At 70.9% G+C, this 230686-nt stretch carries 197 protein-coding genes and 1 tRNA gene (2 of these 198 cut by a window edge); 121 read left to right on the top strand and 77 right to left on the bottom strand.

Annotated elements, in window-relative coordinates; genetic code table 11:
* The 11 genes from ASE68_RS14045 to ASE68_RS13995 all read left to right on the top strand — a co-directional run.
* Positions 1–715, top strand: the 3' portion of a protein-coding gene (locus tag ASE68_RS14045; RefSeq protein ID WP_055859861.1) for a mannose-1-phosphate guanylyltransferase. Its footprint begins 410 nt before the window's first position; the window shows 715 of its 1125 coding nt (coding positions 411–1125); the start codon falls outside the window, past its left edge; its stop codon occupies positions 713–715.
* Positions 716–771: 56 nt separating this feature from the next.
* On the top strand, positions 772–1827 hold the full coding sequence (locus ASE68_RS14040) for a BMP family protein (protein ID WP_055859858.1): 1056 nt from the start codon (positions 772–774) through the stop codon (positions 1825–1827).
* A 210-nt stretch (positions 1828–2037) separates the two neighbouring features.
* Positions 2038–3132 carry a BMP family protein gene (locus ASE68_RS14035; protein WP_055859855.1) on the top strand — a complete coding sequence of 365 codons (1095 nt, stop codon included), beginning with the start codon at positions 2038–2040 and terminating at the stop codon, positions 3130–3132.
* A gap of 175 nt (positions 3133–3307) precedes the next feature.
* Positions 3308–4825, top strand: coding sequence for an ABC transporter ATP-binding protein (locus ASE68_RS14030; RefSeq protein WP_055859852.1), 1518 nt, complete (start codon positions 3308–3310; stop codon positions 4823–4825).
* Entirely contained in the window at positions 4822–6177 is a 1356-nt protein-coding gene (locus ASE68_RS14025) for an ABC transporter permease (protein WP_082462265.1), read from the top strand. The genes ASE68_RS14030 and ASE68_RS14025 overlap by 4 nt, the downstream gene beginning before the upstream one ends.
* On the top strand, positions 6174–7484 hold the full coding sequence (locus ASE68_RS14020; protein ID WP_055859849.1) for an ABC transporter permease: 1311 nt from the start codon (positions 6174–6176) through the stop codon (positions 7482–7484). The genes ASE68_RS14025 and ASE68_RS14020 overlap by 4 nt, the downstream gene beginning before the upstream one ends.
* 67 nt (positions 7485–7551) lie before the next feature.
* Positions 7552–7971, top strand: a complete 420-nt coding sequence (locus ASE68_RS14015; protein WP_055859846.1) for a cytidine deaminase — start codon at positions 7552–7554, stop codon at positions 7969–7971.
* The gene (locus tag ASE68_RS14010) at positions 7968–9269 is read left to right on the top strand and encodes a thymidine phosphorylase (protein WP_055859843.1); all 1302 of its coding nucleotides are present in this window, start codon (positions 7968–7970) and stop codon (positions 9267–9269) included. Before ASE68_RS14015 ends, ASE68_RS14010 begins: the two co-directional genes overlap by 4 nt.
* A gap of 84 nt (positions 9270–9353) precedes the next feature.
* Positions 9354–10466, top strand: coding sequence for an adenosine deaminase (locus ASE68_RS14005; RefSeq protein ID WP_055861408.1), 1113 nt, complete (start codon positions 9354–9356; stop codon positions 10464–10466).
* Between the two features lie 98 nt (positions 10467–10564).
* Positions 10565–11059, top strand: a complete 495-nt coding sequence (locus ASE68_RS14000) for a PTS sugar transporter subunit IIA (protein WP_055859840.1) — start codon at positions 10565–10567, stop codon at positions 11057–11059.
* Positions 11056–11340, top strand: a complete 285-nt coding sequence (locus ASE68_RS13995; protein WP_055859837.1) for a PTS sugar transporter subunit IIB — start codon at positions 11056–11058, stop codon at positions 11338–11340. Before ASE68_RS14000 ends, ASE68_RS13995 begins: the two co-directional genes overlap by 4 nt.
* Positions 11341–11415: 75 nt before the next feature.
* Here the strand turns inward: ASE68_RS13995 and ASE68_RS13990 are convergent, their stop codons facing one another.
* Both ASE68_RS13990 and ASE68_RS13985 read right to left on the bottom strand, forming a co-directional pair.
* A complete protein-coding gene (locus ASE68_RS13990; protein ID WP_082462264.1) occupies positions 11416–13149 on the bottom strand; it encodes a phospho-sugar mutase in 1734 nt (577 codons plus the stop codon).
* A gap of 9 nt (positions 13150–13158) precedes the next feature.
* Entirely contained in the window at positions 13159–13986 is an 828-nt protein-coding gene (locus ASE68_RS13985) for a purine-nucleoside phosphorylase (protein ID WP_055859834.1), read from the bottom strand.
* 85 nt (positions 13987–14071) lie between these two features.
* Between ASE68_RS13985 and ASE68_RS13980 the strand changes: the two genes are divergently transcribed.
* Complete coding sequence (locus ASE68_RS13980; RefSeq protein WP_055859831.1) at positions 14072–15502, top strand: NAD(P)H-quinone dehydrogenase; 1431 nt, start codon at positions 14072–14074, stop codon at positions 15500–15502.
* A gap of 42 nt (positions 15503–15544) precedes the next feature.
* Complete coding sequence (locus ASE68_RS13975) at positions 15545–17047, top strand: APC family permease (RefSeq protein ID WP_055859828.1); 1503 nt, start codon at positions 15545–15547, stop codon at positions 17045–17047.
* 110 nt (positions 17048–17157) lie between these two features.
* On the opposite strand, the gene ASE68_RS13970 is transcribed toward ASE68_RS13975, so the two are convergent.
* Positions 17158–18936 carry a biotin carboxylase N-terminal domain-containing protein gene (locus ASE68_RS13970; RefSeq protein ID WP_055859825.1) on the bottom strand — a complete coding sequence of 593 codons (1779 nt, stop codon included), beginning with the start codon at positions 18934–18936 and terminating at the stop codon, positions 17158–17160.
* Between the two features lie 96 nt (positions 18937–19032).
* The gene (locus ASE68_RS13965; RefSeq protein WP_055861403.1) at positions 19033–19674 is read right to left on the bottom strand and encodes a nucleoside triphosphate pyrophosphatase; all 642 of its coding nucleotides are present in this window, start codon (positions 19672–19674) and stop codon (positions 19033–19035) included.
* A gap of 45 nt (positions 19675–19719) precedes the next feature.
* Between ASE68_RS13965 and ASE68_RS13960 the strand changes: the two genes are divergently transcribed.
* The 4 genes from ASE68_RS13960 to ASE68_RS13945 are packed head-to-tail and all read left to right on the top strand — an operon-like array spanning position 19720 to position 24120.
* A complete protein-coding gene (locus ASE68_RS13960; RefSeq protein ID WP_157421660.1) occupies positions 19720–21141 on the top strand; it encodes a class I SAM-dependent RNA methyltransferase in 1422 nt (473 codons plus the stop codon).
* Positions 21142–21186: 45 nt separating this feature from the next.
* A complete protein-coding gene (locus tag ASE68_RS13955) occupies positions 21187–21879 on the top strand; it encodes a response regulator transcription factor (protein WP_235480861.1) in 693 nt (230 codons plus the stop codon).
* 40 nt (positions 21880–21919) lie between these two features.
* Positions 21920–23101: a sensor histidine kinase gene (locus ASE68_RS13950; protein WP_157421659.1), complete on the top strand. Its 1182-nt coding sequence runs from the start codon at positions 21920–21922 to the stop codon at positions 23099–23101.
* Complete coding sequence (locus ASE68_RS13945; RefSeq protein WP_055859816.1) at positions 23098–24120, top strand: hypothetical protein; 1023 nt, start codon at positions 23098–23100, stop codon at positions 24118–24120. The genes ASE68_RS13950 and ASE68_RS13945 overlap by 4 nt, the downstream gene beginning before the upstream one ends.
* Before the next feature lie 306 nt (positions 24121–24426).
* Here the strand turns inward: ASE68_RS13945 and ASE68_RS13940 are convergent, their stop codons facing one another.
* Together ASE68_RS13940 and ASE68_RS13935 are read right to left on the bottom strand one after the other, a co-directional pair.
* Entirely contained in the window at positions 24427–24675 is a 249-nt protein-coding gene (locus ASE68_RS13940) for an acyl-CoA carboxylase epsilon subunit (RefSeq protein ID WP_055859814.1), read from the bottom strand.
* A 10-nt stretch (positions 24676–24685) separates the two neighbouring features.
* Positions 24686–26284, bottom strand: coding sequence for an acyl-CoA carboxylase subunit beta (locus tag ASE68_RS13935; RefSeq protein WP_354245765.1), 1599 nt, complete (start codon positions 26282–26284; stop codon positions 24686–24688).
* A gap of 108 nt (positions 26285–26392) precedes the next feature.
* On the opposite strand from ASE68_RS13935, the gene ASE68_RS13930 reads away from it, so the two are divergent.
* The 3 genes from ASE68_RS13930 to ASE68_RS13920 all read left to right on the top strand — a co-directional run bounded on the left by ASE68_RS13930 (position 26393) and on the right by ASE68_RS13920 (position 28941).
* Positions 26393–27244, top strand: a complete 852-nt coding sequence (locus ASE68_RS13930) for a biotin--[acetyl-CoA-carboxylase] ligase (RefSeq protein ID WP_055859806.1) — start codon at positions 26393–26395, stop codon at positions 27242–27244.
* 7 nt (positions 27245–27251) lie between these two features.
* The gene (locus ASE68_RS13925; protein WP_055859803.1) at positions 27252–27935 is read left to right on the top strand and encodes a PH domain-containing protein; all 684 of its coding nucleotides are present in this window, start codon (positions 27252–27254) and stop codon (positions 27933–27935) included.
* A gap of 190 nt (positions 27936–28125) precedes the next feature.
* Positions 28126–28941, top strand: coding sequence for a DarT ssDNA thymidine ADP-ribosyltransferase family protein (locus ASE68_RS13920; RefSeq protein ID WP_055859800.1), 816 nt, complete (start codon positions 28126–28128; stop codon positions 28939–28941).
* Positions 28942–28995: 54 nt separating this feature from the next.
* Here ASE68_RS13920 and ASE68_RS13915 read toward each other — a convergent pair whose 3' ends face one another.
* Positions 28996–29604, bottom strand: a complete 609-nt coding sequence (locus tag ASE68_RS13915) for a GtrA family protein (protein WP_235480860.1) — start codon at positions 29602–29604, stop codon at positions 28996–28998.
* A 123-nt stretch (positions 29605–29727) separates the two neighbouring features.
* Between ASE68_RS13915 and ASE68_RS13910 the strand changes: the two genes are divergently transcribed.
* The 3 genes from ASE68_RS13910 to ASE68_RS13900 all read left to right on the top strand — a co-directional run bounded on the left by ASE68_RS13910 (position 29728) and on the right by ASE68_RS13900 (position 32813).
* Entirely contained in the window at positions 29728–30858 is a 1131-nt protein-coding gene (locus ASE68_RS13910; protein WP_082462263.1) for a 5-(carboxyamino)imidazole ribonucleotide synthase, read from the top strand.
* 117 nt (positions 30859–30975) lie between these two features.
* Complete coding sequence (gene purE, locus ASE68_RS13905) at positions 30976–31443, top strand: 5-(carboxyamino)imidazole ribonucleotide mutase (protein WP_200921756.1); 468 nt, start codon at positions 30976–30978, stop codon at positions 31441–31443.
* Positions 31440–32813: an LCP family protein gene (locus ASE68_RS13900; protein WP_055859792.1), complete on the top strand. Its 1374-nt coding sequence runs from the start codon at positions 31440–31442 to the stop codon at positions 32811–32813. The genes purE and ASE68_RS13900 overlap by 4 nt, the downstream gene beginning before the upstream one ends.
* A 45-nt stretch (positions 32814–32858) precedes the next feature.
* Here ASE68_RS13900 and ASE68_RS13895 read toward each other — a convergent pair whose 3' ends face one another.
* Positions 32859–34001 carry a glycosyltransferase gene (locus ASE68_RS13895; RefSeq protein WP_055859790.1) on the bottom strand — a complete coding sequence of 381 codons (1143 nt, stop codon included), beginning with the start codon at positions 33999–34001 and terminating at the stop codon, positions 32859–32861.
* Positions 34002–34149: 148 nt separating this feature from the next.
* Here ASE68_RS13895 and ASE68_RS13890 point away from each other — a divergent pair, with 148 nt between their 5' ends.
* Together ASE68_RS13890 and ASE68_RS13885 are read left to right on the top strand one after the other, a co-directional pair.
* Positions 34150–35097, top strand: a complete 948-nt coding sequence (locus ASE68_RS13890; RefSeq protein WP_055859787.1) for a glycosyltransferase — start codon at positions 34150–34152, stop codon at positions 35095–35097.
* Positions 35097–35936, top strand: a complete 840-nt coding sequence (locus ASE68_RS13885) for a glycosyltransferase (RefSeq protein ID WP_055859784.1) — start codon at positions 35097–35099, stop codon at positions 35934–35936. Before ASE68_RS13890 ends, ASE68_RS13885 begins: the two co-directional genes overlap by 1 nt.
* Positions 35937–35997: 61 nt before the next feature.
* On the opposite strand, the gene rfbD is transcribed toward ASE68_RS13885, so the two are convergent.
* Entirely contained in the window at positions 35998–36846 is an 849-nt protein-coding gene (gene rfbD / locus ASE68_RS13880; RefSeq protein WP_082462262.1) for a dTDP-4-dehydrorhamnose reductase, read from the bottom strand.
* Between the two features lie 2 nt (positions 36847–36848).
* Positions 36849–37844 carry a dTDP-glucose 4,6-dehydratase gene (rfbB, locus tag ASE68_RS13875; RefSeq protein ID WP_055859781.1) on the bottom strand — a complete coding sequence of 332 codons (996 nt, stop codon included), beginning with the start codon at positions 37842–37844 and terminating at the stop codon, positions 36849–36851.
* 136 nt (positions 37845–37980) lie between these two features.
* Between rfbB and ASE68_RS13870 the strand changes: the two genes are divergently transcribed.
* From ASE68_RS13870 to ASE68_RS13850, 5 genes are all read left to right on the top strand, one after another.
* The gene (locus tag ASE68_RS13870) at positions 37981–38832 is read left to right on the top strand and encodes a class I SAM-dependent methyltransferase (RefSeq protein ID WP_055859779.1); all 852 of its coding nucleotides are present in this window, start codon (positions 37981–37983) and stop codon (positions 38830–38832) included.
* Between the two features lie 32 nt (positions 38833–38864).
* The gene (locus tag ASE68_RS13865; RefSeq protein WP_055859776.1) at positions 38865–39473 is read left to right on the top strand and encodes a dTDP-4-dehydrorhamnose 3,5-epimerase family protein; all 609 of its coding nucleotides are present in this window, start codon (positions 38865–38867) and stop codon (positions 39471–39473) included.
* Complete coding sequence (rfbA, locus tag ASE68_RS13860; RefSeq protein ID WP_055859773.1) at positions 39473–40339, top strand: glucose-1-phosphate thymidylyltransferase RfbA; 867 nt, start codon at positions 39473–39475, stop codon at positions 40337–40339. The genes ASE68_RS13865 and rfbA overlap by 1 nt, the downstream gene beginning before the upstream one ends.
* A 139-nt stretch (positions 40340–40478) precedes the next feature.
* Positions 40479–41636, top strand: a complete 1158-nt coding sequence (gene glf, locus ASE68_RS13855) for a UDP-galactopyranose mutase (protein ID WP_235480859.1) — start codon at positions 40479–40481, stop codon at positions 41634–41636.
* Between the two features lie 51 nt (positions 41637–41687).
* Positions 41688–43670: a glycosyltransferase gene (locus ASE68_RS13850; protein ID WP_055859767.1), complete on the top strand. Its 1983-nt coding sequence runs from the start codon at positions 41688–41690 to the stop codon at positions 43668–43670.
* 129 nt (positions 43671–43799) lie between these two features.
* Here the strand turns inward: ASE68_RS13850 and ASE68_RS13845 are convergent, their stop codons facing one another.
* Positions 43800–44696, bottom strand: coding sequence for a glycosyltransferase (locus tag ASE68_RS13845; protein ID WP_055859764.1), 897 nt, complete (start codon positions 44694–44696; stop codon positions 43800–43802).
* A gap of 167 nt (positions 44697–44863) precedes the next feature.
* On the opposite strand from ASE68_RS13845, the gene ASE68_RS13840 reads away from it, so the two are divergent.
* Genes ASE68_RS13840 through ASE68_RS13825 form a run of 4 tightly spaced genes read left to right on the top strand, consistent with a single transcriptional unit; the run spans position 44864 to position 49051 of the window.
* Positions 44864–46858, top strand: a complete 1995-nt coding sequence (locus ASE68_RS13840; RefSeq protein ID WP_055859761.1) for a DUF6541 family protein — start codon at positions 44864–44866, stop codon at positions 46856–46858.
* A 50-nt stretch (positions 46859–46908) separates the two neighbouring features.
* Positions 46909–47640, top strand: a complete 732-nt coding sequence (locus tag ASE68_RS13835) for a glycosyltransferase family 2 protein (RefSeq protein WP_055861394.1) — start codon at positions 46909–46911, stop codon at positions 47638–47640.
* On the top strand, positions 47637–48071 hold the full coding sequence (locus tag ASE68_RS13830; RefSeq protein WP_055859758.1) for a DUF2304 domain-containing protein: 435 nt from the start codon (positions 47637–47639) through the stop codon (positions 48069–48071). Before ASE68_RS13835 ends, ASE68_RS13830 begins: the two co-directional genes overlap by 4 nt.
* On the top strand, positions 48068–49051 hold the full coding sequence (locus ASE68_RS13825; RefSeq protein WP_055859755.1) for a glycosyltransferase: 984 nt from the start codon (positions 48068–48070) through the stop codon (positions 49049–49051). Before ASE68_RS13830 ends, ASE68_RS13825 begins: the two co-directional genes overlap by 4 nt.
* A gap of 38 nt (positions 49052–49089) precedes the next feature.
* On the opposite strand, the gene ASE68_RS13820 is transcribed toward ASE68_RS13825, so the two are convergent.
* Positions 49090–50358 (bottom strand): lipopolysaccharide biosynthesis protein, encoded by a 1269-nt coding sequence (locus ASE68_RS13820; protein WP_157421657.1) that lies wholly within the window; start codon positions 50356–50358, stop codon positions 49090–49092.
* 13 nt (positions 50359–50371) lie between these two features.
* Here ASE68_RS13820 and ASE68_RS13815 point away from each other — a divergent pair, with 13 nt between their 5' ends.
* Positions 50372–51172: a glycosyltransferase gene (locus ASE68_RS13815; RefSeq protein ID WP_082462260.1), complete on the top strand. Its 801-nt coding sequence runs from the start codon at positions 50372–50374 to the stop codon at positions 51170–51172.
* 49 nt (positions 51173–51221) lie between these two features.
* Here ASE68_RS13815 and ASE68_RS13810 read toward each other — a convergent pair whose 3' ends face one another.
* Together ASE68_RS13810 and ASE68_RS13805 are read right to left on the bottom strand one after the other, a co-directional pair.
* The gene (locus ASE68_RS13810; protein WP_055859750.1) at positions 51222–52310 is read right to left on the bottom strand and encodes an acyltransferase; all 1089 of its coding nucleotides are present in this window, start codon (positions 52308–52310) and stop codon (positions 51222–51224) included.
* Entirely contained in the window at positions 52307–53446 is a 1140-nt protein-coding gene (locus ASE68_RS13805; RefSeq protein WP_055859747.1) for an NAD-dependent epimerase/dehydratase family protein, read from the bottom strand. Before ASE68_RS13805 ends, ASE68_RS13810 begins: the two co-directional genes overlap by 4 nt.
* Before the next feature lie 214 nt (positions 53447–53660).
* On the opposite strand from ASE68_RS13805, the gene ASE68_RS13800 reads away from it, so the two are divergent.
* The 5 genes from ASE68_RS13800 to ASE68_RS13780 all read left to right on the top strand — a co-directional run bounded on the left by ASE68_RS13800 (position 53661) and on the right by ASE68_RS13780 (position 60088).
* Positions 53661–56444, top strand: a complete 2784-nt coding sequence (locus ASE68_RS13800) for a hypothetical protein (RefSeq protein ID WP_055859744.1) — start codon at positions 53661–53663, stop codon at positions 56442–56444.
* 128 nt (positions 56445–56572) lie between these two features.
* The gene (locus tag ASE68_RS13795) at positions 56573–57442 is read left to right on the top strand and encodes an ABC transporter permease (RefSeq protein ID WP_055859741.1); all 870 of its coding nucleotides are present in this window, start codon (positions 56573–56575) and stop codon (positions 57440–57442) included.
* The gene (locus ASE68_RS13790) at positions 57439–58188 is read left to right on the top strand and encodes an ABC transporter ATP-binding protein (RefSeq protein ID WP_055859738.1); all 750 of its coding nucleotides are present in this window, start codon (positions 57439–57441) and stop codon (positions 58186–58188) included. The genes ASE68_RS13795 and ASE68_RS13790 overlap by 4 nt, the downstream gene beginning before the upstream one ends.
* A complete protein-coding gene (locus ASE68_RS13785) occupies positions 58185–59738 on the top strand; it encodes a class I SAM-dependent methyltransferase (RefSeq protein ID WP_055859735.1) in 1554 nt (517 codons plus the stop codon). The genes ASE68_RS13790 and ASE68_RS13785 overlap by 4 nt, the downstream gene beginning before the upstream one ends.
* Positions 59735–60088 (top strand): hypothetical protein, encoded by a 354-nt coding sequence (locus ASE68_RS13780; protein ID WP_157421656.1) that lies wholly within the window; start codon positions 59735–59737, stop codon positions 60086–60088. Before ASE68_RS13785 ends, ASE68_RS13780 begins: the two co-directional genes overlap by 4 nt.
* A gap of 42 nt (positions 60089–60130) precedes the next feature.
* On the opposite strand, the gene ASE68_RS13775 is transcribed toward ASE68_RS13780, so the two are convergent.
* From ASE68_RS13775 to ASE68_RS13750, 6 genes are all read right to left on the bottom strand, one after another.
* Positions 60131–61672 carry a glycosyltransferase gene (locus ASE68_RS13775; RefSeq protein ID WP_055859729.1) on the bottom strand — a complete coding sequence of 514 codons (1542 nt, stop codon included), beginning with the start codon at positions 61670–61672 and terminating at the stop codon, positions 60131–60133.
* Positions 61665–63683, bottom strand: coding sequence for a glycosyltransferase (locus ASE68_RS13770; protein ID WP_157421654.1), 2019 nt, complete (start codon positions 63681–63683; stop codon positions 61665–61667). The genes ASE68_RS13775 and ASE68_RS13770 overlap by 8 nt, the downstream gene beginning before the upstream one ends.
* A gap of 8 nt (positions 63684–63691) precedes the next feature.
* Complete coding sequence (locus ASE68_RS13765) at positions 63692–64387, bottom strand: 2-C-methyl-D-erythritol 4-phosphate cytidylyltransferase (protein ID WP_055859723.1); 696 nt, start codon at positions 64385–64387, stop codon at positions 63692–63694.
* A complete protein-coding gene (locus ASE68_RS13760) occupies positions 64387–65172 on the bottom strand; it encodes an NAD-dependent epimerase/dehydratase family protein (protein ID WP_055859720.1) in 786 nt (261 codons plus the stop codon). Before ASE68_RS13760 ends, ASE68_RS13765 begins: the two co-directional genes overlap by 1 nt.
* A gap of 83 nt (positions 65173–65255) precedes the next feature.
* Entirely contained in the window at positions 65256–66530 is a 1275-nt protein-coding gene (locus ASE68_RS13755) for an O-antigen ligase (protein WP_055861390.1), read from the bottom strand.
* Positions 66527–67990 (bottom strand): O-antigen ligase, encoded by a 1464-nt coding sequence (locus ASE68_RS13750; protein WP_082462259.1) that lies wholly within the window; start codon positions 67988–67990, stop codon positions 66527–66529. The genes ASE68_RS13755 and ASE68_RS13750 overlap by 4 nt, the downstream gene beginning before the upstream one ends.
* Positions 67991–68078: 88 nt before the next feature.
* Here ASE68_RS13750 and ASE68_RS13745 point away from each other — a divergent pair, with 88 nt between their 5' ends.
* Positions 68079–69872 carry a bifunctional 2-polyprenyl-6-hydroxyphenol methylase/3-demethylubiquinol 3-O-methyltransferase UbiG gene (locus ASE68_RS13745; protein WP_162238280.1) on the top strand — a complete coding sequence of 598 codons (1794 nt, stop codon included), beginning with the start codon at positions 68079–68081 and terminating at the stop codon, positions 69870–69872.
* Positions 69873–69890: 18 nt separating this feature from the next.
* Here ASE68_RS13745 and ASE68_RS13740 read toward each other — a convergent pair whose 3' ends face one another.
* On the bottom strand, positions 69891–71273 hold the full coding sequence (locus ASE68_RS13740; RefSeq protein WP_055859714.1) for a bifunctional cytidylyltransferase/SDR family oxidoreductase: 1383 nt from the start codon (positions 71271–71273) through the stop codon (positions 69891–69893).
* 110 nt (positions 71274–71383) lie between these two features.
* Between ASE68_RS13740 and ASE68_RS13735 the strand changes: the two genes are divergently transcribed.
* Positions 71384–72973, top strand: a complete 1590-nt coding sequence (locus ASE68_RS13735; protein WP_055859711.1) for a glycosyltransferase family 2 protein — start codon at positions 71384–71386, stop codon at positions 72971–72973.
* Here ASE68_RS13735 and ASE68_RS13730 read toward each other — a convergent pair.
* Genes ASE68_RS13730 through ASE68_RS13720 form a run of 3 tightly spaced genes read right to left on the bottom strand, consistent with a single transcriptional unit; the run spans position 72963 to position 80025 of the window.
* Complete coding sequence (locus ASE68_RS13730; protein ID WP_162238279.1) at positions 72963–75614, bottom strand: CDP-glycerol glycerophosphotransferase family protein; 2652 nt, start codon at positions 75612–75614, stop codon at positions 72963–72965. The two genes, ASE68_RS13735 and ASE68_RS13730, sit on opposite strands and share 11 nt — an antisense overlap.
* Positions 75615–75648: 34 nt before the next feature.
* A complete protein-coding gene (locus ASE68_RS13725; RefSeq protein ID WP_055859703.1) occupies positions 75649–78315 on the bottom strand; it encodes a CDP-glycerol glycerophosphotransferase family protein in 2667 nt (888 codons plus the stop codon).
* 27 nt (positions 78316–78342) lie between these two features.
* Positions 78343–80025 (bottom strand): CDP-glycerol glycerophosphotransferase family protein, encoded by a 1683-nt coding sequence (locus ASE68_RS13720; RefSeq protein ID WP_055859700.1) that lies wholly within the window; start codon positions 80023–80025, stop codon positions 78343–78345.
* A 238-nt stretch (positions 80026–80263) separates the two neighbouring features.
* Here ASE68_RS13720 and ASE68_RS13715 point away from each other — a divergent pair, with 238 nt between their 5' ends.
* Entirely contained in the window at positions 80264–82360 is a 2097-nt protein-coding gene (locus ASE68_RS13715) for an acyltransferase family protein (protein WP_055859697.1), read from the top strand.
* An 81-nt stretch (positions 82361–82441) separates the two neighbouring features.
* Here the strand turns inward: ASE68_RS13715 and ASE68_RS13710 are convergent, their stop codons facing one another.
* From ASE68_RS13710 to ASE68_RS13685, 6 genes are all read right to left on the bottom strand, one after another.
* Complete coding sequence (locus tag ASE68_RS13710; protein WP_055859694.1) at positions 82442–83527, bottom strand: acyltransferase; 1086 nt, start codon at positions 83525–83527, stop codon at positions 82442–82444.
* Between the two features lie 272 nt (positions 83528–83799).
* On the bottom strand, positions 83800–85917 hold the full coding sequence (locus ASE68_RS13705; protein ID WP_055859691.1) for an acyltransferase family protein: 2118 nt from the start codon (positions 85915–85917) through the stop codon (positions 83800–83802).
* A 183-nt stretch (positions 85918–86100) separates the two neighbouring features.
* Positions 86101–86967 carry a class I SAM-dependent methyltransferase gene (locus ASE68_RS13700; protein WP_055859689.1) on the bottom strand — a complete coding sequence of 289 codons (867 nt, stop codon included), beginning with the start codon at positions 86965–86967 and terminating at the stop codon, positions 86101–86103.
* A gap of 162 nt (positions 86968–87129) precedes the next feature.
* The gene (locus ASE68_RS13695) at positions 87130–88128 is read right to left on the bottom strand and encodes an FkbM family methyltransferase (protein WP_162238278.1); all 999 of its coding nucleotides are present in this window, start codon (positions 88126–88128) and stop codon (positions 87130–87132) included.
* A 195-nt stretch (positions 88129–88323) separates the two neighbouring features.
* Entirely contained in the window at positions 88324–92628 is a 4305-nt protein-coding gene (locus ASE68_RS13690) for a glycosyltransferase (RefSeq protein WP_157421651.1), read from the bottom strand.
* A 303-nt stretch (positions 92629–92931) separates the two neighbouring features.
* Entirely contained in the window at positions 92932–94110 is a 1179-nt protein-coding gene (locus ASE68_RS13685) for an acyl-CoA dehydrogenase family protein (RefSeq protein WP_055859680.1), read from the bottom strand.
* 104 nt (positions 94111–94214) lie between these two features.
* Here ASE68_RS13685 and manA point away from each other — a divergent pair, with 104 nt between their 5' ends.
* From manA to ASE68_RS13670, 3 genes are all read left to right on the top strand, one after another.
* Complete coding sequence (gene manA, locus ASE68_RS13680) at positions 94215–95495, top strand: mannose-6-phosphate isomerase, class I (protein ID WP_055859677.1); 1281 nt, start codon at positions 94215–94217, stop codon at positions 95493–95495.
* A 230-nt stretch (positions 95496–95725) separates the two neighbouring features.
* Positions 95726–96979: a glycosyltransferase family 2 protein gene (locus ASE68_RS13675; protein ID WP_162238277.1), complete on the top strand. Its 1254-nt coding sequence runs from the start codon at positions 95726–95728 to the stop codon at positions 96977–96979.
* Positions 96980–97021: 42 nt separating this feature from the next.
* Complete coding sequence (locus tag ASE68_RS13670) at positions 97022–98173, top strand: glycosyltransferase (RefSeq protein ID WP_162238276.1); 1152 nt, start codon at positions 97022–97024, stop codon at positions 98171–98173.
* Here the strand turns inward: ASE68_RS13670 and ASE68_RS13665 are convergent.
* Positions 98075–100915, bottom strand: a complete 2841-nt coding sequence (locus tag ASE68_RS13665; protein WP_055859668.1) for a glycosyltransferase — start codon at positions 100913–100915, stop codon at positions 98075–98077. The two genes, ASE68_RS13670 and ASE68_RS13665, sit on opposite strands and share 99 nt — an antisense overlap.
* 53 nt (positions 100916–100968) lie before the next feature.
* On the opposite strand from ASE68_RS13665, the gene ASE68_RS13660 reads away from it, so the two are divergent.
* Positions 100969–102363, top strand: coding sequence for a glycosyltransferase family 2 protein (locus ASE68_RS13660; RefSeq protein WP_162238275.1), 1395 nt, complete (start codon positions 100969–100971; stop codon positions 102361–102363).
* Here ASE68_RS13660 and ASE68_RS13655 read toward each other — a convergent pair.
* Positions 102328–103314 (bottom strand): GlxA family transcriptional regulator, encoded by a 987-nt coding sequence (locus ASE68_RS13655; protein WP_055859662.1) that lies wholly within the window; start codon positions 103312–103314, stop codon positions 102328–102330. The two genes, ASE68_RS13660 and ASE68_RS13655, sit on opposite strands and share 36 nt — an antisense overlap.
* Positions 103315–103438: 124 nt before the next feature.
* Between ASE68_RS13655 and ASE68_RS20290 the strand changes: the two genes are divergently transcribed.
* The 5 genes from ASE68_RS20290 (at position 103439) to ASE68_RS13635 (ending at position 109867) form a co-directional block, all read left to right on the top strand.
* Complete coding sequence (locus ASE68_RS20290) at positions 103439–103579, top strand: hypothetical protein (RefSeq protein WP_157421649.1); 141 nt, start codon at positions 103439–103441, stop codon at positions 103577–103579.
* 35 nt (positions 103580–103614) lie between these two features.
* Positions 103615–104583 (top strand): UDP-glucose 4-epimerase GalE, encoded by a 969-nt coding sequence (galE, locus tag ASE68_RS13650; protein WP_055859660.1) that lies wholly within the window; start codon positions 103615–103617, stop codon positions 104581–104583.
* A 193-nt stretch (positions 104584–104776) separates the two neighbouring features.
* The gene (locus ASE68_RS13645; protein WP_082462249.1) at positions 104777–105097 is read left to right on the top strand and encodes a WhiB family transcriptional regulator; all 321 of its coding nucleotides are present in this window, start codon (positions 104777–104779) and stop codon (positions 105095–105097) included.
* Between the two features lie 155 nt (positions 105098–105252).
* Complete coding sequence (locus tag ASE68_RS13640; RefSeq protein ID WP_055859653.1) at positions 105253–108414, top strand: glycosyltransferase; 3162 nt, start codon at positions 105253–105255, stop codon at positions 108412–108414.
* Positions 108404–109867 (top strand): DUF5719 family protein, encoded by a 1464-nt coding sequence (locus tag ASE68_RS13635; RefSeq protein WP_055859650.1) that lies wholly within the window; start codon positions 108404–108406, stop codon positions 109865–109867. The genes ASE68_RS13640 and ASE68_RS13635 overlap by 11 nt, the downstream gene beginning before the upstream one ends.
* Positions 109868–109937: 70 nt before the next feature.
* Here ASE68_RS13635 and ASE68_RS13630 read toward each other — a convergent pair whose 3' ends face one another.
* Complete coding sequence (locus ASE68_RS13630; protein WP_055859648.1) at positions 109938–110378, bottom strand: hypothetical protein; 441 nt, start codon at positions 110376–110378, stop codon at positions 109938–109940.
* Positions 110379–110422: 44 nt separating this feature from the next.
* Between ASE68_RS13630 and ASE68_RS13625 the strand changes: the two genes are divergently transcribed.
* Genes ASE68_RS13625 through ahcY form a run of 4 tightly spaced genes read left to right on the top strand, consistent with a single transcriptional unit; the run spans position 110423 to position 114285 of the window.
* On the top strand, positions 110423–110641 hold the full coding sequence (locus tag ASE68_RS13625; protein ID WP_055859645.1) for a DUF3499 family protein: 219 nt from the start codon (positions 110423–110425) through the stop codon (positions 110639–110641).
* Positions 110638–112074 (top strand): phosphomannomutase/phosphoglucomutase, encoded by a 1437-nt coding sequence (locus ASE68_RS13620; RefSeq protein ID WP_055859641.1) that lies wholly within the window; start codon positions 110638–110640, stop codon positions 112072–112074. Before ASE68_RS13625 ends, ASE68_RS13620 begins: the two co-directional genes overlap by 4 nt.
* An 11-nt stretch (positions 112075–112085) precedes the next feature.
* Positions 112086–112760 (top strand): hypothetical protein, encoded by a 675-nt coding sequence (locus ASE68_RS20285; RefSeq protein ID WP_157421648.1) that lies wholly within the window; start codon positions 112086–112088, stop codon positions 112758–112760.
* A 46-nt stretch (positions 112761–112806) separates the two neighbouring features.
* Complete coding sequence (ahcY, locus tag ASE68_RS13605; RefSeq protein ID WP_055859632.1) at positions 112807–114285, top strand: adenosylhomocysteinase; 1479 nt, start codon at positions 112807–112809, stop codon at positions 114283–114285.
* A gap of 55 nt (positions 114286–114340) precedes the next feature.
* Here ahcY and ASE68_RS13600 read toward each other — a convergent pair whose 3' ends face one another.
* Positions 114341–115189 carry an RDD family protein gene (locus ASE68_RS13600; protein WP_055859629.1) on the bottom strand — a complete coding sequence of 283 codons (849 nt, stop codon included), beginning with the start codon at positions 115187–115189 and terminating at the stop codon, positions 114341–114343.
* 17 nt (positions 115190–115206) lie between these two features.
* Between ASE68_RS13600 and ASE68_RS13595 the strand changes: the two genes are divergently transcribed.
* Entirely contained in the window at positions 115207–116202 is a 996-nt protein-coding gene (locus ASE68_RS13595) for a stage II sporulation protein M (protein ID WP_055859626.1), read from the top strand.
* Between the two features lie 76 nt (positions 116203–116278).
* On the opposite strand, the gene ASE68_RS13590 is transcribed toward ASE68_RS13595, so the two are convergent.
* The 6 genes from ASE68_RS13590 to ASE68_RS20560 all read right to left on the bottom strand — a co-directional run bounded on the left by ASE68_RS13590 (position 116279) and on the right by ASE68_RS20560 (position 123053).
* Positions 116279–117040, bottom strand: coding sequence for an aquaporin (locus ASE68_RS13590; RefSeq protein WP_055859623.1), 762 nt, complete (start codon positions 117038–117040; stop codon positions 116279–116281).
* A gap of 234 nt (positions 117041–117274) precedes the next feature.
* The gene (locus ASE68_RS13585; protein ID WP_055859620.1) at positions 117275–118612 is read right to left on the bottom strand and encodes a DUF58 domain-containing protein; all 1338 of its coding nucleotides are present in this window, start codon (positions 118610–118612) and stop codon (positions 117275–117277) included.
* Position 118613: 1 nt separating this feature from the next.
* Positions 118614–119600 carry a MoxR family ATPase gene (locus tag ASE68_RS13580; RefSeq protein WP_055859617.1) on the bottom strand — a complete coding sequence of 329 codons (987 nt, stop codon included), beginning with the start codon at positions 119598–119600 and terminating at the stop codon, positions 118614–118616.
* The gene (locus ASE68_RS13575) at positions 119597–121012 is read right to left on the bottom strand and encodes a DUF4350 domain-containing protein (RefSeq protein WP_055859614.1); all 1416 of its coding nucleotides are present in this window, start codon (positions 121010–121012) and stop codon (positions 119597–119599) included. Before ASE68_RS13575 ends, ASE68_RS13580 begins: the two co-directional genes overlap by 4 nt.
* Complete coding sequence (locus tag ASE68_RS13570) at positions 121009–121713, bottom strand: DUF4129 domain-containing protein (protein ID WP_055859610.1); 705 nt, start codon at positions 121711–121713, stop codon at positions 121009–121011. The genes ASE68_RS13575 and ASE68_RS13570 overlap by 4 nt, the downstream gene beginning before the upstream one ends.
* On the bottom strand, positions 121710–123053 hold the full coding sequence (locus ASE68_RS20560) for a glycerophosphoryl diester phosphodiesterase membrane domain-containing protein (RefSeq protein ID WP_055859607.1): 1344 nt from the start codon (positions 123051–123053) through the stop codon (positions 121710–121712). Before ASE68_RS20560 ends, ASE68_RS13570 begins: the two co-directional genes overlap by 4 nt.
* Positions 123054–123239: 186 nt before the next feature.
* Between ASE68_RS20560 and mtrA the strand changes: the two genes are divergently transcribed.
* The 6 genes from mtrA (at position 123240) to secA (ending at position 131953) form a co-directional block, all read left to right on the top strand.
* A complete protein-coding gene (mtrA, locus tag ASE68_RS13560; protein WP_055859604.1) occupies positions 123240–123920 on the top strand; it encodes an MtrAB system response regulator MtrA in 681 nt (226 codons plus the stop codon).
* A gap of 5 nt (positions 123921–123925) precedes the next feature.
* Positions 123926–125608, top strand: coding sequence for an MtrAB system histidine kinase MtrB (gene mtrB, locus ASE68_RS13555; RefSeq protein ID WP_082462247.1), 1683 nt, complete (start codon positions 123926–123928; stop codon positions 125606–125608).
* Positions 125601–127292 (top strand): GerMN domain-containing protein, encoded by a 1692-nt coding sequence (locus tag ASE68_RS13550; protein ID WP_157421647.1) that lies wholly within the window; start codon positions 125601–125603, stop codon positions 127290–127292. Before mtrB ends, ASE68_RS13550 begins: the two co-directional genes overlap by 8 nt.
* A gap of 97 nt (positions 127293–127389) precedes the next feature.
* Entirely contained in the window at positions 127390–128103 is a 714-nt protein-coding gene (locus ASE68_RS13545; RefSeq protein ID WP_055859595.1) for a ComF family protein, read from the top strand.
* Positions 128104–128204: 101 nt separating this feature from the next.
* On the top strand, positions 128205–128906 hold the full coding sequence (gene hpf / locus ASE68_RS13540; RefSeq protein WP_055859592.1) for a ribosome hibernation-promoting factor, HPF/YfiA family: 702 nt from the start codon (positions 128205–128207) through the stop codon (positions 128904–128906).
* Positions 128907–129157: 251 nt separating this feature from the next.
* On the top strand, positions 129158–131953 hold the full coding sequence (secA, locus tag ASE68_RS13535) for a preprotein translocase subunit SecA (RefSeq protein ID WP_055859589.1): 2796 nt from the start codon (positions 129158–129160) through the stop codon (positions 131951–131953).
* 175 nt (positions 131954–132128) lie between these two features.
* On the opposite strand, the gene ASE68_RS13530 is transcribed toward secA, so the two are convergent.
* Positions 132129–132566, bottom strand: a complete 438-nt coding sequence (locus tag ASE68_RS13530) for an Rv3235 family protein (RefSeq protein WP_235480858.1) — start codon at positions 132564–132566, stop codon at positions 132129–132131.
* A gap of 172 nt (positions 132567–132738) precedes the next feature.
* On the opposite strand from ASE68_RS13530, the gene ASE68_RS13525 reads away from it, so the two are divergent.
* The gene (locus ASE68_RS13525; protein ID WP_055859586.1) at positions 132739–133347 is read left to right on the top strand and encodes a hypothetical protein; all 609 of its coding nucleotides are present in this window, start codon (positions 132739–132741) and stop codon (positions 133345–133347) included.
* 94 nt (positions 133348–133441) lie between these two features.
* On the opposite strand, the gene ASE68_RS20435 is transcribed toward ASE68_RS13525, so the two are convergent.
* The gene (locus ASE68_RS20435; protein WP_055859584.1) at positions 133442–133735 is read right to left on the bottom strand and encodes a helix-turn-helix domain-containing protein; all 294 of its coding nucleotides are present in this window, start codon (positions 133733–133735) and stop codon (positions 133442–133444) included.
* Positions 133736–133856: 121 nt separating this feature from the next.
* Here ASE68_RS20435 and ASE68_RS13515 point away from each other — a divergent pair, with 121 nt between their 5' ends.
* The 3 genes from ASE68_RS13515 to ASE68_RS13505 are packed head-to-tail and all read left to right on the top strand — an operon-like array spanning position 133857 to position 137286.
* Positions 133857–134480, top strand: a complete 624-nt coding sequence (locus ASE68_RS13515) for an SAF domain-containing protein (protein ID WP_082462244.1) — start codon at positions 133857–133859, stop codon at positions 134478–134480.
* The gene (locus tag ASE68_RS13510) at positions 134477–135733 is read left to right on the top strand and encodes a P-loop NTPase (RefSeq protein ID WP_055859579.1); all 1257 of its coding nucleotides are present in this window, start codon (positions 134477–134479) and stop codon (positions 135731–135733) included. The genes ASE68_RS13515 and ASE68_RS13510 overlap by 4 nt, the downstream gene beginning before the upstream one ends.
* Positions 135734–135792: 59 nt before the next feature.
* Positions 135793–137286: a sensor histidine kinase gene (locus ASE68_RS13505; RefSeq protein WP_055859576.1), complete on the top strand. Its 1494-nt coding sequence runs from the start codon at positions 135793–135795 to the stop codon at positions 137284–137286.
* A 254-nt stretch (positions 137287–137540) separates the two neighbouring features.
* Here the strand turns inward: ASE68_RS13505 and ASE68_RS13500 are convergent, their stop codons facing one another.
* Complete coding sequence (locus ASE68_RS13500) at positions 137541–137789, bottom strand: WhiB family transcriptional regulator (RefSeq protein WP_055859573.1); 249 nt, start codon at positions 137787–137789, stop codon at positions 137541–137543.
* A gap of 203 nt (positions 137790–137992) precedes the next feature.
* On the opposite strand from ASE68_RS13500, the gene ASE68_RS13495 reads away from it, so the two are divergent.
* The gene (locus ASE68_RS13495) at positions 137993–138460 is read left to right on the top strand and encodes a hypothetical protein (protein WP_200921716.1); all 468 of its coding nucleotides are present in this window, start codon (positions 137993–137995) and stop codon (positions 138458–138460) included.
* 66 nt (positions 138461–138526) lie between these two features.
* Here the strand turns inward: ASE68_RS13495 and bcp are convergent, their stop codons facing one another.
* Genes bcp through aroA form a run of 3 tightly spaced genes read right to left on the bottom strand, consistent with a single transcriptional unit; the run spans position 138527 to position 141467 of the window.
* Entirely contained in the window at positions 138527–139003 is a 477-nt protein-coding gene (bcp, locus tag ASE68_RS13490) for a thioredoxin-dependent thiol peroxidase (RefSeq protein ID WP_055859570.1), read from the bottom strand.
* A 59-nt stretch (positions 139004–139062) separates the two neighbouring features.
* Complete coding sequence (gene rsgA / locus ASE68_RS13485; protein ID WP_055859567.1) at positions 139063–140100, bottom strand: ribosome small subunit-dependent GTPase A; 1038 nt, start codon at positions 140098–140100, stop codon at positions 139063–139065.
* A complete protein-coding gene (gene aroA / locus ASE68_RS13480) occupies positions 140097–141467 on the bottom strand; it encodes a 3-phosphoshikimate 1-carboxyvinyltransferase (protein WP_055859565.1) in 1371 nt (456 codons plus the stop codon). Before aroA ends, rsgA begins: the two co-directional genes overlap by 4 nt.
* A gap of 166 nt (positions 141468–141633) precedes the next feature.
* Here aroA and ASE68_RS13475 point away from each other — a divergent pair, with 166 nt between their 5' ends.
* The 3 genes from ASE68_RS13475 to ASE68_RS13465 all read left to right on the top strand — a co-directional run bounded on the left by ASE68_RS13475 (position 141634) and on the right by ASE68_RS13465 (position 144940).
* Positions 141634–142278: a sigma-70 family RNA polymerase sigma factor gene (locus ASE68_RS13475; protein ID WP_055859562.1), complete on the top strand. Its 645-nt coding sequence runs from the start codon at positions 141634–141636 to the stop codon at positions 142276–142278.
* A complete protein-coding gene (locus ASE68_RS13470; protein WP_055859559.1) occupies positions 142275–142532 on the top strand; it encodes a zf-HC2 domain-containing protein in 258 nt (85 codons plus the stop codon). Before ASE68_RS13475 ends, ASE68_RS13470 begins: the two co-directional genes overlap by 4 nt.
* A 137-nt stretch (positions 142533–142669) precedes the next feature.
* Positions 142670–144940 carry an MMPL family transporter gene (locus ASE68_RS13465; RefSeq protein ID WP_082462243.1) on the top strand — a complete coding sequence of 757 codons (2271 nt, stop codon included), beginning with the start codon at positions 142670–142672 and terminating at the stop codon, positions 144938–144940.
* A 162-nt stretch (positions 144941–145102) separates the two neighbouring features.
* On the opposite strand, the gene ASE68_RS13460 is transcribed toward ASE68_RS13465, so the two are convergent.
* On the bottom strand, positions 145103–148873 hold the full coding sequence (locus ASE68_RS13460; protein ID WP_082462242.1) for a multifunctional oxoglutarate decarboxylase/oxoglutarate dehydrogenase thiamine pyrophosphate-binding subunit/dihydrolipoyllysine-residue succinyltransferase subunit: 3771 nt from the start codon (positions 148871–148873) through the stop codon (positions 145103–145105).
* Between the two features lie 146 nt (positions 148874–149019).
* Here ASE68_RS13460 and ASE68_RS13455 point away from each other — a divergent pair, with 146 nt between their 5' ends.
* The 4 genes from ASE68_RS13455 to ASE68_RS13440 all read left to right on the top strand — a co-directional run bounded on the left by ASE68_RS13455 (position 149020) and on the right by ASE68_RS13440 (position 153555).
* Entirely contained in the window at positions 149020–150459 is a 1440-nt protein-coding gene (locus ASE68_RS13455) for a GuaB1 family IMP dehydrogenase-related protein (protein WP_055859554.1), read from the top strand.
* Between the two features lie 113 nt (positions 150460–150572).
* Positions 150573–151898 carry a hemolysin family protein gene (locus ASE68_RS13450; RefSeq protein ID WP_055859551.1) on the top strand — a complete coding sequence of 442 codons (1326 nt, stop codon included), beginning with the start codon at positions 150573–150575 and terminating at the stop codon, positions 151896–151898.
* Positions 151895–152932 carry a hemolysin family protein gene (locus ASE68_RS13445; RefSeq protein WP_055859548.1) on the top strand — a complete coding sequence of 346 codons (1038 nt, stop codon included), beginning with the start codon at positions 151895–151897 and terminating at the stop codon, positions 152930–152932. The genes ASE68_RS13450 and ASE68_RS13445 overlap by 4 nt, the downstream gene beginning before the upstream one ends.
* 179 nt (positions 152933–153111) lie before the next feature.
* On the top strand, positions 153112–153555 hold the full coding sequence (locus ASE68_RS13440; RefSeq protein WP_157421645.1) for a VOC family protein: 444 nt from the start codon (positions 153112–153114) through the stop codon (positions 153553–153555).
* 68 nt (positions 153556–153623) lie between these two features.
* On the opposite strand, the gene ASE68_RS13435 is transcribed toward ASE68_RS13440, so the two are convergent.
* Together ASE68_RS13435 and ASE68_RS13430 are read right to left on the bottom strand one after the other, a co-directional pair.
* On the bottom strand, positions 153624–154772 hold the full coding sequence (locus ASE68_RS13435; RefSeq protein WP_235480857.1) for an NADH:flavin oxidoreductase/NADH oxidase: 1149 nt from the start codon (positions 154770–154772) through the stop codon (positions 153624–153626).
* The gene (locus ASE68_RS13430; protein ID WP_055859545.1) at positions 154769–155413 is read right to left on the bottom strand and encodes an HAD family phosphatase; all 645 of its coding nucleotides are present in this window, start codon (positions 155411–155413) and stop codon (positions 154769–154771) included. Before ASE68_RS13430 ends, ASE68_RS13435 begins: the two co-directional genes overlap by 4 nt.
* Positions 155414–155437: 24 nt before the next feature.
* Here ASE68_RS13430 and ASE68_RS13425 point away from each other — a divergent pair, with 24 nt between their 5' ends.
* Positions 155438–156286, top strand: coding sequence for an ADP/ATP-dependent (S)-NAD(P)H-hydrate dehydratase (locus ASE68_RS13425; protein ID WP_055859542.1), 849 nt, complete (start codon positions 155438–155440; stop codon positions 156284–156286).
* Between the two features lie 74 nt (positions 156287–156360).
* Here the strand turns inward: ASE68_RS13425 and ASE68_RS13420 are convergent, their stop codons facing one another.
* The 3 genes from ASE68_RS13420 to ASE68_RS13410 form a co-directional block, all read right to left on the bottom strand.
* Entirely contained in the window at positions 156361–157137 is a 777-nt protein-coding gene (locus ASE68_RS13420) for an amino acid ABC transporter ATP-binding protein (RefSeq protein ID WP_055859539.1), read from the bottom strand.
* A gap of 17 nt (positions 157138–157154) precedes the next feature.
* Positions 157155–158024, bottom strand: coding sequence for an amino acid ABC transporter permease (locus tag ASE68_RS13415; RefSeq protein ID WP_055861379.1), 870 nt, complete (start codon positions 158022–158024; stop codon positions 157155–157157).
* A 122-nt stretch (positions 158025–158146) separates the two neighbouring features.
* A complete protein-coding gene (locus tag ASE68_RS13410) occupies positions 158147–158986 on the bottom strand; it encodes an ABC transporter substrate-binding protein (RefSeq protein WP_055859537.1) in 840 nt (279 codons plus the stop codon).
* 97 nt (positions 158987–159083) lie between these two features.
* Here ASE68_RS13410 and ASE68_RS13405 point away from each other — a divergent pair, with 97 nt between their 5' ends.
* From ASE68_RS13405 to ASE68_RS13395, 3 genes are all read left to right on the top strand, one after another.
* Positions 159084–160343, top strand: a complete 1260-nt coding sequence (locus ASE68_RS13405) for a glycosyltransferase 87 family protein (RefSeq protein ID WP_082462240.1) — start codon at positions 159084–159086, stop codon at positions 160341–160343.
* A 24-nt stretch (positions 160344–160367) separates the two neighbouring features.
* Positions 160368–160682, top strand: coding sequence for a thiamine-binding protein (locus ASE68_RS13400; RefSeq protein WP_055859534.1), 315 nt, complete (start codon positions 160368–160370; stop codon positions 160680–160682).
* Between the two features lie 101 nt (positions 160683–160783).
* Positions 160784–162058 (top strand): MFS transporter, encoded by a 1275-nt coding sequence (locus ASE68_RS13395; protein ID WP_055859531.1) that lies wholly within the window; start codon positions 160784–160786, stop codon positions 162056–162058.
* A gap of 52 nt (positions 162059–162110) precedes the next feature.
* On the opposite strand, the gene ASE68_RS13390 is transcribed toward ASE68_RS13395, so the two are convergent.
* The 6 genes from ASE68_RS13390 to ASE68_RS13365 form a co-directional block, all read right to left on the bottom strand.
* Entirely contained in the window at positions 162111–162761 is a 651-nt protein-coding gene (locus ASE68_RS13390; RefSeq protein WP_055859529.1) for a response regulator transcription factor, read from the bottom strand.
* Positions 162754–164052: a hypothetical protein gene (locus ASE68_RS13385; protein WP_055859526.1), complete on the bottom strand. Its 1299-nt coding sequence runs from the start codon at positions 164050–164052 to the stop codon at positions 162754–162756. The genes ASE68_RS13390 and ASE68_RS13385 overlap by 8 nt, the downstream gene beginning before the upstream one ends.
* On the bottom strand, positions 164049–165209 hold the full coding sequence (locus ASE68_RS13380; protein WP_055859523.1) for a sensor histidine kinase: 1161 nt from the start codon (positions 165207–165209) through the stop codon (positions 164049–164051). Before ASE68_RS13380 ends, ASE68_RS13385 begins: the two co-directional genes overlap by 4 nt.
* Positions 165210–165332: 123 nt before the next feature.
* On the bottom strand, positions 165333–166538 hold the full coding sequence (locus tag ASE68_RS13375; RefSeq protein ID WP_055859521.1) for a homoserine O-acetyltransferase: 1206 nt from the start codon (positions 166536–166538) through the stop codon (positions 165333–165335).
* Positions 166539–166726: 188 nt separating this feature from the next.
* Positions 166727–168052: a bifunctional o-acetylhomoserine/o-acetylserine sulfhydrylase gene (locus ASE68_RS13370; RefSeq protein WP_055859516.1), complete on the bottom strand. Its 1326-nt coding sequence runs from the start codon at positions 168050–168052 to the stop codon at positions 166727–166729.
* Between the two features lie 122 nt (positions 168053–168174).
* Positions 168175–169275: an acyltransferase family protein gene (locus tag ASE68_RS13365; RefSeq protein WP_082462239.1), complete on the bottom strand. Its 1101-nt coding sequence runs from the start codon at positions 169273–169275 to the stop codon at positions 168175–168177.
* A gap of 157 nt (positions 169276–169432) precedes the next feature.
* Between ASE68_RS13365 and ASE68_RS13360 the strand changes: the two genes are divergently transcribed.
* The 6 genes from ASE68_RS13360 (at position 169433) to ASE68_RS13335 (ending at position 173734) form a co-directional block, all read left to right on the top strand.
* The gene (locus ASE68_RS13360) at positions 169433–170215 is read left to right on the top strand and encodes an SDR family NAD(P)-dependent oxidoreductase (RefSeq protein WP_200921715.1); all 783 of its coding nucleotides are present in this window, start codon (positions 169433–169435) and stop codon (positions 170213–170215) included.
* The gene (locus ASE68_RS13355; protein ID WP_055859507.1) at positions 170215–170997 is read left to right on the top strand and encodes a potassium channel family protein; all 783 of its coding nucleotides are present in this window, start codon (positions 170215–170217) and stop codon (positions 170995–170997) included. The genes ASE68_RS13360 and ASE68_RS13355 overlap by 1 nt, the downstream gene beginning before the upstream one ends.
* A gap of 70 nt (positions 170998–171067) precedes the next feature.
* Positions 171068–171622 carry a phosphoribosyltransferase gene (locus ASE68_RS13350; RefSeq protein ID WP_055859506.1) on the top strand — a complete coding sequence of 185 codons (555 nt, stop codon included), beginning with the start codon at positions 171068–171070 and terminating at the stop codon, positions 171620–171622.
* Complete coding sequence (locus ASE68_RS13345; RefSeq protein WP_055861367.1) at positions 171619–172335, top strand: Type 1 glutamine amidotransferase-like domain-containing protein; 717 nt, start codon at positions 171619–171621, stop codon at positions 172333–172335. The genes ASE68_RS13350 and ASE68_RS13345 overlap by 4 nt, the downstream gene beginning before the upstream one ends.
* 1 nt (position 172336) lies before the next feature.
* Positions 172337–173026, top strand: a complete 690-nt coding sequence (locus ASE68_RS13340; RefSeq protein ID WP_055859502.1) for a uracil-DNA glycosylase — start codon at positions 172337–172339, stop codon at positions 173024–173026.
* 129 nt (positions 173027–173155) lie between these two features.
* A complete protein-coding gene (locus tag ASE68_RS13335) occupies positions 173156–173734 on the top strand; it encodes a GNAT family N-acetyltransferase (RefSeq protein ID WP_055861363.1) in 579 nt (192 codons plus the stop codon).
* A 10-nt stretch (positions 173735–173744) separates the two neighbouring features.
* On the opposite strand, the gene ASE68_RS13330 is transcribed toward ASE68_RS13335, so the two are convergent.
* Complete coding sequence (locus ASE68_RS13330) at positions 173745–174392, bottom strand: hypothetical protein (protein ID WP_055859499.1); 648 nt, start codon at positions 174390–174392, stop codon at positions 173745–173747.
* A 74-nt stretch (positions 174393–174466) separates the two neighbouring features.
* Here ASE68_RS13330 and ASE68_RS13325 point away from each other — a divergent pair, with 74 nt between their 5' ends.
* The 6 genes from ASE68_RS13325 (at position 174467) to ASE68_RS13300 (ending at position 181174) form a co-directional block, all read left to right on the top strand.
* Entirely contained in the window at positions 174467–175888 is a 1422-nt protein-coding gene (locus tag ASE68_RS13325) for an amidase (protein WP_055859496.1), read from the top strand.
* A 48-nt stretch (positions 175889–175936) separates the two neighbouring features.
* Entirely contained in the window at positions 175937–176959 is a 1023-nt protein-coding gene (locus ASE68_RS13320; RefSeq protein ID WP_055859492.1) for a siderophore-interacting protein, read from the top strand.
* Positions 176956–178044, top strand: a complete 1089-nt coding sequence (locus ASE68_RS13315; RefSeq protein ID WP_055859489.1) for an iron ABC transporter permease — start codon at positions 176956–176958, stop codon at positions 178042–178044. The genes ASE68_RS13320 and ASE68_RS13315 overlap by 4 nt, the downstream gene beginning before the upstream one ends.
* The gene (locus ASE68_RS13310; protein ID WP_055859487.1) at positions 178044–179129 is read left to right on the top strand and encodes an iron chelate uptake ABC transporter family permease subunit; all 1086 of its coding nucleotides are present in this window, start codon (positions 178044–178046) and stop codon (positions 179127–179129) included. The genes ASE68_RS13315 and ASE68_RS13310 overlap by 1 nt, the downstream gene beginning before the upstream one ends.
* Positions 179126–180040, top strand: coding sequence for an ABC transporter ATP-binding protein (locus tag ASE68_RS13305; RefSeq protein WP_082462238.1), 915 nt, complete (start codon positions 179126–179128; stop codon positions 180038–180040). The genes ASE68_RS13310 and ASE68_RS13305 overlap by 4 nt, the downstream gene beginning before the upstream one ends.
* A gap of 102 nt (positions 180041–180142) precedes the next feature.
* Positions 180143–181174 (top strand): iron-siderophore ABC transporter substrate-binding protein, encoded by a 1032-nt coding sequence (locus ASE68_RS13300; RefSeq protein WP_055859484.1) that lies wholly within the window; start codon positions 180143–180145, stop codon positions 181172–181174.
* Positions 181175–181238: 64 nt separating this feature from the next.
* On the opposite strand, the gene ASE68_RS13295 is transcribed toward ASE68_RS13300, so the two are convergent.
* The 10 genes from ASE68_RS13295 to ASE68_RS13250 form a co-directional block, all read right to left on the bottom strand.
* Complete coding sequence (locus tag ASE68_RS13295; RefSeq protein ID WP_200921714.1) at positions 181239–181625, bottom strand: Fe-S oxidoreductase; 387 nt, start codon at positions 181623–181625, stop codon at positions 181239–181241.
* Entirely contained in the window at positions 181622–183088 is a 1467-nt protein-coding gene (locus tag ASE68_RS13290) for an NAD(P)/FAD-dependent oxidoreductase (protein WP_055859477.1), read from the bottom strand. Before ASE68_RS13290 ends, ASE68_RS13295 begins: the two co-directional genes overlap by 4 nt.
* A gap of 97 nt (positions 183089–183185) precedes the next feature.
* Positions 183186–184061, bottom strand: coding sequence for an arginase family protein (locus ASE68_RS13285; RefSeq protein WP_055859474.1), 876 nt, complete (start codon positions 184059–184061; stop codon positions 183186–183188).
* Between the two features lie 95 nt (positions 184062–184156).
* The gene (locus ASE68_RS13280; RefSeq protein WP_055861357.1) at positions 184157–184891 is read right to left on the bottom strand and encodes a PspA/IM30 family protein; all 735 of its coding nucleotides are present in this window, start codon (positions 184889–184891) and stop codon (positions 184157–184159) included.
* A 136-nt stretch (positions 184892–185027) separates the two neighbouring features.
* The gene (locus ASE68_RS13275; protein ID WP_055859471.1) at positions 185028–187064 is read right to left on the bottom strand and encodes a TPM domain-containing protein; all 2037 of its coding nucleotides are present in this window, start codon (positions 187062–187064) and stop codon (positions 185028–185030) included.
* 135 nt (positions 187065–187199) lie between these two features.
* On the bottom strand, positions 187200–188072 hold the full coding sequence (locus tag ASE68_RS13270; RefSeq protein WP_055859467.1) for a hypothetical protein: 873 nt from the start codon (positions 188070–188072) through the stop codon (positions 187200–187202).
* Positions 188062–188607: a sigma-70 family RNA polymerase sigma factor gene (locus ASE68_RS13265; protein WP_055859465.1), complete on the bottom strand. Its 546-nt coding sequence runs from the start codon at positions 188605–188607 to the stop codon at positions 188062–188064. Before ASE68_RS13265 ends, ASE68_RS13270 begins: the two co-directional genes overlap by 11 nt.
* Positions 188608–188704: 97 nt before the next feature.
* A tRNA-Arg gene (locus ASE68_RS13260) sits at positions 188705–188777 on the bottom strand.
* An 88-nt stretch (positions 188778–188865) separates the two neighbouring features.
* On the bottom strand, positions 188866–190059 hold the full coding sequence (locus tag ASE68_RS13255; protein WP_055859462.1) for an ROK family transcriptional regulator: 1194 nt from the start codon (positions 190057–190059) through the stop codon (positions 188866–188868).
* A gap of 40 nt (positions 190060–190099) precedes the next feature.
* Entirely contained in the window at positions 190100–190744 is a 645-nt protein-coding gene (locus ASE68_RS13250) for a hypothetical protein (RefSeq protein ID WP_082462237.1), read from the bottom strand.
* Positions 190745–190781: 37 nt separating this feature from the next.
* Here ASE68_RS13250 and ASE68_RS13245 point away from each other — a divergent pair, with 37 nt between their 5' ends.
* From ASE68_RS13245 to prfA, 8 genes are all read left to right on the top strand, one after another.
* Positions 190782–192455, top strand: a complete 1674-nt coding sequence (locus tag ASE68_RS13245; RefSeq protein ID WP_055859456.1) for an arginine--tRNA ligase — start codon at positions 190782–190784, stop codon at positions 192453–192455.
* Positions 192456–192500: 45 nt separating this feature from the next.
* On the top strand, positions 192501–193616 hold the full coding sequence (locus ASE68_RS13240) for a DUF2993 domain-containing protein (RefSeq protein ID WP_055859454.1): 1116 nt from the start codon (positions 192501–192503) through the stop codon (positions 193614–193616).
* Between the two features lie 232 nt (positions 193617–193848).
* Positions 193849–195273 (top strand): diaminopimelate decarboxylase, encoded by a 1425-nt coding sequence (gene lysA, locus ASE68_RS13235; RefSeq protein WP_055859450.1) that lies wholly within the window; start codon positions 193849–193851, stop codon positions 195271–195273.
* Positions 195270–196580, top strand: a complete 1311-nt coding sequence (locus ASE68_RS13230) for a homoserine dehydrogenase (protein WP_055859446.1) — start codon at positions 195270–195272, stop codon at positions 196578–196580. The genes lysA and ASE68_RS13230 overlap by 4 nt, the downstream gene beginning before the upstream one ends.
* Positions 196577–197674, top strand: a complete 1098-nt coding sequence (gene thrC, locus ASE68_RS13225) for a threonine synthase (RefSeq protein ID WP_055859443.1) — start codon at positions 196577–196579, stop codon at positions 197672–197674. The genes ASE68_RS13230 and thrC overlap by 4 nt, the downstream gene beginning before the upstream one ends.
* On the top strand, positions 197671–198630 hold the full coding sequence (gene thrB, locus ASE68_RS13220) for a homoserine kinase (RefSeq protein WP_055859440.1): 960 nt from the start codon (positions 197671–197673) through the stop codon (positions 198628–198630). Before thrC ends, thrB begins: the two co-directional genes overlap by 4 nt.
* Positions 198631–198888: 258 nt before the next feature.
* A complete protein-coding gene (rho, locus tag ASE68_RS13215) occupies positions 198889–201099 on the top strand; it encodes a transcription termination factor Rho (protein WP_082462235.1) in 2211 nt (736 codons plus the stop codon).
* 7 nt (positions 201100–201106) lie between these two features.
* Positions 201107–202183 (top strand): peptide chain release factor 1, encoded by a 1077-nt coding sequence (gene prfA, locus ASE68_RS13210; RefSeq protein ID WP_055861351.1) that lies wholly within the window; start codon positions 201107–201109, stop codon positions 202181–202183.
* A gap of 93 nt (positions 202184–202276) precedes the next feature.
* Here the strand turns inward: prfA and epsC are convergent, their stop codons facing one another.
* Entirely contained in the window at positions 202277–202855 is a 579-nt protein-coding gene (gene epsC / locus ASE68_RS13205) for a serine O-acetyltransferase EpsC (RefSeq protein ID WP_055859437.1), read from the bottom strand.
* A gap of 4 nt (positions 202856–202859) precedes the next feature.
* Entirely contained in the window at positions 202860–203795 is a 936-nt protein-coding gene (cysK, locus tag ASE68_RS13200; protein WP_055859433.1) for a cysteine synthase A, read from the bottom strand.
* Between the two features lie 93 nt (positions 203796–203888).
* Between cysK and prmC the strand changes: the two genes are divergently transcribed.
* Positions 203889–204773 (top strand): peptide chain release factor N(5)-glutamine methyltransferase, encoded by an 885-nt coding sequence (prmC, locus tag ASE68_RS13195; RefSeq protein WP_235480856.1) that lies wholly within the window; start codon positions 203889–203891, stop codon positions 204771–204773.
* A 64-nt stretch (positions 204774–204837) separates the two neighbouring features.
* Here prmC and ASE68_RS13190 read toward each other — a convergent pair whose 3' ends face one another.
* Entirely contained in the window at positions 204838–205902 is a 1065-nt protein-coding gene (locus tag ASE68_RS13190; protein WP_055861350.1) for a TetR/AcrR family transcriptional regulator C-terminal domain-containing protein, read from the bottom strand.
* A 112-nt stretch (positions 205903–206014) separates the two neighbouring features.
* On the opposite strand from ASE68_RS13190, the gene ASE68_RS13185 reads away from it, so the two are divergent.
* From ASE68_RS13185 to ASE68_RS13115, 15 genes are all read left to right on the top strand, one after another.
* A complete protein-coding gene (locus ASE68_RS13185; protein WP_055859427.1) occupies positions 206015–206959 on the top strand; it encodes an ATP-binding cassette domain-containing protein in 945 nt (314 codons plus the stop codon).
* Between the two features lie 5 nt (positions 206960–206964).
* Positions 206965–207810: an ABC transporter permease gene (locus ASE68_RS13180; protein WP_082462376.1), complete on the top strand. Its 846-nt coding sequence runs from the start codon at positions 206965–206967 to the stop codon at positions 207808–207810.
* A gap of 125 nt (positions 207811–207935) precedes the next feature.
* Positions 207936–208715: an L-threonylcarbamoyladenylate synthase gene (locus ASE68_RS13175; RefSeq protein WP_082462234.1), complete on the top strand. Its 780-nt coding sequence runs from the start codon at positions 207936–207938 to the stop codon at positions 208713–208715.
* Positions 208712–210079: an MraY family glycosyltransferase gene (locus ASE68_RS13170; protein ID WP_055859425.1), complete on the top strand. Its 1368-nt coding sequence runs from the start codon at positions 208712–208714 to the stop codon at positions 210077–210079. The genes ASE68_RS13175 and ASE68_RS13170 overlap by 4 nt, the downstream gene beginning before the upstream one ends.
* A complete protein-coding gene (locus tag ASE68_RS13165; protein WP_055859422.1) occupies positions 210060–210530 on the top strand; it encodes a hypothetical protein in 471 nt (156 codons plus the stop codon). Before ASE68_RS13170 ends, ASE68_RS13165 begins: the two co-directional genes overlap by 20 nt.
* A 213-nt stretch (positions 210531–210743) precedes the next feature.
* A complete protein-coding gene (atpB, locus tag ASE68_RS13160) occupies positions 210744–211523 on the top strand; it encodes a F0F1 ATP synthase subunit A (RefSeq protein WP_235480855.1) in 780 nt (259 codons plus the stop codon).
* A 45-nt stretch (positions 211524–211568) separates the two neighbouring features.
* Entirely contained in the window at positions 211569–211802 is a 234-nt protein-coding gene (gene atpE, locus ASE68_RS13155; RefSeq protein WP_022888426.1) for an ATP synthase F0 subunit C, read from the top strand.
* A 28-nt stretch (positions 211803–211830) separates the two neighbouring features.
* Positions 211831–212397, top strand: a complete 567-nt coding sequence (locus ASE68_RS13150) for a F0F1 ATP synthase subunit B (RefSeq protein WP_055859419.1) — start codon at positions 211831–211833, stop codon at positions 212395–212397.
* A gap of 3 nt (positions 212398–212400) precedes the next feature.
* On the top strand, positions 212401–213198 hold the full coding sequence (locus tag ASE68_RS13145) for a F0F1 ATP synthase subunit delta (protein WP_055859416.1): 798 nt from the start codon (positions 212401–212403) through the stop codon (positions 213196–213198).
* A gap of 97 nt (positions 213199–213295) precedes the next feature.
* Positions 213296–214936 carry a F0F1 ATP synthase subunit alpha gene (gene atpA / locus ASE68_RS13140; RefSeq protein ID WP_055859413.1) on the top strand — a complete coding sequence of 547 codons (1641 nt, stop codon included), beginning with the start codon at positions 213296–213298 and terminating at the stop codon, positions 214934–214936.
* Between the two features lie 47 nt (positions 214937–214983).
* Entirely contained in the window at positions 214984–215877 is an 894-nt protein-coding gene (locus tag ASE68_RS13135; protein ID WP_055859412.1) for a F0F1 ATP synthase subunit gamma, read from the top strand.
* A 23-nt stretch (positions 215878–215900) separates the two neighbouring features.
* Positions 215901–217361, top strand: a complete 1461-nt coding sequence (atpD, locus tag ASE68_RS13130) for a F0F1 ATP synthase subunit beta (RefSeq protein WP_055859407.1) — start codon at positions 215901–215903, stop codon at positions 217359–217361.
* 2 nt (positions 217362–217363) lie between these two features.
* The gene (locus ASE68_RS13125) at positions 217364–217624 is read left to right on the top strand and encodes a F0F1 ATP synthase subunit epsilon (protein ID WP_055859404.1); all 261 of its coding nucleotides are present in this window, start codon (positions 217364–217366) and stop codon (positions 217622–217624) included.
* A gap of 10 nt (positions 217625–217634) precedes the next feature.
* Positions 217635–218207, top strand: a complete 573-nt coding sequence (locus ASE68_RS13120; protein ID WP_055859401.1) for an ATP-binding protein — start codon at positions 217635–217637, stop codon at positions 218205–218207.
* Positions 218208–218966, top strand: coding sequence for a YaaA family protein (locus ASE68_RS13115; protein ID WP_055859398.1), 759 nt, complete (start codon positions 218208–218210; stop codon positions 218964–218966).
* A gap of 19 nt (positions 218967–218985) precedes the next feature.
* Here ASE68_RS13115 and ASE68_RS13110 read toward each other — a convergent pair whose 3' ends face one another.
* Together ASE68_RS13110 and ASE68_RS13105 are read right to left on the bottom strand one after the other, a co-directional pair.
* Positions 218986–219645, bottom strand: coding sequence for a DNA-3-methyladenine glycosylase I (locus ASE68_RS13110; protein WP_082462375.1), 660 nt, complete (start codon positions 219643–219645; stop codon positions 218986–218988).
* Between the two features lie 5 nt (positions 219646–219650).
* Positions 219651–220142, bottom strand: a complete 492-nt coding sequence (locus tag ASE68_RS13105) for a methylated-DNA--[protein]-cysteine S-methyltransferase (RefSeq protein ID WP_055859395.1) — start codon at positions 220140–220142, stop codon at positions 219651–219653.
* A 199-nt stretch (positions 220143–220341) separates the two neighbouring features.
* On the opposite strand from ASE68_RS13105, the gene ASE68_RS13100 reads away from it, so the two are divergent.
* Positions 220342–221538: a DUF4192 family protein gene (locus ASE68_RS13100; protein WP_055859392.1), complete on the top strand. Its 1197-nt coding sequence runs from the start codon at positions 220342–220344 to the stop codon at positions 221536–221538.
* On the opposite strand, the gene ASE68_RS13095 is transcribed toward ASE68_RS13100, so the two are convergent.
* The 3 genes from ASE68_RS13095 to ASE68_RS13085 are packed head-to-tail and all read right to left on the bottom strand — an operon-like array spanning position 221525 to position 224856.
* Complete coding sequence (locus ASE68_RS13095) at positions 221525–222973, bottom strand: FAD-binding oxidoreductase (RefSeq protein WP_055859390.1); 1449 nt, start codon at positions 222971–222973, stop codon at positions 221525–221527. The genes ASE68_RS13100 and ASE68_RS13095 overlap by 14 nt on opposite strands.
* A complete protein-coding gene (locus tag ASE68_RS13090) occupies positions 222973–224361 on the bottom strand; it encodes an aspartate aminotransferase family protein (RefSeq protein ID WP_055859387.1) in 1389 nt (462 codons plus the stop codon). The genes ASE68_RS13095 and ASE68_RS13090 overlap by 1 nt, the downstream gene beginning before the upstream one ends.
* 12 nt (positions 224362–224373) lie before the next feature.
* A complete protein-coding gene (locus tag ASE68_RS13085) occupies positions 224374–224856 on the bottom strand; it encodes an Lrp/AsnC family transcriptional regulator (RefSeq protein ID WP_055859383.1) in 483 nt (160 codons plus the stop codon).
* A gap of 208 nt (positions 224857–225064) precedes the next feature.
* Here ASE68_RS13085 and ASE68_RS13080 point away from each other — a divergent pair, with 208 nt between their 5' ends.
* The 5 genes from ASE68_RS13080 to ASE68_RS13060 all read left to right on the top strand — a co-directional run.
* Positions 225065–226498 carry an aminobutyraldehyde dehydrogenase gene (locus tag ASE68_RS13080; RefSeq protein WP_055861341.1) on the top strand — a complete coding sequence of 478 codons (1434 nt, stop codon included), beginning with the start codon at positions 225065–225067 and terminating at the stop codon, positions 226496–226498.
* A 24-nt stretch (positions 226499–226522) separates the two neighbouring features.
* Positions 226523–227632 (top strand): FHA domain-containing protein, encoded by a 1110-nt coding sequence (locus tag ASE68_RS13075; protein ID WP_055859380.1) that lies wholly within the window; start codon positions 226523–226525, stop codon positions 227630–227632.
* On the top strand, positions 227629–228471 hold the full coding sequence (locus ASE68_RS13070) for a PP2C family serine/threonine-protein phosphatase (RefSeq protein ID WP_055859377.1): 843 nt from the start codon (positions 227629–227631) through the stop codon (positions 228469–228471). Before ASE68_RS13075 ends, ASE68_RS13070 begins: the two co-directional genes overlap by 4 nt.
* A 109-nt stretch (positions 228472–228580) precedes the next feature.
* Complete coding sequence (locus ASE68_RS13065) at positions 228581–229996, top strand: serine/threonine-protein kinase (RefSeq protein WP_055859374.1); 1416 nt, start codon at positions 228581–228583, stop codon at positions 229994–229996.
* On the top strand, positions 229996–230686 hold the beginning of the coding sequence (locus ASE68_RS13060; RefSeq protein ID WP_055859371.1) for an Ig-like domain-containing protein. Its footprint extends 5168 nt past the window's final position; 691 of the gene's 5859 nt are visible here — the first part of the coding sequence; its start codon is at positions 229996–229998; its stop codon lies beyond the right edge, outside the window. The genes ASE68_RS13065 and ASE68_RS13060 overlap by 1 nt, the downstream gene beginning before the upstream one ends.

The following is a 230686-nucleotide window of genomic DNA, read 5'->3' as shown; positions in this document are numbered from 1 at the left end:
CGCCGTGGCGGCCGCACGCGCCGGCTACATCGCGACGATCGGCATCACGCCGACCGAGCCCGCGGTGGGCTTCGGCTACATCGAGTGCGGCAGCGAGCTGCCGGTCGAGGGCGCCAAGCGGGTCGAGCAGGTGAGGAGCTTCGTCGAGAAGCCCGACCTCGACACAGCGCGCGCGTACGTCGAGGGCGGCTCGCACCTCTGGAATGCCGGCATGTTCATCGCGAAGGCGTCGACGCTCCTCGAAGAGCTCGCGCGGAACAAGCCCGAGCTGCACGCCGGGCTCATCGAGCTCGCCGAGGCATGGGACGATCCCGGCACCCGCGGCCCGGCGGTCGATCGCATCTGGCCGAAGCTCGAGAAGATCGCGATCGACTACTCGGTCGCCGAGCCCGCCGCCGATGCCGGCCGCCTGGTCGTCGTGCGCGGCCACTTCCAGTGGGACGACGTCGGAGACTTCGCCTCGCTCGCCAAGCTCAACTCCAGCGGGCGCTCGGGCGAGCTCGCGATCCTCGGCGAGCACGCACGAGTGCTCGCCGACGCGTCGAGCGGCATCGTCATCAGCCGGTCGAAGCGCGTCATCAGCCTCATCGGCGTGCAGGACATCGTCGTGGTCGACACGCCCGACGCCCTGCTCGTGACCACGAGCGAGCACGCCCAGCGGGTCAAGGCGGTCGTCGACGCGCTCCGGCTCGGCGGCTCGGGCGACGTGCTCTAGGCCGAATCGGGCCTCGCACCGCCGCACAGCAGATCGAGAACGCGAAGGGGAGTCGGATGTCGCGCAAGGGGTTCGGATTCGGGATCGCGCTCGTCGCGGCATCCGTCGTGCTCATGGGGTGCCAGGCCGCCCCCGAGGCCGAGGAGCCGGCCGAGAGTTCGGGCTGCGTCCGCATGGTGACCAACTCGGGCGGTCTCGAGGACCGCTCGTTCAACCAGTCCAGCTGGGAGGGCCTGCAGCAGGCCGAGAGCGAGCTCGGGGTCGAGGCGGAGGCGATCGTCTCGACCGGCGAGACCGACCTCGCGCCGAACGTCGAGCAGGCCGTCGCATCCGGATGCGGGCTCGTCGTCACGGTGGGCTGGGAGCTCGCCGACCCGACGCTCGAGCAGGCCGGCGAGAACCCAGAGGTCGCGTTCGCGATCGTCGACGAGTCGATCGAGGCCGAGAACGTCAAGCCCGTGGTCTTCGACACCGCGCAGGCGTCGTACCTCGCCGGCTACCTCGCGGCGGGCGTGACGAAGACGGGCGTCGTCGCGACCTTCGGCGGCGGCAACCAGCCGCCGGTGACCCTCTTCATGGACGGGTTCGTCGACGGCGTCGCGAAGTACAACGAGGTGCACGGCACGAGCGTGCGCGCGCTCGGGTGGGACAAGGCGAAGCAGGACGGCGCCTTCACGGGCGACTTCGAGGACATCAACAAGGGCAAGACGCTCACCGACGGCTTCATCGACCAGGGGGCCGACGTGATCCTGCCGGTCGCGGGCCAGGTCGGCGAGGGCGCCGCCTCCGCCGCCGTCGAGCGCGGAGGGGTCTCGGTCATCTGGGTCGACAGCGACGGGTACGAGACGCTCTCGGCGTCGTTCCGGCCCGTGATCCTCACGAGCGTGCTGAAGAACACGCAGGACGCGATGGTGCAGATCGTCGGCGACGTGCAGCAGGGCTCGTTCACCAACGAGCCCTACGTCGGCACGCTCGAGAACGGCGGCGTCGAGATCTCGCCGTACCACGACCTCGCGCCGCTCGTCTCCGACGAACTCGACGGCGAGATCGAGGCGCTGCGGCAGTCGATCATCTCGGGCGAGGTCGTCGTGGAGTCGCCGAGCCGGCCCTGAGCTGCGCCTCGCCGACGCTTCTCAACGGGCCCGCGAGCACCACGACCCCCGCGCGGGGGTGTGGGCCCGTGCTCATATGAGCAGAATGTCGCGTCTTCATAACCATTGGATGTCGCGCCCGCAAAGTGATGGGGCGGTGCGCGCAACATTCGGTAACGTGTGCGCACAGCCCCCGCTTTCTCGACCGGGGCGCACTATTTGGAGGACACAGTGAAGGTCACGACCAAGAAGGCCGGATTCGCCGGCCTCGCGATGTTCGGCGCAGCCGTGCTGCTCGCCGGTTGCGCTTCTGCTCCCGAGGATTCGGGCAGCGGCGACGGTGGCGAGGCCATCGACTTCCAGCCCTGCATGGTGTCCGACTCCGGCGGATTCGACGACAAGTCGTTCAACCAGCTCGGCTTCGAGGGCGCCACCAAGGCCGCCGACGAGCTGGGCGTCGAGCTCAAGAGCGTCCAGTCCGAGGCTGAGACCGACTACGCGCCCAACCTGACGAACCTCGTCGACCAGGGCTGCGACCTCATCGTCACCGTCGGCTTCGCCCTCTCGGCCGCCACGGTCGAGTCCGCGACGGCGAACCCCGACGTCGAGTACGTCATCATCGACGACGCGGCCGACAACGACTTCGACGGCACCGTCGACGCTCCGAACATCAAGCCGATCCTGTTCAACACGGCTCAGGCCGCGTTCCTCGCCGGCTACGCGGCTGCCGCGTACAGCGAGACCGGCGTCGTCGGCACCTTCGGCGGCATGAACTTCCCGACCGTCTCGATCTTCATGGACGGCTTCAAGCAGGGCGTCGACTACCACAACAGCGAGAAGAGCACCGCGGTCAAGGTGCTCGGCTGGGACGGCACCGACGGCCTCTTCACCGGTGGCTTCGAGGCCAACGACACCGCGCGCAACACCGCGCAGGGCCTCATCGACCAGAACGTCGACGTGCTGCTGCCCGTCGGTGGCCCGATCTACCAGTCGGCCGCTGCCGCGATCCGCGACTCCGGCAAGGACATCGCCATGATCGGCGTCGACGCCGACTTCACCGAGACCGACCCGTCGGTCGCCGACCTCATGCTCACCTCGATCCTCAAGGGCATCGACGTCGGCACCTACGACGCCGTCCTCGCGGCGGGCAACGGCGAGTTCGACCCGACCCCGTTCGTCGGCACGCTCGAGAACGAGGGCGTCGGCATCGCGCCGTTCCACGACTTCGAGTCGAAGGTCCCGGCCGAGCTGCAGGGTGAGCTCGACGAGCTCCAGGCCGCGATCATCGCGGGCGACGTCGAGGTGAAGTCCTACCTCGCGGAGTAATCCACGACACGCGCACCGGGGAGGTCGGCTTCGGCCGGCCTCCCCGATGTGTGTTCACCCGATGCCGCGGCTGCTCGCCCGACCAACTGGCCAACACGTGAGCATGCGGCATCCGGTGGTTCCGACATCCGAGCGACATCTGCTGCAGATGCGCCATCTTCACTAGGATCAGGACATGAAGCTCGAACTTCGCGGCATCACGAAGCGCTTCGGCAGCTTGGTCGCCAATGACCACATCGACCTCACCGTCGAGGCAGGGGAGATCCACTGCCTGCTCGGTGAGAACGGCGCCGGAAAATCCACCCTCATGAACGTGCTCTACGGCCTCTACCAGGCCGACGAGGGCGAGGTGCTGCTCGACGACGAGGTCAAGCACTTCGCCGGGCCGGGCGACGCCATGGCCGCCGGCATCGGCATGGTGCACCAGCACTTCATGCTGATCCCCGTGTTCACCGTGGCCGAGAACGTCATGCTCGGGCACGAGTCGACGAAGGCGGGCGGCATCCTCGACCTGGCCAGTGCTCGCGCGAAGGTGCGCGAGATCTCCGACCGGTTCGGGTTCGACGTCGATCCCGACGCGCTCGTCGACGACCTGCCCGTCGGCGTGCAGCAGCGGGTCGAGATCATCAAGGCCCTCTCCCGCGACGCCCGCGTGCTCGTGTTCGACGAGCCCACCGCGGTGCTCACGCCGCAGGAGACCGACGAGCTCATGGGCATCATGCGCCAGCTCAAGCAGACCGGCACCTCGATCGTGTTCATCACGCACAAGCTGCGCGAGGTGCGCGAGGTCGCCGACCGCATCACCGTGATCCGCCTCGGCAAGGTGGTCGGCGAGGCGTCGCCCACCGCGTCGAACGCCGAACTCGCCTCGCTCATGGTCGGGCGCGCGGTCGAGCTCACCGTGCACAAGGACGAGCCGAAGCTCGGTGAGGCCGCTCTCGTGGTCGAGGGCCTGACGGTCATCGACCCCATCGGTCAGCTCGTCGTCAACGATGTCAGCTTCACCGTTCGGCGCGGCGAGATCCTCGCCGTCGCGGGCGTGCAGGGCAACGGCCAGACCGAGCTCACCGAGGCCCTCCTCGGCCTCCAGCCGCGCATCACCGGGTCCATCGCGATCGACGGCATCGAACTCAGCGCGGCCAGCCCGCGACGCATCCTCGACGCCGGCGTCGGCTTCGTTCCCGAAGACCGCAACGAAGACGGCCTGGTCGGCGAGTTCACGATCACCGAGAACCTCATGCTCGACCGCAGCAACGGCGCCCCCTTCGTGCGCGCCGGCAACATCCAGCGCGCCGCGCTCGAGCAGTTCGCCCGCGAGAAGGTCGCCGAGTTCGACGTCCGCACCCAGGGCATCGACTCGAAGGTCCGACAGCTCTCGGGCGGCAACCAGCAGAAGGTCGTCCTCGCGCGCGAGCTCAGCCGCGACCTGCGACTGCTCGTCGCAGCGCAGCCCACCCGAGGCGTCGACGTCGGCTCGATCGAGTTCATCCACAAGCGCATCGTCGAGACCAGGGACTCGGGCGTGCCCGTGGTCGTCGTCTCGACCGAGCTCGACGAGGTCGCGGCTCTCGCCGACCGCATCATGGTGATGTACCGCGGCCGCATCGTCGGCATCGTGCCAGGCGACACCCCCCGCGAAGTCCTCGGCCTCATGATGGCCGGAGAGGTCCCCACCGAAGGAGCCGCCGCATGAGCGACCCCCGCGAACCCGCTGCAGGCGGAACCGTTCCCGACCGCGAGCCCGACGTCGCGCTCGAGCAGCCGGGCGCCGTTGCGACCGAGCCCGCCGCGGCATCCGCCTCGTCTTCGACGACGGCCGCACCCGAGGTCGAACCGCCCTCGCGCTGGCACACCATGCTCCACCAGATCGCCACGGGCAACGCGATCATCTCGGTGCTCGCCGTGCTGCTCGCACTCGTCGTCGGCGCGATCATGATCGCCTTCACCGACGAGAAGGTGCAGGAGGCGAGCGTCTACTTCTTCGCCCGCCCGGGCGACACCGTCGTCGCGGTCTGGCATTCGGTCTCCGGCGCGTACACCGCACTGTTCCAGGGCTCGATCTACAACTTCAACCGCGACACGTTCGCGGCCGGCATCCGCCCCCTCACCGAGACCCTCACGTTCGCGACGCCGCTCATCGCCGGTGGCCTCGGCGTGGGGCTGGCGTTCCGGGTCGGCATGTTCAACATCGGTGGACGCGGACAGATGCTGATCGCCGCCTCCGTCGCCGGCTGGATCGGGTTCGGCGTCGACCTGCCCTACGGCCTGCACATGCTCGTCGCGCTCGTCGGCGGCCTCCTCGGCGGCGCACTCTGGGCCGGCATCGCCGGCCTCCTGAAGGCGCGCACGGGCGCGCACGAGGTGATCGTCACGATCATGCTCAACTACATCGCGTTCTACCTCGTCTCGTGGATGCTGCGCACGCCCGGCCTGCTTCAGGCGCCGGGGTCGAGCAACCCGAAGACGCCGGCGATGAAGGAGACCGCGATCTTCCCGTCGCTGCTGGGGCCGCAGTACAACCTGCACTTCGGCTTCATCCTCGTCGTCGGAGCGACCGTGCTCGTCTGGTGGATCCTCAGCCGGTCGAGCCTCGGCTTCAAGTTCCGCGCCGTCGGCGAGAACCCGAACGCGGCGCGCGTCGCCGGCATCAACGTGAAGGCGATGTACGTCTACGCCATGCTCATCGCGGGCGCCCTGCTCGGCCTCGCGGGCGTCAGCCAGGTGCTCGGCACCGTGACGACGGGCTTCACCGCCGGCATCGACGCGGGCATCGGCTTCGACGCGATCACGGTCGCCCTGCTCGGGCGCTCCACGCCATGGGGCATCTTCGTGGCCGGCATCCTGTTCGGCGCGTTCAAGGCCGGCGGGTTCTCGATGCAGGCCGCCGAGGGTGTGCCGGTCGAGATCGTGCTCGTCGTGCAGTCGCTGATCGTGCTCTTCATCGCCGCACCGCCGCTGGTGCGCACCATCTTCCGTCTGCCCGACCCCGCAGCGACGACGCGCAGACCTCGACCGATCGTCACGAAGGAGGTGAAGGCGAAGTGAGCCAGACCGTCCAGCAGACGCCTGCCGCTGACGTCCCCGCCCTCGCGACGACCGTCGTCACGAGCTGGAAGGCCCCCATCGCCTTCGCCGCGTTCACGCTGATCGCGCTCGCGCTCGCGGTGTTCGCGCCGCGCGAGGGCGAGACCGGCTTCCGCCTCACCGAGACCACCGACGTGATCCAGATCACGACCATCAGCACGCCCACGATGGCGACGCTCTGGACCGTGGTGCTGCTGCTCGCCCTCGCAACCGCCTTCTCGGCATACCTCGTCGCGTCCAAGCGACGGGTGCCGCTCTGGCTCGTCGTCGTCTTCGCGGTGCTCTTCCTGATCGGCTTCCTGACCTGGGCGGCCGCGGGTGCGACCATCCCGGTCGTCGGCCTGCTCTTCGGCTCGCTGAGCCTCGCGGTGCCGCTCATCTTCGGCTCGCTCTCCGGCGTCATCGGCGAACGCGTCGGCGTCGTCAACATCGCGATCGAGGGCCAGCTGCTCGCAGGTGCCTTCACGTCGGCGGTCACGGCGTCCGTCGTGGCCTCCTCGACCGGTTCGGTCTGGGCCGGACTGATCGCCGGCGTCGTCGGCGCACTGGTGGCCGGACTCCTGGTGGGCATGGTGCTCGCGGCGTTCTCGATCAAGTACTTCGTCGACCAGGTCATCGTGGGCGTCGTGCTGAACGTCCTCGTCCTCGGCCTGACGAGCTTCTTCTTCTCGCAGGTGCTCACCCCGAACTCGGCCACGCTGAACTCGCCGCCCAGGTTCCCCCGCATGCCGATTCCGCTGCTCAGCGACATCCCGATCATCGGACCGGTCTTCTTCCGCCAGACCGCGATCGTCTACGTCATGTACATCGCCGTGGTGCTCGTCTACATCGGACTGTTCCACACCAAGTGGGGCCTTCGCCTGCGGGCGGTCGGCGAGCATCCGCAGGCGGCCGACACCGTGGGCATCAAGGTCAACCGCACCCGCTTCTGGAACGTCGCGCTGGCCGGAGCGATCGCCGGCCTCGGCGGCACCTTCTTCACCATCGGCTCGGGCATCGCGTTCAACAAGGAGATGACGGCCGGCGCCGGATTCATCGCCCTCGCCGCCGTCATCTTCGGCCAGTGGGATCCGATCAAGGCCACGCTCGCCGCACTGCTGTTCGGCTTCGCGTCGAACCTGCAGAACACCCTCGCCGTGATCGGCTCGCCCGTGCCGAGCGAGTTCATGCTCATGCTCCCGTACGTCGTGACGATCTTCGCCGTCGCCGGGCTCGTGGGCAAGGTGCGCGGCCCCGCCGCGGCCGGCAAGCCGTATATCAAGTCCTGACCCCGTGGGCGCCGACGACAGCGCGCACGGCTACGGAAGAACACCCATCCACGAACGGGGGAGCACCATGACCGCAACGGATGCGATCGACTGGACCGATCTTCGCGAGCGCGCACGCGAGGCCATGGCGAAGGCGTACGTGCCGTACTCCGAGTTCCCGGTGGGCGCCGCGGCCGTCGTCGACGACGGCCGCATCGTGAGCGGCTGCAACGTCGAGAACGCCTCGTACGGCGTCACGCTGTGTGCCGAGTGCTCGCTGGTGTCCGCGCTCATCATGTCGGGCGGAGGGCGCCTCGTCGCCTTCTCGTGCGTCGACGGCCACGGCAACGTGCTCATGCCGTGCGGTCGCTGCCGCCAGCTGCTCTACGAGCACTCCGCAGACGGCATGCTGCTCGAGACCGTCTCGGGCATCAAGACGATCGACCAGGTGCTGCCCGACGCGTTCGGTCCGCGGCAGCTCGCGGAGTTCAAGGGGGCCGGCGCATGAGCGGCATCGAGGCGTTCGACGCGGTCGACCTGATCCGGGCCAAGCGCGACGGCCATGAGCTCGAGACGCCCGAGATCGACTGGCTGGTCGACGCGTACACGCGCGGCTACGTCGCCGACGAGCAGATGTCGGCCATGACCATGGCGATCTTCCTCAACGGCATGAGCCGTCGGGAGATCCGCGACCTCACGATGGCGATGATCGCCTCGGGTGAGCGCATGGACTTCGGCGGGCTCGGCAAGCCGACCTCCGACAAGCACTCCACCGGCGGCGTCGGCGACAAGATCACCCTGCCCCTCATGCCCCTGGTCGCGAGCTTCGGCGTCGCGGTGCCGCAGCTCTCCGGCCGCGGACTCGGTCACACGGGCGGCACGCTCGACAAGCTCGAGTCGATCCCCGGCTGGCGCGCAGACCTCACGAACGAGGAGATGTTCACGCAGCTCCGAGAGGTCGGCGGCGTCATCTGCGCCGCGGGCACTGGCCTGGCCCCAGCCGACAAGAAGCTCTACGCGCTCCGCGACATCACGGGCACCGTCGAGGCCATCCCGCTCATCGCGAGCTCGATCATGTCGAAGAAGATCGCCGAGGGCACCGGAGCGCTCGTGCTCGACGTGAAGTTCGGCTCCGGCGCGTTCCTGCAGGACATCGACCGCTCGCGCGAGCTCGCCCGCACGATGGTCGCCCTCGGCGAAGACGCGGGCGTCGCGACATCCGCCCTCATCACGAACATGAACGTGCCGCTCGGCCTCACGATCGGCAACGCGAACGAGGTGCGCGAATCGGTCGAGGTGCTCGCCGGCGGCGGCCCTGCCGACGTGCGGGCGCTCACCATCGCGCTCGCGCAGGAGATGCTCGAGCTCGCGGGCGTGCGCGACGCCGACGTCGAGGCCGCGCTCGACGACGGCCGGGCCATGGACAGCTGGCGGGCGTTCGTGCTCGCCCAGGGCGGAGACCCCGACGCAGCACTCCCCGTCGCGCGCGAGACGCACACCGTGGTCGCCGAGCGCGACGGCGTGCTCGTCGAGCAGAAGGCGCTGCCGTTCGGCATCGCCGCCTGGCGCCTCGGCGCGGGCCGCGCGCGCAAGGAGGACCCGGTGCACCACGCCGCCGGAATCGACCTGCACGCCAAGCCCGGCGACGTCGTGCGCAAGGGCGAACCGCTCTTCACCCTGCTCGCCGACGAGCCCGCCCGCTTCGCAAGGGCGCTCGACGCGGTCGAGGGCGCCTACCGCGTCGGCGATGCCGGAGAGCCGGTGCTCGACGGCGGTCCGCTGATCGCCGACCGCATCGGGCGGTGATCGGCGGCGGTTCGCCGCAGGCGTAGCTTCGAGATTGCCGAGACTTCCCGGCGGCCTCGCCGCTATCGTGGACTCGTGAACACGATTCCGACGGAGTACCGGCTCGAGGGCGACGGAGCGAACATCCAGGCATTGCCGAAGGTGTCGCTGCACGACCACCTCGACGGCGGCCTGCGCCCGCAGACCATCATCGAGCTCGCCGACGCCGCCGGCGTCGACGTTCCCGTCCACGACGCCGACGAGCTCGGTTCGTGGTTCGCCGAGAAGGCCGACTCGGGCTCGCTCGTCGAGTACCTGAAGACCTTCGACCTCACCACGGCCGTCATGCAGACGCGCGAAGGGCTCACCAGGGTCGCCCGCGAGTTCGTGCAGGACCTCGCCGCCGACGGCGTCGTCTACGGAGAGATCCGCTGGGCGCCCGAACAGCACCTGGCGCGCGGCCTGAGCCTCGATGAGGTTGTGGAGGCCGTGCAGACCGGCCTCGACGAGGGCATCGACGACGCCCGCAACCTCGGGCACGCGATCCGCACGGGTCAGCTCGTCTCGGCCATGCGGCACGCCGACCGAGGGCTCGAGATCGCCGAGCTGGCGGTGCGCCACCGCGAGCGGGGCGTCGTCGGCTTCGACATCGCCGGTGCCGAGGCCGGGTTCCCTGCCGGTCGGCTGCGCACGGCATTCGACTTCCTCGCCGGCCAGTACCTGCCGGTCACGGTGCACGCGGGCGAGGCCGACGGCCTCGAGTCCATCCGCAGCGCCCTGTTCGACGGCCGCGCCCTGCGACTCGGGCACGGCGTTCGCCTCGCCGAAGACCTCACGATCGAGCGTCAGGACGACGAGAACACGTACGTCTCCCTCGGGCCGATCGCCCAGTGGGTGCGCGACCGCGAGATCGCGCTCGAGCTCAGCCCGTCGTCGAACCTGCAGACCGGCGCGATCGAGGCTTGGGGCGACGAGCTCATCGACCACCCGTTCGACCTGCTCTACCAGCTCGGCTTCCGGGTCACGGTCAACACCGACAACCGCCTGATGTCCGCCACGAGCCTGACCCGCGAACTCGCCCTGCTCGGCGACGCGTTCGGCTACGACCTCGACGACTTCGAGACGTTCCAGCTGAACGCCGCGGCCGCCGCCTTCCTGCCGCTCGACGACCGCGACGAGCTCGCCGAGGTCATCCGCGAGGGCTTCGACGAAGCCTGATCGGATGCCGCGGCGCACGCCCGAGCCTCTGTCCCGAGAGCGACCCGACCTGCACTCGAGCCCCTGCGCGAGTCCGTGCTGAAACGGAACCACCACTCATGACCACGACGCCACTGCCTGACACGGCGGTCGTCCTCGGCGCCGACGTCGACGATTGGCGCGCCGCGGTTCGCGAATCCGGTCGTGCGCTGACCCGCGCCAAGGTCACCAGGCCCGAGTACACCGAGCGCATGATCGGCGTGATCGAGGAGTTCGGGGCCTACGTGGTCATCGCGCCGGGGCTCGCGCTGGCCCACGCACGCCCCGGGCCCGACGTGCTGGGCGAGGGCCTCTCGGTCGTCACCCTGGCGACGCCGGTCGAGTTCGGGCATCCGCACAACGACCCCGTGCGCGTCGTGATCGGCCTGGCCGTCTCGAACGTCGATGCGCACGTCGCGTCGGTCGCGCGGCTCGCGAACGTGTTCAACGACCTTGGCGTGATCGATCGGCTCGCCGGTGCCGCCGATGCCGACGAGGTGCGCACGCTCCTCGGCATCGATGCGGTGGGGGCGCCCGCGGACACCGGCGACGCGGAACGGGGTGCGGCCGAATGAGGATCATCGCGGTGTGCGGCGAGGGCATCGGCACCTCGGCGATCCTCAAGGTCAACGCCGAGCGCGCCCTCGATCGGCTCGGGCTCACGGCGTCGGTCGATGCGAGCGATCTCGCCTCGGTGGCCGAGGCCGCGGCCGACGCGCAGGTGGTGCTCACCTCGACCGAGCTCGCCGACCAGGTGCGCACGACGCTCGGCCGCTCGTTCGCAGAGATCATCGAGATCGTGAACTACTTCGACGTCGAGGAGATCGGCGCCAAGCTCGAGCGCTCGCTCGCCTGAGCCCGCGCCCGCTCGCCTGAGCCCGCCCGCAGGCACCGGGCCGACCCGCGTCGCAAGCCGGCCCGATGGCGACGCTCAGGCGGTGAGCTCCCGCATTCCCGCCTCGAGACGGGCGAGGGTCTCGGATGCCGCGGCGCGACGCTCGGCGACCGAGCCGTCGTGCGCTGCCACGTCGAGGTAGACCTTGAGCTTCGGCTCGGTGCCGCTCGGGCGGACCATGACGCGCGAGCCGCCCTCGAGGATGATGCGCAGCACGTCGCTGGGGGCGAGCGACCCGAACCCGTCGGAGAGGTCTTCGATGCGCTCGACCACGATGCCCCCGACGGTCGACGGCGGTTCGGCGCGCAGGCGGGCCATGATGGCGCCGATGCGGCTGAGGTCGGTGACGCGCAGTGAGATCTGGCCGGAGTCGTGGCATCCGAATCGCTCGACGAACTCGTCGAGGTGGTCGGCGACCGTGCGCCCGGTGGCGCGCAGGTCGGCGGCGAGCGACAGGAACGCGATCGCGGCCGAGATGCCGTCCTTGTCGCGCACGGTGCCCGGGTTCACGAGGTAGCCGAGCGCCTCCTCGAACCCGAAGACCAGGTTCGGCGCGCGGGAGATCCACTTGAAGCCGGTCAGCGTGGCCTCGAATCCGAGGTCGTACGCGTCGGCGATGGCCTCGAGGCCGGGGGAGGAGACGATCGAGCACGCGAGCGTGCCGTCTGAGGCGCCGTCGCCGGAATCATCGGCTGCGCGGCGCGCGGCGCGCCAGCCGAGCAGGAGTCCGACCTCGTTGCCGGTGAGGCGGCGGTAGCCCTCGGGGGCGGCGGCGTCGGGGATGGCGATCGCGAGCCGGTCGGCGTCGGGGTCGTTGGCGACGATGAGCTCGGCTCCGACCGCGCGGGCGCGAGCGAAGGCGAGGTCCATCGCGCCGGGCTCCTCGGGGTTCGGGAACGACACGGTCGGGAACGCGGGGTCCGGCGCGATCTGCTCCTCGACGAGGACCGGGGCGTCGAAGCCGGCCTCGGCGAGCACGCGGGCGGTGGTCTCCCAGCCGACACCGTGCATGGCGGTGTACACGACCTTCGGCTGCGCCGGCGGGGCGTATTCGGCCTCGTGGGCGGTGGCCAGCACGTAGGCGTCGACGATCGACTCGTCGGCGGTCTCGAACTCGCCGCGCGGCAGGTCGGTCACGAGCGCCGTGGCGGCGACGCCGGCGATGTGCGCGGCGATCTCGGCGTCGGAGGGCGAGACGATCTGCGAGCCGTGGTCGGTCCCGCCGAGGTAGACCTTGTAGCCGTTGTCGTTGGGCGGGTTGTGCGAGGCGGTGACCATGATGCCGGCCGAGACGTCGAGGTGGCGCACCGCGAACGCGAGCACCGGCGTCGGCAGCAGCCGCGGCAGCAGGATCGCCCGGAGGCCGGCGCCCGCGAGGATCTCGGCGGAGTCGCGTGCGAACACCGCGGAGTTGCGGCGCCCGTCGTAGCCGATGACGACCGACGGCGTCGTGTCGGGCGCACGCTCGAGCAGGAACGCGCCGAGCCCGGCCGCCGCCTGCGACACGAGCACCCGGTTCATGCGGTTCGGGCCGGCCGCGATCTCGCCGCGGAGGCCCGCGGTGCCGAACGCGAGGCGCTGGTCGAACCGGTCGGCGAGGTCGGCGGATGCCGCGGCGTCGCCGCCCTGCACCCGGGCGACGAGGTCGTCGAGCTCGACGCGCGTCTCGGGGTCTGGGTCCTGCGCCACCCACGCCCGGGCGAGGGCGATGCGGCGGTCGTCGTCGACGGAGAGGACGGCGGGTGCTGCTGATTCGTCTGGCTGCGACATCCGGTGCTCCTAGAGCTCTGCGACGATCTTCGCGAGCAGCGAGGAGATGACGGGCTCGGCCGCCTGGCCAGCCTCGATGACCTCCTGGTGGCTCAGCGGGGTCTTCTGGATGCCGGCGGCGAGGTTCGTGATGAGCGACATGCCGAGCACCTCCATGCCGGCCTGGCGGGCGGCGATGGCCTCGAGCGCGGTCGACATGCCCACGATGTGGCCGCCGATGACCTTCGCCATCTGCACCTCGGCGGGCGTCTCGTAGTGCGGCCCGCGGAACTGGCAGTAGACGCCCTCGTCGAGGGTCGGGTCGATCGTGTGCGCGAGGTCGCGCAGGCGCTTGGAGTAGAGGTCGGTGAGGTCGATGAAGGTCGCGCCCTCGAGCGGCGAGTCGGCCGTGAGGTTGATGTGGTCGCTGATGAGCACCGGGGTGCCGGGCTTCCAGTGCTCCTTGATGCCGCCGGCGCCGTTGGTGAGGATCATGGTGGTCGCGCCGGTCGCGGCCGCGGTGCGCACCGAGTGCACGACGCGGCGCACCCCGTGGTCCTCGTAGTAGTGGGTGCGGGCGCCGATGACGAGGGCGCGCTTGCCGCTCGGCAGCAGCACCGAGCGCAGGGTGCCGACGTGGCCCTCGAGCGCGGGCTTGGAGAACCCTGGCACGTCGGTCGCGGCGAGGGTGTGCGTCGTCTCGCCGATGAGCTCGGCGGCACGGCCCCAGCCGCTGCCGAGGGTGAGGGCGATGTCGTGGCGTTCGACTCCGGTGAGCTCCGCGATGCGGGCCGCGGCGTCGGCGGCGACGGCGAAGGGATCTGCGGCGGGGTCGTCGAGCACGTTTGCTTCGGTCATCCCACCACTCTATTCGGGGGGCGGATGCCGCGGCAGGGCGCTGCTCGTTTGTCGGTCGGGATGCGGCGACTGGCAGAATGTGAGCATGGTCTACGAGTTCGAGCGCACGCAACGCATCGCGGTACTCGGAGGTGGACCGGGCGGTTACGAGGCCGCACTCGCCGGTGCCCAGCTCGGAGCCGAGGTCACCCTCATCGAGCGGGCCGGCGTCGGCGGCTCGGCGGTGCTCACCGACGTCGTGCCCTCGAAGTCGCTCATCGCGACCGCCGAGGCCTCGAACGCCGTCAAGGAGGCCGCCGACCTCGGCGTGCAGTTCTACGCGAAGGGCGACGCCGAGAAGGCCGTCAAGCCGAACGTGGCGATCAACCTCGCCGCGGTGAACAAGCGCCTGCTCGGCCTCGCCGCGCAGCAGTCGGACGACATGCGCCGCAACCTGCTCGACGCCGGCGTGCACCTCGTGCACGGCGAGGGTCGCCTCGACGGGCCGAACGCCGTCATCGTGGCGACCGCCAAGGGCGGCACCGACTTCGACCGCATCGAGGCCGACACCATCGTGCTCTCGGTCGGGGCCTCCCCGCGCGTGCTGCCGTCGGCCGTGCCCGACGGCCAGCGCATCCTGACGTGGACGCAGCTCTACAGCCTGCAACAGGTGCCGGAGCACCTCATCGTCGTCGGCTCCGGCGTCACGGGCGCCGAGTTCGCGTCCGCCTACCGCGCGCTCGGCGCGAAGGTGACGCTCATCTCGAGCCGCGACCAGGTGCTGCCGGGCGAAGACGCCGACGCGGCATCCGTCATCGAGAAGGTCTTCAAGCGCAACGGCATGAAGGTGCTCAACAAGTCCCGTGCCGAGTCCGTCGTGCGCGACGGCGACCAGGTCGTCGCGACGCTCTCCGACGGGCGCGAGGTGCGCGGCAGCCACTGCCTGATGGCGGTCGGCTCGGTGCCGAACACGAGCGACATCGGCCTCGCCGAGGCGGGCGTGCAGCTCACCGAGAGCGGCCACATCCGGGTGAACCGCGTGGCGCGCACGTCGATCCCGAACATCTACGCGGCCGGCGACTGCACGACGTTCCCGCCGCTCGCCTCGGTCGCCTCGATGCAGGGGCGCACGGCGATCTTCCACGCGATGGGCGACATCGTGAACCCGCCAGAGGAGCGGAACATCACCTCGAACATCTTCACGCAGCCCGAGATCGCGACGGTCGGCTGGACCCAGCGCGAGATCGAGGACGGCGTCGTGCCCGGCGCGATCTACAAGCTGCCGCTCGCGTCGAATCCCCGCGCGAAGATGATGGGCATCCGCGACGGCTTCGTGAAGCTCTTCGCCTCGGCCGGTTCCGGGTCGATCATCGGCGGTGTCATCGTCGCCCCGAAGGCATCCGAGCTGATCTTCCCGCTCGCGCTCGCGGTCGAGCATCGGCTGACGGTCGACCAGTTCGCCGAGGCGTTCCCGGTGTACCCGTCGCTGACGGGGTCGTTGACGGATGCCGCGCGGGCCATGCACGTCGTACGCTAGGCCCACGAGCGTCGCGGGGGCGGCGCGGTTCGGGGGAACGACATGAACTTGCGGGTGAAGTCCGTCGAGGCGTCGCTGGCCGACGCCGACGACTCGGAGCGCAGCCTCAAGCGATCGCTCGGCACGTGGGACCTCGCGCTCATGGGCATCGCGGTCGCGGTCGGCGCCGGCATCTTCTCGGTCGGTGCGCAGGCGGCCGCGAACTTCGCCGGGCCGAGCGTGATCATCTCGTTCGTGCTCGCGGCCGTCACGTGCGGGCTGGCCATCATGTGCTACGCCGAGTTCGCCTCGACCGTGCCCGTCGCCGGCAGCGCCTACACGTTCACGTACGCGACGATGGGGGAGCTGCTCGCCTGGATAATCGGCTGGGACCTCATCCTCGAGATGTTCACCGCGGCGGCGGTCATCGCGAAGTACTGGGGCGTCTACCTCGGCGAGGCGCTGCTCGCGTTCGGCGTGCCGTTCCCGTCGACGTTCTCGATCGGCAGCGTCGAGGTGAGCTGGCCCGCGTTCCTCGTCGTGGCCGTGTTCACCGCGCTCCTCGTCGCGGGCACCAAGCTCACGGCGCGGGTCGGGGCGGTGTTCACGATCATCAAGGTCGCGATCGTGCTCTTCGTGATCGTCGTGGGGTTCTTCTTCGTCAACGCGGCGAACTACGTGCCGTTCATCCCCGAGGCCGTGCCGACCGAGGGCGGCTCGTCGGATGCCTGGACGCAGTCGCTCGTGTCGTGGGCGACGGGCGCCGCACCGGCCCAGTACGGCATCTTCGGACTGCTCGCCGCGGCATCCCTCGTCTTCTTCGCGTTCATCGGCTTCGACGTGGTCGCCACGAGCGCAGAGGAGGTGCGGGAGCCGCAGAAGCGCCTGCCGCGCGGCATCTTCCTCGGCCTCGCCATCGTGACGGTGCTCTACGTGCTCGTGTCGATCGTCATGACCGGCATGGTTTCGTACACCGAGCTCGCCGAGGAGGAGTCGCCGTCGCTCGCGACCGCGTTCCGGCTCGTCGGTCAGGATTGGGCGTCGGCCGTGATCTCGGTCGGCGCGCTCGCCGGGCTCACGACGGTGATCATGGTGCTACTGCTCGGGCTCTCGCGAATCGTGTTCGCGCTGAGCCGTGACGGCCTGCTGCCGCGGTGGCTGTCGAAGACGACGACGCACTCGAAGACCCCGGCGCGCATCCAGATCATCGGCGGTGCGACGGTCGCGTTCGTCGCGGCGTTCACGGATGTCGGACTGCTCGAGGAGATGATCAACATCGGCACGCTCTCGGCGTTCGTGCTGGTCAGCCTCGGCATCATCGTGCTGCGTCGCACGCGCCCCGACCTGCCGCGCGGGTTCCGGGTGCCGTGGTCGCCGGTGCTGCCGATCCTCTCGGCGGTGCTCTGCTTCTGGCTCATGCTGAACCTCACGACGCTGACCTGGGTGCGGTTCCTGGTGTGGCTCGCGATCGGCATCGTGGTCTACCTGCTCTACGGTCGGCGGCACTCCCGGCTCGCGCGCAGCGTCAGCGAGGTCGAGCTGCCGACGCCGCAGGGCGGCATCTGAGCGCGCATCGGCGCGGCGAATTCAGGAGATCCGGGTTCAGGGGAGCTCAGGCAGCCCCGAAGGCCGGGATCTCCTGAATTTCGAGCGTCGCGGATGCCGCGGGCGGCCGCTCAGGCGGCGGGCGCGTCGGCGATCGAGAGCAGCAGGTGCCCGCTCGAGACCGTCGCGCCGGCCTCGGCGTTGACGAGGCCGACGATGCCGTCCTTGTGGGCGACGATCGGCTGTTCCATCTTCATGGCCTCGAGCACGAGCACGAGGTCGCCCTTGACGACCTTGTCGCCCTCGGCGACGGCCACCTTGACGACCGTGGCCTGCATGGGCGCCTTCACGGCGTCGCCCGTCGCGGTGTCGGCCACGTGCGACGTGCTGCGTCGGCGAGGTGCGGCGCCCGCGGTGGGCGAGGACGACGTGCCGCCGGCGAGCTTGGCGGGCAGGGTGACGCCGATGCGGCGGCCGCCGACCTCGACGACGAGGCTCGTGCGGGCGGTCGCGGCGGTGGGCGCCGCGAGCTCGCCCGACCACGGCTCGAGCTGGTTGTCGTACTCGGTCTCGATCCAGCGGGTGTACACCGAGAACGGCTCGTCGCCGGCTGGCGCGAAGGCCTCGTTGCGCACGATGTCGCGGTGGAACGGCAGCACGGTCGGCAGGCCGATGACCTCGAACTCGTCGAGGGCGCGGCGGGCGCGCTCGATCGCGTCCTTTCGGGTGGAGCCGGTCACGATGAGCTTGGCGAGCAGCGAGTCGAACGCGCCCGAGATCTCGTCGCCGCTCGTGACGCCCGAGTCGATGCGGATGCCGGGGCCGCCGGGGAAGCGCAGCTGGTGCACGGGGCCGGGAGCCGGCAGGAAGCCGCGGCCCGGGTCCTCGCCGTTGATGCGGAACTCGATGGAGTGGCCGACCGCGACGGGGTCGGCGTAGTCGAGCACGCCGCCCTCGGCGAGGCGGAACTGCTCGCGCACGAGGTCGATGCCGGTGACCTCCTCGGAGACGGGGTGCTCGACCTGGAGGCGCGTGTTGACCTCGAGGAAGGAGACGGTGCCGTCTTGACCGATGAGGAACTCGCAGGTGCCGGCTCCGACGTAGCCGACCTCCTTCAGGATGGCCTTCGAGGACTCGTAGAGGGCGGTCGTCTGCTCCTCGGTGAGGAACGGCGCCGGCGCCTCCTCGACGAGCTTCTGGTGGCGGCGCTGCAGCGAACAGTCGCGCGTGGAGATCACGACGACGTTGCCGTGCTCGTCGGCGAGGCACTGGGTCTCGACGTGGCGCGGCTGGTCGAGGTACTTCTCGACGAAGCACTCGCCCCGGCCGAAGGCCGCGACGGCCTCGCGCGTGGCGGACTCGAAGAGCTCGGGCACCTCTTCGCGCGTGCGGGCGACCTTGAGGCCGCGCCCGCCGCCGCCGAACGCGGCCTTGATGGCCACGGGCAGCCCGTGCACGTCGACGAACTCGAGCACCTCGGCCGCGTCGGCCACCGGGTTCAGGGTGCCGGGGGCGAGCGGGGCGCCGACCTTCTCGGCGACGTGGCGTGCGGAGACCTTGTCGCCGAGGCGCTCGATGGCCTCGGGCGACGGGCCGATCCAGGTGAGCCCCGCGGCGATGACGGCGCGGGCGAAGTCGGGGTTCTCGGCGAGGAACCCGTAGCCGGGGTGCACGGCGTCGGCGCCGGAGCGGCGTGCGATCGAGAGGATCTTGTCGATGACGAGGTAGGTCTCGGCGCTCGTGGTGCCCTCGAGGGCGTACGCCTCGTCGGCGAGCTTGGCGTGCCGGGCGTCGCGGTCCTGGTCGGCGTACACCGCGACGGATCCGAGTCCGGCGTCACGGGCGGCGCGGATGATGCGGACGGCGATCTCCCCGCGGTTGGCGATGAGGACCTTCGTGATACGCGGCATGCCCTTCAGCCTATTCACCCGCGACGCGTTGCATTTGGATCGAGTCCACAAGAAAGGTGCCCGACCCTTTCGGGTGTCGACAAAGCCCGGGAGGGATCAGCCGCGATTCCAGAGTGTGGTCCAGTCGGCTCCGAGCTCGCGCACGAGGTCGCGGAGCGTCGAGAGCGAGAGCCCGACGACCGTCGACGGGTCGCCCTCGACCCGGCGGATGAAGGGTCCGCCGAGGCTGTCGACCGTGAACGCGCCGGCCACGAGCAGCGGCTCCCCGGTCGCGATGTAGGCGTCGATCTCGGCCTCGTCGAGTGCGGCGAAGCGCACCGTCGCGACATCCGCCCGCCCGACCGCCCCGTTGACGCGGCCGCCGCGGTGGTCGATGAGCCAGTGGCCCGACCAGAGATCGCCGTGAGCGCCGTTCTGCTCGAGCCAACGCGCCTTCGCGACCTCGGGCAGGTGCGGCTTGCCGTGGATCGTGCCGCCGACGAGGAACGCCGAGTCGCCGCCCAGGATGAGTCCGTCGATCGGCCCGCCGTCGACGAGCGAGCCGACGACCGCCTCGGCCTTCGCCTGTGCGAGCAACTGCACCATCTCGGGCGCGGCGAGCGCGTGCCCGGCCTCGGCCTCGCGGGACGCGACCAGGGCGTCCTCGTCGACGCCCGGCGAGATGGCGATCGGCTCGATGCCGGCCGCGCGGAGGGTCTGCAGGCGGGCGGGCGACGTCGAGGCGAGGTAGAGGCGCATGCCACCATCCTGCCGCTCACAGGCACGCTGTGGAATGCTCGTTGCATGCCCCGACCGCAGCGCCCCGTCCGCAAGAACTCCGCCAGCCGTGGCGCACGTCCCGAGCGGACGCAGCAGGCAGGGCAGTCCGCCGGTCGCGCCGCCGACCGACCAGCAGAGGCCGGCGGTCGTGGCAGCCGCGGACGCCGCCCGTCGACGCCGGTGAAGACCGACGGTCCGGTGCTCGAGCTCGACGTCGAGCGCATCGCGCACGGCGGCGTCGCGGTCGCCCATCACGAGGGTCGGGTCGTGTTCGTGGCCGACGCGATCCCCGGCGAGCGGGTCATGGCCAGGGTGACGGATGCCGCGCACGACCGCTTCTGGCGCGCCGACACCCTCGAGGTGCTCGCCGCGTCGGCCGACCGGCGGGCCCACGTGTGGGCCGAGGCCGGCGTCGACCGGGCGCCTGAGCGCCGCGCGGGCGGTGCGGAGTTCGGCCACATCGCGCCAGAGCGCCAGCGCGCGCTCAAGGCCGAGGTGCTGGCCGACGCGCTGCGCCGCATGGGCGGGGTCGAGCGCGAGGTCGAGGTGCTCCCCGTCGATCCGGAGCTGGCTCCCGGCGTGCGCGCCGACGGCACGGGCTGGCGCACGCGCGTGCGGCTGCAGGTCGCCGACGACGGCACCGTCGGCCCCTTCGCCGCCAGGAGCCACACGGTGGTGCCCGTGGCATCCCTGCCCCTGGCCGTCGACGAACTGGCCGACCTCGCACCGCTCGCGGACCGGTTCGCGGGTGCCCGCACGATCGACCTCGTCGCCCCGAGCGGCGCCGACCCGCAGGTGATCGTCACCGACGAGCGCGAGCGGATGCCGCGGGGCCAGCGCCCGGTGACCACCGAGGTCGTCGGCGACCGCAGCTTCGCCGTCGACCGCGACGGGTTCTGGCAGGTGCATCGCGGCGCGGCGGCGACGCTCTCGAAGGCCGTGCAGGACCTCGTGGACCCCGACCGCTTCGATCCGCGCGCGGCGAACCTCGACCTCTACGGCGGCGTCGGCCTCCTCGCGGCGGCCATCGGCGACCGGTTCGGCGAGACGGTGCGCATCACGAGCGTCGAGTCCGACGAGCGCGCGACGATGCACGCGGGCGACAACCTGGCCGAGTGGGTCGGGGCGCGCGCCGTGACGGCGCGGGTCGACCGCTACCTCGCCTCGCTCGAGTCCGACGCCGGGCAGGGCGAACGCGCCAGGCTGCGCGACGCGACCGTCGTGCTCGACCCGCCGCGCTCGGGCGCGGGCCGCGACGTCGTCGACCGGCTCGCCGCCCTGCGTCCGCGCCAGCTCGTGTACGTCGCGTGCGACCCGGTCGCACTGGCCCGGGACATCGGCCTGCTCCGCGCCCACGGCTACGAGCTCGAGGACCTGCAGGCGTTCGATCTCTTCCCGAACACGCATCACGTCGAGGCGGTTGCCCGGCTGGCCGCTATCGTGTGACTGACCGGTCGGAACGTGCGACTGGCCGGGCAGAAGGGGGATCCGTTGTCGGGTGCAGTTGCAGGAGGGCAGGCGACGGTCGCGATCGTCGACGATCATGAGGCGGTCCGCCTCGGACTGCGTGCGGCGTGCCGAGACGCGGGTTACGACGTGGTCGCCGAGACGGCCGATGTGCCGACCGTGCTGGCGGCCCTGGCCGTCCGTGACGGCGGGCGCTGCGACGTCGTCGTGCTCGACCTCTCGCTCGGCGACGGGTCCAGCGTGACCGAGAACGTGCGGAGCGTTCTCGCGACGGGCAGCGCCGTGCTCGTGCACAGCATCGCCGACCGGGTCGCCGCCGTGCGCGAGGCGCTCGCCGCCGGAGCCGCCGGCGTCATCCCGAAGGCCTCGCCGATGGCTTCGGTCATCGCGGCGATCGCGACCGTCGCCCGTGGCGAGGCGCTCACCAACGTCGAGTGGGCGAGCGCCATCGAGGCCGACCGCGACTTCGCGAAGGCCCAGCTCGGACGGCGCGAGCACGACGTGCTGCACCTCTACGCGTCCGGCCTGCCGTTGAAGCTCGTCGCCGCCCAGCTCGGCATCGCGCACTCGACGGCCCGCGAATACCTCGACCGAATCCGCGCGAAGTACGTCGAGGTCGGACGCCCGGCGCCGACCAAGGTCGACCTGCTGCGTCGCGCGGTCGAGGACGGCATCCTCCCGGGGCTCGACGGTGACGGCGGGGATGCCCGCCGCTGAGGAGCGCGCATCACGAGCGGTGGTGCGGCGCCGGACGGCGGTGACCCGCGAGCAGGTCGAGATCGTCGCGAGCCGCGCACTCGGCATCTTCGGGGCGGTCTTCGGCCTGCAGGCCCTCGCCCTCGCGCTCGACCAGACCTCCGGGCTGCGTCCCGGCGCCGGGGCGGCGATGATCGCCTTCCTCTACGGCGCGATCCTCGCGATCGGCCTCGCTGCGCTCACGCGCACCGCCGTGCGCAGCGCCGCGCTCACGTTCGCGATCCTCTACGCGGCCTCGATCGTCGTCTGGCCGTTCGTGGTCGACGACGTCGTGATCGTCTCGTCGTCGCCGCCCTGGCTGTACTACCTCTGCACGGTGGCGACCACGGCTGCCGTGGTCGCCCTCCCGATGCCGTGGGCGGCCGTGTACACGGTGCTCGTGCCCGCGATGTACGGCGTGGTGCGCCTGCTGCCGACCGGCGGCTCGGCATCGCCCCTCGTCGCCCTGCTCGACGCCATGTACGCCGTGATCCTCGGCGCGGTGGTGCTGATCATCGTGACCATGCTCCGCAACGCGGCCAAGGCCGTCGACGTCGCCCAGGAGGCGGCCCTGCAGCGCTACGAGCATGCCGTCCGGCTGCACGCGACCGAGCTCGAGCGCGCAAAGGTCGACGCGCTCGTGCACGACAGCGTGCTCACGACGCTGCTCTCGGCGGCGGCCGCGGGGTCGCCCGACGAGCAGGCGCTCTCGGCTCGCATGGCCCGCGACGCGATCCGCCGGCTCGACGAGGCCGGGGCGGCCCAGCCGGCCGCCGACGACCGCATGCGGCTGCCGGTGCTCGTGCGGCGGTTGCGCGCCACGCTCGCGTCGTTCGCGGCGCCCTTCACGGTGCGCGTCGTGAACACGGGCGGCGTCGACCTGCCGTCCGATGCGGGCGAGGCCCTGTACGCCGCCGCCGTCCAGGCGATGGTCAACAGCATGCAGCACGCCGATGAGCCGGGCAGGACCGTGCGGCGCGAGCTCAGGGTGCGCGGCATCCGCACGGGCGGCTGCGTGATCGAGGTCTCCGACAACGGCGTCGGGTTCGAGGTCGAGGTCGTGCCGTCGGAGCGCCTCGGAGTCCGCGTCTCGGTGATCGAGCGCATGGCGAACGTGGGCGGCGCCGCCGTCATCGATTCCACTCCGGGCCTCGGCACCACCGTGTCGCTCGCCTGGCCGGCCGGCATGGAGGGGCATCGATGATCGCCATTCCGCGCTGGTTGCTGCTCGCGCTCGCCGCCCTGTTCTCGGCCTATCACGTCGCGCTCGCGATCTCGACGCTCGACGTTCCCGCGTCGCCCTGGCCGACGATCGTCGCGCTCGTGCTCTACATCGCCGCCACGATCGCGAGCCTGTCGGTCGGCTCGAGGGTGCGGATGCCCGACTGGCTCGCCGCCTTCGACCTCGCGGTCTGCATCGTGCTGCCGCTGCTCGTGACCAGCCAGCTCGACCCCGCGAACGCCAACGGCTACGCCACCTGGTACGTGGCCGCCGTCGGCACGCTGATGACCATCGCCGCCGCACGCCGTCAGCTCACCGCGGCCTGGCTCGGCGTCATCGCGCTCGCGGTGCAGACCGTCGTCTGGGCCGGCCCCCTGGCGCTGGGAACGCTGGGCGTGATCGGCAGCATCGCGTGGGTCGCGATCGCGCACATGCTCTCGGCCGCGCTCGGCACGGCCGCCCGTGAGGCGAGGCGCTACGCCCACGCCGAACGCGAGGCGGCCGAGTGGCAGGCCGCGCAGGACGCGCACCTCTTCGTCGGCCAGACACGCCTCGTGCAGACCAACCGCATCGCGGCGCCGATGCTGCGGCGCATCGCCGACCGCGGCGGCGTGCTCACCGAGCCGCAGCGTCGCGAGTGCCGCATGCTCGAGGCGGCCATCCGCGACGAGATCCGAGGGCGGATGCTGCTCACCGACGACGTGCGCGTCGAGGTGCAGCGGGCGAGGGAGCGCGGGGCCGTCGTGACCCTGCTCGACGAGGGCGGCATCGACGATCTCGACGCCGAACAGCGGGAGCGCGTGCTCGCCCGGCTCGCCCAGGCGATCGCCGGTTCGAAGGCCGACCGGATCGTGGTGCGCACCGCGGCCGACACGTCGGCGGCTGCGGTCACGGTGGTGGGCCTCGTCGAACCCGAGCCGGATCCCCGTGCGCCCGCGATCGACCCCGACGACCTCGACGTCGAGGTGTGGCTCGAGATCCCGCGGCGCGTCTCGCAGTAGGCACCGGGCACCGTCTCGCCGTACGCACCGTCTCGCGGTCGGCACCGTCTCGCGATATGCGCCCGGACAGAAAGGTGGGGGGCCGACCGATGGTCGACCCCCCAACAAGCCCGAGTCACGGCGACAACCCGAATATCGCCCTGACTCGCCCCCAACCACTCGCCGGTTACCCGACCGACGAGGGCGGCAGCTCCCTTTGGGAGCCTGCAGAACAATATTCACAAACCCGGCGTGACCTCGACAGTCGGCACTTCGGGGGACAGCACGGGGGACCAGGGTCGTCCGTCGCGACCGGAGGCTCGTCGGTCAGCCGACGCTGCGGTTCCAGCGCGTGCCGCGCGGGTCGACGGATCGCAGGGATCCCGCGCTCCGCGCCCAGGCGCTGCGTCGGGGGTCGGCGGCGTGCGTCGTCTCGGACTCGGCGTCGATGGCGGCCAGCAGCACCGCGGTGACGGCGGCCGCCTCTTCGTCGGTGACGCCGCGCGTGGTGAACCGGATCGCCGAGGCTCGTGCCGCGGCATCCGCTTCGGTGGTGTCTTCGTCTCGCGTGCTCATGATCGGCCCCTTACAGCGGGATGTTGCCGTGCTTCTTGGGCGGAAGGCTCGCGCGCTTCGTGCGGAGCGAGCGGAGCGCCTTGAGCACGGCGACGCGCGTTGCGGCCGGCTCGATGACGCCGTCGAGCTCGCCGCGCTCGGCCGCGAGGAACGGCGAGGCGACGTTGTAGGTGTACTCGTTGGCGAGCTTCGTGCGCACGGCGGCGACGTCTTCGCCGGCCTCTTCGGCGCGCTTGATCTCGCCGCGGTAGAGGATGTTGACGGCGCCCTGGCCGCCCATGACGGCGATCTCGGCGGTCGGCCAGGCGAGGTTGATGTCGGCGCCGAGCTGCTTCGAGCCCATGACGATGTACGCGCCGCCGTAGGCCTTGCGGGTGATCACGGTCACGAGCGGCACGGTCGCCTCGGCGTAGGCGTAGAGCAGCTTCGCGCCGCGGCGGATGACGCCGGTCCACTCCTGGTCGGTGCCGGGCAGGTAGCCGGGCACGTCGACGAGCGTGAGGATCGGGATCGAGAACGCGTCGCAGAAGCGCACGAAGCGGCTGGCCTTCTCGCCGGCCGCGATGTTCAGCGTTCCGGCCATCTGGCTGGGCTGGTTCGCGATGATGCCGACCGAGCGGCCCTCGATGCGCGCGAACCCGATGAGGATGTTCGGCGCGAACAGGGGCTGCACCTCGAGGAAGTCGCCGTGGTCGACGACGCCCTCGATGACCGCGTGCATGTCGTAGGGCTGGTTGGGGGAGTCGGGGATCAGCGTGTTCAGGCGGAGGTCTTCGTCGGTGACCTCGAGTGCCGACTCGGTGTCGTAGACCGGTGCGTCGGTCATGTTGTTGTCGGGAAGGAACGAGATCAGCGTGCGCGCGTAGTCGAGCGCGTCGGACTCGTCGCTCGCGAGGTAGTGCGCGACGCCCGAGACCGAGTTGTGGGTGAGTGCGCCGCCCAGCTCCTCCATGCCGACGTCTTCGCCGGTGACCGTCTTGATCACGTCGGGGCCGGTGACGAACATCTGGCTCGTCTTGTCGACCATGATGACGAAGTCGGTGAGCGCGGGGGAGTAGACCGCGCCGCCGGCCGCGGGCCCGCAGACGATCGAGATCTGGGGGATGACGCCAGAGGCCGCGGTGTTGCGGCGGAAGATCTCGCCGTACTTGCCGAGGGCGACGACGCCCTCCTGGATGCGCGCTCCGCCGGAGTCGAGGATGCCGATGATCGGCACGCCCGTCTTCAGCGCGAGTTCCATGACCTTGATGATCTTCTCGCCGGCGACCTCGCCGAGCGAGCCGCCGAAGATCGTGAAGTCCTGCGAGTACACGGCGACCTGGCGGCCGTGGATCGTGCCCGTGCCGGTGACGACCGCATCGCCGTAGGGGCGCTTGGCCTCCATGCCGAACGCGTGGGTGCGGTGGCGCACGAACTCGTCGAGCTCGACGAACGAGCCCGGGTCGAGCAGTTCGGCGATGCGCTCGCGGGCCGTCATCTTGCCCTTGGCATGCTGCTTCTCGATCGCCGCCTCGCCGCTCGCCGTCACCGCCTCGTGGTAGCGGGCTCGCAGGTCGGCGAGCTTGCCCGCCGTGGTGAAGAGGTCGGGGCCGTCAGTCGCTTCGGTCACGCGATTCACTCTACCGTCGCCCATCCGGCGGCCTTCGTTGACGGATTCCTACAAATCGGGCGTCTCCAATGGTGCCTTCCGCGCTTCGGCCTGCGGGAGACTGTCGGCATGGACCTTCCGAAGTCGCGCGACGTCGCACCCCGTCTCGAGTTCCTGGACACCGCCACGTCGACGAACGACGTGCTCCGCGACGCGGTCGAGGGGGCGGATGCCGCGGGCTGGCCGCACGGCTCCGTGGTCGTCACCGACGACCAGACGCGCGGGCGAGGGCGGCTCGGGCGCACCTGGCTCGCCCCGACCGGCAAGACGCTCGCGATCTCGGTGCTGCTGCGCCCGCAGGATGCCGCGGAGGCGCCGCTGCCGGCCGACGCGTACGGCTGGATCCCCCTGATCGCGGGTGCGGCGATGACCGAGGCGGTCTCCCGCGCCGTCGAGGCGGCGGCCGCGGCATCCGCCGACCTCGCCGACCCCGACGACCGCTCCGGCGGGGTCGAGGTCGTGCTCAAGTGGCCGAACGACGTGCTCGTGTCGGGCTACAAGGTGTGCGGCATCCTCTCGGAGCTGCTGCCGGGATCCGGCGCGGTGATCGTCGGCGCAGGCCTCAACCTGACCCTCGACGAACACGACCTGCCGACCCTGACCTCGACCTCGCTGCTGCTCGCGACCGGCTCGGCGCCCGACGCCGACGCCGTGCTCGCCGACTACCTCGCCGAGTTCTCGCGCCTGTTCGACGCGTTCGTCGCAGCCGGCGGGGATGCCGCCGCGAGCGGCGTCGCCGAGCTCGTGGCCTCGCGCTGCGGGACGCTCGGCTCCGAGGTGCGCGTCGAGCTGCCGGGCGACGAGCAGCTCATCGGCACGGCCGAACGGCTCGACGCCGACGGGCGCCTCGTCGTGCGAGACCGGGAGAACGGCGAGGAGCAGGCTGTCGCCGCCGGAGATGTGACCCACCTGAGGTATTAATGGGCGTATGGCGAGGGGGAGCGATTCGCGCGCGGTGAAGAAGGCGGCACGGTCGAGTGCGCGCGCCGACGCCGAGGCTGCGTCCGCGCAGGCCGCGCGTCCCGGCGCCGATCCCCGCACGGGGCAGGTCGCGTCGACGGGCTTCGTCCCTGGCGGAACCGCGGCCGTCATCCGCCCCGAACGCGTCGTCGCTCGCGTGCGCTCGCATGCGAGGCGCCTGATCCCCTCCGCGCTCCTGCTCATCGTCGTCGCCGGTGCGACGACCTACGGCCTCGGCGTGCTCGAGGACTCGTGGGCGCAGCTCGGCCTGCTCGCCGGGGCCGTGCTCGTCGTGCTCGTCGGCTGCCTGCTGCCCCTCATCGCCTGGCTCACCCGCCGCACGACGATCACGACCCGGCGCGTGATCCTCCGGCACGGCGTCTTCTCGCGCGTGCGCCAGGAACTGCTGAACAGCCGGGCCACGGATGTCGACGTGCGCGCGGGCTGGTTCGCGTCGATGTTCGGCTCGGGCGACGTCCGCATCAACACCGCGCACGACCGCACGTTCGTGCTGCAGGACGTGCCGCGCCCCGAACTCGTGCAGGCCGCCCTGCAGGAGCTCATGGATCCCTCGAGCCCGGCGGCGATCGAGCACCGGAGGGCGATGCTGTCGGGCGCCGACGGCGACACCGTCGCGTGGCACCGCCGCTGAGCGCCGACCGGGCGAGGAACGGACGAGGAGCGGGCGCGAATCGGGCCCGGCAGGGCCGATGCCGAAACGGCTCGCACGCGGCATCCGGTTTCAAGGCTTACTCTAGAAGGTCGGACTCGTGCGCCCCCGAGCGCGAGCCGCCCTATGGAGGTTTCCCGTGGACGAATGCAGGCACGGATTCGAAGCAGGAATGTGCGCCACGTGCTTCCCGCCCCCCGAGCCGGTCGCGAAGACCGTGACGGCCACCGTGCGCACCCCGCGCATGACCACGTCGCTGCGCGGCACTCCGACCCGCACCTCCTCGCGCCCGCCGGCCCGCGTGCCAGGCACGCGCGCCGCGGCGACGTTCACGCCGGTCGACCCGAAGACGGTGCGCATCTACCACGTCACCCACGTCGAGAACCTCGCGTCGATCTTCGGCGCAGGCGCGATCCTCGCCGACACCACCGGCGCGGAGCCCGAGGTCGACGTCTCGGCGCCGGCCGCCCGCGAGTTCCGCCGCTCGGCACCCGTCGAGGGCACCGACAACGTCGTGGCCGACTACGTGCCGTTCCTGCTGTCGACCGACGCCCACGTCTGGGAGGCGCTCCGCACGGGTTCGCCCGATCCCCGCCTGGCCGCCAGCGCCGCCTCGCGCCCGGCATCCGACCACGTGCTGTTCGTGACCTCGATCGAGAAGGCCGTCGGTGCGCGCACCGAGCAGGTCGGCGCGGTCGCCATCACCGGGTCGGATGTCGCGGCCACCGGTTCGGTCGTCGACTCGTCGTGGCCCGACGTGCTGCGGGCGCTGCAGCGCATCCACAGCGACGACGACGGCGCCCAGCTGGCGACCGGCGAGTTCCTCGTGCACGACGCCCTGCCGCTCGAGCGCGTGCTGCTGATCGCCGTCGGCAACGACCGGGTCCGCGACCGGGTGCGCGCCGTGCTCGACACGTTCGACCTGCGCACGCGCGTCGCGGTGCACCCGCCGTACTTCCAGCCCGGCGGCGGCGCGGTCGAGGCCTGAGCGTCAGCGTCGGCTGAACGTCAGCGTCGGCTGAACGTCAGCGTCGGCTGAACATCAGCGCGGGCTGAGCGCCGCGGGGCCGGGGCCGTCCGCGGCATCCGGACCCGCGTGGGTGTCGTCGCCGGTGCCCGGCTCCTCGAAGAGGGTGCGCTGGGCCTCCTCGACGCGGTCGAGGTTCGAGAGCCCGTCGGTGCGGTGGTGCCCGAACACCCAGTACCGGTACAGGATGAACCGGAACGCCGTGCCGAGCGCGAGACCGACGACGTTCGTGGCGATGTTGTCGGCCACGAGGCTCGTGTAGCCGAGCCAGTGGTGGCTGACCCACAGGCATCCGAGCGCGATGGCCATGCCGCCGAGCGAGACGACGGCGTACTCGCCGAACTCGCGCAGGTAGTTGCGGCGGCGGTGCCTGCGGAAGGTCCAGTACCGGTTGCCGAGCCAGTTGAAGATGATCGCGACGCTCGTGGAGATCGTCTTCGCGCCGAGCGCCGACTGCGCCCAGTGTCCCTCGCCGAACACGCCGATGCGCAGCAGGTTGAACAGCGCGACGTCGATGACGAGGCCGATCAGGCCGACGACGCCGAACTTCACCAGGTAGGCGAGCAGTCCGTCCCATGCGCGGGAGAGGACGCTGCGGGTTCGGCTGGGCACGTGGTCGGGCACCGGCACATCCTATGCCGCGGGGATGCCGCCTAGACTGAACGGGTGCCGCGCAGCCGGCTCCGGCGGGGTGTCGGCGACCGGCGATCCCCGTGTGCAGAACCCCCGAACCAGAGGAGCGATCGCGTGCGAGTCGGAGTGATCGGCGGCGGACAGCTCGCCCGGATGATGATCCCCGCGGCCATCGAGCTGGGCGTCGACATCCGCGTGCTCGCCGAGGCGGACGGCATGTCAGCGGCCATCGCGGCCGACCGGGTCGGCGACTACACCGACCTCGAGACCGTGCTCGCGTTCGCGCGCGAGGTCGACGTGATCACCTTCGACCACGAGCACGTGCCCCAAGACGTGCTGCGCGCGCTCGTCGACGCCGGCATCGCCGTGCGGCCGGGCCCCGATCCGCTGCGGTTCGCGCAGGACAAGCTGCTCATGCGCGAGCGGCTCTCGGAGCTCGGCCTGCCCGTGCCCGACTGGGCGCGCATCGAGACGCCGGCCGAGCTCGACGAGTTCATCGCGGCCCACGGTGGGGCGGCGGTCGTGAAGACCCCCCGCGGCGGGTACGACGGCAAGGGCGTGCGAGTCGTGCGCGCGGCGGCCGAGGTCGCCGAATGGTTCTCCGCGGCGGCCGAAGACGGCACCGGCGGCGCCCTCCTCGTCGAGGAGCTGGTCGACTTCCGTCGAGAGCTCGCGCAGCTCGTCGCTCGTCGCCCGTCCGGCGAGATCGCCGCGTGGCCGCTCGTCGAGACCGTGCAGGTCGGCGGCGTGTGCAGCGAGGTCATCGCCCCGGCCCCCCACTCGGCCGGCCGCATGTCCGACGTGGCGGCCGAGATCGCGTTCGCCGTCGCCGAGGGGCTCGGCGTGACCGGCGTCATGGCGGTCGAGCTGTTCGAGACCACCGACGAGCGCATCCTCGTCAACGAGCTCGCGATGCGCCCGCACAACAGCGGCCACTGGTCGATGGACGGCGCGACGACCGGCCAGTTCGAGCAGCACCTGCGCGCCGTGCTCGACCTGCCGCTCGGCGGTACCGGCACGCACGCCGACTGGTCGGTCATGGTCAACGTGCTCGGCGGGCCCGTCGAGGGTTCGCTCGCCGACCGGTACGTCGACGCGCTCGAGCAGCACCCGACCGTCAAGCTGCACAACTACGGCAAGGCGCCGCGCCCCGGTCGCAAGGTCGGCCACGTCACGGCGATCGGCGACGACCTCGACGCGGTCGTCTACGAGGCACGCGCGGCGGCGGCGGCTTTCCAGGACTGAGCGGATGCCGGTGGCCGGCCGGTGTGCGCCCGCGTGCGCGCCCTGCGGCGATCTGCCAGCCGGGCATCCTAAGATCGTCGGGTGACTGCAGCAACCAGCCCGCTCGTGGGCGTCGTGATGGGTTCCGACTCCGACTGGAACGTGATGCGCGAGGCATCCGCCCTGCTCGATGAATTCGGCATCGCCCACGAGGTCGAGGTGCTCTCGGCGCACCGCACCCCCGAGAAGATGATCGCCTACGGCAAGCAGGCGGCGTCGCGGGGCCTCAAGGTCATCATCGCCGGAGCCGGCGGTGCAGCGCACCTGCCCGGCATGCTCGCCTCCGTCACCACCCTGCCCGTGGTCGGCGTGCCCGTGCCGCTCTCGCGCCTCGACGGCCTTGACTCGCTGCTCTCGATCGTGCAGATGCCGGCCGGCGTGCCGGTGGCCACCGTGTCGATCGGCGGCGCCAAGAACGCCGGCCTCATCGCCACGAAGATCCTCGCGACCGCGGACCCCGCGCTCACCGACGCGCTCGCCGCGTACGCGGAGTCGCTCGCCGCGCTCGTCGAGGAGAAGAACGAACGGCTGAAGTCCGCCCTATGACACTCGCCGCAAGCCCGATCCGGTACCCCGACGCCGCCTCGCGCACGGTCATGACCCGCCGTGCGTGGTGGTTGGTCGCCCTGAACCTGCTGATCCCCGGATCCGTGCAGGCGCTCGCCGGCGACCGTCGACTCGGGCGGTTCGGCCTCGGCGCCACCCTCGCGCTCTGGACCCTCGCGGTGATCGCGGTCGTCGTGTGGCTGTTCTGGCCGACGGTGCTCTACACGGTGCTCTCGACGAGCGTCACGCTGTGGATCCTCGCCGCCGCGGCACTCTTCTACGCCGTGCTGTGGGTCGTGCTCACGCTCGACACGCTGCGGCTCGTGCGCCTCGTGAAGACCGCTCCGTCGGCGAGGGCCTGGGTCGCCCTGCTCTCGATCGTCGTCATGACGGTCGTCTCGGGCACCGCCGCCTACGGCGCGTACATCGCGACCACTGCGAGCGGATTCCTCTCGTCGGTCTTCGTCGCCGGCCCGACCGAACCCCCCGTCGACGGGCGCTACAACATCCTCCTGCTCGGCGGCGACTCCGGCCCCGACCGCGAGGGCATGCGGCCCGACAGCATGAGCCTCGTGAGCATCGACGCCGACACCGGGCAGGCCGTGACCATCGGGCTGCCGCGCGACTTCGTCGACGTGCCGTTCAACGAGGACTCGCCCCTGTACGACGTGTACCCCGAGGGCTACGGCTCGATCGACGGCTGCGAGGTCGACGTCTGCCAGCTGAACTCGATCTACACCGAGGTCGAGCTGAAGTCGCCCGACATGTACCCGAACGCCGTGGCCGAGGGCAGCGAGCCCGGCATCGAGGGCATGCGCGACGCCGTCGAGGGCATCACCGGCCTCGAGATCCAGTACTACGTGCTCATCGACATGCAGGGGTTCGAGCAGCTCATCGACGCCCTCGGCGGCATCGACATCCAGGTCGAGACCCGCATCCCGATCGGCGGCGACGAGGACAACAACGGCGTCGACAGCTGGATCGAGCCCGGGCCGCAGCACCTCAACGGGTACCACGCCCTCTGGTACGGCCGCGCGCGCTACGGCGTCGCGGGCGGCGACTACGAGCGCATGCTCCGCCAGCACAACCTCGAGGCGGCGATCCTGCAGCAGTTCACGCCGGCGAACGTGCTCACGCAGTTCCAGTCGATCGCCTCGGCGGGTGCCGACACCGTCAAGACCGACATCCCGCAGTCGATGCTCGGCTACTTCGTGAACCTCGGCCTGAAGACCAAGGAGCTGCCGATCATCTCGGTGCCCCTGACTCCCGAGAACGGCGTCGACTCGGCCGAGGACCCCGACTACGAGTACGTGCGCCAGCTCATCGACCAGGCGTTGATCCCGCCGACCGAGGAGCCCGCGGCGGAGTAGGCACGGCGCCGTGCGGCGGGCGGTGCCTGCGCAAGCCGGCGCGACTCAGAGGTCGGCGTGCAGCTGCCAGATGCGCTCGGCCGAATCGCGCCAGCTGAAGGCGCGCGCCCGGTCGGCGGAGGTGACCGCCAGGCGGTCGGCCAACGACGGGTGCTCGACGACCGAGGTCACGGCCGCCGCCAGGCGGTCGGCGTACCCGCCGGAGCCGATCGTGACCGAGAGGCCGGCCTCTGCCGCGACCTCGAGGTGGGTGGCCGTGTCGGAGTGGATCACGGGCGCGGCCATGCTGAACGCCTCGATGAGGTCGGTCGCGGCGCCGTCTTCGTGACTCGGCGCTATCACGGCGGTCGCGCCGGACAGCACCACGGCGAGGTCGCCCGCGTCGTCGACCTGCAGCGCCTGCACGCGACGGGGATCGACGCCGGACTCCTCGGCGACGTTCGCCAGGTGCACCTCGCCCCACGAGTCGGGGCCGAGCACGACGAGCGGGATCTGCGGCACGCCGGGGCGCCCGAGCGCCTCGAGCAGGTCGACGAGTCCGGTGCGCGGCTCGAGCGTGCCGGCGGCGACCAGGTACTCGGAGGGAAGGCCGAGCGCAGCCCGCCGGAGCGTCGCCTCGGTCTCGCTCGGAGCCGTGAGCCCGACACGGGGTGCCGTGCCGATCACGCGCACCCGCTCGCCGAAGTCGGCGATGCCCGCGAGCCGCTCGGCGAGGGCGTGCGTCGGCACGACGACCGCGTCGGCGTGCTTGCGGGCCCGCTTGAGCATCGCACGGTGCCACGAGACGGAGGCCGAGGTGAGCGCGTCGGGATGCGTCCATGCTGCGAGGTCCTGGACCGTGACGACCACCTGGTCGCCCGAGACGGACCGTTCGTGCCGACGCAGCGGCGCGAACAGGCTCGGGGCGTGGATCATGCCGCCGCCCGGCGACGTGGTCAGGCCGAGCTGCCACGCGGCGGTGAGCTCGCGTCGTGCGAGCGAGGTCTTGTAGAGGCGCGCGATGCCGGGGAAGGTCGACTCGATGAACTCGTACTCGGTCGGGGGCGACGACGAGACGATGCCCTCGACCTCGCACCCGCTCGGCGCGCTCGCGATCAGGGCCGACGTGAGCGCCTGCGTGTACCTGCCGAGGGGGCCGGGCACCGGTGCGACGACCTGGTCGACGATCATCCGGAGCGTGATGGGCATGCATCTCCTTCAGGTCGGTGCGCGGCAACCCGTTCAATCTACCCGCAGCAGCGCTGCGAATCCGACGGGAACCGCTCCCCATGGTCTGCATCCCGCCCCTGGGCAGGGCAAGATGGAATGTCACCCGCACCCCGTCCATGAGAGTCAGATGAACGAGCCCTCGCTGCACCCGCGCGTCGTCGCGGTCGTGGTCGCCTACAACCGCCGCGACCTGCTCGTCGAGGTACTCGACGGTCTCGCCGCGCAGCGCACGCCGGTCGCCAAGGTGGTCGTCGTCGACAACGCCTCGACCGACGACACCGTCGACGTCGCGCAGGCGGCGGGCGACCTCGTCGACCTCACGACACTGGCACGCAACACGGGCGGCGCAGGCGGGTTCGCCGCGGGCATGGCGCTCGCGCTCGAACGCCACGACCCCGAGTGGCTCTGGCTCATGGACGACGACACCGTACCCACCGAGGGTGCGCTCGAGGCGCTGCTGGCCGCGGTCGCCGGCAGCGACGTCGTCGCCGCCGGCTCGCGCGTGATCTGGACCGACGGCACCGAGCACCCCATGAACACCCCGCGCGAGAAGCCGTTCGTCAGCAAGTCCGAGCGCGTCGCCGCGGCCAGGGCCGGCGGCATCGCCGTGCGCAGCACCTCGTTCGTCTCGATGCTCGTCCGGGCCGACGTCGTGCGTGAGGTCGGGCTCCCCATCGCCGACTACTTCATCTGGAACGACGACTTCGAGTACTCCACGCGGGTGCTGCGCGGGCGGCGCGGCCTGCACGTGCCGGCCTCCGTCGTCGTGCACAAGACGAAGGTGCTCGGCTCGACCGATGCCGACCCCGGCCCCCGGTTCTACTACGAGGTGCGCAACAAGCTCTGGATGTTCCGCCGCTCGCAGAGCCTGTCGGCCTTCGAGAAGGCCGTCTACGGTGCCTCGAGCATCCGCCGCTGGCTGAAGACCTTCCTGCGCTCCGACGACCGCGCCGTGCTGCGCGACGGCTGGCGGCGCGGCTACCGCGACGGCACGCGCACCAGGCCTCGCCCGAACCCCATGGCGCTCGCCGGCCTCGGAGCGGCGAGCGAGGCCGTCCGCTCGGTGGAGGGCTGATGGCCGAGTCGTTCGCGCTGCTCATGCCCGTCTACCGGGGCGACGACGCGGCGCACTTCTCCAAGGCGTTCGCCTCCAGCGTCGCGCAGCAGACGCGCAAGCCGGCGCAGGTCGTGCTCGTGCAAGACGGACCCGTCGACGAGGAGCTCGCCACCGCGATCGAGACGGTCGTCGCGGCATCCGCCGTGCCGGTCGTGCACCACCGCATCGAGCAGAACGTCGGCCTGACCCGCGCACTCACCGAGGGCCTCGCCCTCAGCGAGCACGACATCGTCGCGCGCATGGACGCCGACGACATCTCGTTGCCCGAACGCTTCGCCAAGCAGGTCCCGCTCGTCGAGGCGGGCCTCGACCTCGTCGGCACCGGCATGTTCGAGTTCCTCGACGACGACGGCTCGATCGTCGGCAAGCGCGTACCCCGCACCGACGCCGCCGACATCGCCGCCTACTCGCGCTTCCACGACCCGTTCAGCCACCCGACCGTCGTCTACCGGCGCTCGGCCGTCGACCGGGTCGGCGGCTACCAGCCCATGGGCCTCATGGAGGACTACTGGCTGTTCGCGCGCATGATCGCCGACGGCGCCGCCATCGGCAACGTGCCGGAGCCGCTCGTCATGTACCGCGTCGGCGCCGGCGCCTACGCCAGGCGCGGCGGGCGGGCCCAGTGGCGCAGCGAGCTCGCCCTGCAGCGCGCGCTCCGCGACATCCGCTTCACGACGCGCGGCCAGTACCTGCGCAACGTGAGCGTGCGCGGGCTCTACCGGTTCGTGCCCGAGTCCGTGCGAAAGGTCGCCTATCGGCGCTTCATCGCGAATGGCGGCGCGGTCACCGACCACTGACGCCGAGCCCGCGACGGTTCAGGACGCAGCAGGCGCGGCCATGGTGCCGAAGGGGCGGTGTTCAGGATGCCGCGGGCGCGGCGATGCCCGATGCGGTCAGCGCCTCGCGCCAGTCGCGCATCGGCTCGAGGCCGGCCGCACGCCAGGCGTCGTGGCCGAGCACGCTGAACGCCGGACGCGGCGCAGGGCGCACGAACTCCGCACTCGTCGTCGGCTGGATGCGCTCGGGGTCGAGTCCGGCCTCCTCGAGCACCGCGCGGGCGAAGCCGAACCAGCTCGTGCGGCCGGAGTTCGTGCCGTGGTAGATGCCCGCGGGAGCGTCGGCGTCGAGCAGCTCACGGATGCGCGTCGCGAGGTCGAGGGTCCACGTGGGCTGGCCGACCTGGTCGTCGACGACGGTCCACGTCTCGCGCTGCGCGGCGATGCGCAGCATGGTCGAGGCGAAGTTGGGTCCGTGCTCGCCGTAGAGCCACGCCGTGCGCACCACGTAGGCGCCCTCGGGGTGGGCTGCGAGCGCGAGTTCTTCACCGGCCGCCTTCGTGCGGCCGTAGGCGTTGATCGGATCGCGCGGGCGGTCCTCGGCATAGGGTTCCGTCGCGAACCCGTCGAAGACGTAGTCCGTCGAGACGGTGACGAGCTTCGCGCCGTGCTCGCGGGCCGCCGCCGCGAGGATCGCCGGACCGGTCGCGTTGATCGCGTAGGCCTCGGCCTCGTGCGTCTCGGCGTCGTCGACCGCGGTGTACGCGGCGGCGTTCACCACGACGTCGTGGCCGGCGACCGCATCGCGGACCGCCCCGGCATCCGTCACGTCGAGATCTGCACGGCCGAGCGCGGTGACCTCGCGGCCGTCGAACGCACGCTGCAGGTCGCGACCGAGCATGCCGGCCGCACCCGTGACGAGCACGCGCACGGCTACTGCCCCTGGGCCAGGTAGCGGGCCTCGGTGGCGTCCTTCTGCGGGGCCCACCAGTCCTCATGGTCGCGGTACCAGGCGATGGTGTCGGCGAGGCCGGAGGCGAAGTCCGAGAACGACGGGGTCCAGCCGAGCTCGGTGCGCAGCTTCGTCGAGTCGATCGCGTAGCGGAGGTCGTGGCCCGGCCGGTCGGTGACGAGGTCGTAGGCGTCGGCGGGCTGCCCGAGCTCGGTCAGGATCAGCTCCACGACGTCCTTGTTGTTCTTCTCGCCGTCGGCGCCGATCAGGTAGGTCTCGCCGATGCGGCCGTGCTCGAGGATCGTCAGCACCGCCGACGAGTGGTCGTTCGCGTGGATCCAGTCGCGCACGTTCTCGCCGGTGCCGTAGAGCTTCGGCCGCTCGCCGCGGAGCACGTTGGTGATCTGGCGGGGGATGAACTTCTCGACGTGCTGGTAGGGGCCGTAGTTGTTCGAGCAGTTCGAGATCGTCGCCTGCAGTCCGAACGAGCGCACCCATGCCCGGACCAGCAGGTCGCTGCCGGCCTTCGTCGACGAGTAGGGGCTCGACGGGTTGTAGGGCGTCTGCTCGGTGAACCTGGCCGGGTCGTCGAGCTCGAGGTCGCCGTAGACCTCGTCGGTCGAGATGTGGTGGAAGCGCACGCCGTGCCGCCTGGCCGCCTCGATCAGCGTGTAGGTGCCGATGATGTTGGTGTCGAGGAACGGCCGCGGGTCGTCGAGCGAGTTGTCGTTGTGGCTCTCGGCCGCGTAGTGCACGACCGCGTCGTGCGCCGGGACGAGTTCGCCGACGAGCACCGCATCGGCGATGTCGCCCTGCACGAACTCGAAGCGGTCGTCTGGCAGGCCCTCGAGCGACTTGAGGTTGCCGGCATAGGTGAGCTTGTCGAGGACGGTCACCGAGTGATCGGTGTTCGCCAGCACGAAGTGCACGAAGTTCGAGCCGATGAACCCGGCGCCTCCGGTGACGAGGATCTTCATGAATGCCTTCCTTGTGATCGACCGCTGACTGCGAGAGTCTAACGTGAGCCGACCGGATGCCGCCCGGCCGCGCAGCAGCGACAGACCACGGCGCGTCGATCACCGGGTCGGCAGTGCCGTCACCCGAGGAGGACGCATGCGAGAACACCCGTGGATCAGCGCAGCTTCGTACTGGGAGCCGGCTCGGTTCGTCGGATCCGCCTGGTACCAGCACGCGCCGTTCGCCTCCTGGCTCGTCGACGCGGTCGAACCGCGCACGATCGTCGAGCTCGGCACGCACAACGGGTTCTCCTTCTACGTCTTCTGCGAGGCCGTGAAGCGGCTCGGCCTCGACACGACCGTGACGGCGACCGACGGCTGGACGGGTGACGAGCACGCCGGGTTCTACGGTCAGGCCGTCTACGACGCCGTCGCGAAGACCACGGCCGAGCACTACGACGGCATCGGCGAACTGCATCGCGGCTTCTTCGACGAGTTCGCGCCGACCACCGCCGCCGGCAGCGTCGACGTGCTGCACATCGACGGCCGGCATCGCTACGAGGACGTCTGGCACGACTTCGAGTCCTGGCTGCCGACCGTGTCCGACCGCGGCGTGGTGCTCTTCCACGACACGACCGAGCGCAAGCGGGACTTCGGCGTCTGGAAGTTCTGGGACGAGGTGCGCGAACGCTACCCGTCGTTCGGGTTCGAGCACGGCCACGGGCTCGGGGTGCTCGCCGTCGGCACCGAGGTGCCGTCGCGGCTCGACGCGTTCCTCGAGGCCGGCCGGGTCGAGGGGGCGGCGATCCGCGCCTTCTACCACGAGCGCGGACGGCGCATCAGCGACTCGGCGCTCGCCTGGGCGGACGCCGAGCGGTACGCCGCCGCGTCGGCGAAGCTCGGGGCGGCCGAGCAGCGCATCCGCGACCTGGAGTCCAGCACCAGCTGGCGGATCACCGCGCCCGTGCGTCGGGTGAGCTCCGCCCTTCGGCCGCGCAATCCCCGGTGAGCCCCGACGCGCCTGCTTGGTAGACTCCTGCGGTGCAGATCCGTGAACTGAAGATCCCCGACAGCTATGAGATCACCCCCAAGCAGTTCGGCGACGACCGGGGCGTCTTCCTCGAGTGGTTCAGGGCCGATCACCTCGAGCAGGCCATCGGGCGCCGATTCCCGATCGCGCAGTCGAACACCTCCGTCTCGAAGCGGGGCGTCGTGCGCGGCATCCACTTCGCCGACATCGCCCCGAGCCAGGCGAAGTACGTCACGGCCACCCGGGGCGCCGTGCTCGACTTCGTGATCGACATCCGCGTCGGGTCGCCGACCTACGGCCAGTGGGACTCAGTGCTGCTCGACGACGTCGACCGCCGCGCGATCTTCATCTCCGAGGGCCTCGGCCACTGCTTCGTCGCGCTGTCCGACGACGCCACCGTGAGCTACCTCGTGAGTGCGCCGTTCAACGCCGAGCGCGAGCACGGCATCAACCCGCTCGACCCGGCGATCGCCCTCGAGTTCCCCGCCGAGGCCGGCACCCCGCTGCTCTCACCGAAGGACGAGGTCGCCCCCGGGCTCGAAGAGGCCGCCGCCGCGGGCCTCCTGCCGACGTGGGAGCAGGCGAAGGCGTTCTACGCGACCCTCGGAGGGGTCGGCTGATGCGCGGCATCATCCTCGCGGGCGGCTCCGGCACCCGGCTCTGGCCGATCACGAAGGGCATCTCCAAGCAGTTGATGCCCATCTACGACAAGCCGATGATCTACTACCCCCTCTCGACGCTGATGATGGCCGGCATCAACGAGGTGCTCATCATCACCACCCCCGAGTACTCCGACCAGTTCCAGGCGCTGCTCGGCGACGGCTCCAGCCTCGGCATGCGCCTCGAGTACGCGGTGCAGCCCTCGCCCGACGGTCTCGCGCAGGCGTTCATCATCGGCGAGGAGTTCATCGGCGACGAGTCGGTCGCGCTGGTGCTCGGCGACAACATCTTCCATGGCGCCGGCCTCGGCACCGCGCTCCGCGGCAACACCGACATCGACGGCGCGCTGATCTTCGCCTACCACGTGAGCAATCCGCGGGCCTACGGCGTCGTGGAGTTCGACGACGAGTTCCGGGCGGTCTCCATCGAGGAGAAGCCCGAGCACCCCAAGAGCAACTACGCCGTGCCCGGCCTCTACTTCTACGACAACGACGTGGTCGAGATCGCGAAGCACGTCGAGCCGAGCGCGCGCGGGGAGCTCGAGATCAGCACGGTCAACGAGCGCTACCTCGAGGCCGGTCGCCTGCAGGTGCAGGTGCTCGATCGCGGCACCGCCTGGCTCGACACCGGCACCTTCGAGTCGATGATGCAGGCCAGCGACTACGTGCGCGTCATCGAGGAGCGTCAGGGCTTCAAGATCGGCTGCATCGAGGAGATCGCGTGGCGTTCCGGATGGATCGACGACGCGCAGCTCGCCGCACTCGCCGCACCCCTCGTGAAGAGCGGGTACGGCACCTACCTCACCAGGCTCCTCGAGGAGCGCTGAGCGGGAGCGGGCTCCGTGCGGGCGCACAGTCGCGCGGCCCCGCCGCCACCGGGGGCGTGCAGTTCGCGCCGGAGGCATCCGGGTACAATCGGGGGTCGGCTGCGCCCTGCGCGCCCGACGTGAACGAATGGGAGAAACCGTGACGACTGACGTCGATCTCGTAGTGGTCGGGTCAGGCTTCTTCGGCCTGACCATCGCCGAGCGCTGCGCCGCAGAACTGGGCAAGCGCGTGCTGGTCATCGATCGCCGCGACCACATCGGCGGCAACGCGTACAGCGAGGCCGACCCCGAGACGGGCATCGAGGTGCACCGCTACGGAGCCCACCTCTTCCACACGTCGAACCCGACCGTGTGGGAGTACGTCAACCGGTTCACCGCGTTCACCGAGTACGTGCACAAGGTCTACACCACGCATCGCGGCGAGGTGTTCCCGTTGCCGATCAACCTCGGCACGATCAACCAGTTCTTCCGCTCGGCGCACGGCCCGTCGGCCGCACGCGCGCTCGTGGCCTCGCAGGCGGCCGAGGTCGACTCCACCGAGGTCTCGAACCTCGAGGAGAAGGCCGTCTCGCTCATCGGGCGCCCGCTCTACGAGGCGTTCATCCGCGACTACACCGCGAAGCAGTGGCAGACCCCGCCGAGCGAGCTGCCGGCCGAGATCATCTCCCGCCTGCCGGTGCGCTACACCTACGACAACCGCTACTTCAACGACGACCACGAGGGGCTGCCGGTCGACGGCTACACCGCGTGGATCGAGCGCATGGCCGACCACCCGCTCATCGAGGTGCGCCTGTCGACCGACTTCTTCGACGAGTCGCAGCCGATCAACAAGACCGCACTCGTCGGCAAGGTGCCGATCGTCTACACCGGCCCGGTCGACCGCTACTTCGACTACGCCGAGGGCGAGCTCGCCTGGCGCACCCTCGACTTCGAACGCGAGGTGCTGCCGATCGGCGACTACCAGGGCACGTCGGTGATGAACTACGCCGACTCCGAGACGCCGTACACGCGCATCCACGAGTTCCGGCACTTCCACCCCGAGCGCGAGCACCCGGCCGACAAGACGATCATCATGCGCGAGTACTCCCGCTTCGCCGAGCGCGACGACGAGCCGTACTACCCCGTCAACACGCCGAGCGACCGCGAGAAGCTGCTCGCCTACCGCGAGCTGGCGAAGGGCGAGTCCGACGTCTACTTCGGCGGCCGCCTCGGCACCTACCAGTACCTCGACATGCACATGGCGATCGGCTCGGCGCTGTCGATGTACGAGAACAAGCTGAAGCCCGCCTTCGGCTGAGCAGCCGGGCACCAGAGACCCGCACGCCGCCTCCCGACCTCGAAGGAAACCATGACCATCGATCCCCTCGTCCTTCAACGAGTGATCTTTCCGGAACACGGCGACCCGCAGGCGCTCCCGCTCTACCTCGACGCCGAGACGTGGTCGTGGTCGTACTCGGGCGACAACGAGGACAACCTGCTCGCCAAGGCGCGCGGACTCTTCATCGAGGGGCACGACCGGCGTCCGTCGCGCGTCACGAGCCGCAACGGCCTGAGCTGGCTGAGCGGGCGGCGCGGGCTTCGGCTCCCTGCATCCGAGACCGTCTCGTTCGCGGCCTACTTCAACGCGTTCCCCGCGAGCTACTGGAACGCGTGGACCTCGCTCACCGGAACCCGCCTGCGCGTGCAGACCGAGGGCCCGGGCCGGGTCGTCGTGTTCCGCTCGAACGCGCGCGGCGTGATCCAGCGCGTCGACGGCGTGGAGGTGTCCGGCAGCACGACGAGCGAGTTCGTGCTCCCGTTCAACTCGTTCCTCGACGGCGGCTGGCTCTGGTTCGACCTCATCGCCGGCGACGAGCCGCTCTCGCTCGTGCAGGCCGACTGGCTGGCGCTCGAGGGCGAGGGACCCGTGACCGACGGCTCGGCGACGGTCTCGATCACGACGCTGAACCGCGGCGCCTACTGCACGAAGCTCATCGCCGAGATCGGCGGCGACGACGACGCCATGCGCTACATCGACCGCGTGCTCGTGGTCGACCAGGGCAGCGAGAGGATCGTCGAGAACGAGGGCTTCGCCCTCGCGTCGGAGCGGCTGGGCGACCGCCTCACGGTGATCGAGCAGGCCAACGTCGGCGGGTCCGGCGGATTCTCGAGGGGCATGCTCGAGACGAGCGAGGCCGGCGAGTCCGACTACATCATCCTGCTCGACGACGATGTCGAGATCGAGCCCGAGAGCCTCCGCCGGGCCGTGCTGTTCGCGAACCACTGCACGAAGCCCACGATCGTGGGCGGGCACATGTTCGACATGTACGACAAGTCGAAGCTGCACGCGTTCGCCGAGGGCATCCACTGGGGCCCGTTCATGTGGGGCCCCTTCACGCCGGCCCGGCACGACCTCGCCGAGTCGAACCTGCGCCAGACCAACTGGCTGCACCGACGGTTCGACGTCGACTACAACGGCTGGTGGATGTCGCTCATCCCGATCTCCGTCGTCGAGGAGATCGGCCTGTCGCTGCCCGTCTTCATCAAGTGGGACGATGCCGAGTACGCGCTGCGCGCCCGCGCGAACGGGCACCCGACGGTGAGCCTGCCCGGGGCCGCCGTCTGGCACGTCTCGTGGGTCGACAAGGACGACTCGCACGACTGGCAGGCGTTCTTCCACGCCCGCAACCGCCTCGTCGCGGCGCTGCTGCATTCCCCGATGGCCAAGGGCGGCAAGCTCTGGCGGGCGAACCTCGCGATCGACATCAAGAACCTGTTCACGATGGACTACTACACCGTCGCGATGCGGCACGCGGCGATCCGCAACGTGCTCGAGGGGCCGGGTCAGCTGCACGCCGACATGGTCGATCGGCTCCCACGCGTGCGCGCACTCGGCGCGGGATTCCCCGAGTCCAAGCTCCTTCGCGACACCGCCGAGATGCCGAAGTTCGCGGCGCGCGACGTGCCCGAGATCACGACCGGCCGGCCGAACCCGGGCCCCCGCGGCATCCGCTTCGTGACCTGGCTGGCGAAGACGGTCTGGCGGCACTCGACGCGTCGCCCCCGTTCCGACGCCGCCGTGCGGCCCGAGGCGCACCTGCCCTACCAGGACGCCCGGTGGTTCGAGGTCAGCCGATACGACAGCGTGCTCATCAGCAACGCCGAGGGTTCGGGCGCGACCTGGCACATCCGCAATCCCCGTCATTTCCGCAAGATGGCGGTCGACGCGGTGCGGCTGAACCTGCGCACGCGTCGCGACTGGGACGCCCTGTCCAAGCAGTACCGCGAGCAGCTGCCCGCGATCACGTCGGCCGAGACCTGGTCGCGCTCGCTTCGCGGCGACGCGCGCTGAGTTCGGCGACGGTTCGCTGACGAACGCGACTCGGCCGGTCGACCCGTGAGGGGTGACCGGCCGAGTCGGTTCCGGATGCCGCGGGCAGGCGTCTCGGGATCGAGCCGGGCCTCGGCCGATCCGTACCGCTCAGCCGACCTTCGTGCCGCCGAACGTGTGGCGGGCGAGTGAGCGGAACCCCTTCGCGTCCTTGGCGAGCACGGCCTTCGGCAGGTCGGCCGCGGCGTGCAGCCGCGAGGTGAGGTGAAGTCGAGCGGCCCGTGCGGCGTGCTTCCAGCCGAGTGCCGACAGGTCGCGTGCGGCCTCGCCGAAGACGACGCGCTCCTGGGCGAACTTCGATCCGTCGGGCGCGGTCACCGCCGAGACGCTCTCGGCGTGGCGACGGTACTGGAACACCACGTCGTCGTCGACGACGAGCGAGCCGCCGTCCTTCGCGAGCTCGAGGAGCATCGCGAGGTCCTGCACGACGTCGAGGTCGGTGCGGAACTCGTGTCGGCGGAGTCGCTCGACGTTCCAGGCGAGCGAGGGGAAGTAGGTCCAGTTGCCGCGCAGCAGGCTCTTGGCCATCGTCTCGCCCTCGATGACGCGGATGCCGGTGCCCCGAGGTTCGTACCTCGCCTTGACGCGGTCGGCGAGCGGGCGGTGCAGGGCGCCGTCGGAGTCGATGACCTCGACCCCGGGCTGGATCACGGCGGCGCTCGGGAATCGAGAGGTCAGGGCGTTCACCCGCTCGACGTATCGCGGGAGCATGATGTCGTCGCAGCCCATGATCACGGCGAACGGGTTCTGCATGAGCGTCACGCACTTGCGGTAGTTGCGGCTCGGGCGCAGGTTGACCTCGTTGCGGAGGTAGGTGACGCGCGGGTCGTCGATCGCCGAGGCCCATTCGCCCGCGCTGAGGTCGGGGTAGACGTCGTCGACGATGACGAGCCGCCAGTCGGGATCGGTCTGGGCCAGCACGCTCTCGACCGCGAGCTTGAAGTGGTCGATGCGACCGTAGAACGGCATCATGATGTCGAGAGTCACCCGTCAATCGTCCCATGCCCGCCCGGGCGTCCGGTCCGCGCGACCCGGCGCGCGCGGTGCCATCCGAACGCGGGCGGTGGCGTGGCGGTACTGCCCGGGAGGCTGGCGGTATCCTTGGACACCGACGCCGCCGATCTCCGGAAGCGTGTGAAGGGATGCGACCTGAGATGACGTGGTTCGATCTTGCGTGGGCGTCGACCGTCGCTACGGCGATCATGGTGCTCCCCGGATTGCTCCTCGCCCGCGTGGTCGGGCTCCGCGGCGTGTGGATGTGGGGCCTCTCCGCGCCCTTCTCGGTGACCGCCATCGCCCTGGCCGCGCTCGTCGCCCCGTTCATCGGGCTCACCTGGTCGTGGATCCCCGCGGTGCTCTTCACGGTGGTGCTCGCCGCCGTGCTCTGGGGCGCGCGACGGCTGACCGTGTCGCGCCTGGCGCCTGCCGGAGCCGAATCCGGCCCGGTCGCGGCATCCGATGGGCGACCGTCGAAGGTGCGCAACGCGAGCGCGTGGGCCTTCGGCGTCGGCGTGCTGCTCGCGGCAGCGGTGATCGCCGTGCGCTCGGTGCAGATCATCGGCGAGCCCGGCGGCATCTCGCAGACGTTCGACAACATCTACCACCTGAACGCGGTGCGCTTCATCCTCGACACCGGCAGCGGCTCGCCGCTCGATGTCGGCGCGATGACGTCGGCCAACCTCTGGTTCTACCCGGTCGGATGGCACGACGTCGCCACGCTCGTGGTGCAGCTGACCGGGGTCACGATCCCCGTCGCCGTGAACACCACGTGGATCGTGTTCTCCGCGGTCGCCTGGCCGCTCGGCATCGTGCTGCTCTCGCGGGTGCTCGGCGGTTCGAAGCCGGCCGTCGCGATCGCCGCCGGTCTCGCCGCCGCGTCGATCCCGGCCTTCCCGTACTTGCTCGTCGACTACGGCGTGCTCTACCCGTACCACGCCGGCGTCGCGCTGGTGCCGGGCGCGGTGGCCGCAACGGTCGCGCTCTTCCGGCTCGGACGGGAGTCGACCGGGCTCGACCCCGTGTGGTCGGCCGTCGTGCTCGCCGGCGCGCTCCCCGCGCTCGCACTCACCCACCCCGGCGCCTTCATGGCCTGGCTCGCGTTCTCGCTGCCGATCGCGGTGATCGCGCTGATCCGCCTGCTGCGCTCTGGCGCCGCGGCGCGCACGAGGATCATGGCCATCGCCGGGTTCGCGGTGTACCTCGCGGTCGGGTTGGTCGCGATCCGCGTGCTCCGGCCCCCGCTCGAGGCGACCCTGTGGCCCGCCATCGGACTCGCCGGGCAGGCGCTCGGCGAGGTCATCACCGTGTCGATGTACCACACGCCGATCGCCGAGGTCGTTGCGGTGGCGATGATCGCCGGCGTCGTGTTCGCCGCGATCCGTCGCCGCTCGGCCGACTGGGTCGCGATGTCCCTGCTCGTGGTCGCCGGCTCGCTGTACATCATCGTCGCGGGCGTCTCGAGCGCCACGATCCGCAACCTCATCACGGCCTCCTGGTACAACAACACGCCCCGCCTCGCCGCCCTCGTCGTGATCGCGGTCGTGCCGCTCGCGGCGATCGGCGTCGGGAGACTCTGGCAGAAGCTCACCGAGACCCGCGTGTACGGACGCGTCGTCGGCAGTCGCGGGCGCGGTCTGCGCATCGTCGTCGCCGTGCTCGCCGTCGTGCTGCTCGGGCTGTCGATGCAGGGCCGGAGCATCGCCGGCGCGGTCGACGGTGCGGGCCAGTCGTACCGCATCAGCCCGAAGTCGGCACTGATCAGCTCCGACGAGCTGCAGCTGCTCGAAGAACTGCCCGACCTCGTGCCTGCGGATGTCGCGATCGCCGGCAGCCCGTGGACGGGCACCGGGCTCGCGTACGCCATCAGCGACCGGCGCGTACTCATGCCGCACACCCTGATGGACATCTCCGACGACGTCGTGATCATCAACGACGAACTCGACGAGGCGGATGCCGATGCCGCCCTCTGCGCGGCGCTCGAGGCCGAGAACGTCGGCTTCGTGCTCGACTTCGGCGCGCGCGAGGTGCACGGCGGCAAGCACGTCTTCACCGGATTCGACGACCTCGCGAGCTCCGACTCGGTGCGACTCGTGCGCGAGGTCGGCGACGCCCGGCTGTACGAGATCACGGCGTGCGGGGGCCTCGAATGAGCCTCGATGAACGAGACGAGCCGGGTGCCGTTGGTATGCTCGACCCCATCATGAATGACTCGCTCGGGCGTGTACTGGTCATCGTCCCGGCATGGAACGAGCAGGCCAACGTCGGCAACACCGTGCGCGAGATCCTCGGGCGCACGACCGGCCTCGACGTCGTGGTCGTTGACGACGGGTCGACCGATGACACCGCCGGCGTCGCACGCGAGGCCGGCGCCACCGTCATCGCGCTGCCCTTCAACCTCGGCGTCGGCGGCGCCATGCGCGCGGGCTTCACGTACGCGCAGCGTCGCGGCTACGATGCGGCGATCCAGGTCGATGCCGACGGCCAGCACGATCCGGCCGAGATCGGCCGCGTGCTCGAGGGCCTGCACACTGCCGACATCTCGATCGGCGCGCGATTCGCCGACAAGGGCGACTACGCGGTGAAGGGCCCGCGGCGCTGGGCGATGCTGTTCCTCGCCGGCGTGATGTCGAAGGTCGCCGGCACCCGCCTGACCGACGTCACCTCGGGGTTCCGCGCCGCCAACCGACGGGCCATCGCGCAGTACGTGCGCTACTACCCGGCCGAGTACCTCGGCGACACGCTCGACTCGCTCGTCGCCGCGGTGCACTCCGGGTTGTCGGTCACCCAGGTGCCCGTCGCGATGCGCCAGCGCGTGCACGGCAACCCGAGCCAGAACCCCGTCGGGGCGAGCATCTACCTGTTCCGGTCGATCTTCGCGCTGGGCCTCGCCCTGATGCGACCCGGCAAGACCACGGGAGGTCAGACCGCGTGATCGTCTTCTTGGGCATCGCCCTCGCGCTCGTCCTCGTCAGCATCGTCGTGTACATGCTGCTCACCCGCAAGCTCCGCGAGAAGTACGCGTTCTTCTGGATCGTGATCGGCCTCGTCGTGCTCGTGCTCGGCATCTTCCCGCAACTGCTCGAGGGCCTCACGCTCGCGCTCGGCGTGCAGGTGCCCTCGAACCTGCTCTTCTCGCTGGCCATCGTGCTGCTGCTCGGCGTGAGCCTGCACCTGTCGTGGGAGATCTCGCAGGCCGAAGACGAGATCCGGCGCGTCGCCGAGGAGACGGCCCTGCTGAACACCGAGGTCGAGCGCCTCTCGGCGCGTCTCGACCTGCTCGAGCGCGCCGAGCGCGCAGAACGCCCGTCCTCCGACGAGGCGACCGACGGCTCGCGAGAGCGTGACGAGGACCGATCCCGGTGATCGGCTCGCCGAGCGGCGCCGGCATCCACGTGGTGATCTCGGCGTTCCGGCCCGAGCCAGACCTGCTCGCGGGCATCCGCGAGCTCGAGGGCCACGTCGCGTCGGTGATCGTCGTCGACGACGGCAGCGGTGTCTCGGCCGACGACGTGCTCGACACCATCGCGGCGGCCGGCGCGACCGTGCTGCGCCTGTCGGAGAACTCGGGCATCGGCGCGGCCCTGAACGCCGGCATCGAGCACGCCCGCTCGCAGGGCGCCGGCCACGTGCTGACGCTCGACCAGGACTCCCGCCTGCCGGCGGCATCCGTCGCCGAACTGCTCGCGGCCCTCGAGCAGGCGACCGCGCGCGGCCACGCCCCGGCCTTCGCCGTGCCCGAGATGTTCGCCTCGGTGAGCCAGGTCGCCTCGCGTCACGATGACGGCACGCTGTTCACCCGTCACTCGATCCAGTCGGGCATGCTCGTGCCGATGTCGACGTTCGAGACGGTCGGCACCCTGCGCGCCGACCTGTTCATCGACCTCGTCGACACGGAGTTCGAGCTGCGCTGCACGGTGGCCGGGCTCGTCGGCGTCGCCGCTCCCGGCGTGCGCCTGCCGCACTCGCTCGGCGCCGCATACGAGCGCCCCGCGTGGCTGCGGCTCGTCACCTTCGGACTCGGGCCGAAGGACGTGACGCTCAGCACGCCGTTCCGGTACTACTACCGTGTGCGCAACCGCATCGTCGTCAACCGCGAGTTCCGCCGCACCCAACGGGCCTGGATCGCGCGCGACACGCTCGTGGAGGTGCTGCACTTCATCGTCGCGGCGACGCTGGCGCGCCCCAGACGATCGCTGTGGCGGCTCTACCGTGCGGCCGTCGCCGATGCTCGTGCCAAGCGCATGGGGCGTGCCGCCGACGCGGTGCTCGAGGGCGCCTCGAACATCAGGTGGGCGACGCCGCGAGTGCGGCGACTCGACGACGCGCCCGTCGACGAGGGCTGACAGGGGCCGTACGCGGCTCGCCCGGCCTGTCGGCAGGGTCACCAGCTGCTGGGCGACCCCTCGACCTCGGCCGTCTGCACGGTCACGGGATGCGGCGCCGGCGTGCCCATGAGGCGAAGGCCGGGGACGACGAGGATCAGCAGCGACGTCAGCTCGGCAGCGGCCACACCCGCGGCGACGACGGCCTCATGACCGTTGATCGAGCCGATCGTCATGATCGTCACGCCGACGACCGATGCGGTGAGCGTCGTGGCGAGCACGAACCGGTACCGGCCATGCGGGATCAGGATGTTGCGGATGAACGGGGTCGCGCTCGAGATGGCGAAGAACGCCACGCCGAACAGCACGCAGGTGAGGGGGTCGGCGGCCACGTCGGCGCCGAAGATGAAGCCAGAGGCCCACGGGCCGAGCACGGCGAGGCCGACCGCGCCGAACACGCCGAGCCCGAGGTGGGCGAGGATCGCGGCGCGGTGGCGTCGCACCGGGCTCGTCGCGTCGGGTTCGAGCACCCACGCCTGGAACGCGTTGCCGAGCGCGATGACGGCCAGCACGCCGACGCGGTAGAGCCGGTCGGCCGACGCGAACGAGCTCGCCTGCGCCGGCGGGAGGCCCGCCGTCGCGATCGGCACCGGCGTCGTGCCGTAGGCGTTGCCCGCGGCGTCGATCGCCGCAGTCGGCAGGAGCTCGCGGAGCACGCGGAATCCGCGGCCGAGGCCGACACGCGGCCCAGACGCCCCCCGGAGGTTGCGGACGGCGTGCGCGGCCGCAGCGGCGACGGTGACCACCGCCAGCATGATCGGGTAGAAGAGCACCGGGCCGCCGAGGAGCAGCACCGGCATGGCGGCGAGGGCGGCCAGGAGCTTCGGGCCGGCGTCGTAGAGCATGAGGTCGATCGGGCGGGCGGCCCCGATGCAGAACCACGACGGGGAGAGCCCGGCGAGCGTCATCGCGACGGCCATCGCGATCGACTCCACCTTGAACTCGCCGCCGGTGACGAGGGCGGTCGCGACGATGACGAGCGGGATCGCGACGACGGTCGTGATGGCCCGCGACACGAGGCTCTCGCGGAGGATCTGCGCGCGCCCCGCGGCATCCGTCGTGCGTGCGATGCGGACCGGCCCCACGACGCCCCAGCCGAAGAAGACGACGACCATGCCGAGGATGCCGATGGACTGCCCGGCCGAGAAGTCGGCCCAACCGCCGGGGCCGGTGACGCGGGAGATGATCGGCAGGAGCAGGAACGGGGCGAGCGCCGACAGGATCGGCGCTCCCGTGAATCCGGCTAACCTCAAGAGGACAGATCTCATCGACCGACAGTCTATGTCGCGCGATCCGACACGATTCACCGGGAGCAGGTTCGACGTGGAGCATCCGAGACCACGTGCGAGCGTGTGCATGGCGACCTACAACGGTGCCGCCTACGTGCGCGAACAGCTCGACTCGATCCTCGTGCAGCTGGCGCCCGACGACGAGGTGGTGGTCGTCGACGACGCGAGCACCGACGACACGGCCGACCTCGTCGAGGCGATCGGCGACCCGCGCATCCGCCTCATCCGCGCGGCGGCGAACCGAGGATACGTGCGCACCTTCGAGGCCGCACTCGGCGCGGCCGCCGGCGACGTGCTCCTGCTGGCCGACCAGGACGACCTCTGGACCCCCGGACGGCTCGACGCGATGCTCGACGCCCTCGACCGCTCAGGCGCGCTCGTCGTGGCCTCCAACCTCGTGGTGCTCGGCACCGACGAACCGTTGCCGTCGCCGCTCACGGGCCGTCCGTGGCGGCTCACGGCCGAGCAGTCGGGGGAGCACCGCCGCAACGTGCTGCGCATCATGATCGGCGACGCGCCCTACTTCGGCTGCACGATGGGCCTTCGCCGTGAGGCGCTCGCGCTCGTCACGCCGTTCCCCGAGATCCTCACCGAGTCGCACGACCTCTGGATCGCGCTGGCGGCCAACGAGGCCCGGTCGATCGTGCACCTCGAGGCACCGACCCTGCTGCGGCGGGTGCACGAGTCGAACGCGTCGACGCCGCGGCCCCGTGGCATCCGTGCCGCCCTCGGCTCGCGGTGGCTGCTCGTGCGCCTGCGCGCCGAGGCGCGACGGAGGCTGCGCCGCGCCTGACGGGCGCGAGACGCCAGCGCGTCCGTCTTCGGCTCAGTGAGGCGCAGGCTCAGGCCGCGACGCCGACCGCGGCGGGCTTCGTCGGTCGACGGCCGCGCGCGATGCGCATCACCGGCCGTTCGACGAGGAACCAGCTCGCCGCCGCGAAGATCGCGGTGAGCACGACCGTCGCGCCGATGTAGACCGCCATGCCGTACTCGGCCAGCGCCGGCAGCATGAGCAGCTGCTGCATCGGCCACGCGTAGATGTAGAAGCCGTACGACACGTCGTTCTTCGCGATGAACCGCGGCTGCGGGATCACCGTCGAGAGGTAGAGCAGGCCGTAGGCCATGAACGGCGCCGAGAGCTGGCCGCCCCAGCGCGGAATGAGCGCGATCAGCACGACCATGATCACGAGCGACGCGATGCCGACGGTCGCGCTCACGCCGAAGCGGCGGATCACGTAGTAGACGATCGCTCCGCCCATGAAGAACGGGAGCAGGCGCATGAACAGGGCGAAGTCCTCGTTGAGGCCGAGGCGCCGGGCCAGGTCGATGTTCGCGTAGGCGATGACGCTGAGCGCGAAGACGACCGTCACGATGACGGGGGAGCGCCGCACGACGGCGAGCGAGCCGAGCAGCCAGATCGTCAGGTAGCAGAGGAACTCGTAGTAGAGGGTCCAGAGCGAGCCGTTCCAGGCGCCCGGGTACGGCACCGTCGACAGGGTGCCGGCGATGTCGTAGTGCACCATCTTCAGCCCCGAGTTCGCCCAGATGAAGTTCAGCGGGGTCGTCGGCGTGCTGAAGAAGCCGGCGAGGGATCCTCGTTCGACGAGCGCCGCGATCGGCGCGAACACGAGCGCCATCACGATCAGGCAGACGATGAACGCCGGGAAGATGCGCGCGATGCGGTGCACCAGGAAGTCGCCGGCCGTGTTGGTGAACCGGCTCGTCGTGATGAGGAACCCGCTGATCACGAAGAAGCCGGCGACCGCCCACCCGCCCAGGTTCTCGCCCTGGATGCTCGGACCGCCGCCCTCGCCCGCCGTGTACCAGGCGTGCGCGAACAGCACGAGCGCGGCGAGCACCAGGCGGAACAGGTTGAGGCTGTTCGCCTTGGCCGGGAACGGGTTGCCGGTGAGCAGACGGGGAGCGCTCACTTCAGGAGGTTCCTGGCGGCCATCTCGTCGAGCGAACGCTGGTAGTTGTCGCCCTCGACCGGCTCGGTGAGCACCCACTCGACGAACCGGCGCACGCCCTCGCGGAAGTCGACCGTCGCCTCGATGCCGAGCACCTCGGCGAGCAGGGTCGTGTCGGCGTAGTTGTGGCGGATGTCCCCGAGGCGGTAGTTGCCCGAGATCGTGGTCGGGACCTCGGTGCCGAACGCGGCGAAGAGCGCCGCGACGACCTCGGACACGGTGGTCGCGACACCGCTGCCGACGTTGATGACGCGCGCCGCGGCATCCGGAACCGTCGAGGCGAGGTAGGTCGCGTTCACGATGTCGTCGATGAAGACGAAGTCGCGGCTCTCTTCGCCGTCTTCGAAGATGTTGATCGGCTTGCCCTGGCGGATCAGCGTCGAGAAGATCGAGAGGATGCCCGTGTACGGGTTCTTCAGCGACTGCCCTGGGCCGTACACGTTCTGGTAGCGCAGCGCGACCGGCTCGATGCCGATCGTCGGGGCGACCGTCATGATGAGCGACTCCTGCACGTGCTTCGTGATGCCGTACACCGACGATGGGTGGATCGTCGCGGACTCGGTCGTCGCGACGAGCTCGAGCGGGCCGTCGACGCCGGGCTGGTGCACGTCGAAGTCGCCGGCCGCCATCGCGGCGTCGTCGCGGTGCGACGGGTAGACGAGGTCGCCGGAGGGGGTGCGGTAGGCGCCCTCGCCGTAGATCGACCGCGACGAGGCGATGACGATGCGGCGCACGTGGTGCTCGCCGTTGGCCAGCGCGTCGAGGATCTTGGCGGTGCCGCCCACGTTCGCCTCGACGTACCGGTCGATCTCGTACATCGACTGGCCGGTGCCGGTCTCGGCGGCGAGGTGCACGACGATGTCCTGGTCGGCAAGGGCACGCGCCACGTCGTCGGCGTTCGTGACGGTGCCGCGGATCACGGTCGCGATGTCGCGGATCGATGCGAGCAGCGGCGAGGTGGTGTCGGGGTCGTCGCCGTGCACCTGCGGGATGAGGCTGTCGAGCACGGTCACCCGGTAGCCCTCGTCGACGAAGCGGCGCGCGAGGCGGCTTCCGATGAAGCCGGCGCCGCCGGTGATCAGGACGTTGCCTTGCATGATGTCGGTGCTCCGGAATCGGTCTGGGGCGGGGGATCGGGGCCCGGCATCCGCGCCGGCGACACCGAGTTCGCCGTCGGACCGGATGGGCCCCGCACAGTCTATCCGGGGCGCGCTCTGCGGCTCATTCCTCGCCTTGAGCGCGATACGGCCGTAGCATGTCAGATACTGCCGCCAGTTCGGGGGGTGCGGCAGTGACAACGGGGGTTGTGACATGGGATGGCGTCGTCTCGCGAGCATCATCGCTTCGATCGGGTTGCTCGCGGGCCTGCTCACGGCCATGCCGGCGGTGACCGGCACCGGAACGCAGCCGGCGAGTGCCGCCGTCGGGTCGGGATTCGACCCGGGCAACATCATCAGCGACGCCGTCTTCTACAACAGCGGCACGATGACCGTCACCCAGGTGCAGTCGTTCCTGAACGCGCAGGTGTCGACGTGCCGTGCCGGCTACACGTGCCTGAAGAGCTATCGGCAGAGCACCCCAGCACAGCCGGCCCGATCAGAGGGCTGCGCGGCGACCGCCGCCACCACGAACGAGACGGCCGCCTCGATCATCGTGCGCGTCGGCAAGGCCTGCGGCATCAACCCGCGCGTGCTGCTCGTGCTGCTCGAGAAGGAGCAGGGGCTCGTCAGCGACACCTGGCCGACCTCTCGCCAGTACCGATCCGCCACGGGCTACGGATGTCCGGACACGGCCGATTGCGACGCGAACTACTACGGCTTCTTCAATCAGGTCTACCACGCCTCCTGGCAGTTCAAGAAGTACCGCGCGCGGCCAGACCGGGCGTACGCCGCCGGTCGATGGAACACCATCCAGTGGCATCCGAACGCCGCATGCGGCACGTCGAGCGTCTACATCCAGAACCAGGCGACGGCCGGCCTCTACCTCTACACGCCGTACCGGCCGAACGCGGCGGCCCTCGCGAACCTCTACGGCACGGGCGACGGCTGCTCGTCGTACGGCAACCGCAACTTCTGGCGCATGTTCACGGACTGGTTCGGCAGCACGCAGAAGGTCGACGACATGATCGCCAGGGCCGAGGGCGGATCGATGGTCTACCTGATCGCGGGCGGGGCGAAGCACTACATCACGACGCCGGCGGACCTGACCGAGTTCGCGACGGGGCTCGGCGGCATCCGGATCCTGAACAAGTCCTTCCTCGACAGCATCCCGACGGGTCGCAACGCGACCGTGTTCCTCCGCAACACCCAGACGGGTCGGGTCGCCCTGCTCCAGGGCGGGTCCACGCACTGGTTCCCGAGTTGCGAGCTCGTGGCCGTATGGGGTTCGACCTGCGGCGCGTCGGGCTACCTCGACGTCTCCGACGGCCTCTTCGCCAGGTACAAGGTCGGCGGCACGATGTCGAAGTTCGGCACCGGCCCCGACGGCGTCGCGCGCATGCTCGAGCGGCCCGTCGCGAGCAAGCTCATCGGCGCCGCCCCGACCGCGTTCAACGGGGGCAAGGCGCCGTACATGGCCCGGATCTCCAGCACGCTGCTCGCCTCGTACACGACGGGTCGCACCCTCGCGGCGCCGCACTCGTACATCAGGTCGAAGACCACGGGGCAGTACTTCTACGTCGACGGTCGCAACAGCCTCCAGCGCCTTCGCGACTGGACCTACGCGACCGAGTACGGGCTCCCCAAGACCGCGGTGAACGTCGACGAGAGCATCGTCACCGGGTACAAGAAGGCCGCGGATGTCGGGCTCATCGTCTCGTGCGGATCCGTCGTGTACTCGGCGTCGAACGGGTCGTTCGTGCAGTTGAAGGGCGGCGCCGGAGGATTGCCGGCCGCCCCGCTCGCCTCCGAGACGTGCCGCCTGCTGAAGAAGTCGACCGCCGTCGTGAAGGGCCCGCTCTTCCTGCAGGCCAACGGCGCGCCAGAGGTGAACCTCGTGCGCTACGCCAAGCTCCGGCACATCACCTCGCCGGCCCAGCTCACCGCCCAGAACGGCGGATCCTGGCCGACCATCGTGAAGGTGTCGCCGACCACGCTGGCGAAGATCACGAAGGGGGGCGCGGCGATGGACATCGGATCCTTCGTCAGCTTCACCGGCACGACGGGCGTCTACCTGGTGAACGGCTGGCAGCTCGTCCGGTTGCCGAAATGGGAGATCGCCGACCAGTACGGCCTCGCCCGCGGCTCGACGGCGCTGCCCGCCGCCCGCCGCGACGGATACGTCGACTCCGCCAAGCCGCTCGGGACCTTCGCCAAGTGCGGGGCGACCGATGTGTTCGCGGTCACCGAGGGCAAGCGTCAGGGCGTGGGCGCCACCGCGCTCGCCGGCAATGCGTTCACGACGCTGCAGACCACGCTCTGCGCGAAGCTGCCGGTGCGTGGGACCCGCATCGACGGACCGCTCTTCCTCGCGGCCGGTTCCGACTTCCGCGTCGCCGTGGCGGGCGGCTTCGCACCGATCTCGGCCGCGGCCATGCGTGAGGCGAACGCCGGCGTCGCACCCGCCCCGCTGAAGATCACGGCGGTGTCGATGGCGGTGCTGCCCGCGCGCGGTGCCGCTCCGGCCGCCGGAACCCTGATCAAGGCGTCGAACTCCGGAGCCGTCGTCTTCGTCGACGGTGCGGCGAAGCACGCCCTGCCGAACTGGGGCGTCGCCGCGGATCTCGGCATCGCCACCCGCTACTCGGTCGTGCATCCCGCCGAGCCCGCCCTGCTGAAGACGGAGACCCCGAAGCTCGGCGTGTTCGTGCGCAGCGGAGGGCAGACCTACGTGGCTTCCGCCGGCGTGCTGAACCGAGTGGTGCCGGAGCTCGTCGCCGGATTCGAGGTCGCCGAGCTCTCGGATGCCGCGCTGAAGACGCTCAAGACGCCCGGCCTCGACATCCGACGCGACCTCGTCCTGAAGGATGCCGCCACCGGCATCCTGTACCGTCCGACCGCCGGATCGCTCGTGGTCGTGACGGCCGCATCGCTGCCCGCCGGATCGACCGTGCTGCCGCTCGACACCCGCACGATCGCGGGGATGCTCGCCGGCTAGCGCGACGCCCGGATCGACCCGACCCGCACCGACGAGTCGGAGCGCTCGACGGTAAGCTTTCTCGGCTAGTATGCCGGGGGGCTTCGAACGATTCGGGGCCCTTTTGATATTCGAAAGATCACGATCACATGACATCTGTCGATTTGACGGGGTTCCAGACCCCCGGTCGCGGTCGCGGAATCCTCGACGTCTTCAATCACGGGTACCTGCTCCGGCTGCTGATCCGCAAGGGCACGGCCACCCGGTACCGCAACTCGGTGCTCGGCTGGACCTGGTCGTACGTGAAGCCGGCCGCGCAGTTCTTCATCTACTACTTCGTCATGGGTGTGGTGCTGCAGTTCCACCGTGACGTCGAGAACTTCGCCGTGTACCTCTTCGCCGGCGTCGTCGCGATCAACCTGTTCAACGAGGCCTTCGGCAATGCGACGCACTCGATCGTCGACAACCGCGCCCTCGTACGCAAGATCTACCTGCCACGGGAGCTGTTCCCGATCTCGACGATCATCATCGCCGTGATCCACTTCCTGCCGCAGGTCGCGATCCTGCTGCTGGCGTGCATCCTGCTCGGCTGGACGCCGACGTTCCTGTCGATCGGCGCGTTCCTGCTCGGACTGATCATCATCCTGATGGTGAGCCTCGGCCTGGGCCTGCTGTTCGGCGCGCTGAACGTGCGCTACCGCGACGCGCAGAACTTCGTCGAGATCATCCGCATGCTCTCGACGTGGGCGTCGCCGGTGCTCTACACCATCGCGATGGTCGAGAAGGCGCTGCCCGACTGGGCCTTCCGCATCTACATGCTGAATCCGCTCACGACCTCCGTCGAGCTGTTCCACTACGCGTTCTGGGCCCCGACCACGAGCGCGTCCGACCTGAGCGCCACCCTGGCGCCGTCCATCGGCACCGACATCCTGACCTCGCTCGGCATCGGCATCGCGGTCATCGTCATCGGCCAGATCGTCTTCCGCCGGTTCGAACGGAGCTTCGCACAAGACCTATGAGCGAGATCACCACTACCCAGAAGCGGCCGAGCATCATCGTCGAGAACGTCCGCAAGACGTTCCAGATCCGGCATACGCACTCCATGAAGGAGGCGTTCATCTCCCGCCTCAAGCGCAAGCAGGTCGGGTCGACCCCGTACAACGCACTCGACGACGTGAGCTTCACGGTCGCCGAGGGCGAATCGGTCGCCGTGCTCGGATACAACGGCTCGGGCAAGTCGACGCTGCTGAAGCTCGTCTCGGGCGTGCTCGAGCCCGACGCCGGGCGCGTGCTCACCCGAGGGAGGGTCGCCGGGCTCATCGAGGTCGGCGCCGGGTTCCACCCCGAGCTCTCCGGCCGTGAGAACGTCTACCTGAACGCCGCGATCCTCGGCATGAACAAGTCCGAGATCGACGAGCGGTTCGATCGCATCGTCGAGTTCTCCGAGATCGGCGAGTTCATCGACCAGGAGGTCAAGCACTACTCCTCCGGCATGTTCCTGCGCCTGGCATTCTCGGTCGCGATCCACGTCGAGCTCGACGTGCTGCTCGTCGACGAGATCCTCTCGGTCGGCGACGCGCCGTTCCGCAAGAAGTGCACCGAGAAGATCCACGAGCTCGCGCTGGCGGGAAAGACGATGCTCATCGTGAGCCACAACATGGCCATGGTCCAGGAGCTGTGCGAACGCGGCGTCGTCATCAAGCGGGGCCGGAAGATCTTCGACGGCCCGATCAACGAGGCCGTGGAGGCGATGAACGCCAAATGACCTCCCGCACCGCGGTGAACCTCGAACCGAGTTGGTTCGAGGGGGTTCACGCGGTCGACGTGCACTTCGACGGACGTCGGGTGTGGTCGGTCGCCACCGGATCCATCACCGCGGGGAGGTTGCGCTGGCCCGTCGCCCTGCGCCCGTATCTCGAGGGTCGCACCACGATGACCCTGCACGATGCGGCCACCGATCGCGAGCTCGGGGTCGTCGAGCTCCGCTTCGGGCGGTCCCACGATCGCATCGAGCTCCGGGATGCCATGGGCCGTCCGCTCGCGATGAACAAGTGGAATCGGCTCGGCCCGGTCTTCGACGGCGGCGACGTCCACCTGCGCGAGCGTCTGCTGCAGAGTTCGCGGCGCATCGTCGACGTGCTCGAGGCCGCCGACTTCGACGTGTACATCGTCGGCGGCAGCCTGCTCGGGTACATGCGCACGGGCGGACTCATGCCGCACGACGACGACATCGACCTCGCGTTCCTCAGCAGGAACTCCGACCCGTCGGACATCGGCCTCGACAGCTTCCGCATGCAGCGCGTGCTCGAGCGCGAGGGCTTCACGGTCGTGCGGCACAGCCTCGCGCATCTCGAGGTCGACTTCTTCGATGCCGAGGGGCATGTCGAGCACTACGTCGACATCTTCACGGGCTACTTCCGCGACGGACTGTACTGCCAGCCGTTCGCGCTGCGCGGGCCCGGTGTCAGGCGCGAGGACCTCGTGCCCGTGCAGCAGGTCGAGGTCGACGGCGTGACGCTTCCGGCGCCGGCGTGGCCGGAGGCCTGGCTCGAATACGCGTACGGCCCCGACTGGTTCACGCCCGACCCCTCGTTCGTGTTCACGACCTCCCGCTGGACGCGACGCCGGTTCGAGAACAGCTTCGGGGTCTTCAACCGCGGGCGGGTCTTCTGGGAGAAGCGGTACCTGGCGCGCGCCGGCGTCGCGCGGCCGGAGTCGGTCGATCGTGAGGCGATCGCCGCGTGGGCCGCAGCGCTGCCCGCCGACGCGCATGTGCTCGATGTCGGCTGCGGCGCCGGCGAGGCGACCAACGTCATCGCCGAAGCCGGGCGCCCGGTCCTCGGCATCGACTTCAGCCACGAGGCGCTCTCGATCGCCGCGGCCGACGCCGTCGAGGGCGCTCGATTCGCGTACGTCAACGTCAACGACCGGCGCGACCTGCTCGCGCTCGGTGCCAGCCTGCTCGCCAGCGGCGACCTCTGGTACGTGCGGGTCGACGACGTGCTGCACGGTCTGACGCTCGCGAACCGCCATTCGCTGTTCCGCCTGCTCGAGCTGGTGCTGCGCGGCGGCGCCGTCGCCACCGGCACGGTGCCCACGGTGCTGCCGAACGACTACCGCCGCGGCGACCCGACGAGTTGGCACTACCCAGCGGACTGGTTCGAGCGCGAACTCTCGGTGCACCGCCTCGAGGTCGAGTTCGGGGAGACCTCGCGTCGGCACACCGAGCACGGGGTCCGCGACCAGGTCTCGTTCGTGATCCGCCCGGCCCGACGCGAGGCGCTCGCATCGACGACGAGAGAAGATGAGTCATGAGACGAATGCTCGGCCGCATCGCGGCACGCACGATGCCGCGCACCTACCGCAACCTGCAGGTGCTGTCGACGCTCGATCTCGACGACGACACCATGGTCGAACGCATCGTGGCCTACGAGACCGAGGTGCGCGAGCTCCGCGCCGAACTCAACGAGGTGCGCCGCGACAACCGTCGGGTCACCGAGCTCTACGATCTCGTGTTCGAGCGCCTCCGCGACGACATGCCCCTTCGTGCGACGCCGCTCGCGTTCGACGGTCGGCGGCAGGCACAGGGGGCGGATGCCGCGGCCGCCGATGCCGCGCCCGTCGCCGGCGCCTCCGACAGCGGGGTCGGCACGCCCGACGCCTGACCCCGACATCCGCCGCCGGCGCCGTCGGGGCCGGCCCCTTGATCAGCGGACCTCGATGCTGAGGTTGCCGTGGATGTTCGCGTAGACGCGCAGCGCCTGGTCGGGCGGCGTCGGTTGCAGCCGGCCGACGGCGCGGACCGCCCGCTGGTTGATCACGCCGAAGAGCTCGTTCCGCGCGTTGACGTCCCAGAAGCCCTCGGCCATCGGCCGTCCGTGCCGCAGGGTGGCCGGATCGATCGTGGCGACGCTCGTCGCGGTCACGTCGGGATACCCGGGCGTCACGGCGACCGTCACGCTCGTCCGGGTCGGCACGAGCCAGGTCATCTTCGTCTCGCGTGATCTCAGCCCGATTCGGGAGGTCGCCGCTGCGAGGTCGGCATCGACGTCGATCAGGTCGGTGCCCAGCTCTTCGGCGAGGCGCGGAGAGAGGGCGCGACGCACGTGTACGCCGTCGACCTCGAGGTCGAGGAAGCCGCCATGGTGCGCCGTCCACAGGGTCTTCGTCTCGAGGCGGAGCGAGGTGCCGGCCTCCGTCGTGTCGACGACCGCCCGTCGGGCGAACGAGACGCCGAGGATGCCGTCGTCGTAGGCGGCGAGCTCCTCGACCAGGTCGGGCCGGCCGCGTCGGAGCAGGAACGCGCGCGCACGGAGATGGCGGGGCAGCGCGGCCTCGAGCCGTGGATCGAGGAACCCGTCGACGAGCGCAGCCGCTCGATCGAGCACGAGGCGGCGTGCCTCGGGAGGCCGTCTCAGCAGGCCGGGTCCGACGGCCGGCAGCACGCGCTCTCGGAACTGGTGCAGCTGCAGGAGGTCGCGCTGCCGCCGATGCTCGGCACCGGCGAGCCCTGTGTCGATGTGCCGGACGATGCGTTCGAGCCCGGTCCACCACTCGTCGAGGTCGTCGCCGAAGCTCGAGGAGGTCGTGTGCGCCTCGCGGACCCAGTGGTAGAACGGCTCCTGCGAACCGATGCTCACGCCGTTCATGTGGCGTGCGACGTCGACGTTGAAGCTGACGTCCTCCCACAGTCGGCGGCCGCCCTCGGGGAACCGGATGCCGTGCTCGCGCAGGAGCGAGGTGCGGTACAGCTTGTGCGGGTTGGTCGGCACGAGCGCGTGGATGCCGGGGCGGACGGTCGCATCGTCGTACTCGCCGTCGAAGGCGTCGAGCCCCCACTTGGCCTGGTCGGTGCGGGCCTCCTTTCCGGCGTAGACGTCGGCTCCGGTGCGTTCGAGGGTGCGGATCGCGTTCTCGAGGGACTCGGGATAGAGCTCGTCGTCGTGGTCGGCGAAGATCACGTATCGTCCGCGGGCGAGGTCGATGCCGGTGTTCCGCGGTGCACTCGGCCACCCCGTGTGCTCGATGCGGTGGAAGCGCGCGTTGGGCGCGTCGCGCACGAGCCCGGCGATGACGGCGGCCTCGGGGGTCGGCGAGCCGTCGTCGATGACGAGCACCTCGAAGCGTTCGGCGGGCAGGGTCTGCGTGGCGAGCGACGCGAGCAGGCGGCGGAATCCGTCGCCCGAGCGGTAGGTGGGCACGACCACCGTGACGAGCGGTTCCGGTGCCGCGCGCGTCGCGTCAGCCACGTCGGATCTCGACCTTCGCGTCGTCGCGGCCGACGGTGAGGGTCCAGGCCGTCGCCGCCGGGTCGCGGGGCGACGGCTCCCAGCGGTAGCGCCCCGGACCGGGCAGGTGGAGCGCCGCGATGACCCCGGTGCCGTTCGGTCTGAAGTGTGCCGGATGCCGCGTGGGCGGGTGCTCGCGTCGGGCGACGCGTCGCGCCAGCCCGACGACCTCGGAGCGGAGCCCGGCCCGCCGGTAGGAGAGCAGGACCCATCCGCGGCCGTCGGCGTCGCCGTGCACGGCGACGCCGTGGAGCTCGAGTTGCACGATGACGCCGCCGTCGGGTGCCGCGGCGTACGCGACCGACCGGGTGGGGGTCGCGGCGTCGAAGATCGAGGCGACGGCGCCGCCGAGGTCGATGCTGAGGTTGCCGTCGCGGTTCGTGTAGGCGATCGCGGGGCGCCCGTCGATGAGGGCGGGCAGCGCCCTGATCGCGCTGTCGCTGCGCACGCGCGGCTGCTGCACCCGGCCGACCCGGTTCACCCGGAGGAAGGCGTCCCAGACCTCGTCGTCGAGCGCGTGCTCGAGGTCGGCGCCTGCGCGCCGCGCGTCGACCGCGCCCTCGATCGAGAGTTCGTATCGTGCTTCGGACCCGTCGGCGTGGCCGAGCGATCCCCGTCGCGTGATCTCGCCGCCGGTCAGCCACGGCAGGCGGGAGGTGCGGCCGCGCACGGTGAATGCGGCCGTGGTCGCATCGAGCTCGGCGGCGACGTCGTACTCGGGGCCGAGGTCGACCTCAGCGGGGAGGTCGCTCGGCGCCGAGGGGTCGTCGCCGGCCCTGGTCGCGGCCAGACCCTCGAGCAGTTCTGCGGATGCCGCGAGCAGGCGCCCGTCGACCACGCGGAACGTACCGCCTCCCGGGAGGCGATCGGTCGTGGCGATCGTCGCCGCGAGCAGCAGCCGCCCCTCGTGCCATCGCGCGGACTCCAGCACGGGTGCGCCGAACCGATCGGTGCCGGCGGTCGACGCTGCGAGTTCGAGCAGCGCGGTGTCGCCGGAGCGGAGGGCGGCGGCCACCGCACACGCGCCCCGGTCGAGCGCACGGTCGTCTGCGGCATCCGTGAACCGCTGCTGCAGGAGCCTGGCGCGGTGCTCGATGAGTCGACGCTCGGCCGCCGGGCGTCGGAGGAACGCGGGCGAGAACGACCCGAGGATGCGCGAGGTGTACTGGTGGCGGCGCAGCTGGCGGCCCTGGAGCGAGTCGTGGCCGAGCCGTGCGTCGATGTCCTCGAGCACCCGACCGAGATGGTCCCACCACGCGGGGTCGGAGCGGACGAAGGTCGTCGAACCGCTGCCCGCGGTCTGCACCCAGTGGTAGAACGGCACGGAGCTCAGCGTCGAGATCGTGCGGGCGTGCTCGGCGACCTCGACGTTGAAGCGGATGTCCTCCCACAGCACCCGCCGCCCCTCGGGGAACCGGATGCCGTGCTGCCTGAGGAAGCCGGTGCGGTAGAGCTTGTGCGGATTCATCGGCACGAGGGGGTGCGCGTCGGCCCGGCCGACATCCTGCGGCCGGTCGCCGCGGTAGGTGTCGAGGGCCCACCCGGCGTCCTGCGTGCGGGCCTCCTTGCCGTTGAGCACGTCGGCGCCGCTCGCGCCGGCGAACGCGGCGGCAGCACGGAGCGCGTCGGGGTAGAGCTCGTCGTCGTGGTCCATGAACAGCACGTACTCGCCGGTAGCGAGGTCGGCGCCCACGTTGCGCGGGCGGGAGGCCCACCCGGAGTTCTCGATGCGCTCGACGCGCACGTTCGGGCGCGTCGAGGCGATGGCCTGCAGTCGGTCGGCCGTGTCGTCGGGAGAGCCGTCGTCGACGAAGATCACCTCGAACTCGTCGGCCGGCAGCGTCTGCGCGTCGAGCGAGGCGACGAGCCGGTCGAGTCCGGCACCGGGGGAGTACGTCGCCACGACGACGCTGACCCGCGGCGTGCGTCGAGGACGGCCGAGCCGCTCCTGGTCGCCCAGTGAGTGTGCCACCGCCACGGTCAGTCGGATCCGACCCGGTGCTCGGCGATGAGCCGAGCCGTGCCGAGGTCCTGCGGCGTCGTGATCTTGATGTTGTTCACGTGGCCCTCGACGATGCGCACCGAGGTTCCGCAGAACTCGGCAACGAGGTCGGCATCATCGCTCACCCGCGCGTACTCGGATTCGACCGCGGCGCGGTAGGCCGCCTCGAGCAGCTCGCGACGGAACGCCTGCGGCGTCTGCCCGAGCCAGGACCTCGCCCGGTCGAGCGACCCGAGGATGAACCCGTCGTCATCGACGAGCTTCACCTGCACGGTGCTCGGCATGCCGAGCATCGCCGCGCCGTGCTCGGCGGCCGCAGCCACCACGAGCTCGATGAGGTCGGGCGTGGGGAACGGACGCACGCCGTCGTGCGTCAGCACGAGGTCGCCGGACGTCGCGGCGAGCCCCCGCATCGCGGAGAGGTGGCGTTCAGGGCCGCCCTCGACGAGCACGACGTCGAGTCCGGCCTCCTCGACGAGGATGCGCCGATACTCGGCCTCGTGCTCGAGACTCACCGCGACGACGATCTCATCGACGACGGGCGTCGAGATCGCGCGAACGGTGCGTTCGATGACCGTCACGCCGTCGATCGTGGCGAGGAGCTTGTTCGAGCCGAAGCGGGTGCCATGTCCGGCGCAGGTGACGATCGCCGAGACCTTGAGGTCGCCGTGCATCAGGCCATCTCCCTCAGCGTCGCCGCGAACGCCCGGATGCCCTCGAGTTCGGCTTCGGCGTCGAGCAGGTACGCTCCGGAGGCCCCGAACAGGCCGGCGTGCTCGGTGCGCATGTCGCGGGTGTACCCCGATGCGAACGGGTCGGGAGGGCCGGGGTCGTTGGCCGTCACGTCGATGCCGAACGCCTGCTCGGCGACGACGTCGTTGCGGAGCGCCGGCGTCGCCACGTTCAACGCGTCGAGGCCCGCCCCGAGCGCGATCTCGATGTCGTGCCAGAGCCGTCGCACGTCGTAGTACTGGAACTCCGCCTCCGGCCGGATGAACTCGACGCGGTAGTCGTTGGCCAGGTCGTGCACGATGCCCTTCTTCAGGCCATCGCCGTACAGCTGCGGCAGTCGCACGACGAGGGTGTCGTGCTCGGATGCGAGCCGTCGCTCCTGGTGCAGGCGGTTCGCGCCGTAGGGCGTCAGGCCGGTCTCGCTCTTCGGCGTCGTCTCGGTCGGGCTCGTGCCGCCCGGGTACACGCAGACCGTCGAGACGAGCACGAACCTGCCGGCCTCGACCCGTGTCAGGTGATCGGCGAGTGCGTCGATCTCGGCCCGATCGGCGTCGCCCTCGCGGTTGATGCGGTGCGAGTCGGCCCGGTTGCCGGCCGTCACGACGAGGTCGAACGCCTCGCCCTCGATCTCACGGATGTTCGTCGAGTTGTAGACCGCGTCGAATCGATGCCGCGACGCGAGGTTCGAGCCGACGAAGCCGGTATGGCCGATGAGAGCACTGCGCACGGAAGCCTTTCGTTCGACGCGAACGAACGGGCTGTCGGCGCGTCGATGTGTCGGGAGCCGGTCGAGCCGATTCCGGCTCGGGTTCAGCCTACGCGGGCGCTCTCCAATGCGTCTCGCCAACTCATGTCCCTGGCGGATTTCACCGCGCAGACGATGAGCAGCATCCACCCGCCCTCGACGAGCACGAAGCTCTCGGCGAAGCTCGTCACGGTGATCGCGACGAGCATGAGCGCGGGCCAGAGGTACACGACGCTGCGGCGACCAGTGGCGAGCAGCCAGGCGCGCACGAGGGCGACGCCGATGAGGGCGGCGAACAGCAGCAGCCCGATGACGCCGACCTGGAAGTAGACGTCGACGTAGGCCGAGAGCGCCGAGAGGTGCTGGCGCCCCGTCGCGAACTCGATCCACAGGTACGGTGCCGAATCGGGCCACGCGCCGACCCATCCCCAGCCCTGCAAGGGGTTCAGGGCGAGGTAGCGGGATGCCTCGCGCCAGACATCGAGGCGCACGTCGAAGTCCGCACGGGCGTCGAGCAGCTCGATGATGCGGATGCGCAGCAGCCACACGGTCACGATGGCGGCGAGGGATGCCGCGAGCAGGCCGATCTGCCAGCGCCAGCGCGTGGCGGGGTCGACGCGGCGCAGCCCGTAGATCGCGGCGAGTGCGACGAGGCACACCGCGAGTGCGATCCACGTGGTGGGGGAGCCGGAGAGCAGGATGCAGAAGCTCGCGAGCGTGATCGATGCGACGGCCAGGCCGCGCGAGAGGATGTGCGTTCGCCACTCGACGATGAAGGTCAGCAGCCCGATGAGCGCGATGAAGCCGAGCAGGTTGCGCGAGCCGAACACGCCCTGGATCGGCCCGAGCGTCGTGATGTCGCCGGCGATGCCGAGGAACACGATCGGCACGTCGAGCAGGATGCCGGAGACGACCTCGAGCAGGATCGAGACGCCGAGCAGCACCCGGGTGACACCACCGAACGCGCGCACGATCTGGATCGTGTCGCGCATGAGTGCCACGTAGACCCCGAGGACGGCGAAGGCGATGAGGTACGCGACGCGGATCGCGCTCGTGGTCGGCGTCGTGCTCCAGAGCACGGAGGCCGCGCACCACCCGACGAACACGAGGATCGTCAGCGGCAGGATGCCGTACCACTCCACGGCCCGCCACCTCGCCACGAGCGAGACGGCGCAGAGGGCGAGCAGGCAGGCGAGCATCGCGAGCAGGCCGGGCCATCCGATGAGGCTGCGGATCAGGTGCGTCGACAGCGCGGTGCCGATGGCGGCCACGGAGAGGGCCTGGGCGAACCTGGCGGAGCCGACGAAGTCGCGGATCGGCCTGAGGGCGGCGTCGGTCATGCGGGCGGCTGCGGGGCCGGCGGTGCGGCGGATGCCGGCGGGGTCGACCGAGCGGGCGGCGCGGGCGGCGCGGGCGGCGCCGCCTGGGGTCGGGACGACGCCGGCGGCTCGGCCAGCGCGACCGCGTGCGAGCGCGCAGGCCGCGGTTCGGCGGGCAGCGGGTCGTTCGACCACTGCCTCCGCTTCGTGGCCCATGCGATGGCGATGAGCAGCAGCCAGCCGACCTCGATGAGCAGGCGGCTCTCGGCGAGGCTCTGCCCGAGCAGTGCGACGAGCACGAGCAGGGGCAGCAGCGACGCCGCCGAGTACGGGATCGGCCGGCCCGCGACATCCCGCGGCTGATCGACCGCGAGGAACCACGAGCGCCACAGCGCGCCGATCACGATGGCGGCGAAGGCGATGAGGCCGAGGATGCCGAGCTGCATCCACATGTCGAGCCAGGCATTGTGCGCCTGCAGGTAGGTGACGCCCTTGCGCACCGCGAGCTCCTTGAAGGGCTCGACCCACGGCACCCAGTAGCCGACGTAGCCCCAACCGGCGACCGGGCGCTGCTGGGCCAGCTCGATGACGCTCGCCCAGATGTCGGTACGACCGGTGAGGTCCTCGCCCTTGCCGAACAGCTGCAGCAGCAGGTTCCACGAGAACACGAGCACGGCGACGGATGCCGCGAGCACGCCGGCAGCGGCCCAGTAGACCTTTCGGCGGTGCTGGGCGCCGACGCGCCTGGTCCACAGGGCGAAGACGAGGGCGACGGCCACCGCGGCGGCGACGAGGATCATCGTCGACGACCGCGTGAGTGCGAACACGAGGCCGGCCGTGACGAGCCACGAGATGCCGGGAGCGCGGCGCATGCTGCCGGCGGCGAGGAGGCAGCCGAACACGATGATGCCGAGCAGCGCGATCATGCCGAGCAGGTTGCGGCTCGCGACGATGCCCTCGATCGGTCCGCCGTGCAGCAGGAGCCCGCGCGACCAGTAGAACGCCATCGGCAGCTTCTCGCCGGTGACCTCGAAGTCGGGGAAGTTCGGCAGCAGGGGTTCGCGCACGAAGAGCGCCACCCACAGCTCGAAGACGATCGAGAGGGCGAGGATCCACTTGATCGCCGAGGCGAGCGACGCGACGATGCGCGACCACGGCAGGCAGAGCACGAGGGCGACCGCGGCGAACGTGGTGACGGCGCAGATCGCGAGCCCGAGCGCCGTCGCGCCGGGGTAGAACGACCAGGCGAGGGAGGCGGTCGCGAGCAGCAGGAACGCGAAGGTGGACGTCGGCGTGCGGCGCCAGATCCACCGGGGGCGCACGTGCACGATGAGCAGGATGCCGCCGACCACCACGATCGCGACGGCCGCGCCGAAGCCCCACCAGCCGAGGAGGTTGCGCCAGAACTGGCCGGCGAAGGCCGTGAACAGCACGAACGTCGCATACGCGCCGGCGAGGGCGGGACGACGGGCCGGGGTCATGGGGTCAAGGCTATCGCGCGCGAGGCCGCAGGCCGGTGACGTCGGCACGTGCCCGAGGCGTCCGATCCTGCGCCGTAGAATGGTCCGAGTGTCCATTCGAGAAGCTGGTGACGCCGTGAACCGAGCCGCTGCAGCAGGGCGGGGCGTCCCCGAGGCTCGCGTGACGAAGGCCGGCATCGCCTGGTCGGCCGGCGAGGTGGCCGCCGGCGTCGCGATCGACGTCGAGATCGACGGCGCAAGACTCTGGTCCGAGTACCTGCCCGAGCCGGTCGCCGGCATGCACCGGCTCGAGTGGCCTCGCGCCCTCGGGCCCTCCCTGCGCGGCAGCGGATCGGTCGCCGTGCGCGTGCCGGCCGACGCATCCACGATCGCCGCGGGCTCCTACCGGTTCGCCGCCGAGGGGTCCGGGCCGAGCCTCCGCAAGCTCGTCACCGCCGGCACGATCGTCGACAAGTGGGGCAAGCTCGTCACCGCCGCGAGCCGCGAGCTGCACCGGGCGCTCCTCGACGGCGCCGAGCGCGTCATCGCCGAGCTGCGCAGCGCCGACTACACGGTCGCGATCACCGGAGGAACCCTGCTCGGCGCGGTCCGTGTCGGCACGATCCTCGACCGCGACGACGACGCCGACCTCCTGCTCTACCTCGGCGAGGCCACGCCGGCCGACGTGTCGATCGCGTCGTACCGGGTCGAGCGACTGCTCGCCGGATTCGGGCACGAGGTCATCCGCCACAGCGACGCCCACCTGCAGGTGATGCTCGCCCCGACCGAATCCGGCGTCAGCGCCCACGTCGACGTCTTCTTCGGCTACCACGACCGCGGCGTCTACAGCCAGCCGATCCACGTGCGCACCGACCTCCCCGTCGAGGCGCTCCTGCCGCTCACCGAGATCGAGCTCGGCGGCCGCATGTTCCCCTCGGTCGCCGACCCCGAGGCCTGGCTCGCCGCGTGCTACGGGCCGAGCTGGCGCATCCCCGACCCCGCCTTCTCGTTCGAGACGCCCATCCCCACGCGCCGCCGCTTCGAGAACTGGTACGGCACCTACGACTTCACGCGCCACTTCTGGGAGGCGCAGGCGAAGGCCGCCGGTCCGCGTTCGAGTGCACGCGCTCGCGCCGATGTGCGGCAGATGCTGCGCCGCACCCGGCGCGGCGACGCCGTGCTCGACCTCGGATCCGGCGTCGGCAGGCAGTCCCGTGCGCTCGCCAGGCGCGGACGCGCGGTGACCGCTGTCGACTTCGCGACGACGGCCATCGATGCGGCTCGCGGCACGTCCGCCGGAACGTTCCGGGTCGAACGTGCGAACCTCGCGCACGGTCGAGCGGTGCTCGACCTGATCGAGCGGCACGGCGGCCGCGGCGACGTGAACGTCCTGCTCGGCGACGTGCTCGCCTACCTGCCGCAGAGCTCCAGGGCGAACGTGTTCCGACTCGTGCGCGCCGTCTCCGGCTCATCCGGAACCGTGCTGGCGTCGTTCCCCGACCGCGTGTCCCCGAGGTACGAACACCTGCGACCCGACAGCTGGCACCTGCCGCTGTCGTGGCTGCAGGACGAACTCGAGCCGTTCGGACTCGAGTACGCGCTGATCCGGCGCTCGGTGCGACGCACGCCCGTCGGGCTCCGGCGCATCGTCCAGGTGAGCATCCGGGCGGCCGCGCCGCACCGACGACAGGAGAAGACCCTCATGACGCGCATCCGCAAGTCCGCCGCCCGCCGCACCGAGGCGACCGAGCCCGCCGTCGAGGTCGACCGGGTGGCCGAGCTCGAGACGGCCGTGCTCGAGCTGCGAGGCGAGATCGACGAGCTCCGCAAGGATTCCCGCCGCATCGCCGAGCTCTACGACCTCGTCGTCGAGCACCTCGGCACGGGGCGAAGCGCGGACTGACCTCACGGTCGGGCCGGGTCAGGCCTTCGGGCCGGTCACCCGCACGTCGACGATCTGACCCGTCATGTCGGCGTCGAGCACGCGCAGCGACGTCAGCGCGACCGCCTCGGGGTCGAGCAGGGACTCGGGCGGCTCCTCGCCGAACGCCGCCGTTCGCATCGGCGTCTTCGTGCGCTGCGGGTTCAGGCAGTTCACGCGGACGCCGGCCTCGGCCCACTCGTCGGCGAGGGCCTGCGTGAGGTTCACGACGCCGGCCTTCGTGGCCGAGTACAGGCTGTAGCCCGCGCGACCGCGCGTGTACGAGCTCGACGTGAAGAAGAGCAGCTGCCCGTTCGTCTCGGCGAGGTACGGGAACGACTCCTGTGCGACCTTCGCCGGTGCGATGAGGTTCACGTCGACCGTGTCGCGCAGGCGTCGCTTCGACGTGCTGACGAGGTGCGAGATGGCGAGCACGCCCGCCGTCAGGACGACGTAGTCGATCGGACCGTGGCTCGCGGCATCCGCCAACGCGGCGCGGATCTTCTTGCGCGAGGTGACGTCGGTGCCGGTTCCGCTGCGGCTGTAGCTGTGCACCCTCGCGCCCGCGGTGCGCGCCTGCTCGGCGATGCTCGCGCCGATGCCGTAGGAGCCGCCGAAGACGACGATCGAACGACCCGTGAGGTCGAGCTGGTCGAGGTGGCCGGTGCTGAGCGCGGCCGACTGCAGCTGGAAGATCTTGTCGGCGATGTGGATGTCGAGCGGCTCGGTGACCTTCATGTTCTCGGGCGTGCCGAGCACGACCTTGATCGGTACGTCGGGCAGGTAGGTGAAGACCACGCCGCAGTCGTCGGTCGCCGCGAACTCGGGGTCGCCCTCGGCGAGCTCGTACGCGCGGCGGATCGTCGAGAGCCGGAAGCCCTGCGGCGTCTGGCCGCGGCGGAGCTTCGACCGCGCCGGGATGCCCGTGATCACGTTGTGCTCGTCGATCTCGATGATCGTGTCGGCCGACGGGATCGCCGTGTCGACCGCGTCGAACACGTCGAGCGCCTCGATGCACTCGGTGATGATGCGCTCGTCGACGAAGGGGCGCACCGCATCGTGGAAGAGCACCTTCACGTCGGCGTCGTCGCCGAGCGCGGCCAGGGCCAGTTGCGTGGTCTCGTTGCGGGTGTCGCCGCCGGGCAGGATCGCGCGGAGCTTCGGGAACCGCTCCGGGTCCTTCAGGTAGTCGAGCTCGCTCACGGTCGCGGCGTTCATCATCACGAGGATCTCGTCGATGCCCGGGTGCTCGTCGAGCGCCTCGAGGGTGTGCTCGACGATCGCCTTGCCGGCGATGCGGATCAACTGCTTCGGCATGCCGAGGCCGACGCGCGTGCCGACGCCTCCGGCGAGGATGACGGCGATGGTGGGGGATGCGCTCACGGCGGGGACTCCTTCTCGGTGCGCACCAGCAGAGATCGACGGCGGCGGCACCCGCACGATTCTAGCTGCCGGTCCATGAGGGCTCCGCCAGAGGCGAATAGGATCGGGGGATGCCCCTGCACCGCCTCCGCTCGATGGCCGGTCGGCTCCGAAGGGCCGCCAGAGCCGCGGTACGACGTGTCGGGCCGCGGCCCGAGCCGCTCGTCAGCGTCATCGTCCCGGTCTACGACGTGGAGGCGTACCTCGGCGAGACCGTCGACTCGATCACCGCGCAGACGCTGCGCGAGATCGAGATCATCCTCGTCGACGACGGGTCCCACGATCGCTCCTACCGGATCGCACGCCGTCGGGCGCTGCTCGACGAGCGGATCCGGGTGGTCCGCCAGTCGAATGCCGGACCGGGGCCCGCCCGCGAGCGGGGCATCGGGCTGGCGCGTGGCCGCTACCTCGCATTCCTCGATTCCGACGACCTGATGCCCGCGGATGCGCTCGAACGGCTCGTCGCCTCTGCTGAAGGCACCGGCTCGGAGATCGCGGTCGGTGCGTTCCGTCGATTCGACAGCTCCCGCGTCTGGGTGCCGGCCTGGGTCGGCGACGTGCATTCGGAGGCACGGTCAGGGGTGACGCTCGCGCAGATGCCGGAGCTGCTCCGCAACAACTACCCGTGCGGCAAGATCTTCCGCACCGACTTCTGGCGGGCGCAGCACCTGGGGTTCCGGCGAGACGCCATCTACGAGGACCAGCCGCTCATCGCGCTCATGCTCCTCCGGGCGTCGAGCATCGACGTGCTGACCGACATCACGTACGACTACCGGGCGCGCGACGACCGATCGTCGATCAGCCAGCGCCCCGAAGACCTGCGCGACCTGCGCGATCGCGTGTCGGCCTGGCTGCTCACGCTCGAGGCGCTCCGCTCGGAGCACGCTCCCGACTCCGTGATGCGCGGGTGGTACTGGACCCTCTACGCGACCCACGTGCACTGGTACCTCGGCAACGACGCGATCGCCGACCCCGAGTACTGGGCGATCCTGCGCGACGCCGCCCGAGAGCTCGCGCGTTCCGCGCCTGACGGCGCGTACTCAAGGGTCACCGCTGAGCGGCACACCGCGGTTCACCTGCTCGAGCATGATCGTCACGCCGACCTGCTCGGCCTCCGCGCGGTACTCCGCTCCCACGAGGCATCCGACTTCTTCGTGGGTGCGACGGCCGAGGGCCTGCGATTCGAGTTCCCGGTGGACGTCGACACCGACGTCGAGTCGACCCCGGCCGCTGCCGTGCGCCTGCTTCACGGTTTCGCCGGCGGCGAAGTCGTCGACACCCCCGGCGGACCCGAACTGCACGTGCGCGGCCACGCACGACTCGCCGGCACTCCCGCGCCCCATCCGGTGCCCGAGCTGAGCCTGGTCGGAGGTCGCGGCGAGCCCGCGGAGGCGACGATCGTCATGCACGACCCCACGACCGGTGAGTTCGAGGCGCACCTTCCACTCGGCTCCGCGACCACGCAGCCATCGTGCCTGCAGTTGACGGTGACCGTCGGCGGACTGCAGCGACGTACGCCGGCGGGCCACGCCCATCTCGACTGGCTGAACGGCGCGGCGAGGACCTGGGTCCTCGAGTCGGGCGCCTCGGTGACGGTCACGGCTCACCCGAGCCCCCATGTGCCGATCGAGGTCGTCGTCGCGCCGCGGACTACCGCGTAGGGGGCTCCCACCGGTCCGGCTCGGCCGCGACCACGAGCTCGTCGGCCGGAATCCGCGTGCCGGCGCTCACGATCGCGTTGTACACGCGCTCGGAATTGCGGCCATCGCGCACCGGGAAGGTGCGACGGGCACGCTCGGCGTACTCGGGCGCCTCGCCGTCGAGCACGCTCGCGAGCGCATCGATCGCCTGCGCCGCGTCATCCGTCACCGGACCGAAGCCGTGCGTCTCGTAGTCGAAGTACCCCGGCCGCTCGGTGTGCTCGGCCCAGTACTGCTCCCGGTCGAACTGCAGGTACACCGCTGGACGCTCGAGGTAAGCCAAGTTGAACGCGATCGAGGAGTAGTCGGTGACGAGCACCGCGGCCCCGGCGACGATCTCCTGCACGTCGTCGTCCCCGTACCGGGCGATGTGGATGTCGGCCGGGAGATCGAACTCATCGAGGTACTGCTGCAGGTTCGGGTGCGGCATGAAGACGATGCGCAGCCCTCGCGACTCGGCCAGCTCGCGCAGCGCGGGCGAGGTGATGAACGCCTTCCAGGTGCGCGCGAACTCGCTCTCCATGAACCCGTCGGTGCGAGCGTGGCGCTGCGAACGGACGGCGAGGCCCGTCGAGAGCGACTTACGCCACGTGGGGGCGACGACGATGTCGAGCGGAGGTCCGGAGCGTGCGTCGGCCTTTCGCGAGAGCGCGTCGAAGCGGGGGAGGCCCGTGAGGCGCACCTCGTGCTCGGTGAACGTGTAGGGCCCTGCGCCGCTCAGGTACGCGTACTCGTCGGGAGTCGAGGTGACGAACGTGTCGATGGGCTTGCTGTTCAGCCAACCCGACAGATCGCCCTTGATGACGCCGTGCTGGAGGAACGTGAACCGCCACGGCTCACGGCCGTACCGTCGTCGGAACGGGTTCACGATCGGGGCATCGGCGTGGCTCGAGACGAGCTCCGACGCCAACAGCATGAGCACCCGGTACTGCCGCGATCCGTAGGCGACGAGCGAGAAGCCGTCGGCGCTCAACCGCTGCCAGTCCGGCGAATCGGCGCTCAGGACGAACCACGCGTTGACCTCGGGATGGTTGGCGCGGATCCAGCGGTAGAGCTCCTCGCCGCTGTCGTTGGCATCCCACTCGCGATCCATGACGGCCCAAGCATCGAGGTACTTGCGGCGGTTGCCCGGCAGTCGCAGTTCGGCCGCGACCGCGAGGTCGGCGAGCGCCCACTTCAGGCCGCGATGACGGAGTCCGCGCAGCGTGTGGCCCGCCACCGACCGGAGCAGCCGCAGCGCGCCGACTCGCGGCCGGAAGAGCGGTGGCGACGCCTTCGCAAGCTCGGAACGGACGCCGTCGATCAGGTCGGCATCGAGGACGTCGTGCGTGGACTGGGCGGGTGCGGCGACGACGGGTGCGGGCTCGCCGTCGATGGTGATGGCGACCGTGCGGTCGGAGGCGACCCAGGCCAGGTACTCCGAGACGCCGGTGCGTCCGAAGATCCTCCGGACGATGGCGCCTTCGTACCTCGGCTCGATCGGCGCCCCGTCGTGCGAGAAGGCGACTCGAGGGCGTTCGCCGGTGAACGCGAACCGCACTCGCACGAGTCCGCGCGCGTCATCGATCCCATCGACGGACACGGGCAGGCGCCCAGAATCGGCGCCGATCCGCTGGGCCAGCGAGAATCGCAGGAACAGGGGGAACCGCATGAGGTCGAAGCCGAGGATCGCCTCGCGATCCAGGGCCGCGATGACGCGCTCGACGTCCGACGAGAAGGTCGCGAGCACCGAGGCCGGCACCGTCGCCGAGGCGGCCGAGTCCCGCTCGTCGACGAGCATGAGCCAGAGCAGGTCGTAGACGATCAGCGTCTGCAGCCACATCGGAACCGCGCCGTGCCGTTCGACCGCCCGCTCGATGAGGGGCAGGTACCCGTACACGGCGACGGATTCGTACGTTCGGACGTCGCTGCGCGCGAGCTGCAGCGTCGACGACCCGTCGGCGCGACGGCGATAGTAGTACCGTGCGTCGGCGGCAAGGCCGAGCACGGCGCGGCCGGCGGCCAGCAGGTAGTCCGAGACGAACTTCCCGTCCTCGAACCGCGTACGAAGGCGGTCGTCGAAGCTGATGCCCTGCTCGCGCACGATCGCCGTTCGGACGAAGGCCAGCGGCGCCTGGCCGCTGATGAAGTTGGGCCGTTCATCGAGGTCGACCACCACGTCGCCGTCGTGGAATCGGAACGCGGTGGGGTGCGTGTCGCTGCGAACCCCCGTCTCCTCGTTCCACATGATCGTGTGCCCGCCGAACATCGTCGGCGCCTCGGCCGTCGACGCGGCCATGAGGCCGTCGATCGCGGCGAAGTACCGCTCATCGAGCACATCGTCGGGGTCGACGAACGTCAGCCACTCTCCGGATGCCACGGCGAGGCCGGCGTTGCGCGCGGCGCCTTGGCCGGCGTTCCGCTGCGCGATCACCCGCACGTTCGCATGCGCGTCGGCGAACGCCCGGCACCGCGCGAGCGAATCGTCGGTCGAACCGTCGTCGACGAGAATCACCTCGATGCGATCGAACCCGTAGGTCTGGGCGACCAGCGATGCGAAGAACTCGTCGAGGTAGCGATCCACGTCGTAGACGGCGGAGACGAGCGTGAAGGTGTACGGCACCCGATCGATCATAGAACCGGCCTCCGCGGGTTGGTCATCGAGGCTGGACGGCATCGGCTCCCGACCAGGAGTCGAGGGGCGCCGCCCTGCTCGCGGTGGAGCGAGGGATCGGCGTCCCGGCGGACCGGATCGCATGGAAGACGCGTTCGCTGTTCCGCCCGTCGCGGACAGGGAACGCCTCGGCGGCCCTGGCCGCATACTTCTCGCGCGCCGCGCCGTCGCCGACCAGCGTCTCCACCGCCGAGATGACGTCGTCGCGTCGGTCGACCACCGGGCCGAATCCGTCGCGCTCGTAGTCGTAGTACCCGCGTCCTTCGATGTGGTGCTGCCAGTAGTCGGCGTCGTCGAACTGGAAGTAGACGACCGGGCGCTGCAGGTACGCCATGTTGAAGGCGGCCGAGGAGTGGTCCGTGATCATCATCGCCGAGCGTGCGACGACATCCTGGATGTCGTCGATGCCGAATCGGCGGACCTCGACGTGTGCGGGCAGATCGAAGTCCTCGATGTAGAGCTGCAGGTTCGGGTGGGGCAGGTAGAGGATCTTGAGCCCGTGCCGTTCGGCGACGGCCTTCAGCTCGGGCGAGGTCACCAGCGCACGCCATTCGCGCGCGAACTCGGTCTCCATGAAGTCGTCTCGATGGTGCCGACGCTGGGATGCACCGACCGCCGTTCCGAGGAGATGCTTGCGCCACGTCGGGGCGATGACGAGGTACTCGACCTGATCGGCGGGCAGCGCGGTGCTCTTGCGCAGCAGCGCATCGTGACGCGGGAGCCCGGTCAGGCGAACCTCGTGCGACGAGAACCGGTACGGTCCGTCTCCGATGATGTAGCGGTACTCGTCCTCCGTCGAGGTGACGAACGTGCGGATCGGCTTGGGGTTCAACCACCCCGAGAGGTCGCCCTTGATGATGCCGTGCTGCAGGAACGTGAAGCGCCAGCGCGGCGGTCCGTACCGGGGCGTCGGCAGCGGATGCGTCACATACGCGTCCGCGTGGGTCGAGATCAGCTCGTCGGCGAGGAGCAGCAGGAGCTTCCACTGATGCGAGCCGTAGGGGATGAGCTTGAACCCCGCCGCCTTCAGCCTCGGCCAGTCGGTCGACTCCCGGCGCAGCACGAACCAGATGCGCTGCGTCGGCTCGTGGTCGCGAATCCACTCGTAGAGCACCTCGGCGCTGTCATTCGCCTCGGTGTCGCGGTCCATGAGCACCCAGCTCCCGGCGAATCGTCGCCGGACCCACGGGAGCATCGTCTCGAACGCGAGAGCGCGGTCGCCGATGGCAGCGGGCGCGAGCCAGGAACGGATGCCGCGGACCGCGCGTCCGGCCCATGCTCGGACCCGCCTCCTGGCGCCGAGGTCGACGTCCCTGAACGCCGACGGGCGCTCGCCGCGCGCCTCGATGTGGAGGTCGACATCCCGTCGACGGAGCTTGTGCTCGCTCGCGCCGGGGCTGCCGAGGGCGATGCGGGCGAACGAGCCGTCGAACACGACGCGCAGGACGCCCGCGGCCGAGACCCAGACGCGGCGTTCGTGCGAGAGTTCGGCGCCGAAGATCCGCCGCACGACCGTCGTCGCGTGGTGCGGCCGGACCTCGCGGCCGCCGACGAGGAACCGCTCGGCGGGAGCAGCGCCGAAGTACGAGTACTTGAGCTCGACGAGGTCGTGCACCGCGTCGACCGATGCGACGTAGACGTCGCCGACGTGGGGACGCGCGTCGAACCCGTATGCGAGCGTCTCGCGCAGCCAGTAGCCGAACCCCGCCATGTCGAAGCCGATGATGCTCGCGAGGTCGAGGTGTGCCCGTACCTCGACGATGTCCTCGCGCAGCGCAGCCAAGGTCGCGGCCGGAACGTGTCGCGTCGTGTCGCGATCCGCGTCGGCCTTCATCAGCCAGAGCAGGTCGTACACGATGAAGGCCTGCAGCCACGACGGCACGATGCCGTGGCGCGCCTCTGCGTGCGTGATGAGCGGCAGGTATCCGTGCTTCGCGATGGCCTCGTAGGTGCGGACATCCGAATGCGAGCCCTGCAGCGTCGACGACCCGTCGGAGCGCTTGCGGTAGAGGTAATGCGCCTCATCGACGAGCCCCAGGGAGGGCGTCTCCGCCTCGACCAGGTACTGCGCGAGGAACGCGGCATCCTCGAACCTGGTGCGCAGCGCCGAATCGAACTCCGAACCCAGTTCGCGGAGGCGGTCGAGCTCGAAGAACGAGAGGTTCACGTGCCCGTGCATGAAGTTCGGCTTGCCGTTGAGATCGACATCGACGCTGCCGGCGGAGAAGCGGAACGCGCCGGGGTGCGAATCCGAGATCTCACCCGTCGCTTCGTCCCACATCTGGATGTGCGCGGCGTAGACGGCGGGCTGGATGCGATGCGGTCGTGCCATGTACGCGGCGACGTGCTCGAGGTAGTCGGCGGCGAGGACGTCGTCGGGGTCGGGAAAGCTGACCCACGAGCCTGCGGCGGCCCGCAGTCCGGCGTTCCGCGCGGCGCCTTGGCCGCCGTTCTGCTGATGGATCACCCGAACGCTCGGGTGCCGCTCGGCGAATGCGTCGCAGAGCGCGCCGGACTCGTCTGTCGACCCGTCGTCGACGAGGATCACCTCGACCTCGTCGATCCCGTAGGTCTGCGCTTCGAGTGAGGCGAAGAACTCGGGGAGGTATCGCGCGACGTTGTAGACGGCGGAGATCAGGGTGAACTGCAAATCGATGCTCTCTCTGGAGTGGCGGGGCTAGCGCCGAGGTTCGAGGGCCTGAAGCGCCGCGGAGGTGAACGCGTCGACGGCATCCGGACCGGAAGGCCCCAGGACGTAGGTGCGGAGCCGGAGCCGGTCCTCGCGGAGCGGATCTGCGGCCATCGTATCGAGCACCGTCGCGAGCCCGGTGGGAGTCGGCCCGAACGGGTAGCCGCCCGACACGAGCGCGGCTTCGGGCGGCCCCGAAGCCGATTCGGGTCCGGACATCATCTGCGAGACGGCGAACGGCTTGCCCGAGGCGAGGAAGTCGGCGGCGACGCTCGACACGTCGGTGATCAGGAGATCAGCGGCGTTGAAGCACTCCGCCAGGCTCAGCTCGCGCTCGGGTCGCCGGCCCACGAGGTGATCGCGCCCCGTCGTGCGCCGATCCTCTTCGAGAAGGTCTCGCACCCGGTTCGCGTGCTCGCGCAGGGCCGGGTCGAGGTCGGTGTGCGGATGCGGCCTGAAGACGACCGTCAGATCGCGGGCGAGCAGGGCGGTCACGATCATTTCGCCCGCCGCGAGTGAGCTGTATGCGGAGTCGGCATGGAAACCGGCCCACGTCGGGGCGTACATCGCCACCTTCGGCGGGGCGGTGTCGACGCCATCGGCGGATGCGATCTCCGCAGCCTGGGGACGCCCGACGATGCGGAAGAAGTCGTCGTTCGTCGCGATGCCGTGCGCGGCGAACCGATCGACAGCGGCCTGTCCCGCGACGAAGTTCAGGTCATAGGCGCGCAGCGACGGGTTGTAGCTCGGCGCCTTGTCGCTCTCCCCGTGGTTCAACTGCACGTGTCGCATGCCGATGAATCGGATGAGATGCACGTTCCGCGTCGCATTGTTCACGTAGAACGCCGCTCGCAGGGACGGCAGCACGACGTCCTCGAGGTCTTCGAGCTCGGGCCGATACACCACCGGCCGAGAGGTGGTCGCAACCGCCTCGGGGTAGCTGTCGGGATTCCTCGCGATCACGAAGTACGGGCGGCCGAGCGCCTCGAGGTACGGCAGCCACATTCGCAGTTGGTAGGCGGTGGACGGCTGCGCGTCCCAGTGCACGACGAACTCCGGCTCGAGCGCGTCGAGCGCGGCGCGCATGCGGCTCGCGTCGAATCGCCGTTCGCGGATCCGCATGAGCCCGAGCACCGCGAGGACCGCAACGACGACGAGCGCAGCGGCCGCGATCGCCGTGGCCCACCACGGCGCCCCGGCGAGCCCGAGCCACGCGACGAGCGCGATCGCGACGAACGAGGACAGTTGGGCGGGAGCGCCGCCGAGCCTGCGGGGCTCGCTGAGCCTGCAGCCGGGCAGGTTCGATGCGAGGGGCGCCTGCGCCCGGAGGATCCGCGCGCAGACCGCCTCGGCGACGAGCCCGAGGAGGAGGAGGCAGGCGGCGCCCCAGAGCTCGGCCGACGCGGATGCCGCCACCATCACGAGCACCGCTCGGCCGATGGCGAAGGTCGAGATCGTCGGCACGACTCGCCGAACGGTCAGGGCGAGCATCACCGCCGTGATGAGCGTCAGACCGGCCACCGCGGCCAGGTTCCAACCGAGGGATGCGAGCACGAGGGTGATGACCGCGGCGATCCCACCGAGGACCTCGTCGACACGGGCGGTCCGCAGGCGCCTGCCTAGCGACCCTCGGCGCGGGACATGCAGTGTTCCGACGCTGTTCACCGTCACGAAATCCTCCAACCTGCCTGATGAAGCGTAACGAGCCGATCCGATTCTGCGAATTCGACGTCATCGATCCTGCGGCTGCTCTGCGGATTCGACGTCACCCGTTCCATTGCGACGGAGCGACCCGATGGCTTCGTGCTGCCGCTCCGATTCGGCTCCGCACGCGCGCTGCCGTAGAATCTGGCCGGTCCCACCGAAATCGGCCGGCCTTCCGGTGCGCGCCACGACCGGATACGGCCCAATGACCACATCACCCGCGATCGAGAGTGCCGAGCGCGTGCGCTCGAGCCGCGAGTCGGCGACCTCGCCGAGGCGGGACATCCAGGCGCTCCGGGCGATCGCGGTGAGCCTCGTGGTGGTCTACCACTTCTGGCCCGCGCGGTTGCCAGGCGGCTTCATCGGCGTCGACGTCTTCTTCGTGATCTCAGGATTCCTGATCACCTCCCACCTGCTCTCGTCCCCGACGAACTCGCCGCGCGCGCTCGCCGAGTTCTGGGGCCGGCGGATTCGTCGCCTGCTTCCCGCGAGCGGCGTGGTGATCGTCGCGGCGCTGGTGGCGACCGTACTCATCGCTCCGACCACGCTCTGGCGCACGACCGCGATGCAGAGCATCTTCGCCGGGCTCTACGTCGAGAATTGGTACCTGGCCACGGAGTCGGTCGACTATCTCGCCGCCGATGCGGCGGCCTCGCCGGTGCAGCACTACTGGTCGCTGTCGGTCGAGGAGCAGTTCTACGTCGTCTGGCCGATCATCTTCTTCGTGGTCGCGTTGTTCGCGGTCCGCCGCCGAAGGGCCGTGCTCGGGACCGCGGTCGGTGCCCTGGTGGCTGCATCGTTCATCGCGTCGGTGGTGCTCGTGGCCACGGACCCGGCCCCGGCGTACTTCGTGACATGGTCGAGGGTCTGGGAGCTGGGCGCCGGTGGGCTGCTCGCCTTCGTCGCGCCGGCCATCGCAGGGTTCCTCGCCATCCGTCCGAGACTCTCGGCCGTCATCGCCTGGTCCGGGTACGCGGTGATCGCCGCGGCGGCGGTCTTCATCACGGGCGCCATGGCGTTCCCCGGCTGGCTCGCGCTCGCGCCCGTGCTCGGCACGGTCCTCGTCATCAGCGCCTCCGAACCGACCGGTGCCGGCTCCCCGTTCCGGCTCGCGGGGCTCCGCCCGGTGCAGTGGCTCGGAAACGTCTCGTACAGCGCCTACCTGTGGCACTGGCCGGCGGTGGTGCTGCTCCCGTTCATCGTGGGTCGCGAGAGCACCTGGACGGACAAGCTCGTGACGATCGCGATCGTGCTTGTGCTCTCGTTCGCGAGTCAGCGGTGGATCGAGGACCGGTTCAGGGGCCGTCGGGCGTTCGGAACGAGGCTCCGGGGCAGTTTCGTCGCGATGATCGTCATCATGGCGGTCGTCGTCGCATCATCGCTCGGGGTGCTCGCGCTGACCGATCGCATGCAGGCGCAGGCGCAGGCTCGTGCGGCGGCTGCACTTGCCACGGCCGGGTCGTGCCTCGGCGCGGCGGCGATGCGCGACGCCGGGTGCGAGCCGCACGGCGACGAACTGCTCGTGGATCCGGCGACCGCGGCCGGCGACCGGTCGGCAGCGTACGCCGACGGCTGCTGGGTACTGGGCGACCTGAGCACCTGGACCACCTGTCACTACGGGACCTCCGATCCAGGGGCACGCCGCGTGGCGCTCATCGGCAACTCGCACGCGGGGCACTGGCTCCCGGCCCTGCAACGCGTCGCCGAGGCGGAGAACCTCTCCATCACCACCTACCTGATCAGCCTCTGCTACACCGTGCTCGACCCGATCAAGATGTCGACTCCGGCGCAGACGGAGAACTGCACGGCCTGGAACGAGCGGGCCATCGGCGAGATCGCCGAAGGCGACTACGACCTGGTGGTGACCTCGAACCGAACGTCGTCGCCGCTCGTGGGCATGACGATGCCCGAGACGCAGGTCGCCGCGATCGGGGCCTACGACACGACGTTGCGCACCTGGCTCGATGCCGACATCCCGGTGCTCGTGCTCCGGGACACCCCGGCCTCGGAGAAGGGCGTCGTACCGGACTGCGTCGCGCAGCATCTCGACGACGTCGCCGCGTGCGACAGCAGCCTGGGCGCCCTGGCCGTCGATCCGATGGCGGATGCCGCCGAATCGATCGACGATTCGCGAATCGCCGTGGTCGACCTCAATGACCGGCTGTGCGGTGCGGGCGCCTGCTACGGGGTCATCGGCGGACTCATCGCGTACTTCGATGCGCACCACATGACGGCGACGTTCGCGGAGACGCTCGCACCCGACCTGGTCGCTCCGATCGAGGGCCTGATCGGCACGAACTGAGGTGTCCGCTCGGCGGTCGCCGCGCATCCACCGGTGACCGGTGCCTGACGAGCGGCGGGCTGCCTCGCCGACCGTGGGACGTCAGAGCAGGATGCGACGCAGCGGCGTGCGTGTCACGAGCAGCCCGATTCCGAGCGGGATCGCGTAGGCCAGGGCGAAGGTCAGCTTCGACGGTTCGAGGCCCGCTTGCTCGGTGATCCAGAGCACGAGCGTGTGCCCGAGGATGACGGGCATCGCGACCGCCGCGAGGAGGGCCGCCGGGCGGGCCGACCACATCGGCAGGTACCGTTCGATCGACTCGGCGATCAGGATCAGGCCGCAGGAGATCGAGGCGCCCATCAGCAGGCTGAGGATCGGGTCGCCGAGGTTCCCGTACTTCAGGTTGATCGGCGCGATGAGGCCAAATCCGCCGAGGAGGAGCGCCGGCACCGCCAGCAGGAGCCCGACGAGCATCGGGCGCCGGATCCGGTGACGGTGCGTCTTCAACAGGTGTCCGATCGCCACGAACGCCATCGCCGGAAGGGCGAGACCCAGGCTGAGCGGGATCGTCGCGATGGACCAGCGGTCGACCGCGCACCAGACGACGCCTGCGCCCGCCACGATCCACACGAGAGCCGGGGCGACGCGTGAGAGCCAGCGCATCAGCACGGCCGCGAAGAAGAGCGCGGTGATGAACCAGAACGTGGAGTACGGGCGGCCTGCGTGAGCGCCGCCCAAGGCGGCGCGGCCGAGCCACTCGACGTCGAGGGAGCCGGTCTTCACGAGGTGCACCGTCTGGAAGACGAGGGTGACGATGAGCAGCCACGAGAGGTACGGGACGAGGAGGTTGCGTGCCCGACGAACGGTGTCCGCTCGGAGCGGGCGGTCGGGCTTCCAGAAGTAGCCGGTGAGCACGAAGAAGATCACAGTGTGCCACGTGAAGAACCAGGGGGCCGACCACCACTCCTGCCAGTTGTGCGTCATCACGATCGTCGCGACCGTCGCGACGCGGAGCAGGTTCAGTGCGGTGCTGCGCGCGCCCGTGGGCCTCGGGTCGGATGCCGCCTGCGGGGGCGTCGCGAGGGCCGTGCCGTCTCGGTCGGAACCGTCTCGTCGGCCGTCGGCCGGGTCGCCGTCTCTGCGCAGCGCGGTGGACGGCGCGTCGCTCGGTTCGGCTGTGGTCGACAATCGGGTTCCTTGGTCGTTCGGTTCCGTGGTGGTGGCGGCGCGAGCCGCGCGGCTTGCAGAATAACCCGTAAAAACCATGCTTCTGCATCCGATCGAGGCTCGGGCGCTGGGGCCGGAGCGGCTCCGCCCGTGCCATTTTCCCAGATCAGACCAAGGATCTGCGGGAGGTTGAGCCGCGCCGTGTTGCGATCGCGCGACCCCTGTCCCTCGGATTGGGGCCATGCCGTTCACGAATCGTGACCTCTCGCCGCGCCTCGCAGGGCGCCGAACGCCTACGGAGCGGGGTCGACGGCCGCCCTGACCCGTTCCGCGAGCAGCGGCCCGAGCGTCGCCGAGTACGTGCCGGAGAGATGGCCGGCGGCGTCACGCGCGACGATGACGTTGCCGATGACGGCCGGGCATCGGGCGTCGTCGCAGTAGGCGTCGGTGAGGTCGACCGTCGAGACGCCGTCCGAGGCGACGGCCGCGGCTTCGAGCAGGCGGTCGGGCGGGTTCAGCGCCTCGTCGCGATCGGTGCCGCATTCGGCCACGTTCGCGCCCACCCTGGCGAGGCACTCGAAGTTCGACTCCGGCACGGTCGGCGCCGCGGCGATCACGACCACCTGGGCGCCGGTGGCGGCGACCTCGTTCCACCTGCTCGTGAACGAGTCGAGGGGTGCATCGTCGATGGTCCAGCGGGCGGCCGTCGTGAGCACGAGGTCGTACTCGCCGTCGACGAGCAGCGCCTGCGTCTCGTCGGCGACGGTGTCGCAGTCGCTGTCGGCGGGCTGGTCGCGCCACTGGCACCCGTATCCGAGGTAGGTGTCGACCGACCAGTCCTCGGATGCCGCGGCCTCGCGCACGGCCGGCACCATCGCGGCCGCGTGGCTGTCGCCGACGAGGGCGACGCGCGTGGCATCCGGTGCCTCCGAGCCGAACGTGCAGCTCTCGAGTGGGCCGCCCTGCGTGCGCCAGCAGAAGTAGCCCCCGCCGGTGTCGTCGGCGAGTGCGTCGATCGACGGCAGCACCTCGCTCGCCGTGAGCTCGGTCGGCGTCGGGCAGTCTGCGCTCGATGCGGGGGAGGCCGCCGCCCCGAAGCATCCGGAGTCGATCTCGGCGGCCGGGGGAACCGGTTCCGGCGCCGCGAGCCGTGCAGCGCCGAGCGAGGCCACGACGAGGACGGCCGCCGCGCCGGCGGAGACCAGGATCGCCGTACGTCGGCGGCGCCGCGGGTCGGCCTGCGCCGTGCCGCCCAGGAGCCAGCGTGAACGGCGGACCGGCTGCTCGATGAAGTGATAGGAGAGCACCGATGCGACGGCCGTGAGGGCGATCGCGACGACGAGGTATCGGCGCGAGTCCGTCGGGAGGAACGCGGCGAGCAGCACGATCACGGGGAAGTGCCACAGGTACAGCGAGTACGAGATGTCTCCGAGGTACGTGCTCACGCGGTTCGTGAGCGGCCAGAGCGCGAACGGGTACCGGCGGTCTGCGGTACCCGTGCCGGCCACGATGACCGCGATCGTCGCGAGCACCGGCATGGCCGCAGCCGGCGCCGGGAACGCGGACGCGGCGTCGATGACGAAGACGCTCGCGACGAGTCCGGCGAGTCCGACCCAGCCGAGCGCGATGCGGGCGGCGAACGGGAGCACGACCGGTCGCATGAGCACGGCCGCGAGCAGCGAACCCGCGCCGAGTTCCCATGCGCGCGTCAGCGTCGAGAAGTACGCCGTGGTCGGACTGGTCACGGTCTCGAGGCAGGCCCAGACGAACGATGCCGTGACGAGTGCCCCGAACATCCAGAGCACGGCGGGTCGCGCCGAACGTGCGGCGCCGGGCATCGTCTCGTTGGCAGCGGTGCCGCCGATGCTCGCGACCCTGGTGCGCGCCCGCCACGCGACCCACGCGAAGACGCCGATCGTGAGCAGTGGCCAGACGAAGTAGAACTGCTCCTCAACCGAGAGGGACCAGAAGTGCTGCAGCGGCGACGGCGGCAGGCCGAGCTGGAAGTAGTCGGTGCCGACGAGCATCATGCGCCAGTTGGCGCCGAAGATGAAGGCCCAGACGCCGTCGATCGCCGTCGACACGGCGCGCGTGCGCGGCAGCACGAGCAGCGAGATCGCGACCGTGACCGCGATCGTCACGGTGGCCGCCGGGGCGATGCGGCGGATTCGGCGACGGTAGAAGCCCGAGAGCGACAGGCGTCCGCTGCGCTCGAGCTCGCGCAGCAGGTGCGACGTGATCAGGTAGCCGGAGATGACGAAGAACACGTCGACGCCGACGAACCCGCCGCGCGGCCAGTGCACGAGGTGGTCGAGCACCACCACGATCACCGCGAAGGCGCGCAGACCCTGGATGTCGCGGCGCAGACCCCGGTTCGGGGCGTCGGTCGGCGGCGTGGGTCGGCTCGTCATCACTCTCAGTCCGGCCGGTTGTACTTCAACGGCCTCTGGGATCTTAGTCGGGCGATCGGAACGAAACCCGTGGACGACGGATGCCGCGGGCGAACGCCCGTACCAGCCCGCCGCCTCGGCGGGTGCCGGCCGCCACATGCCTGCACCGTCGTGGCTTGTGCGACCCGGGTCGTGCCGAGGCCGTCACCGACGAGTGCCCCCGCCGACGGTGAACACGTCGAGGCCCTTCTCAGCCGTCAGGCGCTCGAAGCCGAGGCTCGGATTCTCGGCGAGCCAGCGTTCGCCGAGCTCGCGCTCCTCATCGCGGGCCGCATCGTCGAGCACGAATCGCGCGCCGGGCACGCAGCGGGCCAGCAGCGACGGGACGGCGGGATAGCGGGCATGGGGCCCCGTCGCGGCCGGAGGGCCGTCGACGAACACCAGGCCGATGCCGTCGAGGTCGGCGAGTGCCGCCGCGGCGTACCAGGGCTGCGACGGCGCATCCGGCTCCGGGCGCCACGGTTCGAGTGGGGCGAGGCGCACGTCGACCACATCGCCGAGGCCGTGCTCGGCGACGAGCCGCCGCGAGCGCTCGGCGTAGCCGGCGTCGTGCTCGAGTGCGACGAGTCGTCCGCCCACGCGTTGCACCGAATAGCCGAGCCAGACCGACGACGACCCGCTGCCGCATTCGACGACGAGCGTCGGTCGCGTCTCGTCGACGTACCGCACGAGCACGCGCAGCGCGTCGGGCGAGGCAGCCCAGTCCCGGAGCGGCGGCATGAACGGTGCGGCCGGGTCGAGGTGCTCGCGCAGTTCGGTCCACGCGATCAGCTGTTCGTAACCGTTGAGGTCGGCGCGCGTGATGGCTCGGCGCAGCGAGGAGACGACGGTCGGCAGCGTCGACTCGCGAAGCTCCTTCAGCTCGCGCATGGGCAGCGCGGCGATGGATCGCTCGATGTCGGCGAGGCGGCCGTGCACCTCGCCGAGCTCGGCGCGCAGCGCCTCGATCGAGGCGACCACCTGGTCGAGGCGGTCGGCGTTCGACGTGCGTCGACGGAGGAACTTCACCATTGGCCCGCTCCGGAGCGGGGAGAGCAGCCGGTGCGGTCGTCGATGGCGGGCATGCGTGCATGGTAGTCGCAGACGACGAACGAACGGTGAACGACGGATGCCGCGGGCGAACGATCGCCCGCGGCATCCGATTGCCATCGTGCTCGGCTCGACGAGACGGATCTAGCGCTGAAGACGTCGTCGAACCGCGCGACCGGACTTCACGTACCACGCCGCCAACCGGTGGGCTCGCGATCGCCGGTACATCTCGAGCCGAACGTTCGACTCGGACAGGTCCCGCTCGAGTGCCGCGGAGCGGTGTGAATGCTCGGTGAGCTCGGCGTTCGCGCGAACGAGTGCGTGCTCCGTCTCGGTGAGCTGTTCCCGCAGGCGCGTGATCGCCCGGCCGCGCTCGTCCAGCTCCGCCTTCATATCCGCGAGGGTCCGGGCACGGTCGTCAGCTTCACGACGAGCGTCGGCGGCCTTCTTTTCCGCGGCGTCGCGCGTGGAGCCGAAGCGGGCACGCAACTCGGCGTCGAATGACTCGACGCCCGTGCCGGCCAGCATGACGGCGTCCTGACGGTAGTACTCGCCGGAGTGGAGCAAGGTACCGAGTTCGTTCGCGTTCCGCACGTCGAGGGCGACCAGCTTCTCCGCAGCGCGATTCCAGAGGTAGAAGGGGCGCGACTTCTGAAGGTCCCACAGATCCTGCACCGGCATGTGGAAGATCTCCATCATGACGGCGATCCGCTGCGAGGAAGCGAAGAAGTGCTCGGCGCCACGGAGCACCTGCGCCTCCGCTCCCTCAACATCGATCTTGATGACAGCGGCACCCGCGCCAGCAGGGAAAAGTGCGTCGAGGGTCGTCGATGCCACGTTTATGACCTGGAATCGGTCGAGATCGACGCTCTCTCCGCCCGTGACGATGTGCGACGTGCCAGACCACGAGTTGTCGATCGCGAACGAAAGGCCGCCGGCTTCTCCGTCGGAGAGGACCTTCTCGACCAACTCGACCGCGAACGAGAGCTCAGCGCATGTCCGAGCCAATAGCGGCATGATGATCGGATTCGGTTCGATCGCCACGACGCGTGATGCAGGAGTCACCTTGCTGCCGGCGAGCATCTCGCCGTAGTTCGCGCCGATGTCGACGGCGAGATCCCAGGCGGGGCCGAGCGAGAGCAACGCATTCCAGAGCTCGAGAGACCCGGGGTTGAAATCACCGCGCGAGTCCGCGAGTGCCGTGGCACGCGGGTCGGCGGGGTCGACGAAGATCGACCGCCCCAAGTCGTTGAGGATCCGTTCACTCGTGCTCATTCAGACGTCCTGCCATCACGTTGGTCTCTCTCATCCGGCCGCGCACTGGGAGGCAGGACTCTGCTAGTTCACGGCCTCGAACCGATCGATCGCGTCGCCAGCGCGACCAGATACGAATGTACCCTGCGGCGGGGAACCTGCCTCTGATCGTCGAACGGATTTCTCCGTGAGGAGCCTCGTGAAGTCGGCTGTCCGAGGTCCGACGAACTCTCCCGACGCTGCGATTCCCCGCACACGGTTCACGAGCTGGGTTCGGGAGCCGAACGCGTGCTCGAAGTGGTCGAGGACGCGCACCAGTGCGGCATCGTTGTGGCCCTGGAAGGCGTTGGCCCGCCAGAGCGCAGACTCTTGCGCTTCCTCGATGAGCCGGTACCCCGACCGCTCCTTCGGCATCCACACCGGATACCCGTTGGCGGTGGTCATCACCTTGAGCCACAGGTCGTCGGCGAAGAGCGAGGTCTTGACGATTGCGGGAACATCGAACGCCTCGGCGGGGATCGCTCCGGGCGGATAGAGCACTCCGCCCACACCGGTCGGCAAGAGCTGATATGTGAGGGCGCCGCGGAGGTGGCCGGCGTTGTAAGCCCACCCGTCGTACGAGCGGAAGTCGCCGTTCGGACGGAACAAGGCCAGGTTGGCGCGATCGCTGATGACGGCATGGGGCTGCTCGACATGGCCCGCGACGAGGTTCCGAAGCAGATGGGGGCTGTAGACGGCGTCGTCGTCCACCGTGACGATGAGGGCTCGGGGATATCGTTGCGCCGCATAGAAGTACTTCTTGTGCGGTCCCAGGTTGCCCTCGACCCATTCGATACGGAACGCACCCCCGACCCGTGCCAGGAGTTCTGCCGGGAGGTCCGCGTCCCGACCTGGGAACTGGTCTGCGGAGAGCCACAGAATGACGGCATCCGCTCTCGTCGTCTGCGCCAGCAAGGAATCCACGCAAGTGCCGACGAGCGGGATCCGTTGAGGGAACGACGTGAGCGACACGATCAGTTCTGGCCGGTCGTGTCCACCGGCCATTCGCCGCGTGGGTCGCCGTCGCACGGCCCTCAGCGGCAGTTTCCGGCCCGGGCCCGCAGCGATCCTGCGGCTGAAGAGGTCTGCGAGATCACGTCGGTGCGCATCCATGCTCGCAGCCTGGTCGTAGGCGCGGCGCGACGTCTCGCCCATGTCCGACAGTGCTTGCGAGTCCACGTCGATCATCGCCATGTACGCGTCACGGAGCGCCGCGATCTCACCGGATGCGACGACGCGGCCACTCTCCGGGGTCACCACGTACTTGGCGCCCACATTCTCGGTCACGATCAGCGGTTTCGAGAGCATCGTGCCTTCGAGCGCAACGAGGGAGCACGATTCGTCACGCGACGCGACGACAACCGTATCCATCTGGGACATCAGTTCGACCTTCGCACGTTCCCCGGTGATGAGGCCGTGGTAATGGATGTGCTCCTCCTGCTCCACCTGACCGAGAACGTAGGAGGCGAAACTGGTGCCCGAATTGATGAATCCACCTGCGAAATGCAGCTCTGAGCGGTCGCGGTAGGCCTCCGGCATGGCCTTGTAGGCGGCCACGAACAGGTCGTAGCCCTTGCGCTGCTCGATCGTGCCGAGCTGCACGAACTTGTGCCGCCCGCCGCGCCGGGGCTCGTAGGGGAGCGCGAGCTTCGACACATCCTCGACGGCATTCTTCACGACGGTGATCGGCCCGTCCGCGAATTCGGCGATGGCCGCTGCCGCGTAATCGCTCACGCAGCAGATGCTGGTGCTCCGCCGCAATGTGTCGGCACGCTCTGGGTTCGACCGCAGGAAGTCGGGCAGATTGGAGGCTTCGCGGACGTACCAGACCAGCGGGATCCTGCCCTCGAACCGCCGCACGTACGCGTCGGTGGCGACCGTATTGCTGACGACGAGCCGGACGCCGGCGGCCGTGAGTTCTTTGATCTTGCTGTCCGTCACATCGGCGGGGTCGACCACATGCACCGGGAACCCGTGGGTCTCGAACTCTTCCGCGAACGGACCGAGTTTCGTCGTCCATACGACCGGCTCGTAGCCGAGCGAGTCCGCGACCTTGCACAGGCGCAGGAGGCTTCGCGGCGCCCCTGCATGGATCATCTCCGGAGAGATGAAGAGGATGCGACCGAGGCCGGTGCCCGCAACCGCCCCATCCTCAGGGCTGTCGTGAGACGGCTGCTCGGGTGCGTCCGTGACCGGGATCTGTCCGGCGGCCTCGAAGAGAGTCCCGAACCGCTCGTACGTCACATCCTCCGCGAAGAGGGTCGGCGCCGCGTCGTAGTGGAAGTCCTTGTAGACGCGGTGGCTGTACTGCGGATTCTCGATCGCACCTCTCAGCGGATTGAAGGCCACGTATGGCGAGACAAACCGGTGTTCAGCGAAACCCGCCGAGTACTCGAGGAATACATCGACGAAGTCGAGCATGCCGTCCTGCATCTCGAGGATCTGCTCCACGTTATGCGGGGCGTTGTTGCCTCGAGTCGCGGTCGGATTGCCGTTCGCGTCGAACGCGTAGCCGGTCGTCGAAGCCTTGGGCTCGGTGAAGAGGTACTCCAGCGGCATGTGCAGCAGATCGGTCTTGCGTACTGGCTGGCGGCCTCCGGGCATCATGAACCTCGTCAGGTCCATGTTGGCGAGCGGCGAATGCACGTACGCGCTCAGGAACCCCGAGGAGAGCGCATCGGTTGCGGCCCGCGACCGGCTCGATCCCATCAGCGCACCGAACACCTCCAAGCCGGCCTCGGGGAAGGAGTCGGCGAAGAACTTGCGCAGGGTCATGGCGGACGTACCCGTCCACCCGATGTCCACGACCAGAATGCGCTTGGCATCCCCGATGGCCTGAGCGAAGTATGCCTTCGCCGCATCGACGCCCACACGGTTGTGCTCCACGACGAGGTCGCGATGGTCCCAGAAGAACTGCTCGAGGCGCCGTCGGATGATGTTCGGGTCGCCTCCAGCCGGGAAGAGGTACTGCTCGATGTCGGCAGATTCCAGATGCGGAGCGAGGTAACCGAACCCGGTGTCGGTGAGGACCTGCGCGATCGTTCGCGTGTTGTTGGAGTCGCCGAGCCACCTGAAGAAGGAACGGTGAATGTACTCCTGGTAGTTCTGCTCCAGGGTGATTCCCAGTTGCGCGTACCGCGATGTATCGATGTACGCGCTTTCGACCCTGCCGTAGTGACGCGTATAGATCCGCGAGATGACGTCGCAATCGCGCCCACAGAAGAGGATCTTGTCGATCGACTTCTCCTGCGCGAGTCGTTCGAGGAACTCGACGTATCCGAGCGCCAGGATCCCGCCCACGCGGAAGCCGTGGGTGTAGTGGAGGCCCTTCGACCAGGTTCCTGAGCCGAGGTGGTTGTTGACCACCGCTCGATAGAAGCTGCCTGCGAGGCTGTCCATGTCCGGCTCCCGACGGAACACGCGCACATCAGGATTGAAGATCGCAGGCAGGCCGACAGCTTCGGACTTGACGACGTCCGCGTCGAGGTTGTCGCCGATGTGCACGATCGAACGCTCAGGCGTGTACTCGTCGAGGAGGACCCGTTGCAGAGTCCCGTCGCCCTTCCGCAGCCCGTACTCGTTCGACAGATAGAGCCGCTCGTATCCCTCGTACCCGTTGCGAGCGAGCATCCGTTCCAGGACGTTCAGCGGCAGGTACATGTCGCTCGTGAACACGAGCCGCTTGCCCAGATGACGCAGTCGGTCGTAGACATCCTTCACCTGTGGGTTCGGCCTCGACAACTCGACTTCGAGATCCTCTTCGAGACGCTCCCAGCTTGGCTCGGCGCCATGCCGGTCGGCCATGAGCTCGTAGATCTCGCTCAGCACGACTTCACGAGTGCCCTGCATCTGGTTCTTGACATTCCGCAGGTGCGATTCGGCGTTCTTCCGCATTTCGAGGAAGTCGGCGATTCCGAGTCGAGCGCCCATGATCCGGAAGACGTCGTTCGGTGCCTCCACAGTGCGGACGAGCGCCGTGTCGAAGATGTCGAACGAGATGACGTCGTACTGCTGCAGTTCTGCGAACAGGTCGTCAGCGGACAACCGTTCCAGGCTTGCGGGGTCGACGTAATACGGCCGGACGCCGGCCGTGCCGGCGCTCTCGGCCGCATCCGAGGAACGACGGTCAGGACGTGCGCCGTGACCGTTCATCGCCTCGAACTCTTGGAGCTGCAGATATCCGCCGAGGATCTTCGAGTCCGTGAAGAGATGTCTGATCGGCCGTCCGAACACGACGTACCGGAAGTTGCCGTCGATCCAATCGACTCGGAAGACCTGCTGTCGAAGGTTGAAGCGTCCGTCCGTCGTGGTGGGACCTCCCCGCCTCAACGACCTCATCGAGAAAGACACCACAGCTCAGTCAACTCCAGGAACGAACGGTCGGTACGACGGCCTTGTTGCCGTCGCGAAAATGGGCATAACTCTGCGAGGGCCGCCGGAGCGGCCCTCGCACATATTGAGACGACATCTTAGCTGAGGTGATCGCGCGGGGATCCGCGCGTCGGCGGCCGTTCGAATCGGTCCCGGGGCGCGAGCGTACCGAGGGACGGCGGACGGTAAGTGAACGACGGATGCCGCGGGCGAACGCTCGCCCGCGGCATCCGATCGCCGTCGTGGTTCAGGAGTGGAGGGCGCGACCCGCCCGCCCGCGGATCACACGAACGCGGCGCTGCCCGTGATCTTGCGGCCGACGATGAGCGTGTTCATCTCGCGCGTGCCCTCGTAGGAGTAGAGGGCCTCGGCGTCGGCGAAGAAACGTGCGACGTCGTACTCGAGCGTGATGCCGTTGCCGCCGCAGGCCTCGCGGGCCCAGGCGACGGTCTCGCGCATGCGGGCGGTCGTGTAGGCCTTCGCGAGGGCGGAGTGCTCGTCGCGCTGTTCGCCGCGGTCGAGCATCTCGGAGACGCGAACGACCATGCCGAGCGAGGCGGTGATGTTGCCGAGGCTCTTCACGAGGAGGTCCTGGATCAACTGGTGCGACCCGATGGTCTTGCCGAACTGCACGCGCTCGCCGGCGTACTTCACGGCCGCCTCGTAGGCGCCGATCGAGGTGCCGACCGCGGCCCACGCGACCTCGGCGCGGGTCAGGCGCAGCACGCTCGCGGTGTCGCGGAAGGAGTTCGCGTTCGCCAGGCGCAGCGACTCGGGCACGACCACGTTCTCGAGCGTGATGTCGGCGTTCTGCACGGCGCGGAGGCTGATCTTGCCCTGGATCTTCGTGGCCGTGTAGCCGGGCGTCGTGGTGGGCACGATGAAGCCCTTGACCTGGTTGTCGTCGACGTCCTTGGCCCAGATGATCGTGATGTCGCTGAAGGTCGCGTTGCCGATCCAGCGCTTCGCGCCGTTCAGCACCCAGGTGTCGCCGTCGCGCTTCGCCGTGGTGCGGAGGCCCTGCGCCGAGTCGGATCCCGAGAGCGGCTCGGTGAGGCCGAATGCGCCGAGCACCTCGCCGCTCGCGAGCTTGGGGATCCACTCGTCGCGCTGCTCCTTCGAGCCGCAGACGCTGATGCTGCCCGTCGCGAGGCCGTTCTGCACGCCGACGAACGTGGCCACCGACGCATCGACGCGGGCGAGCTCCATGGCCACGAACCCGCGGAACACGGCGGAGTTCTCGAACGGCTTCGTCTCGTCCCAGCCGTACGAGAGCACGCCGTGCTCGGCGAGCGGCTTCACGATCTGCATGGGGAACTCGGCGCGCTCCCAGTGGTCGCCGACGATGGGCTTCACGTCGGCCTCGAGCCATGCGCGGAGCTCGGCGATGGCCTGCTTCTCGCGATCGGTGAGGAGGGATTCGTACGAGTAGAAGTCGCTCGCGAGCGGCTCGAAGGTCATGACTGCTCCAATGCGTCGTCGGATGCCCCGAGCCTACGTCCGTCATCCGGACGTCATCCGGGCGTTGGTAGCTTTGAGGGAAATCTCGGAAGGGGCCCTCTGGAATGTTTGTGTCGATCGGCAACACCCCGCGCGATTACGCGTGGGGCTCGACGAGCGCGATCGCGGAGTTCCGCGGTGTGCCGTCATCGGGCGGCCCAGAGGCCGAACTCTGGCTCGGCGCGCATGCCGGATCGCCGGCGCGCATCCGCGACGCGGTAGCCGTCGGTCATGCCGATCTCGCCGAGTGGATCGCGGCCGACCCCGAGGCCGCGCTCGGCGCCGAGCTCGCGGCGCGCGGCGCGCGGCTGCCCTTCCTGCTGAAGGTGCTCGCGGCCGCAGAGCCGCTCTCGCTGCAGGCGCACCCCACGCCCGAGCAGGCCCGTGCAGGCTTCGCGCGCGAAGAGGCAGAGGGGGTCGAGATCACCGCCTTCGATCGCAACTACAAGGACGAGTTCCACAAGCCGGAACTCATCGTCGCCGTGAGCGACACGTTCGACGCGCTTTCGGGCTTCCGTCCGCTCGAGGAGATCGCCGGCGTGCTCCAGGTGCTCCGCGAGGCGGACGCCGCCGACACCGAACCGCAGCCCGCCGCGCTCGACCTCCTGGCCGGCCACCTCGCCTCGGCGCAGCCGCTCCGCGACACCGTCGAGTGGCTGCTCCTCGACGGACGCGGCGGCGACACGGGGGAGGCCTCCTGGGTGATCGAGCGCGTGACGGCGCTCGCGGCATCCGCCACCGCCCTCGACTCGGCCTACGCGCTGTCGTTCGAGACGGTGGGCGCGCTTGCCGAGGCGTATCCCGGCGACCCGGGCATCGTCATCTCACTGCTCCTGAACCGGGTGCGCCTCGTGCGCGGCGAGTCGCTGTACCTCGCGGCCGGTAACATCCACGCCTACCTCGAGGGGCTCGGCATCGAGCTCATGGCCGCGAGCGACAACGTGCTGCGCGGCGGCCTCACGCCTAAGCACATCGACGTCGCCGAACTGCTCGACGTGCTCGACTTCACGCCGATCGCCCCGCCCGTCCTCGCGCCCGAGCGCGTCGGCGACGGCGTCGAGGTGTTCCGTCCCGAGGTGCCCGACTTCGTGCTCTACCGGGTCGAGGCCGGGGCAGCGCCGACGACGGATGCCGCGGGGCCCGATGCAGGGTCGGATGCCGCTGGCGTGCCGATCCCGCTCGACGGCCCGGCGATCGTGGTCGCCGAGGGCGGCGACCTCGTGGTCGCGGGCGCCTCGGGCGCGGCATCCGTCGCCCGCGGCGAATCCCTCTACGTCACGCCCGACGAGCAGTCGATCAGCGTGACGGGCACCGGCATCGCCTGGATCGCGACGACCGGGCGCTGAGAGGCCGGTGGGCGGAGCTGGGCGACCCGCGATCGAACGCCCCGTTCGAGGCGCTGGAGCGCTCCCAGCCGTGTCGTACTCTTGTACGGCAATGAGCAGACCCACCCGCCGTACAGATGGAGATCGCACCCGATCCAGTGCGGTCGGAGCGTTCCGCGGCATCCGATCGTCCGGGTCGATCCCACCGCTCGCGGCCCGATGCCGAGACCACTCCTGACCGGATGTCGCAGATGACCGATCACCTGCGCAACCTCGTCGTTCGTGTGCAGGGCGAGCTGCGGGCCTTGGCGGCCGACGCACTCGTGCCGATCCGCATGCGCCGAGGGCGGCGAAAGGCCGAGTCGGTCGAGGCCGACGCGCGCATCGGCGGCTGGATCTCGGTGATCCTGCCGACCAAGGACGTCGAGCGGTACATCGACGCCTGCCTGCGTTCGCTGCTCGGACAGGGATACTGGCGCATCGAGGTCGTGGTGGTCGACGATGGCTCGACCGACGGCACGCGACGCAGGCTGTCGCGATGGGAGCGGCGCGATTCCCGCGTTCGCGTCCTCGGCGTGGACTACTCGGATCCGAATGCCGCCCGCAACCATGCGATCGACCACGCTCGGGGCGAGTATCTCGCCTTCCTCGACGGAGACGACATCCTCCTGGCCGGCGCCTACCGCGACCTCGTCGAGAGCCTCGAGCGTACGGGCTCCGACTTCGCCGTCGGCGCGTACGACCGTCTCGTGGGCCGTCGTCGCTCGCCGGCCGCGTTCTGGGTGGACGAGGCGCATCAGACCCCCCTCGAGCGGATCACGGTCGCGGAGCATCCCGAGATCATGGTCAACGCGGTGCAGTGGAGCAAGCTGTACCGGCGTCGATTCTGGGACGCGGCATCGATGCGCTTCCCGGAGGGAGGTCATTTCCAGGATCAGATCGTGAGCGCGAAGGCGTATGCGAGGGCCGCTGCCTTCGATGTGCTGCACCGGCGGATCGTCTCGTGGCGTATTCGGCAGGACGGCTCGTCGATGACGCAGCAGACGGTCCTTCCCCGCCAGATCGGCGACCGCTTCGCAACGACGTTCGCCGCGCTCGAACTCCTCGAACACGAGGGCGGGCCCGCCCTCGCCAGGGCGCGCCTGACCCAGTACCTCTCGAACGACATCGCCATCGCCGCTGCGCAACTGCCCGGTATGGGCGAGGAGGCGTACGCGGCACTTCGATCCGGCCTCACACAGCTGGCACCTGCCCAGGAGCAGGTCGACGTGTGGCATGACGTACCCGCCGAGTCGAAGGTGCTCTACGCGCTGATCCTCTCCGACGACCAACGGCGCGCACGGGCGTACATCGCGATGGGCGGTCTCGACCTGCTGCGGCACCGGCTGATCACCGTCGACGGGGTGCCGTACGTGGGGCTGCCTTACTTCGACGCTCCCGAGGCGGGCCTCTCGCGTGAGTGGTTCCGTGCCGCGCCACGCGAAATCCGCGCGTTCGCTGCGTAAGTCTTCATGAAGTCGTCACCATCAAGGGGTACGGTGTGCGGCGTGCGTGCCCTTCACACCGTTCTCGTGTTCCCTGCGTGGCGGGACAACCCCTACCTCAACCTCATGAGCCTCGCGCCGCGTGCGGGCGGGTTCGCCTTCACGGGCGTCACCACATTCGATTCGCTGGTGACGGCGTCGGGACGGCTCGTCGCCGGCGATCTGCTGCACCTGCACTGGACCTCGCCGATCCTGCAGCGCGCCGAGAGCGAAGCCGACGCGTGGGCCGCGCTCGAGACCTTCACCGCCCTGCTCGTCGACCTGCGGACTCGCGGCGTGCGCGTCATCTGGACCGTGCACAACCAGCTCCCGCACGAACTGGCGTATCGCGACGCGGAGATCGCCTTGCATCGTGTCCTCGCCGAGCAGGTCGACGCCGTGCACATCATGGCGCCGGCCACGCCCCGCGTGCTCGCCGAGATCTGCGAACTGCCTGCCGATCGCATCCGGCAAATCGCGCATCCAAGCTACCTCGGCGTCTACGGCAAGGCCCCTTCCCAGACCGAGGCCCGACGGGCGCTCGGACTCGCACCCGATGAGAAGACCGTCCTCTTCCTTGGGCAGATCCGTCCCTACAAGGGCCTCGGCACGCTGCTGTCTGCCATCCGCGCGCTCGACGCCCGCGGCGAGCCCGTGCCGACGCTGCTGCTCGCCGGCTCCGCGACGCCCGAGGCGCAGGCCGAGATCGAGGCGGCGCTCCCCGTCGGGGCGAAGGCGATCACGCGCTTCGAGTTCATCCCCGACGGCGAGGTTCCCATCTGGTTCGCGGCGGCGGATCTCGCCGTGTTCCCGTACACCGCGATCCTGAACTCGGGCAGCCTCCACCTCTCGGCAACCTTCGACACCCCGGTGGTCCTGCCGGCCGAACCGCACCTCGTCGAGCAGTTCGGCGACGAACCCTGGGTGCGCTTCTTCGACCTCGCCGATCCGGTGGCGTCGATGGCCGGGGTCATCGCCGAGTCTCTCAGGATCCCCGCGTCGGCCGAGCTCAGCTCGCGATTCGACGCCTTCAACACCGCGATCTCGCCTTGGCGGGTCTCGACGCAGTATGCCGCGCTACTCTCCGAGCTCTCGCCGACGGAAGGGGACGAACCGCTGCAGCCTGCGCTGCACGCCGAGCGTCGCCCGGCGGGCAGCGCGTCCAACCCAGTGTGAGCGCCGGGCCAGTCGCAACCCTCGGCGGTCGAAGCGCAGCAGGAAGCCGTCGAACGGGTCGTATTCCGGCGTGACCGCGTCGACGCGCACCGAGACGACGTCATCGGTGCGCGCCGATCGCAGCGCCGGGCGCAGGTAGACGTGCTTCGGCAGGCTTCTCGGCGCGGCCGTGCCGTTCCAGGCGATCTCGGTTCCGGATGACTCGTGGTCGACCTGCATGGCGTAGACCGCGCCCGTGCCCTCGTCGTACATCACGGGCTCGAACCGTTTCTCGCCGGTGCCGCTGCCGGCGGTGGCGACGATCCGTGTGCGGATCGACGTGCCGGTCTCGACGCGGGTCAGCGTCGGCGCCAGGCGCCGCGATTCGGCGAGTCGACCTGCGAGGATGCCCTCGAGGCCGGCGGCCGAGCCGGTCGGGTCCTGGGCCGCGGGTGCCAGTTCGGGGATCGCGAGCAGCAGCGCTCGGTACTCGCGCGGCACGGCGCCGGCGAGATCGATCAGCGAGCGGTGATCCTCAGGCGATCCGAGCAGGACCACGTCGCTGAGCGCGTCGACGAACCGGCCACGGAACATGCCCTCCTCGAGCAGCGGAACGACGTCGTCGCGGTGCGCGTCGAGAATACGACGCCACGCGGCGAGGCGCACGTCGGACTCCGGCTCGGGACCGCTGAAGAGCACGGCGACGGCGGCCGCGAGATCGCACGAGCCCTCGAGCACGAGCTCGAACACCGCGCGTCTCGGAGGCGACCACGGCGTGGGCGGCTCACTGCCGACGAGCGCCACGAGCTCCCGCACGAGTGCGACGAGTTCGCCGTCGTCGGCGGGGTCGCGATCGGCCGAGCGCAGGTACTTCGACAGGTGCACCCAGCCGTCACGGTCGAGCACGAGCGTGGCGTAGTGGTCGCGAACGTCGTCGTCACCGGCATCCTGCACCATCCGCGCGCACGCGAGCTCCTGTCGCAGGTAACTCGCGACGGCGGGGAATGAGGCCGCCTTGGCGGTCATCGACGACGCTCCCGGCCGTTCGCGGTACAGGTAGACGACGTCCTCGACGACGTCGATACCGCCGGCGGCGAGGTAGGTCGTGACCATCGGCACGATGTCGTTCGAGCGCAGCACGTCGGGGAACCGCGCGCCGGTGCGATCCCAGAACTCGCGACGGAAGGCCTTGTTCCAGCACGGCCGGCCGAAGATCAGCGACGGCTCGTCGCCGAGACGGATGCCGCGGCGCGGGCCCGCGTACGCCGGCCAGTTCGCGGTCGGCCGCCACGTCTCGGTCGGCGAGAACTTGAGGTAGTCGCCGAACGCGATGTCCGAACCGGTCGCCTCGAGGCTCGCCACGAGCGCGCGGTAGGCGCCCGCCGGCACGAGGTCGTCGCCGTCGCAGAACACGAGGTAGCGCCCGCGGGCGTGGTCGACCCCGATGTTGCGCGCGGTTCCGCCGCCGCGGGTGACGGCGTCGATGACGGTGACACGCGGGTCGGATGCCTCGAGGTCGGCGAGCACCGCTCGCGTGCCGTCGGTCGAATGGTCGTCGACGACGATGACCTCCATCGACTCGAGGTCCTGGGCGAGCACCGAGGCGATCGTCTCGCCGATCCATGGGCGCACGTCGTGGGCCGGGATCACCACCGAAAGGAGCGGCGGCGCCGAACCGTCGGCGGTGCCGCCGGATCGCGAGGATGCCTCGTCCCGGGCATCCTCGCGGGGGTGCCCGGTCGCATGCTCGCGTCGCGCCGGCCGCGACCGTGCCGCGTCGGCGGCGACCGTGGCAGACTCCTCGCGAGTGAGCCCGGTGAACGGCAGATCGCGGTCCGCCAGTTCATCGAGTCGATCGAGCGCGGCGGATGCCTCGGGCGACGCGTCCGCGCCGAAGCGCGCACGCAGGTCGCGCCGGCGCTGGAACGCGTCGGCGCGCAGGTCGACGAACGTGCGCGGGCCGGCCGGAGCCGGCGCCGGATCGCCGGTCCAGACGTCGAGCGGGAACGCATCGATGAGGGCCGCGGCATCCCATTCGGGCAGGGGCACCGGACCGAGGTCGAGCGCCTCCTCGACCGATCGGGCGAATCGCACGTCGGCGCGGCCGGTGCCGGCGTAGTGGTCGAGGTACTTGAACGCGTCCTCTGCGACGGGGGCGATCGGTCGCGAAGGGATGCCGAGGGCATCCGCCACGATCAGGGCGTGCAGTGACGTGCCGGTCACGAACGCGGTCGACGCGAGGTCGGCGATCACCCCGAGCGGATCGCCGAGTGGCGTGCGGGTCACCTCGGGCGCGAAGCGGTCGAGTTCGTTCAGGTTCGGCACGGCGACGACCGCGCGCCGGGTCGGCCGCGGCACGGTGAACTCGGGCCACAGTGCACCGATCAGCAGGGCAGGGTCGCCGAACAGCTCGGGTGCGGCGATGCCGCGTGCAGCGAGGAGGGCGCGCGTGAGGGGTCCCCGAACGGCCCGCACGTCGAGCGACGGGTTCAGTGGCTGATCGGCGATCTTGCCGTTGACGCCCGAGCCCCAGACGACGTCGCCGGGCTCGGAGAGGTGCAGCACCGATCCGACGCTCAGCACGCGTCGGCCGCGCACCGGATCCAACCGCGCATCGGCGTGGCGCGTTTCGAGGATGCGCCGGAGGATCATCGGACCGAGGAGATCGCCGAAGTTCGCCGGGACGGAAGAGCCGGCGGGGCCGCTCGGAGCCCAGCGAAGCGCCCTCACCCCGTGGACGGTCTGCTCGTGGTCGGTGATCACGCGAGACATCCTAGGGTTGCCGAATGGACACTTCGTTGTTCTACATTGCGCTGGTGAACTCACTGACCGGCCGCCTGCGCGCCCTCACGGGGCGTGCGATCACTCCGCTCCGCACGTTGACCCGCCCCGCCCTGCTCCGCATCCGCGGTGCAAGAGGGCGCGCGCTCGCCGCATCCGTACCGCCGAACGAGCGCGAGACGGGCTGGATCTCAGTGATCATGCCGACGAAGGACGTCGTGGGGTACCTCGACGAGAGCCTTCGATCCGTGCTGTCGCAGGGGTACTGGCGCGTCGAGGTCGTCGTCGTCGACGACGCCTCCACCGACGGCACCCGCGAGCGGATCGCCGAGTGGGAGCGACGCGATTCGCGTGTGCGGGTCTTCGATGTCGACGTCTCCGACCCGAACGCGGCACGCAATTTCGCGCTTCGGCGAACAACAGGTGAATTCCTCGCCTTCCTCGATGGCGACGACGTGCTGCTGGCCGGCGCGTACCGCGATCTCGTGGAGAGCATCCGACGCACCGGCTCCGACTTCGCGGTCGCCGGGTACGAGCGCCGGGTCGGGCGCAGGACTCGTCCTGCCGCGTTCTGGATCGATGAGGCGCACGCGAACCGGCTCGATCGGACGACGCTCGCCGAGCATCCCGCGATCATGGTGAACGCCGTGCAGTGGAGCAAGGTGTACCGCCGGGAGTTCTGGGACCGGGCGGGTCTGCGCTTCCCCGAGGGCGGCCACTTCCAGGACCAGGTCGTGAGCGCCGAGGGGTACTCGCGGGCGACGGCGTTCGACGTGCTGACGCGCAGGGCGGTCGCGTGGAGGATCCGCCAGGACGGCAGCTCCATGACGCAGCAGGGCGTCGTGCCGCGCCAGATCGCCGACCGGTTCTCGACGTCGATCCGCGCCCTCGAGGTGCTCCGCCGCGACGCGGGCCCCGAGGTCGAGCGCCGTCGGCTCATCCAGTACCTGTCGAACGACATCGCGATCGCGGCGGCCAGTCTGCCCGACATGGGCGGGGAGGCCTTCGACGCCCTGCGTTCCGGGCTCGAGCGGCTCGCGCCGTCGATCGAGCGGCGCGACGTCTGGGACGACGTGCCGGCCGAGTCGAAGGTGCTCTACGCGCTGATCCTTGCCGGCGACGAGGCGCGGGCGCGCGCCTACATCGAGCAGGGCGGGCTCGACCTGCTGCGCCACCGGCTCGTGGGCATCGGCGGTGCGGCGTTCGTCGCGCTGCCCTTCTGGGGAGACGCGGATGCCGCGGTCGAGCTCGAGCGGTTCCGTGCGGCGCCGCGCGAGCTGCGCGCGTTCGCCCACGAGCTCGGCGTTGACGCCGTGCCCGCGCTGCGCGAGTCGGCTCGTGACGACGGGTCGCACCGGAGCACGGGAGCGGAGCGCGCGCCGGAGGGCTCGTGGTCAGGCGGTGCGCGCGACGAGGCCCTCGTCGACTGATTCGGTGCGCACGCCGAACAGGCGCCGGTAGGCGGTCGGCGTGGTCTGCAGCACCTTCACGAAGTGGTGGCGCATCACGGCGGCGGCACCGAAGCCCGTCTCCCGGGCGATCTCCTCGAGTGAGAAGGACGTCTCCTCGAGGAGCTGCTGCGCTCGCAGGAGGCGCTGGCGGTTGAGCCAGGCGTTGGGCGTCGTGCCGGTCTCGGCGCGGAATCGCCGGGCGAACGTGCGGGGGGACATCAGCGCCTTGCGGGCGAGAAGGTCGACAGTGAGGTCCTCGTCAAGGTGTTCGAGCATCCACGCCGTGACCGTGGCGAACGAGTCGCTGCGGCATTCGGGCACCGGGGTCTGGATGAACTGCGACTGCCCGCCGTCGCGCTGCGGCGGCACGACCATGCGCCGGGCGACGATGTTCGCGGCGCTCGCGCCGAGTTCGGTGCGCACGATGTGCAGCGCGGCGTCGATGCCGGCGGCGGTGCCCGCACCGGTGACGATCTTGCCGTCCTGCACGAAGAGCACGTCGGGGTCGACCTCGGTGTCGGGGAACATCTCGGCCATCTGGTCGGTGTACATCCAGTGCGTGGTCGCCCTGCGGCCGGCGAGCACGCCGGCGTGGCCCAGGGTGAACGCGCCGGAGCAGACGGAGAGCACCCAGGCGCCGCGTGCGACGGCGTGGCGGATGACGTCGAGCACGCGTTCGTCGGGCTCGGTGCCCACGACGGAGGCCGGTACGGCGACGAGGTCGGCGGTGTAGGCGAAGTCGAGGTCCTCGTGCACGACGACGTCGAATCCCATCTTCGTGGAGATGGGCCCGGGGTCTGCCGCCACGACGTGGAAGTCGAAGGTCGGGCCGCCCTGTGCGCTGCGGTCGATGCCGAACACCTCGCAGACCACGCCGAACTCGAAGGGGGCCATCTGGGGCAGCGCGATGCACGCGATGGAGTTGAGCATGGGGCCTCCTCGGCGGTCGGACTTCGGTGGACTCCGCGCGGCGGAAGCCGCTTGGCAGGAAGTGAACGAGTTGTGTCAACCCTGCCACTTTCGGCAGGATATGGCAACGACGAGAATTCCTGCCATGACCATTCTCCTGATCCTCATCATCGCCTCGCTGGCCGTCTGGGCGGTCGCCGGAGCAGTCCTCTCGGCGACCCGCGACGGCTACCACCGCCTCGGAACGCGCGACGCGTACCGCACTACCCCCGTTAGCATCGACTGAGGCCTGCCGCCCGGGCGCGCCCGGAAAGGCAGGACATGAGCTGGCTCGTCACCGGAGGCGCCGGATACATCGGGGCGCACGTCGTCCGCGCGTTCCACGCGCAGGGCATCGACGCGGTCGTCATCGACGACCTCTCCTCCGGCAAGGAGGAGTTCGTTCCGACCGGGGTCCCGCTGGTGCGCGGCTCGATCCTCGACGGTGCACTGCTCGAGGCGACCATGACCGAGCACGCCGTGCAGGGCGTCGTGCACCTCGCGGGCTTCAAGTACGCCGGCGTCTCGGTCACCCGGCCGCTGCACACCTACGAGCAGAACGTGACCGGCACGGCGACGCTGCTCTCGGCCATGGAACGCGCCGGCGTCGACCGCATCGTCTTCTCGTCGAGCGCAGCCGTCTACGGCACGCCCGACGTCGATCTGGTGACCGAGTCCACCGCGAAGCACCCCGAGTCGCCCTACGGCGAGTCCAAGCTCATCGGCGAATGGCTCATCGCCGATCAGGCGAGGGCCACGAGCCTGCGGCACACGAGCCTGCGCTACTTCAACGTGGTCGGCTCCGGAACGCCGGAGGTCTACGACGCGAGCCCGCACAACCTCTTCCCGCTCGTCTTCGCTGCGCTCCTCGACGGGCGCACTCCCCGCATCAACGGCACCGACTACGCCACGCCCGACGGCACGTGCGTGCGCGACTACATCCACGTCGCCGACCTGGCCGAGGCGCACGTCGTCGCTGCCAAGCGGCTCGACGCGGGCGAGCAGGTCGAACCCGTCTACAACCTCGGCTCGGGCGACGGCGTCTCGGTCGGCGAGATCATGACCGCGGTGGCCGAGGCGACCGGCATCGACTTCGTGCCGGAGGTCGGCCCGCGACGCACCGGCGATCCCGCGCGCATCGTCGCATCCGGCGAGCTCGCGGCGCGCGACCTCGACTGGCGGATGAGGCACACCCTGACCGACATGGTCACCAGCGCCTGGGAGGCCCGACGGGCGGCGACCGAGGCCTGAGGCGGGCCGCCGCGGCATCCGATGCGCCGGGGCAGATCACAACTCGTGACGCCGTCGGCGTGTCGATCGCGTGTCGAAGCCTCGACGCTCGATCGAGGGTTTACGATCTGCGACTTGACTCTCGCGAACTACACCGGTGTAATTGTTCAAGACACACCCTCTGGGTGGTCGGTACAACTGGGTGGGAGACGATATGAGCAATCCTGAATATCGTTCTGGAGTACCTGACGATTGGTTCGTCGATCCGGTTCGGCTCGGCGTTCCTGGGGTTCGTCCGGGGGCCGGCGACGACAATCCGTTGGCATGGCAGAGCGACGCACTGTGCGCGCAGACCGATCCGGAGGCGTTCTTCCCCGAGAAGGGCGGCTCGACTCGCGACGCGAAGAAGATCTGCACGGGCTGCGAAGTCCGCGCGCAGTGCCTCGAGTACGCGTTGGGCAACGACGAGCGCTTCGGCATCTGGGGCGGGCTGTCCGAGCGCGAACGCCGCAAGCTTCGCAAACGCGCGGTCTGAGCGGGCAACGGTCTGAGCGAAGAACGGTCTGAGCGAATGCGCGTCGTCACCTGCATCAGGTGGCGGCGCGCATTCCGTCTTCCGGCCTCGAACTGATTCGAGGCGCGCCCGGGGAGTTCCGGATGCCGCGCCGAGGGCCGCCTAGGCTGACCACGATGTTCCCCAGAGTCACCGCCGTCCTCGTCGCTCGCCACGGCGGCGACCGTCTTCGGCACACGTTGAACGCCGTCCGTGCGCAGTCCCGAGAGCCTGACGCACTCGTGATCGTGCTCACCCGACCCGAGGGCGATGCGCGCGAGATCGCGGCGACGGCCGGTGCGACGCACCTGGTCGAGTCGAACGAGGCCCTCTCGTTCGGCGAGTCCGTGCGGTCGGGCGAACGGGTGCTCGACGCCCCCGCAGAAGACTCCGACGCGCTGTGGCTGCTGACCGAGGACTCCGCACCCGAGCCCGGCGCCCTCGACGCGCTCCTCGCCACCCTCGTGAACGGCCGCTCGGTCGCGGTGGCGGGCCCGAAGCTCGTGCGGTGGGAGGCAGCAGACCAGCTCGTGAGCCTCGGCCGCACCATGACGCGCTTCGGTCGCAGCGCACCCGTCGTCGCCGACGAACTCGATCAGGGACAGCACGACGATCGCAGCGACGTGCTCGGCGTCGACCCGGCGGGCATCCTCGTGCGGCACCACATCTGGCAGTCGCTCGACGGCTTCGACCCCGCACTGCCCGTCGTCGACGACGGCCTCGACCTCGGCGTGCGCGCCAGGCTCGCGGGGCACCGGGTCGTCGTCGTGCCGGAGGCGCGGATCCGCTTCGCCCGCGACGGCATCGCCGGGCCCCGCGATCGCGACCGCGGTTCGGCCAGGCGCCGACGCGACCGCCTCGCGCGCGGCGCCGCCCTGCACCGCCGCCTCGCCTACGCGCCGGCCGTGGCCGTTCCGCTGCACTGGCTGACGTTCCTCCCGCTCGCGCTGCTGCGCTCGATCGTGAGCCTGCTCGGCAAGCGCCCCGGCGCGATCCCCGGCGAGTTCGCCGCCGCGCTCGTCACGATGTTCTCCGGCACGAAGATCGCCAGGTCGCGCCGGGTGCTCGCCGCGGCCCGCACGACCAAGTGGTCGGCGGTCGCGCCCCTCAGGCTCCAACCCGACGAGGTTCGACGGCGGCGCGAGGCGGCGTCCGAGGCGCGACGCATCCGCGCACGCGGCCGAACCGACGACGTGCAGTTCATCGGCACGGGCGGCGGGTGGGTGCTGCTCGTCTCGGCCGTGGCATCCGTCGTGCTCTTCTCCTGGCTGCTCGGTGCCGGCGGCATCGGTGGCGGGGGATTGCTGCCGCTCTCGAACGGCCTCGGCGAGCTCTGGCGCAACGCCGCCTACGGATGGCGCGACGTCGGCGCCGGGTTCGTGGGTGCGGCCGATCCGTTCGCCGGCATCCTCGCCGTGCTCGGATCGCTCACGTTCTGGGCTCCGTCGCTCGCGCTCGTCGGAGTCTGGCTGTTCGCGCTGCCGGCCGCCGCGCTCGGTGCGTGGTTCGCGGCCTCGAGGCTCACCGAACGCGGGTCGATGCGCGCGCTCGCGGCGCTGCTCTGGGTGTTCGCGCCCATGTTCCTCGCGGCGCTCGCCGACGGGCGCCCCGGCGCGGTCATCGCGCACGTGCTCCTCGGCTGGCTCGCCTACGCGATGCTCGGCGCGGCGCGCTCGTGGTCGTCGGCCGCGACCGCGTCGCTGCTCTTCGCGGCCGTCATCGCCGCAGCGCCGAGCCTGGCGCCGGCCCTGCTGCTCGGCTGGATCGTCGCGCTCGCGACGAGCGGTCGGGCGGCGGTCAGGTTCGCCTGGCTGCCCGCGCCGGCGCTCGCGCTGGCCCTGCCGCTCATCGTCGACCAGTTCGCGGGCGGAACGCCGTTCGGCCTGCTCGCCGACCCCGGCCTCCCGCTCGCGAGCGCGACCCCGACCCCGTGGGAGCTCGCCCTCGGGCTGCCGCAGGCCGGCTGGGGCGGATGGCCGGAGGCCGTCGCGTCGATCCCCGCCGTGGCGGGCATCGACGCGCTCACGACCATGATCGTGCTCTCGGCGCTGCTGGTGCCGCTCGCGCTCGTCGCGCTCGGCGCGTTCTTCGCACCCGGCATCCGCACGGTGCTGCTCGCCGTCGCGACCGTGCTCGCGGGTTTCGCGACCGCGTTCGCCGCGACCCTCGTGTCGGTCGCGATCGCCGGTCCCGAGGTCGTCGCGGTGTGGGCGGGCGCCGGGCTCAGCCTGGCCTGGCTCGGCGTTGTCGTGGCCGTCGTGGTGAGCGGCGACGCACTCCGGCGCTTCCGCGGCGGCGTCTTCGCCGTGCTCGCCGTGTGCGCGGTCATCGCCGTGTTGCCGACGCTGGGTTCGCTCGCGACGGGCGGCGCGATCGTCGGGCCGGCCGCCGAGCGCTCGGTGCCGGCGTACATCGTGGCGGAGGCCGACGCCGATCCGCGCGTCGCGACCCTGCGCATGCAGGCGCTCGACGACGGCGGGCTGCGAGCCACCCTCGTGCACGGACTCGGCGAGACCCTCGACGACCAGTCGACGCTCGCGCAGACGCGCACCGAGCTGACCGAGGACGAGCGCGAGCTCGCGAGCATCGCCGGCAACCTCGCGAGTCGCAGCGGCTTCGATGCGGATGCCGCGGTGCGCGAGTTCGGCATCTCGTTCGTGCTGCTCGAAGCGGGGTCCGACACGAGCGCGTCCGCGACCGCCGACCGTGCGCGCATCGCGCTCGACGGCAACGCCGCGCTGACCCCGGTCGGCGAGACCGACTTCGGCACGCTGTGGCGCTTCATCGATGCCGAGGCGGATGCCGCGGCAACCCGCATCCCGACCGACACCGGGTGGGTGGGCGGCGTGATCACGGCCGTGCAGCTGCTCGTGCTGCTCGTGACCCTGCTGCTCTCCATCCCCACGGGCGCCGGACGCGAGGTGGACCGACGGCCGGAGCGCGCCCCGCGCACGCGCAGGGCCAAGGCCGAGGCGGCGTCCGCTGCGGCGGCCGATGCCGAGGCCGCGCGCGAGCCGGACGCCGAACCCGAGTCCTCACCCGAGCCCGACTCGGCGACCGACGCCGAGCCCTCGTCGGAGGCCGAGCTCGTGGCATCCGACTCGGAGCCGCCCGCCGAGCCCGAGCCCGAGCGGGAACCGGAGTCGGATCCTGAACCGGAGCCCGCACCGAAGCCGAAGCGAGCCCCGAGGTCGAAGTCGAAGAGCGAGCCGGCACCGACCCCGGTCGCCGAGCCCGAACCCGGATCCGCGGACCCGACCGACCGACCCGACGCAGGGGAGGCCCCCGATGCCCGTTGACCGCAGCAGGATCGTCCGCGTCGGGGTGCGGTCGCTGGCCGCCGTCGCGACCGCCGCCGTCGCGGTGGGCGTCGTGGGCGCCGCGACCCTCGGCACCTGGCCCTCGCACCGCGCCGAGGCGCCGTCGACCGTGGTGGAGCCCGAAGCGGTGAGCCAGCAGCGCGTGTGCCCCGGCCCGATCCTCGCGATCGGGGAGGACGCCTCCGACGCGACCGGGATCGAGCAGGTGGGCACCGCATCGGTCGTGACCGCGAGCGATCCCGACGACGTCGACCTCGAGCTGTCGTGGCTCGCCCTCGCCGATGACCCCGAGGCGGCCGAGGATTCCGGTCCGCTCGTGATCGACGCCGCCGCCGGACTGGTCGACCCGGGAATGCTCGCGGGCGCGCAGTCGCAGAGTGTGCGCTCCGAGACGCTCGGCGGGTTCGCCGCGGCATCCTGCACCGAGGCCGTCGAGGAGTCGTGGCTCGTGGCCGGGTCGACGACGGTCGGCCGCAGCAGCCTCGTGCTGCTCTCGAACCCGACCGACGTCGCCGCGACCGTCGACGTGCGCGTCGTCGGCGAGGCCGGACCGGTCGAGGCCCGTTCGGCGATCGGCATCACGGTGCCCCCGCACACGCAGCGCGTGCTCTCGCTCGCCGGCCTCGCGCCGAACCTCGCCTCGCCGGTGGTGCACGTGACGAGCACGGGCGGCGCGATCGCCGCGTCGCTCGAGCAGAGCGTCGTCGATGGCCTGTCGCCCTCCGGCGTCGAGGTGACGGGGCCGACGGCCCCGCCGTCCGACCAGCTCGTGATCCCCGGCGTGGTGATCTCGGGCGATGCGGGGGTGCACGCCGACGAGGACCACGCGGAGGGCGACGCGTTCGCGGCCCTGCGGCTCTTCAGCCCGGGCGACGAGCAGGTCGAGGTCTCGATCAGCATCGTGCCGGTCGGCGGCGGATCCGGCGACTCGATCGACGTCGACCTGCAGCCCGGCAAGGTGAGCGACATCCCGCTCGGCGACCTCGCGGCCGGAACCTACACCGTGCGCGTCGAGGCCGACGGCCCGGTGGTGGCTGCGGCCCGCGCCACGGTGGCGGCGCCGGCCGACGACGACGAGCAGCAGGCGACGGATGCCGCAGCGATCGCGGATCTCGCCTGGTTCGTCGCCGCACGGCCGCTGCTCGACGCCGCGGTGATCGCCGTCGCGGCCGGGCCATCGCCGACCCTGCAGTTGGCCGCGGACGGATCGGGAGCCGATGCGGTGACCGTCACGGTCGACGGTGACGTCAAGAAGGTCGAGGTGCCGGCGCAGGGCGCGGTCTCGGTGTCGCTGGAGCGCGGAACCGTGCTGCTGGAGGGCGTCGAGGGGCTCTCGGCCTCGGTCACGTATCGCGGCGACGACGCCCTCGCGTCGTTCGCGGTCGCCCCGCCCGGACCGCTGGACTCGCCGATCCGCGTCTACCCGCGCTGAGCGGGGAACACCCCGGCTTCATGACGCCGGAGCCTCACGTTGACGCAGGCGCTGCCGGCGCGCTCGAGCCTCAGAGGTGCCGGTAGCGCCCCGGAGCGAGCTCCCACGGATCCTTGTCGAGGAACTCGGCGACCGCCCGGAACACGCAGCTCTCGATGAGCAGCTTCTCGTCGCGCTCCTCGCCCTCCTGCAACCGCAGGAACCGCACGATCGGCAACCGGTGGAACGTGATGCGGCGCTCGTCGTGCGCGACCTTCCACCGGTCGATGTGATCGACGTGGATCGCCTCGGCCGGCGCCTGCGTGACCTCGAAGACGACTCCCTCGAGTTCGGGCCAGAGCCCGCGCAGGTACGAGGCGGTGCCCGCGACGGTCGCGTCGAAGTCCTCGAGCCTCGTCGAGAGCGGTTCGAGGTGGGGGCCGGTCACGGCGGAGCGCATGCCGCGGCCGTGGCGGTCGCGGGCGAGTCGCCTCGGCGAACGCGGGGTGGCGACACGGCGGGATCGAGGCATGCCTCCATCGTAATGTCCGGCCGCATCGCTACAGTGGTCTCGCCATGAAGAGACGCTGCTCACGCACCGCATGCCCCGCCGAGGCGGTCGCGACGCTGACCTTCGACTACGCCGACTCGATGGCCGTGCTCGGCCCGCTCTCGGCGACGCCCGAACCGCACGGCTACGACCTCTGCGCCACCCATGCCGAGCGCACCTCGGCACCGGTCGGCTGGCAGGTGGTTCGGTATGTGACGCCCGGTCGGGTAGATTCCACGGCATGACGAACGCCGAGATTCCTGTCGACCGTGAGCGACTCAGCTCGATCGTGAAGGCCTACGACGTGCGCGGCATCGTGGGTGAGGCCCTCACCGAGCAGTCCGTCGAGGCCCTCGCCGCCGCGTTCGTCGACGAGGTCGGCGCCGCAGGCGGCAAGGTCGTCGTCGGCCACGACATGCGCGACTCCTCGCCCGTGTTCGCCGCGGCGTTCGCGCGCGGTGCGACGCAGCGCGGAGCCGACGTCGTCGCGATCGGCCTCTGCTCGACCGACGAGAGCTACTACGCGTCCGGCGTCCTGAACGCCCCCGCCGCCATGTTCACGGCGAGCCACAACCCCGCCGCCTACAACGGCATCAAGTTCTCGCGCGCCGGCGCCCAGGGCATCTCGCTCGACACGGGGCTCGCGGCGATCCGCGACCGGGCCGCCGACTACCTCGAGCAGGGCGGCGTCTCGTCCGTCGAGGCACTCGGTTCGGTGCAGCCGCTCGACGTGCTCGCCGACTACGCGGCCTACTTGCGCTCGCTCGTCGACCTCAGCGGCATCCGCCCCCTGAAGATCGTCGTCGACGCGGGCAACGGCATGGGCGGGCTCACCGTTCCCGCCGTGCTCGGCACCGCTGCGGGCCTCCCCGAGCTGCCGCTCGAGATCGTGCCGCTCTACTTCGAACTCGACGGCACGTTCCCGAACCACGAGGCGAACCCGCTCGAGCCCGCGAACCTCGTCGACCTGCAGAAGGCCGTCGTCGATCACGGCGCCGACCTCGGCCTCGCGTTCGACGGCGACGCCGACCGCTGCTTCGTTGTCGACGAGCGCGGCTACGCCGTCACGCCGTCGGCGGTCGCCGCGATCGTCGCCGTGCGCGAGATCGCCAGGGTCACCGCGCTCGGCGAGACCGACGTCAACGTGATCCACAACCTCATCACGTCGCGCTACGTGCCCGAGACGATCGAGCAGGCCGGGGCGAACCCGGTCCGCACGCGCGTCGGCCACTCGCTCATCAAGGACCGCATGAAGGAGACCGGTGCGGTCTTCGGCGGCGAGCACTCCGCGCACTACTACTTCCGCGACTTCTGGGGTGCCGACAACGGCATGCTCGCGGCCATGCACGTGCTCGCCGAGTTCGGCGCTCAGCACGCTCCGCTCTCCGAGCTGGCCGACCGGTTCACGCCGTACGCGCTCTCGGGCGAGATCAACTCGGTCGTCGACGACGTGCCGTCCGCGTACACGCGCGTGGTCGAGGCGTTCACGGGTCGGGGCGAGTTCGACGAGCTCGACGGCCTCACGGTCTTCGGCACCACCGCAGAAGACCAGCCGTTCTGGTGGTTCAACGTGCGGCCCTCGAACACCGAGCCGCTGCTGCGCCTGAACGTCGAGGGTGCGGATGCCGCGACCATGGCCGTGGTGCGCGACGAGGTGCTCGGGCTCATCCGCTCCTGATCCCGCCGACGATGCGCCACTCGCCGACTTCTCTGCGACGGACGGGTTCGCTCGCGGCCATCGCCCTGGTCTCGCTGTCGATCGCGCTCGCCGGCTGCACCTCTGCGATGCCGGATGCGGCCCCGACGCCGTCAGCGGTGCTCGCGTCTCCCGCCCCGACGGTCGCGTCCCCGACGCCCGAGGCCGGGACGTCGAGCGAGCCTCCGGCCACCCCCGTCGCCGAGCCGCCTGCCGGTGACGTCTCGAGCGAATGGACGCTGTCGGCCGTCGGATACGGCCCGTTGCGCATCGGCGATCCGTTCGACCCGGCGACGGCCGAGGTCGGGTCGTACGTCCGCGGCCGCGAGTGCGCCGACCCCGAGTACCTGCGGTTCGCCAGCGACGAGGCCGGTTCGATGGCGGTCGTCCTCGACGACGGCATGACGACCATCGAGAGCATCTGGGTCTCCGTCGAGCGCGGCGAGACGACCGGCCCGGCCACCGAGTCCGGCGTCCGTCCCGGTTCGGATCTCGCGACGCTGCTCGCCGCGCACCCCGACGCGACGCTGAGCCGGGAGCTTCCGAATGGCGGCACCTACGCGGTCGCCTCCGGCCCGACGTTCCTCACGTTCGCGGTCGACGACGGCATCGTCCGCGCGATGGCTGCGGCGACCTCCCCGTCGCCGTTCCGGGAGTACTGCGCCTGATCCGACGGGATCGGCAACTCGAGCGCGAGCCTGCGACAATGGACGCATGACGCTCGCCGAGACATCCGCACTCCCGTTCAAGGTCGCCGACCTCTCGCTCGCCGAGGCCGGTCGCCACCAGCTCCGCCTCGCCGAGAACGAGATGCCCGGGCTCATGTCGCTCCGCGAGGAGTTCGGCGCGTCGAAGCCGCTCGCCGGCGCGCGCATCGCCGGCAGCCTGCACATGACCGTGCAGACCGCGGTGCTCATCGAGACGCTCGTGGCCCTCGGCGCGCAGGTGCGCTGGGCGAGCTGCAACATCTTCTCCACGCAGAACGAGGCCGCGGCGGCCATCGCGGTCGGCCCCGACGGCACCCCCGAAGACCCCAAGGGCGTTCCGGTGTTCGCGTGGAAGGGCGAGACGCTCGAGGAGTACTGGTGGTGCACCGACCGCATCTTCGACTGGAGCGCCGAAGCCGCCGCCGCGGGGGCCGATTGGATCGGCCCCAACATGATCCTCGACGACGGCGGTGACGCGACCCTGCTCGTGCATGACGGCCGCACGTTCGAGGCCGCGGGCGCCGTGCCCGAGACGCCCGCCGATGCGAGCCACGAGTACCGCGTCGTGCTCGACACGCTTCGCGGTTCGCTCGAGGTCAGCGGCGACCGCTGGACCCGCATCGCCGAAGAGCTGAAGGGCGTCACCGAAGAGACCACCACCGGCGTGCACCGCCTCTACGAGCTGCACGCCAAGGGGGAGCTGCTGTTCCCGGCGATCAACGTCAACGACTCGGTCACGAAGTCGAAGTTCGACAACAAGTACGGCATCCGCCACTCGCTGCCCGACGGCCTCAACCGCGCCACCGACGTGCTCATGGGCGGCAAGGTGGCGTTCGTCGTCGGGTACGGCGATGTCGGCAAGGGTGCGGCCGAGGCCCTCCGCGGCCAGGGAGCGCGCGTCATCGTCAGCGAGGTCGACCCGATCTGCGCGCTGCAGGCCGCGATGGACGGCTACCAGGTGGCCAGGCTCGACGACGTCGTCGGCGAGATCGACATGGTCATCACCTGCACGGGCAACAAAGACGTCGTGCGCCTCGAGCACATGCTCGGCATGAAGCACCTCGCGATCGTCGCGAACGTGGGGCACTTCGACAACGAGATCGACATGGCCGGCCTCGAGTCGCTCGAGGGCGCCGTGCGCGTCGAGATCAAGCCGCAGGTGCACGAGTGGCGCCTGCCCACCGGCCGTTCGATCCTCGTGCTCTCCGAGGGCCGGCTCATGAACCTCGGCAACGCCACGGGTCACCCCTCATTCGTGATGTCGAACTCCTTCACCAACCAGGTGCTCGCCCAGATCGAGCTCTGGACCCGCCCCGAGCAGTACCCGGTCGGCGTCTACGTGCTGCCCAAGCACCTCGACGAGAAGGTCGCGCGCCTGCACCTCGACTCGCTCGGCGTGGTGCTCACCGAGCTCAGCCCCGAGCAGGCCGCCTACATCGGCGTGCCCGTCGACGGACCCTACAAGGTCGACCACTACCGCTACTGATCGAGCGGTTCCGGATGCCGCGGGCGGGCGCCTGCGGCATCCGTGTTGCTTGTGCTCAGCGTCGCGGAAAGCCCGCCGGCGCCGCGGTGAGCACCGGTTCGAGGCTCGCAAGGCGGGCCTGCTCGAGTTCGAGCGCACGGGCGTCGCGGGCGCGTCGCAGGGCGACCACGCCCGCGAGGAACGGTTCGGGCGCGGCGTCGGGGATCGGCGCGACGTAGGGCGTGACCTCGGCCGCGAGCGAGGCGGCGAGGCGGGCCCGGCTCTCGGGCGCGAGCTGCGCGACGTTCTCGAAGTACGAGGCGACGCGGCGGGCGAGCGGGTCGGGAAGCCGTGCGACGTCGGCGATGGAGGCCCACGCGACGAGCTCGGTCGGCACGCCGAACGCGTTGGAGCGCACGGCCGGAACGCGCTCGACCTGGGCGTGGGTGCCGGCGAGCAGGTCGCCGAGGCGCTTCGACGAGGGGTTCAGGAACCCGACGAGCACCGCGAGCCCGCCGAACGTGAGGTAGATCTCGAGCACGCCCGTGAGTGCCCGGATGAACGCGTGGCGGAACCCGATCGACCCGCCGTCGTCGCGCACGACCCTGAGGCCGAGCGCGAGCTTGCCGAGGGAGCGGCCGCGCGAGGCGGTCTCGACCGCGGTCGGCAGCACGATGATGACGAGCACGACCCCGCCGATCGCGATCGCGCGGAACGCGGCGCCGTCGACGGTGAGGCCGGCGCCGGTCGCGATGAGCGCCATGCCGAGGAGCAGCACGAGGGTCACGACCACGTCGATCATCGTTCCGGCGCCCCGGATCAGGGCGGATGCCGGTCTCAGATCGAGCGCGACGGCCTCGCCGATGATCACGCCCTCGTCGTCGTGGCGGGCGGCACCGGTGCGGGCGTGCGACGCGTCGACCATGGCTAGTATTCAAGCAGATGGACCTCGACGCGCTCGCCACCGCCCGCCATGACGCATGGCAGCGGCTCGACGCGCTCGGCGGCTCGAACCGGCTCACCGGGCCCGAGGCCGACGAACTCATCGAGCGCTACCAGGGTGCCGCGTCCGACCTCTCGCTCGTGCAGACCACGGTCGGCTCGACCGCGCTCGGCGATCGACTCTCGGTCGCCCTCGCGAAGGCGCGCCTCCGGTTCACCGGGGCGCCCGAGAACCCCCTGAAGCTGTTCACGCGGTTCGTCATGATCGACCTGCCTGCGGCGCTCTACCGGGTGCGCTGGCTGACGCTCGCGGTCGCCGTCGTGACCGTGGTCGTCGCGGCGCTCTACGCGTGGTGGATCGCCTCCGATCCGCGAGTGCTCGCCACGCTCGGCAGCGAGGCCGAGATGCAGCAGCTGGCCGACGAGGGCTTCGTCGCGTACTACTCCGAGAACCCGGCGGCGTCGTTCGCGGGGTCGGTCTGGACGAACAACGCCTGGATCGCCGCGCAGTGCGTCGCGTTCGGCATCACGGGCGTGTGGGTGCCCGCCGTGATCCTGCAGAACGCGCAGAACCTCGGCATCACGGCGGCCGTCATGTTCGCCTACGACGAGGCCGACACGTTCTTCCTCTACATCACGCCGCACGGCCTGCTCGAGCTCACCTGCGTGTTCGTCGCCGCGGCCGCCGGGCTCCGCATCTTCTGGGCCTGGGTCGCGCCCGGCGCACGCCCTCGGGGCGTCGCCCTCGCCGAAGACGCCCGTGCCCTGTTCACCGTCGCCATCGGGCTCGTCTTCTTCCTCTTCGTCTCGGGACTCATCGAGGGCTTCGTCACGCCGGCCCCGTGGCCGTGGGCCGTGAAGATCGGCATCGGCGTGCTCGCCCTCGGCGGGTTCCTCGCCTACATGCTCGTGCTCGGCGGTCGCGCGACCCGTGCAGGCTCGACGGGCGACCTCGACGCGTTCGAGGCGGGCGCCACGCGCATCATCGCCGGCTGAGCGGCATCCGCTCCCGAGAAGCCGAATGGCGGATGCCCCGTCGGGGGACATCCGCCATTCCGCGTCGTGCGAGCGACTACGCCGAGACCTTCGCGGCGCGGTCGAAGACGGCCTTGTAGATGAAGCCGGCGATGACCGCACCGAGGATCGGGGCGACGATCGAGAGCCAGACCTGGCCGATCGCGTCGGCGCCGCCGTAGATCGCGGTCGCGATCGAGCGGGCCGGGTTGAACGAGGCGTTCGAGACGGGGATCGCGACGAGGGCGATCGCCGTGAGCGTGAGGCCGATCGCGAGCGGGGCGAAGTTCGCGCCCGAGCGACCGGCGCTCGTCACGCCGAGGATGACGAACAGGAACACCGCGGTCGCGATCGTCTCGACGAGGAACACCGAGAGCAGGCCGTAGCCGCCGGGCGAGAGCACGTCGTAGCCGGTCGACGCGCCCTGGAACACGGCGATGTCGAACAGCGGGCCGGTCGCGAGCACGCCGAGCAGCGCGGTCGAGGCGAGGATGCCGCCGACGAGCTGCGCCGCGATGTACGGTCCGACCTCGCGCCATGCGAATCGACCGGCGACGGCCAGCCCGATCGAGACGGCCGGGTTGAAGTGGCCGCCCGAGACCGGGCCGAACGCGTACGCGGCGACGAGGACACTGAGGCCGAGGGCGAACGCGACGCCCAGGAAGCCGACGTTCAGGCCGCCGTCGCCGGCGGCGAAGCCGGCTGCGAAGATCGCCGTGCCGATGACGCCGAAGACGAGGATGAAGGTGCCGATCACCTCTGCGGTGAGTTTCTGCGCGGTCGACGGAGTGGCGACGGCGGCGGGTGCGGTTTCGGACATGACCGATCCTTTCGTAGGGAAGTCTGGAGTGCGCGAATGCGGAAGAGCGGAACGGCGACCCCCCGGCGCCGTTCGTTGCGACGATAGCGACCGCGCGGTGGGCGTCGCGGGACATCCGCCGCGCATGACCAAATCGTTACCCTGGCGGCCGCCCGGACGACACACGCGGACACAAGCCGACACACGCCGGTCACGTCGACGGCACGGCCACAGCAGGCTCCATGCCGGCGAGCGTCAGAGCAGGCCGGCGGCCTTCAGCTCGAGGTAGCGGTCGGCGAGGGCGGGGGGCAGGTCGTGCGGCGCGGCCGACACCGTGTGCGCGCCGGACTGCCGGATCGCCGCCGCGACCCGGTCGACGTCGAGGCGCGCGCGCTCGGAGGCCGCGGCGAGGTACGCATCGTCGAGCGTGTCGCGGCGTGCGGCCGCGGCATCCGCCTCGGGGTCCTGCACGGAGGCCACGATCACGGTGTGCCTCGCGGTCAGCTGCGGCAGCACCGCGAGGAGGCCGCGCGCCGAGCCCGGGGAATCGGCGGCCGTGAGCAGCACGACCAGGGCCCGCCGGCTCGTGACCGCCCGCACCTGCGCGGGGAGTCCGGTCCAGTCGGCCTCGATGAGCTCGGCCTCGACGCCCGCCATCGCGTCGACGAGCCGGGCGAGCAGTTGCGAGCCGGAGACCCCGGTGACCCTGGCGCGGGCACGCCGGTCCCACGCGAAGAAGTCGACCCGGTCGCCGGCGTGCGTCGCGAGCGCCGAGAGCAGCAGCGTGGACTCCCACGCGGTGTCGAGGCGCGGCTCGTCGGCGACGCGCGCCGCCGCCGTGCGCGAGGTGTCGGCGACGACCACGATGCGACGATCGCGCTCGGGGCGCCACGTGCGCACCATGAGCTTGGTGCCGCCGCGCGCCGCGGGATCGACATGCCTCGCCGTGGCCCGCCAGTCGATCGAGCGCACGTCGTCGCCGCGCACGTACTCGCGGATCGAGTCGAACTCGGTGCCCTGACCGCGTACGAGCATCGGCGTGCGGCCGTCGAGCTCGCGCAACCGGGTGAGGCGCGACGGCAGGTGGATGCGCGAGTGGAACGGCGGCAGCACCCGCAGGCGCCCCGGAGCCGACAGCGTCGCCTGACGGCACCACAGTCCGAGGGGCCCCGCCGAGCGCAGCGTCACGTGCTCGACGCGACGGTCGCCCCGCCGCCACGGCGTCAGCTGCAGGCGGATGCCGCGGCGCTCGCCCGGCGCGACGGCGACCCGCGTGCGGTTCGACCCGGCGACCCCGGCCGATGGCTCCCAGCCGTCGCGCACGGTGGCGCGGAGCATCCGCTCGCCCGTGTTCTCGATCGTGAGCGTCGACACGACGGGCTCGCCGAGGCGAACCCGCGCGGGCAGGTCGCGCTCGAGCGTCACCCGGCGAGGCGACGCCGCGAGCGAGAGGTCGAGCACGCCGATGCCGATCGCGAGGGCGAGCCAGCCGAGCAGCGCGAACCACGCGGCCTCGGCGCCAGAGGCGCCCAGGACGACGACGGGCACGACGCCGAGGGCGACGAGCAGCACGAACCGACCGGTGACCGCCATGTCAGAGTGGGACCTGCACCTGCTGCATGATCGCGCGCAGCACCGCGTCGACCGAGACGCCCTCGAGCTCGGCTTCGGGGCGCAGCTGCACGCGGTGGCGCCAGACCGGCAGCAGCATCGCCTGGATGTGGTCGGGGGTCACCGATTCGTAGCCCGAGAGCCAGGCCCACGCCTTCGCGGCGGCGAGCAGGCCCGTGGACGCACGCGGGCTGACCCCGAGTCGCAGCGACGGGCTCAGGCGGCTCGCCCGCGCGAGGTCGACGAGGTAGGCGAGCACGTCGTCGGAGACGCGCACGGCCGACGCGGCGGCCCGTGCGGCCTCGAGCTCGGCCGCACCGAGCACCGGCTGCACGCCGGCAGCCCCGAGGTCGTGCGGGTCGAAGCCGTCGGCGTGGCGGCGCAGGATCGCGAACTCGGCGTCGCGCTCGGGGATGTCGAGCACGAGCTTCAGCAGGAACCGGTCGAGCTGCGCCTCGGGCAGCGAGTACGTGCCCTCGTACTCGATCGGGTTCTGCGTGGCCGCCACGAGGAACGGGTCGGGCAGCGGGCGCGTCACGCCGTCGGCCGAGACCTGGCGCTCCTCCATGGCCTCGAGCAGGGCCGACTGCGTCTTCGGCGGCGTGCGGTTGATCTCGTCGGCGAGCAGGATGTTCGTGAACACCGGTCCCTCGCGGAACGCGAACTCGCCCGTGCGCGGGTCGAACGCGAGCGATCCGGTGACGTCGCCCGGCATCAGGTCGGGCGTGAACTGCAGGCGCCTCGTCTCGAGGTCGAGCGTGCGGCTGAGGGTGCGCACGAGCAGGGTCTTGGCCACGCCCGGAACGCCCTCGAGCAGCACGTGGCCGCGGGCGAGGAGCGCGATGATCAGGCCGGTGACCGCGCCGTCCTGCCCGACGACGGCCTTGCCGACCTCGAGGCGCACGCGGTTCAGCGCGTCTCGCAGGTGGGCGTCGGTGGGGCGGGTGCTCGTCGGCGTCGTGTCGGTCATCGCTGCCTTCCTGGCGGGTCGTCTGAGGTGGTCTGGCGGTTCGGCGGGCTCGTGGCGTCCGAGGCGGACGCCGTGCCCGGCGGAGTGGGGGAGTCGTGCATGCGGGAGCCGGGCTTGGCGCCGGCGTCGGCCATGACCGCCGCGGTCACGTCGCGCTCGAGCTCGTCGAGCGCCGTCGCCAGCGCAACGAACCGGTGATCGCCGTCTGGCAGCTCGTCGACGAGCAGGTGCATGACGGATGTCGCGTCGCGCCCGGTCGCGTGCGCCGCCGCCTGCGCGACGGCCGCGACCTCGGTCGATCTCGGCAGGCGCAGCACGCTCACCACTCGGCGGATCGCGGCCACGCGCATCTGGTCGAGGGCGTGCGTGCGCTGGGCGGAGCGGGCGTAGAGGCGGGCGCGACCCTGCCTCGTCTCACCGGCGGGCACCGTGACCGGCAGGCGCTCGACGACGAGCGGCCCGAGTCGACGCCCCCGCCAGAGACCTGCGACCACGGTCACGACCAGCGCGAGCACGAGCACGGGGCTGACCCACCCCGGGGTGAGTTCGCCGAGCGTCGGCGCCGTGGTCGCCTCGGCGTCGGCCGGGCCCGGCAGGTACCAGACGAGGTCGGAGCTCGCGCCGAGCAGGCCGATCGCGAACGCGGCGTTGCCGGCCTCGTCGATGCGGGCGTTCTCGAAGACGGTGGTCGCCGCGACGAGCGACAGGCGGTCGGATGCCGCATCGCCGCCGTCGGGGACCGGCCCGACGGCCGCGGCGAACCCGTCGCCCTGCGCGAAGCAGCCCTGCCACCCCGCCTCGCGGGCGCCGTCGTCGATCGTGAGGAGCCGCTGTCCGTCGGAGAGACCCCCGGCCTGCGTCGCCGGGCGGGCGTCGCACGAGACGTCGTCGATCGCCCCGTCGGCTGCGCCCGCCATGCGCACGCCGGGTGCGAACGACTCGAGTGCTCGGAATCCCGGTTCGACGACGACGAGGCGCGCGTCGCTCCTGGCGAGCTCGTCGAGTCGATCGGCGTCGAGCGTGGCGAACTCGTCGAAGAGCAGCAGGGTCGCATCGTCTGCAGCCTCGACGGCGTCGATCGCCGTCTCGAGCGAACGCGCCGTGGTGACGGTCACCCCGTGCGCCCGCAGGACCTCGACGAGTGCGCCGGAACCGGTCGAGCCGGGACTCTCGGGATCGAGCAGCCCCGCCTGCGCGCGGATGCCGCCCTGGATCACGAACAGCACGAGGGTGCCGACCGCGAGGATCGCCGCGAGCACGAGCCAGGTGCGGCCGCGACGGAGCAGTGCGCGCGGCGTCGGGGTGAGCGCGACGGCGTCGGAAGTCGCCGCGCCCATCGCGGCCCCGTTCGCGGTTCCGTTCACGTGGGTGGGTTCGGCCGTGCGCTCGCCGGCGGGCGTGGTGACGTTCATCGCACGGCCTCGAAGCCGCCGTCGGCGCCGACCGCGGCCGCCGAGCCGGCGGGGCGCGCCGGTCGTGCCGCCGCCAGTTCGCGGTCGAGGGCCGTCATCCGCTCGTAGGTCGCCGCATCGCCGGGGGCCCCGAGATACCGCACGTCGTCGAAGGCGGAGGCCGCGTCTGCGAGCGAAGGGCGGGCGTCGGGGAACGGCCGGGCCGCGGCATCCGCCACCGCCCTCGCGGTCGTGCCCGGGTGCACGTGCACGAGTTCGCGCTCGACGAGATCGCGGACCAGGGCGCGGAACCGCTCCTCGATCGCGAGCGGCCAATCGCGGTCGCGAGCCGCGGCGTCGGCCGAGCGGCGGATCGTCGCGGCATCGCGCAGGTCGCCCGCGAACGACGGGAGGTCGGCAGCGCGACGGCGACGGCGGAGCCTCGGAAGGCCGAAGACGAGCAGGCCGACGACGACGAGCACGAGCGCCGCGAGCACGACGAGCAGCGCGACCACCTCGCCCGGCACGGCCCCCGCACCGCTCAGCAGGTCGAGGAACCAGTCGCGGATCGCCTGCGCGAATCGGTCGAACGCGTTCGGCTCGGCCGCGCGGTACCGCGGATTCGACAGTTCGTCGAGCAGCCAGCGGCGCGCCTCGTCGGCATCGGGATCGAGCGGTTCCGCCCCGATCCCGAGCGCGCGGACCGCCGCGGCCGCGATCATGCGGGAGCGCCTCCGGACGGCACCGGGCTCGAACGGAGGTCGTCGTGCACGGCCCACGGATCGCCGACCGGCTGCCCGGCGTCGCGCAGTTCGACGTGGCGTGCGAGCTCGAGGTCGAGGCCCTCGGTGCGCATGCGCAGGTCGATGTAGATGACGCCGACCACGGCCGCCTGCACGACCGTCGTGATCGCGCCGATGATGAGCGAGAGCACGCCGGTGATGACGGCGAAGACGACCGTGATCGTGATCGCGGAGCCCGTGTTCGTCGGGTCGATGATCGCGGGCAGCAGGCTGCCGAGGAGCGAGATGGGCTGCACGACGACCTGCGAGGCGACGTTCAGGATGAGCCCGACGAGCAGCAGCGTGCCGAGGGTGCGCCAGAAGTACCCGATCGTGAGGCCCCACGAGCGGCGCATCGCCGTCGCGATGCCGGCGCGCTCGAGCACGATGATGCTCGGAACGAGCGAGAGCCGCACGCCGATCCACCACCCGACGACCGCCAGGCCGAGGCAGAGCAGCACGACCACGAGGATGCTCACGCCGAGCCCGATCGGGGAGGAGGCGGCGCCGAACACGACGATGCCCACGAGCAGCGCGAGCACGACGAGCAGGGCGAGCGTGACGAGCAGGGTCCACGCGATCAGGGCGCCGAAGCGCGGCAGCGTGCGACGCCAGAGCGCGCCGAGCGTCAGCTTCTCGCCGAGCGTGCCCGTGGCGACCTCGATGATCATGACGCCCTGCAGGAACGCGCCGGCGACGACCGAGACGCCGACCGCGAAGAGCATCGTGAGCACGAGCGCCGCGATCGACCCCGGCAGCAGTTCGTCGACCTCGGTCGGACTGGCGGAGTCGAGCCGGCCGATGAACCAGATCATCACCGGGACCAGGACGGCCGCGGCGAGGATGCCGGCGGCGAGCTGCACGAGCAGGCCGCTGCCGAACGTGGCCGCCGGATTGCGCCGCAGCGTGCGGAACGGGGCCCAGAGCAGGGTGCCGAAGCTCAGCGGACGCAGCGGCAGCAGGCCGGGCTTGGGCGGGGCGGTCCACCCCGGCGCCCCGTACTGCGGTGCGGTCGCGCCGTATTGCGGAGCGCCGTACTGCGGAGCGCCGTACTGCGGAGCGGCGTACTGCGGAGCGGCGGGAGCGGCGCCGTACCCGGGTGGCGGGGGCGGCGGCGCCCCGTACGGCGCGGGCGCGGGCGCTCCGTACTGCGGAGGCGCTGGCGGCGCGACCGGAGGCGCAGGCGGGGGTGCGACCGGAGGGACGACCGGCACGGTCGGTGCGGCGGCGTCGGGGCTCGGCTCGGGCGCTCCGGGCGCTCGCCAGTCGTGTTCGGCCACCTCGTCGTGCTCCTTCCGCTGCGGATTCCCATGCTCGCATATCGGGAAGGGGCGCACGGCCGCGGATCCCCAGTCGCCCGCGGCATCCGCCCCCTTGTCGCAGCGAACGACTACGCTTGTGACACCGTCCACCGTGCCCGGTGCGACACCGCGAGCCCGGGCGCGCTGCATCACAGGAATGAACCGATGACTTCACGAGTACTCGTCGTCGACGACGACACGGCCCTCGCCGAGATGATCGGCATCGTGCTGCGCACCGAGGGCTTCGATCCGGTCTTCTGCGGCGACGGGTCGAGCGCGCTCGCCGCGTTCCGCGAGAGCCGACCCGACCTCGTGCTCCTCGACCTGATGCTGCCCGGCCTCGACGGCATCGAGGTGTGCGCACGTATCCGGGCGGAGTCCGGCACGCCGATCATCATGCTCACCGCGAAGAGCGACACGGCCGACGTCGTCAAGGGGCTCGAGTCGGGCGCCGACGACTACATGGTCAAGCCGTTCAACCCGAAAGAACTCGTCGCGCGCATCCGAACACGACTGCGCCCGACGCCGGAGTCCTCGGTCGAGACCTATGCGGTCGGCGACCTCACGATCGACGCCGCCGGCCATGAGGTGCGCCGCGGCGACGAGCGCATCTCACTCACGCCGCTCGAGTTCGACCTGCTGCTCACCCTCGCCTCCAAGCCGCAGCAGGTGTTCACGCGCGAGATGCTGCTCGAGCAGGTGTGGGGCTACCACTACAAGGCCGACACCCGGCTCGTGAACGTGCACGTGCAGCGCCTGCGGGCCAAGGTCGAGCACGACCCCGACAACCCGCGCATCGTGATGACCGTGCGCGGCGTCGGCTACCGCGCCGGCGCGACCACCTGACGGGAATGTCCTCCGTCGCCGACGACTCGCGTGCCCCCGGCTCGTGGCGCGACCTTCCGCGCCGTCTGCTGGCGACGTGGCGCCGGTCGCTGCAGGTGCGCACCGTCTTCATCACGATCGGCCTCTCGAGCCTCGCGATCCTCGTCATCGGGCTCTACATCTCGTTCAGCGTCGCGTCGAACCTGTTCCAAGACCAGCGCTCGCGCGTGCTCGAGGCCTCGAACAACGCCACCACGGCCGCGCAGCTCATCCTCGACTCCTCCGATGCCGCAGACCGGGGCTCGCTGCAGCTGCTCATGACGGCGACGCTCGACACTGTCACGCGCATCGCCGGCACGAACGACGTGGCGCTCTTCCGCGATCCCGAGGCGCCCGCCAACCGCGATGCCCCGCCCGACCAGCTGAGCCCCGACCTCGCCGGCGTGATCTCGTCGGATCTTCGCGCGCAGGTGCAGCAGCACGGCGAGAGCCAGTACTGGCAGTCGGTCGCCCTCGAGAACTCGACGGGCGGCACCGACCCGGGCATCATCGTGGGCAGCGTGCTGCAGGTGCCCGCCGGCATCGGCCGCTACGAGCTGTACATCGGCTACAACCTCGCCGAGGCCGAACAGACCCTCGCGTTCATGCAGGTCACGGGCACGGTCGGCGCGATCGCGCTCATCGCCCTGCTCAGCGCCATCACGCTCGTCGTCGTGCGCGGCGTGATCGAGCCGATCCGCACGACCGCGTCGACGAGCCGCCGCCTCGCCGCCGGCGACCTCGGCGTGCGCATCCCCTCCCGAGGCGAAGACGAGCTCGCGTCGCTCGCGGCCTCCTTCAACGGCATGGCCGACAGCCTGCAGGAGCGCATCCGCGAGCTCGCCGAGCTCTCGGTCATGCAGCAGCGCTTCGTCTCGGATGTCTCGCACGAACTGCGCACGCCGCTCACGACCATCCGGCTCGCCGGCGACGTGCTCTATGGGCAGCGCGAGGACTTCGCCGGGCCCACCGCGCGCACCGTCGAGCTGCTGCACACCCAGACCGAGCGGTTCGAGCGCCTGCTCGGCGACCTGCTCGAGATCAGCCGGTACGACGCCGGATCGGTGACCCTCGCGACCGAGCCGACGAATCTCGTGCACCTGGCCGGCGACGTGATCGAGGCCATGAACGGGCTCGCCCGCGAGCGCGGATCCGAGCTGCGGCTCGAGGCCCCCGGAGGCCATCTCGACGCCGCCGTCGACCCGCGCCGCATCCGCCGCATCGTCACGAACCTGCTCGGCAACGCCATCGAGCACGGTGAGGGCCGCCCGATCGTCGTCGCGGTCGACAGCAACGCGTCGGCGATCGCCCTCTCGGTGCGCGACTACGGCCTCGGCATGACCGCAGAAGCCGCCGAGCGCGTCTTCGACCGGTTCTGGCGCGCCGACCCGAGCCGGGTGCGCACCATCGGCGGCACCGGGCTCGGCCTGGCGATCTCCCTCGAAGACGCGGTCGCGCACGGCGGTTTCCTCGACGTGTGGTCCCACCCTGGCCAGGGCAGCGTGTTCCGGCTCACCGTGCCGCGCGCGGAACGCACCGGCGACGAGCTCGCGACGATCGAGTCGCCGCTCCCGCTCGAACCCGCCGACCCCGAGGCCGCCGGCCCGCCGCCGACCGCGTCCATCGGGGCGATCCTCACCGACGATGAACGCGAGGTGCACGATGCGTAGGGGCCTGCTCGCGGCATCCGCACTGGTGGTGGCACTGCTGCTGAGCGGCTGCGTGTCGATCCCGAGCTCGGGCAAGGTGCAGCAGGGAGACCCCGCGCCGACCGACGCCTCATCGCTCGACCTCGACATCCTCGTCGACCCGCCGAAGGTCGACGGAACGCAGCAGGAGATCCTCGAGGGGTTCCTCACCGCCGCACTCAGTCCGCGCGGCAACTACCAGGCCGCCAAGGACTACCTCACGACCGCGTTCGCCGGCGAGTGGCAGGCCGATGCCAGCGTCACGATCGACGTGCTCGCCGACCGCGAGTTCCAGGAGGTGACCGACACCGAGCGTCGACTCGTCGCCACCCCCGCGGCCTCCTTGGGCGACAACGGGCAGTACGAGATCGCCCCGTCGACCGCGCCGCTCGACCTCGACTACACGTTCGAGCAGGTCGACGGGCAGTGGCGCATCTCGAGCGCCCCGGCCGGCATCGTCATCGACCAGGCGAACTTCGCCCAGGTCTTCCGCGAGTACACGCTGTACTTCTACGACCCCGAGTACCGGTACCTCGTGCCCGATTCGCGATGGTTCGCCGGGCGCGACCGGGCGCAGACGAGCGTCGTGCAGGCCCTGCTCGCCGGCCCCGCCGAGTGGCTCGACCCCGGGGTGGCCACGGCGTTCCCCGAGGGCACCGAGCTCTCGCCGGCTGCGGTGCCGGTCTCCGGCCGCGTCGCCGAGGTCTCGCTCGCCGGGGCCGCGTTCGACGACCTCCAGGCCACGCAGCGCATGCAGCTGCAGCTCGACGAGAGCCTCATCGGCAGCGTGCGCAACGTCGGGTCGGTCGCCCTCGTGCTGAACGGCGTCGAATCGGATGCCGGGGTGCCGCCCAATCCGCCGGTGCGCGATCCCCGGGTCGACCCCCGACCGGTCGTGTTCGACGGCGAGACCCTCGGCTACCTCTCGACGTCGGGCGACGGCATCAGCCCGATCGAGGGGCTGTCGGAGCAGGTCGCCGAGGCCGCACCCGACGGCGCGGCGATCGGCCCCGACGCCGAGACCGCGGCGATCCTCGACGACTCCGGCGTCTCGGTGGTCACGGCGGGCGAAGAGGAGCCGTTGCTCGTCGATCCCCGGTCCGATCTCATCACCCCGGCCGTCGACCGCGCGGGCATCGTGTGGTCGGTCCCGGCAGGTTCGCCGTCCGAACTGGTCTGGTTCTCCTCGGACGGGCAGCTGTCGGGGCGGGTGGAGGAGCCCTGGTCGGGGTCGTCGATCGCGGCGATCGAGGTCTCCCGAGACGGCACGCGCATGCTCGCCCTCCTCGGCGACGGAACGCGCACCCATTTCGTCGTCGCCTCGATCGAGCGCGACGCCGACGGGCTGCCCATCGCGCTCGGCAGCACCGTGCTCCGCCTCGCCGAGGTCGAGGGCGTGCCGCTCGACGTGGCGTGGATCGACGGCAGGTCGGTGGCCTCGCTCACGCGCGTCGGCGACGACGCCACCCGACTCGTCACCCAAGACCTCGGAGGCTTCGCATCCATCCGCGACGGCCCGGTCGACGGCCGGCTGCTCGACGCGGGCAACAGCCTTCGCGACGTGCGCGTGCTGACCGACTCGGGCTCGCTCGTCGTGCAGAGCGGCGTCGGGTGGCAGGAACGGGCCAACGGCATCCGCTTCGTCGCGGCGCAGCTGCCCGGCTGAATCCGACCGCTCCTCCCCGTCGCCCGGCCTGCGCGCGTTCACCGCCTTCGGCATGGGAGGCGAGCGGATGCCGCGGCGGGCCCGGCAGGCTCGGTGCATGCCCGAGCAGCCCGCCGCACGGCTGGTCGACGCCGCCCGTGCGGCGCTCGCCGGCGCCGTCGCCACGCTGATGCCCGTCGCCTGCGCCGGGTGCGGCCTCCCCGACCTCGCGATCTGCGGCGACTGCCGTGCCGCGATCACCGTGGATTCGGCGACCGAGGTGTCCCGGGCGGGCCTGCGGGTGCATGCGGGCCTCGAGTACGGCGGCGTCCCGGCGGCCCTCATCGGGGCGTTCAAGGACGGCGGGCGGGCGGATGTCGCGAGGGTGCTCGCTCCGGCGCTCTCGGCGTCGATCCGGGCCGCCCTCGCCGGTGTGCCTCGTGCCGCGTCAGGTGCGCGCGGAGCCGGACTCCTCGTGGCGACGGTTCCCTCGACGCCTGCCGCGCTGCGGGCGCGCGGATACCGCCCCGTGCCGATGCTGCTCGCCGAGTGCGGCCTTCGCCCGGCACCGGTGCTCCGGCTCGCGCGCGACCGCGACGACCAGGCCGGGCTCGGCGCCGAGGCCAGGGCGGCGAACGCCGAAGGGGGTCTCGTGGCCCGCAAACGCCTCGACGGACGACGGTTCCTGCTCGTCGACGACGTGCTGACGACGGGGTCCACGCTGCTCGAGGCGCGTCGGGCACTCATCGCCGCGGGTGCCGGCGTCGAGGCGCTGGCCGTGCTCGCCGAGACCCCCCTCCGTCTCGAGCGACGTTCAGGATCCTCTCGGTGAACAGATGGTGACATCCGGTGGTTCGCAGACTACGGTGGCAGGACAGGCGTGGTCCAACCACCCTTCAGAACCGGGTGACACGTCGGTGGATGGAGGTCGTCATGGAACTGAACATCGTCGGACGAAACCTGGGGATCACGGATCGATTCCGTACCTATGCGACCGAGAAGTCGGAGAAGATCTCCAACCTCGCCGACCGAGCCATTCAGCTCGATGTGAAGCTCTCGAGGCACCACGAGAAGAACGGCAACACCGGGCCCGACCGTGTCGAGCTCACCCTCGTCGGCAAGGGGCCCGTCGTTCGGGCCGAGGCCGACGGCTCAGACAAGTACGCGGCGTTCGACGTCGCGCTCGGTCGATTGCTCGAACGCATCCGCCGAGCGAAGGACCGGCGCAAGGTCCATCGCGGTCAACACCGACCGACATCGATCCGCGAAGCCACCGATCTCGGGTTCGCCGAGGTGGGCGTGCAGGCCGCACGACCCGAGGTGCTCGAACAGGTGCGCACCGGATCGATCCCGGTCATCGACGAGAACACGTCCGTGCCCGAAGACGACGACGTGTACTGCCCCGTCGTCATCCGCCGCAAGGTGTTCGCCGTCGCGCCGATGACCGTCGACGACGCGCTCTCGTTCATGGAGCTCGTCGGTCACGACTTCTACCTCTTCGTCGACTCCGAGTCCGGGCGGCCGAGCGTGGTCTACCGCCGCAAGGGCTGGGACTACGGCCTCATCGGGCTCGACGAGAACGCCGACGCGTTCACCGATGACGAAGAGGTCGCCCTGCAGCGCGCGAGCGCCTAGCCGCGGCATCCGTCGCCCGAACACGATCGGCAGCGCCACCGACATCGCGATCAGCGGGTCGGTGGCGCTGCCGCGTTCGCGAAGGGCGAAGTCCGATCGGGGCGCACAGGCCACTCGCCGAGTTCGCCCAGCCCGGTGCCCGCTAGCATGGCTATGATGCCGTCGATACGGCGCAACCGGCGTGCCTTCGGCGTTCCACCCGAGGGACGTTCCACCGAGACATGGCGCGCCGCAATGACAGGAGATCATTCGTGGCTTCGATTCTGGAGAAGGTCCTCCGCGTCGGCGAGGGCCGAACCCTCAAGCGACTGCAGAACTACGCGGCGGCCATCAACGCGCTCGAAGACGACTTCAAGGCCCTCACCGATGAGGAACTGAAGCACGAGACCGTCGAGTTCCGCGAGCGGTACGCGAGCGGCGAGTCGCTCGACGACCTGCTGCCCGAGGCATTCGCCGCGGTCCGCGAGGCGAGCCGCCGCACCCTCGGCCTTCGCCACTTCGACGTGCAGCTCATGGGCGGCGCGGCCCTCCACCTCGGCAACATCGCCGAGATGAAGACCGGTGAGGGCAAGACCCTCGTCGCGACCACGGCCGCGTACCTCAACGCGCTCGCCAGCCGCGGCGTGCACGTCATCACGGTCAACGACTTCCTCGCGAGCTACCAGTCCGAGCTCATGGGCCGCGTGTTCCGCGCCCTCGGCATGACCACCGGATGCATCGTGGCCGGCCAGAACCCGCAGGTGCGCCGCGAGCAGTACGCCGCCGACATCACCTACGGCACGAACAACGAGTTCGGCTTCGACTACCTGCGCGACAACATGGCGTGGCAGACGGCCGACATGGTGCAGCGCGGCCACTTCTTCGCCGTCGTCGACGAGGTCGACTCGATCCTCATCGACGAGGCGCGCACGCCGCTCATCATCTCGGGCCCGGCATCGGGCGAGGCGAACCGCTGGTTCGCCGAGTTCGCGAACCTCGCCCGGCGCCTCACGCCCGGCGACGACTACGAGGTCGACGAGAAGAAGCGCACGGTCGGCGTGCTCGAGGCGGGCATCGAGAAGGTCGAGGACTACCTCGGCATCGACAACCTCTACGAGTCGGCCAACACCCCGCTCATCTCGTTCCTGAACAACTCGATCAAGGCCAAGGCCCTGTTCAAGCGCGACAAGGACTACGTCGTGATGAACGGCGAGGTGCTGATCGTCGACGAGCACACCGGCCGCATCCTCGTCGGGCGCCGCTACAACGAGGGCATCCACCAGGCGATCGAGGCGAAGGAGGGCGTGCAGGTCAAGGCCGAGAACCAGACCCTCGCCACGGTCACGCTGCAGAACTACTTCCGCCTCTACGAGAAGCTCTCGGGCATGACCGGCACCGCCGAGACCGAGGCCGCCGAGTTCATGTCGACCTACAAGCTCGGCGTGGTGCCCATCCCCACGAACAAGCCGATGCTGCGGCTCGACCAGCCCGACCTCGTCTACAAGAACGAAGAGATCAAGTTCGCACAGGTCGTCGAGGACATCGTCGAGCGCCACCAGAAGGGCCAGCCGGTGCTCGTGGGCACCACGAGCGTCGAGAAGAGCGAGTACCTCTCGCGCCTGCTCGCGAAGAAGGGCGTTCGCCACGAGGTGCTGAACGCGAAGAACCACGCCCGCGAGGCCGCCATCGTCGCGCAGGCCGGCCGCTACGGCTCGGTCACCGTCGCCACGAACATGGCCGGCCGCGGCACCGACGTCATGCTCGGCGGCAATGCCGAGTTCCTGGCGGTGCAGCAGATGCACGAGCGCGGGCTCAGCCCCGTCGAGACGCCCGAGGAGTACGAGGCCGCCTGGGACGCCGTGTTCGACGGGGTCAAGGCTGAAGTGTCCACCGAGGCGGAGCGAGTGCTCGAGGCCGGCGGACTCTACGTGCTCGGCACCGAGAGGCACGAGTCGCGCCGCATCGACAACCAGCTCCGCGGCCGTTCGGGCCGTCAGGGCGACCCCGGTGAGAGCCGCTTCTACCTGTCGCTGACCGACGACCTCATGCGGCTGTTCAACGCGGGCGCCGCCGAGAGCCTCATGTCGCGCGGCGTGCCCGACGACGTGGCCATCGAGTCCAAGGTCGTCTCGCGCGCCATCCGTTCGGCGCAGTCGCAGGTCGAGGCGCGCAACGCCGAGATCCGCAAGAACGTGCTCAAGTACGACGACGTGCTGAACCGCCAGCGCGAGGCCATCTACGGCGACCGTCGTCACGTGCTCGAGGGCGACGACCTGCACGAGCGCACCCAGCGCTTCCTCGAAGACGTCGTCGACGAGGTGCTCGACTCGCACACGGCCGAGGGCAACCCCGACGAGTGGGACTTCGACGCCCTCTGGACCGAGCTCAAGACGCTCTACCCGATCGGCATCACGATCGACGAGGTCGTCGCCGAAGCGGGCGAGAAGGGGCGCGTCAACCGCCAGTTCATCCGCACCGAGATCATGTCCGACGCGAAGCTCGCCTACGAGCGTCGCGAACAGCAGCTCGGCAGCCCCGCGATGCGCGAGCTCGAGCGTCGCGTCGTGCTCTCGGTGATCGACCGCCGCTGGCGTGACCACCTCTACGAGATGGACTATCTGAAGGACGGCATCGGCCTGCGTGCCATGGCGCAGCGCGACCCGCTGGTCGAGTACCAGCGCGAGGGCTACGCCATGTTCCAGCAGATGATGGGGTCGATCCGCGAAGAGACCGTCGGCTTCCTCTTCAACCTCGAGGTCGAGGTCGCGCCGCAGGGCGCCGGGGCGACGATCGAGGCCAAGGGGCTCACCAGGCCCGATGCGCCGGCCGACAAGCTCAGCTACACGGCGCCGAGCGACTCGGGCGGCGTCGAGGTGCGCAACCAGCGCGGGCAGGTGCAGCAGGCGGCGACGCAGCGCGCGCGCCGTGCCGTGGCCGAGTCCCAGTCCCAGCCCCAGGCGCCCGCCGTCGAGCAGCCCCGCGGGGCCTTCGGCCAGCGCGGCGGCGAGGGCGATGCGGCACCGCAGAATCGCGCCGAGCGACGCGCCCAGGAGCGCAAGGGCAACTGAGCGTGCAGAGAACGGGGCCGATCATCAGCAGATGATCGGCCCCGTTCTCGTATGTCGGCGAAGGTGATGCCGTGTTCCTCCGCTTCGAACGCGGACGCGGGGGCACGCGCAGGGCAGAGGGTGACGCACCGACCGCTCGCCGCCGCGGACACGTGCCGTGCGGCAGGTCGACGGGCTAGAGCACGGTGATCGCGCTCGCCCGCCAGCGCTGGTCGAGGCCCTCGAGGCGGATCGCGACGGCACGGACGCGGTGCGGCTGGTGCACGAGCACCACGGCCTCGACCACGCCGTCGGCCGGCTCGGTCGAGATGACGCGTCCGAGGCGGAAGACCGGGCGTTGCGGAGCGACGCCCTTGACCCGTCGCGAGCGGTTCGCGAGCACGACGCGCATGGAGAGACTGCGGTAGACGTCGTCGGTCACCCACCGGGCGAGCTGCTCGAGGTCGCGGGCGCCGGCCATCACCTCGACGACGCAGTGCGTGAGGCTCTGCAGCATGGCCGAGGGCTCGGGCAGCTCGTTGCGCCTGGACGCCTGCGGACCGAAGAACTCGTCGTCGTCGATGAACGAGGCGGAAGTGCGCGCGTCGGTGCGCAGGGCGGGGCGTGCGGGCATCGGTGCTCCATCGGGAGGGCGGCGTGAGCCGAGCGGGAGGGGCCCCCGAACGGGGGGCGTGTCGGGTGACCCTGCGTTGAATGTATGAGCGCGACGGAATACATGTCAAGAGCCTGTGACGATCTGTGGAGAACCTCGGCCATGGGGACGACACGCCGGGTAACGTGCGTGCATGCGGTGGGACCTCCTGTTCGACGATCTGGAGGCGCGACTCGACCAGGAGCAGCGCGACGAAGAGCGAGCCCTCGCGCTCGAGGAGGAGCGTCTGCGCCTCGGGCGCATGGGGCTCCGCGACCGTTTCGCGGGCATGGCTCGGGCGATCCACGACGATCGCGCGGCGTTCATCCGCCTCGAACTGCGCACCGGGTCGACGCTGGCCGTGAGGCCCTCGGCCTTCGGCCGCGACTGGATGAGCGCCGATCAGCTCGACGGCGATCGCAGCGGGCCCCACTGCATCGTGCCGTTCGACGCCATCGCGGCGGTGCTCGCCGGCCCGACCCTGCTCGAGCGCAGCCTCGACCCGCAGCCCGAGGCCTCGTCGAGCCTGACTGATCGCATGGGGCTCACCTTCCCGCTTCGCGACCTCAGCCGGCGACGAGCGCCCGTGCACGTGCTCACCGAGAGCGGCAGGGTGCACGGCACGATCGATCGCGTCGCCCGAGACCATCTCGACCTCGCACTCCACCCTGCGGGCACGCCGCGTCGCGAGCGCGAGGTGCAGGGGTATCGCATCGTGCCGCTCGAGCGGGTCATGCTCGTGTCGTTCGGCGCGCTGGCCTGATCGACCCTGGTCATCGGTCGCAGCGCTGATCGACCCAGGTCATCGGGCGCAGTGCTGGTCGATCTCGCTCACCGGGCGCAGGGCGCCCGCCGCGTCAGGGGTGCAGGCGCCGCGGACCGAGTCTCGTGACGTTCGAGAAATCGGCGACGTCGGCGAACTCGCCCTGCTCCCAGAGTGCGGAACGACGGGTCTCCTCGAGGCGGAAGTCGATCCAGAACTCGAGTTGCGTGCGCTCGATGCGCCACGGGCCGGTGTCGCCCACCCGGAGGGCCGGCAGTTCGCCGGACTTGATGAGCCCATCGATCGTGGCCGCATCGACCTCGAGCATCTGCGCGGCGTCGGCGATCGACAGGAACCGCCCCAGCTCGCTCGAACCTGATGTGCTCATTTCTCGATTATCGACCGGCGCGGGGGATCCGTGCCTCGATGTGGATAACTTCACGGCGGATCGGCAGCCATCCGGAACGATGGTCTCCGGTGCGGCGGACGGCGCCGCCGAAGGGAGCAGGATGCCTCGTCGCTCGGAGCGCGGTTCGATCCGCATCGACCCCCGCCTCGTCATCGGCATCGTGCTGATCGCGGGCTCGACGGCCGGCGTGTACGCGCTCGTCAGCGGTCTCGACGACGCGACCGAGGTCTACACCGCGACCGAGACCCTCACCCCCGGAGATCGCATCCGGCCGGCCGATCTCGTGGTCGAGCGCGTGCGCTTCGGATCGGCCGAGGCGCGCTACCTCGAACCCGACGCCGTTCCCGAAGAGGGGCTGATCGTCACGAGCACCATCCGCGCCGGCGAACTGGTGCCGCTCGGAGCGGTCGACGACGTCGATCGAGCCGGTCTCGCCACCGTCGTCGTCACCAGCAGGGCCGCGCTCCCCGAAGGCGTCGATCGCGGCTCCGTCGTCGACGTCTGGTCCACGAGGCAGCTCGAACGGGGCGCGGTCGAGCCTCCGAGCGTGCTCGTGCCCGAAGCGGAGGTCGCCGCCGTCACGGGCAGCTCCGGCATGGTCGACAGCGGCGGCGTCTCCGTCGAGCTGCTCGTCCCGCGTGAGCGGGTCGCAGCCCTGCTCGAGGCGCTCGCGGCCGACGACACCATCGATCTCGTTCCCGCGCGCCCGGAGGTCGATCGGTGAGCCGCCTGGCGTTCGCGCTCGATCCCGCGACCGAGGACCGGCTCCTGCCCGATGCGGTCGAGCACGGACACCTCGTCGTGGGGCGCGCCATGACCCAGCCCGACCTCCTCGCCGCCCTCGACTCGATCTCGCCCGAGGTCGTGCTCGTCGGAGCCGGGCGAGCCTCCCTGAGCGCCACGCTGCTCGAGGCGTGCGACATCCGGGGCATCCGCATCATCGCGCTCGCGGCGAACGACGCCGAACGCGCGCAGGCCAGAGCACTCGGACTGCACGAGGTGTTCGAGCTATCGGCGACGTGGCGCGAACTCGAGCCGATCGTGAGCGGGGGAGTGCCAGTGCCCGCGCGAGCGCACGACGACGGCGCGGGTGGCGAACGCGCACGGGCGGCATCCGTCATCGCGGTCTGGGGGCCGGCGGGCGCGCCCGGCCGTACGACCGTGGCCGTGAACCTGGCCGCGGAGATCGCCGCTGCAGGCCACCGCGTCGCGCTGGTCGACGCCGACCCGTACGGCGGCGCGGTCGCCCCCTCGCTCGGGCTCCTCGACGAGGCCCCCGGGTTCGCGTCGGCCTGTCGGCTCGCCGGCGCGAGCGCACTCGATCACGGGGAGCTCGAGCGCATCGCGCAGCGCTACTCGAGCTCGCGTGCCTCGTTCGACGTGTTCACCGGGCTCGTGGGGCCGAGCCGGTGGCCCGAACTCTCGCGCGACCGCGTCACCACCGCCATCGGCGTCATCCGCGAATGGGCCGAGTACATCGTGGTCGACACGGGATTCAGCCTCGAGCACGACGAGGAGCTCACGAGCGACCAGTTCGCCCCGCGGCGCAACGCCGCCACCTTCGCGACGCTCGCCCTGGCCGACGAGATCGTCGCGGTCGGTCTCGCAGACCCGGTCGGGCTCTCGCGGCTGCTCCGCGGGCACGCCGAACTCGTCGACCTCGTCGATCCGAGCCGCATCCGAGTGGTCGTGAACCGGGTGCGCACGAGCGCGCTCGGCATCGACGCCTACGGCCAGGTGCGCCAGACGATGCGCCGGTTCGCCGGTCTCTCCGACGTCGTGATGCTGCCGCACGACGGCCGCGCCGTCGACGCCGCGATCCTCACGGCCAGAACGCTTCGCGACGCCTCGCCGAAGTCGCCGCTGCGAACGGCGCTCCGAGGCTTCGCGCACGAGGCGTTCCTTCCGGTCGCGCCGATCGAGCGGCGCCGTCGCTTCGCACCGCTTCGCGCCGAGGCGGGGTTCGCGGCCGGCTGAAGCCGCGCGCCGCTGCGCGGGTCGCGTGGCTGCGGCATCCGACCAGTACGCTTGACCCCGTGTCGACCCTCAGTGATCTCGTCCTCGCCCAGGGCCGCAGCAGTCAGGCCGATGTCGACTGGCTGCACATGCTCGTCGGTGATCTGCAACTGCTCGCGGACCTCGCGTTCGCCGACATCGTGCTCTGGGTGCCGTCCGGCGACGATGACTTCGTCGCCGTCGCGCACTCCCGCCCGTCGAGTGCGGCCACCCTCTTCTACCGCGACTTCGTCGGCCAGCCGATCAAGTCGCAGTGGCGTGAACTCGTCGACGAGGCGTTCGACGGAGGCCGCATCGCCGACTCCTCCGCCCCCGACTGGTACGAGGAGATGCCGACGCGTGTGCGCGCCGTGCCCGTGATGCGTCGTCTGGCGGTGACCGGGACGAAGGTCGCGCCCGAGCCCGTCGCCGTGATCACGCGCCACACGAACCTCGGCGCGACGCGCACGGCGAGCCGTCAGGAGCTCACGTTCAACGAATGCGCCGACGAGCTGTTCGAGATGATCGCCTCGGGCGACTTCCCCGACCTCGGGGCGCCGACAGGCCCCCGACGCGGGGCTCCGCGCGCATCCGACGGGCTCATCCGCCTCGACGTCGACGGCATGACGACCTTCGCCAGCCCGAACGCGCTCTCGGCATTCAACCGCATGGGCTTCGACGACGAGCTCGAGGGCGAGTCGCTCGCCGAGGTGACCACACGCCTGCTCACGGGCAAGCTCGTGGTCGACGAGTCGCTGCCGCTCGTCGTGACCGGCCGGGCGCCGTGGCGCACCGACGTCGAATCGCGCGGCGTCACCGTGTCGCTCCGGGCGATCCCGATCCGCCGCAGGGGCGAGCGCATCGGCGCCATCGTGCTGAGCCGCGACGTGACCGAGCTCCGCCACCAGGAGCAGGAGCTCATCACCAAAGACGCGACGATCCGCGAGATCCACCATCGCGTGAAGAACAACCTGCAGACCGTCGCATCGCTGCTGCGCATCCAGGCTCGTCGCACGCACTCCGACGAGGCCCGCGACGCGCTGACGCAGGCGATGCGTCGTGTCGGCGCGATCGCCGTGGTGCACGACACGCTGTCCGAGGGGCTCACGCAGAACGTGGACTTCGACGCGGTCTTCGATCGCGCGCTGCTGCTCGTCGCCGAGGTGGCCTCGGCGCACAACACGACCGCGCATCCGAAGCGCTCCGGATCGTTCGGCGTGCTGCCGAGCGAGTACGCGACGCCGCTCGCCCTCGCGCTGACCGAACTCGTCACGAACGCCGTCGAGCACGGGCTCGCCGGCCAGGAGGGCGACGTCGAGATCACGGCCGACCGCTCGGACACCACGCTCACGGTGCAGGTGCGCGACACCGGGTCCGGCCTGCCGGAGGGCAAGGTCGGCGAGGGTCTCGGCACGCAGATCGTGCGCACCCTGATCCAGGGCGAGCTCGGCGGCACCATTGACTGGCACACGGTCGTCGGCCGGGGCACCGAGGTCACCATCGAGGTGCCGTTGCGCTGGATCAAGCCGGTCTGAACGCGCGCGGGCCTCTCGGCTGACGCACGAAGGTGGCGCGTCCCGATCGCACGGGCGCTCGGCGCGGTCGCCGAGGCGCGGTCGCCGAGCCGCGGTCGCCGAGGCGCGGCACCGTCCGGAAGCGACTGCCCGGCACCGGCCGCAGGAAAGAGCTGCCGGGCCTGCACGAACGACGGCGCGCCGCCCTGGACGCACGAAACGACGCCGTGGCCCTGAGGCCACGGCGTCGTGCCGTGCTGTGGTGCAGACCTGTGTCAGCCGGCGCGGCGCGCGCGGGCTGCGCGGCGCTTGAGGGCGCGGCGCTCGTCTTCGCTGAGGCCGCCCCAGACGCCCGAGTCCTGGCCGGTCTCGAGGGCGTACTGCAGGCAGATCTCGGTGACGGTGCATCGGGCGCACACGGCCTTCGCCTTCTCGATCTGGTCGACTGCGGGACCAGTGTTGCCGACGGGGAAGAAAAGCTCCGGGTCAGCCGTGAGGCAGGCGGCCTTGTCGCGCCAATCCATGAAGATGCTCCTTGCGATGTGTTTCGTTTGCAGACGCGCACGATTGCGCAAGCCGAAGCCGGCTGTGCTGCTTGGGGGAAAGGTCGAATTACGGGAAGTAGGATCGGTATCGATCGGCTCACGTCCCTGTGAGCATCAATTCGGCCTCATAAATGTTCGCATAGCGACGAGACCGAATCAATAGCCGTGAATGGGATAACGCTGTGAATACCGACGAAGATCGCGCGAACATGCCGCACGACGCATCCGATGCCGGCGGCGTCCGCGCTGCGCTGGTCACCGTGACCGGGGTGCTCGCCCTCGAGGCGCTCGGGCTCGTCGCGGTCGTCGTGTGGCTCGTGGTCGACCTGCTCTCGATGGCCCCGTCGTCGTACGCGACGGCGATCGCGCTGCTCGTGCTCGTGCTGCTCGCGGCCGTGTGGATGGTGGCGGTGGCGATCGGCTCGGTGCGGCGCGCCCCGTGGGCGAGGGCGTCGGCGATCGTGTGGCAGGTGCTGCAGGTCTCGATCGCGGTCGGCGCGTTCCAGGGCATGTTCGCCAGGGCGGATGTCGGGTGGGTGCTGCTCGTTCCTGCGATCACGGTGATCGGCCTGCTGCTCTGGACGCCGGTGCGCCTCGCGTATACGCGTGACGAGCACGGTGATGCGGAACGGGCGCCGCACGGCGCCTGAGCGTCGCGGGCGCCCGCTGGGGTGTCCTGCGTGGCCGCGCGATCGGGCGACCGGGGTGGTGGCGGCCTAGGCGTCGAGTCCGAGCTCGCGCCGCACGCGCGCGACGTGGCCGGTGGCCTTGACGTTGTACCAGGCGTGCTCGATGACGCCGTCGGCGCCGATCACCATGGTCGAGCGGATGGAGCCGACCACCGTCTTGCCGTAGAGCTGCTTCTCGCCCCACACGCCGTAGCGCTGCTGCACGGCGAGGTCCTCGTCGGAGAGCAGCGTGTAGTTCAGCCGGTCGCGCTCGGCGAACCTGGCCAGCTTCTCGACGGCATCCTTCGAGACGCCGATGACGCGCACGCCCGCAGAGGCGAACGAGTTGAGGCTGTCGCGGAAGTCGCATGCCTCGGTCGTGCAGCCCGGGGTCATCGCCTCTGGGTAGAAGTAGAGCACGACGCGTTCGCCGCGCAGCTCCGAGAGCGTGGTGGGAGTGCCGTGCTGGTCGTTCAGGGTGAAGTCTGGTGCGAGGTCGCCTGGGGCGAGTCGTGCGTCGGTCATGCTTCCATGGTGACACGACGGATGCCGCGTGCGGCTCACGGGCCGACCGTCGCCGTCGCTCAGCGGAACGTCTCGAGCAGCCGCTGCAGCGAGTCGAGGCGTGCACGCCCGGTGTCGCCGAGCTCTCCGGCCTGGACGGCCTCGACGATGGCGCAGTCGGGTGCGTCGGGCAGGTGGGTGCAGCCGCGCGGGCACCGCTCGGCGATGCGCGCGAGGTCGCTGAACGCGCCGAGGATGTTCGAGGGGTCGACGTGTCCGAGGCCGAACGAGCGCACGCCGGGCGTGTCGATGACCCAACCGCGCCCGGCGGGGGAGTCGAGCCGCAGCGAGACGGTCGACGACGACGTGTGGCGTCCGCGTCCGGTGACGGTGTTCACGACGCCCGTTGCGCGGTCGGCGCCCGGCACGAGCGCGTTCACGAGCGTCGACTTGCCGACGCCCGAGTGACCGACGAACACGGTGCGGTGGTCGACGAGCTCGGCCGTGATGAGCTCGAGCGGCATGTCGTCGGTGCGGGAGCGCACGACCGGGAGGTCGAGCCCTGCGAAGTTCTCGAGGAACTCGGAGGGGTCGGCGAGGTCGGTCTTCGTGATGCAGAGGATCGGCTGGATGCGCGCGTCGTAGGCGGCGACGAGGTAGCGGTCGACGAGCCGGATGCGCGGCTCGGGGTTCGCCGCGGCGACGACGATGAGCATCTGGTCGGCGTTCGCGACGATGACCCGCTCGACGTCGTCGGTGTCGTCGGCGCTGCGGCGCAGCAGGGTGCTGCGTTCGCGCACGCGCACGATGCGGGCGAGTGTGCCTGCGTCGCCGGTCGCGTCGCCCACCAGGTCGACGTGGTCGCCCGTCACCACGGACTTGCGCCGCAGCTCGCTCGCCCGCGCCGCGGTCAGGGTGCGCTCGTCGGGCCCGTTCTCGTCGATGAGCACCGTGTAGCGGCCGCGGTCGACGCCGAGCACGAGGCCCTCGACGGCGTCGGCGTGCTGCGGGCGCACCTTCGTGCGGGGACGGCTGCCGCGTCGGCTGGGACGCACCCGGATGCTGGACTCGTCGAACTCGGGTTCGTCGTCGTCACCCTCAGCGTCCCACCAGCTCATGCCAGCATCTGCTCCCACAGCGCGGCGAACTGCGGCAGGGTCTTGCTCGTGGAGCCGATGTCGTCGACGATGACGCCGTCGACGCCGAGCCCGACGATCGCGCCCGTGGTGGCCATGCGGTGGTCGGCGTAGGCGCGCCAGGGGCCGCCGTGCAGCGTGGCCGGCACGATGCGCAGGCCGTCGTCGAGTTCGCTCACGTCGCCGCCGAGGCCGTTCAGCTCGGCGACGAGTGCGGCGAGCCGGTCGGTCTCGTGGTGGCGGATGTGCCCGATGCCGGTGAAGGTGCTCGGGCCGTCGGCGAAGGCCGCGAGCGCCACGAGGTTCGGCACGAGTTCGCCGGCCTCCGACAGGTCGAGATCGGCTCCGCGGATGCCGCGCCCGCCGTCGCTCGAGCGCTCGGGTGCCTGCACGGTGAGCCGGTCGCCCGACCGCTCGACGCGGGCGCCGAAGCGGGGCAGCAGGTGTTCGAGCTGCGCGCCGACCTGGGTGGTGGACTCGGGCCAGCCGACGATGCTGACGCTGCCGCCCGCGATGAGCGCGGCGACGAGGAACGGTGCGGCGTTCGACAGGTCGGGCTCGATGGCCACGTCGATCGCGCGGATGGGGCCGGGTTCGACGACCCAGCGGCCGGGCTCGGGGGAGGCCACCTCGATGCCGCGCTGACGCAGCGTCTCGATGGTCATCTCGATGTGCGGCAGGCTCGGCAGGCGTTCGCCCGTGTGACGCAGGTCGAGTCCGCGCTCGAATCGGGCGGCGGAGAGCAGCAGGCCCGACACGAACTGGCTGGAGGCAGACGCATCGAGTTCGACCACGCCGCCCTCGACGCGCCCGGTGCCGTGCACGGTGAAGGGCAGGGCGCCGCGGCGGTCGTCGTCGAGGTCGACGCCGAGCGCACGGAGGCCCTCGATGGAGCCTCCCATCGGGCGCCGTCTGGCCGCCTCGTCGCCGTCGAAGGTCGTCGGGCCGAGGGCGAGCGCCGCGACCGGCGGCACGAAGCGCATGACCGTGCCGGCGAGCCCGCATTCGACGGTCGTGGAGCCGAGCAGCTCGTCGGCCGGGATCACGCGGAGATCGTCGCCGAACCCGCCCGTCGCCGGCATCCGCTCGAAGACCGTGCCGAAGGCCCGCAGCGCGTCGATCATGAGTTCGCTGTCGCGCGACCAGAGCGGTGCGTGCAGCGTCGACGGGCCGTCGGCGAGGGCGGCGAGCACGAGTTCGCGATTCGTCAGCGACTTGGATCCGGGCAGGGCGAGCACCGAATCGAGGGGCTGCGCGGCGACGGGCGCGAGCCAGCCCGGGTCGGGCTCGGTCTCGCGGCGATCGCCGTAGGGATCGAACTCTGGCTCGGAATACTTCTGGATCTGCATCGGTTACCAACAGTAGCGTTCGCGAACGCGGAAGGAGTTGATGCGCGTGCCCGTGGCAGAGCTGCGTACCCCCGTCGTGACGACGTCGAACTCGACGTCGTCGGGCGTTTCGACCCGTCGGCGCCGCAGGGTGGCGTCACAGGGCGACGGCCTAGGATGGCCGGTGATGACTGCCGACGAGATCGACACCGCACCGGAGTCCGAGCGTCCGCTCGGCGAACTGTTCGAAGAGCAGGCACTGCCCTTCCTCGATCAGCTGTACGCCGCGGCGTTGCGCATGACGAAGAACCCCGCCGATGCGCAGGATCTCGTGCAGGAGACGTTCGTCAAGGCCTACGCGGCGTTCGGCCAGTTCACGCAGGGCACGAACCTCAAGGCGTGGCTGTACCGCATCCTCACGAACACCTTCATCAACACGTACCGCAAGAAGCAGCGCGAGCCGTATCAGGGCACGATCGACGAGCTGGAGGACTGGCAGCTCGGCGGCGCCGAGTCGACCACGGCGCGTTCGAGCCGTTCGGCCGAGGCCGAGGCGATCGACCACCTGCCCGACAGCGCCGTCAAGGACGCGCTGCAGGCGCTGCCCGAGGACTTCCGCCTCGCGGTCTACTTCGCCGACGTCGAGGGCTTCTCGTACCAAGAGATCGCCGACATGATGAACACCCCCATCGGGACCGTGATGAGCCGACTGCATCGAGGCAGGCGGCTGCTGCGCGAGTCCCTCGCCGAGTACGCACGCGAGCAGGGCATCGCCACTGCCCCGGCGGCGTCGACCCCCAAGAGGCAGAAGATGCCGAGGAGCCCGAAATGAACGACTGCGGCTGCGAGAAGGCCCGCGCAGAACTCGAGGAGTACCTGCACCACGAACTGGCCAGTGCGGATGCCGCGGACATCCGTGCGCACGTCGAGCACTGCACCGACTGCCAGAACGAGGTGCGCGTGGGCGTCGCCATCACCGAGGTGATGCAGCGCGCCTGCAAGGAGAGCGCTCCCGAGGTGCTGCGCACCCTGGTGCTCGCCCAGATCCGCACGGTGCAGGCCGGGCACGGAGTCGCGGTCGAGTGACCCACGAGGCGCCGCTCGACGGGTGATCCGGTCGAGCAGGTGCCGAGCAGCGGCGCGGCCCTGCGACGTTCGGGCGCGCGACGATCAACCATTCGACGGACGCCCGCGCCGGAGCCGCGCGCGTAGCGTCGAGGGTGATGAACGAGTCAGCCCCCGCTTCCACCCGATCCGGTCGTGTTCCGACCTGGCTCAGGGTGCTCCTGCCCACCGTCCTGATCCTCGTCTGGTTCGCCGCCTTCGGCGCCGGCGGCGCCTCGTTCGGCACGCTCAGCGACGTCGTCGAGAACGACCAGGCGCAGTTCCTGCCGGCTTCGTCGGAATCGGCCGAGGTACAGGCGCTCCAGTCCGAGTTCCGCGGCGATGAGGCGATCCCCGCGATCGTCGTCTACGCGCGCGATGGGGGCCTCACCGAAGCGGATGTCACGGCGATCGCCGCCGACGCCGAGGCGTTCGCGACGATCGACGGGGTGCTCTCCGACGGCGTCTCGCCCGCGGTCGAGTCCGAGGACGGCGAGGCCGCAGAGGTCTTCGTGCAGGTCGACTCCGAGGCCGAGGTCAAGGACGTCGTCGGCGAGATCCGCGAGCGGGTCGCCGAGACATCCGGGTCGGGCCTCGAGGCCGCGGTGACCGGGCCCGCCGGCTTCACGACCGACCTCTCGGCCGCATTCGCCGGCATCGACGGGCTCCTGCTGCTCGTGGCGTTCGGCGCGGTGTTCCTGATCCTCGTGATCGTCTACCGCTCGCCGCTGCTGCCCTTCATCGTGCTCGGCACGAGCCTCACCGCGCTCTGCGCGTCGGTGCTCGTCGTCGTCTCGCTGGCACAGGCCGACGTGCTCGTGCTCAACGGGCAGACGCAGGGCATCCTGTTCATCCTCGTGATCGGCGCCGCGACCGACTACTCGCTGCTCTACATCGCGCGGTATCGCGAGGCGCTGCACCTGCACGAGCGCAAGTGGGACGCGACCTGGGCCGCACTCCGCGGCTCGTGGGAGCCGATCCTCGCCTCCGGCGGCACGGTGATCGCCGGACTGCTCATGCTGCTCGCGAGCGACCTGACCTCGAACAAGCTGCTCGGCCCGGTGTCGGCGATCGGCATCGCGTTCGCCCTGCTCACCTCGCTGACCCTGCTGCCGGCGCTCATGCTCTGGGCCGGTCGTGCCGCGTTCTGGCCCGTGCGTCCGAAGGTCGGCGCGCACGTCGTCGCCGATGACGTCGTCGCCCGCCGTGGCATCTGGCCGAAGATCGCACGGCTCGTCGCGCGCCGCCCGCGCGTCACGTGGATCGTGTCGACGCTGCTGCTGGCCGTCATGGCGCTCGGCGTGACGCAGTTGAAGGCCGACGGCGTGCCCTCGAGCGAGTTCGTGCTCGGCCAGTCGCAGGCGCGTGACGGCCAGGCGCTGCTGAGCGAGCACTTCCCGGGCGGATCGGGCACGCCTGCGGTGATCATCGCCTCGGAGGGCGACCTCGACGCGGTCGCCGAGGTCGTGCTCGGCACCGACGGCGTCGACTCGCTGTCGGTCGTCTCGGAGGACTCGCCGAGCGGCTCGCTGCCGGTCACCGAGGACGGCATCCAGCCGCTCGGCCCTCCGGGCACCCCGGTCGGCGAGCCGACCGTCGTCGACGGCCTGGTGCAGCTCGACGCGACGCTCGCCGACGCGAGCGACTCCGACGAGGCCGAGGCCACCGTGACCGCGCTGCGCGAGGGGCTCGCGGATGTCTCGACGACCGATCAGCCGGTGCTCGTCGGCGGGGTCACCGCCGTCGCGCTCGACACGAAGGTCGCGTCGATCCACGACCGCAACCTCATCATCCCGCTCGTGCTCGGGGTCATCCTGCTGATCCTGATGCTGCTGCTTCGCGCCGTCGTCGCTCCGCTGCTGCTCATCGGCACGGTCGTGCTCTCGTTCGCCGCTGCGCTCGGCGTCTCGGCGATCGTGTTCAACCAGGTCTTCGACTTCGCCGGCGCCGACCCCGTGGTGCCGCTCTTCGGGTTCGTGTTCCTCGTCGCGCTGGGCGTCGACTACAACATCTTCCTGATGACCCGGGTGCGGGAGGAGTCCGTGAAGCACGGCACCCGCCAAGGGGTGCTGCGAGGGCTCGTCGTCACGGGCGGCGTGATCACGTCGGCGGGCCTCGTGCTCGCAGCGACGTTCGCGGCGCTCGGCGTGCTACCGATCCTGTTCCTCGCGCAACTGGCGTTCATCGTCGCCTTCGGCGTGCTGCTGGACACGTTCCTCGTGCGCTCACTGCTGGTGCCGGCCCTCGCCTACGACCTCGGTCGGGCGATCTGGTGGCCGTCCAAGCTGTGGCGCGCCGGCCCCGATGCCGGCGACCGCAGGTCTGAGGTCGCCGCCGAGCTCGACGCCGACGCCGGGCGCCCTTCGCACGAGGCGGAGCACCGGGCCTGAGCCGCCGTGTCCGGGCGGTGGGGAACCCGCCCGGGCACGGCACACGTGCGTGCCTCGACTGCGCGCGGTCCCAGGGAGCGCGCATGACACGGGCCCCGAGCAGGGGAACGGAAGAGGGCGGATGCCACGCGGCATCCGCCCTCTTCGGGGTTCGTCGAACGATCAGATCGTGAGGGCGCGGCTCACGAGGTCGGCCTGCTCGACGGCGTGACGCTTGGCCGAACCCGTGGCGGGGGAGGCCGATGCCGTACGCGAGACGACCCGCACGGGGCGGGCACCGAGCTTGTTGGTCTCGACGATGAAGTACGGCCACACGCCCTGGTTCTCGGGCTCGTCCTGCGCCCACACGAACTCGGCGTTCGGGTAGCTGTAGGCCACCTTCTTGAGCTCGTCGGACGGCAGCGGGTAGAGCTGCTCGAGGCGCACGAGCGCCACCTCGGGGTTCGGGTTCTTGTCGAGCTCCGAGAGCAGGTCGTAGTAGAGCTTGCCCGAGACGAAGACGATGCGCTTGACCGCCTCTTTGTCGGTGATGCGGGCGTCGTCGATGACCGGCTCGAACTTGCCGCTCGTGAAGTCGGCGACCTCGCTCGTGGCGCCGCGCAGGCGCAGCATCGCCTTCGGCGTGAAGACGACCAGGGGGCGACGCGGTCGGGCGTAGGCCTGACGACGCAGCAGGTGGAAGTACGACGCGGGCGTCGAGGGGCGGGCGACCGTCATGTTGTTCTCGGCGCACATCTGCAGGAACCGCTCGATGCGGGCGGAGGAGTGATCGGGGCCCTGGCCCTCGTAGCCGTGCGGAAGCAGCAGCACGACGCTGGAGCGCTGGCCCCACTTCTGCTCGGCCGACGAGATGAACTCGTCGATGATCGTCTGCGCCCCGTTGGCGAAGTCGCCGAACTGGGCCTCCCACAGCACGAGGGCATCGGCGCGTTCGACCGAGTAGCCGTACTCGAAGCCCATGGCCGCGTACTCGGAGAGCAGCGAGTCGTAGATCCAGAAGCGGGCCTGGTTGTCGGAGAGGTTCTGCAGCGGCAGCCACTCCTGGCCGTTGGCGCGGTCGTGCAGCACGGCGTGGCGCTGCACGAAGGTGCCGCGGCGGGCGTCCTGCCCGGCGAAGCGCACGGGCGTGCCCTCGACGAGCAGCGAGCCGAGGGCGAGCAGCTCGCCGAATCCCCAGTCGATCTTGCCGTTGCGGCTCATGTCGACGCGCTTCGTGAGCAGCTGCTGGATCTTCGGGTGCACCGTGAAGCCGGCGGGCTTGTTGCCGAACGCATCGCCGATGGCGGCGACGACCTCGGTGGAGACGCCGGTGGTCTCGGGCTCGCCCACCGCCGGCTCGTCGAACTCGAGCGAACCGGTGGCGCCGATGATCGGGATCGACCCGGTCTGCGCGGCGTGCGTCTCGGCGAACGCGCGCTCGAGGCGGTCCTGGAAGTCGCGGTGCGCCTCTTCGTACTCGGCCTCGGTGATGTCGCCGCGGCCGACGAGCGCCTCGGTGTAGAGCTTTCGCACCGAGCGCTTCGCCTCGATGAGGTTGTACATGAGCGGCTGGGTCATCGAGGGGTCGTCGCCCTCGTTGTGCCCGCGACGGCGGTAGCAGACGAGGTCGATGACGACGTCGCGCTGGAACTCCTGGCGGTAGCGGAACGCGAGCTCCGCGACCCGCACGACGGCCTCGGGGTCGTCGCCGTTCACGTGGAAGATCGGGGCCTGGATGGCCTTGGCGACATCCGTCGAGTAGATCGACGAGCGGGCGTCGCCCGGCACGGTGGTGAAGCCGACCTGGTTGTTGATGTTCACGTGGATCGTGCCGCCGGTGCGGTAGCCGCGCAGCTGCGACATCTGCATGGTCTCGATCACGACGCCCTGGCCGGCCATGGCCGCGTCGCCGTGGATGAGGATCGGCAGCGTCGAGAACGTGCCGATGGGCTTGCGGTCCTGCTTGGCGCGGACGATGCCCTCGAGCACGCCGTCGACGGCCTCGAGGTGCGACGGGTTCGCGGCGAGCGACACGGGGATCTGCGCGCCGTCGTCTGCGGTGAACGTGCCCTCGGTGCCGAGGTGGTACTTCACGTCGCCCGAGCCCTGGCCGGAGGTCGTGCCCTCGAACTCGAGGAACACCTGGCCGTAGGTCTTGCCGGCGATGTTGGTGAGCACGTTGAGGCGGCCGCGGTGGGCCATGCCGATGGCGACCTCGTCGAGGTTCTCCTTCGCGGCGCCCTGGAGGATCTCGTCGAGCAGGGCGATGACGGACTCGCCGCCCTCGAGGCTGAACCGCTTCTGGCCGACGTACTTCGTCTGCAGGAAGGTCTCGAACGCCTCGGCCTCGTTGAGCTTGCCGAGGATGCGCATCTGCTCGTCGTGCGTGGGCTTCTCGTACTTGCGCTCGACCTGCTCCTGGATCCACCGACGCTGGTCGGGGTCCTGGATGTGCATGTACTCGATGCCGATCGTGCGGCAGTACGAGTCGCGGAGCACGCCGAGGATGTCGCGGAGCAGCGCCGTGCGGGTGTTGCCGAAGCCACCGGTCACGAACTCGCGGTCGAGGTCCCAGAACGTCAGGCCGTGGCTCTCGATGTTCAGGTCGGGGTGCGAGCGCTGCTGGTACTCGAGCGGGTCGGTGTCGGCCATCATGTGACCGCGCACGCGGAACGAGTTGATGAGCTCCTGCACGCGGGCCGTCTTGTCGATGGCGCTCGCGATGTCGACCGAGATGTCGGGCGACCAGTGGATGGGCTCGTAGGGCAGGCGGAGCGCGGCGAAGAGGTCCTCGTAGAAGCCGCGCTGCCCGATGAGCAGCTCGTGCACCTTCTTCAGGAACTCGCCGGACCCGGCGCCCTGGATGACGCGGTGGTCGTAGGTCGACGTCAGCGTGATGGTCTTGCCGATGGCGAGGTTCGCGAGGGTCTTCTCGGAGGAGCCCTGGAACTCGGCCGGGTACTCGAGGGCGCCGGCGCCGATGATGCAGCCCTGGCCCTTCATGAGGCGGGGCACCGAGTGCACGGTGCCGATGCCGCCCGGGTTCGTGAGCGAGATCGTCGCGCCCGAGAAGTCGTCTGCGGTGAGCTTGTTGTTGCGGGCGCGGCCGACGAGGTCTTCGTAGGCGTTCAGGAACTCGTTGAACGTCATCGTCTCGGCGCGCTTGATGGCGGGCACGAGGAGGGCGCGACTGCCGTCGGGCTTCGGGATGTCGATCGCGATGCCGAGGCCGATGTGCGCGGGGCGGACGAGGCTGGGCTTGCCGTCGACCTCGCGGTAGAAGACGTTCTGGCTCGGGAACTCCTTGAGCGCCTGGATGAGCGCCCACCCGATGAGGTGCGTGAAGCTCACCTTGCCGCCGCGCGTGCGGCGGAGGTGGTTGTTGATCACGATGCGGTTGTCGATCATGAGCTTCGCGGGCACGGTGCGCACGCTCGTCGCGGTCGGCACGGTGAGCGAGGCGTCCATGTTCGCGGCGAGCGCCTTCGGCATGCCCTTGAGCGGCACGACCTCGTCGGTGCGCTCGCCGTCGTCGATGATCTGCTGGGGGCTCGTGACGGGCACGTCGGCCGGCACGGGCGTCGAGCGCGGCGCGACCGACGTGGTGCGCGCCGCGGGCGCCTGGCCGATCACGGGGTTCGGGGTCGTCGCGGGGGCGGATGCCGCGGGCACTGCGGTCGCGTCGGCGGCCGGCGCTGCGGGGGCGGCCGGGGCTGCGGGGGTCTCGGCGACGGCCGGTTCTGCCGCGGCATCCGTCGTCGTCGCTGCTGCGGCTGCTGCAGCCTTGCCGGCGCGGGCGTCGCGGTAGGACTCGAGCACCGGCCACCACGACCGGTCGACGGACTCCGGGTCGACGGCGTACTTCTCGTACATCTCGTCGACGAGCCATTCGTTGGCCCCGTATTCGCCCGCCGTGGTCTCTTCAGACCCCGACCCGGTCAATTGGCTCGACACAGCCGATCGCCCACTCTCTCCGTTGATTCTGGATTTTGTCAGGCGATCGATACACTTTGCGGTTCTCGCTCGGGTCCGATCGCCCCGACAAGCCTAAACCCCTTCCGCGCGCTCGGCTTCCAGCGTGCCGCGGTAGCGTGAGTTCCATGGAGTTCTACCGCACCGAACCCAGCCACGATCTGACCTATTCCGACGTCTTCCTCGTGCCGAGCCGCTCCGGCGTGACGAGCCGTCTCGACGTGTCGCTCGCCCCCGACGACGGGTCGGGGGCGTCGGTGCCGATCGTGTCGGCGAACATGAACTCGATCACCGGCCCGAGGCTCGCATCGTCGCTGGCGAGGCGAGGCGGCATCGGCGTGCTGCCGCAGGACCTGCACCTGCAGGACCTCGCCGAGTCGATCCGCTGGGTCAAGGCGCAGTCGTCCCGCTTCGACACGCCGTACGCCTTCGCGCCCGATGCCACGGTGGCCGACGCGCTCGCGGTGCTCCCGCCCGTGCAGGGCCAGGGCATCGTGCTGCAGGCCGACGGCGACGAGTACGTCGGGTGCATCGCCGCCGAGCGCCTCGCGACCGCGCTGCCCGACGCCCGCCTCGGCGACCTCGTGCACGGCGGCCTCGCCTCGCTCGACGCCGACGACGTCGAGACCCCGCGTCGCGCGTTCGACCTGATGGTCGATGCCGGCCTCGAGTTCGCGCCGGTGCTCGAGCACGGGCGCGTCGTCGGCACCCTGAGTCGCCGGAGCGCCCTGCGCGGAACGATCTACGAGCCCAACGTCGACGCCGAGGGCCGCCTGCGGGTGGCCGCGGCGGTCGGCATCAACGGCGACGTCGCCGCGAAGGCCTCCGCGCTCGTCGCGGCCGGCGTCGACATGCTCGTGCTCGACACCGCCCACGGCCACCAGGAGGGCATGGTCCGCGCGGTGTCGATCGTGCGCGACCTCGGCCTCGGCGTGCCGATCGTCGCGGGCAACATCGTCACGGCCGACGCGGTGGCCGACCTCGTCGAGGCCGGCGCCGACGTGCTGAAGGTCGGCGTCGGACCCGGCGCGATGTGCACGACCCGCATGATGACCGCGGTCGGGCGTCCGCAGTTCTCGGCCGTCCTCGAGACCGCCGAGGCGGCGCGCGAGCTCGGCGCACGGGTCTGGGCCGACGGCGGCGTGCGGTACCCCCGCGACGTGGCCCTCGCCCTCGCCGCCGGCGCGTCATCCGTCATGATCGGCTCGTGGTTCGCCGGCACCATCGAGGCGCCGGGTTCGCTCGCCCGCGACGCGAACGGCCGCCTCTACAAGGAGAGCTGGGGCATGGCCTCCACGAAGGCCGTGCGCGAGCGATTCGACCGGCTCTCGCCCTACGAGCTCGCGCGCAAGGAGCTCTTCGCCGAGGGCATCTCGTCGTCGTCGATCTACCTCGACCCGCTGCGGCCGTCGCTCGAGGACCTGCTCGACATGATCACGTCCGGCGTCCGCAGTTCCTTCACGTACGCGGGTGCTCGCACGCTCGAGGAGTTCCGCGACCGGGCGCGCGTCGGCATCCAGTCCGCGGCGGGCTACGAGGAGGGCAAGGCGCTGCCGGTCAGCTGGTGAATCACCGGGAGTTCGACGCGATCCCGCCGATATACTCGTTCGCACAATGGACGATCCTCCCTCTGCCAATCCCAGTCACAGACCCTCGCCCGTGATCGACCGGGGAGGTGCGCATGTCTGAGTGGATCCTGCTCGGCATCGGACTCCTCCTCACGGTCGGCACGGGCTTGTTCGTTGCGAGCGAGTTCGCGCTCGTCAACCTCGATCGCGCCGATCTCGAGGCGCGCCGTTCTCGAGGTGAGACGAGGCTCTCGCTCACCATCTCCGCGCTGAAGATCACCTCGACGCATCTCTCGAGCGCCCAGCTCGGCATCACGCTGACGACCCTGCTCACCGGGTACACGATGGAACCGGCGATCAGCTCGCTGCTCGCCGGCCCCCTCGCCGCGATCGGCCTGCCAGAGGCGATGATCCGCCCGATCGGCGCGATCACCGCGGTCGTCGTCGCGACGCTGCTCTCGATGATCGTCGGCGAGCTCGTGCCGAAGAACTTCGCGCTCGCGCTGCCGCTGGCGACCGCGAAGATCGTGATGCCGTTCCAGACCGCGTTCACCTGGGTGTTCCGCCCGGCGATCGTGGTGCTGAACGGCAGTGCGAACGGGCTGATCCGCGCCTTCGGCATCGAGCCGAAGGAGGAGCTCTCCGGCGCCCGCTCGGCCGAGGAGCTCTCCTCGCTCGTGCGTCGTTCGGCCAGCGCCGGCCTGCTCGAGCAGGACACCGCGACCCTCCTCGGGCGCACCCTGCGCTTCGCCGACCACGACGCATCCGACGTCATGACGCCGCGGCCGGCCGTGTCGGCCGTGCAGCGCCAGGACTCCGCCGAGACCGTGCTCGACCTCGCGCGCCAGACCGGCTTCTCGCGGTTCCCCGTGTACGACGAGAACCTCGACGACATCGTCGGGCTCGTGCACGTCAAGCAGGCGGTCGCAGTGCCACGTGAACGACGGGCGGATGTCCCGGCATCCGCCCTGCAGTCCGAGGCGCTCCGCGTGCCCGAGACGATGACCCTCGACGTGCTGCTCGGCGAGCTGCGCGGCCGCGGGTTCCAGATGGCCGTCGTGGTCGACGAGTACGGCGGAACGGCGGGCGTCGCGACCCTCGAGGACCTCGTCGAGGAACTCGTGGGCGAGGTCGCCGACGAGCACGACCGCACGCGCGCCGGCATCGTGCGCCGCGAGGACTCCGTCGCGTTCCCCGGTATCCTCCGGCCCGACGAGCTCGTGGACCGCACGGGCATCCGCGTGCCCGAGAACGGCGACTACGAGACCGTCGCGGGCTACGTCATCTCCGAGCTCGGCCGCCTGCCGGTGGTCGGCGACGAGGTGCGCATCGAGGGCGGCACGCTCTCCGTGCAGCGCCTCGACGGGCGCCGCATCGACCGGCTGAGGTTCGTGCCCGATCCGGTGCCGGCCGACGACGAAGCGGAGGCCCAGCGATGAGCGACTGGATGGGCATCGTCTGGCTCGTGGTGCTGCTGCTCGCCAACGCCTTCTTCGTCGGCGCCGAGTTCGCCGTCATCTCGGCGCGACGCTCGCAGATCGAACCGCTCGCCGAGCAGGGCAGCCGCCGTGCGAAGACCGCCCTCTGGGCGATGGAGCACGCCACGCTCATGCTCGCGATGAGCCAGCTCGGCATCACGATCTGCTCGCTGCTGATCCTGAACGTCTCCGAGCCGGCCATCCACCACCTGCTCGAGGTGCCGCTGCACCTCACCGGGTGGTCGGAGGCCGTCATCTCGACCGTCGCGTTCATCGTGACGCTCGTGCTCGTGTCGTACCTGCACGTGGTGTTCGGCGAGATGGTTCCGAAGAACCTCTCGTTCTCGCTGCCCGAGCGCGCGGTGCTGCTGCTGGCGCCGCCGCTGGTGTTCATCGCGCGGATCTTCCGTCCGGTGATCGTGGCGCTGAACGCGACGGCGAACGGCGTGCTGCGCCTGTTCGGGGTCGAGCCGAAGAGCGAGGCGAACTCGACGTTCACGCTCGACGAGGTGCAGACCATCGTCGACCGCTCTCGCGCCGAGGGCATGCTCGCCGATGCGAGCGGCACCCTGACCGCGGCGTTCGAGTTCACGACGAAGCGGGTCGCGGATGTCGCGCTGCCGCTGTCGGCGCTCGTCAGCCTGCCGGCGACGGCGACGCCGGCCGACGTCGAGCGTGCCGTCGCCCGGCGCGGGTACTCGCGGTACGTGATCCTCGGCGCCGACGGCGAACCCGAGGGCTACGTGCACCTGAAGGACGTCATCGACCTCAGGGTCGACGAGTTCGACGACCCGATCCCCGCGAAGCGCATCCGGCGCCTCGTGTCGATCTACGACGGCACCGACCTTGAAGACGCACTGGCCACGATGCGTCGGCTCGGCACGCACGTCGCGCGCTCGTTCGACGAGCAGGGCGCGACCACGGGCGTGATCTTCCTCGAGGACATCATCGAGGAGCTCGTCGGCGAGGTGCAGGACGCCACCCGGCGGGGCTGACGTCCTTCCGTGAACGGCCGGCCGCGGCATCCGATCGACGGATGTCGCGGCCGCGCCGTCTCCGGCGGTGCCGGCGCGGATGCCGCAGCTGGTGCTGCCGTGCCACTCGTTCCCCGTGCGGGATCGGCCCTGGCGGCCCGGCGTAGACTCGCGCCGACCCGAGGATCCGAGGAAGCATCATGTTCGAGAAACTCATGGCGACGGCCGTCCTCCCTGCGTCGGACCTCGGCCGAGCGAAGTCCTGGTGGCACGACGTGCTCGGCCGCGACCCGGTCTACGAGGACCTGGAGGGCATGGGCCTGTTCTACGACGTCGGCGGCACCATCGTGATGGTCTACCGCACCGAGTTCGCCGGCACCGCGGGCAACACCGCGTTCAACCTCATGACCGACGACCTCGACCGCGACATGACCGCGCTGCGCACGCACGGCGTCGTGTTCGAGGACTACGACCTGCCCGGCCTGAAGACGGTCGACGGCGTCGCCGAGCTCGGCGACGAGCGCAGCGCCTGGTTCACCGACAGCGAGGGCAACATCTTCGCGATCGGCCAGCTCTCGCCCGAGATGATGGAGCGGGCCATGCGCATGCGGCAGGCCTCGGCCGGCTCGGCCGGCTCGGCCTGACCCGGCTCGTCCCGGCCGTCACCCGAGGCCGGCTGCTCGCCCGACATCGGGCGTCAGCCGGCCCGGGCTCACCACTCGCCGTCGTTGACCTCCGGCCTCGCCCGCAGGTACTGCACCGGCCACATGGAGGTGCCCGCGCCGAGCTCGTGCGCGGCGCGCAACGCGAAGTGCGGGTCGCGCATCATGGCCCGGCCGAACATCACCGCATCGGCGCTGCCGGAGGCGACGAGCTGCTCGGCCTGCTCGGCGTTCGTGATGAGGCCGACCGCCGACACCTGGACGTCGGCGTGCTCGCCGACGTACTCGGCGTGCCCGGCCTGGTAGCCGGGCCCGACCGGGATGTCGGCGTGGGCGACCAGGCCACCGGTGGACACGTCGAAGAAGTCGGCCCCGGCGTCTTCGCACCAGCGCGCGACGATCGCCGTCTGCGCCTCGTCCCAGCCGCCGTCGACCCAGTCGGTCGCCGAGAAGCGCACGAACAGCGGCACGTCGTCGCCGATCTCGGCGCGCACCTCGCGCACGATCTCGAGCAGCAGGCGCGCGCGGCCCTCGAGGTCGCCGCCCCACGCATCGTCGCGCACGTTCGACAGCGGCGAGAGGAACTGGTGCACGAGGTATCCGTGTGCGGCGTGCACCTCGACGAGGTCGAAGCCCGCGTCGAGCGCGCGCCGGGCGGCCGCACGGAAGTCCGCGATGACCCGGCGGATGCCGGCCTCGTCGAGCGCGACCGGCTCGCGGAAGCCGTCGAACGCCTGCGCCGACGCCGAGACCGTGGTCCAGCCGCCCTCGTCGAGCGGCTGCGACCCCGGCCGGCGCAGGGGCTCCGGCCAGACCGACGCCTTGCGACCCGCATGGGCGAGCTGGATGCCGGACGCCGCACCCTGCGATCGGATGAACCGGGTGACGCGCGACCACGCCGCGACCTGCTCGTCGTTCCAGATGCCCGTGTCGTAGTCGGAGATGCGCCCCTCGGGGCTGACGCCGGTCGCCTCGGCGATGACGAGCCCGGCACCGCCGGCGGCCATCGAGCCGAGGTGCACGAGGTGCCAGTCGTGCGGCACGCCGTCGCGCTTCGTGACCGAGTACTGGCAGAGCGGGGGGAGCCAGACCCGGTTGCGGATCGTCAGCCCGCGGATCGTGAGCGGGGTGAACAGGGCGGACGGGGCGGATGCCACGGGTGCCGTCGACGCCGTGGACGCCGTGGGTGCGGCGCTCACGCGGCGAGCTCCCTGAGCCACGACTCGAGCGACGCGGCATCCGTGAACACGAAGGCGTCGCCGCCGACCGCGAGCGAACCGGCGACGTTGTCGGCCCGGTTGTCGACGAACACGAACTGCTCGGGCTCGATGCCGAGCTCGGAGATGACGTGCTCGTAGATCTCGGCGCCCGGCTTGACGAGCCCGAGCTCTCCGCTGACGAACACGCGCTCGAACAGCGGAGCGAACGACCCGGAACGCAGCCAGCCGGAGTAGTCGGCGCCGGCGTTCGAGAGCAGGGCGAGGCGGGTGCCCCCGTCGTGCAGCGCGTGCAGCACGCGCAGGGTGCCGGGGTCGCCGCTCAACCAGCTGCGGTGGTCGATCGCCCACAGTTCGTGCACGTCGACCGGGCTCCAGTCGACGCCGATCGCCTCGGCGACGGCCGCCCAGTATCCGGCGATCGAGAGGGTGCCCTGGTCGAGGGCCTCGCGGTGCCGCCAGTACGCCTCCCAGAAGATCGGCTCGGCGTCGGGGGGCAGGGCGGCGCGGGCGACGAGCGCGGCCCGGTCGTCGGCGCTCGGGGCGCGGGAGATCACCTCGCCGTAGTCGAAGACGACCACGCGCGGAGCGAGACTGATGGGGAGAAGGGCTGTCGCTGACATCGTGATCCAACCTATCGTTGGAGCATGGCCACCGAGTGGAGAAGCTGGCGGGCCGAAGACGCCGCACCGTGGATCGCGGCGCCGGGAGCCGATGACGACAAGTACTCGCGCGGCGTGCTCGGCATGGTGTCGGGTTCGGTCGAGTTCCCGGGGGCGGCGGTGCTCGGCGTCGAGGCCGCCCACCGCACCGGGGTCGGGCTCGTGCGCTACATCGGGCCGCGGGGCGTGCGCGCCGCGGTGCTCGGCCGCCGCCCCGAGACCGTCGTCGGCCGCGGACGCGTGCAGGCGTGGCTTCTCGGCTCGGGCATCGACCCGACCCGGCGCTCGTTCGTGCTGCTCGGCGACCTGCAGCACGCGCTGGCCGACGGCATACCGGTGGTGCTGGATGCCGGTGCGCTCGACCTCGTGGGCACGCACACCGCGCCGACCGTCATCACGCCGCACCTGCGGGAGCTCGCGCGGGTGCTGGCCGCGCGCGAGATCCGGTCGAGCCTCGACGAGATCCGTGCCGACCCCGCTGCCTGGGCCGAGCGCGCCGCCCTCGAGCTCGGCGTCGTCGTGCTCCTGAAGGGCGCGACCACCCACGTGTGCGACCCGGCAGGCAACCGCTTCGTCGTCGAGGCGCCGACGCACTGGCTCGCGACGGGCGGCACGGGCGACGTGCTCGGGGGCATCCTCGGTGCGCTCGCGGCCACGCACCACCGGCGGCTCGCCGACGACGCCGAGGTGCTCACCTCGCTCGCGGCGACCGCGGCCTGGATCCAGGGCGAGGCGGCCCTTCGCGCCAGCACCGCGAACGGCGGCGGCCCGATCGTCGCCCTCGACATCGCGCAGTCGGTGCCCGCCGTGGTCGGCGACCTGCTCGCGAGCTGAGCGGGCTGAGACGGCGGCGGGAGCGCCGTCCGGGAGGCATCCGCACCCGCACCGCCGTCGCGACCCTCGAGGCGCTACGCGCGCAGGAACCTCGTGAGGAACTCGCGCGTGCGTGCCTCGCGCGGGGCCGCGAAGAACTCCCGCGCGGGCGCGTCCTCGATGATGCGCCCGGCGTCGAGGAAGACGACGCGGTCGGCGACCTCGCGCGCGAACGCCATCTCGTGCGTCGCCATCACGATCGTCGCGCCGCGGTCGGCGAGCGACCGCACGAGCGCGAGCACCTCGCCGACGAGCTCCGGGTCGAGCGCGCTCGTCACCTCGTCGAGCAGCAGCAGTTCGGGGTCGGTCGCGATGGCGCGCACGATGGCGACGCGCTGCTGCTGTCCGCCCGAGAGCCGATCGGGGAACGCCTTCGCGAAGTCGGCCAGCCCCACCGAGTCGAGCAGCTCGAGCGCCTTCGCCTGGGCGGCCGCCCGCGGCATCCGGTGCACGAGGCGCGCGGCGAGGGTGACGTTGTCGAGCACGCTGAGGTGGGGGAACAGGTTGTAGTGCTGGAAGACGACGCCGATGCGCGCGCGCACCCGGTCGGCGTCGACGCGCGGATCGCTGACGTCTTCGCCGTCGAGCAGGATCACGCCGTCGTCGATCGTCTCGAGCAGGTTGACGGTGCGCAGCAGGGTCGACTTGCCCGACCCCGACGCTCCGACCAGGGCGACGACCTCGTGCGCGTCGACGTCGAGGTCGACGCCGTCGAGCACGAGCTTGTCGCCGTACGAACGACGGATGCCGCGCAGCCGCAGCAGCCCGGGGGCGTCGGGGGTCGCCCCGGTCGGGGTGGCCTCAGAGGGCATGTGCGCGTTCGGCCCGCTCATACGATGCTCCCGCCCTGCTCGCGTGCGCGGGTGCGCGCCGACACCCAGTCGGTGAGCCGGATCATCGGCCACGCGAGCAGCACGAAGAGCAGGCCCGCGACGACGTAGGGCGTGTAGTTGAAGAAGTGGGCGGTCTCGATCTGGGCCGCGCGCACCGCGTCGACGGCGCCGAGCACCGAGATGAGGCCGACATCCTTCTGCATGGCGACGAAGTCGTTCATGAGCGCGGGGGTGACCTTGCGCAGGGCCTGGGGGAGCACGATGCGGCGCATGGTCTGACCGTGGCTGAGGCCCAGCGAGCGCGCGGCGAGGCGCTGCGAGGGGTGCACCGCCTCGATGCCGGCGCGGAACACCTCGGACACGTACGCCGAGTACACGAGGATCAGGGCGATCGTGCCCCAGACCGCCACGGGCAGTCGCGGCAGGAAGTCGAGCCCCGGCAGGCCGAACCCGACGAGGTACAGCACGATGATGAGCGGCATGCCGCGGAACAGGTCGGTGTAGCCGGCGGCGAGGGCTCGCAGCGGGAAGAAGACCGGGCCGCGCAGCGTGCGCATCGTCGCGAGCAGCAGGGCGACGAGCACGACGCCGATCGCGGCGAACACGAGCACCTGGATGTTCAGCCACAGGCCTTCGAGGATGCGGGGGAGCGACGCGATCGCGACCTCGGGGTCGAAGAAGGTCTGCTGCACCTGCGCCCAGCCGGGCGACCCGATCAGCCCCCACGCGAGGAGGCCGGCGAAGATCAGCGTCGAACCCGCGCTGACCAGCACCGAACGGCGGGTCTGCCGGCGACGGAAGGTGCGGCGCGAGAGCTCGACCGAACTCGGCTGCCACCCGGAGTCGGGTGACGCCTCGGGTTCGATCGGGCCGCGCGCGGCGCCCGTCTTCGTCGATTCAGCCACGGTGCAACGCTAGCGGCGTGCGCCCACCGCGCACGCACGCCGCCGTTCGCGTCCGTTCGATCGCGTCGATGGCTTCGACCGGATCAGTCGAGCAGCGGGGCCGCGTCGCCGCCGAGCCACGTGGTCGCGAGCTCGTCGAGCGTGCCGTCGGCTCGCAGGGCGTCGACGGCGGCCGTGACGTCTGCGGTGAGCGGCGAGTCCTTGGCGAGCACGAGGCCGAATTCGTCGCCGTCGCCGGTCGTCGGCAGCTGGCCGACGATCTTGCCGCCGTCGAGCTCGGCACCGGTCAGGTAGAAGGCGGTCGGCAGGTCGACGACGATCGCGTCGACCGTGCCGTTCTGCAGCGCGAGCTTCGCGTCGTCGTTCGTGTTGAACACCTGCGCGCCGGCCGTCGGGGCGATCTCCTGCTCGATGGCGTCGAAGCTCGTGGTGCCGGTCTGCGCGCCGATCAGCAGGTCCTTCAGGTCGGCGATCGAGGTGGCGGATGCCGCGGGCGACCCCTCGACCGTGATGACGACCTGCGTGGTCTCGTAGTAGGGCGACGAGAAGTCGACGTTCTCGGCGCGCTCGGGCGTGATCGAGAACTGCTGCAGGTTGACGTCGAAGTCCTTGGGGCCCGGCGCGATCGCCTGGTCGAACGTGCTGCGCACCCAGACGACGTCGTCGGCGGCGAAGCCGAGCTGGTCGGCCACCGCGTATGCGACGGCGGACTCGAAGCCCTCGCCCGACTCGGGGGCGTCGTCGATCACCCACGGGTAGTACGCGGGCTCGCCGGTGCCGACCGTGAACTTGCCCTCGGTGACGTAGCCGTCGCCCGAGCCGGAGTCGCTCGACGCGGTCTCGCCCGACCCCGACGTGCACGCGGCCAGGGCGAGGGTTGCGGATGCCGCGATGAGGATCGCGGCGAGTGGGCGTCGGGTCATGGCTGCCTCCGTGGGGGTCGTGCCTCCAAGCTTCGCCGATTCCGCCGCCGGCGCGACCGAGCGTGGCGGAATGTGACACTCGGATAGGCTCGCCGTCATGACGGAAGCAGGCGAGCGTGCGGCGCCCGCGGCATCCGTCGTCCGGCTCGTGGGCGGTCGCGTCGCCCCGTGGATCGCCTTCGCGATCGTGCACGCCTGGCTCGTCTGGCTGAACCTCGCCGCACCGGGGCAACCGCTCGGCGACGTCACCGGCGTCTACCGGGTCTGGGCCGAGAACGCGGCGCACGGCTGGGTGCGCATGGGCATCGACGCGTCGTGGGTGTATCCGATCCTCGCGTTCGTGCCGATGGCGGCCTCGCTCGCCTTCGGCCCGGCCTGGTACGCGCAGACCTGGCTCGTGCTCGTCACCCTCCTGAACGCGGTCGCCTTCGCGGTGCTGCTCGGCTCGGCTCGGCTCTCGCGCCCGCGCCGTGCGGCCGCGTGGTGGTGGCTCGGATTCCTCGTGCTGCTCGGGCCGATCGCGCTCGGCCGCATCGACGCGGTGACCGTGCCCATCGCGATCGTCGGCCTGCTGATGGCTGCCGGCCGTCCGCGCGTCGCCGCGGTGCTGCTCACCGTCGGCGCGTGGGTGAAGGTCTGGCCCGCGGCGCTCGTCGCGGCGCTCGTGATCGCCTCACGGCGGCGCGCGGAGGTCGTGGGCATCGCCGTGGCGCTGAGCATCGGCATCCTCGGCGTGAGCCTGCTCGCCGGGTCGGGCCTCAACGCATTCGGCTTCGTCGAGGAGCAGGCCGGGCGCGGCCTGCAGGTCGAGGCGCCGCTCGCGGTCGCCTGGCTCTGGCGGATCGTCGCGGGCTCGCAGGACGTGAGCGTCGTGTACTCGAAGGACATCCTCACGTTCCAGATCGACGGCCCAGGGGCGGATGCCGCGGCGGCCCTCACGACGCCGGCCATGGCGGTCGGGGTGCTCGCCGTCGCGCTGCTCGGGGTGCGCGCCGTGCGGCGCGGCGGCGCCTTCGTGCGGGTGATGCCGCCGCTGGCGATGTCGTTCGTCGTCGTGCTCATGCTCGCGAACAAGGTGGGCTCGCCGCAGTTCATCGCCTGGCTCGCGGCGCCCGTCGTGCTCGGCCTCGTCTACCGCCCGAGCCGGTTCGCCGTGCCCGCGGTGCTCGCGATCTCGATCGCGCTCTGCACGCAGCTCATCTACCCCTACTGGTACGGGTGGCTGCTCGCCGCGAATCCCGCGTTCGTGCTGCTGCTGACGACGAAGGTCGCCCTGCTCGTCGCGCTGCTCGCCTGGGGTGTCGTGGCGCTGTGGCAGGCTGGGAGCAGACGGGCTGACGCGCTCCAGACGGGCTGACGCGCTCGCCCGCGAGGAGGATTCATGCTGGTGGCATTCTCGGTCGCACCGAGCGGAACGGGTCGCGACGACGGCAGCGTGCACGACGCCGTCGCGGCGGCCGTGCGGATCGTGCGCGAGTCGGGCCTCCCGAACCGCACGACCTCGATGTTCACCGAGCTCGAGGGCGAGTGGGACGAGGTGTTCGACGTGGTGCGCCGTGCGACCGAGGCGGTCGGCGAGTACGGGTCACGCGTGTCGCTCGTGCTGAAGGCCGACATCCGCCCCGGCTACGCGGGCGAGCTCGACGCGAAGATCGAGCGGCTCGAGACCGCGATCGACGGCGGCGCCGCGGACTGACGGGTGCGCGCGGTCGACTCCCGCGAGTCGTCCGTGGGAACATCGCGCGACGATCGCCCGGGTGGGTCGAATCGATTCGATTCCTGTGCGACAATCGTCGGATGACCATGCGCACCGATCAGACGTCGACCCTGTCGCCGACCCGCGTGCGCCTCGCGCTGCTCGCCCTCGCGCTCGGCGGATTCGGCATCGGATCGACCGAGTTCGTCGCCATGGGCCTGCTCCCCGAGATCGGGCGCGACCTGCTGCCCGCCCTCGCGGCGAGCTCGCCCGACACCGCGAACGCGCAGGCCGGCTGGATCATCTCGGCGTACGCGCTCGGCGTCGTCGTCGGCGCGCCCACCATCGCCGCCGTCGCCGCCCGCTGGCCGCGGAAGCGCCTGCTGCTCGCGCTGCTCACCGCGTTCACGCTCGGCACCATCGCCTCGGCCGTGCTGCCCACCTTCGAGCTCGTGCTCGCGGCCCGGTTCCTCTCGGCGCTTCCGCACGGCGCGTACTTCGGCATCGCCTCGCTCGTCGCCGCGAGCCTCATGGGCCCCGGCAAGCGCGCCCGCGGCGTCGCACTGGTGCTCTCCGGACTCACGATCGCGAACGTCATCGGCGTGCCGCTCATCACCTGGCTCGGGCAGGCGCAGGGCTGGCGCACCGCGTACCTCGCCGTCGCCGGCATCTTCGCGCTCACCTTCGTCGCCGTCGCGATCGCCGTGCCCTGGCAGCCGGGCGATCCCGGCGCGACGCTCAAGCGCGAGCTCGGCGCGTTCTCGCGCGCACAGGTCTGGTTCGCGCTCGCGATCGGCGCCATCGGGTTCGGCGGGCTCTTCGCGGTCTACAGCTACGTCGCCCCGCTCGCGACCGAGGTCACCGGCCTGCCCGCCGCGCTCGTGCCCGTCGTGCTCGTCGCCTTCGGCCTCGGCATGACGATCGGCAACTTCGTCGGCGGACGCCTCGCCGACTGGAGCGTGCGCCGCAGCATGTACATCTTCTTCGCGGTGCTCGCGATCGCGCTCTTCGTGCTCGGGCTCACCGCCGCGTACCCCGTCGGCCTGTTCGTCGGCGTCTTCCTCATCGGCGGCTCGTCGGCCGCGCTCTCGCCCACGATCCAGGCACGGCTCATGGATGTCGCGCGCGACAGCCAGTCGATCGCCGCAGCCCTGAACCACTCGGCGCTGAACATCGGCAACAGCCTCGGCGCCCTGCTCGGCGGCCTGGCGATCGCCGGCGGACTCGGCTACGTCGCACCGATCTGGATCGGCCTCGCGCTCACCTTCGCCGGCATCGCGCTGGCGATCACCTCGTTCGCGATCGACCGCTCGCGCGGCCGGCGCGGCGTGGTGGTGCCGTACGCGACGGGGGCCATGGAAGCCGTCGAGGTCTGAGCTGCGGCACGGTTTCGCGTTCAGCGGACGCCGCGCCGCGGCATCCGCTCGCTCAGTCGGACTGCAGCAGGATGCCGTCGAGGATCGCGCGCTTGCGCAGCGCGACCTTCGTGCCGACGTCGAAGCCCGACAGGCGGTACTTCTCGCGGATGCGCTTGAGGTAGCTCTTCGCGGTCTCCTCGGAGATGCCGAGCTGGAAGGCGACCGCCTTGACCGGCTGGCCGGCGCCGTAGAGCGCCATGACGCGACGCTCCTGCGCCGAGAGCTTCGGCACCGTGCCCTCGGCCGCGAGCGCGACCTCGAGCTCGTGCGTGAGGTAGGTCTCGCCGTTGCGGGCGGCGCGGATCGCCTCGACGATGTTCTCGACCGGCTCGGACTTCACGATGAAGCCGAGCGCGCCGGAGCCGAGCGCCTCGCGCACGACGGCCGGCTCGGAGTACGTGCTCATGAGCATGGTCTGCACGCCGGCGGACTTCAGCATCGACAGCTTCAGCGAGACCGGGATGTTGTCGCGCAGGTCGAGGTCGAGCAGCACCACGTCGACCGGGAACGAGGGGTGGGCCAGCAGCTCGGACCACGAGGGGACCGCCGCGACGAGGTCGATGTCGGACGCCGAGCCGCGCAGCCACTCCGAGAGTGCGCCGAGCAGCATGCGGTGATCGTCGACGATCGCCAATCGGATGGGTTCATCGGTCTCAGCCATGCGACTTCTCCTCTATCGGTCGGCCAGCCGGGTGACGCTGGCCGGGCGCGAGCGCCTCGGGTTCGATGCGACAGGTGATCTCGATGCGGAACCCCGATGCAGCGGGAACCAACTGGTGCATTCCGACATTAGCGACTGCATCCCACGTTGCGGGGTCGACGCGACGATGAATGACGCCGTCGACCTCGACCGTGATGTCCACGGAGGTCGCCACGTGCAGGTCGTCGACGTCGGCGTCGTCGACAGATGATTCGTCGGGTTCGCGGCACCGCACCTTGACCGAGGCGGGAACCGCGGAGGGCTTCACCGGGTCGGCGACGAGGAGCCAGAGCGCGAGCAGCAGGCCCTCGCGCTGCGTGGCCGACAGCGGGCCGGCGAGTCCGGTCGGATCGTCGACCTGCACCCGGCCGCTGAGGTACTGCGACTCCGCGACCGCGTGCTTGAGCCAGGTGTCGTTGCGCCCCTCGATGAGCCGGATCCGCAGCCGGGCGGCGAGCTCGCCCGCGCGGGCGGCGTCGTCATCGGAGAGCGGCAGGCCGATGCGGCCGGCCGAGACGTCCTCGAGCAGGTTCTCGGCGTCGAAGTCGAGCTTCGCGAGCTCCTCGGACGCGCGCATGCCGACCGCCGAACGCGCCGTGCCGACCGTGCTCTGCACGAGCGACAGGTCGGCCTCGTGCCGCACGAGCCGACTGAACCCGCTCAGCATCGCGACCGTGAGCGCCAGCGGCAGCACCGTGCCGCCCGCGAGCGCGAGCAGCGGCACGACGGCGGACCCGGCGGTGCCGACCTGCATCAGCGCGTCGACGAGGAGCGCGACCGCGATACCGCAGGCCACGACGATCGGCAGCATGCGCGAACGGATCGTGGACACGGGCATGAGCACCGCGCCGATCGCGGGTGCGGCGGTCGGCGTGACGCCGAACGTCGCGAGCCCCGAGGTGGCCTGCAGGTCGAGCCAGACGGGGGCCACGAGCCCGACGAGGAGGAGCACGTAGAACCAGTCGGGCATGCCGCGGAACACCTGCCAGCCGATGCACCCGACGGCCACGACGGCCAGGAGGGSGAGCCAGCCGGGCCACGGCCCGAGTCCGGGCGGGAAGTAGGGGGCCATCACGAAGGCGCGGATGAGGTGACCGAGCACGAGCAGGCCCGCGGCGATCGTCGCGCCGATCGCGAGCCGGCGCCCCCCGTGGCTCGAGCGGATGTTGCTCGCCGCGCTGGCCGACCGGGCGGGCCGCAGGAACGAGTGCTCGCCGATCGTCGCGGCGGTTCTCGGAGATCTGGTGCTCACGGCTTCGGCACCTCCAGCATGACGGTCGTGCCCGACCCGGGCGACGAGAAGACGCGTGCGCGGCCGCCGACGGCGTTCAGGCGGCCGACCACGGATTCGGCGTACCCGAGGCGGGCCGGGTCGACGGAGTCGGGCTCGAACCCCTCGCCCGCGTCGGTGACCATGGCACGCACGGTGTGCTCGTCGTCGGTGATGGTGACGTCGGCCTCGGTGACGCCCGAGTGGCGGCGCACGTTCTCGAGGCACTCGCCGAGGGCGCCGACGAGGGCGTCGAGGGTCTCCCTCGGCAGCACCAGCTGGCCGGCGCCGTGCCAGCCGACGTCGAGGCCCATGCGCACGAACCGCTGGCGCACCGACTCGAACGTCGTGCTCAGCAGGTCGTCGTCGGAGCCGGGCGAGAAGATCGCGTTCGACCCGTTGTCGAGGGGCACGCCGAGGCGCAGCTGCCGAAGGAGGCGGGCGTCGTCGCCGGCCTGGTCGCGAAGGGCGTTGGCGCTGACGCCGACGCCGGAGTGCGCGAGCAGCGAGAGCGTCGCGAGCACCGTGTCGTGCAGCACGCGTGCATCCTGGCGCTGCTGCGCCTCGAGCTCGCTGGCGATGCGCTCGGCCTCGTGCGCGCGACCGACCTCGCCGATGCGCGCCTCCGCGATGCGGACGCCGTTGTCGAGCCAGGCGCCGAGCACGGCCAGCGCCGCCCAGCCGGTCACGGTCGTCACGAGCACGTCGATCATCGAATGCCCTGAGGTGACGGCGACCGTCGCGATCGACAGGGTGAGCACCGCCGCGAGCACGCAGACGAGCAGCACGCCCCGCCGGCGCACGACGAGCGGCGCGGCGACGGAGGCCGAGGTGACGCCGCCCGTCACGGCGAGGGCGGTGGAGGTGGCCGGGTCGAGCACCGGGGCGGCGCCGAGGGTCAGGATGAGGGCGACGGATGCCGCGACGACGCCGAGTGCGGCGGCGAGCGAGCCCCGCGCGGTGTGCACGAGGAGCAGCCCGGCGAGGACGATCGAGATGGCCGCCGCGATCGCGAACTCGGGCGTGGTCGCCGCTCCGGGAACGAGGATGCAGAGGAAGGCGCCGATGGCTCCCGCGAGGCCGGTGATGCGCGTGAGACGTCGCAGCAGGCGGTCGCGTTCCTTGTGGATGCGCTTCACGGCACCCCCTCATCGGTGTGCGTCACGGTCGGAACCCGGCCGGAGCCGGGCGGCGGTCCGCCCGGGGTTCGAACCCGGGGCCGCTCCGCCTTCTCGAACTGTACCGGAGAGCCGTGCCGGAGGTCAGGCGGCGAGCAGGCGCGCGATCGCCGCGCCCACGATCTCGTGCTCGACGAGGAACGCGTCGTGGCCGTACTCGGAGCGCACGATCACGGGATCGGGGCCGTGGATGCTGTGCGGCAGGCCGGCGGCGAGCTCGACCTGCCCGGGGAGCGGGAAGTACCGGTCGCTGTCGATGCCGAGCACGAGGCTCTTCGCCTCGATGCGGGCGAGCGCCGATGCGACGCTGCCGCGCCCTCGTGCGAGGTCGTGGGAGTTCATCGCCTCGGTGAGCACGAGGTAGCTGTTCGCGTCGAACCGGCGGGTGAACTTGTTGCCGTGGAAGTCGAGGTAGGACTCCACCGCGAATCGCCCCCCGCCGCCGAGCGGGTCGAGGTCGCTCTGCCAGCTGCGCTCGAACCGATCGTTGAGCTCGGCCGCCGTGCGGTAGTTGAGCATCGCCATGCGCCTGGCGAGTGCGAGGCCGCGGGTCGGCCCGACGCCGTCGGAAGCGTCGTAGTAGTCGCCGTCGCGGAACGCCGGATCGGAGCGAACGGCCTCGAGCTGCACGGAGTTCAGGGCGATCTGGTCGGCGGTCGTGGCGGGCGGCGCGGCGAGCACGGCGATGCGCTCGACGGCGGCCGGCGCCTCGATGGCCCACTCGAGCACGTGCATGGCGCCCATCGAACCGCCGACGACGGCGGCGAAGCGCTCGATGCCGAGCTCGCGGGCGAACGCGATCTGGGCGCGCACCTGGTCGCGGATCGTGACGAGCGGGAATCTGGATGCCCACTCGGTGCCGTCGGGCGCGAGCGACGCCGGGCCCGTCGAGCCCTGGCAGCCGCCCAGCACGTTGGGGGCGACCACGAACCATCGGTCGGTGTCGATCGCGAGGCCGGGGCCGACGACGCCGGGCCACCATCCGGCGCTCGCGTGCGCCGCGCTCGCGGGCCCGACCACGTGGCTGTCGCCCGTGAGCGCGTGCAGCACGAGCACGGCGTTGTCGCGCGCGGGGGAGAGCTCGCCCCATGACTCGTACGCGATGCGGATGCCGGGCAGCACACGGCCCGACTCGAGCCCCAGGTCGCCGATCTGCACGAAGCGGCGGTCGCCGACCGGGTCGCCGGCCCGCCAGGCTCCGGTCACCGGTGCACGACCGGCCGCCGCGGGCGCGCTCGCCTCAGGGATGAGCGGCGCCGGCGCTGCGGCTGCGGTGGTCTGCCAGTCCATGGTCTCGATTCTCCCGAATGCGGGGTCGGCTCGGTGCTTTGTTACACGACCGGCTCGACGGCCGGCCACGGCGCGGTCGATGCTCCGACGTGTGCTACGACGTCTGCGACGACGAACGGCGGATGCCGCGGGCGAACGTTCGCCCGCGGCATCCGCCGTCGATCGTGTCGGGGCCCGGCCCCTGTCGGTCAGAGGCGCGCGGCCGCCGTCGCGGCGCGAGCCGCCGCGAAGCCGGCCTCGAGGTCGCCCTTGAGGTCCTCGACGTTCTCGATGCCCACCGAGAGGCGCACGAGCCCGGGCGTGACGCCCGTCGTGAGCTGCTGCTCGGGCGTGAGCTGCGAGTGCGTCGTGGACGCCGGGTGGATCACGAGGGAGCGCACGTCGCCGATGTTCGCCAGGTGGCTGAACAGGTCGAGGTTGTCGACGAGCGCACGGCCGGCGTCGACGCCGCCCTTGAGCTCGAACGAGAGCACCGCGCCGACGCCTTTGGGGGCGTACTTGTTGGCGGCCGCGTACCACGGGCTCGACGGCAGGCCCGAGTAGTTGACGCTCGCGACGTCGGGGTGGTTGTCGAGCCACTCCGCGATCTCCTGCGTGTTCTGCACGTGACGCTCGATGCGCAGCGAGAGCGTCTCGATGCCCTGGATCAGCTGCCATGCGCTCGCCGGGGCGATCGACGCGCCGAGGTCGCGCAGCAGCTGCACGCGCGCCTTGATGATGTACGCGAGGGGGTCGCCGACCGCGGCCGTGTAGCTGGCGCCGTGGTACGACGGGTCGGGCTCGGTCAGGCCGGGGAACTTGTCGACGTTCTTCGACCACTCGAAGGTGCCGCCGTCGACGATGATGCCGCCGATGACCGTGCCGTGGCCGCCGAGGAACTTCGTCGCCGAGTGCACCACGATGTCGGCACCGTGCTCGAACGGGCGGATCAGGTACGGCGTCGCGATCGTGTTGTCGACGATGAGGGGGATGCCCGCCTCGTGCGCGATGCCCGCGACGAGCTCGATGTCGAGCACGTTGATCTTCGGGTTGCCGATGGTCTCGGCGAAGAAGAGCTTCGTGTTCGGGCGCACCGCGCGGCGCCACTCCTCGGCGTCGTCCTGGTTCTCGACGAACGTGGTCTCGATGCCGAGCTTGCCGAGCGTGTACTTGAAGAGGTTGTAGGTGCCGCCGTAGATCGAGCTCGACGAGACGATGTGGTCGCCCGCCTGCGCGATGTTCAGGACCGCGAACGTCTCGGCCGCCTGGCCCGATGCGACGAGGAGGGCTCCGGTGCCCCCTTCGAGCGCGGCGAGGCGCTCTTCGACGACGGCCTGCGTCGGGTTCATGATGCGCGTGTAGATGTTGCCGAACTCGGCCAGCGCGAACAGGTTCTGCGCGTGCTGGGCGTTGTCGAACACGTAGGACGTGGTCTGGTAGATCGGGGTCGCGCGGGCGTGCGTCACCGGGTCGGGCGCTGCCCCGGAGTGCACCTGCTTGGTCTCGAAACGCCAGTCGGCGGCGCGTTCGCTCATCGTGGTCTCTCCTTCTGGGATCGTGGCGCGGGCTCGCCGCGATGCAGCCACGCTACGTTCGCGCCGCACGAGCGGCAACGGGCCGCGAAACACGGCGTCACGGCCCGTCACGCGCGGTCGGGTCAGCGCTCGTCGGGCAGCGGCGGCAGCACGATCGTGCCCGTCGCGGTCGACGGCTCCGGCCGGAAGAGCCAGCGGGCTCGCGGCTGCACCAGCGGGCGGAACACCCGCCGCACCGGTTTCAGCGCGAGCACGATCGAGAGGCCGATGCAGAACAGCATCATCGCCGGCAGCACCCAGAACGGCTGGTCGCCCGCGAGCACCGGCGTCTCGCGGAACGGATAGAGCACGAACGTGTGCAGCAGGTAGATGTACATCGTCGCGCCGCCGAAGGCCGTGAACCAGTGCTTTCCGCGCGGCATGAGCAGCAGGAACGCGACGGTGAGCAGCATCGCGGTGAGCAGCAGCACGAGGCGGATGCCGCCCGACCACGGCTCGTCGTAGCCGATCGCCTGGTACGACTCGTCGTACAGCATGAACCGTCGCAGCTTCAGGTCGCGCAGGGTCTCGATCGTCGCGGGCATGAACGCGAGCACGACGCCGAGCAGGGCGATCGCACCCGCCCGCCACCGCCAGGCCACCGCCGGTCGGAGGTCGAGCCAGCGGTCGGTCACCTGCCACTGCCGCAGCTTCCAGCCGAACACGAAGAAGGGCAGCATGCCGAGCGTGCGCGAGAGCGCGAGCGTCGAGTCGATCGTCTCGGTGTACCCCGCGCCGATGGAGATGAGGATCGCGATGATGAGCGGATATCGCAGCAGCACGAGGTAGGGCAGCACGATGCGCCACACGGCGAGCGCGATGAGGAACCAGAGGGTCCACGACGCGGTCGTGAAGTCGAGCGCGAACTCGCCGCCGAGGAGCCACTTGATGAGGCTCCAGATCGTCTCGAAGATGAAGAACGGGAAGACGATGTCGGTCATGATCTGCCGCAGCGCCTTCGCGTTCGGCGGCCCGGACTTCGCGAAGTACCCGCTGACCGTGACGAAGACGGCGACGTGGAACGAGTAGATGAACAGGTAGACGCTGTATGCGCTGTCGGACTCGGCGATCAACGGCAGGATGCCGTGTCCGATCACGACGAGCGTGATCGCGATCCAGCGGGCGTTGTCCCAGAGCGGCACGCGTCGCCTGGTCTGAGGTCGAGCCGGGCCGGTGCGGTGCATCCGTCCATTCAAGCGCAGAGCGCCGGATGTCGCAGGTCGGCGTGCGGTCGCAGGCCGGGGTGCGCCGGGGCACGACCCGGTGACCGGTCGTCCATGCGTCGCGGCACGGCGCGACGCCTGCGCGCGGCATCCGCTCGTCGCACGGCAGAATGGGCGCATGAGTGAACTGCGTGTGGTCGTGACGGGTGCGAGTTCGGGCATCGGAGCGGCCACCGTTCGCGCCTTCAGGGCGGCCGGCTGGGACGTCGTCGGCGTCGCCCGCCGAGAGGACCGGCTGCAGGCGCTCGCCGCGGAGACCGGGGCGTCGGTGTTCGTCGCCGACCTCACCGTGCAGGCCGACGTCGAGGCGTTGCGCGACCACCTCGAGGCGACCGGCGGCGTGCACGCCCTCGTGAACAACGCGGGCGGCGCGAAGGGGCTCGACAGCGTCGAGGGCTCCTCGACCGACGACTGGGCGTGGATGTTCGAGGTCAACGTGCTCGCCGTCAAGCGCGTGATCTCGGCGCTGCTGCCGCTGCTGCGCCGTGGTGCGCAGGAGCGCGGCGTCGCCGACATCCTGAACGTGACCTCCATCGCCGGTCACACGGCGTACGTCGGCGGCGGCGGGTACAACGCGGCGAAGTTCGCCGCCCACGCGCTCACCGAGGTGCTGCGGCTCGAGCTCAACGGCGAACCGCTCCGCGTGATCGAGGTGGCGCCGGGCATGGTGAAGACCGACGAGTTCGCCCTCGTGCGCTTCGGCGGCGACCGGGCGAGGGCCGACGCCGTCTACTCGAGCGTGCCCGAGCCGCTCGTGGCCGAGGACATCGCCGAGGTCATCGTCGACGCGGTCACGAAGCCGCGGCACGTCGACCTCGACCTCATCGTGGTGAAGCCCGTCGCGCAGTCCGCGCCGCACCTCGTCGCCAAGGGGCCGCTGGTCGTGCGAGCGGAGGACTGATGGCCGCCGCGCCGCCGGTCCACGCTCCGAGGCGCATCGCCTGGGAGCGTCGCACGACCATGCCGCTGGTCGTGCTCGGCGTCGCGTTCATCGTCGCGTACTCGGTGTACGTGCTCACCCCGTCGATCCCGCGGGGGCCCGACACCGTGCTCTTCTGGACGCTCGTGCTCGCCTGGCTCGTCTTCGTCGCCGATGTCACGGTGCGCATCGTGCTCACGCCGAAGGGCGCTCGCTGGGCGTTCGTCAGGTCGCACCCGATCGACGTGCTGTCGGCCCTCGTGCCCGTGTTCCGTGCGTTCCGGGTGCTCACGCTGCTGCACGCGGTGCCCTACCTGCAGCGCCGGAGCGGCGCCGCGGTGCGCGCGAACATCGTCATCTACGCGGCGAGCTACGCGATCGTCTTCGTGTACTTCATCGCCCTCGCGACCCTGCAGGCCGAGCGGTACGCCGAGGGCGCGACGATCACGACGTTCGGCGATGCGATCTGGTGGGCGATCGTGACGATCGCGACGGTCGGCTACGGCGACATGTACCCGGTCACGACCGAGGGCCGCTTCTACGCCGTCTTCCTGATGGCCGGCGGCGTCGTCATCGTCGGCACCGCGTCGGCGACGATCATCTCCTACATCAACGAGCGCGTGAGCCAGGTGCGCCAGCACCGTGTCCATCTCGACCCCGAGACCGGGCTGCCGAGGCCCGAGGCCGAAGGCGGCTTCATCGCGGATGCCGCGGACGTCGAGCTCGGCGACGGCGAGGCGGGGAGCGGCGAGCCCGGACGGTGAGCCCGTCCGGCGGCGGCGGACGTTCGGTCGCCGGCCGAGTCGTCGAGGTCGCGGCCAGTACCCTTGGGGCATGACCTTCGATGCGAATGACGCCGGCACGGCCGACGACGGGATCCGCCGCGAGATCCTGACCTGGGACGACTTCGCCGAGGCCTCGCGCCAGGTCGCGGCCGACGTGCTCGGCTCCGGGTTCCGGCCCGACGTGGTCATCGCGATCGCGCGCGGGGGACTGCTGTTCGCCGGTGCGATCGCCTATGCGCTCGGCACCAAGGCCTGCGGCTCGATCAACGTGGAGTTCTACTCGGGCGTCGACGAGCGACTGCCCGAGCCCGTGCTGCACCCGCCGATGCTCGATGCGCCCGCCCTCAGCGGCAAGCGCGTGCTCCTCGTCGACGACGTCTCCGACTCGGGCCGCACGCTGGCCAAGGTCGTCGCCATCCTGGGCGACGCGGGCGCCGACGTGCGCAGCGCGACGCTCTACACGAAGTCGCACACGGTGCTCGAGCCCGACTTCGACTACCGGCGCACCGACGACTGGATCGTGTTCCCGTGGTCGGCGCTGCCGCCGGTGCAGGTGCCGGATGCCGCGGCGCAGGCCGCGAGCGCGACGGGGTCGGTCGCATGAGCGTGCATCTCGTCGGCGGCGGCGCGTTGAGCGCCGCGCAGGCCGCGCTGTACGCGCCGTTCCTCGAGGAGGCGGCCGCTCACGCACGTGCCGCCGGCCGGCAGCGACCCCGCATCGCCGTGGTGTCGGTGCATCCGGGCGGTGCCGCGCAGGCCGAGACGCTCGTCGAGGTGCTCTCGGCCGCGGGCGACTTCGAGCCGCACGTGACGGCCGTCGAGGGCGGCGGGCTCGTCGAGCCGACCGCGATCGCCGACGTCGACGGCATCGCCGTCGGCGGGGGCATCGTCGAGCAGGTCCGCGCCGGCATCGAGCCGGTCTTCGGCGAGCTGCGGCGCCAGGTCGCGTCTGGCGTGCCGTACCTCGGCATCTCGGCTGGGGCGATGATCGCCGCAGAGGGGTCGCTCGGCGGCGGATCCCGCATCGACGGCGTGGTCGTCTCGCCAGAGGACCCGTCCGAGGAGGGGGCCGAGTTCGAGGTCGAGGGCGGCATCGGACTCGTCGACGTCGCCGTCGACGCGCACGTCGCGCAACGCGGCAACCTCTCGCGCCTCGTCGCGGCCGTCGAATCCGGACTCATCGACAGCGCGCTCGGCATCGACGAGCGCACCGCGCTCATCGTCGGCGAGGGCGGACTGCGGGTCGTGGGCTCCGGCAGCGTCTGGCGTGTGCTCCCCGCCGACGGCGGTGTGCTCGTCTCGACGCTCGGCGCCTGAGGTGGTGAAGACCCTCGACGAGCTCGCCGAGGCGGGGCTCGTCGACGCCGGATGGGCGCAGGCGCTCGCCCCGGTCGCCCTCGAGATCGCGCAGCTCGGCGAGTTCCTCCGCGCCGAGACGGCCGCCGGGCGCGGATACCTTCCCGCCGGTGATCGCGTGCTGCGCGCGTTCGCGACGCCGCTCGACGAGGTGCGCGTGCTCATCGTCGGCCAGGACCCATACCCGACCCCCGGGCATCCGATCGGCCTGTCGTTCGCGGTCGAGCGCGACGTGCGCCCGCTGCCGCGGAGCCTCGGCAACGTCTACACCGAGCTCGCCGCAGACCTCGGCGTCGTGCCCCCGCCCCATGGCGACCTCACCCCGTGGGCGCGCAACGGCGTCATGCTGCTGAACCGCGTGCTCACGGTGCGTCCAGGCGAGGCGGGCTCGCACCGCGGCAGGGGGTGGGAGCGGGTCACCGACCACGCGATCCGCACGCTCGCGGCACGCGACGCCCCGCTCGTCGCGATCCTCTGGGGGCGCGACGCGCAGCAGCTGAGGCCGCTGCTCGGGGACACGCCCGTGATCGAGTCGGCTCACCCGAGTCCGCTCTCGGCCAGGCGGGGATTCTTCGGCTCGAGGCCGTTCAGCCGTGCCGACGAGCTGCTCTCGGCGCAGGGCGCGGCGGCGGTCGACTGGTCGCTCGACTGATCGCATGGGCGGATGCCGCGGCATCCGCCCATCGGCTCATGACGGCCGCCCGTGACATCCGCTCGTGGCGCGCCGTTCGGCGGAGCCCGCGACCTCCGCCCGCGACCTCCGCGGCGTAGGGTGGTCGGCATGCTCGAGGAGGAATACCAGCCGCGCCGGGAACTGCCGCGGCACCTGCGCAAGCCCCCGCAGCCCGAGGCGCCGTTCACGTACGAACTCCGTGACGCCGTGGCGGCCGACCTGCCAGCGGTGCGCGAGATCTACAACTACTACGTCGCCAACTCCACGGTCACCTTCGATGAGGACGCCATGACCCTGAGGGAGTGGAAGGCGAAGTTCGCGTACCTGACCAAGCTCGGCATGCCGTTCATCGTGGCCGTCGCGCCGTCGGGCCAGCTGCTCGGCTACGCGCTGGTCGCCCCGTGGAAGCCGAAGCGCGCCTACCGGTTCACGGTCGAGAACTCGATCTACCTCGGGCCGGCCGCCGCGGGCAAGGGGCTCGGGCGGGCGCTGCTCGGCGAGCTCATCGACCGTTCGAAGGCGGCCGGGCTCAAGGAGATGCTCGCGGTCATCGCCGACCAGGGCGCCGACGCGTCGATCGCGCTGCACGAGAAGTTCGGCTTCACCGAGATCGGCCGCATGGGCCGGGTCGGCTTCAAGTTCGACCGGTGGCTCGGCACGGTGCTGCTGCAGCGCTCGCTCAAGTAGCCCCGACGGCTCAGAGGGTGATGTCGAGGGTGCCGCCGACGGCCGACGGCCCCGCGATCGCCACGACCAGGCCGGTCACCGCGAAGAGCACGGGATGGGCGAGGCCGACCACGATCCGCCGCAGCGCCGGTCTCGTCCCGAGCAGGTGCGCGGGCACCCGGTCGGCCGTCGGCACCTCGGCCCAACCGCGGACCCGCACGAGGAACCACGCGCACCGCAGCACGAACGCCCCCCAGAGCACGGCGGCCACGATCGGGACGACGACGAGCATCAGGTCGATCCCGATGCCGATGATCTCATCCTCGCGCTGCTCGGCCGCGAGCTGGATCGACTGCGAGATGGCCGCGCCGACGACCACCGAGAGGCCCCAGGCGGCCAGGCCGAACACGAGGGCGAGGTAGCGCACGAGGAAGTGCGAGAACACCGAGCTCATCGCCTCGAAATGCGACCGGGGCGTCGCCGCCAGCACGAGCACGGTCGCGATCGTCGACGGCAGCACGAGCAGGAAGATCAGGAGCCAGTCGATCAGTCCGTGCCAGTCGAGCCCGACCGCGACGACGAGCGCGACGCCGAACACGATGCTCCACCCGACGCCCCAGACCAGCGGATGCCGCGTGATCGAGGTCGTGACCCTGGTTGCGACCCGGTTCGTGCCCACGGGCGCCATGCTAGCGGCAGGCCAGGCCCGACCGGCCGGGCGAGGATGCGACGCGCTGGTCGTAGGCTCGAGAGGTGGACCTGCACGAGCACACCGCCCTCGAACTGCACCAGCTGCTGCAACGCGGGGAGGTGTCGCCGGTCGAGCTCACCCGCCATTACCTCGAACGCGCCGAGCGCCTCGACCCCCAGGTGGCGGCCTTCGCGACGCTGACCCCCGAGCGCGCGCTCGAGCGCGCCGAGTTCGTCACGCGCAACGTGCCGAAGCCCGCGCCGCTCTGGGGACTGCCGCTCGCCGACAAGGACCTGCACCGCCGAGAGGGCGTGCCGGCCGCGTTCGGCTCGCGGGCGTTCGAGGGCTTCGTGCCGGATGCCTCCGACGAGCTCGTGCTGGCCGTCGACGCCGCCGGTGCGGTCAGCCTCGGCAAGACGGCGACCCCCGAGTTCGGCCTGCCCTCGTACACCGAGGCGCTCGTCGGGCGCCCGACCCGCAATCCGTGGGATCCGACGCTCGGCGCCGGCGGGTCGAGCGGAGGAGCGGCGGCGGCCGTGGCCTCCGGCATGCTGCCGTTCGCGCCCGGCTCCGACGGCGGGGGATCGATCCGGATCCCCGCGGCGGTGTGTGGCCTCGTCGGCATCAAGCCCTCGCGCGGTCGCGTGCCGTCCGGCTCCGGACTCGGCGGGCTCGCCGGCCTCGGCGTCGTGGGGGCGATCGGTCGCACGGTCGCCGACGCCGCGTTGCTCCTCGACGGGCTGATCGCCCCGACGGGGTATCCGGCGGCGCACGCCTACGCGGTTCGAGCGCCCGGCGACGACGGGCCGTACCTCGGCGAGGCGATCCGAGGCGAGGGGCGGTTCCAGATCGGCGTCATGACCGAGACGCCGTGGGACGACGCGTACGAGATCACGATCGCGCCCCAGGCGCGCTCCGCGCTCGATCGGGCCATCGCGGTGCTCGACGGCGGCCGGCACGGCATCGAGGCGGTTCCGGATGCGCCGGAGCCCGGGTATCCCGACGCGTTCCGCACGATCTGGCAGGCGGGGGCCGCGACGATCCCCGTCGACGACGAGCGGCTCGCACTGCTGGAACCGCTCACGCAGTGGCTCGTCGATCGCGGACGTGCGCTGCCGTCCAGGCAGCTCGCCGAGGCGCTCGCGTGGCTGTCGGACTTCGAACGGCGCGTGATCACGAGGTTCGCCTCGTACGACGCTGTGCTCACGCCCGCGCTCGCGCTCACGCCGCCGGCCGTCGGCTGGTACGACGCGGTCGACGGCGAACGCAACTTCGCGCAGCAGGTGCAGGTGACGCCGTTCACGTCGTTCGTCAACGTCGCCGGGCTGCCGGCGATCACGGTGCCCGTCGAGGTCACGGAGGCCGGCGTGCCCATGGGCGTCCAGCTCATCGGGCGTCCCGGCGGCGAGGCGGTGCTGTTCGCGCTCGCGGCGCAGCTCGAGCGTCGGCTGCGGCGTGCGCCGCGGCATCCGCTCGTCTGGTGAATGCCCCGCCGGTTCGGATGCCGCGAGCCGGTATGTCAGACTTAGGTAATGCTTACCTCAGTGGCCGAACCCCCTCGGCGTGAGCGACCCGCATACCGCAACTTCCGCGTCGCGGTCGCACGCGTCGAACGCCTCTCGCCGACCTTCGTGAACGTGACGTTCGCCGGCGACGACCTGGCGGACTTCGGCACGGCCGGCCTCGACCAGCGCGTCAAGGTCGTGCTGCCGCTCGCTGCGAACGGCTTCGCGTCCTTCCCCGACGGCGAGGACTGGTACACCAAGTGGCGTGAGCTGCCCGCCGACCTGCGCAACCCGTTCCGCACCTACACGGTGCGCGCGGTGCGCCCGGCGCAGCGCGAGGTCGACATCGTGTTCGCCAGCCACGGCGACACCGGACCCGCCTCGGCATGGGCGGCCCGCGCGACGCCCGGCGACGAGATCGTGCTCATCGGACCCGACGAGTTCGGCCCCGGCCGCGCGGTCGGCATCGACTGGCGCCCCGGCGACGTCGACACCCTGCTGCTCGTCGGCGACGAGACCGCGACCCCGGCGATCTGCGCGATCCTCGAGTCGCTGCCCGCCGATGCCACCGGTGCGGCGTTCCTCGAGGTGCCCGAAGCCGGCGACCGCCTCGACGTTCGCGCGCCCCGCGGTGTCGAGGTGCGGTGGTTCGCCCGCGAGGGCGGCCACGGAGCGGACGCCGCCGAGGGCACCGCCGCCGGGGGCACCGTCGCCGAGGGCACCGCCGCCGCAACGGAGCACGGCGCGCTCCTCGCGCCCGCCGTGCGCGACTGGGTCGTGCGCCACCTCGCCGACCTCGGCGTCGCGCGCGCCGGCGCCGACGAATCCGCCGCGGCGCTCGCCGCCGCCGAACGGGCCGACCTTCCCGACACGCCGCTCTGGGACGTTCCAGAGGGGCAGAGCCTCGACGGCGCCTGCTACGCCTGGCTCGCGGGCGAGGCGTCCGTCATCACCGGCCTCCGCCGGTTCCTCGTGCGCGAGGCCGGGCTCGACCGCCGCCAGGTCGCGTTCATGGGCTACTGGCGCCGCGGGCGCGCCGAACTCGAGTGAACGGGTCGCCCACCGTCGTCGGGCCCGCCGCCTCGCAGTCCGACCTCGCGACGGCGGCCTCGACGCCCGTCGCCCCTGGCCGTCGACGCGTTCGGCGCGTCGGGTCGGGGCGTGCCGCGGCCGTGCTCGTCGCCTGCGCGATCGCACTCGTGGCGATCGTCGTGGCGAGCCTCGCCTTCGGCGTGCGCTCCATCGACCCCGGCGTCGTCTGGCAGGCCATCATCGGGCCGGACCCCGCGAATGCCGACCACAACGTCATCTGGCAGCTGCGCGTGCCGCGCACCGTCATCGGCCTGCTCGCGGGCGTCGCGCTCGGCCTCGCCGGCACGCTCATCCAGGGTGTCACGCGCAACCCGATCGCCGACCCGGGGCTGCTCGGCCTGAACTCCGGCGCCTCCCTCGCCGTCGTGCTCTGCATCGCCCTCCTCGGCGTGACCTCGCCGCTCGGGTACATCTGGTTCGCGTTCGCCGGTGCCGCGGCAGCGGCCGCCATCGTCTTCTCGATCGGGCGGGGGCAACCCGTGCGCCTCGCGCTGGTCGGCGCCGCCGTGACCGCGTTCATCACGCCGCTCATCGCCCTCGTGCTCCTCCGCGACACCGAGACGTTCAACCAGTACCGGTTCTGGGCCGTCGGCTCGCTCACGGGTCGTGGCCTCGACGTCGCGGCCGTCCTCTGGCCGTTCATCCTGGTCGGCGCGGTCGTCGCGTTCCTGCTCGCCAACCGGCTCAACCTGATCGCCCTCGGCGACGACGTCGCGAACTCCCTCGGCCAGCGCGTCGGCACGACCCGCGCCGTCGCGGGCATCGCCCTCGTGCTGCTCTGCGGAACCGCCACGGCGCTCGCCGGGCCGATCGCCCTCGTCGGACTCGTCGTGCCCCACGCCGCGCGCCGCCTCGTCGGCACCGACTACCGATGGATCATGTCGACCGCACTCCTGCTCGGCCCGGTCATGCTGCTCGCCGCCGACGTCATCGGACGCCTCATCGTGCCGAACGCCGAGCTCGAGGCCGGCGTGGTCACGGCGTTCCTCGGCGCCCCCGTGCTCATCGCCATCGCGCGCAGCCGGAACGTGGCGGGCCTGTGATGACGACGACCGAATCCCGACCCGCCACCACGCCCCCGCCCGCGCCCGCCTCCGTCGACGACGTGCGCCGCACCGTCGCATCCGTGCGTCGTCGCAGCCGTCGGCGCCTGGTCGTCATGCTCGCCGCCGGTGCCGCGCTCGCCCTGGTGTTCGCGATGATCGCCATCTCCTCCGGCGCGGCGAGCGTCCCACCCGACCGCGTGCTCGCGACCCTGCTCGGCCAGGGCGATCGCACCGAGCAGCTCGTGGTCTTCAAGCTGCGGCTGCCGCGCATCCTCGCGGCGGTCTTCGTCGGCGCGGCGTTCGGCCTCGCCGGCGCGATCTTCCAGGCGGTGCTGCGCAACCCGCTGGCGAGCCCGGACATCCTCGGCGTCTCGGCCGGTGCGAGCCTCGGTGCCGTCTGGGCGATCCTCGGCCTCGGGCTCGCGGGCGTCGTCGTCTCGGGATTCGCCCTCGCCGGGGCGCTCGTCGTCGCCCTCGTGATCTGGGCGACCGCGTGGCGGCAGGGCCTGCACGGCGTGCGCTTCGTGCTCGTCGGCGTGGGACTCGCCTACGTCTGCGGCTCGCTCATCGCCTGGCTCCTCGCTCGTGCCGAGGTGCGCCAGGCGCAGGCCGCGCTCCTCTGGACCGTCGGCAGCGTCTCCGACGTGCGCGGCGACGCGCTCGTGCTGGTCGGCATCGGCGTGGTGATCGGATGCCTCCTGACGGCCGCGTTCGCCCGTGGCCTGCCCGTGCTCGCACTCGGCGACGACCATGCGATCTCGCTCGGCGTGCGAACCGACGTGCGCCGCGGCATCCTGCTGCTCGTCGCGGTGCTGCTGATCGCGATCGCGACATCGGTCGCGGGGCCGATCGCCTTCGTCGCCCTCATCGCGCCCGCCATCGCACGTCGCCTCGTCGACGACGGCAGCGCCGCACTCGCGGCCTCGACCATGACGGGTGCCGTGCTGACGCTCGGCTCCGACGTGCTCGGCCAGTTCGCCCTGCCGCAGTTCACCGCGCCCGTGGGCATCGTGACCGGACTCATCGGCGCACCGTACCTGCTGTGGCTGCTCGCCCGCACCGAGAGGAAGGCCCGCGCATGACCGCCGTGCCCGCATCCGTACCGCCGTCCGTGCCGGCCGTCGCGCCGACGTCGGGCGGGCTCGCCGCCGAGGGCGTCTGCCTCGGCTACGACGGTCGCCGGGTCATCGACGGACTCGACCTCGTGATCCCGAGCGGCCGCATCACGGCCATCGTCGGCCCGAACGCCTGCGGCAAGTCGACGCTGCTGCGCGGGTTCGCGCGGCTCCACCAGCTCGACGGCGGCAGGGTCACGCTCGACGGCCGTGACGTCGCCGACCTGCCGCGCCGCGAGCTCGCGCGTCGTGTCGGCGTGCTGCCGCAGTCGTCGATCGCGCCGGACGGCGTGCGGGTCGCCGAGCTCGTCGGGCGCGGCCGGTACCCCCACCAGGGCTGGTTCGGCCGCCATTCGAGCGACGACGACCGGTTCGTGGCGGAGGCGCTTGCGGCGACCGGCATCGCCGACCTCGCCGACCGGCGGCTCGAGGAGCTGTCGGGCGGGCAGCGGCAGCGCGTCTGGATCGCCATGGTGCTCGCGCAGCAGACCGACATCGTGCTGCTCGACGAGCCCACGACGTACCTCGACGTGACCCACCAGCTCGAGTTGCTCGACCTGCTCACCGAGCTCAACCGCGAGCGGGGCACGACGGTCGTGATGGTGCTGCACGAGTTGAACCTGGCTGCGCGGTACGCCGACCACCTCGTCGTGATGTCGGCCGGATCGATCATCGCCGAGGGTGCCCCGGCCGAGATCCTCACGCCCGAGACGGTGCGGCGGGCGTTCGCGCTCGAGGCGTCGGTGATCCTCGACCCGGTGGCCGGGTCGCCGATGATCGTGCCGGTCGGGCGATTCCACACGGCCGCGCTCGAGGCGTCGGCGTCCGAGCCGACCGCGTCCGCGTCGGCGTCCGCGCCGACCGCGCTCGATTCCTGACGTCTTCCGAATCGTGACCCGTCCGTGACGGCGTCGGTTCGCCCAGCGCACCTGCTTAGGTTAGCCTTTCCTTATCCCCATCATTCGAACGAGGAGTTCCCCGTGCGTCTTCGACGTCCGCTCATCGCGCTGGCCTGCCTCGCCGCCACCGCACTGACCCTGACCGCCTGCGCCTCGGGCGCCAACGAGGAGCCCACGGCGGCTCCCGACGCGGCCGTCGGCACCGGCTTCCCGATCACGATCGAGCACGCGTTCGGCGAGACCGTCGTCGAGGCCGCGCCCGAGCGCGTTGCGACCTGGGGTTGGGGCTCGACCGAGGCCGCGATCTCGGTCGGCGTCTACCCGATCGCCGTGGCGGAGCAGAGCTGGACCGTCGGCGAGGGCAACCTGCTGCCGTGGGTCGAGGACGCCTACGACGCAGCCGGCGTCGAGCACCCCGTCGTGATCAACGACGACGAGGGCGGCGCGACCATCCCCTACGAGGAGTTCATCGAGGCGGCGCCCGACCTCATCATCGCGCCGTACTCCGGCCTCACCGAGGAGCAGTACGACACGCTCAGCGACATCGCACCCGTGGTCGCGTACCCCGAGGCGCCCTGGACCACCCCGTGGGACGAGACCATCTCGATCACCGCCACGGCGCTCGGCCTCGAGGCAGAGGGTGACGCCGTGCTCGACGACATCGACGCGTACCTCGCCGACGAGGCCGCGGCCCACCCCGAGTTCGAGGGCAAGACCTTCGCCGGCGTGTGGGACGGCGACGGGCTCGTCTACGTCTACACCGAGGCGGACCCCCGCATCTCGATCCTGACCGAACTCGGCCTCGAGGTCGCCCCGAGCGTCGCCGAACTCGACACGACCGACGGCGGCTTCTTCTACGAGCTGAGCTACGAGCAGCTCGACAAGCTCGATGCCGACTTCATCGTCAACTACAGCAGCTCGAAGGAGGAGGCGGAGTCCTTCCTCACCAAGCCAGAGATCCAGGCGATCCCGGCGGTCGCCGCCGGCAACGTCGCGCAGGTCTACGACCCGGTCACGGTGTCGTCGGTCTCGCCGCCGACCGCGCTCAGCTTCGACTGGGAGGGCGGCATGCCCGCGCTCATCGAGTCCATCGCGGGCGTCGTATCCGAGTAGTCGCACGACGCCACGGCCGACGGCCGGTGACCCTGAACGAATGGGGTCGCCGGCCGTCGCCGTCTCACCTCGCGGTGCGACGCCTCGGCAGGTAGCCGCCGGCCTCGAGCCCGGCCTCGATCTCGAACCGGTTCTTCAGGGGGTTGCGCCCGGCGAGCAGGTAGAGGAACGGCAGCAGCATGCCGTACTGCAGCCACTGCTGCTTGTGCACGGCCTCGTGGCCGAGCACGGTGTCGGAGTCGTTCCGGTTCGTCAGATAGCACATGCCGACGCACGAACCGCCGCGCCCGAACGTCCAGCTCGGCATGCCCGTGAACACGAACAGCCCGTTGCGGCGCTCGACCCGGCCCGTGCTCCAGAGCGACCCCCACACGAAGCCGACGCACGTCGCCCACCAGAATCCGGCGCGACTGATGGGCGAGTCCGTGAGCCCGATCGTCAGCCGGCTCACGCGCGCGCCTCGGGTCGGCCGTAGGACTCGAGCAGGCGCAGCCACACCTCGCTCATCGTCGGGAACGCCGGAACCGCGTGCCAGAGCCGTTCGACGGGCACCTCGCCGACGATCGCGACGGTCGCCGCATGCAGCAGCTCGGAGACATCCTGTCCGGTGAAGGTCGCGCCGATCACGGTGCCGAGCTCCTCGTCGACGACGAGCTTCGCGTGGCCCTCGTACCCGTCGGCGAGGATTCCCGCGCCGCTCGCCGAGGTCATCGACACCTCGACGGTGCGCACCGTGCGCCCGGCCTTCGTCGCCTGAGCCTCGGTGAGCCCGACCGCGACGGCCTCGGGCTCGGCGAAGACCACCTGCGGCACGGCCGAGTGATCAGCCGTCGCCGCATGCACGCCCCACGAGCTCAGGTCGATCGGATGTCCCGTGGCGCGAGCCGCGACGAGGTCGCCGACGGCACGGCCCTGGTACTTGCCCTGGTGGGTGAGCAGGGCCCGGTGGTTCACGTCGCCCGCGGCGTAGAGCCACTGGCCGTCGTCGCCTGCCTCGGAGGCGTCGAGCCCTTCGACCTGGAGGCCGTCGTCGACGCGCAGCCAGTCGCCGGGTTCGAGTCCGACGGTCTCGAGGCCGATCGCGTCGGTTCGGGGCTTGCGTCCGGTCGCGACGAGCACCTCGTCGGCGACCACGGTCGAGCCGTCGTCGAGGGTCAGCACGACGTCGCCGGCGTCAGTGCGTTCGACGCCGGTGGTCTGCACGCCCGTGCGCACGGTCGCGCCGAGCCCGCGGAGCCCGGCCGTCACGGCGTCGCCGACGAACGGCTCCATGTTGCCCAGCAGCCCGCTGCGCGCGAGCACGACGACCTCGGTGCCGAACCCGGCGAACACGGTCGCCATCTCGCAGGCCACCACCCCGCCCCCGATGATCGCGAGCCGCCTCGGCGGTCGCTCGACGCTCGTCGCCTCGCGGCTCGTCCACGGCGACGCCTCGGCGAGGCCGGGGATCGGCGGCACCACGGGATCCGAGCCCGTCGCGACGACCACGGCGTGACGCGCGACGAGGGTCACGGCGTCGTCGGAACCCGAGCCGTCGCGTGACACGACGACGCGGCGCGGTCCGTCGAGGCGCCCGTGCCCGCGCTCGAGGCCGATGCCGGCATCGTCGAGCCAGGAGACGGCGCCGTCGTCGCTCCAGTCCGACACCCAGTAGTCGCGCCGGCGCAACACGGCCTCGACGTCGAGGTCTCCGGTGACGGCCTCCGCGGCGCCTGGAACGCGCTTCGCGGCACGCAGGGCGGCGGCGCTGCGCAGCAGCACCTTCGACGGCACGCACGCCCAGTACGAGCATTCGCCGCCCACGAGTTCGTGCTCGACGATCACCACCTCGAGTCCGGCGGCGCGCACCCGGTCGGCGATGTTCTCGCCAACGGGTCCGGCGCCGAGGACGATGACGTCGACTTCGCGTTGCATCGGTCTCCTCTCGCACCCGCCGCTGCGGGCGGATGGCCCAAGCCTAGGCACCGCGAGGGGCGAGGGCACCCCCTTGCGCCCCCCGCGCGCGACCGGTTCAGGCCGCGGGAGTGGCGGAGGTCGCGGGGTCGGCCGTCGCGCCGCTCGCGAGCGCGCCGACGAGTCGCAGGATCGTGGGCAGGTCGTCGTCGGCGACCTCGGGCGACCTCGGTGCGAATCCGGTGATCGCCGCACCGGCGAGCGGGAAGCGGGCGACGACGGCCTTCACGAGCGCGACGAGCGTCGTCGCGCCGACCCCGAACGGCATCGGGTACGACAACCCCGCGAGCGCCGAGGGGTCGAGCACGTCGAGGTCGATGTGCACGAAGACCTGCGAGGCGCCGGTGGCCTCGAGCGAGGCGATGACGATGGAGGGGTCGGAGAGATCTTCGACGGTGAGCACGTCGATGCCGTGCTCGTCGATGAAGCGGTGCTCCTCGGCATCGATGGCGCGGATGCCGCCGAGCACGAGGCGCTGCGGTGCGACCCGGCTCTCGCCCTCGAGGGCGAGGCCGTCGGCGCCGTCGCCCGCGATGTGCCGCAGCGTCATGCCGCCGAATCCGCCGGACGGCGACGAGTCGGGGGTGTTCAGGTCGGGATGCGCGTCGAGCCAGAGCACGGCGAGCTCGCCGTTCGAGCTTCGCGCCGCGTGGGCGACGCCCGGCAGGGCCGCGCCGCAGTCGCCGCCGACGGTGATCGCGGTTCCGGTGATCGAGGCCAGGGCCTCCTCGGTGCGCTCGCGGGTGCGGCGCACGGCGCTGTACCGACGGATGCCGGTGCCGAGCGACTCGCCGGCCTCGATGGGCACGTCGATGCTCACGGTGGCGGCGGCGGGCAGGTCGCCGAGGATGGCCGCGGCGCCGTCGGCGAGGCTCATCGCGCGTGAGGAGACCGAGCCCTGCCAGAGGGGGACGACGACGAACGTTGCGGGCATGTGCCCAGTATCCCGCGATCGGAACGGCTGGTGCCAGCCGTTCCGATCGCGAGGAGCCTCAAGCGAGGCGGATCTGCCCGCTGATCAGCCCGGGCTCAGCCCGAGATCGCTCCCTGAGCGCCGCCGGACTTCAGTGCGGCGAGTCGCGCGTCGACCTCGGTGAGCTCGCCGAGGTCGTCGAGCTCGTTGAACTGGGCGTCGAGGCTCGACGCGGCGAGCTCGGCCTGACCGCGCACGACCGCCTCTTCGCGACGGATCTTGTCTTCGAAGCGGCCGAGCTCGCTCGTGGGGTCGAGGATGTCGATCGACTTCACGGCGTCGTGCACCTGGCGCTGCGCCGCGGCGGTCTTCGCACGGGCGACCAGCTCGGACCGCTTGTTCTTGAGCTGGACCAGCTTCTCCTTCATGCCGTTCAAGCCGGCCTTCAGCTTGTCGACGACGTCGGTCTGCGCGGCGATCTGCGGCTCGGCCGCCTTCGCCTCGTTCTCGGCCGAGATCTGGCGGCTGAGCGCGACCTTGGCGAGGTTGTCGAACTTGTCGGCACCGGACGTGTCGCCGGCGGTGCGCAGCTCGTCGCCCTTGCGGCTCGCGGCGATCGCCTTCTCGCCCCAGGTGCGGGCGGCCTCGACGTCTTCGCGGTGGTCGTCCTCGAGGAGGCGCAGGTTGCCGATGGTCTCGGCGATCGCGGCCTCGGCGTCGGCGATGCTGTTCGTGAAGTCGCGGACCATCTGGTCGAGCATCTTCTCGGGGTCTTCGGCCTGGTCGATGAGTGCGTTCACGTTCGCGCGGAGGAGGGTGGAGATCCTCCCGAAGATGGACTGCTTGGTCATGATGGTTCCTTTCGTCGGGTGCTCGTCACGTACAGGTCGTCGGATGCTGCTGATGGGGTGCTGCTCGGGTGCGGTCGCCGTGCGCGCGATGCGCGGCATGCGGCCGACCGGCGCGCGGCTGCGAGGTGCTGGCGGGTCAGAATCGGCCTCCGCTCCCGCGGCGGCCACGCGTCGCGCTCCCGCCGAAGCTCCCGGCCGAGCGGCCTCCGCCGGATCGGCCGCCGCCGAAGCCTCCGCCGGAGGAGCCGCCGCCGAAGCCGCCGAACCCGCCCGGACCACCGGGCGAGCGTCGACCCCCGCCGAGCACCGAGTCGATGAGGATGCCGCCGAGCACGGCGCCCATGAGGTCGCCTCCGCTCGTGCCGCCGCCGCCCTGGCCGTACCCGGTGGCACCGGCGCCGCCGAACCCGCCGCCGAATCCCTCGACGTCGTTGCGTGCGAGCGAGAGCGCCTCGGCGGCGAGTCGCTCGGCGCGCTGCGCCGCCTCGACCGCGAACGCGGGGTCGGTGCTGGTCTGCGCCTGCTGCAGCAGTTGCGCCGCCGACGCGAGGCGCGTGCGCGCGTCGGTGCCGACCGCGCCACGGCGGGCGACGAGGTAGTCCTCGGCGGTCTGCACCTGCACGCGCGCGTTGGCGACGGCGCGCTCGCGCATCGCCTGCGCCCTGGCCGCCTGTTCGGCGGCGTCGCGTGCGGCGGCGATGACGGTGTCGATCTCGTGGTTCGCCCGGGTGAGTCGTGCCCCCGCGGCGAGCGGGTCGCGCCCGGCGAGGCCGGCGCCCGCGCGGAGCTCGGCCGCGACGGATGCGGTGCGCTCGGCCGCCTGCGCAGCGGCGCCGCCGAGGGCGCTCGCGGTGATCACGTCGGCCTCGAGGTCGGCGACGCCGGCCTCGATCGCCCGATCGGCCTGCGCGAGGTCGGCGGCGAGTCGGCCGACGGCGCCGGTGAGCAGCACCGCCTGGTCGACGGACTCCTCGGCGGCGCGGATCGCGACGGCCGCATCGGCGCTCTGCGGCGGCGTGGCGGCGACGGCCTGCCTCGCCCGGTCGAGCGCCTCGGTCGCGAACGCGATGCGAGAGGCCGCCTGGGCCGGGTTGTCGGCGACGGCGGTGACGGCGGATGCCGCGTAGTCGCGCTCGAGCGCCTGCAGGCGCTCGGCGGCCGGCTGCACCGAGGCCTCGGCAGCGGTGGCCTCTGCGGCGACGCGCTCGAGCTCGGCGGGGGCGTTGCGCTCGAGGTCGCGGAGCGCGTCGAAGGCCTCCGCCTGCTCGTCGAGCCGCGCATCGGCCTCACCGGTGAGTCGGATGATGCCCTCGTAGGCCGCACGCCGGTCGGCGTCGGAGTCGGGCGTCTCGTCGTCGAGTCGCTGCTGCAGCGCGAACGCCTCGGCGACCTTGGCCTTGGCCTCGGCCAACGCGGTACGGAACGTGGCGGTCGCCTCGTCGCCGTACGACGCGGTTGCGAATCCGAGCTCCTCCTCGCTCGTCTTCACGGCGTCGTCGGCCTGCACGAGCGCCGAGCCCGCGGTGCGTCGCAGGTCGTCGAGCGGCACGACGGGGGCCGCAGGCCGACCGCCGGCCGCGGCATCCGTCGCCCTGGACCGCTTCGAGCGCCGTGCCAGCACGAACGCGATGACGGCGACCACGCCGGCGGCGATGACGAGGAACCACACCCAACCCCAGCCCGAACCGGACTCCGAGCCGCTGGTGCCGAGCGCCTCGGCCGCGGCGATCGCGGCGCCGGCCCAGTCCTCATCGACGAGTTCGGGCTCGATCACCTCGAGGCTGATGCGCTGGATCTCGTCGGCGGACACCTGCGCGTCGGCGGCGGCGGAGAGGTAGTACGCGCGGCCGTCGACCGCGACGGCGAGCAGGTAGTCCTCGTCGCCCATGTTGTTCGCCACCGCGGTGTCGTTGGCCCAGGTGTCGGCGGCCTCGGGGTTCGTGAACTCGCTCACGTACGCGACGAAGAGCTGCCGGCCGGTGTCGCCGGCGGTCTTCTCGATGGCCGCGAGCACGTCGTCGGTGCGGCCGTCGAGGGCGCCGACCGTGTCGACGATCGGCGTCTTGCCGAAGTCGACCGGGTCTTCGGCCCACGCCGGAGCAGCCCCGCCGAGGGCGAGTGCGAGCCCGAGCACGCTCGCGATGATCGCCGGACTACGACGGTTCGACGTCATGCACCAATGCCTTCCAGACCCCGGAAACGGACCGGCTTCGAGTCTATGGCGCGCCGCCGACGCCGTCCACGTCGGTCGGGCCTGCGACGTCGACGACGGACCCGAGCCGGGCCCGGGCGCGGCTCGCCGACCCGGTCAGCCGATCGTGACGGGCGCGGTCGGCGACACGACGAGCACGGGGCCCGCGCCGGTCGGCTCGACGAGGACCACGGCCGACAGCTCGTACGCCCCGGGGGAGAGCGGCGGCAGGTCGACCGCGATCGCGCCGTCCTCCTCGTCGGCCGCGGTGCACGACGCCGCCGTGAACCGGCCCTCGAGTTCGACCTGCTCGCCGGGTGCGAGCCGAACGGGCACGAGCGGGGCGTCGAGGGCGAACGAGGGATGCCACACGGTCCTGCCGGCCTCGGAGACCGTGATCGAGGGCACCATCCGCAGCGAGGCCTCGACGACCGTCGGGCCCTCGTTCACGACCCGCACGCGCACGACCCCCTCGGCGCCGGGGGAGACCGGCCCGGGCGGGGAGACGAGCACGGCCGTGAGCGGGCCGTCGGCGGCATCCGACGCCGCGGCGATCGTCTCGCCGCACCGGTTCAGGGCGTCGGGGCCGACGACGAGGGCGTCGTCGCCGAACTGCGCCCCGTCCTGCGGGGCGACGGCCTCCGACCCGCCGGATGCCGCGTCGCCGCCGAGTTCCGCCGGCGATTCGGCCGCGCCGTCGGCCGTGCTCGAGTCGGCGGCGCTCGAGTCCGCGGTGGTCGCCGCGCGCGGCACCATCGATCCGACGCCGAACGCGAGCGCGCCGACGACGAGCACGCCGGCGACCGAGGCCGTGGCGCCGACCACGGCTCGACGCCGATGACGGCGGCGTTCGCGGCTGCCGCGCAGCACCGCATCGAGGTCGACCCGGCGGGGGGAGGCGGCATCCGCCTCGTGCGCGAGGGCATGCGCGAGGCCGGCGGGGTCGGGCCGCTCGGCGGGGTCGGGCGACGTGGTTGGGTCAGGCGACATGGTCACCCTCCGTCCGGGTGGGGGCCTGGCGCAGCATCGCCGCGTCGGAGGCTCGGATCGAGGAGGAGAGGGCTCGCAGCGCGTCGCTCAGGTACCGCTTCACGGCGCCGGAGCTGAGTCCGAGGGTCGCCGCGACCTGGTCGACCGTGAGGTCCTCGTAGTAGCGCAGCACGATGCACGCGGCCTGGCGGGGCGCGAGCGCGCGGATGCGGCGCATGAGGTCGAGGCGCTCGTCGGTGCCGGCCGACTCGGACTCGGTGCTCACGGGTGCGACGGCCAGGTGCCGCACGCGACGCCAGGTGCCGTCGCGTCGCGAGCGGTCGATCACGGCGTTCAGGACCGCGCGCCGCACGTAGGCCTCTGCGCGCGGCAGATCGAGGTGGAACCTCGGTGTGCCGAAGGTGCGCACGAGGGCGTCCTGCACGAGGTCGGCGGCGTCGTCGATGCTGCCGGTCAGCAGGTACGCGTAGCGCGTGAGGGCGTCACCGCGTTCGGCGACCAGCCGAGTCGCGACGTCGTCCCAGGTGCTGGCCAAGCCCGGCTCCTCCCGACGGCGGAGGTTCCGCCGTCACTTGAAGAGACGAACGGATGACGCGTTTCGTTGGGTGACCGTCGAAATCGACGGGATTCTGTGCCCCCGGAGGGATTCGAACCCCCGACCTACGGTACCGGAAACCGGCGCTCTATCCCCTGAGCTACGGAGGCGCACAGCCGTCAACACTAGCACCGTTTGCGGCCCCGTTCCGCCGCGGGTGCGGGGTCGCGAACGCCGCGCGGCGAGCGTCCCGACCGCTCAGGCGCGACCGAGCGCGGCGACCGAGTCGAGCAGCTCCTCGCGCACGCGACTGCCGAGCAGGCTCCTCGCCCCGCGCAGCACCGCGTCGCCCTCGACGGTCGTCGCGCGCACCTCGGGGTACCACCGGCTGATGCGACGGATGCCGCCGGCCACCGCATCGGCGAACGCCTCGCCGCCGAGGTTGGCGGTCGGGCCGGCGAGCACGATCAGGCCGGGGTCGAGGGTCGCGATGACGGGCAGCGCGACGTGCGCCACGCGCACGGCGAGGTCGTCGAAGACGGCGCGCCTCGCCTCGTCGGCGCCGGGCTCGGCGAGGGCCTCTCGTGCGGCGTGGAAGCCGTCGGCGTCGATGCCGTGCCGCTGTGCGAGCAGCGCGACGGCGCGTCCGCCGACGAGGTCCTGCACGGTGCGTGCGGCCGGGTCGATCGCTGCGGCCTCGGCCGAGACCGGGAGGAAGCCGATCTCGCCGGCTCCGCCGAACGATCCGCGGTGCAGGTCGCCGGCGACGTCGAACGAGGCGCCGACGCCGTTGCCGAGCCAGAGCAGCGCGAACACGTCGCGGCCGGCGGCGGCGCCGACCTCGCGCTCGGCGAGCGCTGCGAGGTTCACGTCGTTCTCGATGAGCACGGTGCGGCCGAGGTCGTCCTCGAGGATCTGGCGCAGGGCGCGCACGGGCCAGCCGGGCAGGGTCTCGCTGAAGAGCTCGCCGCCGGCGCCGGGGTCGACGTAGCCGGGGATGCCGAGGCACACCGTGCGCACGGCATCGGGTGAGGTGCCGGCCGCCTCGCTCGCCGCGGCGATGGCGCGGCGCACCTCCTCGACGGCGGATCGGGCGGTCGGGTCGCGCGGCAGCGGCATCCGCACCATCGGGCGATCGGTGCCCGCCGCGTCGACGACGGTCGCGCGAAGCTCGAACGCGTCGAGGTCGAGCGCGACGCCGACGCGCCGGTCGGTGCGCGCCGCGTACACGACGGCCGCGCGGCCGGCGGTGCCCGCGAGCAGGCCCTGCTCCTCGATGGCGCCCACCTGCAGCAGGCGGCTCATCATCTGCGAGGCGGTCGGCTTCGAGACGCCGACGAGTTCGCAGATGCGGTTGCGCGTGAGCGGTCCGTGGTCGAGCAGCACCGCGAGGCCGGCCCGGTCGTTGACGGCACCGAGCCAGGACGGGGTTCCAGGTGTGTTCGGCGCCACCGCGTCGCTCCTCGGGTCGGTCGGTCGGGTTCGGTCTGGGTCAGCTCGCCGGCAGGTTGGCGAGCACGTCGTCGACGAGTCGCTGCGCGTCGCCGGGCTCGAAGAACTCGGTCGAGTCGACCACCACCCAGTAGCCGCCGGTGAAGACCTGCACCTGCCCGTGCGAGCCGCTGTGCTTGAAGAAGCCGGTCACCTCCGGCGGCGTGCCGTACGTGGGCACCGCGGTACTCGAGGCGGCGGCGTCGTTCATGTACGTCTCGAGCGCCGTCTCGGACGGGGTGGCCACCGCGACCTCGATGAGGTCGCCACTCGTCTGGTTGAGGTAGCCGCATGCGGTGCCCGCGGCATCCGTCGTGAGCGTGACGACGGTGCTCGCCTGCGGCGTGTAGTCGGGCGCGGCACCGACGTTGGGGTTGAACGCGTAGAGCTGGTCGGGCGTGACGAGCGCGTCGCAGGCGATCTCGAACGGCGTGGGCGGCTCGACGGTCTCGGTGGGCTCGGGCGAGGCCGCGGGGTCGGATGCCGCGGGGGAGCCGGACTGGGCCGGGTCGGAGGCCGACGGCGCGGGGTCTGCGCCCGTCGGTCCGCACCCGGTCAGCAGCAGTACGGATGCCGCGACGAGCAGCGTCGAGCCCACGGCGGAGCGGAGGCTTCGGGCAGGGCGGCGCAGGGCGGGGCGGGGCATGGACAGACTGTACAACGTCGAACGGTAGGATTTGCGGGTGACTCCCGACGACCTCTCGCGTGCCCTGTTCGACCTCGTGACCGCCATGGTCGAACGACGTCGGCAAGCCGGCACCGAGGTCGAGCTCGCCCTCTCGGCCGAGCAGATCGTGCTCGAGCGCCCCAAGAACCGCGATCACGGCGACTGGGCCTCGAACATCGCCATGCGCCTGGCGAAGCCGCTGGGCTCGAACCCGCGCGAGATCGCGACCGAGCTGGCCGCCGGGCTCGCAGGGGTCGACGGCGTGACGAGCGCCGAGGTCGCCGGCCCCGGCTTCATCAACGTCCGACTCGACGCGGCGGCCGCCGGCGCGCTCGCGAAGGCGATCGTCGACGCCGGTGCGGCCTACGGGCGCAGCGAGAAGCTCGCCGGCGAGCGCATCAACCTCGAGTTCGTCTCGGCGAACCCCACGGGCCCGTTGCACATCGGCCACACCAGGTGGGCCGCGCTCGGCGACGCGATCTCCCGCGTGCTCCGCGCCGCGGGCGCCGACGTCGCGAACGAGTACTACATCAACGACGCCGGCAACCAGATGGACAACTTCGGCCTCTCCGTCATCGCGGCCGCCAAGGGCGAGCCCACGCCAGAGGGCGGGTACCCCGGCAGCTACATCGCCGACCTCGCGACGCGCGTGCTCGAGCGCGAGCCGAACCTCCTCGCGCTCGCCGACGACGTCGCGCTGCACACGGCGAAGGAGATCGCCTACGAGCTGCAGCTCGGCGAGATCCGCGCCTCGCTCGAGCGCTTCAACGTGCACTTCGACGTCTGGACCAGCGAGCGCCGGCTGCACGCGAAGAACGACGACGGGCTCTCCGACGTCGACACCGCCGTCGAGCGCCTCCGCGCCCAGGGCCACGTCTACGACGAGGACGACGCGGTGTGGGTGCGCACGACCGACTTCGGCGACGACAAAGACCGCGTGATCCGCCGCGGCAACGGCGTCTACACCTACTTCGCGGCCGACGCGGCCTACTACCTCGACAAGGGCGACCGCGGGTTCGGCCACAAGATCTACCTGCTCGGCGCCGACCACCACGGCTACGTGCATCGGCTCAAGGCGCTCGCCGGCGCAGCGGGCGACGACCCCGAGCGCGACATCGAGGTGCTCATCGGCCAGCTCGTGTCGATCAACGGCGCGAAGCTCTCCAAGCGCGCCGGCAACATCATCGAGCTCGACGACCTGCAGGCCTGGCTCGGCACCGACGCGCTGCGGTACACCCTCGCGCGCTATCCCGCCGACTCGCCGCTCACGATCGACCCCGAGATCCTCACCCGTCGCACGAACGACAACCCCGTCTTCTACGTGCAGTACGCCCATGCGCGCACGTGCGCGGTCGACCGCAACGCGGCATCCGTCGGCGTCGACCGTTCGACCTTCGCGCCCGAGCTGCTCGAGCACGAGGCGGAGTCCGCGCTGCTCGGCGCGCTGCAGGAGTTCCCGCGCATCGTCGCGCAGTCCGCCGAGCTCCGCGAGCCGCACCGCGTGGCCCGCTACATCGAAGAGCTCGCCGGCCTCTACCACCGCTGGTACGACAACTGCCGTGTGCTGCCGCTCGGCGAGGAGCCCGTCGGCGACCTGCACCGCACGCGCCTGTGGCTGAACGACGCGACGGGCCAGGTCATCCGCAACGGCCTCGACCTGCTGGGAGTCTCCGCGCCCGAGCGCATGTGACTTCGATACGCTGCACCGCACGGCACGACGAGCACGGAGGCCCCGATGAGCACACCCCGCGACGGTTCGGACGAGACGGATGCCGCTGGCGGCCGTGAGCCAGACGAGGCGGTTCCGCCGGGCGCGGCGTCCGAGAGCGCTGTGCGCGACGATGCCGTGACGCCCGATGAGGCCGTGACGCCCGACGAGGCCGTGACGCCCGATGAGGCTGTGACGCCCGACGACGAACTGGCGCCCACCGCCGTGCTCGAGCCGCTGTCGGCCGACCACCAGCCGACCGAGGTGATCCCCGACGGCGTCGCCCCTGCGAGCGCGACCGTCGCCGGCGCCACTGCCGCAGGAGCCGCGCCCGCTACAGGCGCCGCGTCCGTCGCAGGAACCGCGCCGGTCGGAACCGCGCCGGCCGGGACGAAGCCGGTCGACCCGGCCCGCCGCCGCACCGGTCGCCGCTGGATCATCGCCGGCGTGATCGTGCTCGTGGTCGCCGCGGTGCTCGTGGTCGCCGACCTGCTGACGCGCTCGGCGATCGAGCAGGGCATCGCCGACGAGGCGCAGTCCTCCCTGCCAGAGGGGGTCGAGGGTGACGTCGACGTGCAGATCGGCGGATTCTCGGTGCTCGCCCAGTTGCTCACGGGCTCCCTCGCCCAGATCACGGCCGACGCACCCGAGCTGACGATCGACGGCAACCCGGTCGACGTGCACGTCATCGCGCACGGCGTGCCGGTGCGCGAGGGCGGCACGATCGACTTCGTCGAGGGCGAGGTGACCGCCGACCAGGCATCCCTCAACGCGCTCGTCGACGTGCCGGGCGTCGACGGCGAGATCGTGATCGGCGACGGCACCGTCGGCTACAAGGGCCAGTTCGACGTGCTCGGCCTCTCGATCGCCTACTCGGTCACGGCCGAGGTCGAGGCCGCCGGCACCTCCGTCGTGCTCACGCCGGTCGGCGTCGAGCTCGGCACCGGCGACCGCAAGCTCGCGCTCGACAACATGCCGAACCTGCTCCGCTCGCCGCTCGACGTGTGCGTCGCGAAGTACCTCCCCGAGGGTGCGGAGGTCGACGGCATCCAGCTCGAGCCCGGCGTCGCCACGGTCACGTTCCAGGCGAGCGATCTCGCGTTCAGCGAGGATGCCCTGCAGGTGCTCGGCACCTGCGACTGACCGGCCGCGCGCCCGGCGGGGCCGCCCGCGAGGCGGCCGCGCACCGCCCCCGCACGGCCGGCGCACGCCGGGCGTGCACGCGGCGTCACGGATTCGGCCGCTGCCTGAGCACTCGGTAGACTCCCGGGAGGCCACCCCACAAGGGCGGTTCGCAGCAGGCTTCGCCGAATCGATCCGGGTTCGCTCGCCTCGAGCGAGGTTCACGATCCATCACGTCCCCGAAGGTTTCCCCGTGGCAACGACCACCGCAGCTCCCGGATGGCTGCATGCGCCCGCCGATGCGAACGCGCTCGCCGAGCAGGTCTGGCCGATCGGTGCGCATCGCGACGACGCCGGCCGCCTCGTCATCGGCGGCGTCGACGCCGAGACGCTCGTCGCGACCTACGGCACGCCGCTCTACGTCGTCGACGAGGGCGACGCCAGGTCCCGTGCCAGGCGCCTGCGCGCCGCATTCGAGTCCGCCGCGGCATCCGTCGGCACGAACGTCTCCGTCTACTACGCGGGCAAGGCGTTCCTCTCGAGCGAGATCGTGCGCTGGGTCACCGGCGAGGGCCTGTCGGTCGACGTGTGCAGCGGCGGCGAGCTCGCGGTCGCGCTCGCCGCGGGCGCCGACCCCGCGCGCATCGGGTTCCACGGCAACAACAAGTCGGCCGCCGAGATCGAGCGGGCGGTCGGCGTCGGCGTCGGCGCGATCATCCTCGACTCCGAGATCGAGATCGAGCGCGTGGCCGATGCCGCGGCGCGTGCCGGTCGCGTGCAGCGCGTGCGCCTGCGCGTCAACAGCGGCGTGCACGCCTCGACCCACGAGTTCCTGGCCACGGCCCACGAAGACCAGAAGTTCGGCGTCTCGCTCGACCGGGCGGTCGAACTCGGCACCCGTATCCGCTCCTCTGCCTCCCTCGACTTCCTCGGCCTGCACTGCCACATCGGGTCGCAGATCTTCGACTCGGCGGGCTTCGCCGAGTCGGCCGAACGCCTCCTCGCTGCACACGCCGAGCTCGCCCGCATCTCGCCGCTGCCAGAGCTCAACCTCGGCGGCGGGTTCGGCATCGCCTACACGTCGGCCGACGACCCGACGCCGATCGAGCAGATCGCCCAGGGCATCGCCGATGCCGTGGCACGCGCCTGCCGCGACCACGGGGTGCCGGTGCCGAAGCTCGCCTTCGAGCCCGGCCGGTCGATCATCGGCCCCGCCGGCATCACGCTCTACACCGTCGGCACCGTCAAGCCCGTGCCCATCGAGGGCGGATGGCGCCACTACGTGTCGGTCGACGGCGGCATGAGCGACAACGCCCGCACCGCCCTCTACGGCGCCGACTACACCGTGCGGCTCGCGGGCCGCGTGTCCGACGAGCCGCCCGCCCTCGTGCGCGTCGCCGGCAAGCACTGCGAATCCGGCGACATCGTCGTCGACGCCGACTACCTGCCGCACGACGTCGCACCCGGCGACCTCGTCGCCGTCGCGGCCACCGGCGCATACTGCTGGTCGCTCTCGAACAACTACAACCACGTGCCGCGTCCGCCGGTCGTCGCCGTGCGCGACGGCGCGGCTCGCGTGATCGTGCGCGGCGAGACGGTCGACGACCTGCTCGCACGTGACGCGGGGCTCGCAACGCCGCATCCCGCACCGAACTCCACCGGAGGAACCACCGCATGATCGAGTACCGCTCCATCCGGGTCGGCCTGCTCGGAGCCGGCTCCGTCGGCTCCCAGGTCGCCCGGCTCCTGCTCGAGCACGGCGACGAGCTCGCCCAGCGCATCGGCGCGCGCATCGAGCTCGTCGGCGTCGCGGTGCGCGACCTCGAGGCCAAGCGCGACGTCGACCTGCCGCGCGAGCTGCTCACGACCGACGCCGACGCCCTGATCCTCGGCTCCGACATCGTCATCGAGCTCATGGGCGGCCTCGAGCCCGCTCGCACGCTCGTGCTGAAGGCCATCGCCTCCGGTGCCGACGTCGTCACCGGCAACAAGGCCCTGCTCGCGACGCACGGCCCCGAGCTCTACGCCGCAGCCGAGCAGGTCGGCGCCCAGCTCTCCTACGAGGCCGCGGTCGGCGGAGCCATCCCGATCCTGCGTCCGCTCCGCGAGAGCCTCGCCGGCGACCGGGTCGAGCGCATCCTCGGCATCGTGAACGGCACCACGAACTTCATCCTCGACCGCATGGACACCACGGGCGCCTCCCTCGAGGACGCCCTGGCCACCGCGACCGAGCTCGGGTACGCCGAAGCCGACCCGACGGCCGACATCGGCGGCTACGACGCCGCGCAGAAGGCCGCGATCCTCGCGAGCATCGCGTTCCACACCAACGTGCCCGTCGAGGCCGTGCACCGCGAGGGCATCACCGAGGTGAGCGCCGCGCAGGTCGACTCGGCCCGCCGCGCCGGCTTCGTCGTGAAGCTCCTCGCGATCTGCGAGCGCCTCGTCGACGCCGAGACCGGCGAAGAGGGCGTCTCCGCCCGCGTGTACCCGGCCCTCGTGCCGCGCGAGCACCCGCTCGCCTCGGTGCGCGGGGCGAACAACGCCGTCTTCGTCGAGGCATCCGCCGCCGGCCCGCTGATGTTCTACGGCGCCGGCGCCGGGGGAGTGCAGACCGCCTCGGCCGTGCTCGGCGACCTCGTGGCCATCGCCCGACGCCACGTCATCGGCGGCCCCGGCATGGCCGAGTCCACCCACGCCGCGCTGCCGATGTTCGACATCGGCCGCATCACCACGCGCTACGCGATCACGCTCGAGGTCGTCGACGAGCCCGGCGTGCTCGAGCGCATCGCGCACGTCTTCAGCGAGCACGGCGTCTCCGTCGAGCAGCTCCAGCAGACGGTGAGCAGTGGCTCCGAGCGGGCTACGCTGGTGATCGGGACGCACGAGGCGACGGAGTCCGCGCTCGCCGAGACCGTCACCTCCCTCGCCGAGAATCCCGTCGTCGCATCCGTCGCGTCCGTCCTCCGAGTCGAAGGAACACTGTGAACCAGCCCAGCCCCAAGGCCACGTCCCGCCAGTGGCGAGGCGTCATCCGCGAGTACGCCGATCGTCTCGACGTCACGGATGCCACGCCGGTCGTCACCCTCGGCGAGGGCGGCACGCCGCTCCTGCCCGCACCGGCGCTGTCGCGCCGCACTGGCGCCGACGTGTGGGTCAAGTACGAGGGCATGAACCCGACCGGCTCCTTCAAGGACCGCGGCATGACCATGGCCGTCACGAAGGCCGTCGAGCACGGCGCGAAGGTCGTCATCTGCGCCTCGACGGGCAACACGTCGGCCTCGGCGGCCGCCTACGCGACGCACGCCGGCATCAAGGCCGCCGTGCTCGTGCCAGAGGGCAAGATCGCGATGGGCAAGCTCAGCCAGGCCATCGCGCACAACGGAGAGCTCCTGCAGGTGCAGGGCAACTTCGACGACTGCCTCGACATCGCCCGCGACCTCGCCGAGAACTATGCGGTGCACCTCGTGAACTCGGTCAACAACGACCGCATCGAGGGCCAGAAGACCGCCGCGTTCGAGATCGTCGAGGCGCATGGCGACGCCCCCGACTTCCACTTCATCCCGGTCGGCAACGCGGGCAACTACACCGCGTACACGCGCGGCTACCGCGAGGACCTCGCCGCGGGCAACTCCACGCGCATGCCGCGCATGTTCGGCTTCCAGGCCTCGGGCTCCGCCCCGATCGTCCGCGGCGAGCCGGTGAAGAACCCCGAGACCATCGCGAGCGCGATCCGCATCGGCAACCCGGCCTCGTGGGAGCTCGCCCTCGCGGCGCGCGACGAGACCGACGGCTACTTCGGCGCCATCGACGACGACAAGATCCTCGAGGCGCAGCGCATCCTCTCGGCGGAGGTCGGCATCTTCGTCGAGCCCGCGTCGGCGATCTCGGTCGCCGGCCTGCTCGAGCGCTCGGAGGCCGGCGTCATCCCCGCCGGAGCCCGCGTCGTGCTCACGGTGACCGGCCACGGGCTGAAGGACCCCCAGTGGGCCCTCCGCACGGCCGACGGCTCCGACGTGCAGCCCACGATCGTCCCGGTCGACACCGCCCAGATCGCCGCGGTGCTCGGACTCACCTCATGAGCACGTCCGCGCCCGCGACGAGCGCAGGCCCGGTCGACCTCGTCGGTCGTCGCGTGCACGTCAAGGTTCCCGCGACGAGCGCGAACCTCGGGCCGGGCTTCGACACGCTCGGACTCGCGCTCGCGCGCTACGACGAGCTCGAGGTCGGGGTCACGAACGGCCCGACCCACGAGATCGAGGTGCACGGCGTCGGCGAGGGCGAGGTGCCGCTCGACGAGACGCACCTCGTCGTGCGGGCCATTGCGCACACCTTCGCGCACGCGGGCGTCGACATGCCGTCGATCCGCCTCGTCGCGCACAACAGCATCCCGCACGGCCGGGGCCTCGGCTCCTCGGGTGCGGCGATCGTCGCCGGTGTCGTCGCGGCATCCGGGCTCCTCGCCGGCGTCGTCGACCTCGGCGCCGACGACCTGCTCGAGATCGCGACCGAGCTCGAGGGCCACCCCGACAACGTGGCGCCCGCGCTCTTCGGCGGGCTCACGATCGCCTGGGTCACGCCCGAGGGTCCCCGTCACAAGAAGCTCATCGTGCACCGCGGCGTCTCGCCGCTCGTGCTCGTGCCCGAGCACGAGATGTCGACCGCCCTCGCGCGTTCGCTGCAGCCCGAGTCGGTGCCGCACGAGGACGCCGTGTTCAACGTGTCGCGTTCGGCCCTGCTCATCGCGGCGCTGATCCAGAGCCCCGAACTGCTGCTGCAGGCCACCGAAGACAAGCTGCACCAGAACTACCGGGCGCAGGCGATGCCCGAGACCGATCGACTCATCCGCGTGCTCCGCGCCGCCGGCCACCCGGCCGTCGTCTCGGGCGCCGGGCCGTCGATCCTGGTGCTCGCGAGCGACCCGAGTGCGCGCGCAGAGGCCGTGCGCCTCGTCGAGGAATCCGCCGAGACCGCGTGGCAGCCGCTGCCGCTCGCCGTCGACTTCCTCGGGGCGACCGTCACGCCAGTCGCCGACTGACGCGAGCGGGAGCCCGTTCTCCGTTTCGTTCTGCACAGGGCGCGTCACGAATCGGTGCATCGCTCGTCTGGTGATATCATGAGAGCGCACCCGACGAGCGACGCACTGTTCGCGTTCAACGTCGCATCGTGCAATTCCCGGCAATCATTGCTTTTCTCGCTCGCGCACGTCTGCGCCTCCGCGCATGACCTCTGACGTGTCAGCGACCAGCTCTTCTGGGCCTGCAGCTCTTGCGGCCAGGGGAAAGGAACATACCCAGTGACCAACGCAACCGACCACGCTGAACTGAGCGCGGCGAACCGCACCCGACTCTCCACGCTGAAGGTCGCAGAGCTCCAGGAGCTCGCGTCCTCGCTCGGCATCGCCGGCGCCTCCAAGCGGCGCAAGGGCGACCTCGTGGACCTGATCTCCGCCCACCAGGTGGGCGAGGCCCCCGAGGCCGACGCGGCCGAGGCCGTCGACGCTCCGGTCGAGGCTCCCGCGGCCGAGCAGGCACCGGCCGTCGACGCGGCGCCCACCGTCGCCGAGGCTCCCGCCGCATCCGAGCCCGTCGTCTCGACCGAAGCGCCCGAAGCGCCGGCCGTCTTCGACGCCCCCGCCGAAGCGCCTGCCGCCGAGGCCGAGGCCGAGGCCCCCGCCGCACCGGCGCGCACCCGTCAGGCACGTCAGCCCCGCCGCGCGACCAGCGCGACGACCGCGGCTGCCCAGCACGCGAACGCCGGCGCCTCGGGCGTCGACCTCGTGCCCGCGGCATCCGGCACCGACACCGACGAGGCCCGTGAGGCCGCTCGCGCCGCCGTGCGCGAGGAGCTCGCCGCGGCGACCGGCGAAGCCGGCCGTGCGCCCCAGGCCGAGACCGAGGGCGAGCAGCCCGCCGAGCAGCCCCGCCAGGGCCGCAGCCGCAACCGCGGCCGCCGTGGCGGAGAGCGCGAGCGCGCAGAGCGCACGACCGACGACGGCCAGAAGGGCGCAGAGACCCAGGGCCGTCAGAGCGCGAAGAACGCCCAGGACGCCCAGAACGGCAACGCGCAGGGCGGCAACGGCGGCAACGCCGATGCACGCAAGGGCGACGAGCAGGGCGGCCGTCAGCCGCGCGAGCGTCAGGAGCGCCAGGGTGGCGACGCCGAGCCCAAGCAGGGCGAGAACCGCCAGCAGGGCCAGCAGAACCGCGGCGGCGGCGACCCGCAGCTTCCGCTCGACGCCGACGGGGGCCGTCGCAACCGTTACCGCGACCGCAAGCGTCGCGGCCAGACCGGCGGCGACGAGCTCGAGCCCGAGATCCTCGACGACGACGTGCTCGTGCCGATCGCGGGCATTCTCGACGTGCTCGACAACTACGCGTTCGTCCGCACCACCGGCTACCTGCCCGGCCCGAGCGACGTCTACGTCTCGCTCGGCCAGGTGAAGAAGTACAACCTGCGCAAGGGCGACGCGGTCGTCGGCTCGATCAAGCAGCCGCGCGACGGCGAGTCGAACAGCCGCCAGAAGTACAACGCGCTGGTCAAGGCCGACTCGGTCAACGGCCAGACCATCGAGGAGTCGGGCGCACGCGTCGAGTTCCAGAAGCTGACGCCGCTCTACCCGCAGGAGCGCCTGCGCCTCGAGACCGAGCCCACCAAGCTCACCCAGCGCATCATCGACCTCGTCGCCCCCATCGGCAAGGGTCAGCGCGGCCTCATCGTCGCGCCCCCGAAGGCGGGCAAGACGATCGTGCTGCAGCAGATCGCGAACGCGATCTCGATCAACAACCCCGAGGTCCACCTCATGGTCGTGCTCGTCGACGAGCGCCCCGAAGAGGTCACCGACATGCAGCGCACCGTCAAGGGCGAGGTCATCGCCTCGACCTTCGACCGTCCGGCCGAAGACCACACGACGGTCGCCGAGCTCGCCATCGAGCGCGCCAAGCGCCTCGTCGAGCTCGGTCACGACGTCGTCGTGCTGCTCGACTCGATCACCCGCCTGGGCCGCGCCTACAACCTGGCCGCACCCACCTCGGGCCGCATCCTCTCCGGTGGTGTCGACGCCTCGGCGCTCTACCCCCCGAAGCGCTTCTTCGGCGCCGCGCGCAACATCGAGAACGGCGGATCCCTCACGATCCTCGCGACCGCGCTCGTCGAGACCGGCTCCAAGATGGACGAGGTGATCTTCGAGGAGTTCAAGGGCACCGGCAACAGCGAACTGCGCCTGAGCCGCCAGCTCGCCGACAAGCGCATCTTCCCGGCGGTCGACGTCAACGCGTCGTCGACGCGTCGTGAAGAGATGCTGCTCTCGCCCGACGAGGTCAAGATCACCTGGAAGCTGCGTCGCGCCCTGGCGGGCCTCGACCAGCAGCCGGCCCTCGAGGCGGTGCTCGGTCGCCTGAAGGAGACCCAGTCCAACGTCGAGTTCCTCATGCTCATGCAGAAGTCGATGCCGGTCGGTGCGAACGGCCACGGCGCATCGCACGCGAGCGAGCACGACCACCGCTGAGGCATCCGTGTTCGAATCCGTCAAGAGCCTGCTCGTCGAGCACGGCGAGCTCCAGGAGGCGCTCGCCGACCCGGCGCTGCATGCCGACGCCGCGCGCGCGAAGAAGGTGAACCGGCGCTACGCCGAGCTCAGCCGCATCGTCGCCGCGAACACGGCATGGCATCAGGCGCAGGAGGATCTCGCGGCCGCTCGTGAGCTGGCCAAGGAGGACGACGCGTTCGCCGAGGAGGTGCCCTCCCTCGAGGAGGGTCTCGCGCAGGCTCAGGAGCGGCTTCGGCGGCTCCTGATCCCGCGCGACCCCGACGACGGCCGTGACGTCATCATGGAGATCAAGGGCGGTGAGGGTGGCGCCGAGAGCGCCCTCTTCGCCGGCGACCTGCTCCGCATGTACATGCAGTACGCGCAGTCGAAGGGGTGGAAGGTCGAGCTGCTCGACCAGAACGAGTCCGACCTCGGCGGCTACAAAGACGTGCAGGTCGCGATCAAGTCGAACGCGACCGACCCGTCGCAGGGCGTGTGGGCGCACCTGAAGTACGAGGGCGGCGTGCACCGCGTGCAGCGCGTGCCCGTCACCGAGACGCAGGGCCGCATCCACACGTCGACCACGGGCGTGCTCGTCTTCCCCGAGGTCGACGAGCCCGAAGAGGTCGAGATCAACCAGAACGACCTCAAGATCGACGTCTACCGGTCGTCGGGCCCCGGCGGGCAGTCGGTGAACACGACCGACTCGGCCGTGCGCATCACGCACCTGCCGACCGGCATCGTGGTGTCGATGCAGAACGAGAAGTCGCAACTGCAGAACCGCGAGGCCGCGATGCGCGTGCTCCGCGCCCGCATCCTCGCGCGCCAGCAGGAGGAGCTCGACGCCGCGGCATCCGATGCCCGCAAGTCGCAGATCCGCTCGATGGACCGTTCGGAGCGCATCCGCACGTACAACTTCCCCGAGAATCGCATCGCCGACCATCGCACCGGGTACAAGGCCTACAACCTCGACCAGGTCATGAACGGGGCGCTCGAGCCGATCATCGAGTCGGCCATCCAGGCCGACGAGGAGGCGCAGCTCTCCGGCCTCGCCGAGGTCTGACCCGAGCGAAGCAGACTAGTCTCGCCGCAGCAGCGGTGAACGCACGAAGGGGCGGATGCCGCGGCATCCGCCCCTTCGTCGCGTCTGGTCGGCCTAGATGTGCCAGTCGTGCACGCCGCGCGACGAGTCGGCCGCGGCGGCGGTCAGCGGGCGGGGGGTCGCCGGCACGCCGACGAGCAGCGAGTGCGGGGGAGCACTGCGCGTGACGACGGCGTTGGCGCCGACGGCGCTCCACTCGCCGATGGTGATGTCGCCGAGCACCTTCGCGCCCGCGCCGATGGTGACGCCGTCGCCGAGGGTCGGATGCCGCTTCGTGCCGGGCGGCGTGTGCCGCGGCGCCTTCCCGCCGAGCGTGACCCCGTGGTAGAGCATGCAGTCGTCGCCGATGATCGCGGTCTCGCCGATGACGACGCCCATTCCGTGGTCGATGAAGAACCGGCGGCCGATGGTCGCGCCGGGGTGGATCTCGATGCCGGTCAGGAACCGGGCGAGCTGCGAGATCACCCGCGCCGGGAAGCGGAGGCCGGAGACCCACAGCCGGTGGGTCAGACGGGAGGCCCACACCGCGTGCAGGCCCGAGTACACGAAGAAGACCTCGAGATCGCTGCGTGCGGCTGGGTCGTGCGCACGAGCGGTCGCGAGGTCTTCCTTCAGTCGGGAGAAGAAGCTCACCCGGTCAGTCAAGCAGACCTTCGTACAGCACCGTGGACAGGTAGCGCTCACCGTAGCTCGCGAGGATCACGACGATGGTCTTGCCGGCGTTCTCGGGGCGCTTGGCGACCTCGATCGCGGCGTAGACCGTTGCACCCGACGAGATGCCGCCGAGGACGCCCTCTTCGGTGCCGAGGCGGCGGGCGGTGGCGACGGCCTGGTCGATGTTGACGTCGAAGATCTCGTCGTAGACCTCGCGGTCGAGGATGTCGGGCACGAAGTTCGCGCCGATGCCCTGGATCTTGTGGGGGCCGGGTGCGCCGCCGTTGAGGATGGGGGATTCCGCGGGCTCGACGCCGATGATCTGCACCTCGGGCTTGCGCTCCTTGAGGACCTGGCCGACGCCCGAGATGGTGCCGCCCGTGCCGATGCCGGAGATGAAGATGTCGACGCCGCCGTCGGTGTCGGCCCAGATCTCCTCGGCCGTGGTGCGGCGGTGGACCTCGACGTTGGCCTGGTTGGCGAACTGCTTGGCGAGCACGGCGCCGGGGGTCTCGGCGACGATCTGCTCGGCGCGTGCGACGGCGCCCTTCATTCCCTCGGAGCCGGGCGTGAGCACGAGCTCGGCGCCGTAGGCCTTGAGCAGCGACTTGCGCTCCTTCGACATGGTCTCGGGCATCGCGAGGATGACCTTGTAACCGCGTGCCGCGCCGACCATGGCGAGGGCGATGCCGGTGTTGCCGCTGGTGCCCTCGACGATGGTGCCGCCGGGGGCGAGCTCGCCGGAGGCCTCTGCGGCGTCGACGATGGCGATGCCGAGGCGGTCCTTGACGCTCGCGGACGGGTTGTAGAACTCGAGCTTGCCGAGCACGGTGGCGCCCGCACCCTCGGTGACGCGGTTCAGGCGCACGAGCGGCGTGCGACCGAAGGCCTCGGTGATGTTGTCGAAGATCTGGGCCATGGGGCTTCCTCTCGGGTGTGGGTGCGGCAGCGAACGCCGTCGCCAAGCCTATGGCGGGGGTGTCTCACGGTCACGTGCATTACATTCCATTTCATGGATGCACGGATGCCGCGGCCCGCCGACGATCGTTCGGTGAGGGCGGTGCGCGAGGCGATCGTCTCGCGGTTGACCGCCTCCGGCGTGCCCGATGCCGAGGTCGACGCCGAGCTGCTGATGGGCCACGTGCTCGGGCTGTCGCGCGGCGGCGTGCAGGCGAGGCTCATCCTCGGCGGCGAACTCGGCGAAGCGGATGCCGCGGCGCTCGAGGGCGTCGTCGCGCGCCGCGCCGCGCGCGAGCCGTTGCAGCACATCACGGGCCGGGCGCCGTTCCGCAGCCTCGACCTGCTCGTGGGCCCCGGCGTGCTGGTGCCGCGACCCGAGACCGAGACGGTCGCCCAGCTCGCGATCGACGCCCTGCGTGCGGTGCCGGCCGCGTCGCCGATCGCGGTGGATCTCGGCACGGGCAGCGGCGCGCTCGCATTGGCGCTCGCGACAGAGGTGCCGCACGCCGAGGTGCACGCCGTCGAGCTCTCGCCGGAGGCCGCCGTCTGGGCCCGGCGCAACATCGACGAGGTGGGGGCCGAGGTCGACCTCGTCGTCGGCGACCTCGCCGACGCGCTGCCCGAGCTCGACGGCCGGGTCTCGGTCGTCGTGTCGAATCCGCCCTACGTGCCCGCGGCCGAGTTGCCGCGCGACGTCGAGGTGCTCGTGCACGATCCGGATGTCGCGCTCTACGGCGGCGTCGACGGGCTCGACGTGATCCGGGCGCTCTCGGTGCGCGCGTTCGCGCTGCTGCACCCCGGCGGCACGCTCGTGTTCGAGCACTTCGAGACGCAGTCGGCGGCGATCGCGGATCTGCTGCGGGCCGACGGCTGGCGGGCGATCTCGCACCACCGCGATCTCACCGGGCGCGATCGGGCGACGACCGCGACGCGCTGACGCCGGCCGCGCAAGCCGGCCGGCCCGCGGACGCGCTGACGCCGGCCCGCGGCATCCGCTCGGCTCAGCCCCGCTGCAGGCGCTCCTGCTCGCGCTGCTCGCGTTCGCGCTCGCGCGACTCGCGGTCCTGCTCGCGTTCGCTGCGTTCGCGGGCGCGCTTGACCGCGTCGCGTTCGCGCTTCTGCGCCTCGCGGAGCGCCTTCTCGGCTTCGCGCACGGCCTTCTCGGCCTCGCGGCGGGCCTTGGCCGCCTCGCGCACGTCCTTGTCGCGCGGGGGCTCGAGGGCGAGGATCGACGCGACGTCGTCGCCCGCGAGGTCGGCCGCGCGCTCGGCCGAGCCGCCGGCGCCCGGTGCACCCGTCGCGTGCCGCGCCACGTAGGTCTCGATGCCGTCGAGGATCCGCTCGAGGCCGAAGACGAAGTCGGTCGCGGTGTCGGGCGCGACGGCGTCGGCACCGCTCGGCTCCGCGTACGAGCCCGCGCGGAACAGCGGGCTGAGGTCGGGGAAGCGCTCGGGCGTCACGAGCTCCATGAGCGCGCTGAGCGACTGCTCGGCGGTGGCCGCGGCGATCGCACCGGCCTCGACCGCGCGGGCGATGTCGCGATCCTGGGCGCTGGTGGCGCGCGCATAGCTCGTGCAGAGCAGCAGGGTCGCCATCTTCTCGCCGTCGTCGAGGGGGAGCGTGCGCACCTCGCGCAGGAACCAGTCGACGATCATGAGCGAGTTCGGCGTGAGCGGGGCGCCCGAGATGGGGATGTCGACGAGCCACGGGTGCGCCTGGTACCCCGCGCGGATGCCGAGCACCCATGAGGTCACGCCCTCGCGCCATCCATGCTCGATCGCCGCGTCGGGCACGGGCAGCTCGCTCGCGGCCTCCTGCATGAGCAGGATCAGGTCGTCCTTGCTCGTGACGTAGCGGTAGAGCGACATCGTCGTGAACCCCAGCGTCGAGGCGACGCGGCTCATCGAGACGGCGCCGAGGCCCTCGGCATCCGCGATCTCGATGGCGACCTCGACGATGCGCTCGATCGAGAGCTCGCGCTTCGGCCCGCGTTGCGGGTGCGCGGCGACGCCCCAGGCGAGTGCGACGCCGCGGGGGAGTTCCGGGTCGGGTTTCGGCTCGGTCATGGACATCCGTTCGATCGGTGTTGACGACAGTCTAGAACTGTGTATAGGTTAAACAACTGTGGATCACATAAACAGTTTGCGCCATACGCAGACAGAACGGATCGGAGAAGCCATGCCACTCGCCATCGAAGCCCACGGGCTCCGCAAGCGCTTCGGGCGCACCGACGTGCTCGCGGGGCTGGACCTCGCCGTGCCGGCCGGCACGATCTTCGCGCTGCTCGGGCCGAACGGCGCGGGCAAGACGACGACCATCAACATCCTCACGACGCTCGTGCGCCCCGACGAGGGCACGGTCTCCGTCGCCGGGCACGACGTGCTCGCCCGCCCCGACGAGGTCCGTCGCCGCATCAGCCTCACGGGCCAGTCCGCCGCGGTCGACGAGGTGCTCACGGGCACCGAGAACCTCGTCATGCTGGGCCGGCTCTCCGGCCTGTCGGCGCGCGACGCACGCGCACGCGCCGCCGAGCTCCTCGAACGCTTCGACCTGACGGATGCCGCGGGCCGCCGCGTCGGCACCTACTCGGGCGGCATGCGGCGACGACTCGACCTCGCGCTCAGCCTCGTCGTCGCAGTTCCCGTGATCTTCCTCGACGAGCCGACGACCGGACTGGACACCCGCAGCCGCCAGGAGCTCTGGGCGGTCATCCGCTCGCTCGCCGACGACGGGGCGACCGTGTTCCTGACGACCCAGTACCTCGAGGAGGCCGACCGCCTGGCCGACCGCATCGCCGTGCTCGACCACGGGCGCATCGCCGCCGAGGGCACGGCCGACGAGCTCAAGGCGCGCATCGGGGGAGAGGTCGTCGAGCTCCGCGACGAGACCGGCGCCGTGCTCGCCGAGTTGCCCACCGACGGCACCGTGCACGGACTCCGTGCCGCCGTCGAGCGCATCGACCGGCTGCCCGCCGCCACGGCCCCCGGCGCGACGATCGCGATCCGGCGGCCGAGCCTCGACGACGTGTTCCTCGCGATCACCGGCCGCGACGCGGCATCCGACGCCGACATCACCCCGGGGGCATCGCCCCGGACCGCACCCGAACTGCAGGAAGCGGAGTGAGCAGCATGAGCACCCTCACCGTCACCGACCCCGTCGCCCCGGATGCCGCCGGCCGGGCGCGCACCAACGGCACCGTCGCCGCCCGACCTCGCGTCGGAGCCCTCACGGCCGAGTCCGTGTTCATCGGGCGCAGCTTCCGGCACTCGGTGCGCGACGTGGAGTCCATGCTCATGGCCGTGATGCTCCCGGTCATGCTCATGCTGATGTTCACGTGGATCTTCGGCAACGCGATCGACCCGTCCGGCGGCTACGTCGACTACGTCGTGCCCGGCATCATCCTGCTCTGCGCGGGGTTCGGCGCGTCCTCGACCGCCGTCTCCGTCTCGCGCGACATGACCACCGGCGTCATCGACCGCTTCCGCACGATGCCCATCCGGAGCGGGGCCGTGCTCACGGGCCACGTGGTCGCGAGCCTCGTGCGCAACCTCGTCGCGACCGCCGTGGTGATCGGCGTCGGCCTCCTCGTCGGGTTCCGTCCGTCGGCGACCCCGCTCGAATGGCTCGGGGTGTTCGGCCTCGTGGCGCTCTACATCCTCGCGATCACGTACCTGTTCGCGGCGATCGGGCTCGCGGCCGGCACGCCGGAGGCGGCGAGCGGCTACGGCTTCATCCTGCTGTTCCTGCCGTACATCTCCAGTGCGTTCGTGCCCGTCTCGACGATGCCCGACTGGCTGCAGCCGATCGCCGAGAACCAGCCGATCACGCCCGTCATCGAGACGATCCGTGCGCTGCTCACCGATGCGCCGCTCGGCGACGAGGGCTGGTGGGCGCTCGGCTGGTGCGTCGCGATCATCGCCGTCGCGGCCGTCTGGGGCGCGTGGCTGTTCTCGCGCAAGGCCGGGCGCCGCTGAACGGCGTCGCGAACGACGATGAGAGCGGCGGATGCCGCGTGCCGGGCCGGGCACGCGGCATCCGCCGTTCCCGTGCCCACCGTGCCCCGGATGCCCTGCCGCCGCTGGTCTAGAATCGGCAGGTCATGACTGCCATCTACGACTGTTCGGTCGAATCCCAGCTGCTCACGGGCATGCGCCTCGCACGCGGAGCGATCGGCCGCGGCCAGCTCGTCGTGATCCCCACCGACACCGTCTACGGCCTCGCCGCCGACGCGTTCGACCCCGCAGCCGTCACGCGACTGCTCGAGGCGAAGGGGCGCGAGCGCACCTCGCCGCCGCCCGTGCTGATCCCGGGCATCCCCACGCTCGACGCGCTCGCCAGCGAGGTGCCCGAGCCCGTGCGCGAGCTCGTCGCGGAGTTCTGGCCGGGCGGCCTGACCGTGATCCTGCACGCGCAGCCGTCGCTCACCTGGGATCTCGGCGAGACCCGCGGCACGGTCGCCCTGCGCATGCCCGACAACCGCTTCGCGCTCGAGCTGCTCTCCGAGACCGGACCGCTCGCGGTCTCGTCGGCGAACCTCAGCGGCCTGCCGGCCGCCACGACCGCGGCCGAGGCGTCCGACATGCTGGGCGACTCGGTCGCCGTCTACCTCGACGGCGGCTCGGCCGGCGCCGACTACGACGCGATCGGCGAACGCCCCGGCGACACGTCCTCGACCATCATCGACGCGACCGGACTCACGGCCGAGGGCGGCACCATCCGCATCGTCCGCGCCGGCGTCATCTCGCGCGAGCGCATCGCCGCCGTCGTGGGCGAGGATCGACTCGCGCCCGCCGAAGCGGCTGCGGCGTCGGCCGGCGAGCCTGCCGCGGACCCCCAGCCCGCGGCATCCGACGACGAAAGCGGTACCGCCGCCTCATGACCCTGTTCATCGCGCTCGCGATCATCGCCGCGCTCGTGACCCTCGTCGGGTCGTACGTCGTCTGGAAGCTGAGCCTGAAGTACCGGCTCTACCCGAAGATCCGCGAGCGCGACGTGCACACGCGCCCGACGCCGCGGCTCGGCGGCATCGCGATGTTCGTGGGCATCCTCGTCGCGTTCGGCGCGGCGTGGTTCGTGTCGAGCCTCGGTCCGACGCGGTTCGCCAACGTCGCGATCATCTTCCAGGACCCGACGCAGGTGCTCGCGATCCTCGGGGCGGCGCTGCTCATCGTGCTCATCGGCGTCGCCGACGACATCTGGGACCTCGACTGGACCACGAAGCTCGCGGGCCAGTTCATCGCCGCCGGCCTCATCGCCTGGCAGGGCGTGTCCATCGTGTCGCTGCCCATCGGCGGCATCCTGGTCGGCTCGTCGTGGATGTTCGCGACGCTCACCGTGTTCGTCATCGTGCTCGTGATGAACGCCGTGAACTTCATCGACGGCCTCGACGGATTGGTCGCCGGCGTCTCGCTCATCTCGAACGGCGTGTTCTTCGTCTACACGTACCTGCTCGTGCAGCAGACCTCGCCGACCAACTACTTCAACCTCGCGTCGATGATCGCGATCATCCTGGTCGGGGCGTGCGCCGGCTTCCTGCCGCTGAACTGGCGCCCGGCGAAGCTGTTCATGGGCGATGCCGGTGCGTTGCTCGTCGGCCTGCTCATGGCGACCTCGGCGATCGCCGTCACCGGCCAGCTGAACCCCGCGGGCGTCGGCTTCAACCAGCTCTTCGCCGCGTTCATCCCGATCATCCTGCCGGTCATCGTGCTGCTCATCCCGCTGCTCGACTTCGGCCTCGCCGTCGTGCGTCGCCTGCGCGCCGGCAAGTCGCCCTTCGCGGCCGACCGCAAGCACCTGCACCACCGCCTGCTCGACATGGGGCACTCGCACCTGAATGCCGTGCTCATCTTCTACAGCTGGACCGCGGTGGCCTCGATCGGATGCCTCCTCACGTATGTCTTCCCCGTCTACCTCGGCATCAGCGCACGCTGGGCGTTCCTGCTGCTCGGCGTCGGCTTCGTGGCCTGCGCGATCGTCACGCTCGCGCCGCTCGGCCGCCGCAAGCGCCTGACCGTCGCGGCCGAGGCGACGTCCGCCGTGCCGGTGGCGCCGCACCTCGACGAGCTCGAGCGCGGCGCGACCGCCTCGGAGTCCGTGATCGACGAGGGCGGGAGGGTCGACGCCGCGATGACGACGGATGCCGCGGCGGCACCGGCGCCGGCGGCCACGGCAGGCTCGGCTCAGGCCGCCTCGGTACAATCGGGCGACCCACGACTGGAGCCTGATGAACGACGCACGACCTGACAACACCCCCACCTCGAACCCCGTGCTGCGCCAGGCGCTCGTGTGGGGCGGCATCGTCGCCGCGGCCCTGCTCGTGGTGAGCGCGGTGCTCGGCTTCGTCTTCGCGGGTGGCGAGGGGCTCGTCGGAGCGCTGATCGGCACCGCCATGGCCGTCGTCTTCATGGGCATCACGGCCGCCACGATCCTCATCGCGAACCGCTTCGCCTCGAGCGACCTCTTCGTGGGTGCCTTCTTCGGCATCGTGCTCGGCGGATGGCTCCTGAAGTTCATCGTCTTCATCGTGCTCGTCGTGCTGCTGCGTGACGCCGCATGGCTCGACACGACCGTGCTGTTCCTCAGCCTCGTGGCCGGCGTGCTCGCCTCGCTCGTCGTCGACGTGGTCGTGATCACGAAGTCCCGGATGCCGCACGTCAGCGACGTCGAGCTGCCTCCGGCGCCTCGCGAGGACTGAATTTCGACGAGTTGTCGAATTCGTCGCACGAGACTTCGTCGGCGATTCGTCCGATGCCCGAAGTCTTGCTAGAGTAATGGAGATCCCCCCGGTAAACGCCTGCTTCGGCATGTGCGTGAAACCGTTCCGATGTTCGTCGTCGCGAGAGCAGAGCTCCACGCCCCGAAACAGGAGATAGCGCTGCTAGCTAACGCTCTGAACCTTCTGGTTCCGATGTCAACCAACGATGGTGAATTCCACGGGCCGTCGATCGACGAATTCTTCCCGGGAGCACTCCTCTTCGAAGACACCCCCTTCGAGATCAACCGCATCATGCTCGTCCGCTTCGTCGCGGTCGTGGCACTGCTCCTGGTCTTCTGGCTCGGCACGCGCCACATGCGCCTCGTGCCAGGCAGGTTCCAGAGCCTGCTCGAGATGGGTCTCGACCTGGTGCGCGTCAACGTCGCCGAAGACCTGCTGGGCAAGAAGGACGCCAAGCGGTTCCTGCCGATCCTCACGACGATGTTCTTCATGATCCTGTTCATGAACATCACGGGCATCATCCCGTTCCTGAACATCGCCGGCACCTCCGTCATCGGCGTGCCGCTCGTCCTCGCGATCGTCTCCTACATCACCTTCATCTACGCGGGTGTCAAGAAGAGCCCGAAGAACTTCTTCAAGAACTCGCTCTTCCCCTCGGGTGTTCCGTGGCCGGTCTACATCATCGTCACGCCGATCGAGCTCCTCTCGACCTTCGTGATCCGGCCGATCACGCTGACCCTTCGACTCATGATGAACATGATCGTCGGTCACCTCCTGCTCGTGCTCTTCTTCGCAGCCACGCAGTTCTTCGTCTTCACCCTCGGCGGATGGTGGACTCTCCTCGGTGCCGGAACGCTGGCCTTCGGGTTCGCCTTCACGCTGTTCGAGATCCTCGTCGCCTTCCTGCAGGCATACGTCTTCACCCTTCTCACCGCGGTCTACATCCAGCTCGCGGTCGCCGAAGAGCACTGAGCCCGGGCACCCGCCCAGAAACATCCCTAGGAAAGGAAACCCAACGTGGACGCAACCACCGTTCTCGCTGAGATCAACGGCAACATCGCGACGGTCGGCTACGGCCTCGCAGCCATCGGCCCGGCCATCGGCGTGGGCATCGTCGTCGGCAAGACCATCGAGGGCGTCGCTCGTCAGCCCGAGCTGGCCGGCCGTCTCCAGGTCCTGATGTGGATCGGTATCGCGTTCACCGAGGCGCTCGCCTTCATCGGTATCGCGACCTACTTCATCTTCGTCTGATCCACCCGCCGCAACTGAGGAGGCCAACGTGCTTCATGCAGTACTGAGCGCTGCAACCGAGGGTGGCGAGACCCACAGCCCGGTCCTTCCCGAGGGTTACGACATCCTCTGGTCGTCGGTCTGCTTCATCATCATCCTCATCTTCTTCTGGAAGTACGTGCTGCCGCGCGTCCAGACGATGCTCGATGAGCGTGCCGAAGCGATCGAAGGCAACATCGCGAAGGCCGACGAGGCCCAGCGCAAGGCCGAGGCCGCCCTCGAGGAGTACACCGCCCAGCTCGCCGACGCGCGCGCAGAGGCAGGCCAGATCCGCGAGACCGCTCGTGAAGACGGCAAGAAGATCGTCGCCGAGGCCAAGGACACCGCGGTGTCCGAGGCCGCTCGCGTCACCGCGAGCGCCCAGGCGCAGATCGAGGCCGAGCGCCAGTCCGCGCTCGTCTCGCTCCGCTCCGAGGTCGGCACCATCGCGATCGACCTGGCCTCCGGCGTCATCGGCGAGTCGCTGACCGACGACCAGAAGGCCCAGGCCGTGGTCGACCGGTTCCTCGCCGACCTCGAGGCGTCCGAGAAGGCCGCCGCAGGGGAGACGAAGTAGCCCATGGGTAGCGCTACGAGAGAGGCCCTGGCGGCGTCGCGAGCCACGCTCGCGTCGTCGGGCCAGGCCGACCTTTCGGTCGCCGAGGACCTCCTCGCCGCCGTTCGACTCATCGCCGGTTCCGGTCAGCTGCGCACCGCGCTCACCGACAACGAAGCCGATGCCGCGCAGAAGAGCGCGCTGGTTTCCAGCGTGCTCGGCGGGCGCATCGCTCCCGGAGCGGTGGCCCTGCTCACGGCGGCGGCATCGCAGCGGTGGTCGAGCCAGGCCGACTTCCTCGACGGCGTCGAGGAGCTGGGCTTCCGGGTCGCGGCCGACACCGCGGGCGAGGGCGTCGACCTCGACGCCGAACTCTTCGCGTTCGAGCGCGCCGTCGCGTCCGACTCGGAGCTCGAGCTCGTGCTCGGCTCCAAGCTCGGTGCCAGCGAGCCGAAGGCCCGCCTCGTCGAGCGGCTGCTCGGCTCGGGCAAGTCCGACCCGGCGACCGTGGTCGTCGTGCGTCACCTGGTGCTCTCGCCGCGCGGTCGCCGCATCGGCGAGATGCTCCGCGGCGCAGCATCCGTCATCGCCGACCAGCGCGGATTCGATGTCGCGACGGTCACGACCGCCGTGCCGCTGAGCGACGCGCAGCTGGCACGACTCGAGCAGGGACTCGCCATTCAGGCCGGTCGCCGCATCCGTTTCGACACCATCGTCGATCCCGCCGTGCTCGGCGGGGTCCGCGTGCAGATCGGCGACGACGTCATCGACGGCAGCGTCGCCTCGCGCCTCAGCTCGCTGAGGCAGAAGCTTGCCGGCTGACGCCGGACGACACCGACCGGCGTCCTGCGCCGTGACACACCAGTAGCTGGTCCTCCGGCACAGAAAAGGGCCTGGCCCTTCAGAAAAGGAAATGGCAATGGCAGAACTCTCCATCAGCCCCGATGAGATCCGCACGGCTCTCACGGAGTTCGCCTCGGCTTACGAGCCGGGCACGGCGCAGAAGACCGAGGTCGGATACGTCACCGACGCCGCCGACGGCATCGCGCACGTCGAGGGACTGCCCTCGGTCATGGCCAACGAGCTCATCCGCTTCGCGGACGGCACGCTCGGTCTCGCGCTGAACCTCGAGGAAGACGTGATCGGCGTCGTCGTCCTCGGAGAGTTCACCGGCATCGAGGCGGGCATGGAGGTGACCCGCACCGGCGAGGTCCTCTCGGTCCCCGTCGGAGAGGGCTACCTCGGCCGCGTCGTCGACCCGCTCGGCAACCCGATCGACGGCCTCGGCGAGATCACGGGCCTCGAGGGCCGCCGCGCGCTCGAGCTCCAGGCTCCCGGCGTCATGCAGCGCAAGTCGGTCCACGAACCGCTCCAGACCGGCATCAAGGCGATCGACGCCATGATCCCCGTCGGCCGCGGCCAGCGTCAGCTGATCATCGGCGACCGCCAGACCGGCAAGACGGCCATCGCGATCGACACGATCATCAACCAGAAGGCCAACTGGGAGTCCGGCGACGTCAACAAGCAGGTCCGCTGCATCTACGTCGCGATCGGCCAGAAGGGCTCGACCATCGCCTCGGTGAAGGGCGCCCTCGAAGACGCCGGAGCCATGGAGTACACGACGATCGTCGCGGCACCGGCCTCCGACCCCGCCGGCTTCAAGTACCTCGCCCCGTACACCGGCTCGGCCATCGGCCAGCACTGGATGTACGCCTCCAAGCACGTCCTCATCATCTTCGATGACCTGTCGAAGCAGGCCGAGGCCTACCGTGCCGTGTCGCTGCTCCTCCGTCGTCCGCCGGGACGCGAGGCGTACCCCGGTGACGTCTTCTACCTGCACTCGCGTCTGCTCGAGCGTTGCGCGAAGCTCTCCGACGAGCTCGGCGCGGGCTCGATGACCGGCCTGCCGATCATCGAGACCAAGGCGAACGACGTGTCGGCCTACATCCCGACCAACGTGATCTCGATCACCGACGGCCAGATCTTCCTCCAGTCCGACCTCTTCAACGCCAACCAGCGTCCCGCGGTCGACGTGGGCATCTCGGTGTCGCGTGTCGGTGGCGACGCCCAGGTGAAGTCGATCAAGAAGGTCTCCGGCACGCTGAAGCTCGAGCTCGCGCAGTACCGCTCGCTCGAGGCGTTCGCGATGTTCGCGTCCGACCTCGACGCGGCCAGCCGTCGCCAGCTCGCTCGCGGCGCACGCCTCACCGAGCTGCTCAAGCAGCCGCAGTACTCGCCGTACCCCGTCGAGGAGCAGGTCGTCTCGATCTGGGCCGGCACGAACGGCAAGCTCGACGAGGTCCCGGTCGAGGACATCCTGCGCTTCGAGCGCGAGCTCCTTGACTTCCTCGGTCGCAACACGTCGGTGCTCAGCGACCTCCGCGAGACCAACGTGCTGTCCGACGAGACCGTCGCGACGCTCGAGTCCTCGGTCGACAAGTTCAAGCTCGAGTTCCAGACCGGAGAGGGCAAGCCGCTCGCATCCGTCGGCTCGGAGCAGTTCGAGCCGATCGACGCCGAATCGGTCAACCAGGAGCAGGTCGTCAAGTCGAAGCGCTGAGCGCCTCGACACGACTGATCGATCGACTCTAGGACTACAGGAGAGACATGGGAGCGCAACTTCGGGTCTACCGGCAGAAGATCAAGTCTGCCCAGACGACGAAGAAGATCACGAAGGCGATGGAGCTCATCGCCGCCTCGCGCATCCAGAAGGCGCAGGCTCGTGTGGCCGCATCGTCGCCGTACTCGCGAGCCATCACGCGTGCCGTCTCGGCGGTCGCGACGCACTCGAACGTCGAGCACGTGCTGACCACCGAGCCCGAGCGCATCGAGCGCGCGGCGGTCGTGATCCTCACGTCCGACCGCGGTCTCGCGGGTGCGTTCAACTCGCAGGTGCTCCGCGAGGCGGAGCAGCTCAGCGAGCTGCTGCGCTCCGACGGCAAGGAAGTCAGCTACTTCCTGGTCGGCCGCAAGGCGGTCGGGTACTTCGCGTTCCGGCGTCGTGAGTCCGAGCAGCAGTGGACCGGCAGCTCGGAGAACCCGTCGTTCGAACTCGCGAAGGAGATCTCCGACGCGGTGCTCGAGGCGTTCCTCCGCGATGCGACCGATGGTGGCGTCGACGAGATCTTCGTGGTGTACAACCGCTTCGTCAGCATGATGACCCAGACTCCCTCGGTCGTGCGGCTCCTGCCGCTCGAGGTCGTCGAGGGCGTCGAGGAGCCGGCGTCGATCGAGCCGCTCTACGAGTTCGAGCCCGACGCCGAGACCGTGCTCGACGCGCTGCTTCCGGTCTACATCGAGAGCCGCATCTTCAACGCGCTGCTGCAGTCGTCCGCGGCCAAGCACGCGGCGACCCAGAAGGCGATGAAGTCGGCGAGCGACAATGCCGACAACCTCATCACCGACTACACCCGCCTTGCGAACAACGCACGCCAGGCCGAGATCACGCAGCAGATCTCCGAGATCGTGGGCGGCGCCGATGCGCTCGTCGCCGCCAAGTAGCAACTCAGAAAAGAGAGAGCAGAATGACTGACACCGCAACCGCGCCGGTCGCCGAGCGTGCCGCCGGCGCCGTCGGGCGCATCGCACGCGTCACCGGCCCCGTCGTCGACATCGAGTTCCCCCACGACTCGATCCCCGAGATCTACAACGCGCTGAAGACCACCGTCACCATCGGTGACGCGAGCACGGTCCTGACCCTCGAGGTCGCGCAGCACCTCGGCGACGACCTCGTCCGCGCCATCGCACTGAACCCGACCGACGGTCTCGTGCGCGGCCAAGAGGTCACCGACACCGGCGAAGCCATCTCGGTGCCCGTCGGCGACGTCACCAAGGGCAAGGTCTTCAACGTCATCGGCGATGTGCTGAACGCCGAGCCCGGCGAGCAGATCGAGATCACCGAGCGCTGGCCGATCCACCGCAAGCCCCCGGCATTCGACCAGCTCGAGTCGAAGACGCAGCTCTTCGAGACCGGCATCAAGTCGATCGACCTCCTCACGCCCTACGTGCAGGGTGGAAAGATCGGCCTCTTCGGTGGTGCAGGTGTCGGCAAGACGGTCCTCATCCAGGAGATGATCCAGCGTGTCGCGCAGGATCACGGTGGTGTGTCGGTGTTCGCCGGTGTCGGCGAGCGCACCCGTGAGGGCAACGACCTCATCCACGAGATGGAGGAGGCAGGCGTCTTCGACAAGACCGCCCTCGTCTTCGGCCAGATGGACGAGCCGCCGGGAACGCGTCTGCGCGTCGCCCTCTCCGCGCTCACGATGGCGGAGTACTTCCGCGACGTGCAGAAGCAGGACGTGCTGCTCTTCATCGACAACATCTTCCGCTTCACGCAGGCCGGTTCCGAGGTCTCCACGCTGCTCGGCCGCATGCCGTCCGCCGTGGGCTACCAGCCGAACCTCGCCGACGAGATGGGCGTCCTCCAGGAGCGCATCACCTCGACGCGCGGTCACTCGATCACCTCGCTGCAGGCGATCTACGTGCCGGCCGATGACTACACCGACCCGGCCCCGGCGACCACGTTCGCGCACCTCGATGCGACCACCGAGCTCTCGCGTGCCATCGCGTCGAAGGGTCTGTACCCGGCCATCGACCCGCTGACCTCGACGTCGCGCATCATGGACCCCCGTTACCTGGGCGCCGACCACTACCGCGTGGCGACGACGGTCAAGCAGATCCTGCAGAAGAACAAGGAACTCCAGGAGATCATCGCCATCCTCGGTGTCGACGAGCTCTCCGAAGAGGACAAGATCACGGTCTCGCGCGCACGTCGCATCGAGCAGTTCCTCTCGCAGAACACCTACATGGCCAAGAAGTTCACGGGTGTCGAGGGTTCGACGGTTCCGCTGAAGGACACCATCGAGTCGTTCGACGCGATCGCCCGTGGTGACTTCGACCACGTCGCCGAGCAGGCCTTCTTCAACGTCGGCCCCATCACCGATGTCGAAGAGAACTGGGCTCGCATCCAGAAGGAGAACGGCTGAGCATGGCCGCACTCAAGGTGAGCGTCGTCTCGGCCGACCGGGAGATCTGGTCGGGCGAGGCGTCCATGGTGGTCGCTCGCACGGTCGAGGGCCAGATCGGCATCCTGCCGGGACACGAGCCGATGCTCGCGGTCCTGGCCGCCGGAGAGGTTCGGGTGTCCCTGCCCGACGGTGAGAAGATCACCGCGAATGCCGAAGACGGCTTCCTCTCGGTGCAGTCGAACACCGTCCAGATCGTCGCGTCCCGCGCCGAACTGGCCTGAGGTTCAGCGGATGCCGGGGGAGCAGCCGCTCGATCGACAGTTCGGTGAGCTGTCCATCACGCAACTCGTCGTCATGGCGGGTCTGCCCGGAGCCGGGAAGTCGACGATCGCCGAGATCGTCGGCGCCCGGCTCGGGGCGACCGTCGTGTCGGTCGACCCGATCGAGTCTGCGATTCTGCGGGCCGGAATCGACGCCGGTGAGCCCACGGGGCTCGCGGCCTATCTCGTTGCTGAAGAGATCGCCGAGAAGGAACTCTCGTCGGGTCGAACGGTGATCGTCGATGCGGTGAACGCCGGTGAGGCGGCTCGCCTGCAGTGGCGTGACCTCGCGGTTCGCACCGAGGTGCGACTTCGAGTCGTCGAGGTCGTCTGCTCCGACGAAGCGCTGCACCGGTCCCGGCTCGCGAAGCGCGAGCGCAACCTGCCGCATCTCGAAGAGACGACCTGGCGCGCCGTCGAGCAGAGCCTCGAGGGCTACGCGCCCTGGACCGGGCCGTCCTCGGCCCTTCCTCGCGTGTCGATCGACAGCATCGAGTCGCTGGGCGCGAACGTCGACGCGACGCTCGCGTTCCTCGCATCGTAGATGCTGTTCCTCCTGCCGCCTTCGGAGACGAAGCGCGCGGGTGGCGTCGGTGCGCCGCTCGACCTGTCGAAGCTGTCGTTCACCGAACTCTCGCCGCTGCGGAACGAGCTCGCCGACCGACTCGTGGCGTTGAGTGCCGATGAGCCTGCGGCGATGCGTGCGCTGAAGCTCGGTCCGCGATTGGCGGGCGAGGTCGAGCACAACCTGGCCTTGCGGACATCGCCCACCATGCCAGCCCTCGACCGGTTCACCGGAGTGCTCTTCGACGCCCTCGATGCCGGAACGCTCGATGCCGACGCACGCGCCTTCGGCGGCGAGACGGTGGTCGTGCACTCGGCGCTGTTCGGCCTCGTGGGTGCCATGGACCCGATTCCGGCGTATCGCCTCTCGCACGACTCCCGGGTTCCGGGCGTGGTGCTGAAGCGCTTCTGGCGAGAGGCGATCGCGCAGCGCATCGCGTCGTACGACGGCCTCGTCGTCGACCTCCGCTCCGAGGCGTACGCCGAAATCGGCCCGGCACCCGCTCGCGACGGCAGCGTCTTCGTGCGCGTCGTCGCGGTCGATGACGGCGGACGCCGTCGTGCACTCAACCACTTCAACAAACAGGCCAAGGGTCGCTTCACACGCCGGCTGCTCGAGACCCGGCCCGATCTCGCCACGGTCGAGGACCTCGTGAACTGGGCCGGTGCCGAAGGGTTCGCCATGGCGTTCGGCGCGGCGAACGCCGGCGCCCCGATCGAACTCGATCTCGTCGCCTGACGGCCCTCATGCTCCGGCGCTACGCGACCGGTCGAGCTGCCGCGTCGTCGACGGCTGTGGCGGTGTCTGCGGATGCGTCTGCGGATGCATTCGCGTCTGCGTGAGCCGTCGAGCGGAAGCACCCGCCCAAGTGATCGTCGACGAGTCCGGCGGCCTGCATGAGCGCGTACATCGTGGTCGGGCCGACGAACCGGAATCCGCGGGCACGCAACTCCTTGCTGAGCGCCGTGGACTCGGCCGTCACCGCCGGGACCTCGGCGAAGGTCGCCGGCGCTGTCGGGCGACGCTCGGGAGCGAACGACCAGATGAGCTGATCGATCGGCAGGTCGAGCTCGAGGGTCGCGCGAGCGTTCTGGATCGTCGCCTCGATCTTGCCGCGATGCCTGATGATGCGCTCGTCGCCGAGCAGCCGCAGCACGTCGGTCTCGCCCATTGCCGCGACCCGCTCGACGTCGAAGCCGTGGAACACCTCTCGGAACGCGGGACGGCGGCGGAGGATGGTGATCCACGAGAGCCCGGCCTGGAATCCCTCGAGGCAGACCTTCTCGAACAGTCGCACGGGATCGTGCTGCGGAGTGCCCCATTCCTCGTCGTGATAGCGGCGGTACTCGGGATCGGTGCCGCTCCACCCGCAGCGCACCGCGTCGTCTTCGCCCCGGATGAGCTCTGGGCGGGGGATCACGCTCACGCGGCGAACCCGATCTGCTCGTGCCCGAGGAGCCAGAGCTTCGTGGGCACGCCTTCGCCCGCCGAGTAGCCGGTGATTCGGCCGTCGGAGGCGAGTACGCGGTGGCAGCCGACCAGGATCGGCACCGGGTTGGCGCCGACTGCACCACCGATGGCACGGGCGGAGCCGGGCTTGCCGACCGCGGCGGCAAGCGCGCCGTACGAGGTGGCGTCACCCCACTGCAGGAGTTGCAGGCGGCTCCACACCGCGCGCTGGAACTCGGTGCCGTGGAGGCGCACGGGCACGTCGAAGTCGGTGCGCGCTCCGGCGAAGTACTCGCGGAGCTGGGTGAGCGCGAGGTCGAGCACGGCGTTGCGGTGTTCGGCGTCGCCATCGTGGGGGAGCGCGCCGTCGCGCTCGATGGAGAGGGAGGTGACGGCGTCGTCGTCTGCGAGGAGTTCGAGCCGCCCGATGGGGCTCTCGAGTCGTGCGAGGAACAGGTCGGTCATGGTTCGAGCGTAGCTGCGGCATCCGACATCGACTCGCGGGAATCGGACATGGGGCGACCTCGTCGACGGGTGCGCGCTGTGGAGGAGCGGTGGTCCACGCTCGACGACTCGTCCTCGACAGGCGCGGCCGCATCCGAACCTCGGCCGGAAGTCGGTTGGCGGCCGCGACGAGCCTGCGGCGGTGCCCGACGCTGGCCGCATGACCGCCATCATCCGCGCCGCATCGGCGCATGACTTCCTCGCCCTCGTGCCGACCCTCGCCGGGTTCAGACCGGAGCACTCGCTCCTCTGCGTCGTCTTCGTCGGCAACCGCACCGTCGGCGTGCTCCGCCACGACCTGCCGGCCACAGCGGAAGACGACGACCGACTCGTCGCCGCCGTCATCGGCACCATCTGCCGCATCCCCGACGTCGACGCGATCGTGCCGATCGTCTACACCGATGAGCGGTTCGCCGACGCCGGGCGGATGCCCCGGCGCGACCTCCTCGAACTCGTGGCGGATCGTGCCGGCCACGCCGGGTTCACCGTCCGGGACGCGCTCTGCCAGGCGGCCGACGGATGGTGCTCGCTGCTGGACCCCGATGCTCCGGCCACCGGGCAGCCGCTTGCGATACTCGAGGCGAGCGCCGTCCTTCGCGAGGTGCCAGAGGAGGAGCGGCTCGCTGCGGTCTCCGGCGCCGCGGCGCTCCCGCCGGTCGATGCCGTGCGGGCGGCGGCGATCGCGGCGGCCATCGCCGAGTTCCGCGGACTGCCGAGCCTCGAGGCCGCCGTGGCCGGACTCGCGGGTGACGCCGACCCGGTCGAACTCGTCGAATCGCTGATCGCCAGGCCACGACGGCGCCCTGTGGACGCGCGACGGGCGGCGTGGCTCCTGCACCTCGCCTCGCGTCCTGCGCTGCGCGACGCGATGATGCTGCAGATCGCCTTCGGGCGCATGATGGGCGAACTCGCCCACGACCGGTCGGGTCGAGGTGATGCGGCAGGTGAGGCCGCCGTCGCGAGGGAGGGGTGCGGCACGCTGCACGACGGAGCGTGGTCAGGGGCGGAACCCGACGATGCGCTCGACGACGTGCTCGCCAGGCTCATCATCGGTCGATCGATGCTCCGACCGGATCCTGCCCGGGTCGAGCGGGGACTGTCGGTGCTGCGGGAGTCGATCGCTCACGCCCCGGAGGACGTGCGGCCAGGATCGCTCTGCATCGCGGGATGGCTCGCATGGTCGATCGGGCGCGGGTCGGTGGCGGGCGCGTTCCTCGACGCGGCGCTCGAGATCGAACCCGATCACTCGATGGCGAACCTGCTCGAGCAGCACATCGGGTCGGGCGCGCTCCCCGAATGGGTGTTCCTCCGCCCGGGCTCGGAGGACGAGCACCACGGAGCGGTCAGTGGCCTGTGAGCCGGCCCACCGCGCGGGCGACGAGCGAGGACCGGCCGGTCGTCCGTTCCTCGAGGTCGGCGACCTGCATGCCGAGCACGCCGAGATTCGCGCCGAGGTAGCGCAGGGGCTCGGGCTCCCACAGCGGGGACCGGTGGTTCGCCCACGGCAGGCGCGTGAGGTCGGTGTCCCGCTCGAAGATCAGGTCGGCGAGGGTGCGACCGGCCAGGTTCGTCGTCGAGAGCCCGTCTCCCACGTAGCCCCCGGCGAATCCGACTCCGGTGCGCGGGTTGTAACTGGCCGTGGCATGCCAATCGCGCGCGATGCCGAGCGGTCCGCCCCAGCGGTGGGTCACCGCGGCATCTCTGGCGGCCGGAAACAGCTCCTTCAGCGTTCGATGCAGATGCTCGAACACGGCATCCACGCGTTCGAAGGCGGGGTCGACGGCGCTGCCCCAGTGGTAGGCGGCGCCACGACCGCCGAACGCGAACCGGTTGTCGGCGGTTCGCTGCCCATAGATCAGCAGGTGTCGGAAGTCGCTGAAGGTCTGGCCGTGCTGGATGCCGATCTCGTCCCACACCTCGTCGGCCAGTGGCTCGGTCGCGATCATCAGCGAGTAGAGCGGAAGGATGCGACGGCGCACACGAGGCAACTGCGAGCCGAAACCCTCGAGGGCGACGATGACGTTGCGAGCCGCGACACTGCCCTCGACTCCGCTGTCGACCGCGCGGAACCGCACGCGACCCGCGGCCCAGTCGAGCACCTCGGTGCGTTCGAAGATCGTGACGCCGGCCGCCTCGACGACCCGCGCGAGTCCCCGCACGAGCTTGCCGGGGTGGACGCGTGCGCAGTCGGGGTCGAACGTCGCCGTCGGAAGCGCCCCGCCGAGGCCGCTGACCCCGAAGCGGGAGGCGACCTCCTGCTCGCCGAGCAGTCGCGTGCGGTCGACGCCGTACTGTCGAGCCTCCTCCACCTCTTCGACGGCGGCTCGACGTTGCACGGCATCGCGTGCGAACACGAGCGTGCCACCCTGCACGAAGTCGCAGTCGATCGACTCGCGACGCGTCACGGCACCGACCTCGGCGACCGTCTCGACCATCGCACGCCGCATCGCGACCGCGGCCTCGAGTCCGTCGCGACGCTCGATCGCGCCCGCCGTACGCGGGAACAGGGCCGAGCACCAACCGCCGTTGCGTCCGGACGCGCCGTATCCGGCGATCTCGCGCTCGAGCACCGCGATGCGGAGGGTCGGGTCCTGCGAGATGAGCGAGTACGCGGTCCAGAGCGCCGTCAGGCCGCCGCCGATCAGGCACACGTCGAAACGGGCATCGGAGGTCAGCGCGGCGCGCGGACGCAGCTCGTCGAGTCCGGACTCGACGAGGGAGTCGAACCAGAGACCCGTCGACCGGTATGCCGCCACGGATCCGTCCGTGGCGGCATGCAGGGGTCGGGGCATCAGATCTTCGTCGAGGCTTCGGTGAGCACTCCGCGGAGGATCTGCTCGATCTCCTGGAACTCGGCAGGGCCGATGGTGAGCGGCGGCGCGAGCTGGATGACGGGGTCGCCCCGGTCGTCGGCTCGGCAGTACAGGCCGGCGTCGAACAGCGCCTTCGAGAGGAAGCCGCGCAGCAGGCGCTCGGCCTCGTCGTCGTTGAAGGTCTCCTTCGTGCCCTTGTCCTTCACGAGCTCGATGCCGAAGAAGTACCCGTCGCCGCGCACGTCGCCGACGATCGGCAGGTCGAGGAGCTTCTCGAGCTCGGCGCGGAAGAGCGGCGAGTTCTCGCGCACGCGCTCGTTCAGGCCCTCCTCCTCGAAGATGTCGAGGTTCTCGAGCGCGACCGCGGCCGAGACCGGGTGCCCTCCGAAGGTGTACCCGTGGTAGAACGACGTCTCGCCGGTGGCGAACGGCTCGTAGAGCTTCTCGGAGATGATGGTCGCGCCGATGGGGGCGTAGCCGGAGGTCATGGCCTTGGCGCACGTGATCATGTCGGGCACGTAGCCGTACGCGTCGCACGCGAACATGTGGCCGATGCGGCCGAACGCGCAGATGACCTCGTCGGAGACGAGCAGCACGTCGTACTGGTCGCAGATCTCGCGCACCCGCTTGAAGTAGCCGGGGGGAGGCGGGAAGCAGCCGCCGGAGTTCTGCACGGGCTCGAGGAACACCGCGGCGACGGTCTCGGGGCCTTCGAAGAGGATCTGCTCCTCGATGCGGTTCGCCGCCCAGAGGCCGAACGCCTCGATGTCCTCGGAAGGGGCGCCCATCTCCGCGGCGCGGTAGAAGTTCGTGTTCGGCACGCGGAATCCGCCGGGGGTCACCGGTTCGAACATCTCCTTGATGGCGGGGATGCCGGTGATCGCCAGGGCGCCCTGCGGCGTGCCGTGATAGGCGACCGAGCGCGAGATCACCTTGTGCTTCGTCGGGCGGCCCTGCAGCTTCCAGTAGTACTTGGCCAGCTTGAAGGCGGTCTCGACCGCCTCGCCGCCACCCGTCGAGAAGAACACGCGGTTCAGGTCGCCGGGGGCGTGGGTCGCGAGCCGGTCGGCCAGCTCGATGGCCGCGGGATGCGCATACGACCAGATCGGGAAGAAGGCGAGCTCCTCGGCCTGGCGCGCCGCGACCTCCGCGAGGCGCTTGCGCCCGTGGCCCGCGTTGACGGTGAAGAGGCCGGCGAGGCCGTCGAAGTACTTGCGGCCCTCGATGTCGAAGACGTGGTGGCCCTCGCCCCTCGTGATGATCGGCACCCCGGAGGAGTGCATCGTGGACTGCCTGGCGAAGTGCATCCACAGGTGGTCGTTGGCCATGCGCTGCAGCGTGGCATTGTCCCGTACACGATCTGTCATGATCGATCCCTTCTAGCGAGTGCCCCAGTTGTAGAACTGCTTCTGGAGTTTGAGGTAGACGAACGTCTCGGTCGAGCGCACTCCCGGCAGGTTGCGGATGCGCGAGTTCAGCAGTGTGATGAGCTCGTCGTCGTTCTCGCACACCACCTCGGCCAGCACGTCGAAGCTGCCGGCCGTGAGCACGACGTAATCGATCTCGGCCAGCTCGGCGAGGCTCGCCGCCAGTTCCCTCGTGTCGCCGGAGGCGCGGATGCCGATCATCGCCTGGCGCGTGAAGCCGAGCTGCATCGGATCGGTCACCGCCACGATCTGCATCACGCCGGACTCGGTGAGGCGCTGGACGCGCTGGCGGACGGCGGCCTCGGACAACCCGACCGCCTTGCCGATGTCGGCGTAGGAGCGGCGACCGTCGGCCTGCAGCTGTTCGATGATCGCCTTCGAGACGTCGTCGAGGTGCACGGGCCGCGCCGCAGCCGTTCGTGCCGTGTTCGTCATGCGACCGATTGTGTCAGCGAGATTGGCCTTCGGCAAGGGATTCCGTCGAAATTCCTGCCGAACGCAACGAATTCCCACCCAAATACTCGCGGAAGACCGCGGGATCCGATTAGCATGGCGGGCAGTGTCGCGCGGGTTGCCGCGCCCGGATCCGGTGTCCGCCGGTGACGGACCGCAGACGTTCGCGCATCGCGACGAGGAGAGCATCATGACGACAGCACCCGTACGGAACTTCATCGACGGCGCGTACGCCGAGGCGCACGGGGAGACGTCGCTGGACCTCATCGATCCGGCGACCGAGGAGGTCTACGCGACCTCGCCGATCTCGAACGACGAGGACGTTCGAGACGCGTATCGCGCGGCATCCGACGCCTTCGAGGTCTGGGGCGAGACGACGCCGGCCGAACGTCAGCTCGCCCTGTTCCGCATCGCCGATGCCATGCAGGACCGGGCAGAGGAGTTCGCCGACCTCGAGTCGCAGGACACCGGGAAGCCGCGGGCGAGCCTCGTCGCGGACGAGATCATGCAGTCCGTCGACCAGCTGCGGTTCTTCGCCGGCGCGGCTCGCAACCTCGAGGGACGGGCCTCCGCCGAGTACCTGGCCGGACACACCTCGTTCATCCGCCGCGAGCCGATCGGCGTCATCGGCCAGGTCACGCCGTGGAACTACCCGCTCAACATGGCGGTGTGGAAGGTCGCTCCGGCGATCGCCGCGGGCAACACGGTCGTGCTGAAGCCCTCGGACACGACCCCGCTCGCCACGCTCCTGCTCGCCGAGGTCGCGGCGGAGTTCCTGCCGAACGGCGTGCTGAACGTCGTCACCGGCGACCGCACCACCGGTGCCGCAGTGCTCGGCCACGATCGCGCCCAGATGGTCGCGATCACCGGGTCGGTGCGGGCCGGCATGGAGGTCGCGCGCGCCGCGGCCTCCGACCTCAAGCGCGTGCACCTCGAGCTCGGCGGCAAGGCGCCCGCGATCGTCTTCGCCGACGCCGACCTCGAGCAGGCGGCCGCCGGCATCGTCACCGCCGCGTACTTCAACGGCGGCCAGGACTGCACCGCAGCCACGCGCGTGCTCGTGCACGAGTCGGTGCACGACCGGTTCGTGGAACTGCTCGTCGCGCACGCGGCATCCGATGCCCGAACGGGCGGGCCACGCGAGGAGGGCGTGCTCTACGGGCCGCTGAACAACGCGAACCAACTCGCCCAGGTCGCCGGGTTCATCGATCGGCTGCCTGCCCATGCCCGGATCGTCGCCGGCGGCCGTCGCCAGGGCGACCGCGGCTACTTCTGGGAGGCGACGATCGTCACGGGCCTCGAGCAGCACGACGAGGCCGTGCAGCGCGAGATCTTCGGTCCCGTGCTGACCGTGCAGCCGTTCACCGACGATGCCGACGCGCTGGCGAAGGCGAACGGCGTCGACTACGCGCTCGCCTCGTCGGTCTGGACGACCGAGCACACGCGGGCCATGCGGTTCGCCAAGCACCTCGACTTCGGCTGCGTCTGGATCAACACCCACATCCCGTTCGTGTCCGACATGCCGCACGGCGGGTTCAAGCACTCCGGGTACGGCAAGGACCTCTCGAACTACGGTTTCGAGGACTACACCCGCATCAAGCACGTGATGAGCGCGATCGGCTGACCCGGTCTGGTGCAGACTGGGCACATGGTCGCCGGAACCGTGACGAGCGCGTCTCGCATCGGGGCGATGGACTGGGACGTCGTCATCGGCGACCGGTTCATCGCCGTGCTCGCCGCCCCCGCCGAGGAGTTGGCGCTCGCCGAACTCGCCGCGGTCACGGGCGACGCCGATGTCAGCATCGAGCGACTCGTGCAGGCGATCCCGGCCGTGGGCCCCGCGGACCTCGACGATCGCGGTTTCGCCGTGGTGCTGTGGCCGAGGGACGGCACCGAGATCGTCACGGCCGTCGTGCGGGGCGACGCGGTCGTCGACCTCGACTCGCCCGGAGGGTCGAGACGCTTCGACGCTCGAGGCATCCGCCCGTGGCACCTCGCCGAGTTCCGCGACGTGACCGGCGTGCGGTTGACGGGCGCCGACGCCCCGGTGCGCTCGAGCAGTGCGACGATCGGCGTCGCGGCGGGCGCGATCGCACCCGCGCGCGCCCGGCTCAGGGCCTCGGACGTCGTCTGGTCGCCCGTCGAGCATGCCGTCGAGCGGGCCGTCGAGCGGCCAGTCGACCAGATCGTCGGGAGCCGAGCGGATGCCGGTGGCGGGCCGACGAGCGACGCCGACACGGTGCTCCGCGACGGGGTGATCGACGCCACGGTCGCGCTCGCGTCCGGCGCGGACGCCGAGCAGGATCCCGACGCCGACCGATGGCCGGAGGCGCCGACGTCCGAAGCCGCGCCGAGCGCGTTCGCTCCAGGCGCCCCTCCGAGGGTGCGGATCGGGTACGGCCTCGCGAGGACGGTCACGGTGCCGATTCTGGTCGGCCGGCGTCCGCTCGCGCCGCGCGCACCCTCGGCGGCCGCGACGGCGCCGGAGCTCGTGCCCGTTCGCTCGCCGAACGGCGTGATATCCGGCACCCATCTCGAGCTCCGCGTGCAGGGCGAGCGACTGGTCGCGACCGACCTGCGTTCGACCAACGGCACCGTGATCCGGACGTCGACCGGCGTGCGTCGGATGCGCGCCGGTGAATCGATCGTCGTCGTGCCGGGCAGCTCCCTCGACCTCGGAGACGGTACGATCATCGAGGTCCTCCCAGCCAGCGACGAAGCACCCCGTCCGACCCGAACCGACAGGCCCCACTCGTGACACAGATCGGAAACGGCAACACCCGTCATCCGATCGTGCTGCCCGACGGCACGAGGATCACGATCTCGTGGGCCGCGGCGACCGACACGGGCCACCGCCGCCAGGTCAACGAGGACAGCTTCGTCGCGCAGGCTCCGGTCTTCTCCGTCGCCGACGGCATGGGCGGCCACGCCGCAGGCGACTTCGCCAGCGCAGCCGTGGTGACCCGCCTCGCCGAGCACGGCGGCAAGACCGTGATCGGCACGGCCGAGATTGACCAGTCGCTTCGGCTCGCGGTGCAGGACATGGAGCGCGGCACGGGCGTCACCGACGAGGGCAGCGGCACGACCGTCACGGGCGCCGCACTCGGCCTCATCTCCGACGAGCCCGCCTGGATCGTGTTCAACATCGGCGACTCGCGGGTCTACCGACTCGTCGGCGGCGTGCTCGAGCAGCTGACCGTCGACCACTCGATCGTGCAGGAGCTCGTCGACGCCGGGCAGATCACCCGAGACGAGGCCGACACGCACCCGCACTCGAACGTGATCACGCGAGCCGTCGGCTTCCACGAATCGCCGATCCCCGACTACCGCGCCATCGCCGTCGAACCCGGCATGCGCCTGCTGATCTGCTCCGACGGGCTCACGAAGGAGCTCACGTCGTACGGCATCCGCCACTTCCTGATGGCCGACCGGTCGGCCGAACGCGTGACCGAGCACCTCCTCGACGCCGCACTCGGCAACGGCGGGCGCGACAACGTCACGGTGCTCGTCGTCGACGTGCTCGACGTGACCAGGCCGGAGGCCGGCCCGGAGCAGGCGGGGGCCGACGGCGCGATCGATTCGCCCGCGGCATCCTGAGCGCTTCGGGGAGACCCTCGAACGGGCGTCGCACCGACCTACAATGAGCAGACCGGTGCCACCGGTATCGAGTGACGGCGCCCACCGGCATCCGAGGTCGAGGAGGATCGTGTCGAGACGACTGCCGTCAACCGCGCCGAACCTCCCGGGCTTCTCGTTCGTCAGGGTGCTCGGGTCGGGCGGATTCGCCGACGTGTTCCTCTACGAGCAGAACATGCCGCGGCGACTCGTGGCCGTCAAGGTGCTGCTCGCCGAGGTCGTCGTCGATGCGGCGCGGCAGATGTTCCAGGCCGAGGCCGACGTCATGGCGCAGCTCTCGTCGCACCCGTCGATCCTCACCGTGTACCAGGCGAGCGTCGCCGCCGACGGGCGACCGTACCTCGTCATGGAGTTCTGCCCGTCGACGCTCGGCCAGCGCTACCGCACCACGTCGCTGCCGCTCGCCGAGGTGCTCGCGATCGGCGTGCGCATCGCGAGCGCCGTCGAGACCGCGCATCGCAACGGCGTGCTGCACCGCGACATCAAGCCGTCGAACATCCTCACCACCGCCTACGGGCATCCCGTGCTCTCGGACTTCGGCATCGCGGCGAGGCTCGGCGCGATCTCCTCCACCGACGCGGTCGGGCTCTCGGTGCCGTGGTCGGCGCCCGAGGTGCTCATCGACGACGCCGGCACGGTCGCGAGCGAGGTCTGGTCATTGGGCGCGACGGTCTACTCGCTGCTCGCCGGCCGGAGCCCGTTCGAGCAGCCGGGCGGCGACAACGCGGTCGGGCGCGTCTCGGCCCGCATCCGCAACGGCAAGCTCCCGCCCACCGGCCGCGACGACGTGCCCGTCTCGCTCGAGCGCGTGCTCGCCCGCGCGATGTCCAGGCGACCGGCCGACCGGCAGTCGAGCGCCGTCGAGTTCGTGCGAGACCTGCAGGCCGTCGAGGAGGAGCTGTCCCTGCCGCAGACGCCGCTCGAGGTCGTCACGGAGGACTGGGCGCTCGCCGTCGCCGTCGACCTCGACGAGCGGACCCGCATCATCTCCGTCCCGTCGGCGGCGACCACGCCGGATCGCCGCGCCCGCCGCACCAGGCGACCCGGCGACCGCATGGGCGCGACCACGCTGCGCTCGGACACGCGCTCCGAACCGAGCGGGTCGCCGTCGTCGGCGTCGCACGCACCCCGGCGCATGCTCTGGGGCCTCTCGGCGGTGGCCGTGCTGCTCGTCGGCATCGCGCTCGCCGGCGCGTACCTCGTGGCCTCGACGACGACGCCCATCCCGGTCGTGACCGGCGTGCGGGCGGCGGTCGACGACGACGACGCCACCGTGACCTTCACCTGGGACGATCCGGGACTGCAGGGCGGCGACGCGTACCTCGTGAGCATCGACGGGGCCCCGCGCCCCGCGCAGCGCGACGAGCGCCTCGACGTCGTCGCGTCCGACGGCGACCACCTCTGCGCGAGCGTGACCGTCACGCGCGACGGCAAGACCGGGCGTCCGAGCGAGGAGCGCTGCGTGGACGTCGACACGGAGGGCTGATGAGGCTGCCCTCGCTCGTCTCCCGACATCGGTCCGCCGTCGCGACGGCGGCGGTCGGCATGGCCGTCGTATCGACGATCGTGGCCGTCGCCGTGGCATCCGGCGGGTACTCGGCCGAGCGGGTCGACCTCGGGGACGCGTCCGTCTGGGTCGCCAACGACGGCCTCCAGTCGGTGGGCCGGGCGAACACCTCCGTGCACGAGCTGAACACCATCGTCGAGACGGGCGGGTCGACGACGCAGATCGCCCAGCGAGGCCAGACGGTGCTCGCCCTCGACACCGAGCGCGCGACGGTCGCGGTGATCGATCCGATGAACTCGACCGTCCAGGAGACGGTCGCGGTGCCGCCCGCCAGCAGCATCGCGATCACGTCGTCGAAGGTCGTGGTCTCCACGGGCGCCGACGTCTGGACGATGCCGTCCGACCAGATCGTCGACCTGCAGGTCGACACCGACCCGACGCTCACGTTCGGACCGGGCAGCGTGACGTCGGTCGCGCCCGACGGGCGCCTCTTCGCCTACACGCCGACGACCGGCATCGTGCGCAGGGTCGACGTCGACGAGTCGGAGTCCGTGGTCGAGCAGTGGCAGACGGAGCTCTCCGACACGGCGGCCGAGTTCCAGATCACGTCGGTCGGCGGCCGGTGGGCGGTGCTCGACGGGCGGACCCTGACGCTCTACCTCGCCGACC

The organism is Agromyces sp. Leaf222 (genome assembly GCF_001421565.1).
Lineage (GTDB): Bacteria > Actinomycetota > Actinomycetes > Actinomycetales > Microbacteriaceae > Agromyces.
The sequence above is the reverse complement of the archived record's forward strand: the minus strand, read 5'-3'. Positions and strand labels throughout refer to the sequence as shown.

Bases quoted from the DNA above. Each gene is read 5' to 3' on its own strand.
- ASE68_RS14040 (WP_055859858.1), top strand. From the start codon at position 772: ATGTCGCGCAAGGGGTTCGGATTCGGGATCGCGCTCGTCGCGGCATCC.
- ASE68_RS14030 (WP_055859852.1), top strand. From the start codon at position 3,308: ATGAAGCTCGAACTTCGCGGCATCACGAAGCGCTTCGGCAGCTTGGTC.
- ASE68_RS14025 (WP_082462265.1), top strand. From the start codon at position 4,822: ATGAGCGACCCCCGCGAACCCGCTGCAGGCGGAACCGTTCCCGACCGC.
- ASE68_RS14015 (WP_055859846.1), top strand. From the start codon at position 7,552: ATGACCGCAACGGATGCGATCGACTGGACCGATCTTCGCGAGCGCGCA.
- ASE68_RS14010 (WP_055859843.1), top strand. From the start codon at position 7,968: ATGAGCGGCATCGAGGCGTTCGACGCGGTCGACCTGATCCGGGCCAAG.
- ASE68_RS14000 (WP_055859840.1), top strand. From the start codon at position 10,565: ATGACCACGACGCCACTGCCTGACACGGCGGTCGTCCTCGGCGCCGAC.
- ASE68_RS13995 (WP_055859837.1), top strand. From the start codon at position 11,056: ATGAGGATCATCGCGGTGTGCGGCGAGGGCATCGGCACCTCGGCGATC.
- ASE68_RS13990 (WP_082462264.1), bottom strand. From the start codon at position 13,149: ATGTCGCAGCCAGACGAATCAGCAGCACCCGCCGTCCTCTCCGTCGAC.
- ASE68_RS13985 (WP_055859834.1), bottom strand. From the start codon at position 13,986: ATGACCGAAGCAAACGTGCTCGACGACCCCGCCGCAGATCCCTTCGCC.
- ASE68_RS13980 (WP_055859831.1), top strand. From the start codon at position 14,072: ATGGTCTACGAGTTCGAGCGCACGCAACGCATCGCGGTACTCGGAGGT.
- ASE68_RS13975 (WP_055859828.1), top strand. From the start codon at position 15,545: ATGAACTTGCGGGTGAAGTCCGTCGAGGCGTCGCTGGCCGACGCCGAC.
- ASE68_RS13970 (WP_055859825.1), bottom strand. From the start codon at position 18,936: ATGCCGCGTATCACGAAGGTCCTCATCGCCAACCGCGGGGAGATCGCC.
- ASE68_RS13965 (WP_055861403.1), bottom strand. From the start codon at position 19,674: ATGCGCCTCTACCTCGCCTCGACGTCGCCCGCCCGCCTGCAGACCCTC.
- ASE68_RS13960 (WP_157421660.1), top strand. From the start codon at position 19,720: ATGCCCCGACCGCAGCGCCCCGTCCGCAAGAACTCCGCCAGCCGTGGC.
- ASE68_RS13945 (WP_055859816.1), top strand. From the start codon at position 23,098: ATGATCGCCATTCCGCGCTGGTTGCTGCTCGCGCTCGCCGCCCTGTTC.
- ASE68_RS13940 (WP_055859814.1), bottom strand. From the start codon at position 24,675: ATGAGCACGCGAGACGAAGACACCACCGAAGCGGATGCCGCGGCACGA.
- ASE68_RS13930 (WP_055859806.1), top strand. From the start codon at position 26,393: ATGGACCTTCCGAAGTCGCGCGACGTCGCACCCCGTCTCGAGTTCCTG.
- ASE68_RS13925 (WP_055859803.1), top strand. From the start codon at position 27,252: ATGGCGAGGGGGAGCGATTCGCGCGCGGTGAAGAAGGCGGCACGGTCG.
- ASE68_RS13920 (WP_055859800.1), top strand. From the start codon at position 28,126: ATGTGCGCCACGTGCTTCCCGCCCCCCGAGCCGGTCGCGAAGACCGTG.
- purE (WP_200921756.1), top strand. From the start codon at position 30,976: ATGGGTTCCGACTCCGACTGGAACGTGATGCGCGAGGCATCCGCCCTG.
- ASE68_RS13900 (WP_055859792.1), top strand. From the start codon at position 31,440: ATGACACTCGCCGCAAGCCCGATCCGGTACCCCGACGCCGCCTCGCGC.
- ASE68_RS13895 (WP_055859790.1), bottom strand. From the start codon at position 34,001: ATGCCCATCACGCTCCGGATGATCGTCGACCAGGTCGTCGCACCGGTG.
- ASE68_RS13890 (WP_055859787.1), top strand. From the start codon at position 34,150: ATGAACGAGCCCTCGCTGCACCCGCGCGTCGTCGCGGTCGTGGTCGCC.
- ASE68_RS13885 (WP_055859784.1), top strand. From the start codon at position 35,097: ATGGCCGAGTCGTTCGCGCTGCTCATGCCCGTCTACCGGGGCGACGAC.
- rfbB (WP_055859781.1), bottom strand. From the start codon at position 37,844: ATGAAGATCCTCGTCACCGGAGGCGCCGGGTTCATCGGCTCGAACTTC.
- ASE68_RS13870 (WP_055859779.1), top strand. From the start codon at position 37,981: ATGCGAGAACACCCGTGGATCAGCGCAGCTTCGTACTGGGAGCCGGCT.
- rfbA (WP_055859773.1), top strand. From the start codon at position 39,473: ATGCGCGGCATCATCCTCGCGGGCGGCTCCGGCACCCGGCTCTGGCCG.
- ASE68_RS13850 (WP_055859767.1), top strand. From the start codon at position 41,688: ATGACCATCGATCCCCTCGTCCTTCAACGAGTGATCTTTCCGGAACAC.
- ASE68_RS13840 (WP_055859761.1), top strand. From the start codon at position 44,864: ATGACGTGGTTCGATCTTGCGTGGGCGTCGACCGTCGCTACGGCGATC.
- ASE68_RS13835 (WP_055861394.1), top strand. From the start codon at position 46,909: ATGAATGACTCGCTCGGGCGTGTACTGGTCATCGTCCCGGCATGGAAC.
- ASE68_RS13820 (WP_157421657.1), bottom strand. From the start codon at position 50,358: ATGAGATCTGTCCTCTTGAGGTTAGCCGGATTCACGGGAGCGCCGATC.
- ASE68_RS13815 (WP_082462260.1), top strand. From the start codon at position 50,372: ATGTCGCGCGATCCGACACGATTCACCGGGAGCAGGTTCGACGTGGAG.
- ASE68_RS13805 (WP_055859747.1), bottom strand. From the start codon at position 53,446: ATGCAAGGCAACGTCCTGATCACCGGCGGCGCCGGCTTCATCGGAAGC.
- ASE68_RS13800 (WP_055859744.1), top strand. From the start codon at position 53,661: ATGGGATGGCGTCGTCTCGCGAGCATCATCGCTTCGATCGGGTTGCTC.
- ASE68_RS13795 (WP_055859741.1), top strand. From the start codon at position 56,573: ATGACATCTGTCGATTTGACGGGGTTCCAGACCCCCGGTCGCGGTCGC.
- ASE68_RS13790 (WP_055859738.1), top strand. From the start codon at position 57,439: ATGAGCGAGATCACCACTACCCAGAAGCGGCCGAGCATCATCGTCGAG.
- ASE68_RS13785 (WP_055859735.1), top strand. From the start codon at position 58,185: ATGACCTCCCGCACCGCGGTGAACCTCGAACCGAGTTGGTTCGAGGGG.
- ASE68_RS13780 (WP_157421656.1), top strand. From the start codon at position 59,735: ATGAGACGAATGCTCGGCCGCATCGCGGCACGCACGATGCCGCGCACC.
- ASE68_RS13765 (WP_055859723.1), bottom strand. From the start codon at position 64,387: ATGCACGGCGACCTCAAGGTCTCGGCGATCGTCACCTGCGCCGGACAT.
- ASE68_RS13755 (WP_055861390.1), bottom strand. From the start codon at position 66,530: ATGACCGACGCCGCCCTCAGGCCGATCCGCGACTTCGTCGGCTCCGCC.
- ASE68_RS13750 (WP_082462259.1), bottom strand. From the start codon at position 67,990: ATGACCCCGGCCCGTCGTCCCGCCCTCGCCGGCGCGTATGCGACGTTC.
- ASE68_RS13735 (WP_055859711.1), top strand. From the start codon at position 71,384: ATGCCCCTGCACCGCCTCCGCTCGATGGCCGGTCGGCTCCGAAGGGCC.
- ASE68_RS13715 (WP_055859697.1), top strand. From the start codon at position 80,264: ATGACCACATCACCCGCGATCGAGAGTGCCGAGCGCGTGCGCTCGAGC.
- ASE68_RS13705 (WP_055859691.1), bottom strand. From the start codon at position 85,917: ATGACGAGCCGACCCACGCCGCCGACCGACGCCCCGAACCGGGGTCTG.
- ASE68_RS13700 (WP_055859689.1), bottom strand. From the start codon at position 86,967: ATGGTGAAGTTCCTCCGTCGACGCACGTCGAACGCCGACCGCCTCGAC.
- ASE68_RS13685 (WP_055859680.1), bottom strand. From the start codon at position 94,110: ATGACCTTCGAGCCGCTCGCGAGCGACTTCTACTCGTACGAATCCCTC.
- manA (WP_055859677.1), top strand. From the start codon at position 94,215: ATGTTTGTGTCGATCGGCAACACCCCGCGCGATTACGCGTGGGGCTCG.
- ASE68_RS13675 (WP_162238277.1), top strand. From the start codon at position 95,726: ATGACCGATCACCTGCGCAACCTCGTCGTTCGTGTGCAGGGCGAGCTG.
- ASE68_RS13655 (WP_055859662.1), bottom strand. From the start codon at position 103,314: ATGCTCAACTCCATCGCGTGCATCGCGCTGCCCCAGATGGCCCCCTTC.
- ASE68_RS20290 (WP_157421649.1), top strand. From the start codon at position 103,439: ATGACCATTCTCCTGATCCTCATCATCGCCTCGCTGGCCGTCTGGGCG.
- galE (WP_055859660.1), top strand. From the start codon at position 103,615: ATGAGCTGGCTCGTCACCGGAGGCGCCGGATACATCGGGGCGCACGTC.
- ASE68_RS13645 (WP_082462249.1), top strand. From the start codon at position 104,777: ATGAGCAATCCTGAATATCGTTCTGGAGTACCTGACGATTGGTTCGTC.
- ASE68_RS13640 (WP_055859653.1), top strand. From the start codon at position 105,253: ATGTTCCCCAGAGTCACCGCCGTCCTCGTCGCTCGCCACGGCGGCGAC.
- ASE68_RS13635 (WP_055859650.1), top strand. From the start codon at position 108,404: ATGCCCGTTGACCGCAGCAGGATCGTCCGCGTCGGGGTGCGGTCGCTG.
- ASE68_RS13630 (WP_055859648.1), bottom strand. From the start codon at position 110,378: ATGCCTCGATCCCGCCGTGTCGCCACCCCGCGTTCGCCGAGGCGACTC.
- ASE68_RS13625 (WP_055859645.1), top strand. From the start codon at position 110,423: ATGAAGAGACGCTGCTCACGCACCGCATGCCCCGCCGAGGCGGTCGCG.
- ASE68_RS13620 (WP_055859641.1), top strand. From the start codon at position 110,638: ATGACGAACGCCGAGATTCCTGTCGACCGTGAGCGACTCAGCTCGATC.
- ASE68_RS20285 (WP_157421648.1), top strand. From the start codon at position 112,086: ATGCGCCACTCGCCGACTTCTCTGCGACGGACGGGTTCGCTCGCGGCC.
- ahcY (WP_055859632.1), top strand. From the start codon at position 112,807: ATGACGCTCGCCGAGACATCCGCACTCCCGTTCAAGGTCGCCGACCTC.
- ASE68_RS13600 (WP_055859629.1), bottom strand. From the start codon at position 115,189: ATGGTCGACGCGTCGCACGCCCGCACCGGTGCCGCCCGCCACGACGAC.
- ASE68_RS13595 (WP_055859626.1), top strand. From the start codon at position 115,207: ATGGACCTCGACGCGCTCGCCACCGCCCGCCATGACGCATGGCAGCGG.
- ASE68_RS13590 (WP_055859623.1), bottom strand. From the start codon at position 117,040: ATGTCCGAAACCGCACCCGCCGCCGTCGCCACTCCGTCGACCGCGCAG.
- ASE68_RS13585 (WP_055859620.1), bottom strand. From the start codon at position 118,612: ATGGCGGTCACCGGTCGGTTCGTGCTGCTCGTCGCCCTCGGCGTCGTG.
- ASE68_RS13580 (WP_055859617.1), bottom strand. From the start codon at position 119,600: ATGACCGACACGACGCCGACGAGCACCCGCCCCACCGACGCCCACCTG.
- ASE68_RS13575 (WP_055859614.1), bottom strand. From the start codon at position 121,012: ATGAACGTCACCACGCCCGCCGGCGAGCGCACGGCCGAACCCACCCAC.
- ASE68_RS13570 (WP_055859610.1), bottom strand. From the start codon at position 121,713: ATGATCGCGGCCGCGGCGGTCCGCGCGCTCGGGATCGGGGCGGAACCG.
- mtrA (WP_055859604.1), top strand. From the start codon at position 123,240: ATGACTTCACGAGTACTCGTCGTCGACGACGACACGGCCCTCGCCGAG.
- mtrB (WP_082462247.1), top strand. From the start codon at position 123,926: ATGTCCTCCGTCGCCGACGACTCGCGTGCCCCCGGCTCGTGGCGCGAC.
- ASE68_RS13550 (WP_157421647.1), top strand. From the start codon at position 125,601: ATGCGTAGGGGCCTGCTCGCGGCATCCGCACTGGTGGTGGCACTGCTG.
- ASE68_RS13545 (WP_055859595.1), top strand. From the start codon at position 127,390: ATGCCCGAGCAGCCCGCCGCACGGCTGGTCGACGCCGCCCGTGCGGCG.
- hpf (WP_055859592.1), top strand. From the start codon at position 128,205: ATGGAACTGAACATCGTCGGACGAAACCTGGGGATCACGGATCGATTC.
- ASE68_RS13530 (WP_235480858.1), bottom strand. From the start codon at position 132,566: ATGCCCGCACGCCCCGCCCTGCGCACCGACGCGCGCACTTCCGCCTCG.
- ASE68_RS13525 (WP_055859586.1), top strand. From the start codon at position 132,739: ATGCGGTGGGACCTCCTGTTCGACGATCTGGAGGCGCGACTCGACCAG.
- ASE68_RS20435 (WP_055859584.1), bottom strand. From the start codon at position 133,735: ATGAGCACATCAGGTTCGAGCGAGCTGGGGCGGTTCCTGTCGATCGCC.
- ASE68_RS13515 (WP_082462244.1), top strand. From the start codon at position 133,857: ATGCCTCGTCGCTCGGAGCGCGGTTCGATCCGCATCGACCCCCGCCTC.
- ASE68_RS13500 (WP_055859573.1), bottom strand. From the start codon at position 137,789: ATGGATTGGCGCGACAAGGCCGCCTGCCTCACGGCTGACCCGGAGCTT.
- bcp (WP_055859570.1), bottom strand. From the start codon at position 139,003: ATGACCGACGCACGACTCGCCCCAGGCGACCTCGCACCAGACTTCACC.
- rsgA (WP_055859567.1), bottom strand. From the start codon at position 140,100: ATGAGCTGGTGGGACGCTGAGGGTGACGACGACGAACCCGAGTTCGAC.
- aroA (WP_055859565.1), bottom strand. From the start codon at position 141,467: ATGCAGATCCAGAAGTATTCCGAGCCAGAGTTCGATCCCTACGGCGAT.
- ASE68_RS13475 (WP_055859562.1), top strand. From the start codon at position 141,634: ATGACTGCCGACGAGATCGACACCGCACCGGAGTCCGAGCGTCCGCTC.
- ASE68_RS13470 (WP_055859559.1), top strand. From the start codon at position 142,275: ATGAACGACTGCGGCTGCGAGAAGGCCCGCGCAGAACTCGAGGAGTAC.
- ASE68_RS13465 (WP_082462243.1), top strand. From the start codon at position 142,670: ATGAACGAGTCAGCCCCCGCTTCCACCCGATCCGGTCGTGTTCCGACC.
- ASE68_RS13455 (WP_055859554.1), top strand. From the start codon at position 149,020: ATGGAGTTCTACCGCACCGAACCCAGCCACGATCTGACCTATTCCGAC.
- ASE68_RS13450 (WP_055859551.1), top strand. From the start codon at position 150,573: ATGTCTGAGTGGATCCTGCTCGGCATCGGACTCCTCCTCACGGTCGGC.
- ASE68_RS13445 (WP_055859548.1), top strand. From the start codon at position 151,895: ATGAGCGACTGGATGGGCATCGTCTGGCTCGTGGTGCTGCTGCTCGCC.
- ASE68_RS13440 (WP_157421645.1), top strand. From the start codon at position 153,112: ATGTTCGAGAAACTCATGGCGACGGCCGTCCTCCCTGCGTCGGACCTC.
- ASE68_RS13430 (WP_055859545.1), bottom strand. From the start codon at position 155,413: ATGTCAGCGACAGCCCTTCTCCCCATCAGTCTCGCTCCGCGCGTGGTC.
- ASE68_RS13425 (WP_055859542.1), top strand. From the start codon at position 155,438: ATGGCCACCGAGTGGAGAAGCTGGCGGGCCGAAGACGCCGCACCGTGG.
- ASE68_RS13420 (WP_055859539.1), bottom strand. From the start codon at position 157,137: ATGCCCTCTGAGGCCACCCCGACCGGGGCGACCCCCGACGCCCCCGGG.
- ASE68_RS13410 (WP_055859537.1), bottom strand. From the start codon at position 158,986: ATGACCCGACGCCCACTCGCCGCGATCCTCATCGCGGCATCCGCAACC.
- ASE68_RS13405 (WP_082462240.1), top strand. From the start codon at position 159,084: ATGACGGAAGCAGGCGAGCGTGCGGCGCCCGCGGCATCCGTCGTCCGG.
- ASE68_RS13400 (WP_055859534.1), top strand. From the start codon at position 160,368: ATGCTGGTGGCATTCTCGGTCGCACCGAGCGGAACGGGTCGCGACGAC.
- ASE68_RS13395 (WP_055859531.1), top strand. From the start codon at position 160,784: ATGACCATGCGCACCGATCAGACGTCGACCCTGTCGCCGACCCGCGTG.
- ASE68_RS13390 (WP_055859529.1), bottom strand. From the start codon at position 162,761: ATGGCTGAGACCGATGAACCCATCCGATTGGCGATCGTCGACGATCAC.
- ASE68_RS13375 (WP_055859521.1), bottom strand. From the start codon at position 166,538: ATGGACTGGCAGACCACCGCAGCCGCAGCGCCGGCGCCGCTCATCCCT.
- ASE68_RS13370 (WP_055859516.1), bottom strand. From the start codon at position 168,052: ATGAGCGAACGCGCCGCCGACTGGCGTTTCGAGACCAAGCAGGTGCAC.
- ASE68_RS13365 (WP_082462239.1), bottom strand. From the start codon at position 169,275: ATGCACCGCACCGGCCCGGCTCGACCTCAGACCAGGCGACGCGTGCCG.
- ASE68_RS13360 (WP_200921715.1), top strand. From the start codon at position 169,433: ATGAGTGAACTGCGTGTGGTCGTGACGGGTGCGAGTTCGGGCATCGGA.
- ASE68_RS13355 (WP_055859507.1), top strand. From the start codon at position 170,215: ATGGCCGCCGCGCCGCCGGTCCACGCTCCGAGGCGCATCGCCTGGGAG.
- ASE68_RS13350 (WP_055859506.1), top strand. From the start codon at position 171,068: ATGACCTTCGATGCGAATGACGCCGGCACGGCCGACGACGGGATCCGC.
- ASE68_RS13345 (WP_055861367.1), top strand. From the start codon at position 171,619: ATGAGCGTGCATCTCGTCGGCGGCGGCGCGTTGAGCGCCGCGCAGGCC.
- ASE68_RS13335 (WP_055861363.1), top strand. From the start codon at position 173,156: ATGCTCGAGGAGGAATACCAGCCGCGCCGGGAACTGCCGCGGCACCTG.
- ASE68_RS13320 (WP_055859492.1), top strand. From the start codon at position 175,937: ATGCTTACCTCAGTGGCCGAACCCCCTCGGCGTGAGCGACCCGCATAC.
- ASE68_RS13310 (WP_055859487.1), top strand. From the start codon at position 178,044: ATGACGACGACCGAATCCCGACCCGCCACCACGCCCCCGCCCGCGCCC.
- ASE68_RS13305 (WP_082462238.1), top strand. From the start codon at position 179,126: ATGACCGCCGTGCCCGCATCCGTACCGCCGTCCGTGCCGGCCGTCGCG.
- ASE68_RS13290 (WP_055859477.1), bottom strand. From the start codon at position 183,088: ATGCAACGCGAAGTCGACGTCATCGTCCTCGGCGCCGGACCCGTTGGC.
- ASE68_RS13285 (WP_055859474.1), bottom strand. From the start codon at position 184,061: ATGCCCGCAACGTTCGTCGTCGTCCCCCTCTGGCAGGGCTCGGTCTCC.
- ASE68_RS13280 (WP_055861357.1), bottom strand. From the start codon at position 184,891: ATGACCAAGCAGTCCATCTTCGGGAGGATCTCCACCCTCCTCCGCGCG.
- ASE68_RS13275 (WP_055859471.1), bottom strand. From the start codon at position 187,064: ATGACGTCGAACCGTCGTAGTCCGGCGATCATCGCGAGCGTGCTCGGG.
- ASE68_RS13270 (WP_055859467.1), bottom strand. From the start codon at position 188,072: ATGTCGCCTGACCCAACCACGTCGCCCGACCCCGCCGAGCGGCCCGAC.
- ASE68_RS13250 (WP_082462237.1), bottom strand. From the start codon at position 190,744: ATGCCCCGCCCCGCCCTGCGCCGCCCTGCCCGAAGCCTCCGCTCCGCC.
- ASE68_RS13240 (WP_055859454.1), top strand. From the start codon at position 192,501: ATGAGCACACCCCGCGACGGTTCGGACGAGACGGATGCCGCTGGCGGC.
- ASE68_RS13230 (WP_055859446.1), top strand. From the start codon at position 195,270: ATGATCGAGTACCGCTCCATCCGGGTCGGCCTGCTCGGAGCCGGCTCC.
- thrB (WP_055859440.1), top strand. From the start codon at position 197,671: ATGAGCACGTCCGCGCCCGCGACGAGCGCAGGCCCGGTCGACCTCGTC.
- cysK (WP_055859433.1), bottom strand. From the start codon at position 203,795: ATGGCCCAGATCTTCGACAACATCACCGAGGCCTTCGGTCGCACGCCG.
- prmC (WP_235480856.1), top strand. From the start codon at position 203,889: ATGGATGCACGGATGCCGCGGCCCGCCGACGATCGTTCGGTGAGGGCG.
- ASE68_RS13190 (WP_055861350.1), bottom strand. From the start codon at position 205,902: ATGACCGAGCCGAAACCCGACCCGGAACTCCCCCGCGGCGTCGCACTC.
- ASE68_RS13185 (WP_055859427.1), top strand. From the start codon at position 206,015: ATGCCACTCGCCATCGAAGCCCACGGGCTCCGCAAGCGCTTCGGGCGC.
- ASE68_RS13180 (WP_082462376.1), top strand. From the start codon at position 206,965: ATGAGCACCCTCACCGTCACCGACCCCGTCGCCCCGGATGCCGCCGGC.
- ASE68_RS13175 (WP_082462234.1), top strand. From the start codon at position 207,936: ATGACTGCCATCTACGACTGTTCGGTCGAATCCCAGCTGCTCACGGGC.
- ASE68_RS13170 (WP_055859425.1), top strand. From the start codon at position 208,712: ATGACCCTGTTCATCGCGCTCGCGATCATCGCCGCGCTCGTGACCCTC.
- ASE68_RS13165 (WP_055859422.1), top strand. From the start codon at position 210,060: ATGAACGACGCACGACCTGACAACACCCCCACCTCGAACCCCGTGCTG.
- atpB (WP_235480855.1), top strand. From the start codon at position 210,744: ATGTCAACCAACGATGGTGAATTCCACGGGCCGTCGATCGACGAATTC.
- ASE68_RS13145 (WP_055859416.1), top strand. From the start codon at position 212,401: ATGGGTAGCGCTACGAGAGAGGCCCTGGCGGCGTCGCGAGCCACGCTC.
- atpA (WP_055859413.1), top strand. From the start codon at position 213,296: ATGGCAGAACTCTCCATCAGCCCCGATGAGATCCGCACGGCTCTCACG.
- ASE68_RS13135 (WP_055859412.1), top strand. From the start codon at position 214,984: ATGGGAGCGCAACTTCGGGTCTACCGGCAGAAGATCAAGTCTGCCCAG.
- atpD (WP_055859407.1), top strand. From the start codon at position 215,901: ATGACTGACACCGCAACCGCGCCGGTCGCCGAGCGTGCCGCCGGCGCC.
- ASE68_RS13125 (WP_055859404.1), top strand. From the start codon at position 217,364: ATGGCCGCACTCAAGGTGAGCGTCGTCTCGGCCGACCGGGAGATCTGG.
- ASE68_RS13120 (WP_055859401.1), top strand. From the start codon at position 217,635: ATGCCGGGGGAGCAGCCGCTCGATCGACAGTTCGGTGAGCTGTCCATC.
- ASE68_RS13115 (WP_055859398.1), top strand. From the start codon at position 218,208: ATGCTGTTCCTCCTGCCGCCTTCGGAGACGAAGCGCGCGGGTGGCGTC.
- ASE68_RS13105 (WP_055859395.1), bottom strand. From the start codon at position 220,142: ATGACCGACCTGTTCCTCGCACGACTCGAGAGCCCCATCGGGCGGCTC.
- ASE68_RS13100 (WP_055859392.1), top strand. From the start codon at position 220,342: ATGACCGCCATCATCCGCGCCGCATCGGCGCATGACTTCCTCGCCCTC.
- ASE68_RS13095 (WP_055859390.1), bottom strand. From the start codon at position 222,973: ATGCCCCGACCCCTGCATGCCGCCACGGACGGATCCGTGGCGGCATAC.
- ASE68_RS13090 (WP_055859387.1), bottom strand. From the start codon at position 224,361: ATGACAGATCGTGTACGGGACAATGCCACGCTGCAGCGCATGGCCAAC.
- ASE68_RS13085 (WP_055859383.1), bottom strand. From the start codon at position 224,856: ATGACGAACACGGCACGAACGGCTGCGGCGCGGCCCGTGCACCTCGAC.
- ASE68_RS13080 (WP_055861341.1), top strand. From the start codon at position 225,065: ATGACGACAGCACCCGTACGGAACTTCATCGACGGCGCGTACGCCGAG.
- ASE68_RS13075 (WP_055859380.1), top strand. From the start codon at position 226,523: ATGGTCGCCGGAACCGTGACGAGCGCGTCTCGCATCGGGGCGATGGAC.